General features: G+C 28.0%; 211 protein-coding genes, 5 tRNA genes, 1 other RNA gene and 3 pseudogenes (1 of these 220 cut by a window edge). 86 read left to right on the forward strand and 134 right to left on the reverse strand.

Annotation, left to right across the window (positions count from 1 at the left end; all coding sequences use genetic code 11):
- Positions 1-384 precede the first annotated feature (384 nt).
- Positions 385-4,210, reverse strand: a pseudogene (locus tag QIA21_RS00615) (Eco57I restriction-modification methylase domain-containing protein).
- Positions 4,211-4,781: 571 nt separating this feature from the next.
- Between QIA21_RS00615 and QIA21_RS00620 the strand changes: the two are divergent.
- A complete protein-coding gene (locus QIA21_RS00620; protein WP_301392744.1) occupies positions 4,782-5,729 on the forward strand; it encodes a P12 family lipoprotein in 948 nt (315 codons plus the stop codon).
- 388 nt (positions 5,730-6,117) lie between these two features.
- Here the strand turns inward: QIA21_RS00620 and QIA21_RS00625 are convergent, their stop codons facing one another.
- Positions 6,118-6,336 carry a DUF226 domain-containing protein gene (locus QIA21_RS00625; RefSeq protein WP_301392746.1) on the reverse strand — a complete coding sequence of 73 codons (219 nt, stop codon included), beginning with the start codon at positions 6,334-6,336 and terminating at the stop codon, positions 6,118-6,120.
- A 411-nt stretch (positions 6,337-6,747) separates the two neighbouring features.
- Here QIA21_RS00625 and QIA21_RS00630 point away from each other — a divergent pair, with 411 nt between their 5' ends.
- Positions 6,748-7,314, forward strand: a complete 567-nt coding sequence (locus tag QIA21_RS00630; protein ID WP_091973280.1) for a hypothetical protein — start codon at positions 6,748-6,750, stop codon at positions 7,312-7,314.
- A gap of 266 nt (positions 7,315-7,580) precedes the next feature.
- Here the strand turns inward: QIA21_RS00630 and QIA21_RS00635 are convergent, their stop codons facing one another.
- Positions 7,581-9,377: a phosphoglucomutase gene (locus tag QIA21_RS00635; RefSeq protein ID WP_301392748.1), complete on the reverse strand. Its 1,797-nt coding sequence runs from the start codon at positions 9,375-9,377 to the stop codon at positions 7,581-7,583.
- 242 nt (positions 9,378-9,619) lie between these two features.
- Here QIA21_RS00635 and QIA21_RS00640 point away from each other — a divergent pair.
- A pseudogene (locus tag QIA21_RS00640) lies at positions 9,620-9,968 on the forward strand (UTP--glucose-1-phosphate uridylyltransferase); the annotation flags it as partial.
- Positions 9,969-10,022: 54 nt separating this feature from the next.
- On the opposite strand, the gene trpS reads toward QIA21_RS00640, so the two are convergent.
- From trpS to QIA21_RS00655, 3 genes are all read right to left on the reverse strand, one after another.
- Entirely contained in the window at positions 10,023-11,078 is a 1,056-nt protein-coding gene (trpS, locus tag QIA21_RS00645; RefSeq protein ID WP_301392749.1) for a tryptophan--tRNA ligase, read from the reverse strand.
- Positions 11,079-11,080: 2 nt separating this feature from the next.
- Positions 11,081-12,169 carry an AI-2E family transporter gene (locus QIA21_RS00650; protein ID WP_301392750.1) on the reverse strand — a complete coding sequence of 363 codons (1,089 nt, stop codon included), beginning with the start codon at positions 12,167-12,169 and terminating at the stop codon, positions 11,081-11,083.
- Positions 12,170-12,232: 63 nt separating this feature from the next.
- Positions 12,233-13,090, reverse strand: a complete 858-nt coding sequence (locus tag QIA21_RS00655; protein ID WP_301392751.1) for an HAD family hydrolase — start codon at positions 13,088-13,090, stop codon at positions 12,233-12,235.
- A gap of 109 nt (positions 13,091-13,199) precedes the next feature.
- On the opposite strand from QIA21_RS00655, the gene cdaA reads away from it, so the two are divergent.
- The 7 genes from cdaA to priA are packed head-to-tail and all read left to right on the forward strand — an operon-like array spanning position 13,200 to position 19,522.
- Positions 13,200-13,970: a diadenylate cyclase CdaA gene (gene cdaA, locus QIA21_RS00660; protein WP_091973270.1), complete on the forward strand. Its 771-nt coding sequence runs from the start codon at positions 13,200-13,202 to the stop codon at positions 13,968-13,970.
- A 4-nt stretch (positions 13,971-13,974) separates the two neighbouring features.
- Entirely contained in the window at positions 13,975-14,979 is a 1,005-nt protein-coding gene (locus QIA21_RS00665; protein ID WP_301392752.1) for a YbbR-like domain-containing protein, read from the forward strand.
- The gene (locus tag QIA21_RS00670; RefSeq protein ID WP_301392753.1) at positions 14,976-15,353 is read left to right on the forward strand and encodes a holo-ACP synthase; all 378 of its coding nucleotides are present in this window, start codon (positions 14,976-14,978) and stop codon (positions 15,351-15,353) included. Before QIA21_RS00665 ends, QIA21_RS00670 begins: the two co-directional genes overlap by 4 nt.
- Positions 15,354-15,356: 3 nt before the next feature.
- Positions 15,357-16,196: a DUF2225 domain-containing protein gene (locus QIA21_RS00675; RefSeq protein WP_301392754.1), complete on the forward strand. Its 840-nt coding sequence runs from the start codon at positions 15,357-15,359 to the stop codon at positions 16,194-16,196.
- 12 nt (positions 16,197-16,208) lie between these two features.
- Entirely contained in the window at positions 16,209-16,949 is a 741-nt protein-coding gene (truA, locus tag QIA21_RS00680; protein WP_301392755.1) for a tRNA pseudouridine(38-40) synthase TruA, read from the forward strand.
- Complete coding sequence (locus tag QIA21_RS00685) at positions 16,942-17,541, forward strand: uracil-DNA glycosylase family protein (protein WP_301392756.1); 600 nt, start codon at positions 16,942-16,944, stop codon at positions 17,539-17,541. The genes truA and QIA21_RS00685 overlap by 8 nt, the downstream gene beginning before the upstream one ends.
- The gene (gene priA / locus QIA21_RS00690) at positions 17,534-19,522 is read left to right on the forward strand and encodes a replication restart helicase PriA (RefSeq protein ID WP_301392757.1); all 1,989 of its coding nucleotides are present in this window, start codon (positions 17,534-17,536) and stop codon (positions 19,520-19,522) included. Before QIA21_RS00685 ends, priA begins: the two co-directional genes overlap by 8 nt.
- Here priA and udk read toward each other — a convergent pair.
- Positions 19,519-20,139, reverse strand: a complete 621-nt coding sequence (gene udk, locus QIA21_RS00695) for a uridine kinase (protein ID WP_091973252.1) — start codon at positions 20,137-20,139, stop codon at positions 19,519-19,521. The two genes, priA and udk, sit on opposite strands and share 4 nt — an antisense overlap.
- Entirely contained in the window at positions 20,139-20,513 is a 375-nt protein-coding gene (locus QIA21_RS00700; protein ID WP_301392758.1) for a rhodanese-like domain-containing protein, read from the reverse strand. The genes udk and QIA21_RS00700 overlap by 1 nt, the downstream gene beginning before the upstream one ends.
- Before the next feature lie 128 nt (positions 20,514-20,641).
- Here QIA21_RS00700 and QIA21_RS00705 point away from each other — a divergent pair, with 128 nt between their 5' ends.
- Positions 20,642-21,607 carry a YitT family protein gene (locus QIA21_RS00705; protein WP_301392759.1) on the forward strand — a complete coding sequence of 322 codons (966 nt, stop codon included), beginning with the start codon at positions 20,642-20,644 and terminating at the stop codon, positions 21,605-21,607.
- On the opposite strand, the gene QIA21_RS00710 is transcribed toward QIA21_RS00705, so the two are convergent.
- The 6 genes from QIA21_RS00710 to ruvA form a co-directional block, all read right to left on the reverse strand.
- A complete protein-coding gene (locus QIA21_RS00710) occupies positions 21,604-22,584 on the reverse strand; it encodes an RluA family pseudouridine synthase (RefSeq protein ID WP_301392760.1) in 981 nt (326 codons plus the stop codon). The genes QIA21_RS00705 and QIA21_RS00710 overlap by 4 nt on opposite strands.
- 4 nt (positions 22,585-22,588) lie before the next feature.
- Entirely contained in the window at positions 22,589-23,098 is a 510-nt protein-coding gene (locus QIA21_RS00715; protein ID WP_301392761.1) for a hypothetical protein, read from the reverse strand.
- Between the two features lie 7 nt (positions 23,099-23,105).
- Complete coding sequence (locus tag QIA21_RS00720; RefSeq protein ID WP_301392762.1) at positions 23,106-24,773, reverse strand: diphosphate--fructose-6-phosphate 1-phosphotransferase; 1,668 nt, start codon at positions 24,771-24,773, stop codon at positions 23,106-23,108.
- A 72-nt stretch (positions 24,774-24,845) separates the two neighbouring features.
- Entirely contained in the window at positions 24,846-25,886 is a 1,041-nt protein-coding gene (queA, locus tag QIA21_RS00725; RefSeq protein ID WP_091973240.1) for a tRNA preQ1(34) S-adenosylmethionine ribosyltransferase-isomerase QueA, read from the reverse strand.
- Positions 25,861-26,904, reverse strand: coding sequence for a Holliday junction branch migration DNA helicase RuvB (gene ruvB / locus QIA21_RS00730; RefSeq protein WP_301392763.1), 1,044 nt, complete (start codon positions 26,902-26,904; stop codon positions 25,861-25,863). Before ruvB ends, queA begins: the two co-directional genes overlap by 26 nt.
- 46 nt (positions 26,905-26,950) lie before the next feature.
- Positions 26,951-27,541 carry a Holliday junction branch migration protein RuvA gene (ruvA, locus tag QIA21_RS00735; protein WP_301392764.1) on the reverse strand — a complete coding sequence of 197 codons (591 nt, stop codon included), beginning with the start codon at positions 27,539-27,541 and terminating at the stop codon, positions 26,951-26,953.
- A gap of 69 nt (positions 27,542-27,610) precedes the next feature.
- Between ruvA and QIA21_RS00740 the strand changes: the two genes are divergently transcribed.
- Positions 27,611-28,750, forward strand: a complete 1,140-nt coding sequence (locus QIA21_RS00740; RefSeq protein WP_301392765.1) for a PQQ-dependent sugar dehydrogenase — start codon at positions 27,611-27,613, stop codon at positions 28,748-28,750.
- Positions 28,751-28,756: 6 nt separating this feature from the next.
- On the opposite strand, the gene QIA21_RS00745 is transcribed toward QIA21_RS00740, so the two are convergent.
- Both QIA21_RS00745 and QIA21_RS00750 read right to left on the reverse strand, forming a co-directional pair.
- On the reverse strand, positions 28,757-29,488 hold the full coding sequence (locus tag QIA21_RS00745) for a YebC/PmpR family DNA-binding transcriptional regulator (protein ID WP_301392766.1): 732 nt from the start codon (positions 29,486-29,488) through the stop codon (positions 28,757-28,759).
- Positions 29,489-30,394, reverse strand: coding sequence for a bifunctional 5,10-methylenetetrahydrofolate dehydrogenase/5,10-methenyltetrahydrofolate cyclohydrolase (locus QIA21_RS00750; protein WP_301392767.1), 906 nt, complete (start codon positions 30,392-30,394; stop codon positions 29,489-29,491). It lies immediately after the preceding gene.
- A 149-nt stretch (positions 30,395-30,543) separates the two neighbouring features.
- On the opposite strand from QIA21_RS00750, the gene QIA21_RS00755 reads away from it, so the two are divergent.
- Both QIA21_RS00755 and bamB read left to right on the forward strand, forming a co-directional pair.
- A complete protein-coding gene (locus QIA21_RS00755) occupies positions 30,544-31,182 on the forward strand; it encodes a BB0027 family outer member beta-barrel protein (RefSeq protein ID WP_301392768.1) in 639 nt (212 codons plus the stop codon).
- A 7-nt stretch (positions 31,183-31,189) separates the two neighbouring features.
- The gene (gene bamB / locus QIA21_RS00760; RefSeq protein WP_301392769.1) at positions 31,190-32,239 is read left to right on the forward strand and encodes an outer membrane protein assembly factor BamB; all 1,050 of its coding nucleotides are present in this window, start codon (positions 31,190-31,192) and stop codon (positions 32,237-32,239) included.
- Here bamB and QIA21_RS00765 read toward each other — a convergent pair.
- From QIA21_RS00765 to lepB (QIA21_RS00775), 3 genes are read right to left on the reverse strand one after another with little or no spacing between them, the layout of a single operon-like run.
- Positions 32,225-32,656, reverse strand: coding sequence for a DUF188 domain-containing protein (locus QIA21_RS00765; RefSeq protein ID WP_091973224.1), 432 nt, complete (start codon positions 32,654-32,656; stop codon positions 32,225-32,227). The genes bamB and QIA21_RS00765 overlap by 15 nt on opposite strands.
- Positions 32,646-33,284 carry a signal peptidase I gene (lepB, locus tag QIA21_RS00770; protein WP_091973222.1) on the reverse strand — a complete coding sequence of 213 codons (639 nt, stop codon included), beginning with the start codon at positions 33,282-33,284 and terminating at the stop codon, positions 32,646-32,648. The genes QIA21_RS00765 and lepB (QIA21_RS00770) overlap by 11 nt, the downstream gene beginning before the upstream one ends.
- A 1-nt stretch (position 33,285) precedes the next feature.
- A complete protein-coding gene (lepB, locus tag QIA21_RS00775) occupies positions 33,286-34,266 on the reverse strand; it encodes a signal peptidase I (RefSeq protein ID WP_301392770.1) in 981 nt (326 codons plus the stop codon).
- Positions 34,267-34,336: 70 nt separating this feature from the next.
- Between lepB (QIA21_RS00775) and QIA21_RS00780 the strand changes: the two genes are divergently transcribed.
- Together QIA21_RS00780 and smpB are read left to right on the forward strand one after the other, a co-directional pair.
- Positions 34,337-35,800 carry an SUMF1/EgtB/PvdO family nonheme iron enzyme gene (locus QIA21_RS00780; protein ID WP_301392771.1) on the forward strand — a complete coding sequence of 488 codons (1,464 nt, stop codon included), beginning with the start codon at positions 34,337-34,339 and terminating at the stop codon, positions 35,798-35,800.
- 11 nt (positions 35,801-35,811) lie between these two features.
- The gene (gene smpB, locus QIA21_RS00785) at positions 35,812-36,264 is read left to right on the forward strand and encodes an SsrA-binding protein SmpB (RefSeq protein WP_301392772.1); all 453 of its coding nucleotides are present in this window, start codon (positions 35,812-35,814) and stop codon (positions 36,262-36,264) included.
- Between the two features lie 80 nt (positions 36,265-36,344).
- Here the strand turns inward: smpB and QIA21_RS00790 are convergent, their stop codons facing one another.
- The 6 genes from QIA21_RS00790 to QIA21_RS00815 all read right to left on the reverse strand — a co-directional run bounded on the left by QIA21_RS00790 (position 36,345) and on the right by QIA21_RS00815 (position 44,468).
- A complete protein-coding gene (locus QIA21_RS00790) occupies positions 36,345-36,881 on the reverse strand; it encodes a P13 family porin (RefSeq protein WP_301392773.1) in 537 nt (178 codons plus the stop codon).
- A 66-nt stretch (positions 36,882-36,947) separates the two neighbouring features.
- Complete coding sequence (locus tag QIA21_RS00795; RefSeq protein ID WP_301392774.1) at positions 36,948-38,828, reverse strand: DNA topoisomerase IV subunit A; 1,881 nt, start codon at positions 38,826-38,828, stop codon at positions 36,948-36,950.
- Positions 38,828-40,633, reverse strand: coding sequence for a DNA topoisomerase IV subunit B (locus QIA21_RS00800; protein ID WP_301392775.1), 1,806 nt, complete (start codon positions 40,631-40,633; stop codon positions 38,828-38,830). Before QIA21_RS00800 ends, QIA21_RS00795 begins: the two co-directional genes overlap by 1 nt.
- Positions 40,634-40,680: 47 nt before the next feature.
- Entirely contained in the window at positions 40,681-41,421 is a 741-nt protein-coding gene (locus QIA21_RS00805; protein ID WP_301392776.1) for a lysophospholipid acyltransferase family protein, read from the reverse strand.
- A gap of 8 nt (positions 41,422-41,429) precedes the next feature.
- The gene (locus QIA21_RS00810) at positions 41,430-42,953 is read right to left on the reverse strand and encodes a pallilysin-related adhesin (protein WP_301392777.1); all 1,524 of its coding nucleotides are present in this window, start codon (positions 42,951-42,953) and stop codon (positions 41,430-41,432) included.
- 12 nt (positions 42,954-42,965) lie between these two features.
- Positions 42,966-44,468, reverse strand: a complete 1,503-nt coding sequence (locus QIA21_RS00815; RefSeq protein ID WP_301392778.1) for a peptidylprolyl isomerase — start codon at positions 44,466-44,468, stop codon at positions 42,966-42,968.
- 203 nt (positions 44,469-44,671) lie between these two features.
- Between QIA21_RS00815 and QIA21_RS00820 the strand changes: the two genes are divergently transcribed.
- Positions 44,672-45,523, forward strand: a complete 852-nt coding sequence (locus QIA21_RS00820) for a protein-glutamate O-methyltransferase (protein WP_091973195.1) — start codon at positions 44,672-44,674, stop codon at positions 45,521-45,523.
- An 81-nt stretch (positions 45,524-45,604) separates the two neighbouring features.
- Here the strand turns inward: QIA21_RS00820 and phoU are convergent, their stop codons facing one another.
- From phoU to QIA21_RS00840, 4 genes are read right to left on the reverse strand one after another with little or no spacing between them, the layout of a single operon-like run.
- Positions 45,605-46,276: a phosphate signaling complex protein PhoU gene (phoU, locus tag QIA21_RS00825; protein WP_014653301.1), complete on the reverse strand. Its 672-nt coding sequence runs from the start codon at positions 46,274-46,276 to the stop codon at positions 45,605-45,607.
- 10 nt (positions 46,277-46,286) lie between these two features.
- Entirely contained in the window at positions 46,287-47,324 is a 1,038-nt protein-coding gene (locus tag QIA21_RS00830; RefSeq protein ID WP_301392779.1) for a tetratricopeptide repeat protein, read from the reverse strand.
- Entirely contained in the window at positions 47,321-47,722 is a 402-nt protein-coding gene (locus QIA21_RS00835) for a hypothetical protein (protein ID WP_301392780.1), read from the reverse strand. The genes QIA21_RS00830 and QIA21_RS00835 overlap by 4 nt, the downstream gene beginning before the upstream one ends.
- Before the next feature lie 25 nt (positions 47,723-47,747).
- Positions 47,748-50,195 carry an AAA family ATPase gene (locus tag QIA21_RS00840; RefSeq protein WP_301392781.1) on the reverse strand — a complete coding sequence of 816 codons (2,448 nt, stop codon included), beginning with the start codon at positions 50,193-50,195 and terminating at the stop codon, positions 47,748-47,750.
- Positions 50,196-50,287: 92 nt separating this feature from the next.
- On the opposite strand from QIA21_RS00840, the gene QIA21_RS00845 reads away from it, so the two are divergent.
- Positions 50,288-50,833, forward strand: coding sequence for a ribonuclease HII (locus tag QIA21_RS00845; RefSeq protein ID WP_091973187.1), 546 nt, complete (start codon positions 50,288-50,290; stop codon positions 50,831-50,833).
- Between the two features lie 22 nt (positions 50,834-50,855).
- On the opposite strand, the gene bpuR is transcribed toward QIA21_RS00845, so the two are convergent.
- The gene (gene bpuR / locus QIA21_RS00850) at positions 50,856-51,224 is read right to left on the reverse strand and encodes a transcriptional regulator BpuR (RefSeq protein ID WP_091973185.1); all 369 of its coding nucleotides are present in this window, start codon (positions 51,222-51,224) and stop codon (positions 50,856-50,858) included.
- A 151-nt stretch (positions 51,225-51,375) separates the two neighbouring features.
- On the opposite strand from bpuR, the gene QIA21_RS00855 reads away from it, so the two are divergent.
- Positions 51,376-51,447 (forward strand) — tRNA-Gly (locus QIA21_RS00855).
- A 77-nt stretch (positions 51,448-51,524) separates the two neighbouring features.
- Here the strand turns inward: QIA21_RS00855 and ssrA are convergent.
- Positions 51,525-51,886, reverse strand: a transfer-messenger RNA (tmRNA) gene (gene ssrA / locus QIA21_RS00860).
- Positions 51,887-51,999: 113 nt separating this feature from the next.
- On the opposite strand from ssrA, the gene QIA21_RS00865 reads away from it, so the two are divergent.
- The 3 genes from QIA21_RS00865 to ung all read left to right on the forward strand — a co-directional run bounded on the left by QIA21_RS00865 (position 52,000) and on the right by ung (position 54,309).
- Entirely contained in the window at positions 52,000-52,674 is a 675-nt protein-coding gene (locus QIA21_RS00865) for a queuosine precursor transporter (RefSeq protein WP_301392782.1), read from the forward strand.
- Positions 52,675-52,751: 77 nt separating this feature from the next.
- Positions 52,752-53,441, forward strand: coding sequence for a queuosine precursor transporter (locus tag QIA21_RS00870; protein WP_301393351.1), 690 nt, complete (start codon positions 52,752-52,754; stop codon positions 53,439-53,441).
- A 196-nt stretch (positions 53,442-53,637) separates the two neighbouring features.
- Positions 53,638-54,309 (forward strand): uracil-DNA glycosylase, encoded by a 672-nt coding sequence (gene ung / locus QIA21_RS00875; RefSeq protein WP_301392783.1) that lies wholly within the window; start codon positions 53,638-53,640, stop codon positions 54,307-54,309.
- 109 nt (positions 54,310-54,418) lie between these two features.
- Here ung and secG read toward each other — a convergent pair whose 3' ends face one another.
- From secG to trxA, 8 genes are all read right to left on the reverse strand, one after another.
- Positions 54,419-54,781, reverse strand: coding sequence for a preprotein translocase subunit SecG (gene secG, locus QIA21_RS00880; protein ID WP_301392784.1), 363 nt, complete (start codon positions 54,779-54,781; stop codon positions 54,419-54,421).
- Positions 54,782-54,795: 14 nt separating this feature from the next.
- Positions 54,796-55,557 carry a triose-phosphate isomerase gene (gene tpiA, locus QIA21_RS00885; RefSeq protein ID WP_301392785.1) on the reverse strand — a complete coding sequence of 254 codons (762 nt, stop codon included), beginning with the start codon at positions 55,555-55,557 and terminating at the stop codon, positions 54,796-54,798.
- A gap of 1 nt (position 55,558) precedes the next feature.
- The gene (locus QIA21_RS00890; RefSeq protein ID WP_301392786.1) at positions 55,559-56,740 is read right to left on the reverse strand and encodes a phosphoglycerate kinase; all 1,182 of its coding nucleotides are present in this window, start codon (positions 56,738-56,740) and stop codon (positions 55,559-55,561) included.
- A 30-nt stretch (positions 56,741-56,770) separates the two neighbouring features.
- A complete protein-coding gene (gene gap / locus QIA21_RS00895) occupies positions 56,771-57,778 on the reverse strand; it encodes a type I glyceraldehyde-3-phosphate dehydrogenase (RefSeq protein WP_301392787.1) in 1,008 nt (335 codons plus the stop codon).
- A 73-nt stretch (positions 57,779-57,851) separates the two neighbouring features.
- On the reverse strand, positions 57,852-59,822 hold the full coding sequence (locus tag QIA21_RS00900; protein WP_301392788.1) for a tetratricopeptide repeat protein: 1,971 nt from the start codon (positions 59,820-59,822) through the stop codon (positions 57,852-57,854).
- Positions 59,819-60,595, reverse strand: coding sequence for a hemolysin family protein (locus QIA21_RS00905; protein WP_091973161.1), 777 nt, complete (start codon positions 60,593-60,595; stop codon positions 59,819-59,821). The genes QIA21_RS00900 and QIA21_RS00905 overlap by 4 nt, the downstream gene beginning before the upstream one ends.
- A complete protein-coding gene (gene ybeY, locus QIA21_RS00910; RefSeq protein WP_301392789.1) occupies positions 60,596-61,054 on the reverse strand; it encodes an rRNA maturation RNase YbeY in 459 nt (152 codons plus the stop codon).
- Positions 61,055-61,136: 82 nt separating this feature from the next.
- On the reverse strand, positions 61,137-61,490 hold the full coding sequence (trxA, locus tag QIA21_RS00915; RefSeq protein ID WP_091973155.1) for a thioredoxin: 354 nt from the start codon (positions 61,488-61,490) through the stop codon (positions 61,137-61,139).
- 70 nt (positions 61,491-61,560) lie between these two features.
- Between trxA and QIA21_RS00920 the strand changes: the two genes are divergently transcribed.
- Positions 61,561-62,277, forward strand: coding sequence for a 16S rRNA (uracil(1498)-N(3))-methyltransferase (locus QIA21_RS00920; protein WP_301392790.1), 717 nt, complete (start codon positions 61,561-61,563; stop codon positions 62,275-62,277).
- On the opposite strand, the gene QIA21_RS00925 is transcribed toward QIA21_RS00920, so the two are convergent.
- The 5 genes from QIA21_RS00925 to QIA21_RS00945 form a co-directional block, all read right to left on the reverse strand.
- Positions 62,278-63,231 carry a PASTA domain-containing protein gene (locus tag QIA21_RS00925; RefSeq protein ID WP_418905520.1) on the reverse strand — a complete coding sequence of 318 codons (954 nt, stop codon included), beginning with the start codon at positions 63,229-63,231 and terminating at the stop codon, positions 62,278-62,280.
- A 121-nt stretch (positions 63,232-63,352) separates the two neighbouring features.
- The gene (gene fmt, locus QIA21_RS00930; protein ID WP_301392792.1) at positions 63,353-64,282 is read right to left on the reverse strand and encodes a methionyl-tRNA formyltransferase; all 930 of its coding nucleotides are present in this window, start codon (positions 64,280-64,282) and stop codon (positions 63,353-63,355) included.
- Complete coding sequence (def, locus tag QIA21_RS00935; protein WP_091973145.1) at positions 64,279-64,776, reverse strand: peptide deformylase; 498 nt, start codon at positions 64,774-64,776, stop codon at positions 64,279-64,281. Before def ends, fmt begins: the two co-directional genes overlap by 4 nt.
- A gap of 32 nt (positions 64,777-64,808) precedes the next feature.
- Positions 64,809-65,495, reverse strand: a complete 687-nt coding sequence (locus tag QIA21_RS00940) for a hypothetical protein (protein WP_301392793.1) — start codon at positions 65,493-65,495, stop codon at positions 64,809-64,811.
- Entirely contained in the window at positions 65,492-67,270 is a 1,779-nt protein-coding gene (locus tag QIA21_RS00945; RefSeq protein WP_301392794.1) for an aminopeptidase P family protein, read from the reverse strand. The genes QIA21_RS00940 and QIA21_RS00945 overlap by 4 nt, the downstream gene beginning before the upstream one ends.
- A gap of 114 nt (positions 67,271-67,384) precedes the next feature.
- On the opposite strand from QIA21_RS00945, the gene QIA21_RS00950 reads away from it, so the two are divergent.
- The 13 genes from QIA21_RS00950 to QIA21_RS01010 all read left to right on the forward strand — a co-directional run bounded on the left by QIA21_RS00950 (position 67,385) and on the right by QIA21_RS01010 (position 81,940).
- Positions 67,385-68,275, forward strand: coding sequence for an HAD family hydrolase (locus tag QIA21_RS00950; RefSeq protein WP_301392795.1), 891 nt, complete (start codon positions 67,385-67,387; stop codon positions 68,273-68,275).
- Positions 68,276-69,514 carry an aminopeptidase gene (locus tag QIA21_RS00955; protein WP_301392796.1) on the forward strand — a complete coding sequence of 413 codons (1,239 nt, stop codon included), beginning with the start codon at positions 68,276-68,278 and terminating at the stop codon, positions 69,512-69,514.
- 13 nt (positions 69,515-69,527) lie between these two features.
- Positions 69,528-69,989, forward strand: coding sequence for a divergent PAP2 family protein (locus QIA21_RS00960; RefSeq protein ID WP_091973129.1), 462 nt, complete (start codon positions 69,528-69,530; stop codon positions 69,987-69,989).
- 16 nt (positions 69,990-70,005) lie between these two features.
- Positions 70,006-71,478: a hypothetical protein gene (locus QIA21_RS00965; RefSeq protein WP_301392797.1), complete on the forward strand. Its 1,473-nt coding sequence runs from the start codon at positions 70,006-70,008 to the stop codon at positions 71,476-71,478.
- 7 nt (positions 71,479-71,485) lie between these two features.
- Positions 71,486-73,804 carry an RnfABCDGE type electron transport complex subunit D gene (locus QIA21_RS00970; RefSeq protein WP_301392798.1) on the forward strand — a complete coding sequence of 773 codons (2,319 nt, stop codon included), beginning with the start codon at positions 71,486-71,488 and terminating at the stop codon, positions 73,802-73,804.
- Positions 73,801-74,361 carry a hypothetical protein gene (locus tag QIA21_RS00975; RefSeq protein ID WP_301392799.1) on the forward strand — a complete coding sequence of 187 codons (561 nt, stop codon included), beginning with the start codon at positions 73,801-73,803 and terminating at the stop codon, positions 74,359-74,361. The genes QIA21_RS00970 and QIA21_RS00975 overlap by 4 nt, the downstream gene beginning before the upstream one ends.
- Before the next feature lie 17 nt (positions 74,362-74,378).
- Positions 74,379-75,456, forward strand: a protein-coding gene (gene prfB, locus QIA21_RS00980; protein ID WP_301392800.1) for a peptide chain release factor 2 whose coding sequence is annotated in 2 segments (ribosomal slippage) — positions 74,379-74,435 and positions 74,437-75,456 — 1,077 coding nt in all. Because the reading frame shifts where the segments join, the coding sequence is not laid out codon by codon here.
- Positions 75,438-76,847 (forward strand): hypothetical protein, encoded by a 1,410-nt coding sequence (locus tag QIA21_RS00985; protein ID WP_301392801.1) that lies wholly within the window; start codon positions 75,438-75,440, stop codon positions 76,845-76,847. Before prfB ends, QIA21_RS00985 begins: the two co-directional genes overlap by 19 nt.
- A gap of 36 nt (positions 76,848-76,883) precedes the next feature.
- Complete coding sequence (gene ftsY, locus QIA21_RS00990) at positions 76,884-77,729, forward strand: signal recognition particle-docking protein FtsY (RefSeq protein WP_301392802.1); 846 nt, start codon at positions 76,884-76,886, stop codon at positions 77,727-77,729.
- Positions 77,726-78,754, forward strand: a complete 1,029-nt coding sequence (locus QIA21_RS00995; RefSeq protein ID WP_301392803.1) for a hypothetical protein — start codon at positions 77,726-77,728, stop codon at positions 78,752-78,754. The genes ftsY and QIA21_RS00995 overlap by 4 nt, the downstream gene beginning before the upstream one ends.
- Positions 78,755-80,008, forward strand: coding sequence for an ABC transporter permease (locus QIA21_RS01000; RefSeq protein WP_301392804.1), 1,254 nt, complete (start codon positions 78,755-78,757; stop codon positions 80,006-80,008).
- A 1-nt stretch (position 80,009) separates the two neighbouring features.
- Positions 80,010-80,690 carry an ABC transporter ATP-binding protein gene (locus QIA21_RS01005; RefSeq protein ID WP_091973106.1) on the forward strand — a complete coding sequence of 227 codons (681 nt, stop codon included), beginning with the start codon at positions 80,010-80,012 and terminating at the stop codon, positions 80,688-80,690.
- Positions 80,687-81,940, forward strand: coding sequence for an ABC transporter permease (locus tag QIA21_RS01010; protein WP_418905521.1), 1,254 nt, complete (start codon positions 80,687-80,689; stop codon positions 81,938-81,940). The genes QIA21_RS01005 and QIA21_RS01010 overlap by 4 nt, the downstream gene beginning before the upstream one ends.
- A 10-nt stretch (positions 81,941-81,950) precedes the next feature.
- Here QIA21_RS01010 and QIA21_RS01015 read toward each other — a convergent pair whose 3' ends face one another.
- Both QIA21_RS01015 and QIA21_RS01020 read right to left on the reverse strand, forming a co-directional pair.
- The gene (locus QIA21_RS01015; RefSeq protein ID WP_301393354.1) at positions 81,951-83,249 is read right to left on the reverse strand and encodes a hypothetical protein; all 1,299 of its coding nucleotides are present in this window, start codon (positions 83,247-83,249) and stop codon (positions 81,951-81,953) included.
- Complete coding sequence (locus QIA21_RS01020) at positions 83,239-83,559, reverse strand: hypothetical protein (RefSeq protein WP_301392805.1); 321 nt, start codon at positions 83,557-83,559, stop codon at positions 83,239-83,241. The genes QIA21_RS01015 and QIA21_RS01020 overlap by 11 nt, the downstream gene beginning before the upstream one ends.
- A gap of 184 nt (positions 83,560-83,743) precedes the next feature.
- On the opposite strand from QIA21_RS01020, the gene QIA21_RS01025 reads away from it, so the two are divergent.
- From QIA21_RS01025 to QIA21_RS01035, 3 genes are all read left to right on the forward strand, one after another.
- Complete coding sequence (locus QIA21_RS01025) at positions 83,744-85,012, forward strand: cysteine desulfurase (RefSeq protein ID WP_301392806.1); 1,269 nt, start codon at positions 83,744-83,746, stop codon at positions 85,010-85,012.
- A gap of 71 nt (positions 85,013-85,083) precedes the next feature.
- The gene (locus QIA21_RS01030) at positions 85,084-85,509 is read left to right on the forward strand and encodes an iron-sulfur cluster assembly scaffold protein (protein WP_301392807.1); all 426 of its coding nucleotides are present in this window, start codon (positions 85,084-85,086) and stop codon (positions 85,507-85,509) included.
- Positions 85,510-87,045: a YifB family Mg chelatase-like AAA ATPase gene (locus tag QIA21_RS01035; protein ID WP_301392808.1), complete on the forward strand. Its 1,536-nt coding sequence runs from the start codon at positions 85,510-85,512 to the stop codon at positions 87,043-87,045.
- Between the two features lie 49 nt (positions 87,046-87,094).
- Here the strand turns inward: QIA21_RS01035 and QIA21_RS01040 are convergent, their stop codons facing one another.
- From QIA21_RS01040 to murI, 14 genes are all read right to left on the reverse strand, one after another.
- Positions 87,095-88,045, reverse strand: coding sequence for an L-lactate dehydrogenase (locus tag QIA21_RS01040; protein WP_301392809.1), 951 nt, complete (start codon positions 88,043-88,045; stop codon positions 87,095-87,097).
- Positions 88,046-88,164: 119 nt separating this feature from the next.
- Positions 88,165-89,973 (reverse strand): translation elongation factor 4, encoded by a 1,809-nt coding sequence (gene lepA, locus QIA21_RS01045; RefSeq protein WP_301392810.1) that lies wholly within the window; start codon positions 89,971-89,973, stop codon positions 88,165-88,167.
- 16 nt (positions 89,974-89,989) lie between these two features.
- Complete coding sequence (locus tag QIA21_RS01050) at positions 89,990-90,976, reverse strand: hypothetical protein (RefSeq protein WP_301392811.1); 987 nt, start codon at positions 90,974-90,976, stop codon at positions 89,990-89,992.
- Positions 90,977-91,047: 71 nt separating this feature from the next.
- Positions 91,048-91,482, reverse strand: coding sequence for an ATP synthase subunit K (locus tag QIA21_RS01055; RefSeq protein ID WP_004790144.1), 435 nt, complete (start codon positions 91,480-91,482; stop codon positions 91,048-91,050).
- A 12-nt stretch (positions 91,483-91,494) separates the two neighbouring features.
- Entirely contained in the window at positions 91,495-93,324 is a 1,830-nt protein-coding gene (locus tag QIA21_RS01060; RefSeq protein ID WP_301392812.1) for a V-type ATP synthase subunit I, read from the reverse strand.
- A 10-nt stretch (positions 93,325-93,334) separates the two neighbouring features.
- The gene (locus QIA21_RS01065; protein WP_091973081.1) at positions 93,335-93,934 is read right to left on the reverse strand and encodes a V-type ATP synthase subunit D; all 600 of its coding nucleotides are present in this window, start codon (positions 93,932-93,934) and stop codon (positions 93,335-93,337) included.
- Positions 93,935-93,936: 2 nt separating this feature from the next.
- A complete protein-coding gene (locus QIA21_RS01070) occupies positions 93,937-95,241 on the reverse strand; it encodes a V-type ATP synthase subunit B (protein ID WP_301392813.1) in 1,305 nt (434 codons plus the stop codon).
- A 28-nt stretch (positions 95,242-95,269) separates the two neighbouring features.
- The gene (locus QIA21_RS01075) at positions 95,270-96,991 is read right to left on the reverse strand and encodes a V-type ATP synthase subunit A (RefSeq protein ID WP_301392814.1); all 1,722 of its coding nucleotides are present in this window, start codon (positions 96,989-96,991) and stop codon (positions 95,270-95,272) included.
- 13 nt (positions 96,992-97,004) lie between these two features.
- The gene (locus QIA21_RS01080; RefSeq protein ID WP_301392815.1) at positions 97,005-97,550 is read right to left on the reverse strand and encodes a hypothetical protein; all 546 of its coding nucleotides are present in this window, start codon (positions 97,548-97,550) and stop codon (positions 97,005-97,007) included.
- 9 nt (positions 97,551-97,559) lie between these two features.
- On the reverse strand, positions 97,560-98,159 hold the full coding sequence (locus QIA21_RS01085) for a V-type ATP synthase subunit E (RefSeq protein WP_301392816.1): 600 nt from the start codon (positions 98,157-98,159) through the stop codon (positions 97,560-97,562).
- A gap of 187 nt (positions 98,160-98,346) precedes the next feature.
- The gene (locus tag QIA21_RS01090) at positions 98,347-98,733 is read right to left on the reverse strand and encodes a hypothetical protein (RefSeq protein WP_301392817.1); all 387 of its coding nucleotides are present in this window, start codon (positions 98,731-98,733) and stop codon (positions 98,347-98,349) included.
- A gap of 5 nt (positions 98,734-98,738) precedes the next feature.
- The gene (locus QIA21_RS01095; protein WP_301392818.1) at positions 98,739-101,075 is read right to left on the reverse strand and encodes an endonuclease MutS2; all 2,337 of its coding nucleotides are present in this window, start codon (positions 101,073-101,075) and stop codon (positions 98,739-98,741) included.
- On the reverse strand, positions 101,065-101,988 hold the full coding sequence (gene rsgA / locus QIA21_RS01100; protein ID WP_301392819.1) for a ribosome small subunit-dependent GTPase A: 924 nt from the start codon (positions 101,986-101,988) through the stop codon (positions 101,065-101,067). Before rsgA ends, QIA21_RS01095 begins: the two co-directional genes overlap by 11 nt.
- The gene (gene murI / locus QIA21_RS01105) at positions 101,985-102,767 is read right to left on the reverse strand and encodes a glutamate racemase (RefSeq protein ID WP_301392820.1); all 783 of its coding nucleotides are present in this window, start codon (positions 102,765-102,767) and stop codon (positions 101,985-101,987) included. Before murI ends, rsgA begins: the two co-directional genes overlap by 4 nt.
- Before the next feature lie 164 nt (positions 102,768-102,931).
- Between murI and asnS the strand changes: the two genes are divergently transcribed.
- Together asnS and QIA21_RS01115 are read left to right on the forward strand one after the other, a co-directional pair.
- A complete protein-coding gene (gene asnS, locus QIA21_RS01110) occupies positions 102,932-104,320 on the forward strand; it encodes an asparagine--tRNA ligase (RefSeq protein WP_301392821.1) in 1,389 nt (462 codons plus the stop codon).
- A gap of 21 nt (positions 104,321-104,341) precedes the next feature.
- Entirely contained in the window at positions 104,342-104,866 is a 525-nt protein-coding gene (locus QIA21_RS01115; RefSeq protein WP_091973054.1) for a hypothetical protein, read from the forward strand.
- Here the strand turns inward: QIA21_RS01115 and QIA21_RS01120 are convergent.
- The 7 genes from QIA21_RS01120 to QIA21_RS01150 form a co-directional block, all read right to left on the reverse strand.
- Positions 104,863-105,456 carry a phosphoribosyltransferase gene (locus QIA21_RS01120; protein ID WP_091973053.1) on the reverse strand — a complete coding sequence of 198 codons (594 nt, stop codon included), beginning with the start codon at positions 105,454-105,456 and terminating at the stop codon, positions 104,863-104,865. The two genes, QIA21_RS01115 and QIA21_RS01120, sit on opposite strands and share 4 nt — an antisense overlap.
- Before the next feature lie 182 nt (positions 105,457-105,638).
- The gene (gene htrA, locus QIA21_RS01125; protein WP_091973050.1) at positions 105,639-107,063 is read right to left on the reverse strand and encodes a DegQ family serine endoprotease HtrA; all 1,425 of its coding nucleotides are present in this window, start codon (positions 107,061-107,063) and stop codon (positions 105,639-105,641) included.
- 64 nt (positions 107,064-107,127) lie between these two features.
- Positions 107,128-107,883, reverse strand: a complete 756-nt coding sequence (gene map, locus QIA21_RS01130) for a type I methionyl aminopeptidase (protein WP_301392822.1) — start codon at positions 107,881-107,883, stop codon at positions 107,128-107,130.
- Positions 107,876-109,543 carry a tetratricopeptide repeat protein gene (locus QIA21_RS01135; RefSeq protein ID WP_301392823.1) on the reverse strand — a complete coding sequence of 556 codons (1,668 nt, stop codon included), beginning with the start codon at positions 109,541-109,543 and terminating at the stop codon, positions 107,876-107,878. Before QIA21_RS01135 ends, map begins: the two co-directional genes overlap by 8 nt.
- Positions 109,530-109,958: a transcription antitermination factor NusB gene (gene nusB / locus QIA21_RS01140; protein WP_301393356.1), complete on the reverse strand. Its 429-nt coding sequence runs from the start codon at positions 109,956-109,958 to the stop codon at positions 109,530-109,532. Before nusB ends, QIA21_RS01135 begins: the two co-directional genes overlap by 14 nt.
- Before the next feature lie 37 nt (positions 109,959-109,995).
- A complete protein-coding gene (locus QIA21_RS01145; protein WP_301392824.1) occupies positions 109,996-111,006 on the reverse strand; it encodes a peptidylprolyl isomerase in 1,011 nt (336 codons plus the stop codon).
- Between the two features lie 79 nt (positions 111,007-111,085).
- Positions 111,086-112,279, reverse strand: coding sequence for an acetyl-CoA C-acyltransferase (locus QIA21_RS01150; protein WP_301392825.1), 1,194 nt, complete (start codon positions 112,277-112,279; stop codon positions 111,086-111,088).
- 141 nt (positions 112,280-112,420) lie between these two features.
- Here QIA21_RS01150 and QIA21_RS01155 point away from each other — a divergent pair, with 141 nt between their 5' ends.
- The gene (locus tag QIA21_RS01155) at positions 112,421-113,785 is read left to right on the forward strand and encodes a hypothetical protein (RefSeq protein WP_091973031.1); all 1,365 of its coding nucleotides are present in this window, start codon (positions 112,421-112,423) and stop codon (positions 113,783-113,785) included.
- 10 nt (positions 113,786-113,795) lie between these two features.
- Here QIA21_RS01155 and dnaB read toward each other — a convergent pair whose 3' ends face one another.
- From dnaB to QIA21_RS01185, 6 genes are all read right to left on the reverse strand, one after another.
- Positions 113,796-115,163, reverse strand: a complete 1,368-nt coding sequence (dnaB, locus tag QIA21_RS01160; RefSeq protein WP_301392826.1) for a replicative DNA helicase — start codon at positions 115,161-115,163, stop codon at positions 113,796-113,798.
- A 24-nt stretch (positions 115,164-115,187) separates the two neighbouring features.
- Positions 115,188-115,706 carry a 50S ribosomal protein L9 gene (gene rplI, locus QIA21_RS01165; RefSeq protein WP_091973025.1) on the reverse strand — a complete coding sequence of 173 codons (519 nt, stop codon included), beginning with the start codon at positions 115,704-115,706 and terminating at the stop codon, positions 115,188-115,190.
- A gap of 16 nt (positions 115,707-115,722) precedes the next feature.
- The gene (rpsR, locus tag QIA21_RS01170; RefSeq protein WP_091973022.1) at positions 115,723-116,013 is read right to left on the reverse strand and encodes a 30S ribosomal protein S18; all 291 of its coding nucleotides are present in this window, start codon (positions 116,011-116,013) and stop codon (positions 115,723-115,725) included.
- A 14-nt stretch (positions 116,014-116,027) separates the two neighbouring features.
- On the reverse strand, positions 116,028-116,483 hold the full coding sequence (locus QIA21_RS01175) for a single-stranded DNA-binding protein (RefSeq protein ID WP_091973019.1): 456 nt from the start codon (positions 116,481-116,483) through the stop codon (positions 116,028-116,030).
- A 19-nt stretch (positions 116,484-116,502) separates the two neighbouring features.
- Positions 116,503-116,913, reverse strand: coding sequence for a 30S ribosomal protein S6 (rpsF, locus tag QIA21_RS01180; protein ID WP_091973016.1), 411 nt, complete (start codon positions 116,911-116,913; stop codon positions 116,503-116,505).
- Positions 116,914-117,055: 142 nt separating this feature from the next.
- A complete protein-coding gene (locus QIA21_RS01185) occupies positions 117,056-118,747 on the reverse strand; it encodes a PTS transporter subunit EIIC (RefSeq protein WP_301392827.1) in 1,692 nt (563 codons plus the stop codon).
- A gap of 210 nt (positions 118,748-118,957) precedes the next feature.
- Between QIA21_RS01185 and trhA the strand changes: the two genes are divergently transcribed.
- Positions 118,958-119,659 carry a PAQR family membrane homeostasis protein TrhA gene (trhA, locus tag QIA21_RS01190; protein ID WP_301392828.1) on the forward strand — a complete coding sequence of 234 codons (702 nt, stop codon included), beginning with the start codon at positions 118,958-118,960 and terminating at the stop codon, positions 119,657-119,659.
- On the opposite strand, the gene rseP is transcribed toward trhA, so the two are convergent.
- The 16 genes from rseP to QIA21_RS01270 all read right to left on the reverse strand — a co-directional run bounded on the left by rseP (position 119,656) and on the right by QIA21_RS01270 (position 135,242).
- The gene (gene rseP, locus QIA21_RS01195; protein ID WP_301392829.1) at positions 119,656-120,957 is read right to left on the reverse strand and encodes an RIP metalloprotease RseP; all 1,302 of its coding nucleotides are present in this window, start codon (positions 120,955-120,957) and stop codon (positions 119,656-119,658) included. The genes trhA and rseP overlap by 4 nt on opposite strands.
- 20 nt (positions 120,958-120,977) lie before the next feature.
- The gene (locus tag QIA21_RS01200; RefSeq protein ID WP_200780512.1) at positions 120,978-121,823 is read right to left on the reverse strand and encodes a phosphatidate cytidylyltransferase; all 846 of its coding nucleotides are present in this window, start codon (positions 121,821-121,823) and stop codon (positions 120,978-120,980) included.
- A gap of 1 nt (position 121,824) precedes the next feature.
- Positions 121,825-122,517, reverse strand: coding sequence for a polyprenyl diphosphate synthase (gene uppS, locus QIA21_RS01205; protein WP_301392830.1), 693 nt, complete (start codon positions 122,515-122,517; stop codon positions 121,825-121,827).
- Between the two features lie 4 nt (positions 122,518-122,521).
- On the reverse strand, positions 122,522-123,076 hold the full coding sequence (frr, locus tag QIA21_RS01210; RefSeq protein ID WP_091973000.1) for a ribosome recycling factor: 555 nt from the start codon (positions 123,074-123,076) through the stop codon (positions 122,522-122,524).
- Between the two features lie 37 nt (positions 123,077-123,113).
- On the reverse strand, positions 123,114-123,953 hold the full coding sequence (gene tsf / locus QIA21_RS01215) for a translation elongation factor Ts (protein ID WP_301392831.1): 840 nt from the start codon (positions 123,951-123,953) through the stop codon (positions 123,114-123,116).
- Positions 123,950-124,738 carry a 30S ribosomal protein S2 gene (gene rpsB, locus QIA21_RS01220; RefSeq protein WP_301392832.1) on the reverse strand — a complete coding sequence of 263 codons (789 nt, stop codon included), beginning with the start codon at positions 124,736-124,738 and terminating at the stop codon, positions 123,950-123,952. Before rpsB ends, tsf begins: the two co-directional genes overlap by 4 nt.
- 188 nt (positions 124,739-124,926) lie before the next feature.
- Positions 124,927-125,205 carry a hypothetical protein gene (locus QIA21_RS01225; protein WP_301392833.1) on the reverse strand — a complete coding sequence of 93 codons (279 nt, stop codon included), beginning with the start codon at positions 125,203-125,205 and terminating at the stop codon, positions 124,927-124,929.
- Between the two features lie 19 nt (positions 125,206-125,224).
- Positions 125,225-125,920: a hypothetical protein gene (locus QIA21_RS01230; protein WP_301393360.1), complete on the reverse strand. Its 696-nt coding sequence runs from the start codon at positions 125,918-125,920 to the stop codon at positions 125,225-125,227.
- A gap of 87 nt (positions 125,921-126,007) precedes the next feature.
- The gene (locus QIA21_RS01235; RefSeq protein WP_301392834.1) at positions 126,008-126,619 is read right to left on the reverse strand and encodes a tetratricopeptide repeat protein; all 612 of its coding nucleotides are present in this window, start codon (positions 126,617-126,619) and stop codon (positions 126,008-126,010) included.
- On the reverse strand, positions 126,619-128,274 hold the full coding sequence (locus QIA21_RS01240; protein WP_301392835.1) for a 30S ribosomal protein S1: 1,656 nt from the start codon (positions 128,272-128,274) through the stop codon (positions 126,619-126,621). The genes QIA21_RS01235 and QIA21_RS01240 overlap by 1 nt, the downstream gene beginning before the upstream one ends.
- 2 nt (positions 128,275-128,276) lie before the next feature.
- A complete protein-coding gene (gene cmk, locus QIA21_RS01245) occupies positions 128,277-128,942 on the reverse strand; it encodes a (d)CMP kinase (protein ID WP_301392836.1) in 666 nt (221 codons plus the stop codon).
- Entirely contained in the window at positions 128,926-129,675 is a 750-nt protein-coding gene (locus QIA21_RS01250) for a pseudouridine synthase (protein WP_301392837.1), read from the reverse strand. The genes cmk and QIA21_RS01250 overlap by 17 nt, the downstream gene beginning before the upstream one ends.
- A complete protein-coding gene (locus QIA21_RS01255; protein ID WP_301392838.1) occupies positions 129,662-130,429 on the reverse strand; it encodes a hypothetical protein in 768 nt (255 codons plus the stop codon). The genes QIA21_RS01250 and QIA21_RS01255 overlap by 14 nt, the downstream gene beginning before the upstream one ends.
- A 12-nt stretch (positions 130,430-130,441) precedes the next feature.
- The gene (recA, locus tag QIA21_RS01260) at positions 130,442-131,545 is read right to left on the reverse strand and encodes a recombinase RecA (RefSeq protein WP_301392839.1); all 1,104 of its coding nucleotides are present in this window, start codon (positions 131,543-131,545) and stop codon (positions 130,442-130,444) included.
- A 13-nt stretch (positions 131,546-131,558) separates the two neighbouring features.
- The gene (gene greA / locus QIA21_RS01265; RefSeq protein ID WP_301392840.1) at positions 131,559-134,261 is read right to left on the reverse strand and encodes a transcription elongation factor GreA; all 2,703 of its coding nucleotides are present in this window, start codon (positions 134,259-134,261) and stop codon (positions 131,559-131,561) included.
- 36 nt (positions 134,262-134,297) lie between these two features.
- Complete coding sequence (locus tag QIA21_RS01270) at positions 134,298-135,242, reverse strand: tetratricopeptide repeat protein (protein ID WP_301392841.1); 945 nt, start codon at positions 135,240-135,242, stop codon at positions 134,298-134,300.
- A 183-nt stretch (positions 135,243-135,425) separates the two neighbouring features.
- Between QIA21_RS01270 and QIA21_RS01275 the strand changes: the two genes are divergently transcribed.
- Positions 135,426-136,553 (forward strand): tetratricopeptide repeat protein, encoded by a 1,128-nt coding sequence (locus tag QIA21_RS01275; RefSeq protein ID WP_301392842.1) that lies wholly within the window; start codon positions 135,426-135,428, stop codon positions 136,551-136,553.
- A 46-nt stretch (positions 136,554-136,599) separates the two neighbouring features.
- Here QIA21_RS01275 and hisS read toward each other — a convergent pair whose 3' ends face one another.
- Positions 136,600-137,973 carry a histidine--tRNA ligase gene (hisS, locus tag QIA21_RS01280; protein WP_301392843.1) on the reverse strand — a complete coding sequence of 458 codons (1,374 nt, stop codon included), beginning with the start codon at positions 137,971-137,973 and terminating at the stop codon, positions 136,600-136,602.
- Positions 137,974-138,102: 129 nt separating this feature from the next.
- Here hisS and QIA21_RS01285 point away from each other — a divergent pair, with 129 nt between their 5' ends.
- Entirely contained in the window at positions 138,103-139,992 is a 1,890-nt protein-coding gene (locus QIA21_RS01285; protein ID WP_301392844.1) for a penicillin-binding protein, read from the forward strand.
- On the opposite strand, the gene QIA21_RS01290 is transcribed toward QIA21_RS01285, so the two are convergent.
- The 5 genes from QIA21_RS01290 to QIA21_RS01310 form a co-directional block, all read right to left on the reverse strand.
- Positions 139,993-141,885: an AMP-binding protein gene (locus tag QIA21_RS01290; protein WP_301392845.1), complete on the reverse strand. Its 1,893-nt coding sequence runs from the start codon at positions 141,883-141,885 to the stop codon at positions 139,993-139,995.
- Between the two features lie 417 nt (positions 141,886-142,302).
- Positions 142,303-142,611, reverse strand: coding sequence for a PG0541 family transporter-associated protein (locus tag QIA21_RS01295; RefSeq protein ID WP_091972954.1), 309 nt, complete (start codon positions 142,609-142,611; stop codon positions 142,303-142,305).
- 1 nt (position 142,612) lies between these two features.
- Positions 142,613-145,822 carry an efflux RND transporter permease subunit gene (locus QIA21_RS01300; protein ID WP_301392846.1) on the reverse strand — a complete coding sequence of 1,070 codons (3,210 nt, stop codon included), beginning with the start codon at positions 145,820-145,822 and terminating at the stop codon, positions 142,613-142,615.
- 18 nt (positions 145,823-145,840) lie between these two features.
- Positions 145,841-146,788 (reverse strand): efflux RND transporter periplasmic adaptor subunit, encoded by a 948-nt coding sequence (locus QIA21_RS01305; RefSeq protein ID WP_301392847.1) that lies wholly within the window; start codon positions 146,786-146,788, stop codon positions 145,841-145,843.
- 11 nt (positions 146,789-146,799) lie between these two features.
- Entirely contained in the window at positions 146,800-148,035 is a 1,236-nt protein-coding gene (locus QIA21_RS01310) for a TolC family protein (protein ID WP_091972944.1), read from the reverse strand.
- A 158-nt stretch (positions 148,036-148,193) separates the two neighbouring features.
- Between QIA21_RS01310 and yidD the strand changes: the two genes are divergently transcribed.
- Entirely contained in the window at positions 148,194-148,484 is a 291-nt protein-coding gene (yidD, locus tag QIA21_RS01315) for a membrane protein insertion efficiency factor YidD (RefSeq protein WP_301392848.1), read from the forward strand.
- Here yidD and QIA21_RS01320 read toward each other — a convergent pair.
- From QIA21_RS01320 to fliD, 5 genes are all read right to left on the reverse strand, one after another.
- Complete coding sequence (locus QIA21_RS01320; RefSeq protein ID WP_301392849.1) at positions 148,473-149,348, reverse strand: glycine betaine ABC transporter substrate-binding protein; 876 nt, start codon at positions 149,346-149,348, stop codon at positions 148,473-148,475. The genes yidD and QIA21_RS01320 overlap by 12 nt on opposite strands.
- 14 nt (positions 149,349-149,362) lie before the next feature.
- On the reverse strand, positions 149,363-150,262 hold the full coding sequence (locus QIA21_RS01325; protein ID WP_301392850.1) for an ABC transporter permease: 900 nt from the start codon (positions 150,260-150,262) through the stop codon (positions 149,363-149,365).
- Positions 150,263-150,268: 6 nt separating this feature from the next.
- Entirely contained in the window at positions 150,269-151,387 is a 1,119-nt protein-coding gene (locus tag QIA21_RS01330; RefSeq protein ID WP_301392851.1) for a glycine betaine/L-proline ABC transporter ATP-binding protein, read from the reverse strand.
- Positions 151,388-151,539: 152 nt separating this feature from the next.
- The gene (flaB, locus tag QIA21_RS01335) at positions 151,540-152,550 is read right to left on the reverse strand and encodes a flagellin FlaB (RefSeq protein ID WP_091972930.1); all 1,011 of its coding nucleotides are present in this window, start codon (positions 152,548-152,550) and stop codon (positions 151,540-151,542) included.
- Between the two features lie 125 nt (positions 152,551-152,675).
- The gene (fliD, locus tag QIA21_RS01340) at positions 152,676-154,673 is read right to left on the reverse strand and encodes a flagellar filament capping protein FliD (protein WP_301392852.1); all 1,998 of its coding nucleotides are present in this window, start codon (positions 154,671-154,673) and stop codon (positions 152,676-152,678) included.
- Between the two features lie 163 nt (positions 154,674-154,836).
- Here fliD and nagA point away from each other — a divergent pair, with 163 nt between their 5' ends.
- Positions 154,837-156,042 (forward strand): N-acetylglucosamine-6-phosphate deacetylase, encoded by a 1,206-nt coding sequence (gene nagA / locus QIA21_RS01345; RefSeq protein WP_091972924.1) that lies wholly within the window; start codon positions 154,837-154,839, stop codon positions 156,040-156,042.
- Between the two features lie 26 nt (positions 156,043-156,068).
- Positions 156,069-156,875, forward strand: coding sequence for a glucosamine-6-phosphate deaminase (nagB, locus tag QIA21_RS01350; RefSeq protein WP_091972922.1), 807 nt, complete (start codon positions 156,069-156,071; stop codon positions 156,873-156,875).
- A gap of 62 nt (positions 156,876-156,937) precedes the next feature.
- Here the strand turns inward: nagB and QIA21_RS01355 are convergent, their stop codons facing one another.
- Together QIA21_RS01355 and secA are read right to left on the reverse strand one after the other, a co-directional pair.
- The gene (locus QIA21_RS01355) at positions 156,938-157,549 is read right to left on the reverse strand and encodes a superoxide dismutase (protein WP_091972920.1); all 612 of its coding nucleotides are present in this window, start codon (positions 157,547-157,549) and stop codon (positions 156,938-156,940) included.
- 14 nt (positions 157,550-157,563) lie between these two features.
- Entirely contained in the window at positions 157,564-160,263 is a 2,700-nt protein-coding gene (gene secA / locus QIA21_RS01360; protein WP_301393361.1) for a preprotein translocase subunit SecA, read from the reverse strand.
- Positions 160,264-160,332: 69 nt separating this feature from the next.
- On the opposite strand from secA, the gene QIA21_RS01365 reads away from it, so the two are divergent.
- From QIA21_RS01365 to alr, 6 genes are all read left to right on the forward strand, one after another.
- The gene (locus QIA21_RS01365) at positions 160,333-161,469 is read left to right on the forward strand and encodes an LIC_12708 family protein (RefSeq protein ID WP_301392853.1); all 1,137 of its coding nucleotides are present in this window, start codon (positions 160,333-160,335) and stop codon (positions 161,467-161,469) included.
- A 28-nt stretch (positions 161,470-161,497) separates the two neighbouring features.
- Positions 161,498-161,926, forward strand: coding sequence for a hypothetical protein (locus QIA21_RS01370; protein WP_301392854.1), 429 nt, complete (start codon positions 161,498-161,500; stop codon positions 161,924-161,926).
- Between the two features lie 3 nt (positions 161,927-161,929).
- Positions 161,930-162,346, forward strand: a complete 417-nt coding sequence (locus tag QIA21_RS01375) for a hypothetical protein (RefSeq protein ID WP_200780496.1) — start codon at positions 161,930-161,932, stop codon at positions 162,344-162,346.
- Positions 162,347-162,490: 144 nt separating this feature from the next.
- On the forward strand, positions 162,491-163,279 hold the full coding sequence (locus QIA21_RS01380; RefSeq protein ID WP_301392855.1) for a S2/P23 family protein: 789 nt from the start codon (positions 162,491-162,493) through the stop codon (positions 163,277-163,279).
- Positions 163,280-163,300: 21 nt separating this feature from the next.
- A complete protein-coding gene (locus QIA21_RS01385; RefSeq protein WP_301392856.1) occupies positions 163,301-163,975 on the forward strand; it encodes a BB0158 famile outer surface lipoprotein in 675 nt (224 codons plus the stop codon).
- A gap of 46 nt (positions 163,976-164,021) precedes the next feature.
- On the forward strand, positions 164,022-165,140 hold the full coding sequence (gene alr, locus QIA21_RS01390; protein WP_301392857.1) for an alanine racemase: 1,119 nt from the start codon (positions 164,022-164,024) through the stop codon (positions 165,138-165,140).
- Here alr and QIA21_RS01395 read toward each other — a convergent pair.
- Positions 165,132-166,733, reverse strand: coding sequence for an RHS repeat domain-containing protein (locus QIA21_RS01395; RefSeq protein WP_301392858.1), 1,602 nt, complete (start codon positions 166,731-166,733; stop codon positions 165,132-165,134). The genes alr and QIA21_RS01395 overlap by 9 nt on opposite strands.
- Before the next feature lie 76 nt (positions 166,734-166,809).
- Between QIA21_RS01395 and QIA21_RS01400 the strand changes: the two genes are divergently transcribed.
- Complete coding sequence (locus tag QIA21_RS01400; protein ID WP_301392859.1) at positions 166,810-166,977, forward strand: hypothetical protein; 168 nt, start codon at positions 166,810-166,812, stop codon at positions 166,975-166,977.
- A gap of 26 nt (positions 166,978-167,003) precedes the next feature.
- Here the strand turns inward: QIA21_RS01400 and QIA21_RS01405 are convergent, their stop codons facing one another.
- From QIA21_RS01405 to malQ, 4 genes are all read right to left on the reverse strand, one after another.
- On the reverse strand, positions 167,004-168,752 hold the full coding sequence (locus QIA21_RS01405; protein WP_301392860.1) for a hypothetical protein: 1,749 nt from the start codon (positions 168,750-168,752) through the stop codon (positions 167,004-167,006).
- 79 nt (positions 168,753-168,831) lie between these two features.
- Complete coding sequence (locus tag QIA21_RS01410) at positions 168,832-169,818, reverse strand: calcium/sodium antiporter (RefSeq protein ID WP_301392861.1); 987 nt, start codon at positions 169,816-169,818, stop codon at positions 168,832-168,834.
- A 27-nt stretch (positions 169,819-169,845) separates the two neighbouring features.
- On the reverse strand, positions 169,846-171,690 hold the full coding sequence (locus QIA21_RS01415; protein WP_301392862.1) for a putative glycoside hydrolase: 1,845 nt from the start codon (positions 171,688-171,690) through the stop codon (positions 169,846-169,848).
- 118 nt (positions 171,691-171,808) lie between these two features.
- On the reverse strand, positions 171,809-173,329 hold the full coding sequence (gene malQ / locus QIA21_RS01420; RefSeq protein WP_301392863.1) for a 4-alpha-glucanotransferase: 1,521 nt from the start codon (positions 173,327-173,329) through the stop codon (positions 171,809-171,811).
- Positions 173,330-173,469: 140 nt separating this feature from the next.
- Here malQ and QIA21_RS01425 point away from each other — a divergent pair, with 140 nt between their 5' ends.
- Complete coding sequence (locus QIA21_RS01425) at positions 173,470-174,639, forward strand: OmpA family protein (protein ID WP_301392864.1); 1,170 nt, start codon at positions 173,470-173,472, stop codon at positions 174,637-174,639.
- Positions 174,640-174,649: 10 nt separating this feature from the next.
- Here QIA21_RS01425 and QIA21_RS01430 read toward each other — a convergent pair whose 3' ends face one another.
- The gene (locus QIA21_RS01430; RefSeq protein WP_091972889.1) at positions 174,650-175,027 is read right to left on the reverse strand and encodes a TraR/DksA family transcriptional regulator; all 378 of its coding nucleotides are present in this window, start codon (positions 175,025-175,027) and stop codon (positions 174,650-174,652) included.
- A 166-nt stretch (positions 175,028-175,193) separates the two neighbouring features.
- On the opposite strand from QIA21_RS01430, the gene infA reads away from it, so the two are divergent.
- Entirely contained in the window at positions 175,194-175,415 is a 222-nt protein-coding gene (gene infA / locus QIA21_RS01435; protein ID WP_002556767.1) for a translation initiation factor IF-1, read from the forward strand.
- 49 nt (positions 175,416-175,464) lie between these two features.
- Here infA and QIA21_RS01440 read toward each other — a convergent pair whose 3' ends face one another.
- From QIA21_RS01440 to mnmE, 10 genes are read right to left on the reverse strand one after another with little or no spacing between them, the layout of a single operon-like run.
- The gene (locus tag QIA21_RS01440) at positions 175,465-177,471 is read right to left on the reverse strand and encodes an SH3 domain-containing protein (RefSeq protein ID WP_301393362.1); all 2,007 of its coding nucleotides are present in this window, start codon (positions 177,469-177,471) and stop codon (positions 175,465-175,467) included.
- A complete protein-coding gene (locus tag QIA21_RS01445) occupies positions 177,465-178,052 on the reverse strand; it encodes a tetratricopeptide repeat protein (RefSeq protein ID WP_301392865.1) in 588 nt (195 codons plus the stop codon). Before QIA21_RS01445 ends, QIA21_RS01440 begins: the two co-directional genes overlap by 7 nt.
- Positions 178,034-179,020 (reverse strand): VWA domain-containing protein, encoded by a 987-nt coding sequence (locus QIA21_RS01450; protein WP_301392866.1) that lies wholly within the window; start codon positions 179,018-179,020, stop codon positions 178,034-178,036. Before QIA21_RS01450 ends, QIA21_RS01445 begins: the two co-directional genes overlap by 19 nt.
- On the reverse strand, positions 179,017-180,018 hold the full coding sequence (locus QIA21_RS01455) for a vWA domain-containing protein (RefSeq protein WP_301392867.1): 1,002 nt from the start codon (positions 180,016-180,018) through the stop codon (positions 179,017-179,019). Before QIA21_RS01455 ends, QIA21_RS01450 begins: the two co-directional genes overlap by 4 nt.
- A complete protein-coding gene (locus tag QIA21_RS01460) occupies positions 180,005-180,904 on the reverse strand; it encodes a hypothetical protein (RefSeq protein ID WP_301392868.1) in 900 nt (299 codons plus the stop codon). Before QIA21_RS01460 ends, QIA21_RS01455 begins: the two co-directional genes overlap by 14 nt.
- A 6-nt stretch (positions 180,905-180,910) precedes the next feature.
- Positions 180,911-181,783: a DUF58 domain-containing protein gene (locus tag QIA21_RS01465; protein ID WP_301392869.1), complete on the reverse strand. Its 873-nt coding sequence runs from the start codon at positions 181,781-181,783 to the stop codon at positions 180,911-180,913.
- 14 nt (positions 181,784-181,797) lie between these two features.
- Complete coding sequence (locus QIA21_RS01470) at positions 181,798-182,790, reverse strand: AAA family ATPase (protein WP_091972871.1); 993 nt, start codon at positions 182,788-182,790, stop codon at positions 181,798-181,800.
- Positions 182,791-182,846: 56 nt separating this feature from the next.
- Positions 182,847-183,473 (reverse strand): 16S rRNA (guanine(527)-N(7))-methyltransferase RsmG, encoded by a 627-nt coding sequence (gene rsmG / locus QIA21_RS01475; RefSeq protein ID WP_301392870.1) that lies wholly within the window; start codon positions 183,471-183,473, stop codon positions 182,847-182,849.
- Entirely contained in the window at positions 183,470-185,335 is a 1,866-nt protein-coding gene (gene mnmG / locus QIA21_RS01480) for a tRNA uridine-5-carboxymethylaminomethyl(34) synthesis enzyme MnmG (protein WP_301392871.1), read from the reverse strand. The genes rsmG and mnmG overlap by 4 nt, the downstream gene beginning before the upstream one ends.
- A gap of 2 nt (positions 185,336-185,337) precedes the next feature.
- Positions 185,338-186,732: a tRNA uridine-5-carboxymethylaminomethyl(34) synthesis GTPase MnmE gene (gene mnmE / locus QIA21_RS01485; RefSeq protein WP_301392872.1), complete on the reverse strand. Its 1,395-nt coding sequence runs from the start codon at positions 186,730-186,732 to the stop codon at positions 185,338-185,340.
- An 82-nt stretch (positions 186,733-186,814) separates the two neighbouring features.
- Between mnmE and QIA21_RS01490 the strand changes: the two genes are divergently transcribed.
- The 5 genes from QIA21_RS01490 to csrA are packed head-to-tail and all read left to right on the forward strand — an operon-like array spanning position 186,815 to position 191,123.
- Positions 186,815-187,309 carry a flagellar protein FlbF gene (locus QIA21_RS01490; RefSeq protein WP_301392873.1) on the forward strand — a complete coding sequence of 165 codons (495 nt, stop codon included), beginning with the start codon at positions 186,815-186,817 and terminating at the stop codon, positions 187,307-187,309.
- An 11-nt stretch (positions 187,310-187,320) separates the two neighbouring features.
- Positions 187,321-189,204: a flagellar hook-associated protein FlgK gene (gene flgK / locus QIA21_RS01495; RefSeq protein WP_301392874.1), complete on the forward strand. Its 1,884-nt coding sequence runs from the start codon at positions 187,321-187,323 to the stop codon at positions 189,202-189,204.
- 2 nt (positions 189,205-189,206) lie between these two features.
- A complete protein-coding gene (locus QIA21_RS01500; protein WP_301392875.1) occupies positions 189,207-190,481 on the forward strand; it encodes a flagellar hook-associated protein 3 in 1,275 nt (424 codons plus the stop codon).
- Between the two features lies 1 nt (position 190,482).
- On the forward strand, positions 190,483-190,875 hold the full coding sequence (fliW, locus tag QIA21_RS01505) for a flagellar assembly protein FliW (RefSeq protein WP_091972850.1): 393 nt from the start codon (positions 190,483-190,485) through the stop codon (positions 190,873-190,875).
- A 2-nt stretch (positions 190,876-190,877) separates the two neighbouring features.
- Positions 190,878-191,123: a carbon storage regulator CsrA gene (gene csrA, locus QIA21_RS01510; RefSeq protein ID WP_091972847.1), complete on the forward strand. Its 246-nt coding sequence runs from the start codon at positions 190,878-190,880 to the stop codon at positions 191,121-191,123.
- On the opposite strand, the gene tsaB is transcribed toward csrA, so the two are convergent.
- The 6 genes from tsaB to infC all read right to left on the reverse strand — a co-directional run bounded on the left by tsaB (position 191,107) and on the right by infC (position 193,804).
- Complete coding sequence (gene tsaB / locus QIA21_RS01515; RefSeq protein WP_301392876.1) at positions 191,107-191,760, reverse strand: tRNA (adenosine(37)-N6)-threonylcarbamoyltransferase complex dimerization subunit type 1 TsaB; 654 nt, start codon at positions 191,758-191,760, stop codon at positions 191,107-191,109. The genes csrA and tsaB overlap by 17 nt on opposite strands.
- Positions 191,753-192,166, reverse strand: coding sequence for a tRNA (adenosine(37)-N6)-threonylcarbamoyltransferase complex ATPase subunit type 1 TsaE (gene tsaE, locus QIA21_RS01520; protein ID WP_301392877.1), 414 nt, complete (start codon positions 192,164-192,166; stop codon positions 191,753-191,755). Before tsaE ends, tsaB begins: the two co-directional genes overlap by 8 nt.
- The gene (locus QIA21_RS01525) at positions 192,163-192,423 is read right to left on the reverse strand and encodes a hypothetical protein (protein WP_091972838.1); all 261 of its coding nucleotides are present in this window, start codon (positions 192,421-192,423) and stop codon (positions 192,163-192,165) included. Before QIA21_RS01525 ends, tsaE begins: the two co-directional genes overlap by 4 nt.
- A gap of 213 nt (positions 192,424-192,636) precedes the next feature.
- Positions 192,637-192,984, reverse strand: coding sequence for a 50S ribosomal protein L20 (rplT, locus tag QIA21_RS01530; RefSeq protein ID WP_301392878.1), 348 nt, complete (start codon positions 192,982-192,984; stop codon positions 192,637-192,639).
- Between the two features lie 20 nt (positions 192,985-193,004).
- Entirely contained in the window at positions 193,005-193,205 is a 201-nt protein-coding gene (gene rpmI / locus QIA21_RS01535; RefSeq protein WP_301392879.1) for a 50S ribosomal protein L35, read from the reverse strand.
- A 38-nt stretch (positions 193,206-193,243) separates the two neighbouring features.
- Entirely contained in the window at positions 193,244-193,804 is a 561-nt protein-coding gene (infC, locus tag QIA21_RS01540) for a translation initiation factor IF-3 (RefSeq protein WP_091972830.1), read from the reverse strand.
- Positions 193,805-194,025: 221 nt separating this feature from the next.
- Here infC and QIA21_RS01545 point away from each other — a divergent pair, with 221 nt between their 5' ends.
- Both QIA21_RS01545 and QIA21_RS01550 read left to right on the forward strand, forming a co-directional pair.
- Entirely contained in the window at positions 194,026-194,679 is a 654-nt protein-coding gene (locus tag QIA21_RS01545) for a hypothetical protein (RefSeq protein ID WP_301392880.1), read from the forward strand.
- Between the two features lie 6 nt (positions 194,680-194,685).
- The gene (locus QIA21_RS01550) at positions 194,686-195,426 is read left to right on the forward strand and encodes a hypothetical protein (protein WP_301392881.1); all 741 of its coding nucleotides are present in this window, start codon (positions 194,686-194,688) and stop codon (positions 195,424-195,426) included.
- Between the two features lie 59 nt (positions 195,427-195,485).
- Here the strand turns inward: QIA21_RS01550 and QIA21_RS01555 are convergent, their stop codons facing one another.
- Together QIA21_RS01555 and QIA21_RS01560 are read right to left on the reverse strand one after the other, a co-directional pair.
- Positions 195,486-196,295, reverse strand: coding sequence for a TatD family hydrolase (locus QIA21_RS01555; RefSeq protein WP_301392882.1), 810 nt, complete (start codon positions 196,293-196,295; stop codon positions 195,486-195,488).
- Positions 196,292-197,431 (reverse strand): tetratricopeptide repeat protein, encoded by a 1,140-nt coding sequence (locus QIA21_RS01560; RefSeq protein ID WP_301392883.1) that lies wholly within the window; start codon positions 197,429-197,431, stop codon positions 196,292-196,294. Before QIA21_RS01560 ends, QIA21_RS01555 begins: the two co-directional genes overlap by 4 nt.
- A 355-nt stretch (positions 197,432-197,786) precedes the next feature.
- Between QIA21_RS01560 and prfA the strand changes: the two genes are divergently transcribed.
- The 4 genes and pseudogenes from prfA to QIA21_RS01580 all read left to right on the forward strand — a co-directional run bounded on the left by prfA (position 197,787) and on the right by QIA21_RS01580 (position 203,944).
- Positions 197,787-198,860, forward strand: coding sequence for a peptide chain release factor 1 (prfA, locus tag QIA21_RS01565; protein WP_091972817.1), 1,074 nt, complete (start codon positions 197,787-197,789; stop codon positions 198,858-198,860).
- Positions 198,861-198,862: 2 nt separating this feature from the next.
- Positions 198,863-199,697, forward strand: a pseudogene (gene prmC, locus QIA21_RS01570) (peptide chain release factor N(5)-glutamine methyltransferase).
- Positions 199,681-201,684, forward strand: coding sequence for a guanosine-3',5'-bis(diphosphate) 3'-pyrophosphohydrolase (gene spoT, locus QIA21_RS01575; RefSeq protein ID WP_301392885.1), 2,004 nt, complete (start codon positions 199,681-199,683; stop codon positions 201,682-201,684). Before prmC ends, spoT begins: the two are co-directional and overlap by 17 nt.
- Complete coding sequence (locus tag QIA21_RS01580; RefSeq protein WP_301392886.1) at positions 201,674-203,944, forward strand: hypothetical protein; 2,271 nt, start codon at positions 201,674-201,676, stop codon at positions 203,942-203,944. Before spoT ends, QIA21_RS01580 begins: the two co-directional genes overlap by 11 nt.
- Before the next feature lie 11 nt (positions 203,945-203,955).
- Here the strand turns inward: QIA21_RS01580 and QIA21_RS01585 are convergent, their stop codons facing one another.
- Positions 203,956-205,044, reverse strand: coding sequence for a D-alanine--D-alanine ligase (locus QIA21_RS01585; RefSeq protein ID WP_301392887.1), 1,089 nt, complete (start codon positions 205,042-205,044; stop codon positions 203,956-203,958).
- Complete coding sequence (locus QIA21_RS01590; RefSeq protein ID WP_301392888.1) at positions 205,044-206,570, reverse strand: UDP-N-acetylmuramoyl-L-alanyl-D-glutamate--2,6-diaminopimelate ligase; 1,527 nt, start codon at positions 206,568-206,570, stop codon at positions 205,044-205,046. Before QIA21_RS01590 ends, QIA21_RS01585 begins: the two co-directional genes overlap by 1 nt.
- Positions 206,571-206,684: 114 nt before the next feature.
- Between QIA21_RS01590 and QIA21_RS01595 the strand changes: the two genes are divergently transcribed.
- From QIA21_RS01595 to QIA21_RS01625, 7 genes are all read left to right on the forward strand, one after another.
- Positions 206,685-206,757, forward strand: a tRNA-Cys gene (locus QIA21_RS01595).
- Positions 206,758-206,844: 87 nt separating this feature from the next.
- The gene (locus tag QIA21_RS01600; protein ID WP_301392889.1) at positions 206,845-208,083 is read left to right on the forward strand and encodes a hemolysin family protein; all 1,239 of its coding nucleotides are present in this window, start codon (positions 206,845-206,847) and stop codon (positions 208,081-208,083) included.
- A 52-nt stretch (positions 208,084-208,135) separates the two neighbouring features.
- Positions 208,136-209,071 carry an FtsH protease activity modulator HflK gene (gene hflK, locus QIA21_RS01605; RefSeq protein WP_091972800.1) on the forward strand — a complete coding sequence of 312 codons (936 nt, stop codon included), beginning with the start codon at positions 208,136-208,138 and terminating at the stop codon, positions 209,069-209,071.
- On the forward strand, positions 209,072-210,043 hold the full coding sequence (gene hflC, locus QIA21_RS01610; RefSeq protein ID WP_091972798.1) for a protease modulator HflC: 972 nt from the start codon (positions 209,072-209,074) through the stop codon (positions 210,041-210,043).
- A gap of 194 nt (positions 210,044-210,237) precedes the next feature.
- A tRNA-Phe gene (locus QIA21_RS01615) sits at positions 210,238-210,310 on the forward strand.
- A gap of 19 nt (positions 210,311-210,329) precedes the next feature.
- Positions 210,330-210,402 (forward strand) — tRNA-Phe (locus QIA21_RS01620).
- A gap of 28 nt (positions 210,403-210,430) precedes the next feature.
- Positions 210,431-212,008, forward strand: coding sequence for an HD-GYP domain-containing protein (locus tag QIA21_RS01625; RefSeq protein ID WP_301392890.1), 1,578 nt, complete (start codon positions 210,431-210,433; stop codon positions 212,006-212,008).
- Here QIA21_RS01625 and rsmD read toward each other — a convergent pair.
- A complete protein-coding gene (gene rsmD / locus QIA21_RS01630) occupies positions 211,986-212,555 on the reverse strand; it encodes a 16S rRNA (guanine(966)-N(2))-methyltransferase RsmD (protein ID WP_301392891.1) in 570 nt (189 codons plus the stop codon). The genes QIA21_RS01625 and rsmD overlap by 23 nt on opposite strands.
- Before the next feature lie 52 nt (positions 212,556-212,607).
- On the opposite strand from rsmD, the gene QIA21_RS01635 reads away from it, so the two are divergent.
- The 7 genes from QIA21_RS01635 (at position 212,608) to QIA21_RS01665 (ending at position 222,315) form a co-directional block, all read left to right on the forward strand.
- Positions 212,608-213,444: a UTP--glucose-1-phosphate uridylyltransferase gene (locus tag QIA21_RS01635; protein WP_301392892.1), complete on the forward strand. Its 837-nt coding sequence runs from the start codon at positions 212,608-212,610 to the stop codon at positions 213,442-213,444.
- Complete coding sequence (locus QIA21_RS01640; RefSeq protein WP_301392893.1) at positions 213,431-215,179, forward strand: BB_0208 family protein; 1,749 nt, start codon at positions 213,431-213,433, stop codon at positions 215,177-215,179. Before QIA21_RS01635 ends, QIA21_RS01640 begins: the two co-directional genes overlap by 14 nt.
- Positions 215,180-215,206: 27 nt before the next feature.
- Positions 215,207-215,974 carry a tetratricopeptide repeat protein gene (locus QIA21_RS01645; RefSeq protein ID WP_301392894.1) on the forward strand — a complete coding sequence of 256 codons (768 nt, stop codon included), beginning with the start codon at positions 215,207-215,209 and terminating at the stop codon, positions 215,972-215,974.
- Positions 215,967-219,317, forward strand: a complete 3,351-nt coding sequence (locus QIA21_RS01650) for a tetratricopeptide repeat protein (protein ID WP_301392895.1) — start codon at positions 215,967-215,969, stop codon at positions 219,315-219,317. Before QIA21_RS01645 ends, QIA21_RS01650 begins: the two co-directional genes overlap by 8 nt.
- 6 nt (positions 219,318-219,323) lie before the next feature.
- Positions 219,324-221,162, forward strand: a complete 1,839-nt coding sequence (gene mutL, locus QIA21_RS01655; RefSeq protein WP_301392896.1) for a DNA mismatch repair endonuclease MutL — start codon at positions 219,324-219,326, stop codon at positions 221,160-221,162.
- Positions 221,163-221,180: 18 nt separating this feature from the next.
- On the forward strand, positions 221,181-222,215 hold the full coding sequence (locus tag QIA21_RS01660) for a hypothetical protein (protein ID WP_301392897.1): 1,035 nt from the start codon (positions 221,181-221,183) through the stop codon (positions 222,213-222,215).
- A 26-nt stretch (positions 222,216-222,241) separates the two neighbouring features.
- Positions 222,242-222,315: transfer RNA gene (locus tag QIA21_RS01665), tRNA-Ile, on the forward strand.
- A gap of 13 nt (positions 222,316-222,328) precedes the next feature.
- Here the strand turns inward: QIA21_RS01665 and QIA21_RS01670 are convergent.
- Positions 222,329-222,982 carry a hypothetical protein gene (locus tag QIA21_RS01670; protein WP_301392898.1) on the reverse strand — a complete coding sequence of 218 codons (654 nt, stop codon included), beginning with the start codon at positions 222,980-222,982 and terminating at the stop codon, positions 222,329-222,331.
- A complete protein-coding gene (efp, locus tag QIA21_RS01675) occupies positions 222,960-223,538 on the reverse strand; it encodes an elongation factor P (protein ID WP_301392899.1) in 579 nt (192 codons plus the stop codon). The genes QIA21_RS01670 and efp overlap by 23 nt, the downstream gene beginning before the upstream one ends.
- A 166-nt stretch (positions 223,539-223,704) precedes the next feature.
- Here efp and QIA21_RS01680 point away from each other — a divergent pair, with 166 nt between their 5' ends.
- From QIA21_RS01680 to pstB, 4 genes are all read left to right on the forward strand, one after another.
- On the forward strand, positions 223,705-224,547 hold the full coding sequence (locus QIA21_RS01680) for a phosphate ABC transporter substrate-binding protein (RefSeq protein ID WP_091972752.1): 843 nt from the start codon (positions 223,705-223,707) through the stop codon (positions 224,545-224,547).
- A gap of 85 nt (positions 224,548-224,632) precedes the next feature.
- A complete protein-coding gene (pstC, locus tag QIA21_RS01685; RefSeq protein ID WP_301392900.1) occupies positions 224,633-225,541 on the forward strand; it encodes a phosphate ABC transporter permease subunit PstC in 909 nt (302 codons plus the stop codon).
- 104 nt (positions 225,542-225,645) lie between these two features.
- On the forward strand, positions 225,646-227,082 hold the full coding sequence (gene pstA, locus QIA21_RS01690) for a phosphate ABC transporter permease PstA (RefSeq protein WP_301392901.1): 1,437 nt from the start codon (positions 225,646-225,648) through the stop codon (positions 227,080-227,082).
- A complete protein-coding gene (pstB, locus tag QIA21_RS01695; protein ID WP_091972749.1) occupies positions 227,083-227,865 on the forward strand; it encodes a phosphate ABC transporter ATP-binding protein PstB in 783 nt (260 codons plus the stop codon).
- Between the two features lie 2 nt (positions 227,866-227,867).
- Here pstB and QIA21_RS01700 read toward each other — a convergent pair whose 3' ends face one another.
- The 3 genes in view from QIA21_RS01700 to QIA21_RS01710 are tightly spaced (at most 41 nt apart) and all read right to left on the reverse strand, a layout consistent with a single transcriptional unit that may run on beyond the window.
- A complete protein-coding gene (locus QIA21_RS01700; RefSeq protein ID WP_091972747.1) occupies positions 227,868-228,689 on the reverse strand; it encodes a ZIP family metal transporter in 822 nt (273 codons plus the stop codon).
- 41 nt (positions 228,690-228,730) lie between these two features.
- Positions 228,731-230,515 (reverse strand): alanine--tRNA ligase, encoded by a 1,785-nt coding sequence (locus QIA21_RS01705; protein ID WP_301392902.1) that lies wholly within the window; start codon positions 230,513-230,515, stop codon positions 228,731-228,733.
- Positions 230,515-230,686: the 3' end of a flagellar motor switch protein FliG gene (locus QIA21_RS01710; protein WP_301392903.1), read on the reverse strand. The gene runs 1,046 nt beyond the window's last position; the window shows 172 of its 1,218 coding nt (coding positions 1,047-1,218); its start codon lies beyond the right edge, outside the window; it ends in the stop codon at positions 230,515-230,517. The genes QIA21_RS01705 and QIA21_RS01710 overlap by 1 nt, the downstream gene beginning before the upstream one ends.

Here is a 230,686-nt window from a genome sequence, read left to right on the forward strand (position 1 = left end):
ATATAATTTTTAATTAGTATAGATATTTTTGATTCAAAGATTAACCCCAATATACCTAAAACCCCTGGTTCAAAACTAGTAGTAAATAGGATTAAAATAACAAGTTTTTCGATAAAACTGAGAAAATAATCAATTATAATATTATATATTATAATTGATTATTGCAAGCTAAAAGGAAGCTTAATAAAAATGTACAAATTATTAATACTTATTGTTTTGTCTTCCTTTTCATGCGATTTAAGTAAATCTGAACAAAAAATCAACTAAGCATATTAGACTTATTAAAGCAGCCTAAACCTTCTATCTTTTGAGCTTATCTATGAGCTTATAACATATGAGCTTATAACAAGAGCTCTCTTCAATAGATAGAAGACCTTAAAATTATTAAGCCTCATACGATTTATTTGCTCCTAAATAATTCTCATATCCTTTTATTAAAGACAAAATATAATCTTCTCCTTTTTTGTTTTTCAATACTTTAAAATCTCTAAGTAAAGTAATAAAATCTTCTTTGGTTAGTGAATAAAGGTTAGCCACAATAAAGTTATTTTCAATTTCTTTTTCCTTAAAAAATTCATCTTTCACATCTAGATTTAGTATTTTATTGACTTTTTCTTTACTAAACTCAAAATATTCTAAGTAAAGCAAATATTTAAAGTTCTCGGGATCATTTTTAGCTATTAGCAAGGAAGTATTTTTTACTAAAGTTAAGTATAGCGGGTTAGTTAAAATATCTTTTTCTTCAGGTTGAGGCATTGGACACTGGTATAAATATGATTTTTGAACATGTATATTAACAAATCTTCTGATCAAAAAATCAAATGTTAATGAATTAAAAATAGATATAATAAATAATTTTTATAAATAGATATTGGCGTTTTCTCATAATTTATATACATTGAATCTGAGCAATAACAATTTTTAGGAGAAAGTGTGCTGATCATAGTTCTTTCATTGGTATTGCTTGCAATATCTCTATAAAATACTCTTTCAGTTTTATATTGATCATCTTTAGTTAATACCTTTTCTAAGTCTTCTTTATCTATCCATAAAAGCTTAGAACTTTCTTTTGCATCATCACTAGCAAAAAATCTTGAATTAAACTGATAAATATTGGCTCCAGAATAAAGAAATATAAAGTTTTCATTATTATATGTTTTTAGTAAAGATTTACGATTATTAATACTTGTGTTCAAACCTCTTGTGAAATCAATATACTCTTCTGATAGAGTACTAAATCGACTAAACATCTCGTTAATAAGCTTAAGCTCAGCGCTATCTCTAAATTCTATTATTGATTCTTGAATAGGAGATAGTTTTCTAATTTGGTCTATGTTTAATTCAATTCCTTTATAAGAATCATCTTTACCCTCTTTTAAGTCTCTAGTTGTTTCTTTTAAAATATTATCACTACCCTGAATCATGAATTTTGCTTTAAAATTTGATGCAAGGGCTTTGATATTGCTAAGTTGAAATATTGCAAATTTAAAGCGAGAATCCACATCTTTAAATCTTTTTTTATTTTCAAATTGATAAATATAGTTAAGTTTATAGTTATTAAAAATATGCTTTCTTATCACTCTAGAACTATATTCATCCCAAAGACCAGAGGGAGCTAGATAAGTTAAATTGCCTCCTGGTTTCATTAATTTTAAATTAAATGCAACAAAATATCTAAAAAGATTGGGGCCTCCACCACCAGAAAAGTCTTTAAAATCGAATTTATAAATATTGTTAATGGCAGTTATACTATTTTTTTCTTCATTGTATTCAATATTTAAAGAGTGATTATCTTTACCGAGCATTTCTTGTTTTATTTTGTTTTGTTCTTTTATGCTTAGTCTTCTGTAACTAGGAATATGTTTTGAAAAAAATTCTGTTTCATTAAACTTAGTTTCCTCCCATGGAGGATTTCCAATCACAATATCAAATCCTTCTTGAATATCTGGAAATTCAACTCCATAGTGGAAAAGTTTATAATAGCTACTCAATTTTCTAATTTTATCTATTTTTTCTTTATCTTCAGTAGAAGTTTTATTGCTTAATATGTTTTCAATTAAAGTAATTACAGTTATAATATCACTAAATTCTATTTTTAAAGATTTGTCAAAAGATAATGAATAAAGTTTTATTAAAGAAAACATTATTCTTAAATAATCTGTATCTTCACTTTCCTCATATTCTTTGTATATCTTTTTGGATTTTTCTATATCTTCTTTAGTAGTATCGTTAATACTTTTAATTTTTTGGTAGCTATCTTCTAAAATAGTTGTAATTTCTTTAATTCTTTTTTTAAATAACGAAAATCCACTTTCAAATTTCTTTTTTGCAATATCAAAAAATTCATCTTTGGTATACCCTAGCAGAGCATTTCCTACTTTTATGTGATGCTCAATAAAACTTAGTGGTGTTCCAAAGATGAAGGTATTAATCCACAAACTTAGCATAGTAATTTCAACTGAAATAGGATTAATATCAACACCATAAATACATTTCTTTAATAGCATCCTTTTAAGCACTAATTCTTTACTTATAGTGTCCTGAACATCATATTCTTCACTTTCTTTAAGAATAGCTCTATATTCTTTATCAAGCTCTTTTTTTACATCTTCAAATTTATTTAGCTCATACCATACTTTTTCTGTTAAATAATCTAGACAAGAAATTAAAAAATGACCTGAACCACAAGAATTATCAATGATTTTTATATCTAAAGGGGACTTGGTTTTAAGCTGTTCTTCAATTGCAGATGTAACCATAAAGTCAGTTAAGTCATCGGGTGTATAATATGCCCCACTTTTTTTTCTATCAAGGGATCTGGATGTAAGATAAATATTGTTTTTAAAATATGTCGCAACTTTGTTTACTTTTTATTTTTAAGCTCTTCTTCAGTGCGAATTAGATAAACGCCGTCTTCGACAATGCGATGAACAGTAGTATCTGCAATTCTTAGGTCATATTCAAGTAGAGTTTCGTACAATTCTCCAAAACTTTTGGGATCTAGCTTTGAATACTCTACAAATTTTTTATTTTTAATATTTCCTTCTTCAAAGAAAAGTATTTTAACTAGTATTTCTTCAAGTTCGCTAATACTTAATAAATTTTCATTATTTAAATATTTAACCTTATCTTGTGCAAATAATCCCCCATTAAATATAGGAAATTTTATTGAATCACTTCCTTTATCAAGTAAATTAAAAATTGTTATTATTTTTTTATATCCTAATTTATTTTTTGTATTTTCATCATAAAAAAAATATCTAAAAGATATAGAAGATCTATATAACTTGTTTTCTTCTAATATTTTCTTAAATATGTCGTTATCTTCAATATATGCAATAAAAAATATTCTTAAAATAAAAATAATTGATTCTTCAAGAATACTAGCCAAAATATGTTGAGTAATTTCTTTGTTTGATATTTTAAATTCTTTGTCATATATATTTTTTGCAATTTTAAATACTATAGAATCGTCAGGCCTCTCATAAAGTATCTCTTTTAAAGTTTTTTGAATTATCTCTTTTTCTTTAGTTATTTGTTCCTTTTCGACTTCTATTACATTGTTTGTCTTTAGGTATCTTTCTTTTCTTATAAGGTAGCTAAATAAATCAAACCATTCTTGTTCTTTGTATTCTTCTTTTTCTTCGATTTTAGAAAAATCAAATTCAATATATCTTTTTTCTCCATAAAGTACTTTCGATTTGTCATATAATCTCCACACCTTACCATTTGAAAGTATCCCATAATGTTTTTGATATTGATTTAGATATCTATATAGCTGATCCTCTGCTTCTTTTATTGTATTTTTAATATCAAAACTAAACGATGGACGCTTAATTTCTACTATAAGTAAGATATCTTCGGCTGGAATAGGATCATTATTTTTTTTAGCTTCTTCTAGTTTATTATTAAAATCTACTTTGTCTTTATCATTTTCAAAAAGTAATATATCTACTCTAGACTTCACCCCATCTATTTGACCACCTTTTTGTTGCTCTACTGAATAATTTAGTTCTTCAAATATAGATTTTAGTAAAGACTCTATATTTGCTTCTGTTGAATTATCGTCTATTGACAACAGCTTATTTTTTACAAAAATAAAAAAGGCTTTTAGCTTATTAATATTTTCTTTTTTTATAAAATCTTTTGATAGTTCTTTATAAAGAGATATATTTGGATCATTTGTTTTTACAATGCCATTAGTTTTCATTATTTTATTTTATCATTTATAAATAATTGAGCTCAAAAGTTGAATACCATTGCTAATCAAAACATTTAATTATAATTTTTGATATTATTTTTTAAACTTTATTCTTTTTATAATTAAATTAAAAAATAAAGAACTTAAAAATGAAATTAATTCTGTCGAAAAAAATTTGCAAAAAACATATCTAATCAAACACATCTTCTTTTTTTCAATGTTCACTATATCACAATAAACTTATTATTGAAAGTAATTCACTGCAAATTAGAACAACTAAAAACAGTACTTAAACGAATAAAGCTACAAGTAAGAAGTTTTTAGACAAAGTAAAGGGAACAAATACTGATCTTGGTAAAAAAGTGGGCTAGTAATGAAAATATAAAAAAGCTTTACTTAAAAGTGCTACCTACTACCGGAAACAAAGGAACAAAAGATCTTATCGTTTTAAACAAAGCAATAGATAAATTATTTAAAACTGTTTGTATTAAGAAGAGATATGTGTTTGTAATTTCACAGGAATAGCAATATATTTGCATAAAACAGATATGGATCTATAAAGATCCCATCGGGAGAAAATATGAAAAAAAATATTTTGACAATATACATGTTAATGTTAATAATAAGTTTACTGTCATGTAATACAAGTGGCACTAATGAATTGATTAACAAAAAAATAGATAAAAGAGGAGGGAAAATTTTAGACTTTATAGAGAAAATTCAAGAAAGTGTAGAAGTTGTTGAACAAAATGCAGAAGAAGGAAAAAAACAAATAACACAGGCTGTTTCTGCAAACCCTGTTAATGTAAATAAAAATTTTCCATATTATTCTAAAGAAGAAATAAAGATAAAAGAAGAAGAGTTGGTCCCAAATACCGATGAAGAAAAGAAAGCAGAGAAAGCAATTAACGAAGGGAGTATTGAATTTGCTAAATTAGCTTATGACGAAAATAAACTTAAAAATGAGTCTGATCAAATAGAATCTAGTTTTAATGAAGTTTATGATGAAATCTCAGGACTTGTAGATTCAATAAAAACAGAAATGCATATTGTGGGAAGAATAAATCATATAATAAAAACAAAGCCTCATATACAAAAAGAATATCAGAAAAGAATAATACAGAATAGACAAGAAAAACAGAATCTAATTAATTTGTTCAATCAGTTATTAGAAAAGAGGAGTGATATTGAAGAGCTTAACACTCAATTAGATAGTGGACTTAGTGAGAGAGAATCTGCAAAGTACTTTTTTGAGAAAGCCCAAAAAACTTTAAAAGATGCTATTACTGAAAGATTAAAAACCGAACGTAAAAATTGGTCAAGAAGAACATATAATAATTTGGCAAGACAATCAAAAAATGAAATGGATAATGCTTTAAGGCAGTTAAATACCTCTTCTTCTAAGATAGTTAAAGCAGGAGAACTAAAAAAAGAGATAGAACAACTTATTCAAAAAACAAAATCTTTTTTAGATTCTTCAAAAAACGAAATCTGTTCTGGTAATAGATTTGTGATTTTTAATAGATAAGAAAATAAAAAGATATATCTTATAATAAGATTAATTATTTAGAATTAAAGTCTTCTGTTAAAGGAAGGCTTTTTATAATTTTAATATTTATTTGAAATAAATATTAAAATTAGATGTATTACTGATATATGTTTTAAGCATTCCATTTTTTGATGGAATGTATTTAAAATAAAAAAATATATTGAAAAGTTTTTCTTAAAGTTTAATTATAAGATTCACTATTCTTATAAAGAAGTTTAAAGGAATTTGTTAAATCATCACTAAAAACCCCAAAATTATATGAAATAGGGGTGTCTTTGGAATCATTGAATAATAATAATTCCTTTGGGCTATAAATCTTTGGAGTAAAACTTGAACACTTCTTGTTCTAACTCAAAATTTCCTTATACTATTTTCTAATAGATAGAATATTCCGGCCGTTAATGAAATAAGATATGGTATAAACATACAGAAACACACTTCCCGTTTTGAACCTAAATTCAATGTAATAAGCCTTATTGAAAAGGATTTGAATTTTTTTAGAAAATCTACAAACAGACGAATAATCGTTAAAAAACCTATTTTCCTTGATTCTTTTATATCCGTAAAAAATTCCGTAAAATAGCAAAAAAATCAGTCCATTATTATAATAATGGCAAGCTTAAAAGGGGGTGTTGACAAAATGATGGGTTACTAGTTTTGATCAGTTTACACAACATTTTGTAATTGCTAAAACCCAAGCTTATAAATTTATAAATATTGAAGGGTTTATCAAAAAATTCTTGATGGTGTTATCACTATTGATAGGGATTAAAGAAATTGGCTTTACTAATTTACTGTAAACTTACCCTCCCCCTTTTTTTCAGAATATAAGCGAGTTTCTCAAACTATTCTTTTCAATCAAATAGGGCTCTCAATGGCAATATTGAAAATGTTTATCTTTATATACTCACAATCTTTTTGTAAGTTTTCTTTTTTAACGTCAATTAATTTTTCTTTATAGTATATAATATATAGTATACGATTATAAGCTGATTAAATGAAATATACTGCTGTTTTATTAATGTTTAGCGTTAATTTATTTTGTTTTCAAAATAAATTAACTATTTCCTGCTGGGAATTTCCTAAAGAAGATATAATTAAAAAAAAAATGAAAATGGGTATAATTTACCATAATTATATAAACCCTATCTTTTATAATGAAGACTACAAATACATTGCCTTCATCGGAATATTGATATCTTATAACGAATGGATTGAAATACAGTTCAGTCCCATCAATTTCTTTACTATCCCAATAAATAAAAATTTTGCTTCAAATACTTATTTCAATTTGGCTTTCACTATTTATATTGCTAAATATTCAATTATAGCTGATACAATTACTATAAAATTCTTCATTGGAACCCAAGTCGATTTAACTCTAAGAACCACTATATTTACAGGGAAAACAACTAATGCATTTCTCTATCCAAGCCTTCCCTTAATTACCTTAAAATTTGAAATTGATTTCATACCCAATAACTACAGCATTTACTCTAAATTATCAACTTCTTTTAAAGAATTTATTCTTTTAGATCTAGGAATTTCTATATTTATGACATAAAAAATTTTAACCATTTTCATTCTTTTTGAAATTTTTAACAAGAAAATACCCAATTATCTAAACACAAATTGATAAAGGCCTAAAACGAATCTTTAAAACAACTTTATTTTACTAAAGAATTTTTTTCCAAATCTATAAATCTATAAATAAATGTCTTTTAAAATTTTAACCGTGACCTGCAAGCAAAGCTAAAATAGCATAATCATTTTTATTATCCTTAATTTTATTATCCTTAAAATAAAATATTGATAATTTTAATTATTTTATTATATCATATTTGCCTTTTCTATCAAGCTTTTATTAAGTTCTAGTAGTTTGAATAAAATGTTTCTTTTTGTATAAATAACCTCGCTGAGCACCCTTGTTACTGGTTCTGTTTTTGAGATTCTCATCCATAAGGTTGCAACAATTTCTTTATCAGTTTTTAATAATACCTTTAATCCTCCCGAGGCATCTCCTGTTCTAACCTTAGATTGTCTTTTGCCTTCATAATTAATTATTTCATAATCAATTATTGATAATCCTTGGAATAACCTATTGCTTTCTATCTCTTTAATCAATAGATTTTCATAATTTCTTTTTAAAATTTCTTGATTTTCTATTTTAAGATTTGTTAAATTTGCTTTCTTAGATGATACCATTACATTGCTGTAAAAATTTGTTGTGTTTAAAATATCTTTCAAGCTATATTCTTCTTTATAGTAGTTTTTAGACAATTTGCACCATATTTGGTAAAGTTCTTTCATTTTTAATAATTTTACGATACTAATCAGAGTAGTAATTGGATCTCTTACTCTTGAAGGATCTATTATGCAACCCCCATTTGATCCCTCTCCCGAGATTTTTACAATCAATCCCTGGGCTCTTAAATCATCTGCCATTTCTGTTAGATTGGCTTCTCCAACTTCTACTCTATAAACTTTGGCATTGAAAAAATTTGCAATTTTTTCAATATTTAGAGATGTTGCATCGTTGGTTACTATTGCTATGTTATTTTTTATTCCTGTATAATAAAGATAGCTAAGTTCTGAAATTACTACAAGTGCAAATATTTTTTGTGCTTCGATGATATTTGCAGTGTTTGTAACTTTGTCTATAAACACTAGATTGCCTCTATCTCCATCACAATCCGGTACATATCCTAGTTCAAAAAAATTGTCTTGTATATATTTTTTTTGTAGTATCTTTTTACATTCATTTAAAGATTTTCCTTCGGGAATAATATTATGCTTAAAAATACCTATTTTGTCATTATATAATTCTATTTTTAATCCCAAAGACTCTAACAATTCTTTATCTATTGAATTTATTCTAGAGCTTCCATTCATTTCTGCTATTATTCCAATTGGATTTTTTAGTATTCTTTTCTTTAATTTTTCGATATTTTTATTATTAATATCGTTTTCATACGCTATTTCATGTATTAATGATTTATATGCTTCGTAAGATTGGTTTTTATTTTTTCTTTCTAATTCTATTGTTTTGTTATAATGCTCTAAATGGGATTTATTTTCATCAAATTTGTTTAGAATATTAATTAAATGACTTATTAATTTTTCGTTTTGGCTATTATTTTTAATTTGTTTTATTATTTCATGAGTTTTTGCAGAATTTAATACACCACCATCGTTTAACCCTATTTTGATCCCGTTGTATCCTGTTGGATTATGACTTGCAGAGATATAAATGAAGCCCTTTGAATCTTTGCTTTTTTTTGTACAAGCTAAAATTTCAGTTATTGGAAGTATGCCAAAAAACTTAATCTTTTCTTCGCTTGTTATTAATATTTTTATTGTTATTTCTACAATAATGTTACCGGTTGGTCTTGAGTCTAATCCTAATCCAATATAGGGTTTGGATTCATTGGATTCATTTTTAAAGTAATTTGATACTGTGAAGATTATTAGCGCTATTAATACTTTATCTTCATTACCTATTTCATTTTCTGTTGAATCTTCATTTTTTGATTTTGCAAAAATTTTTCTAAATCCCGAAGGAGAAAATATCATTTCATCAAAAGCTTTTTTAAAATTTTTCATGTTAAGTGAATATTGTTTAAGCATGTAAATTTCTTCTCATTGATATTTTAGTCATATTATTTCTATAATAATCAATAATATGATAGCTTATATTTTATTATACTTAAAAATTTGTTTTTTTTGCTTATATTAATTAACTTTATCTTAAGGATTTTAGTTTTTATTGATGAATTTTGTTGATAATTTTAAATCCATTAAATATTTTTATGATTCTTCTAAATTTTTGTATTCAAAAAAAGGTGATTATTATGTTTTTTTCTTGCGATCTTAAAAATTTAGGACTAATTTTTTTATATATCTTTCTTTTGGAATATTAATGGGGAATTGTTTTTATTTAGCTAAATATAGGAGAGAGGTAAATGAAGGTTTATATATGTGCTATATGAATCTAAAATACTTGAATTTAAGGGCATACCCCCAGCTTATATTAATAAAGACGTTAGTTTTGGATTTCCATTTTTGGCTTTTAAAAAATCGGATATCTTTTAATGGTTGTCAAAAGAATTTATTTGTAGATGATTTGATTAAAAGTGTAAATTTTTGCAATTTCAAAAAAAAGAAGATATTTTTACAGTTGTTAGACCTTTAGTTTATTGTTATGAAAAACTGAATAGTTAATACTGCTTGATTCAAATCATAAGTTAATCGCTACTATAAGTCTGCATAAAATCAGCAATTTTCATTCTTCATTTTTTCAACACTACATTTTATTCCATTCCAAGTTTTTGAAAGTCCTATTAAATCTTTAACATCTTTTACTACTTTATTTGCAATAAATCTTGCCTTGCTAGTACCATCAAAAATAATTTCATTAATGTAATCTTTTTTTTTTGTTTCATAAAAACTTCTTTTATCTCTGATTGGTTTTAAAAAGCTATTCAAAGCTAAAAACAATTTCTTCTTAACTTCAACATCACCTACTTTGCCCTTCTTATACCTACTTTTAAGATCTTCAACTTCTTCATGATTACTATTAAAAATACTGTGATAAATAAAAACAGGGTTACCATCAACATTACCAGGAATATCTGCCCTTATTCTATTTGGATCTGTATACATAGACATAATTTTTTTTTCTAATAAATCTTCAGTATCCTTTAAAAAAATTGCATTATCAAGACTCTTGCTCATTTTATTTTTACCGTAAATACCCACCAAAGGACGAGAATCTGTGAAAACAGATTCGGGTATTGGGAAAAAATTATTTTCGTACAAATGATTAAATCTTCTTGCAAGTTCTCTTGCAAATTCAATATGAGATTCATTGTCACGCCCAACAGGAACTAAATTTGCTTTTGCCATTAAAATATCTGAACTCATAAGAACAGGATATCCTAAAAGACCATAAGGAACATCTTTAAGTCCAGCCACAATGCTCATGTCCTTTATACTTGGAATCCTTTGCAAACGAGCAACAGTAACAATCATTGAAAATATTAAATGAAGCTCAAAGAGCTCAGGTATAGCTGATTGCAAATATATACTAACCTTATTAGGATTGATTCCACAAGCAAGATAATCTAAAACCATTTCTCTAACATTATAAGGTATTGTATTGATACTTTTTAAATCGGGCTTTGTGGTCAAAGTATGCAAATCGGCTATAATAAAATATGTTTCATATTCTTCTTGAAATTTCAACCGATTTACTACAGATCCTACATAATGTCCTAAATGTAGAGCACCGGTAGGTCTATCCCCTGTAAGCATAACCTTTCTTTTCAAAATCAAATCTCCCTATCTTTATCTGAAACATGACCAACATTGTTTAAAATCTCAGAACCACCTAAAAATACAGAAAAAGACTTTAACCAGCTTACATTATCAACTATTACCTTTACAATAACAGTAAAAGGGTAAGCTATTAAAAGGCCCACAATACCCCAAAGCCATCCCCAAAAAAACAAAAAACATAAGAGCAAAAATGGTGAAATATCAAGTCTTTCCCCTTGCATTTTAGGCTCAAGAATATTTCCAATCAAAACTTGAACAGAAGTATTGTATATTAATATATAAAGCACTATGTTTAAATTTGGATAAAATTGTATTAAAGATGTTATTACAATGAAAAACACAGCCAATATAGACCCAATGCTGGGAATAAAATTAAAAACAAAAGTAAGAACTGCCCAAACAAGAGGAAAGTCTTGTCCAAACAAAGTTAATCCAATAAACACTAAAATTCCTGTCAAACAGCTCACAAAAATTTTTATCCCTAAATATTTTCCAATTTGATTATTAATCGTATCTAGAGCTTCAATAAATCTAGTAGATATTGGCTTTTTAAAAGCTTTGTCAAGTTTCATTCCAAAAACATGTATTTCTGAAAGCAAAAAATACAACAACAAAAAAACTACTACTAAGCTACTTGTAAATCCAATAATCTCATTAGAAGCTCTTGTTAAAAACGGATAAATGTAGCCAGAAAAATTCATATCATTAATAACAGAACTATCAACTTTATATCGACTAAGCACATCTTTCATAATAAATGCCAATTGATTTTGATAGTAGGGCAATTGCTTCATTAAAACAGTAACACTGTAATAAACAAAACTAAAAATCAAATAAGAAAAAGAAAATAATAAAAAAAATATAAGAAAAACTATTAAAAATTTTGGAACTTTGAATCTTGCCAAAAAAGTATAAACAGGATAAACTAAAAATCCCAACACTATAGAAATAGCCAAGGGTTTAAGTACGGCTTCTGCTATTTTAAAAGCTCCAATAAATATTGAAACTATAACAATACAATAAAAAACAGATTCTACTCTCCAAGGTTTTAGCCTTTGATTTGTATTCAAATCTTTAAACATATCTCCTCTTTTCGTTTTTTTTAATGCTTTTATCAATAATTAAACAAAAATAAATTAAATGAATTATAAGTTCAAACAAATTTTCTCCATTATCCAATTATACAGTTTAGTGCCTTTGCTATAATTGGCCTCAGCAAAATCTCCTACTCTATTCTCATAAAACAATTTTTTTGCATTCGTATCATCTCCATAGTACACTGTCAAGGTATTTTTACAATGATTTAAAATATTATTTAAAATTTCAAATGCCGGAATATCACTAAATCCATCTGCAATGTAAAATATATTTTTAAAAGGAATTTGCCTTTTACTCTTTGGCACTCTCTCGTTAATTTTCTCATAAGACCCTTTGTTAATTTCAAAAATAACCCTGGTTTTTATTGTATGATCTACAAAGTAGCAAACACTACTTAAAACCTTATTTTTAGAAAATTTTTCATCTCTAAGCGCATAAAAAGGCATCAAATAAGAGTCTATAAACTCACACGCCCACACTTTACTCACATAAGGTGCAATTTTGCTTCCCAAAATCATTTGTCTAAATCCACTTGAAACAATATAAATCTTAACTTGCGAATTATTACTTTCCAACTTCTTATTTATTTCAAATATCTCTTTAAATAAACCAATAACCCCTTCAAAAAATCTCAACTTAGCACCTAAATTAAATAATACTCTATTATCTAGACTTTTAAAAAAACCCTCTCTTACATAGGTTAAAAAATGAGATAAATATATCATTTCGTTAGAAATTATATTATAACCATTTTGCTTATAAACATACTCTAAAGCTTCAACTTCTTTCCAAAAGGAACAAGAATCAACACAATATTCATCAAACAACACTTGCTGCATATTACCATAAATAAGAGTATTATCAAAATCAAATATTAAAGCTATAATATTTTCTCTTTCATTCATAAATTCAAAAAACAATTTAATTTAATTATAAACTGTGCTTATTTATATATTTTATATTATACTAATATAGATCAATAAGTACAGTGTTTTAACATTGAGTAGAAAATTTGTGATGGATATAAATGATTTAAATCAAATAAAAGATAATTTTTCAAGAATTTTAGATCTAAGCTTAATTAGCATTCTAGTGTATTACATATATAAAAACGTAATCAATTCTTATTCTACAAATCTACTAAAAGGAATGCTGATCATCACCTCCATAGGAATTATCTCATATTATTTAAATCTCCATACTATTAGCTGGCTGTTAAATTATATAGCCAATATATTACCAATAGCAATAGTCATACTTTTCAATCAAGAAATAAAAAAAATAATAATGCAAATTGGAAATTTCAATTTAGCTTTTAAACTTTCAAATAAAAAAGAAGAAACTTTAAAAGTCATTTCTGAAATTCTAAAAGCAGTTGAACACCTGTCTGAAAACAAATCTGGCAGTCTAATATGTATTGAAAAAAAAATACAACTAGAACAAATAATAAACAAAGGAACTAAAATTGATGCACTAATATCTAGTGAACTACTAATATCACTATTTGAACGAGAAACCCCTCTTCACGATGGAGCTGTAATAATTAGCAAAAATAAATTAAAATATGCAGGCTCATTTTTACCATTATCTAATGTTGATTCTATTAGCAAAGCATTTGGAACAAGACATAGAGCAGGACTTGGGATTTCTGAAAATTCTGATGCAATAACAATAATAACCTCCGAAGAGACCGGGTCTATTTCTATTACAATCAATGCAAAATTGGAATACAACTTAAGCTTAAACGAAATTAGAAATAAATTAAATCTCGAACTAATAGAGTAAAATAATGAAAAAAAGCAAAAAAATAACAAATATAATAAAGTTACTATTTGATGATTGGCAAAATAAAGCCATTTCCATTTTAATAGCTATTCTAATGTTTGTAGCATTTAATTTCAATAAAATAGAATCAATAACAACTGAAAAAGAATTCAAAATTATCTTGAATGATCAAATAGCCCTTGGAAAAATTCCCGACTTTAGCAAAGTCAAGATTACAATAAAAATCAACAAAGATGACTTAAAATATCTTGATCTTAATAAAATAATATTATTTATTGAAGCATCAAAAATAAAGATTCCTGGAAAATATAAGTTACCAATAAAAATAAAAAATCTCAACTCAATACACATTGCAGAATATAAACTTTCAAAAACAAATGTGTTGCTAAATCTTGATAACAAAATCTCTAAATTAGTTAAAATAGAACCCAAATTTAAACTCATAGAAAAAGATGGCAAAGGAGAATATTTTATTGCAAAATATAATATATTACCTGAACATTTATTAGTATATGGCCCCGAACAAGAACTCAAAAAAATAAACACTATTCAAACCAATGTAAAAGAATTTGACACAAGAACCCTGTTTGTATCAGATTATCTTGAAGTAGTTCCTCCAAATCCCTTAGTTATGTTTGAAAAAAGCCACGCAGTAATCAATATTTATTTAAACAAAAAATATTCAAACACAACAATAAAATCTCCTAATCTTATTTTTAATAATCTAAAAAATGGTCTTGAAATTAAAGATAAAGAAAAAATAATAAACTCAGAAAACAAAATGTTTGTAAAAATAAAAACAAGGCTTTCTGAAAAACAAATTAAAACCCATATAAACAATCAAAATATAAGCCTTGCTTTTGATTTAGCAGATATAAAAACTCCTGGAATTTACAACATTAACACAAATATAATTCTTAAAGAGAATATTAATGAAACAGAAATATCTGATTATGAACCCAAAAAAATAAAACTAGAAATAATTGAAAACTCAGAGATCAAACCATGAAGTCAATAGGATGTGATATAATAAAAGTTGAAAGATTCAAAAGTTTTTTAGAAAATAAAAAAAAAATGGAGAGATTCTTTACTCATAAAGAAATTGAAAATTTTAAGTTTAAAGGGGGCGGCAGCATTATAGAAAGTTTAGCTGGAAAATTTGCAGCTAAAGAATCTTTAATTAAAGCATTAACCCCACTGTTGCAATATAAAATACATTATAGTCTTAAAGATATTGAGGTAATAAAATCTTTAAAAGGGAATGCTAAGTTTTGTTTGCATAATGAAATTGAAAAAGTTGCAAGAGAAATGAATTTAAAACTATACCTAACAATATCACATGAAAAGGAGTACGCTATTGCATTTGTAATGGTAGAAAATTAATTCATGAAAAAAATATCATATTTTACAAAAGAAAAAATTGAATGCCCTGTATGCTCTTTTAAATTTCAAAAAGAAGAACTTTTGACTGGAAGTAGCAGATTAATAGCTGGAGAGTTGAAAATTGATCTAAAAAGAGAATATATAAAAAATGACAAATATGGCAATATTTATCCTAGAATATACTCTGTAACAGTATGTCCAAAATGCTACTTTGCAACATTTCCAAGCGAATTTAATTCAATCTCTAAAAACAAAAAAGAAATTTTACAAAATAAAAAGTCCGAAAGAAAAAAAATAAATTCTATTTTTGATGACATGATCAACTTCAGTAAATCTAGAACATTAAAAGAAGGAGCTGCAAGTTATATTCTTGCCATGCTATGTTACGAACATTTTGAAAAGAATCATAATCCCACTTTAAATCAAGCAAAATCAGCAATAAGAGCCGCTTGGACATTTGAGGACCTTGAAAAAGAAGAACCAAACAAAAACTATAATTATCTTCAAAAAATATTTTACCACAAAGCTGCATATCTTTATAAACTAGTTATCGAAAAAGACAAAGACAATTCAGAACCTGTTAACGCATCAACCATATTCGGCCCAGATACAGATAAAAATTATGGCTATGACAGTGTTCTCTACTTATCAGGTCTTCTAGAATACTTTTATGGAAATAAAGATAATAAAGAATACAGATACAAACAATTAAACGACATAAAAACCACTCTTTCTAAAATAGCGGGAATGGGCAAATCTTCAAAAGAAAAGCCTTCAATACTTTTAGATAAAATCAAAGAAGTTTACTTCAAAATATCAAGGGAAATGAAAAATCTTAAATAAATAAATAAATAAATGAAAAAAATATTAGCTGAAATAGCTTATGACGGACATATGTACTATGGATTTCAAATACAGCCAGAAAAGCCTACTGTTCAAGGAGAAATTGAAAAAGCTCTGATGAAAATCAATAAAAAAAAAGTAAAGATTCATTCATCTGGAAGAACAGATAAAGGAGTTCATGCAAAAAGACAAATAATAACTTTTAAGATGAACATCAATATTCATCTAGACAATCTAAAAAAAGCTTTAAATGCAATGTTATTAAAAAACAGTATAAAAATACTAAAACTCAAACATGTTAAAAATTCATTTCATCCACGTTTTAACGCTCAAAAAAGAAAATACAGTTACTATATATTAAACAGCAACAACTACTATCCTTGGGAAGGATATCAAGCTCACCATGTAAATAAAAAACTCAACATAAGCAATTTAAACCAAATGGCTAAAATATTAATTGGGAACCATGATTTTACCACATTTTCATGCATAAAGGATAAAAGCAGATCCAAATTTAGGCATATATATTTTGCCAAGTTTAAAAAAAGAGGAAAATATATTATTTTTGAAATAATAGGGTCTTCTTTTTTGTGGAAAATGGTAAGATCAATAATAGGTACAATGTTGGATATTGAAATAAAAAATGAATCAATTTCTACTTTTAAAACAATACTAAAATCAAAAAATAGAAACCTTGCAAGAAAAACTGCGCCCGCAAATGCTTTATTTTTAGACAAGGTTTACTATGAATAACAATATTTTAGCTAAAAAACTTTTTTTATTTAAAATATTAACAAATAATATCGAAGGCAAAATTACAGAAAATTTTGAAAAAATAGATAATGAGATTAAACAAAAAATAGAAAAAGTTAAAAATGTTAAAATTTATCAAAAAAATGAAAACAACAAAAAACCCGCAGAAGTACCTGAAAAAAACAAAAATTTAACAAACCTATTATCAAATAATACCTTACAAGAAAAAAGTATCAGCAATTATATTATAATATATGTGAACAAAAACTATCTCAACGAACCTTCAAAGGATATTGTAACGAAATGGTGCAAAAGCATAAACATACAAAATTATAAAATAATAGACAATATTGAATCACTTAACTCAGAAATCAGCAACAAAACTCCCAAAGCAATTTTATCTTGTGAAGAAATAGATTTTTTCTTAAATCAACCATTAAGAATTCAAATTGTAAGGGGAATAGAACTAAGATTTAAAGGCATACCATTAGTTTTTACACACCTTCCTACAAATCAAATAAAAAATCCAGAATTAAAAAAAGAAATATGGCAAGATTTAAAAATAATAAAAGGCATAATAAAATATGGCTGAACATTATCATTCAACTTATTACTATGAAATTGCAATAAACATTCCTTTAAATAAACTTTTTTTTTACAGGTTCAACTTGAATCTAGAAATTGGAATAAGAGTAATGGTTAATTTTAATGGCTCCAATAAAATTGGAATAATTATTAAAAAATATTTTGAAAACGAATTCAAAGAAAAATTTGAATTTAAAATAAAAGAAATTATTAAAATAATAGATAAAACTGAAATAATAACAGAACATAACATTAATTTAGCAAATTGGATTAGTAAAAAAACATTTTCAGGATTCGGAGAAACTCTATTCTTTGGATTGCCCCAAAATGCAAAATCCAAAAAAAATCAAACATTGCCTTCAATAAATGGGTGCCTGTATCCGGATCATAAAAATCACCTTCAACTAAACAAAGAACAACAAAATATTTACAAAGAAATTGTTGAGTCAGAAAAAACTAATGTTTTTTACCTTTTTGGAATACCTGGATCTGGAAAAACTGAAATATTTATTAAACTGTGTGAATATTACTTACAACTAGAACAGCAAATACTTTTCTTGATTCCTGAAATATCATTAGGATATCAAATAATAAAAAGAATAAAATCTGCATTAAATGAACACCATAAAATTTATGAATACAACTCTAAAGTTCCAAATTCTAATAAAAATTTAATATGGAATAAAGTCAAAAATGGAGAAAGTCTGGTTGTTATTGGCATTAAAAGTACACTAATGCTGCCTTTTACCAAATTAAAATTAATAATTATGGACGAAGAACACGAAACTACATACAAATCTGAAAATACCCCAAGATTTCACTCAAGACATGTAGCATTTTTTTTGCAAAAAAAATTTAATGCTAAATTTATAATGGGAAGCGCAACACCTTCTCTTGAAGCATACCACGCAATGAAACATAATCAAATAAAAAAAATAATAATGCAAAACAAATTCTCTCAAAGCAAAATAGACGATATAAAAATAATAAATATGAAAAAAGAACCTAGCACAATCTCATCAGAACTATTATACAGCATACAAAAAAGTTTGAATGAAAAAAGACAATCTTTGATTTTCATTAATAAAAGAGGATATCTAAAAAATCTCGAATGTAACGAATGTGGACATACAATTTGTTGCCCAAATTGCTCATTTAGTCTGATTTACTACAAAAAAGAAAACAAACTTTTATGCCACTATTGTAGCTATAAAACAAAAACAACAAGCCAATGCCCTCAATGTGAATCAAAAGACATTAAATACAAAACTTATGGAATTCAACTTGTTGAAAAAGAATTAAAAAAATTTTTGCCAAATGCAAAAATTGCAAGAATAGATTCTGATATTAAAAAAACAGAAAATATAAATTCAATAAGTAAATTTGAAAACAAAGAAATAGACATACTTATCGGAACACAAATCATCGCAAAAGGATTCAATTTTGAAAATATAAAAACACTAGGTATAATCAACGCGGATATTGGAATAGGATTACCTGATTTTAGAAGCAGCGAAAGAATTTTTACAACACTCTCACAGATTATGGGAAGAGCTGCAAGATTCAAAGATGACAACACAATTATAATACAAACAAAAAATCCTGATTATTATGCCATAAAGTATGCTTATAAGAATCAATATGAACAATTTTACGAACAAGAACTAGATATAAGAAAAAAGTTAAACTATCCCCCGTTTAACAAAATTATTAGAATAATATTTAGAAGCAAAAATGAAGAATCAGCTAAACAAAAATGTTGGGAATTTTTTGAAAAATCTAAAGAATTTTTGCAAGAAGAAATTGAGCATTTAGGACCATCAGAAGCTATTATGAAGAAAATATCTAAAAATTACAGATATAATATAATATACTTGTCAAAGTCCTACAGTTTGCTTGAAAAACTAGTTAAAAAGACAAGAGAAAAGATAAAAATAACGAATACTGTTTACATTGAAATAGATTATTATCCAATATCATTAATTTAAATAAAGTCTAACCCTTCTTTACTTAAAGACTTAAGAAACGTTGAAAGTACATAAAGCGCTTTATCATTATGCCCTCCCTCAGGAATAATAAGATCAGCATATTCCTTGGTAGGCTCAATAAATCTATAATAACCCCATCTAGTGGTGCTCAAATACTGATCAATAACCGACTCCAAGGTACGTCCTCTTTTAGAAATATCTCTCCTTAAACGCCTAATAAATCTAATATCATTTGGGGTATCAATATAGATTTTAAGATCTATTAAATTTCTTACTCTCTCATCAACAAAAATCATAATACCTTCAACAATAACAACAGGAGTTGGAACAACCAAAACTGTTTTAAGTTGTCTTTTATGATTAATAAAGTCATAAAGAGGCATATCTATTGGGCTATTTTTTTTTAAATTTTTCAAATGTTCATAAAACAAATTATTATCAAAAGCATCCGGATGATCAAAATTTACCTTAGAAAACTCATATTCATAATCACCTACACTCTTATAGTAATTATCTTGAGAAATAAGGACAAACTCTGGAATAAACTCACTAATCTTGCTTACAACTGTAGTTTTTCCGCTTCCAGAACCACCAGATATCCCAATAATCTTAGCCATCAACCAACTTCTTTTTTCTTAATTTGTGGCATGTCTTTTAAAGTACCAGCCACAAACACATTCTTAAATCCCATACTTTTTAAAACTTTTTTAGCCTCATAAGACTTATTAAAACTTTTGCCATAAACAATTATTTGGGATTCAAAATCGCCCAATTTATCCTTTTTGGCAAATAAATTATTAAAAGGTATGTTAATCGATTTCAAATAATGAGACTTACTATATTCTTTGGGAGATCGAATATCCAAAATTTTTGCTCCATTTTTGATTTTTTCCAATAAAAACAGATTTACCCTTTTCATCCTAAGGATAATAAAAAACCAAATATAAAAAAAAAGCAGAACTATTAATGCTATAAATTTTGCATAACTCATCGACATAGTTTCCATGAACATGATATCAAAAAAAATAAAAAAAGGAAATAAAATTGTTTTTTTTGAAAAATTAATATAAAATTCAAGTAAATTAGAACTTACAACTTAAAAGTAACCCTAGAGTTGAGATGAAAAAGAAAAAAAAGATACATTGGCGCAGAATTAAAAAAAAACTTAAGTTGTTATTCATAATACTAGCAAAAAAATTAAAAACTATAGCTAAAAATCCCAAATTAATACTTGGTAGTACAATACAAATAACTTTGGGATCTGCACTAATGGCAATTTCTACAAATGTTTTATATATTCCTCATGGACTTCTTAGTGGGGGAATTGGGGGCATCTCATTAATGCTACATTACTTGTTAAGCTTCAATTTAGGATGGACAATATTTGCATTAAATATCCCATTATTTCTTATTGGAATCAAATTTTTAAATATAACATTCATCATTCAAAGTTGGATTGCAATGGGATTATATTCTATTATCATAAACTACTCCCAGTTTTTACAAAACAAAATACATCTTAATGATATGATGCTTGTATCAATACTAGCTGGACTTATTTCTGGACTTGGTCTTGGACTAGTATTCAAAGGTAAAGGCTCTTCAGGCGGATCAGACATAATTGCAATGATAATTAAAGAAAAATATTCAATTAGTATTGGAACAACAAACTTCATAATTAATCTAGCAGTATTAATACTTGCAACCTTTTTCTTTAATATTGAAATCGCCCTTTATACGCTAATAGCATCATTTGTAACATCTATAATGACAGACAAAACAAGCACTGGATTTGGAAATCAAAAAGCAATATTAATCATTTCGGATAAAGGAAAAGAAATTGCCTATCTTCTTACAAATAAGTTAAAATTGGCCGCTACATTAATAAACGGAAAAGGAGCTTGGGCAGGAACAGAAAAAACTATAGTATTTATAGTAGTTCCAATAATGCGCTTATCAAGAATTAAGTATATATCGCAAAAAGTTGATCCAAACTGTTTCATTACTGTTATTAACACTAATGAAATCACTGGTGGCAAAATAATAGCTAATTCAATCTTATTAAAACAAGAAGGTTCAAATTAAAAATCTTTTAAGAAGAGAACCAAATTATCAATAATCAAATTCAATTCATCACTCTTGTAAAAATTTGACAAAAAAATAACAAATCTTTTGGGAAATTCAGAAATGAATTTCTTTAAAGATTTGTTTCCAACATCAATTTCAAGCTTATAAGAATGAAGCATTAAAGTTGTTTTTTTGAAACTGCCTTCTAATCTGCCATAAACCTCATCGCCCAATATTGGAAAATTAAGATATTTCATATGGACCCTCAATTGATGAGTACGGCCAGTTTTAGGTTTTAAAGCCAAAAGAGAATATCCCTCCAAATTGAGTAATAACCTATATTCTGTTAATGCTTTTTTACCTCTATCTTTAGACACAGCAAATCTTTTCCTATTGTGTTTATCTCTATCTATAAAAGATTCAATATTTCCAAAAAAACTATTAAAATTGCCTCTAACAATTGCAATGTAAACTTTATTTGTTCTTTTATCTTTAAACTGCTGAGATAAAAACCTTAAAGTACCAATGTTTTTTGCACAAATTAACACTCCAGAAGTATCTTTGTCCAATCTATGAACAATTCCAGGTCTAATTTTTTCTTCATTAAAATTAATTTTCAATTTTTTCACATGGTATAAAAGAAAATTTACAACAGTATCATCCCAATGTGATATTCCAGGATGACTTAAAATTCCTTGTGGTTTATTCAAAACAATAACATTAGAATCTTCATAAATTATAGCAATAGGGATATTATTGGGCCTAAGACAATCAATTTGATTACTCTCTTCGTCAAATTCAATCAGCATTTCGTCATCCTTAAAAACAGGCTTGGACAATTTTATCTTAAAAAATTTTCCATTACTCTTTTTGAAAGCTTCTACATTTCTTCTTTTAATTTGACTTCTAGTAAAAAATTCCAAATTGTTTGATAAATAAAGATCCAATCTTAAAGCATTTTCTTTAACAGTAAATTCTTTCCTAAGTCTTATCATATCACTAAAGAAAATAATCAATCAAAGCTATAGTTAACGCAACTATAGTCCCAATGGAAGCTGAAACAATAAATTTTTTATAAATTTCATCTTTTGAAAACCTAGAACCATTTGAAAAGGGATATGGAACGTAACTTGCATTCATTCCGCTATAAAAATAGTATCCTACATCAAAAAAAAACAAGCTCAAAAATAAAACTATTGGAAAAGATCCAATACTGATTGCTGAAAACCTAAACAAATCTTTTGCTGTTTTTGACTCAAGCTCATTCTCAAGATTTAAAGCTTTATTTTCTTGAATATTTTTGTAAAGAAAAGAATCGTCCTTATCGACAACAGACATACTATTTTTTTCATGAGAAACAAAATTGCCACTGGAAGTTAATTTGTCTTGCAATGGCAAACTTTCAGCAATACTTATCTTTAAATAACTAAAATTTAGCTTGAAATAATCAAGTGAATTTGAATAAACATTCAAAACACTAAAAAACAACAACAAGCTTGCAATAAGCATAAATTTTCTATTTCGATAATTCAAACTTTAAAGTCTCAGTTATTTCATCAACAATCTCAGAAGGACCAAAATACTGCACAGGCCCTGGACATAAATACAAATTATTTAAAGCCCACTTATCACGATTTTCAACAAACTCTTTAAATGGCCTTCCTTCTAAATCAACTAAAGCTTTTTTTATTACAGGCTTTTGCACCCCATACCTCTCTTCCATGTTCATCAACATTGTTAGGGGAACTCCTCCTGCAATCCAATCCGTTGGTTTTGAATTTAAATTTTTTATACAAGACATATAGCCTGTAAGGCCATTTAAAATAAGAACAACAGCATTGTACCCTAAACCATAGCAATAATCACTATCAAAATTAGAAGGAAAAGCGCTTCTACCTTCATAGCCAAAGAAATGATCAACTGGAATAAAGCTTCCCTTATATTCTCCTTTTTTTTTCATTTCACTTAATCTTGATTGAACCATTTCAATAAACAATTTTTCAGTAGGAACTCTTGAAACATTAAAATTCCCATGAGGATCTCTTTCTAAAATTGAATTTACAAGTTCAAATTGAATAAACAAAGGTAAAGACAAGTAAACTCCCTTCATATAATCACCAAGCTTGGCAACAAAAACTTCTTTCATTCCTTCAATATTAAGTCCCTTAAACTCACTCTCATTTTTATCAAAAATATTGCATAATTCAAGCATTAAAGACTTAACTTCTGGAATAAACTCAATCACACCTTCTGGAACTATAACTATTCCAAAATTATCCCCATTTAAAGATCTCTTTAAAATAACAAACACCATTTCATCAACAATTTCAGATAAAGTTTTCTTTTTCGCCAAAACCTCTTCAGACACAATGCAAATGTTTGGATGAGTTTTTAAAGCACATTCTAAAGCAACATGAGACGCACTCCTACCCATAAGTTTGACAAAATGCCAATATTTTTTAGTCGACATAGCATCTCGACATAAATTACCTATCATCTCAGAATAAATTTTCGTAGCAGAATCAAACCCAAATGAAATTTCAATATGATCATTTTTAAGATCGGCATCAATTGTCTTTGGGACCCCAATAACCTGAATACTCTCTCCTTTCTTTTTAAAATACTCTGAAAGAATAGCAGCATTGGTATTCGAATCATCACCACCAATAATAACAATAGCATTAAGATTGTTTTCTTTAGCAACAAATAAGGCTTTGTTATAATGTTCTTCTGTTTCTATTTTTGTTCTTCCAGAAGATACAATATCAAAACCTCCGGTATTTCTGTAAGAATTTACCAAACTCTCAGTAAGTTCAATTTTGTCATCCTCTAACAGGCCTAAAGGACCGCCCTTAAATCCAAAAAGCTTTGAATTTGCATTAAATTTTTTTATTGCGTCAAAAACACCAGCTATAACATTATGCCCCCCAGGAGCGGGCCCCCCAGAAAGAACAATTCCGATATTCAAAGCTTTTGAAAAAGATAAATTGGACTTACCCTCGGCAAAACTTACAATTGGCAGCCCATAAGTATTCTTAAAAAATTCCTTTAAAGCCTGTCTGTCTTGAATTGCTTCGGTCTTTTCTCCATAAACTAAACCAATATTCTTAAAATCTTTTTTCAAAATATTTGGCAATTTAGGAATATACTTTTGCCTTTCTTGCTGAAAAAGAGAAGTATTCATACATTTTCCTCCTAATTAATTAAATCAAGCCTATATCACAACTTAAATATTAAAATAATTTAAAACTAATATCTATATATGATTTAAAACTAACATAGCATCACCATAAGAAAAAAATTTATAACCTTTATTTATAGCTTCTTCATAAGAGCTAAACACAAAATCTTTGCCTGCAAATGAAGAGACCAGCATTAAAAGAGTAGATTGTGGCGTGTGAAAATTTGTAAAAAGCATGTCTACAAACTTAAAACAATAGTTTTTACCAGGATAAATAAAAAGATTTGTACTTTGCTGGCCTGTTTTAAACTTCTTAAGCTTATTGTCATAAGCTGACTCTAAAGCTCTAAGTGTTGTGGTACCAATTGATAAAATTTTTTTACCAAGCAATTTTGCATTCTCCAATCTATCAGCCACACAATCTTTTATTAAAAAAGTTTCAAAATGCATATTATGTTCTTCAACCTTTTTTGATCTTACAGGAAGAAAAGTACCAAGCCCAACATGAAGAGTAATAAAATCATATTCAATATTGTTCTTTTTAAAAGCAGAAAACAAATCTTGACTAAAATGCAAACCCGCAGTTGCAGAAGCTGCAGACCCAACATACTTAGAATAAACAGTTTGATATCGATCTTCATCTATTTTGTCATAATCTCTTTTAATGTAAGGAGGTATAGGAATAAAACCGTATTTTTCAAAATAATCTTCCCCAACATCATTATTAAATTTTAAAACAATCTCACTACTATTTTTTGACAAAATTTCACCTACTAATCCTTCAGGAAATTTGTAAACATTGCCAACAATTTGCTTTTTGGACTTAGAAATCAACGCAGTAAACAAATCAGTGCCAATTCTATCCAAAATCAAAAATTCAACATTACTACCCATCTCTGATTCTGCATACATTCTTGATTTTCTAACTTTTGAGTTATTAAAAATAATAAAAGTATCACTATTTATATATTTTAAAATATTGTTTACAGAATTTTCATGATAATTTTTTTGCAATTTAGGATCTAGCACCATTAACCTTGAAGTTCCTCTTTTTTCACTTGGATATTGAGCTATTAAAGAATAGGGTAAATTAAAATGAAACTCTTTGGTTTTCACTAATATCATCCTCTTTCATCTCTAAGTTTAAGTGGAGATACGCAAACTCAGTAGCTTTACGACCTCTGTGAGTTCTGTTAATAAATCCTTTCATAATTAAATAAGGTTCATAAAAATCCTCAAGAGAATCTGCTGTTTCCCCTACAGAAATAGCCAAAGTATCAACACCTACAGGGCCCCCATTAAATTTCAATATTAAACTTCTTAAAATATTTCTATCTTGCTCATCAAGACCTTCTCCATCAATTCTAAGCATTTCAAGTCCAATTGCAACAATGTCACTTGTAACAACCAAACTTCCAGTTACCTGAGCAATATCTCTTATTCGCCTTAGCAATCTATTTGCTATGCGGGGAGTTCCTCTTGAACTTCTTGCAAGAAGAAAAGCAGCATCCTCTTCTATTTCAATATTTAAAATAATAGAATTTCTCTTTATTATCTCAACAAGCTCTATTTCACTGTAAAGTTCAAATCTTGCAGTAATTCCAAATCTCGCATAAAGTGGAGATGTTACTCTTCCCGGTTTAGTAGTAGCTCCAATCAATGTGAATTTTGGAAGTGGCATTCGAACAGTTCTTGCGTTGGCTCCTTGCCCGATTACCCAATCCAGCTCATAATCTTCCATAGCAATACAAAGCATTTCTTCTATTATTGGCCTAAGTCTATGTATTTCATCAATAAATAAAATACTCTTCTCATCAAGACCTGTCAAAATCCCAATAATATCTTTAGGTTTATCAAAAGCCGGAGCTGACGTAATCTTAATCGAAGCATTCATCTCAAATGCAATAATACTTGCAAGGGTAGTTTTTCCAAGACCTGGTGGACCACTTAAAAAAACATGATCCAAAGCTTCATCTCTCTCTTTGGAAGCTCTTATAAAAATACTAAGGGTTTCTTTAACATTAGACTGACCTTTAAAATCTTCAAAAACTTTGGGCCTAAGCTCATTTTCATTCTTATCATATAAATAATTTTCATTAGAAGTTGAAAACTTTATACTATTTTCGTCTTTCATAAATACCTCTTAAAGACTATTTAATAACTACCAAAAACTAACATAATTAATTCGACATTCTTTTTAAAACCTCCTTAAATAAAAACTGTTCCTTTTCGGAGTCTTTTAAATTTGAAAATTCAACTGAATTGAAAGCCTCCTTAAGTTTAGTATCAACAATTTTTCTATCAAATCCCATGCTAACAATCGATTCTTCTAATTCTTTAAATTTAACAAGACTAGATTCAAGCTCATTATTAATTAAAAGCTTACCCTGAAGATGTAAAAACATTTTACCAGCCATTTTTTTACCAATGCCTTTGATTTTAGCAACAAGCTCAACATCCTCTCTATCAATAGCATCCTTAAACTCATTATACCTTATATTAGAGAGCACTCTTAAAGCGGCCCTTGGACCTATTCCACTCACCCCAATAAGCCTTTTAAAAGTCTCTCTTTCGTCTGAATTCAAAAATCCAAAAAGTTTTAATTCATTTTCTTTCGCATAAAGATAAGTAAATAGTTCGACCTTGTCTGACAAATTAAAATTAGCAAGACAAAATGCACTAACTAAAAGCTCAAATTCAAAAACAGTAGTCATTAAAACCAAACTAGATTCTTTTTTTTCTATAACTTTACCATGGATCTTATTTATCATATAATTAAATTATATTACACAGAAACATCCAATTTAAAGCAAAAGCCTTAAATAAAAAAAGGACACTAAATGAAAAATCAACTTCTAAATAGCTATTTTCAATTAATTGCAACTATTTTTTTAATCTTATCTATAAGTATGGCAGCAGAAGAAACCACAAACCTGCTAAAAGTTCCAAATGGATTTAAAGTCGAAATTTTCTTAAACAATACAATCGAAAAACCAAGAGGAATTACAAGCGATCAAGATGGAAACATATTTATAGGATCTGGGAGTACTTTTGCATATTTTGTAACAAAAACCAAAAAAATTTATACCATAGCAAAAACTCTAAAAAACCCTATTGGCATTGCTTATTGGAATAATAAATTATATATATCTTCAGTCGATAAAATATATGTGGTTGAAAATGTAAAAGAAGAAATTAATAAAAGCATAAAAGCAAATGAAGACTATACATGGAAAATGCAAATTTTTTCACTTTTACCAAAAAATAATTCCAAAATGCACTCTGGACGTTATATTAAAGTGGATCCCAAAAATAACAAATTAATAGTAAACATAGGATCTCAAAATAATGCTAATATTCCCCCAAATAAAGAAGCAATAATTCTCAGCATCGATTTAAAAACAAAAAAAGAAGACATAGTAGCTTTTGGGGTAAGAAACTCAGTTGGGTTTGATCTCCATCCAGTTAGCAATGAACTATATTTTAGCGACAATGGTCAAGACGGATTGGGAGACAACATCCCCCCAGATGAAATAAACCTAATAATCAAATATAAAGAACATTTTGGATTTCCCTACGTGTTTGGAAAAAACCAAAAAAATTACAATTTTTACAACAAAGCACCCAAAAATACTAATTTTAGCCCATCCATCTATGAACTTCCTGCACATGTAGCTCCACTTGGAATACACTTTTACCAAGGAAATAACTTTCCAAAAGAATATACAAATAAATTATTCATAGCAGAACATGGTTCATGGAACAGATCTTCTCCTGTTGGCTACAGAATAACCACACTAGATATTGATCCCAAAACCAGAATAGCAAAAAATTACGAAATTTTTTTATATGGATTTTTAAAGCCCGATAACTCTAAATTTGGACGCCCTGTTGATATAATCACATATCATGACGGTTCAATGCTTTTTTCAGATGATTTTGGAAATAAAATTTACAGAGTATACTACGAAAAGATTTAAATAAAACTAGTTTAATTCTTCTGGAATCTCCAAATTATGAATTACTTCTTGAACATCATCAAAGTCTTCAAGTTTTTCAACAAGAAGAATTATTTTTTCTGCTTGCTCTTTGTTTAAAGAAATTTTATTTTCAGGAATTAAAGCTATCTCTGCCATCTCTTCTTTAAATTTAGTTTTTAAGAAAGATAAAACTTTGTCAAAATTATCAGGACTTGTTACAACTTCTACTTCATTATTTGAAACTAAAATATCTTCAGCACCAACTTCTAATGCAAATTCCATTATTTCATCCTCAAGATATTTTTCTAAATTATAGACAATAAGACCTTTTCTGTAAAACATATATGAGACTGAACCTGGGGTCCCAAGAGATCCTCCACCTTTTGAAAGAACACTTTTTACATCACTAGAAGTTCTGTTTTTATTGTCTGTCAAGCATTTAATCATTAAAGCCACTCCATAAGGAGCATAAGCCTCATAAATGATTTCAAAATATTCTACCCCTTCATTACCGCCAACACCCTTTTTTATTGCCTTCTCAATATTATCTTTTGGCATATTGGCAACTTTAGCTTTATTAACAGCAACTCTTAGTCTTGGATTAGACTCAATATCCCCCCCCCCTATTTTAGCTGCAATAGTTATTTCTCTTATTAGCTTTGTAAAAATTTTATTACGCTTTGCATCAAGAGCGCCTTTTTTCCTCTTTATTGTTGACCATTTGCTGTGACCAGACATTTACACCTCCATTAATTTTTCCAACCGATCCAAAATGTCAAACATATTATTATTAATCAAATGAGCTTTAATTGTGTTAAACATTAACATAAGAACCGTAACAGGTCCTATTCCCCCCTTAACAGGGGTAATAAATTTAACACAATCTTTAATATTATCAAAATCTGTATCGCCTGAGAGAATTTTTCCGTTATCAGTATCAATTTCAGAAATACCAATATCAATTACATAAGGTTTTCCACATAACATGCTTTTGTCTATTAACTTAGGCTTACCAACAGCAGAAATAACAATATCCGCCTGCCTTAAATAAACATCTAAATAAATACTTTTACTATGACAAGCAATAACAGTTGCATCATAAGGCTTTGATGAGAGCAATATTGAAATAGGCTTTCCTACAAGAGGACTCCTGCCGACTACAACAACCGTTTTCCCCGATGTTTTTATCCTTTTATCTTGCAAAATCTTTAATACAGCAAGAGCTGTACAAGGAATAAATCCTTTCTTATCGCCCAAAATCATTTTACCCAAATTAATAAAAGATAAACCATCAACATCTTTTGAATAAACTATGCCATTTAAAATAGAATTTAAATCCATACCTTTCAAAAGAGGCAATTGAACAATAATCCCATCTGTACTTAAATTTTTATTTTCCCTATCAATTACTTCTAAAACATCGCTTTGAACAGAATTTGTAGAAAATTTAATTACCTCAACATTTAAGCCGATCTCTTTTGCAACTCGATTCTTAATTGAAACATAAAGCTTGCTTGCAGGCTCATCATTTGCTAAAAGCACCTTTAATGCGATTTTATCTCTCAAATCGTGCTGTTTTAAGAATTCTTTCAACATTAAATAATACTTATTTGCAAAATCCTTACCATTAAACACAGTATTCAAAATATGCCTCTTAAACCCAACAAGATTACCTTAATATTATACTTAGATTATCAATATAAGGAAAGCTAAACTTATAAATTTCAAATTGTAATTAAATTTGTTTTCAACTATAATAAACAAGGATAATAATTTTAAAAGAATGGAGAATAATGAAAAAATATCTTTTTATAATGCTAATTGCAACCTTGCTAATTGGTGTAAACATAAAAAAAATTGAAGCCGCAGTCAATATTGATAGACATACAAACTCTACTTTGGGAATAGATTTAAGTGTTGGGGTGCCTGTTTTTTACAATGACTTATCAAAAGCTTATCCTACCAATTTATATCCAGGAGGTATTGGGGCAATAAAATACCAGTACCATATTTTAAACAACTTGGCAATCGGACTTGAACTGAGATATATGTTTAACTTTGACATTAACCATTCTTTTAATATATTAAATCCAGATTCAAGTGTAGGTAAAATTTTTTATAGTGTACCTATTACATTTTCAGTAAACTATATATTTGATATAGGAGAATTATTTCAAATTCCAGTTTTCACAAACATGGGGTTTTCTCTTAATACATACGGGGATAGAAATAACAATATTACAAATTTAAGAACTTTTGACGCACTACCTACAATTTCTTTTGGAACTGGAATTTTATGGAACTTCAACCATAAATGGTCTTTTGGAGCAACAACATCTTGGTGGATGATGTTTGAATTTGGAAATTATGCTAAAATGGCACATTTTGCACTTATATCATTATCAGTTACAGTAAATGTAAATAAATTGTAGGGTAAAAATGAAACAAAGATATGAAAACTATTTTAAAAAAAGATTAATTTTAAGCTTATTAATATTTTTACTACCAGGATGCTCAAGCGAATCCATATTTTCACAACTAGGGAATCTACAAGAAATAAAACATGAATATAATATTTTGGGTAGTTCAAGTCCAAGAGGAATTTCTCTAGTAGGAGAAACGCTTTACATTGCAGCCATGCATTTATTTAAAAAAGAAAACGGCAAGATTGAAAAAATTGATTTGAGCAATTCTTATGAGTTTGTAAATGATATTGTAAATGTATCTGGTAAAACCTACCTTTTAGCACAAAACAAAACAGCAGAACTAGAAGTTTGCGAGTTAAGTGGAAACGATTGGATATTAAAATTTAAAAAACCACTAAAAGCATATAAATTCTTAAAATCTGTGGGAAAAGAGGGTATAAAAGAAGCATATATTTTAGCTATAGATAAAAATAATCAAGAGAGAATTTTTGATCTGCAAGGAGCTGACAAAACACCATCACAAGCTAATGAAAATGACAAATTTTTCCAAATATCAAATGAGGATAACTTAATTACAGGAAATTTACTTAAAATATGGCAAATAAACAATAATACATACACAAGTATAGACTATCAACAAACCAAAGAAATAATGCCTATCATTAAAACAAGCATTAGGGGTTTTTCTGAAATTTTAGTAATGACTGGTGGTTATAACAATTTAGACACAAAATTTAAGGTGTATTCGAATGCAAATAATTATACAACACCAATATTTATTCAAGACGAAGTAGGCGAATTTAGCGGCTACTTTGCAAGAGAATTTAATGATGCAATATTAATCGGAAGTAATAATGGATTTGCAGAATTTACAAAAAATAAAGAAGGAATTTTTGCTTTACAAGCGCCCTCAAAATCCGTAGAGCCTGGAGCTTATAACGGTTCTCAGCTAGGCAAAACGGGCCTTAACGATATTATTCCCGTATCAAACAACACGATTTACATATTAACTCAAGGCAAGGGTTTGTGGAAATTGGAAAACAAAAAATTAACTAAAGAATAAAGAATAAAAGTTTGTTATAAATTTATCATATCTAGATTTATTAAAATCTTCATCATAATATTTTTTAGTCTTAATTTTCAAATTGAAATTAATCTTAGATCTAAAATATAAATAATTTATATTATTTATATTAAAAATTCGACCCTCATCATTCATAACCTTAACCTCAAGATCTAAAAGAAGTTTAGCAAAAAAAATATCTCGAGTAATCACAAGGCTGCTCCTGTCTGCTAAATTCAAAATAAATACATCAACATTGTCCACCACCTCTAAAGCAACATTTTCTGTTTTTTCCAAACTTAAAAACTTATTAGAAACTACAATAAGTTTTGATTTATTGTGCAATATAAATTTTTGTAAAAATTTTATTATCTTAAAATTACAAGAATCAGCATCAACAAAAATTTTATTTAACAATCTTATAGTCCACTACCTTAAAAGCCAAAAACGAAACAACAGCATTTTTGTTAATAGGCCCAAATATTCTAGAATCATTCAAAACACTTAAATTATCATTCAATAAAAAAATTTCATTTTTTTTCAAAATAAAACACTTAACCACTTCATCTGTATTGAAAAAATTATTCAACTTGTAATAGCTAACCAAATTGCCATTCAAATAAAAAAAATCTGTATCCTTTTTATTTACCAGAACATTCAAACCTCTAACATAAACAGAATCGCCCTGAACAGCTGCTATTCTTGATACTTTATAGCTTGCTCTTTTAAAAATTTTATTTAAAAAAAAGAAATCTTTTATTAAAGTTAATAAAAAATTATCGCTTAACCTAAAATCTTCATAAAGAACAATATCATTCATTTTTAAAGGAATAAAAAAAGATGTTATATGTGTTGCAACAAAAAATAAACTGGCATTTTTTGTTATTGTTGGTAACATCTCATTGCCTTTAATCATAAAAATTTGCAAAACAAACTTTGTGAAAAAAAAATTTAACATTAAAAATGTTAAAACATATTTAAAAAAAATTTTTCTTTGCTTTTTCCTTAAAATTCTTTGTTCGAAAGTTAAATATGAAGGAGCCACTTTAAATAAATCCTATTCTGGAAAATGGAAGATATATTATCAAAGTTCTTCCAAGCACTTTATCCTTATTAATTACTCCAAAAAATCGACCATCATGAGAATTGTCCCTATTGTCTCCAATTGGCAAAATATATCCATAAGGAACATAAATACCATAATCTCTTATTATAGCTTTTTCCATATAATAATCAACATAGGGCATAAAAGCAGACAAATACTTATATTCCAATCTTTCAAATTCAAACCTATCAATCAATCTAACATCAAAAAATGAAAAATCAGGAGTACTGCTTAAATTTATATTTAACTGACTCAGAGCAACAAACATAGCAAAATCACCATAAATACCATAATCCTCATTTGCCACAATCTTTTTAATATTAAAATTTTGACCAACCAAATCCCGATAAGAATCTTCTAAAATAAAATTTTCTTCGCCTTCTCTTTTAACATAAGCTTTACCATTATTAAATTTAACAACTTTACCGTCTGAGAATACACCTCTTTTTACTAGAAATCTAACATTGGGATTACCATATTCATCTTTATCAAGGTCAACAAAAGATAAAGTTAACATGTAAAGTATTCTTTGAAAAATATCAAAAAAAACACCCTTTGATTTATACTCTGGATTTTCAAAAATAATAACATCGGATTCTTCTGGAATTTTAAAACCATCAATCTTAAATAATCCTGGTAAAAGTTCAGGACCGTAAGAAAATTTATCTACAAATAAAAAATCCCCTATTTGAAGAGTATCTTCCATTGAACCTGATGGTATTTTATAAGCTTGAACAAAATACTGATTTATTACCAGTACAAAAATTGCTGCTGCTACAAAATCAAATAAAAAGTTGAGCAAAAATCCTCGTTTCTTCGCCCTTAATTTGCAGAAATACTTCTTTCTTTTTCGATATGTCAAGTACCTTTCAATAAGGTATACCAAAAAAGATGCAAATTTATCCAATTTTCTTAAATACATAATCTAACCTCAAGAATTAAATCATACAAAATATTGACACTTATTTAAATACTTTTCTATACTTTAAAAGATGAAAGAAATTGATGAAAATTCAAATGTTGAGCTTTTTGAAGTTAAATTAAAGCCAATTCTAGGAGTAGCTCCCAAAATTTACGTATTCATTACAACAATAATATTGCTTTTAAGCTTAATATCAATTTCAATTGTCATACCTAAGTTTAAAAATCCAGGAGCATATTTAAAAATAAATTCCAATATTGAAAACACTTACATCTATTTAAACGAAAAATATATCGGCAGAACTCCTCTTAACAGATATATAAACACTACTGAAGGAATTATTAAAGCAAAAAGGATGGGATTTAAAACATACGAGCAAAACATAAAAATTCACAACAAATTTTTTGGGAGCTACAGTTTACAAATAAATTTAGAACTGGTTGATCCTGAAAAGATCATTAAACAAAGACAAAAAGAGCTCTCTATAATGGTGAAAATAAAAAATATTAATGAAAATACAAAATTAATTCCTGTATTTTCATTAATATCTAGTGAACTCAAAGAACATCCCAAATACATTAAAAAATTTCTCAAAGATTCCATACCTCACTTGAATTCAATCGAAATGTTTAAAGATTTTCTAGATTCATACAAAATGATATATTCAATAGACCAAAGCAATAGTAATCAAGAAAAAATATGGAACTCTTTAAAAACAAATTTTGACTTAGAAAATAGAGCTATTTTTTGGTTTTTAGAAAATTTAAATAAAGATTTAAAAATGTTAACAAAAAATGAGCCTTGGGTTAAAAAATTAACCAAAACTCTAGACAATGAAAACATTCAATTAACTTCTAAAAATGAAAACATTAATATAACGTTACCTGGATTTAAAAAAATAAATTCAAATAAAATCGAAAAAATTCAAAATTATGAACTAGATTCAAAAAATATTTCACTAAAATCTACCTATAGTATAAAAGAATTTCTTATTCAAGAACAAAATGTTACAAAATATGAGTATCAAGATTTTTTAAAAGAAAATCCAAAATGGACATTAAATAATAAAGAAAATTTAATAAAAGAACAACTTGTAGATGAAAATTATCTTAAAAATTTTAATCAAATAGGCTTAAATGAAGCTATCACGGGAATATCTTATTTCTCAGCAATAGAATATGCCAACTGGTACTCTAAAAAACTACCCGACGGATTAAAAGCAAGACTCCCCATATCACAAGAATGGGAATTGTACCAAAAAGAACCAAACAAAAAACCTTTAAATATTAATGAAATATCAAAAAAAGTTGGGTTTTGGAATTTAATGCAAAATTCATCCTTTAATGATATTGCAATATTCAAAAATGAAAAAAATTTTTATAACGAAAATTCAAATTTTTATTCATTGATAACAGAAATTAGAACATACCCTTATCAAAACAATAATTTACTCAATCCATCAACTAAAGCTTCTTTTTTGAAAAATTGGAGCTCTCCAAACATTGGTTTTAGATTGATTGTATCAAAAGAATAGAAGGGATAGATTTGGACACAAATACTTTGTTTCTTGAAAACAAAAAGGCAAAATTCAATTACTTTATTGAAGATAAAATAAGTTGTGGAATAGTACTAAAAGGAACTGAAGTAAAATCAATAAAGGCAAAAAAATTATCATTTAACAATAGTTTTGCGAGTATAAAAAAAGAAGAATTGTGGCTTGAAAACTTGCACGTATCAAAATATAAAGAAGGAAATATCTTTAATCATGATGAATTAAGACCTAGAAAGCTTCTAATCAAAAAAAAGGAATTACAAAGACTAAAAAAATTTAGAGAAAAAGAGGGATACACTTTAATTCCTATTAGTTTTTATTTGAAAAAATCGATAATTAAAGTAGAAATTGGAATATGTAAAGGAAAAAAATTATATGATAAAAGAGAAATACTAAAACAAAAAAGTATAAAAAAAGACCTTAGTAGGGAAATAAAATATAAATAATAAATAAAAGCTCTAATTTTAAATTCCAATGGATAATCACAATACAAAATTGTAATTACCCATTTTCATAATAAATAAAATTAATAACTTTTTTTGAAAGACAGTTCAAAACCAAGAGCACTGGCTTGACCCGTATTGATATCAAAACTAGGCTCAAATCCTCCCAAAGCTATATTAAGGCTATTTTTTAGTTTCCTATTATAGCTATTGGCAAATGCAAATGGAAGAATAATTTCTGTCAATCTTGTCGCTGCCATAGTAACCGCACCTACCAACATCATTCCCTTACCCCAAGTCCATTTAAAAGGAACTTTTTTGGCACTATCATCAAAATTTTTGATATCTAAATAAGCTCCTGCAAGTATAAGACCTATACCAACCGCATCAAATCCAAGAATAAGAGAACCCCCAAGAATATCGCCTTGAGCAAAAGAACCTATCCCAAACCCTAAAAAAAGGTTCAATAAAAATGGCACAATAGGATCTTTTTTGCTAGTTTCATAAGCCAAAAGTTTTTCTCCTGCTCCCAGATTAAAAGTGCTTTTAGAATCAGAAGCTTGAGCAAAGCTGGAAAAAACACAAAAAGCTACCAAAATAAAAATTAAAGATTTATTCATAAAAACCCCTTTATTAAAACTGATATCATGGTACCATATTAATGGAATTTAAAAAAGGTTTTTAAACTATTTGAATTTAACTTTTTTCAAATTGTTACTTGGAATTCGCTTCCCAATAGAGCTTCTTGATTTGACCATAAAATTAGTAATTTCAATTCTTTTAACAATATCTTTATTTGTCAAAAATTCTACAAATTTGGGGCTCAATGAAAAATCGACAAATTCATCATTTTTTCCCAAAAATTCATAAACTTTATCTGTAATAAATTTATCTATTTTAAATCTTTTAACATAATAAAAATTGTCAAGTTTATTAAGATAAATTAATGAAAATATTTGTTCTTTTGAATTATTTATATCATAAACTAAAACACATATATTCTTTTTATCTATAAACACCTTGTCTTCAATATTTTTGAGAACATAACTATTTTCCCTAAAAACCAATATTTTATCATAATAACTAGCATTTCCAATAAATTCACCATCAAAAAGACTAGTTCCTACAAAACCTTCTGCCAAGTTTAAATATACTTTCATATTCTTTGTGGCTATTTCTTTTACATTCTTTGATTTGATTAAAGAAATTTCAGTCTTCCTTTGATGATCCTTAGAATACTTTGAAAGCAATAAATCAATAAAGTTTATTGAATATCCTCTTATTGAAGAAATACTGCTATTTACACCCTTTAACTCTTTATTTAAGATTTTAATATCCTTGGAATTTTTATCAATATCAAAAAGACTTATTTTTCTAATTGGAATCTTAAGCAAATTTTCAATATCTTCTTTTAAAACTTCTCTTGAAAAAGATTCTTTGTACCTTAAAACCTCTGACAATATTATACTTACAATATTTTCTTCTTTAGAAATTGTTTCAAGAAGTTTATAAATCTTTTTTTCAATAAAAATTTGTTCTAGCGTTTTATAAAATATTTTTTCAAGAATCTTGCTTTTTTGCAACTCAAGTTCCATTTTTAAAATTTTTTGAAGATGGGCTGCATGAAACTTAATAAGATCTCTAATAGTATAAACAACGGGATATCGCTCACTAAGTAATAATAAATTAACAGAAATTGATATCTGGCAATTTGTATAATGATACAACTTCTCAATCACTTCACTTGCATAAACACCCCTGGGCAAAGATAGTTCTATAGCTACATTCTCGGCAGTAAAATCATTAATGCTTGAAACTTTAATATAATTTTTTCTAATAGCTTTCTCAATCGAAGATATCAAACTTTCAGTGGTCTCACCAAAAGGTAATTCTCTTATTACAATTGTTTTTTCATCTATAGTTTCAATTTTAGCCCTAACTAAAACTTTACCATTACCATCAGCATATTCATTAACATCAACTATTCCTCCTGTTGGAAAATCGGGATAAATATCGTAAGTCTCTCCAAGAAGTTCACTCTTTACTGCATTTAAAATCTCATTAAAATTGTGAGGCAATATTTTGGCTGCCATTCCAACAGCAATTCCCTCACTTCCCTGAATCAAAATAACAGGAATTTTTGCAGGATAAAGCAAAGGTTCATTATTTCTTCCATCATAAGAAGATTCATAAACTGTTATCTCTTTGCTGTAAAGAACATCAAAAGCTAAAGGTGTTAATCTACATTCAATATATCTAGAAGCAGAAGCGGGATCACCCGTGAACAAATTACCAAAATTACCCTGCTTTTCAATAAATAGATCCTTGTTAGCAATATTAACAAGAGCCTCATAAATTGATGTATCACCGTGGGGATGGTATTTCATTGTATTACCAACAACATTTGCAACTTTATGAAAATTACCATCATGCATTTCAAAAAGAGAATGTATAATTCTTCTTTGAACTGGTTTAAATCCATCAACAACACTAGCAATAGCACGATCTTTAATAACATAAGATGAATATTGCAAAAAATTATCTTTAAGTACGGTTCTAATATCCATTAAATCAAATTCTCCATAATAAAATTCCGCCTCTCAGGAGTATTTTGCCCCATATAAAAACCCAATTTCTCTTTTATTTCTTTAATATTGAAAAGATCCACTTTTGTAAGTTTAATACTATTAATATCAATAAAACCTTTAAATTCATTTGGAGAAATTTCACCAAGGCCTTTAAACCTTGTTACTTCACACCCCCCCCTACCTTTAAGCTGAAGAATAGCTTTTTGCTTTTCTTCCTCAGAATAACAATAAATTGTGATTTTTTTGTTCCTAACCCTAAAAAGAGGGGTTTCTAAAATATACATATGTCCATTTAAAATTAAATCTTCAAAAAAAGTCAAGAAAAAGGTTAACAACAAATTTCTAATATGAAATCCATCAAAATCTGCATCAGTTGCTATTACAACCTTATTATACCTCAAATTTTCAATTGATTCTTCAATACCAAGAGCCACCATCATATTATAAAGCTCTTCATTTTTATATATTTCAGATTTATTTTTTTCAAACATATTTTGAGGTTTTCCTCTAAGAGAAAATATAGCCTGAGTATAAACATCTCTACAAGACACCATTGAACCTGTTGCAGAGTCCCCTTCTGTTAAGAATATCATGGTTTGTTCTGATTGCTTACTGTTACCATTAAAATGAAATTTACAATCCTTAAGTTTAGGAATTTTAAAAGATATTTTTTTTGCTCTCTCTCTTGCTTCTTTTCTTACACTACTTAATTCTTTTCTAAGTCGCTCATTGTCAACTACCTTTTTCTCAATCAATTTTGCAAGTATTTTATCTTTATACAAAATCTCAGAAATTATCTTTTGCACTTCCCTTGCAACATTGCCTCTAGTTTCAATATTTCCAAGCTTATTCTTAGTTTGGCTTTCAAATATTGGGTCTTTAATTTTAACAGAAAGAGTTGCAACGAGCCCTTCCCTAACATCTGTTGACGAATATGTTTTTTTAAGAAAATCGTTAATAGCTCTTACAAACCCTTCTCTAAAACCAGTCTGATGAGTACCCCCATCGTTAGTATATTGCCCATTAACAAATGAAAAATAAGTCTCTCCATAATTATTTGTATGAGAAAAAGCAAATTCTAAGGTCTTACTAGAATAGTAAACAATATCATAAAGCAAATCATCACTTTTAATTTCTGAATTCAAAAAATCTAAAAGACCATTTTTGGATTCAAAAATTTGATTATTATAGTTTATTATAAGTCCTTTATTCAAACAAACATAATGGAAAAATCTTCTCTTTAGAAAATCTTCACTGTAAGAATATTTTCCGAATATCTCTGAATCTGCCAAAAACTCAACATAAGTGCCGTCTTTATCGGAAGATTTCATTTCTCTAGATTCCAATAAGTTTCCTTTAGAAAATAAAGCCTCAAAAGATTTGCCATTTCTTGTTGATCTTACTAGAAATTTTGAACTTAAGGCATTAACCGCCTTAGTTCCAACCCCATTAAGCCCTACGGAAAATTGAAAAATATCATCATTATACTTCGCCCCAGTATTAATAACTGAAACACTCTCAATAACTTTTCCAAGAGGAATCCCTCTTCCATAATCCCTAATAGTAATAAGATTATTTTCTTTCTTTATAAGAATTTCATTTCCGTAACCCATAATAAACTCATCAATTGAATTATCTATTATCTCTTTAATTAAAATATAAATACCATCATCAATATTAGAACCATCTCCTAAACGCCCAATATACATACCAGATCTTAATCTAATGTGTTCAAGAGAAGATAGGGTGATTATTTTACTTTCGTCATAATTTTGAGTCTTCATCTAAATCCTTGCTTTATATTTATAAATTAAACTTTATAAATTAAATTTTAATAGTTTTTAATAGTTTCAAGCTTTTTAACTATTTGATCTCTGATAATACTAGCAAGATTTTCTTTTTCATATTCACTTAATTTTAAAATATCTATCAAAGGATGAACATGAATATAAACAGACAGTCCAGAATTAAAAATAACATTTTTAATGAAAAAATTATTAGTATTATAAAGAGTAACAGGAAGAATAGATGTTCCTGTCTTTAATGCCATCTTAATTGCACCTTTTTTAAAAACCTTAGTATCCCCCCCCCTATTTCTAGTACCTTCAGGAAAAATTCCAATAGATCTACCCTCTCTCATAACCTTTATTGCCTTAACTTCAGCCTCAGCAGCAGATCTTATACTCTTTCTATTAACAAAAATAGAACCCATAACAATTAAAACAAGATTCACAAAAGGAACCCTACGCAAAGAATGTTTTGCCAATATTACAAATGGATTAACAAAAGTATAAATAAAAATTAAAGGATCCATAGCCGCAATATGATTTCCCATTATTATTACATTCCCCTTTTGGGGAATATTCTCAGTACCTGTAACAATAATTTTAATTCCAGCAATCCACAAACCAACTTTAATGCAAGCTCGAATCATAAGAAAACTAAATTTAATAATATAACGCTCAAGTGAAAAAATTTTAAAAACCAAGTAAAAAGGAAATAAAAAAAAAATAAAAATCAAAAAGAACAATAAAACATTAAAATAAGTTATAATACTTCTCAATATTTTCATAAAAACTATTATCCTATTTTTTCTATTCGCTCAAGTTTTAATTTTTGCCCTTTAACTAAGCTTACATCATCTTTTAAAATTTTAATAGGATTAAGAATGATTGTAGAAAATTTTTGCTTTTGAACAACTCTCTCGTTATGTTCAAGAAAAAAAGATTCGACAATCTTATAACTACCCATATCAATTTCATATTCAAGAACAAAATTATTTTTTAAAGGGAAAATATTAAAAATGCCATAATAAATTTTATTCTCATCAATATAAGTTAAATTGGGATAAGAAAAATCATAAATTTTATCCTTATATACATAATTTCCATTAGGAATAAAATAAACATTATTACCATTTTTTTCAACATTTAAGATATTTTCATCAAATCTCTTAAATGTTCCTGAAAATCCACTATTATCATAAGAATTTGTACTAGTGTCAATTTTGATTTCAACATTTTCTTTATCTACAATTTTTATCCAAAAGTTATAAACAATCAAATCTGAAAAAAGAGACTTAGCGCTAACATTAAGGGTATTGTAAGCCGGCTTTGAAATATATTCAATCTTTGCAACTTCTTGAGAATTTTTTCTAAAAAGATTAATCTCGCTTGATTGCCTTTCAAAAGACAAAAATAAAACTTCATCAATATCTTTGCCTTGTTTTTTATTATAATCATGAACGTCATACCAAACTCCATGCAAAAATCTATAAACTTCGTCTTTGCTTAAATTCTTTAAAGTTTTATAAATATTATTATCAATCTTACCAACTTTTTCACTAACAGAAGAAAGATAATATTTACCCTGAACATGAGAATATTCATATTTTTCAATCTTGCTGACTATTAAATCTTCCCCTACTTTTTCATATTTTTCTAAAGAAATAGGATAACTTTCCCTTGATCTATTTTCCTCATAAGCTGAAGATCTTGCATACTTATTGATAAGAACAGTGCCATTAACTTTGTCAAAAAATATAGGCTTATAAGAAGACACATCATTTAAAACAGATTTTTGGAAAACGTACAAAACAGATTTATCTTTTGAAAATCCCTGAACAACTATATTAAAATCATAATCACCTGTAATATCCTCAAGATACATATTGTAAGAATTTTTTAGGTCAATGTCTATTTGGGTTTTAAAAAGAATCGTTCCAGCCTTAATTTTAGGATCAAAGCCAATAATAAATAAATACGCATCAAGATTTGAAAAATTTTGAGCTAAAACCACCTGTTCAAAATAAACATCTAAATTTAAATTTTCCTGCTGAACTGCAAGAATTTTATAACCTTTTAAATCTATAATAGCTCCAAAAAAATCTTCCATCTTGTTAATTTCCAAAACGTTAGAATTTAGATCATCGATCTCAGAAGCAGACTTCACATCTTTGTTAAAAACAATAAAATCTTTATTCACTTGAGAACAAGCAAGTAACGTAAAAAAAAAGAATAAAACCAAAAATCTATAAAAATAAGTATAAAACCAGATTAATCCCTTACTAAAGTCAATTACATTGACAACCAAAACCTTTATCATAGCACTCGTTTCTTAATTTTGACCAAAACTTTGTAAAGCAAAAAACGATTCATTAAAATTATTAACAAAATCTTTTTTATTCAACAAAAAATCTGTAATCAAGCCGCTATTCGCAATGTTAAAATTGTCAAGAAGTCTTTCATTTTTGATCTCTTCTTTGAGCTCGTTAGATCCTTTTTTAGCCAAGTTAAGGAAAAACAAATAAACCTTTTTATTCGCTACAAAAGGCTTAGACCAAGAATTTTCTTTTAATCCAAAAACAATGTCATAAAAAGACTTGCTATTATTAAACTCAACCAACTCTTTCAAAGTACTAGGATAAACATTAACATTGTAAGATAAATTGACAATTTCTTCTTTTAAACTAAATTGATATTTTTCAAGAGCTTGGCTTAAACTGCTAAGTTTAATATCATTAAGAAAATCATTTAACTTATTTTCCAAATAACTTTCAATAACATTTGGTTCATAAGCTTCAATATAATTTTTAACAGAGCTAATATCACGATCTGAGTTTTTATCAAAATCATGAACATTGCCAAATGCCTTGTATATTTGATATTCATTTTTATTTTTAATCTTAATAGGCTTGCTAAATTCGCCTTCTTTTAAAGAAAAAATAGCATTTAGATCTTCCTTATTTTCAACATTAAGATCTAAGTCAAAATAATACTTATCCAAAGAAACAACGCCTTTGAAATTAGCTATATCATCTGAATAAAGTTTAGCAAGCTCTTCAAATGGAGTTTTGTTTAATAGCTTATCATAAGCATTCCGAGCATCGCTTACATTTTTAAAACGAATAGATGCAAGCGACAAACGCTTGAATAAATTTAAATTTTTCTCAGCATAAAATATTGCCTCTTTATTAGAAAAATCCTGGTAAGAAAGAGCAAGATATGAAATATGCCTTTTTACAGTACTCATATCTTTAATCGAGTTAAAAAGAGAATCGGGAAATATCAAATTACTATTTAAAAAAACTTTAACATTCGAAAACAGCATATTTTCTACCATATCATCATAAATTTTAACTTTTTGATAATCAGAGGCTTTATTATATCTTTTAGAACTAAAATTTCCACTAGAGTCTAAATATTCAGGAGATCTGAGTAAATTTTTATTTAGCATTTCCTTAGAAATGTAAAAATTATATTTCTTTATCAGGTCAAAAAAAGCAATATCCTCAACATATTTCATAAATGCTAAATACCAGGCATTATAATCTATGTTGATACCTTTAGAATCCCCTTGTAACCTAGAATAAAGATTTGAATAGTAATTAACATACTTGGCAAACTTACTATCTTTTTCATAGTAAATAGGTTGACCTTTATAAGAACCAAATTTTAAACCAGATGAATGAGAATTATCAAACATCCCTGGAAGTAAAGGTGCAATAATAAATCCAAAAACAATTAAAATAAGAGCAAAAATACCCCATATACCAACTTTTTTTTCTTTAGATTCAAACACAACCAAATCACTTTTGACTTTTCTACTTCTTTTTCGCATAAAACAACCTTTAATAAGTAAGCATACTAATAATTTAACTACTAAATTATCACAATTGAAAAATTATTGCAATTGAAATATCTAACTTAAGCTATACGCTTAAGTATTATAGAGCTAAAAAAGAAATTTTTACATTTCTAGCATAAAAACAAATCACTCTGAATCAAAAAGGAGAACGAAATCAATAGTATATGAATATGAATATGAATATGAATCAAAACAAATTCAATCTTAATATAAATATAACTAAGGACGAACTTTTAAGGTTAATAAAAATAGTTTACAACAATTTTGGAATCAATCTAAGTGAAAAAAAAAAGATGCTAATTGAAAGTAGATTATCATCTCTTCTTAAAGTTAAAGGTTTTAAAAATTTTACTGAATACATCAACTTTTTAGAAAAAAGCAATGGAAACATTGAATTAATTAAATTAATAGACAAAATATCAACAAATCACACCTATTTTTTCAGAGAACCTAAACATTTTGATTTTTTAAATAATAAAATATTGCCCAATCTCTCTGAAAAAATATTAAAATCAGAAAACCCAGAAATTAGAATATGGTCAGCCGGATGCTCAAGTGGTGAAGAGCCATATACAATTGCAATGATATTAAAAGAATACATGGAAAATAATAAAGTAAATTTTAAAGTCAAAATCTTAGCAACAGATATTTCAATTAGCGTTCTACATGAAGCTCATGAAGGAATTTATCCTGAAGATCGTATAATAAATTTGCCCAAACATTTAAAAACTAAATATTTAAATCAACTTCAAGATGATAAATTTCAAGTTAAAGAAATTTTAAAAAAAATGGTTTACTTTAAAAAATTAAATTTAATGGATGAAAAATTTCCATTTAGCAAGAAATTTGACCTGATATTTTGCAGAAACGTCATGATCTATTTTGATGAAAAAACTAGAAATAACCTTGCCAATAAATTCAACTCCTATCTTAAAAATGATTCTTATCTTTTAATTGGACATTCAGAAACAATCAGAGGAAACAAAAATCTTGAATACATAATGCCTGCCACTTATAAAAAGAATTAATGACAATAATCATTAATTCTTTTTATAATAAATTTTTTATAATATAAAATTTACTTAGCTTAAAAAGCTAAAATAATACCGCTAAGTTAAGTTTACTTTCTCACCTATTCTAATAAAATAAAGCAATTCACCAATTGTTGCTACATGATCGCCCACTCTTTCTAAAAAAGAATTCAAAAATAATATATTTAAAAGATAATCCAAATTTTCAGGATTTTTTTTCATTGCATCAATAACAATACTTTTTTGCTTTGAAAATAATTTATCTATTATATTATCATACTTAACTATCTTTAATATTTTAGTAAAATCTCCATCAAAATATGCATCAAAAATATCAGACAACATCTCTTTAGCTGTATCCGCCATTTCTCTTAAAGGTTTAAAATACAGATTAAGAAAATCAAAATCATCTAAATCTGATTCGAGAAGAAGAACAACTCTTACAATCTTAGTAGCATGATCTGCAATCCTTTCAAGAGAACTTATTATTTTAATAATTGCTAAAATTTCTCTAAGTTCTGTAGCAACAGGATGTTCGGTAGCAATTATTCTTCCGCACAAATCTTCAATATCGTATTGATAATCATCTATTATTTTTTCATCCTCATTAATTATTTTTTTAGCTAAACTTTTATCTTTAGATTCTAAGGCTATCAAAGAGTCATCTATAATCTTAAGCACACATTCTTTCATGTCCCAAAGATAATCTTTTATTATTTCAAGTTGTTTAGTAAGCCTTCTCCGTATCATGTCACATCTCCTAAAAAAACCGCTTTAAAAATAAATACCCTATCTTAGCTCTATCATAATAATCACTAAAAGGGTAATTATCAATAACCAATTTATAGTAATGCAAAGCCTTTAAAAAATCTTTATGCTTGCTCTCAGATTCATAAAGTTTTCCCAAAAAATAACTATATTTATCTGAAAAACTTGAATTAATATACTTAGGAAAGTACAGAGAACTAAAATTTAAAGCAAACTCATACTCTCCTCTCATTACCAAAAATTCAAAAATGTCAAGATAAATACTCTCAGAAAAATCAATATTCTTTTCAACTAAATATCTAGCACCCTCTAAAACCTCTTCTTTAACATTTAATTCTATACCAAGCTTAATTAGATCAAAAATAATGCTTTCAAAGCATTTGCTCTTCAATTTCAAATAATTTTCATAAGATTTTAAATAATCCCTATTTTTATAATAAATTTCTGCCTTCAATAAAATATATTTATCATCATTAAAATCATACTTATTAAGCAATTCTATTGCTCCTTTGTAATCATTTATGTAAGATAAATTCAAAGCTCTAGCAACAACCTCTAAAGAGCTTATCTTATTAACACCATCCCTTCTAAGTTCAAGATTATTGTTACTTCTAATATCCCTATCCTCATCAGAACCATCACCACCATTTGAAATTTCAGCTTCAAAATTCTTTGTAATTTTCAAGATAATTATTTTATTAAATTCAATCGAATCCTTAACATTTTGGTAACTGAAAATCAACTTAATTTTGCCCTCCTTTTTAAAAGTTTGAAAAGCAAAAACAGCCCCGTTTTCATAAGATTCTCCAATTAGGTTAATAAAAGCTCTATTTTCATTGCTTTTGATGTAAATCCAAGACTCATCCTTAAAAGAAAGATTAAACTTTGAATTAGTATTTACATTAATATCTACTTCTCTATTGCTAAAATCAAGCTCATACGAATTGCCCTGACTTATAAAAGATGGCTCAGGACAAACTTCAAAAACAACAAAGAGCAAACTTATATAAATCAAATATTTTTTAATCATTTGGAAATTTCTAAAATCTTATCTATTAATTTTTCATTCTCCTTCTCAATATCAATGTTAAATAAATTTTCCTTTTTAATCCAAAGATCTTTGAAAAAATACTCATCAAGAAACTTATTTTTAATTAACCCATCAACAACCAAATCTTTATTTAAATTTTCATTTAAATAATCAGGTCTTGGAATAAAAAAATCATCCATATTCAGACATTCATTTAAATCAAAATAAAAATCTTCCATATTAAGCAATTTAACCTTAGCATCTAAATTGTCTTCAACAGACTTTTGAGATTTCTCCAACATTTGTATTGAATAGAAATAAGTAATGCCTGAAACAATAAAAATCAAAAATATTAAAATTAAAAAATATTTTCTAAAACTAAACCTTCCATCTTGCATGTTAATTTCCTTAAATCTAACTTAATTATATATTAAACACCTTGCTTTCACCATTATCAAGTGTAATACCTATCAAATTTTCACCACCCTCAGAAACATATGCATTATGGGTTATTACTAAAAGTTGAATTTTTTTTCCCAATTCTTTTAATAGCAAAGAAAGTTTTTTACTATTTTCAAAATCAAGAGCCGCATCTATTTCATCAAGCATACAAAAACAAGCGGGAGAATAATAATAAAGTGCAAATACAAAAGCCATACTAACCAAAGTACTCTCGCCTCCTGAAAGCATATTATTGTTTTTGACAAATTTGTTTGAAAAATTTATTCTAATCTCAACATTATCAGTATTTTCATTGTAAAAAAGAATGGCGGTTCCTTTGAAAATTTTTTTAAAAAAGTAAGAAAAATTTTTATTAATCTCATCAAATGATTCTCTAAATTTTTTATAAATCTCATTTTTTATTTTTTTTTGAAGCTTTTGTAATGAATATTTTGAAAGCTTTAAATCTTCCACTTGTAAACTTACTTTTTCAAAACGATCCTTAGTTTCATCAAATTCTTTATCAATATTGAAAAATACATAATCGCCTAGATTGATTGCATCTATTTCTTTTCGCAATAAATCCCTGGCTACAAGATCTCCTTCTAATTCAAATTTATCAGACATCTTATTAGAAATATTAAAATTTTCTATTTCATTCTTAATACTTATATTAGAGTTCAAAAGAAATTCGTACTCTGTCTGTTTTTTTATATATTCATAATATTTAGTTTTTTTAAAATCATTAAAAAAAACTAAAGAGCTCAAATCTTTCTCCTTTAAAGACTCATTGTTAGATTTTGAAGCACCAATAAGATTGCTTAAATTAAGCTGAATATCGCTCTTTTCTAAATTTAAACCTTCAAGCTTTAAACACAAATTTTTAAACTCTTCATCAAGACTATTCTTAGATTCAAATAAAAATTCTAAATTACTATCTATGAGTTTAATTTCGTCCAAATTTTTAAATTTAGAAAGCTCTATATACTCAAGCTCTCCTAATACATCATTTAATTTGAGTGTCTTTTCTTCGATTAATCTCTCGATATTTGTTATCTCCTTAGCAATATTTGCTTTTAAAGCATTTTTTTCAAGCAAAAATTTTTTCAAATTAACATTTTGATCAAAAACAGGCTCAATTTTATCCTTCAATAAAGCCAAAAGATTATCATCTTTGCTTATATACTTGATTAAATTTACTCTAATCTCTTTAATATACTTTATACTTAATGATTCTTCAAAAAGTTTAAGAGAATCTAATATATTCTCTTTTAACAAAACAAACTCTTCTGATTTAGCACTCTTTAACACAGATAAAATTAAATCAACAAGTTCAAAAAAACTTTTAGTATATTTATTAATTTCGTCACTTAAAGAAAAAAATTCTTTTTTATTTTCTTTAAGCAAACTATTTAATTGATATAAATCGTTATTTATAGATTTTTTTTTCTCCTCAAACTTAGATTTACTCTTGACAAACTTATCTTCCAAATTCATCTTTACAGTCTTTTCTTGCTCTAATTTTTGAATCTTAATCTCTAGTCCAAGAATTTTAGACTTCATAAACTCAAGATCTTTTCCTAATGCTTGAATATTATTCGCAATATTTTTTTCTCTAAATGAATAAAATTCTAACTTTTCCTTAAAACTAGAAGACAAAAATTTACTCAAATCGTCTAAATTTAATTCATTTTTTAAAACATTAATATCAAAATTAATATTGAAAAGCTTTTTTAATGTTATTGTTTTTTCCAAAGCTTCTAATTTTTGAACTGAATCTTGATGTTTTTTTCTCAAAAAGTAAACATTTTTTATGTTATCGTACTTTTGCTTTAAACTTTCTTGCAAGGCTAACAAAGATAATAAATTTTGATTAGATTGCTTAAAATTTTTCAAGGCCTCTTCTTCTTCAATTTTTAAAACATCTATTCCACTTGCCTGTTCAATTAAAGACTTAAGATTTACATTTCTCCCTAAAGAAATGTCTTCAACCTTACCTTGGGTTATAAACATATAAGGCGATCTTTTAAAATGAAACCTGTTCAAAAGTCTATTATAATCTTGAAAATTTAAAATTTTATTATTAAAATAGTATTCACTTGAGCCGTCCTTATAAAGACGCCTGCGAATATAAAAATTTTCTCCAAATCCATTCAAAGTCGATTTTTCACCGTTAATGTTACTAAAAAAAAGAGTTATTTCTGCAAAATTTGATTTTCCTAATTTTGAAACAGAAATTAAATCAGAAATATCTTCAACTCTTAAAAATTTTAAATTATCTTCCCCCATACAAAAACGTACAGCATCAATAAGATTGCTCTTTCCACATCCATTAGGACCAACAATAAAACTTAAATTTTCACCTATTTCAAACTCTTGTCTATTTAAAAAAGATTTAAATCCTAAGAGTGCTATTTTTTTTAAAACCAAACTAACTCCCAATTAAAATTAAAAACCAATTACTTATAAATCTACAATTTCATATTATAATAAATAAAAATATTTTTATAAAAAGGCCAATTATGATTTGCGGAATAGATGAAGTTGGAAGAGGCTGTATTTTTGGACCTATTCTAAGTGCTGCTGTAGTTTTCAAAAAAAAACCTAACTTTATAAAAGAATTGGATGATTCTAAAAAACTAAAAAAAGAAAAAAGGGAATATCTATCCTCATTAATACTTGAAAACTCATATTATGCATTCGCTGAAATTTCAAACATAACAATAGAAAAAATAAATATTCACAACGCATCTCTTCTTGCAATGCAAACTGCATACGAAAATCTAAAATTAAATTGCAGCTTAGTATTTGTAGATGGCAAATTTATTCCAAAAATAACAGCAAAAACTGTTAAAGCAATAATTAGAGGAGATTCAATAATAGACGAAATAAAAGCTGCTTCAATTATTGCTAAAGTTAAAAGAGACAAACTGATGGATGAATATGATAAAATTTATCCATTATATTTACTCAAAAAAAATAAAGGATACCCCACAAAAGAACATAAAAATGCAATAAAAAAATATGGGGTTTTAAGCCTTCATAGAAAAAATTTTAAACTAATTTAAAAAATAAAAATTAATAATCCTTTTAATAATCCTTCTTTTTAAATCTCCCACCTGATAAATGAGATTTCTTCTGAAATTTAGAATCGTCTAATTTAGATCTCTCTCCATATTCACCATACCCTTTATTATGCCTCGCAGAAGAGCTAACAGATCCTGTAGACACTTTCTGCTTAATAACTGCTATTGCCTTAAGCAAATTGGATTCAAACTCACTTATATTTTCTTCATATACAAAAATAGAATGTCTTTCAAAATCTCCACTTGGACTTCTTTTGCTCTCTACAATATTTAAAAAATAATCCCCTTTTCTATTTTCTTTGACATTAAAAAAATAAGTTCTCTCAGACTCTGTAAATAGTTTCTCAGAGAATACTTCCCCTCTCTCTCCCATCAATTTCCTCCACACAAGTTTTTGCACTTGACTACATTTAAGTTAAATTAATTGTACTTATTTAAAAAAAAAAATACTAGCTAAAAATAAACATTACAATAAATCTTATTGACATAAATTGATTTTTTTTATATAAGTAAAGTATTGTCTTGCGTCCTTCGTATAATGGCTATTACCTTAGCCTTCCAAGCTAATGATGTCGGTTCGATTCCGATAGGACGCTTTAAATAATAATTACACATCCTTTAAATTTAGCAATGATTTTCAAGAATTAAATTTAGATAAGTAAACACATAAAGCAAATGGAGATGGCGGGAATTGAACCCGCGTCCTAAAAACAATACTATAAGCTTCTACAAGCTTATCTAGCATTTTATTAAGCAATATGGTTTGGAAATACTAGCAAACCGCCAAATTGCTCTCAAGTACAAAAGTCCCTAAAAATCAACTTGAAAATATTTTTAAGCAAGCTTCGATGTCGAAAAGAGTATAAGTGAATCTCAAAGCCAAATTCAACAAAACTCCCTGCTAACTTAAGCAGCCATTACAAGGTTTGAGCTTGTAAAGTTATTATTTTTTGCATTTATTTTAGAAGTTTTAAGAGATTCCCTCTGCCTGCAACTTACAATATTAGCATTTTCAGTCAAATCCAAAACATCCCCTCATGTAAATACTATTTTACCATAATTTTAAAAAAATAACAATGCTATCTTATTTGCAAAAACCAAAATAAAATTTTATAATAGTAGGTCTAACGTTACTAAAAGAGAATTTTATGTTTAATGAGATTTTATGGTTTGCCATGCTAATTACTACTTATTCATTTTTAATCATTATATTCCTTTTTTTTAAAAAAAACGGATTATTTGCATGGGTTGCAGTAGCAATTATTATAGCAAACATTCAAGTTTTAAAACAAATTACAATATTCGGAATTAATGCTACATTGGGCAACATTATTTATGCATCGTCATATATTGCAACAGATATTCTCTCAGAATTTTATGGGAAAAAAACTTCAAAAAAATCCGTTTATATTGGGTTTATCAGCTTCATTGTATTTGCAGTATTAACAAATGCCCAAATTCACTTTATATCAAACAGAACTCAAGAAAACTTTAAAAGCCTGGAAAACATCTTCTCTTCAATACCAGCTTTACTATTAGCCTCTCTTGTTGCATACCTAGTATCCCAATTAAATGATGTATACCTATATCAGCTTATTAAAAAAAAATTTCCTAAATTTTTATTTTTTAGAACCAATGGATCAACACTAATAAGTAGCTTAATAGATACAATAATTTTTGTAAGCATAGCAACCTATTTTGAAGTATTTCCAAAGCAAGCTTTTCTGGACATAGTAATTTCCACATATCTAATTAAAGGTTTGGCAGGAATTTTGGGAACACCTTTTATATATTTTGCAAAATATATAAAACTTCAAAAATAAAAAAAATTAATTTGCATAAATAAAAACCTTTATCTAAAATAATTAATCGGGTATAATTGAATGCTATGAATAACGATATGTTTGATTTAAGCTTGTGGACGGGAATGTTTCTCTTTACATATATAACATTGGGAATTCTTTATCGATTTTTTGGAAAGTCTGGTCTTTTATGTTTCAATGCAATTGTTTCAACAATATCAAATATTATAATACTAAGCAATTTAAGAACATTTGAAATATTCTTAAATTTGTCAGGTATTACTTTTTTATCGGCATTATTCTCTTTAAACCTAATGGTAGAGAAATACAACAAAAAAGACGCAACAAACTCCGTAATATTGGGTCTTTTGTTAAACATAACTTTTACAATTATGATTAATTTTATGACAGCATTCAATCATAATAAATTAGACACCTCAGACATTCATTTTAAAATATTGTTCAACAACTTCACATACATTTTAACAATATTAATTGGAACATATGTGTTCTTTCTGTCCCAATATACAAACATCTTACTATATGATTATTTTAAACAAATAAAAATAAAATCTTTATGGATAATTCATCCTCTATCAAGACTAATTTCTGGATATTTAGCTAATTCACTAGTTTCAATATCAGTAAATACAATATTAAAATTCTACCCCGAAACAAAAAATATCCAACTTACAAAAGGTTCCTTAATTATTACATTAACAATGATTACAATCGATACCATTTTTTATCTGTTTTTAAATTCCTGGAAAAAAATAAGAGAGGTTTAAGAATTAATAAAATTTTTAATAAATTGATAATTTTTAACAACCTGTCTGCATGTTTTAATATCAAATTTAATTTCTCAACTTCATTCAACAAGTAATCAATACATAATAAAAATCAAATTTTAAAAATAGTAAAGTCGTCCTTTAATGTATTTGAAATGTATTTCAAATTACCAACTATTTTTTATATAATACAAAAATGAAAGTAAAAATTGAAGAATCTTGGAAAGAGGTTTTAAAAAATGAATTTAACAAAGAATACTTTAAAAAGCTTGTGGGATTTATAAAACATGAATATAAAACAAAAGTAGGAAAAATATTTCCTCCTCCAAAACTTATATTTAATGCTTTTAATTCTTTACCATTTAAAGACATAAAAGTGGTAATAATTGGACAAGATCCATATCATGGAAAAAATCAAGCAAATGGACTTGCTTTTTCTGTAGATTCAGAAATAAAAATTCCGCCTTCCTTGCAAAACATATTTAAAGAAATAGAAAGAAGTTTAAAAATAAAAACCATTCCAAATGGGGATTTAAAAAGATGGGCAATTCAAGGTGTATTTCTAATCAATACAATCTTAACTGTCGAAGAAGGAAAACCTTCTTCTCACAAAGCTATTGGGTGGGAAATTTTCACAGATGAAGTAATAAAAATAATTTCCAAAAATTTGAAAAATATTGTATTTATGCTTTGGGGCAATTTAGCAAGAAGTAAAAAAAAACTAATTGACCCATCAAAGCATCTAATCCTTGAAACAAGTCACCCATCTCCATATTCAGCAAACAATGGATTTTTGGGATCGAACCATTTTAGCAATGCTTTAAACTATTTGAAAAAATACAATAAAGATGAAATAAACTTTCAATAAAATTGATAAATTCAATATAATAATTGTAATATAAAATTCTTTTACACAAAAGAATTTTATATTACATAAATACCACTCATAACATAAATACAACGGAAATCAATTTAAATTATTTTTCTTTCATATCTTTTTCTTTAATTTCATTAATATTAGTATCTGATTCATTATTCTCATTATCCCAGAAAGTCGAACTATTCTTATTCTCCGTCTTTATATCATCTAAAAAGCTATTATCTGCTCTTCTAGTATTCATAAAAGATAACAAAACTACAAAGACAAAAAAGCACGCTATAAAAAATCCAGTAATTTTTACAGCAACGCTTGAAGACTTTGCCCCAAAAATAGAAGAACTACCACCTCCAAAAACACCGCCTATTCCATCACCCTGCTCATCTTGAATTAAAATTAAAAGGATAATAAAAATCGAAACAATAACAAAAATCATAAAAATACAAAATCTAACTAAACCCAAAATAAACCTCTTAACTAAAAACCATTATTAATTATAGATAAAAAAGATTCAGCCTTCAAAGATGCTCCACCTATTAACGCACCATCAATATTGGGCTGATTCATAAGCTCTTTTATATTGTTTGAATTAACAGAGCCTCCATACTGAATTATAACATTATCTGAAACTGACTTTGAATAAAGCTTCATAATCTCAAGCCTAATTGCTTTATGAACCTCTTCTGCTTCCTCTTTAGTTGCGGTCTTGCCCGTTCCAATTGCCCAAACAGGTTCATAAGCTAAAATTATTCTTTTAATATCTGATTCAGAAACACAATCTAACCCCTTTTTAACCTGATTTAAAACAACATCTAAAGTTTTTCCAGAATCTCTTTCATCAAGAGTTTCTCCAACACAAAGAATTAAGTACTTAAAGGAATGCTTAAGCCCTGCACGAATCTTTTTATTTATTATTTCATCTGTTTCTGCCAAATACAATCTACATTCAGAATGACCAAGTATAACATATTCTACTCCAAATTCTAAAAGCATCGAAGGTGAAATTTCGCTCGTTCTTGCCCCACTTTCCATATAAGACATGTTTTGAGCACCTAGAAGAATATTACTGCCCTTAATACATTCTGAAACCTTAGACAAAGCCGTAAATGGGGGAGTTATCATTATTACAAAATCATCTTTTAAAGCCTTAACTCCAGCTACAATTTCTTTTGCAACAATAGAAGCTTCTGCACTCGTATAATGCATTTTCCAATTTCCCGCTAAAAACGTTTTTCTCACTTCACTTCTCCAAAACCTTAATACCTGGCAAAATCTTCCCTTCAAGATATTCAAGTGAAGCACCGCCACCTGTTGAAACATGAGTGATCTTATCAGATAAACTAAATTTATTAACAGCTGCAACAGAATCTCCACCACCAACAATAGTTAAACCCGAGCAAGATGCTACCATTTCAGCAACCTTGGCAGTTCCTTTTGAAAATGAATCAAATTCAAATACACCAAGGGGACCATTCCAAATTACAGTCTTGGCGTTTTTTACAACCTTTTCAATTTCTTTTAAAGTATTAACTCCAACATCCATGCCAATCTTGTTTTCAGGAATATTAAAAGAATCAATATACTCAGGAGTAGAATTTTTATTAAAATCGTCCGCTACAACGTGATCAAGTGGTAAAATTACTTCAACACCTAACTCTTTTGCTTTCTTTAGAAAAGAAGAAGCTATATCAATATATTCGATCTCTAAAAGAGATTTACCTATAGAATATCCTTTGGAATGTAAAAAAGTATAAGCCATTCCACCACCAATCACAACTACATTTGACTTTGATAAAAGTGATTCTAGTACTCCAATCTTTGAAGAAACCTTAGACCCACCAATAATCGAAACAAATGGCCTTTCGGGATTTTTTAACACTTCCCCAAGAAATTTGTCTTCTTTTTCCATTAAAAATCCACCAACAGATGGCAAATAATCAGAAACACCTACGGTTGAAGCATGAGCTCTATGAGCTGCTCCAAAGGCATCATTTACAAAAACATCTCCATTATCAGAAAGTTTTTTTGCAAAACTTTTATCGTTTTTCTCTTCTTCTGCATAAAATCTCACATTTTCAAGCAATGCAACATCGCCATCCTTCATTTGCAAAGTATTATTTACAATTTCGCTTCCAATGCAATCAGAAAGCATCTTGACATCTTGACCTAAAAGCTCTGACAATCTATTGGCAATGGGTTTAAGAGAGTATTTAAGATTTTTCTTGCCCTCTGGTCTACCCAAATGACTTACAAGTACAATCCTAGCCCCTCTTTCTTTTAGATATTCTATTGTGGGCAATGCAGCCTTAATTCTAGTATCATCGCTAATGCTCCCCTCTTTTAGGGGAACATTAAAATCACACCTTACTAAAGCTCGCTTGCCCGCAAAGCTATTAAAATCTTTTACTGTTTTTATTGACATTTTATTTTATTACCTTACAAGCATTTCTACTTATTTTACTAATTTTTGAGCAAGATCAACCACTCTTGTAGAATATCCAAACTCGTTATCATACCATGACAACACCTTTGCAAATCCATTTTCAAGAACCATTGTCTCAAGACCATCAACAATAGAAGAATGGGAATTTCCCTTTATATCTGAAGACACAATCGGATCTTCAGTGTACCCCAAGATACCTTTAAGCTCGGGTGTTTCTGATGCTCTTCTAAGAACAGAATTAATCTCTTCTTTTGTAACATCTTTTTTCTTGAGTTGAACCGTAAAATCAACAATTGAACCTGTTGGTACAGGTACTCTCATTGAAGTCCCATTCAACTTTCCCTTAAGTTCAGGCAAAACAAGTCCAACGGCTTTTGCAGCACCGGTTGAAGTTGGAATAATAGAAAGTGCAGCAGCCCTTGCTCGTCTAAGATCAGAATGAGGAAGATCCAAAATTCTTTGATCATTTGTATAAGCATGAACAGTTGTCATAAGTCCTTGTTCTATTCCAAATGATTCATGAAGCACTTTCGCAAGAGGTGCCAAACAATTGGTTGTACATGAAGCATTTGATACAGCTTTTAAATCAGAATTAATATCCTGATCATTTACACCAAGAACTATTGTTTTAATTTCGTCCTTGGCAGGAACTGTTAAAATAACTTTCTTGGCTCCAGCATGACTTACGTGATCAAGATATCCCCCCTTATCACTAGTTGCTGATGAAAAAACACCTGTTGATTCAATTACAACATCAATTCCAAGCTTTCCCCAAGGAAGATTTTTTGGATCTCTCTCGGCAATAATTTTTATTTCTCTTCCATCCACAACAATAGCACCATCTCTTGACTCAACTTTTTTATTATATACTCCAAAAGTAGAATCATACTTTAAAAGATGTGCAAGGGTTTTAGGATCTGTTAAATCATTTATTGCTACAATATCAATTCCTCTTTCAAAAGCAATCTTAAAAACATTTCTACCAATGCGACCAAAACCATTAATAGCCAATTTCATACAAAATCCTCCGATTTTTTTGATTTTATTCTTACTAGAATTATTAAATCATAAATTAACAACAAGTGTCAAACTATCTTTTTACAAGCACAGTGGCTCCCTCTTGAATATAATCTTTTAAAAAAGTAGAAGATTTTATAGTACCTCTAGAAATATAATCACTTATATCTTCAATTAAAATCTCCCCCAAAATATCTGATTTTTTGTAAACAATAAAACTAGAATCTCTAGCACCATTATTTAAAGCACCTTCTTTAAGAATTAAAAAAATATCTCCATTTACAACACCGCTTACTTGACCAAGATTAATAAGAACATCATCATTTTTAATTTGAAGGATCTTTCCTTTTTTGGGCAAATAATCATGAAAATCTTTAGAAAGAGAATTTAAAGCATTACTTAAATAATTAGCACCTCCCACATTATAAGAGAAAGAAGTAACCTTAATTCCTGTTTTCCCTGAAAAAACATTCACCGCCAAAGTAGCTGTATTTTTTAAAACATCTGCATTAAAATCAAAAATTAAAAATAAATCCAAATTATTATTTCTTGAATAAGAAAATCCTTCTGAAAAATTATTAATCAAATAATCTCTATTTTTATTGTAATCAAAATTATAGTTAACTATTTCTATATTTAAATTACGCTCAAGAACCCTTTCAGCAAATCTTAATATCAAATCGTTTGCCCCAAAAAACTTATTCTCACTTTGAGTAAAAATAGCCATCCTATAAACCATTCTGTCATCATAAAGCTTATTAAAATCAGCAATACTTTTATATCCATATTTATAAAATAAAGACTTTCTAACATCAAAAGACACAACATCATAAAAATCTAAAATTCTAGAATCTGTAGAATTTCTCTGTTTTACCAAATAAAAAAGCTGCTCATAAGCCATAATATCTAAATTCATAAGCTTATAGATTTTTGAAAGCAAAAATCTAGCACTATCATTATCAGGCCAAATATCAACAGCATTTTTTGCATTAAATAATGCTTTGTTTAAATTTAAAGATTTAAAAGCTTTAAACCCTTCATTTTCATAATGCTTAGAAATTTTAGCATTGGAATTATTTTCCAAAAAATTTCTAAAATTAGATGCAAAAAAACTCTCCTCAAGAGCAATATTATAAAATTCTAAATCTTTTTTAAGATCTTTAGCCCGCTCCAAATTTAAAATAGCCTTTTCAACATTCCCAAATTTTAAATAAGAATATCCCAATAAATAATAAAGTTCATCAGAATCTTTATTAACCAAAATAGCATTCTGTAATACATTTATTGCATCTTCATATTTAAATTCATGCAAATAAACAAGCGCAAGCAATCGATATGCATCAACAACTCCAAAATCTTTGTAAGAACTTTCAATTAAAGCCAAATAATTTAAAGCATACTTTTCGGCAAGCCCCAAGTTATTACTACTAATGTAAAATTCAGCTACTCTTTTATGAAAATCTGGGAAAGATAAAAAATTTACCCTAACTTTATTTATCAAATGTCTAATCTTGTCATGCATTCCTAGCCTTTGATAAATATCAACAAGATGTTCAAATGCACTATAATTATTTTGACTGTAATCAAGAATAGATAAATAATAATTAGCAGCAGCTATGAACAATCCATTTTTTTCAAAAATCGAAGCAAGTCCAACCAAAGCATCAATATTATTTCTCTGTTTAACTAAAATCTCAGAATAGATTTTTTTTGCTTGATCAATTTTATTATTTTTTAACAATATATTTGCATAAAGAATTTTATATTCAGTGTCTTCGTTAGACATTTTGTAAGCTTTCTCTATGAAAAATTGCGCTTGAGTATATATCTTAAGAGAATAATAAATTGATGCAATAAATTTATAAGCTTCATAATAATTGGGATTAATTTTTATAGCCTCAACAAGTTCATCAATAGCATCATAATACCTTTTAGATAAATAGTACTCATGGGCCTTTTGATAATGCCCTAATGCTGTGGTATCACTGCCCAATAGAACACTAAAATTAAAAAGGAATAATATAAAAAATCTATTAAAATTCATAAACCTTCCTTCTCGGAAATCTTTATCACTTTAATATTTCTTTGATGCATATTTTTGATTGAAAAAACCAAATTACTATATTCTACCTTTTCATTTTTCAAAGGAATCCTCCCAAAAAGATCATAAACGAAACCGCCAAGAGTATCAAAGTCTCCATTTGGCAAATTTAAATTAAGCTTTTCATTTAAATCCTCTATTAAAATTCTCGCATCACAAAGATAAGACCCATCATCAAGACGAACTATTTCATCAAGCTCATTGTCAAATTCATCCTGAATGTCACCCACTATCTCTTCAAGAATATCTTCAAGCGTCACAAGCCCTGAAACCCCACCATACTCATCAACTACAATTGCAATATGTACATGATTTTCTTGAAATTCTTTTAAAAGAGAGTCTGTTTTTTTGCTTTCAGGAACAAACATAACCTTTCGCATAATATCTTTTAAATCTATTTCGTAGAAATCTTTTTTACACATGTGCAATAGCACATCTCTTGTATGGATTATCCCAACAATATTGTCAATAGTACCATGATACACAGGAAATCTTGAATGACTGCTGGATGTTACAACCTTTAAAAGCTCGTCCTTACTCTTAGCGTAATCAACAAATATAACTCCTATCCTAGGAATCATAATCTCTTTTACAATAGTCTCTTTAAGAGCATTGAAATTTTTTACCAAAGAAGTTTCAATATTCGACTTATCTTCAAGATCATTTTTTGGGCTTCCTTTCTTCTTCTTGTTTTTAAAATTAAAAAATCCCAACATCTAAAATACCCTTTTATTTTTTCTTAAGATATTTTCTTGAAGAATCAACATACCTTCCTTTTGAAAATTATTAGTTTCATGTTCATATCCCATTAAATGCAAAATTCCATGAATAGTAACACGTTGAAGTTCTTCATAAATTTCAACATTAAACTCTTGAGCACTAAATTTTAAATATTCAAAAGATATTATAAGATCTCCTTGTATTTTATAGTTTATACCATCAACCAAATCTTCGCTAAGTTCATTATAATTAAAAGAAAGAACATCGGTTGGCTCGTTCTTGTTTCTAAATTTATTATTTAATTTTTGTATATAAGCATTATCACAAAGAATAACTGAAAGTTCAAAATCACTAATAGAAAGAGTATTTAAAACAGATAAAATAAAATCGTAAAAAACACTAAAATGTTCAAATTTAATATTTTCTATCAATAAATTCAAATCAGATTTGGACAAATTAACTATACCCTAGAATAATCCATATATAACTTATAAAATAATTTACTTGCCATGGCATTGAATTATTTTACTTTGCAAACTAAAAACCAAAAAAATCCTTAATTATATTTTCAAAAGCATCTTCTTGCAAAAAGCCAACAGAAACCTTTGGCTTGCCATCAATAGGAATAAAAAGAATAGTTGGAAGACTTTGCACTCCAAGCGCAGAAGAAATATCTTGTTCTTTATCTGTATCTATCTTATAAAAATCAATACTATTCCCATACTTTTTAGAAAGTTTTTCAAAAATCGGAGAGAGCATTTTACATGGACCACACCAATCGGCATAAAAATCAATTATAGCAGGTCTCTCGCCTCTAAAACTCCACTCTTTATTATTCTTATAATCAAAAATTTTAGTAACAAAATGTTCTTTGGTTAAAGAAATAGCCATATATTCTACATGCCCCCTATCGACTTAAAATTATATCACAAATACAATATTAATAATAAGGAATTATAAAATGAATCTAATGTTAATAACTTTTAATGAATTTAAAATAGGAATTTCACTCAATGACACTAGAGCAGAACATCTTGTTAAAATCTTAAAATTAAAAGATAACGACAAATTTAAATTTGGCATTCTTGGAGAAAAAAACATTTACCATTGCATTTACAAAAAAGATAAAAAACTATTTTTCAACAACATCTTTAAAATAGGGGAATCTAATAAACTCAAAAAATTAAATGTACTAATTGGAATGATAAGACCAATTGTTGCCAGGAGAATCATAAAAGAACTTGCTAGTATTGGAATATACGAAATAATTTTTTTCAATACTAAGCTTACTGAAAAATCATATTTAAATTCTAAAATTTTTAAAAACAATGATTACAAAAAACATTTAATAGAAGGGGCGATGCAGGGAGGAATAACGTACTTACCAAAAATAAAAATTATGAAAAATTTGAAAGACAGTCTTCAATATATTAAACAAAAAAATTTTGGAATAAAAATATTACTTGAAAAAAATAGCAAAAAAAATTTAATTGATATCGAACAAGTAAAAAATGCAACCATTATTGTAGGACCTGAGAGAGGATTTACAGAAAAAGAAAAACAATTAATAACGCAATATAATTTTTCCTCTTACAATATATCTCCAAATATCCTAAGAACTGAAACGGCCATACTTGCTGCATCCATTATTACTGTATCGAAACTAATTAACATATAATCAATTTATAACTGTTTGATTGAAAAGCTTGTCATAAATATAAAGTTCAATCGTAGAGCCTTTGTAAGCCTCATAGGGCAATTTAATCAACCCTCCTTTCGACTTAAAGAAATAAATCAAAGAATTTTCACCATCCGAACCTTTTAACCTAACAGATATATCAACATAAGATGGATGTTGCCTTAATTTATAATTCAAAATTCCAAAAACAATTTTATTATCAACCTTAGGCTTTGCAATAGTAATTAAAATTTTATCTGATTCGCTTATTTTAGTTCCAGGTGGAATAGACTGAAAAACAACATTTCCAAAATCGTCCTTATCTACCAAATCAATGTCAAAACTAATACTATCGTTCAGAAGAGAAGCAATCGCATCCTTATAATAAATTCCAATATAATTTTTAACATGTTTTTCTAAATGATCTTTACCCTTACTAATTAAAAACTGAAGATCTGTTAAACTTGATATTTGACTACCTGGTGACGGATTTTGACGAATTATTATACCTTTTGGCAATTCGCTTTCAACCTCAAGGGGCTTAACAATATGGTAAAGCAATTTGGAATTATCAAAAGAATTAGCCTTTAAATTGATGATAACATCGTCAATGTTTTTGCCAATAAAACTATCAACTCTATTTATTATAGCCCCTTTGCTAATGAAAATTATAACCTTATTGCTATGCCTTAAAACAGTTCCCGGTTTTGGTCCCTGTTCTATCACTCTTCCTTTGTCAAGAGCACTTGAAGAAAATTTAAATTCAATATGAGGAATCAACTCTTTTCTTTGTAATTCAATAATAGCATCTTCAATAGTAAGAGAATAAAGATTCGGAACAACTGTAATCTCTTTATTTTCTAAAACCATAAAGAAAATTGCAAAAGAAACAATTAAAGATCCAAAAATAACCAAAAGCAATGCCTTGATCGCAGTTTTAGGCAAAATCAACATTTCATTATTACAATTTTTGCAACTCTGAGCCAAATCCAATTTACTTTCAAGCAATTCATCTGCATTAGAAAATTTATTTTCTAGATTGTCATTATTATTGAAACTAATATATCCCTCCTATTTAAGAAAACACTTGTCCTATTAGCTGTCTACTCCCATTATAAAAAGACTTAAAATCTAAAACCTTTCTTCCGGGTCTTTGAACTTCTAAGAGCAAAAGAATTCCTTCACCGGTATTAACAAATAATCCTTTCTCAGAATTAAAATCAACAATTTCTCCTACTTTTCTCTCTTTATATAAATCTATTTTCAAAAAATCAGCACGATGAAAAATAATGTCGCTATAATTAAGCCTAGCTCTTACAAGTGGCCAAGGATTGCATGCGTTAATTCTGTTTTTAATCTCAAATGCACCTAAATTAAAATCTATAAATCCCAATTCTTTTTTAAAAAAAGAACAAAAAGTAGCTTCGCTTGATTTTTGAGGAATCCCCACAAAACCTTTGCTAATTTTTTCTAAAGCCTCCAAAACAAGGCTTGGACTAAGACTTGATACAAGCTTTGAAATATCATAACTTGTATCATAAGATCTTATTTTAAATTTTTTTTGCACTAAAATGTTACCGCTATCCATTTCCAAAGCCATACTCTGAATAGTAATACCACTAACAGAATCGCCATTTAAAATTGCAGATTGAATCGGAGAAACACCTCTATATTTGGGCAAAAGAGAAGGATGAACATTGATACACCCCTTTGGGAAAATATCCAAAAATTCTTTTTTAAATATCTTGCCATAAGAAAAAACTAACATTAAATCTGGATTCAAATCTCTAATTAGATTTAATATATTATCATCAAGAGTCAAGGGATCAAAAACTTTAATATCCTTAGCAATAGCCTCCACCTTTATTACATTTTGACTTAACTTCTGCCCTCTGCCTTTAGGCTTATCGGGCAAGGTCAGAACTCCCACCACTTCATAATGCTTTATAACTTCCTTTAAAACTTCTAAAGCAATAGAAGAAGAGCTTATAAAAAATATTTTCATTTTGCTTTAAGACCTCTTTCTCTCATATAAGGCTTTAACAATTTATTTTTTATCCTTTTTTCGTAATAATCAATAAAAAGAACTCCATTTAAATGGTCCATTTCATGCTGAATAATTCTTGCCAAAAAATCAGAATTTTCTATAGTAAAAGATTTTCCATTCTCGTCATAAAAATTTACAACAATGGCCTTAGGCCTCATTAAATCATAATAAACTCCTGGTATACTTAAACATCCTTCTTTGTAAGAATTAAGCTCATAAGAAGTCTCTGTTATTAAAGGGTTAATAAAAACCAAAGGCCTTGCCATTTTATTCTCTCTAACTACAAAAAGTGACAAATCAAGACCTACCTGAGGAGCAGCGAGTCCAACTCCACCGCTAATGTCCATTAATTCTATCATCTTTTTTGCATAATCTCTGATCTTGTCATCAATATTATCGATTTGCTTTGTCTTAACACGAAGCAAATCATTAGGATAAAATATCATTTCCATAAAAACTCATCCCTCTTTCAAAAAAAAGACACTTATTTTATTTTTCCAAAAAGCTTCCATTCCTCATTTCCCAATAATGAAAAATAAATATTACCAGTCCTGGACTTAGGAATAGCATAAAGCTTGTTTTCATCAATATCTTTAAAAACTAAAAATTCTTTAAGATCTGTATCAAAAAGAACAAGCTTTCTGTCTTTACCATCAAACTTTAATCGCCAATCACCTTTTAATGTTTTATAAAAAAAGATCTTCTCGTCAATAGTATTAATTTCATAATTTTTTTGCTTTTTTAGAACACTTGTTGATTTTATAGCCCCCATAAGATAGCTCAAAAAATCCTTATCAAATTGAATACTACTCAAAATAGTTCCCACATAAGCTGCCTTTATTTGCTCATTTTTAGAATCTACAAAAAAAATAGTGGGGCTTTTTTGTAGATTAATTTTATTAAAAATTTCATTATCCTTATCGATAACTAAGAAAACATTTTTTTTAGATACCTTGTTAATAATTTCATTATTTTTAAAAGAATTTAAAAAATTCTTTATTAGATTTTCCTTAATATCTCTGCCAACCAAAATTAAAACATTTTTATCCAATTTTTGGGCTTTTTTAATTGCAATCTCATAAGAGCTCTCAAAAATAATATCTTCCGACAAAGAAAACAAGTCTGAAAATCCTTGATTTAAAATCATTAAAAATGCAATTATAAATCTCATATTTTACTTGTCAGTTTTGCTAAAAATTCTAACTCCCATTCATCATTAAAATGCTCTTTTAAAGTTAAAAATATGCATTCATGATAATTATTGATATAATTTAATTCATCTTTTGAGAGCATTTCTTTTACTATCAACTCTTTTTCAAAAGGAACAAGAGTTAAATTTTCAAACTCTAAAAAAGTTCCAAAGTCGTTTGTAAAAGCTTGCTTTACAAAAACTAAATTTTCAATCCTTATTCCATGACTAAATGTTTTATAAAGGCCGGGCTCGATTGAAACCACCTCAGATCCTTTAAAAGGATAGTTAGAATTAGGACTAATCGAAACTGGAAGTTCATGAACATTAAGGAAAAATCCAACACCATGTCCAGTACCATGAATAAAATTCAATTCATTTTTTAAAAGCGGCAATCTACAAATTCCATCAAGAAAAGCCCCCGAAGATCCATATGGAAACTTTAAAGAAGCAAGGCTAATGAAAGCTTTAAGAACCAAAGTATAGTCACGCTTTTCCTCATCAGAAGCATTCCCTATCAGAAAAACTCTTGTAACATCTGTAGTACCAAGTCCAAAATAAGAACCTCCAGAATCAATCAAAAGAAGACCTTTAGTATTTATTTTTTTACCTCTCTTGGGCTTATAATGGGGAAGAGCCCCATTTTCTTTAAAGCCAACTATTGAATCAAAACTAGAACTAAAAAAATCTTTACTCGATTCCCTAAAATGTAAAAGCATATCAGCAATGTCTATTTCATCTAACTCAGCCAATTCGACCTTACTTAGACTTTTAAATTTACGTAAAAATTTAATCAGACAAATAGCATCAACAATATGTGCTTCTTTCATCTTAAGAAGTTCATAATCGGTTTTTACTGCCTTAAGATTGCTTATAATACTCTCTCCAAAAATAATATTGGACTCGCCGAGAACTTTCAAAACTCTAATATTAGTAGAAAATGAAACAAAAAATCTACCTTCATGCTTCATTCGATCTAGAAAACAGTAAAAATTACTATAAGAATCTATTTCAAAATTTTCCATTCCAAGTATTTCTTTAATTCTTGAATCAAGTTTTTTTGTATCAATAAAAAGAACATTTTTTCGATCTTTGTTCCTAGATATTAAAAGAAACGAATAAAACAATGCAGACTTTTTAACATCTGCCCCTCTTAAATTCAATATCCAAGCAATCTCATCAAGAGCGGTAATAACATAAAAATCCGCCAAATTTTTTTCTAAGATTAAACAAATAGACTTGATTTTTTCAACTCTTTTATTATTCTTCTCAGCATCAATCAATTCAACTATATTACTAAACTCAATCTGAGGTCTAGATTTCCAAATTAAATCAATTAGATCTTGATTTAAAACCTTAATATGTGTATTTTTACATTTTTCAGACAACTCTTTATAAAACTTTATACTAATCTCATCAGAGTAAATTCCAAGCTTTGATTCTTGGAGATTTAAATTTATATACGTAAAAATGTCAGGAAATCCTTTTACTCCAAGCTTTATTAATACAACTTCGGTTCCCTTAAGTTCTTGATCCGCCTGTAAAAAATATCTACCATCCGTGAAAAGAACAGCTTTGGATAATGTTACAATTACCGTACCAAAGCTACCAGAAAAGCCTGTAATAAACTTGCGAGTACTATACCTTTCATGAGAATATTCACTAAAATGAGGATCATAACCTGCTACCAAATACGCATCAACCCCACTTTTTCTCATATGATCCCTAAGCAAAGCTAATCTTTTATTAATATCCAAAAAAATCCCCTTTATACAACCCTAATAATACTAGTATACCAAATAATTTTCAATTTAAAAAAAAAATTATATTTGATATAATTTAGCTTGAAATTAACTCCTAAAGGATAAAATATGAAAAATATTAAAGCGGTTGCCTCTGATCTTGACGGCACTCTTTTACTATCAAAAAGCTATATTGGAGCATTTACAGAACTTGTAATTAAAAAATTAACAAAAGAAAAAAAGAAATTCATAATCGCAACAGGAAGAAGTAAGAATGAAATCACTCAAATTACAAAAAAAATAGATCAACTGCAAGTTTCATTTTTTATTACATTAAACGGAGCAAAAGTTTACAATCAAGAATGGAAACTAATAAAAAGTCATAATTTATCTCCTGAAGTGGTAAAGAAAATTTTAAATTTAAGAGACGAAAAATTTGGCCACATACCTCATTTTCTACATAAAGCAGATCAATACGACGATCAATTAAATATTGACATCAAAACTAAAATTGCAATTGATCAATGCCAAAAATTTAAAAAAGAATCCAATATCTTTAGTCATGAAATAGTCAGTCCAATCAATAAAATTGTAGAAATTAAAGACTTTAATGAGCTTAAAAATTTTGAAAATGTTGCAAAAATAATATTAGCTGGCAGAGAAGAAAGCCTAATAGAATATGAAGCAATGATTTTAGAAAAATACAAAGGAGAAATAAATGCATACCTTTCTACTCCAAATTCGCTAGAAATTGTAGATCATAAAGTCTCAAAAGGAAATGCATTAAGCGAAGTTCTTAAAACTATCAACATTGATTTAAGCGAAACCATAGCTTTTGGAGATGGATTTAATGATACTGATATGTTAGAAAATGTAAAAAAGGGATTACTAATGGGAAATGCAAATTATAGATTAAAAGCAATGCTGCCTTACTTGGAAGTAATAGGGACAAATGACGAAGAAGCTGTTGCAAATTACATTAATGAGAATGTTTTAGAAGAACCTATTCGGGAGGAATAAATGGAGACAGATTTAACAAAATATGCAGAACTTATAATTTTAAAAGGAATTAATTTACAAAAAAATCAATGTGTTTTAATTCAAGGTTCAATCGAAAATTACAATTTTTTGAAAATATTAGCAAAAAAGGCCTATGAACATGGAGCTAAATATGTCAAGCTAAATATTAAAGACATTGATATTTTAAAATCAAGATTAAAATTCTCACAAGAGGAAAGCTTAGAATTTATTCCAAATGCTGAGAAGAGCTTCTTAGAAGAAATGGTTCAAGATAAATGGGCAAGAATAAACGTCGATGATACAGAAAATTTTGAAGCATTAAAAAAGGACATTGGTCAAAAAATGTCAATTTATCAAAAAGCCTTAAATCTAGCAAGCAAAAAATTATCGCAAGCAATAATGAGCAACGAAATAGCTTGGTGTGTTGTTTGCTCACCAGGTCCAAAATGGGCTTCTAAAGTTTTAAATAAAAAAGAAGGAAATAAAACTTTAGAAGAATTTTTCGAAATACAAAAGAAAATATTATTACTTGATAAAGAAAATCCAATAGAAAAATGGGAATCCCATGGAGAAAAACTTCACAAAAGATGCAAAATATTAAATGAACTTAACCTAGAAAAGGTTATCTTTAAAAACGAAAAAACAAACTTGGAAGTATACCTACTTGAAACTTCTCTATGGACAGGTGGAAGCGAAAAAGTTAAAGGAACAGAAATAGAATTCAATGCCAATATACCAACAGAAGAAGTTTTTACAACTCCAAACTACAAAAAAACAAAAGGAATTGTGTATACCACCCGCCCCGTCATGGTGCTTGGAACACTAATATCTGGAATATGGCTAAAATTTGAAAATGGAAAAGTAGTTGACTTTGGCTGTAATGATGAGAAGCAACAAGAAATATTAAAATCGCACATCGAAACCGACATTCAGGCAAAATATATAGGAGAAGTAGCACTAGTTGACAGCAGTTCCCCTATTTATCAAAGTAATCTTATTTTTTACAGCACATTATACGATGAAAATGCAAGTTGCCACATAGCACTGGGAGCTGCATATCCGTCTTGTTTAAGCAACGAAGAAGATTTAAAAACTGACACCAATAAACTAACTTACGGATGCAACGTTTCATTAATACATACGGATTTAATGATTGGAAGCGACGACTTGAATGTCATTGGTGTGAGCAAAAATGGAAAAGAATACACAATAATAAAAGCTGGCAAATTCGCAATATAAAAGGGGGTTTATAATGATAAGGGCATTGCTTACAAATAAGCTTTTTTTATCTTGTCTTTTATCAGGAATTTCTGCTCAAGTAATCAAATATAGTATCCAAACCGTAAAAACAAGAAAGTTAAAATTAACTCCAGCACATCTTTTAAAAAAAATTTTCCTAGAAACAGGAGGCATGCCAAGCAGTCATTCATCAACAGTTACTGCTCTTTCAACCTCAATTGCATTAACTGAAGGAATAGATACAAATTTTATAATAGCTCTTGCCTTTGCCCTTATTACAATAAGAGATTCTTTCGGAGTAAGATATATGTCTGGAGTTCAAGCAGAATATTTGAACGCATTATCAGAAAAATTAAAAAAAGAAATAAAAATTGACACAACAAAAATAAAAGTGGTCAAAGGACATAAAAAGAAAGAGGTTCTAACGGGCATAATAATAGGAATAGTATCTGCATATATTGTATGCTGTTTGTAGCATAAGGAAAAAATAAATGGTGCGTTTTTTAAGTTTTTTATGTCTAATTGCAACAATACCGCTTATCAATTCCTGCGATTTAGCTCAATTTGGAGATTACAAACCATTATACTTTGCAAATGAAGCCGATCTAAAAACCGCTAATGAATATATAAATTCACAAGGGTATAAAACAATCTCAGAATACACAACTAAAATTGACATTTTAGACTTCCCTGAAAATAAAACAATAACAATAAATGAAATAAGCAAGCTCAACAACCTTGATCTGAGGAAAAATATATTTTTAAAAAAACTGTCCAATCTTTTCAACATAGCAGATAAAAAACTTCTTTATGTTGAAAACAAGTTCAAAAATATAAATTTTAAAAACCTAAAAAAAGCGCTCAATATTAATATTGACATGCATTCTCTTGACCACAAAACAAAAATTAATCTTATATCAATCACAATATTTCTAATCATAATAATTTTATTAATTTTTTTAGACCCAGCAAACTCTACATTTACTTTAATTTTCCTATTAATCTCATCCCTTACCTTTCTAATAAGTAAAGAAATAATGTATTTTTATCCATTTGTGATTCTCTCTTATTTGTTATTTTCAATAATCAATAATTTTAACAAAAATTACAACAAAATATATTTAAAAGAAATAAATTTCTTAACACTAATAACGAAAATAAAATACTTATTATTTTTATTTATATTCACAACTCTATATTTCATTACGATCACAGCCTTTTTTACTACAAATATTGATCCCACTTTTATTGCATTTGTTGCAATAACAACTCTTTGCATTTTTTTAATTTTCAGTTGGATCAAAACAGAAAGCAATTTTAAAGATACGTTCTTATTCCCTATCGAAATTAAAGAGAAAAAAAAAGAAGAAAAAAAAACTTTAAAGCTAAAAATAGCAATACATCTCTTGCTATTTACACTCTCATTAATTCCGTTCACTTATTCAAGCTATATGCTAAATTCTTATAAAAATATCAACTATCTTTACAGTAAAAAATTAAATTATTTTGATTATTTAAATCCTAACAATATTTATATAATGCTAGGATACAACAAAGAAATACCTAACATCGTGGGGTACCTATCCCATATTCTTTATCAAAACGAACTAAAATACAATATTGCCGCTAAATATGGAGAAATTCCTAAAAACATAAAAGAAAATTACTTTGAAATCAAAACCGACAAGATAGAAATTAATCCTAAAACTGTTTATGAAGTAGACAAATCATTTATTGATGAAGCTCTTAAAAAAGAGCTTGCAAATCTGTTTTTAAGAAATAAAAACCCAATCTTAATATATAAAGAAAACAAGAACAATATAAGCATAGATAAAAAAAATTACAAAATACTCTTCTTATTCTCTTTGCCCTTCCTTGTATTGCTATTCCTATTTAAAGCAATAAGATTTACAATTCTTTTAAACATAAATGAAAAAACCTATAAAAAATATATTCAAGGATAATTAGCTGATGTTTGACTTAGAAAAAGTAAAAACAATTTTTAAAAAATATAATAAATACGAGGTGCGCATTGATGAAATTCAAATACCTGAGTATGTCCTAATACCACTTGAAACAGAAAATTCAAAATCCATAATATACATAATTGAAAACCAAAAAATAGAAGAAAATCAAATTTTATCGAAAAATTCAAACATAGAGCTATACACATACACTCCAATATCTGGAATAGTAGAAAAAATATACACGGCCAACTTTCCAGATGGAAAAAAATTAAAATCAGCATTAATCAAATTTCAAGGAAAAATAAAAACCGAAAAAGACACAATTGAAGACGAAATCTCAAGAGAAAAAACCCTATCAAAATTAATTCAACTGGGAATTCCTTGGTTTAACGAAAATTCTTTATTTCAATTTATAAACAAATGTAAAAAAATAGACAAAATGATTTTATTAACAAATGGAAAAGATGGATTTACAAATATTTCAGAAGCATTAATGGCAGAAAAATTAGAAGAGATTCTTTCAGGATTCCAAATAATCGACAAAATATTTAAATTCAAAGAAATAACAATAATATCAAATAAAGACAAATTGAAAAAAGAATTCGAAAAATTGAGTGTTTTTAAAAACAGAAAAATAAAAATTAAATCTTTAGAAAATGCATACCCTTATACAAATCATGAAATGATAATGCACTTTTTATACAATAACAAAAATGCAAAAGATGACATAAACCCCAACAACAATATTTTATTAGTAAATATTGAAGATCTATACAATACAAATCTTGTTATAAAAAACAACAATCCCTATAAAGAAAAATTTATAGCTATAAATGGAAATAAAAAAATAAAAAGTAGAATACTGAAGGTGAAAATTGGAACTTCTTTAAGCCAAATAATAAATGAAAAAATTGATACAAAAAAATATGAAATTTTTTTAAACAATCCAACCAACAAAATAAAAATTAAAACATTAAATATACCAATAACAAGAGATATTTATAGTTTTACCATATTAAAGAAAAAGTCAATATATGACAAAATCAAAGCATTGTTTATATCTAGTTTTTCGCCATTACAAATAGAAAATATTATTTTTTCATACTTAAAAAATGAAAAAATAAATGATAATGGCAAATTAAAAATATTTAAATATACGGACAAAGAAGTAGAAGAAGAAATACATAAAGTTCAAAAAGAAATTAAAGGCAAAATTCTAAATGAAAATCTAATAAATGAAGTAATATACACTGAAAACAATTTAAAAGACATATACTTTACTATCATACTGTCATTATTGCCTAGTCTAATATTTTCTTTCCTAAATAATACAAAATTCATGACAGATACTTTGCTATTAATACTTATTAGCATAGCAATCTATATACCAATAATGCTAAAAATTAATTACAAATGTCTTTCTTTTTTTGTTTACAATGCCTTAATAATAAGCATTATATTACCTTTAAATTTAGAAATTACACTAAAAATAACATCCTTACTATTTGCTTTTTTAGTATTTTTTTACTTTTTAAGACTTTCAGCATTTTTAGTAAATCCTATATTAATTTCTTTTATGTTTTTTGCATTAAATTTTCCAGTCAGTTTTAAGCAAACCTATCAAGAAGAGCTTAAAAGATCAATACCAATAATTCCAACCTGGAATGAAATAATAGACACAAATCCAACCATAAAAAATTTAAAAAGTTTACATACCTTCACAAAACATGAAAATAAAAAAATCGATGCAATTGAAAACTTTTTAAATAAAAACATTTTTTCTGTTTTCAATACCATTGTCACGAGATTTCATATTGAAAGTCTCTTAGGAGTTAATAATGAAAAAAAAATATCTCCAATCTTGCTTTATTTTGGACTCTTATTAATAGTTGGCAAATATATAATTAACAAATTAATACCATTGTCATTTTATATAAGCTTGATGACAATCTCATACATAGCAAATAATATGGGAATGCTAAGCCACATCAGCTCAGATATGTTAACATTGCTTATTTCTCCAGTACCGATGCTCTTAATATTTACAATGGCAACAGAAGTGCAAATAACACCACACTTTAAATTTGAACAAATACTTTACGGAACACTATTGGCATTTACATACTTTTTAACATTAAGCTATATTCCTTTTGAAACTTTATCGGCTATAATATCTATTTTTATCTTACAAATAAGCTCAAGCTTAATAAAAAGCTATAGCTTAACTCTCAAAATTCAAAAAATAATGTATTTTTTGAAAGCAAATAAAGAAAAAGCGCTCAAAATCTCTCTTGAAAATGAAAAGGATATAATAAAATTATGACTGATAATTTGATCACATGCTTGATTATTAACAATTTAACTTTAATACACTTTGTCGGATTTGAGGATATAAAAATAAAAAATAATGCAATCTTAATAAAAAAATATGTCATAATAACAATTACCTCTTTATTAATATATTCAATATCATTTTATCTTTATAAACTGCTTGAAAAGAACAACTTGCTGTTCTTAATGCCAATTTTTTATGTAACTTTAATTTACGTATTGATATTATTATTTAAAGTATTAAATGACATATTTATTATATACAACATAAAATCGAATTATTCAAACGACTTTATGCTCTCAAGTAGCAGTTTAATTGCAATAACATTTTTTGCACTTGATAAGAACAATGGATTTTTTGAGGGATTAGAAATACTTATTCTATCTACACTTGGCGTACTAATAACTTTAATGTCAATAACGTCAATAAAAAAAAACTTTGATAAAAACCCTAAAATCAATATATTGGAAAACGAACCAATATATTTTTTTATAATGTTTATTATATCTTTAATTCCAAATATAATTATATTAATATACAATCATTAGTAGCGAGAGAAATAAAAATGAAAGAAAAAATAAATACATTGTTTAAACAAGCTGAAGATATTTGGAGGAAGCTTTGACAAAAAAGAAATTCAAGCCAAAATCGAAGAATACGAAAAAGAAATAAGCAAGAAAAATTTTTGGAATGATCCTAAAAGAGCCCAAGAAGTTATTAAAGCTCAAAGCATTTTAAAAAACAAAATTGATCCGTGGGAAGAGTTAATCAATAAAATTAAAGACTTAAACGATCTGTGCGAAATCATTGACAATGAAAAAGATACTGTTAGCTTGGAAATCGAATTTAATGCACTAGAAAGACAATACAAAGATTTGCTTACAATTTCTTACTTTAAAGAAGAACTTGATGCAAACAACGCTTTTTTGACCATTCATTCTGGTGCTGGAGGCACTGAAGCATGCGACTGGGTTGCAATGCTTTACAGAATGTATTCAAGATATGCTGAGAGAAAAAAATACAAAACAGAACTTATCGATTTGCTTGAAGCTGAAGGCGGAATAAAATCTGTTACAATAGAAATTAAAGGAAAGTATGCTTACGGACTGTTAAAAAGTGAAGTCGGAATACATCGTCTTATAAGAATTTCTCCATTTGATGCTGCTAAAAAAAGACATACCTCTTTTGCATCAGTATTTATTGACCCTGTTATCGATGAAAAAATAGAAATAATAATCAAACCAGAAGATATAAGAATTGATACATACAGAGCATCGGGAGCCGGGGGGCAACACGTCAATAAAACATCCTCTGCTGTAAGAATAACTCACATTGAAACAGGAATAGTAACTCAATCTCAAAGCGACCGAAGTCAGCACAAAAACAAGGAAATGGCAATGAAAGTTTTAAAATCAAGACTTTACGAATACTATAAGAATAAAGAAGATGAAAAAAACAAATCCAAACAAGACACGAAAAAAGAAATTTCTTGGGGCAATCAAATAAGATCTTACGTATTTCAACCTTACAATTTGGTAAAGGATCACAGAACAAAATTTGAAAATTCAAACACCACTTCGGTTATGGATGGCAATATAGATAATTTCATAGAAGAGTATTTGAAATGGAAAAGCTTAAACTAACACTAACAATATCGTTACTAATATTTACAATATACAAAATACATTCTCAAAGTAATATAGAATACAACTTTTCCTATATCATTAATACAAAAAAAGAAAACATTGACCTTAAAAAAGGAATTGAAAAACAATTAAACAAAATATATGACAAAATAACAGAACATATCGTAAACAATGATGACAAAAACATAATTGAAGATATTTATATAAATCAAGACATAATAAAAACAGAACTTGAAATTAGCAAATTAAAAGAAGAAATGGATAAAAAAAAACTTCAAAATATAATAAACGCAAAAGAAATGCATGACACCAAAACCAAAATTGATGAACTTAAGAAAAATATCCAAAATATTGATAGCAAAAAAAAAGTATTTGCAGAATATTCTAAAAATTTAAAAAAACTAAAAGTAAAATATAAAAAAATCGAAGAACAAAGAAATATCTCAAATTTAAATAAAGAATTTTTTATAAAAGAAGAATTGTTTTTTATAAATTATATTGACCTGAAAAAAATAGAAAATTATTATTTACTAGAAATTAGCAACATTATGTCTGAAAAAATTGAGACTAAAAAAGCGGTATTTAAAACGTCATCTTCTATTAATGAAATTACAGATACAATAATAAACCACAGTTTCAAAGAAATATTAGGTAGAGAATTTTTAAAAATCAATATTAACGTCAAAAACAACCCAGATGCAAAAATCTACATAAATGAAAAATTTGTTTCAAAAGGAATCTATTACAACAATATTTTTGACATTTCTAAAATCCCAAACAAGGAAATTGAAATACAAGTCATAAGTACAAATTTCGAAAACTACTCTACTAGAAGAACGGTAAAAAATGCAGATTCAATAATATTGAATATTGAATTAAAAAGAACAAACTCTAAAAAAGCATCAATTACAAGCAATGTAAAATCTAAAGTTTTTAAAAAAGGCATATTCATGGGAGAAACCCCAATTGAAATTGAAAAACCAGAAAATCAAGACATAATTTTGCTTAAATCTGAAGGATATAAAGATAAATTCAAATTAATAAATAAAGAAGAAGATCAAGTAGAAATAGAAATGATAAAAACTAGCAAAAATAGACTCAGCAGCACAAGAGATAAATTTTACATTAATCTAGCTGTTTTTACATTAAGCACAATAGGAACCATTTTTGCAGGAACATTGCTTAACAACGCAGAATCACTTTATAAAATAGCTGGCAATCACTTTATCAACAAAAATTTAACAGCTGAAGATGTTTATATGGCAAAAGCAGAACAAATGACCGCAACATTTCTATTTGGAGCAGGCATCACTTTAAGTATTGGCAGCTTTATTTCATTAATAACTCATTTAGTAGAATATATTAAAGAAGCAAATCTGGGAGAATAGATTTAACAATTAACAATAAAATAGGAGAACAAACTTTTGGGTATTTTAGAAAAAATAAAAAATTTATTTAAAAGCAATCAACAAGAAAATGTTATTGAAAACCTAGAAGACATTCTTTTAGAATCAGACATTAACAATGAAATTGTAATAGAAATACTAAACAAATTAACAAAAGAAAAAAATAAAAACGAAAAAACTATTATTGAAAAATTAAAAGAACTTTTAAGCAGTTATATTAACACAAAAAAATTTATTCTAGAAGACAACAAATTAAACATTTTGTTAATAGTCGGCATAAATGGAATTGGAAAAACATCAAGCATAGCAAAACTTGCAAATAAATTAAAAAATGAAGGCAAAAATATATTAATATCAGCTGCTGATACATTCAGAGCAGCTGCAATTGAACAAATGAAAATTTATGGGGAACAAATCGGAATCAGAATAATATCTCAAAGCCAAGGAAGCGATCCATCAGCTGTGATATTTGACAGCATCTCAAGCGCTAAGCTTAAAAATTACGATGCATTAATTATTGACACAGCTGGAAGATTGCAAAATAAAGAAAATTTAATAAAAGAGCTTCAAAAAATAAACAATGTAATATTAAAGCAAATAAAAAACGCTAACATCAATTATCAAAAAATACTTGTAATCGATTCTACTATTGGAAAAAATACAAATAGTCAAGCAGAAATTTTCAATAAAGCAATAGAAATAGACGGAATAATAATTACTAAACTAGATTCATCCTCAAGAGCGGGTACAATAATAAATACTTCAAAAATTCTTCAAAAACCTATATACTTTACTACATTTGGAGAAAAAATAGAAGACATTAAAGAATTTGATATCAATGAATATCTTAATAAATTACTATGAAAAAAAACCAATTAATACTTCTTCTATTTATACCACAAATTATTTATGCAAAAAGCTATTTTGCGTCTGATGCATTTTTCAATAAATACCAAAAATTGGATGTAAAACCAAAAACAGGATTTTACATTGAGCATCATTTTATTGATGATATCGATAAACTCTACTTATATAAAGAAACTAATTTAATAAAATACAAGACAATTCAAATCATAGAAAATACAAGAAAAATCACATATTATGATACAAAAGATACAAAAAGAAAAGAAGAAATATACGACAATTTAAATAATAAAATACAAGAAATTGAATATGACAACAAAGGAAAAATTCTTGAAACAGCAAATTACTTTTATGAAAACGGCAACTTAATATCCAAAAATTTAAAAACAATACACCAAAAACCAAAATTAATATATTACTCTAAAGATGAAAATGGTAAATTACTAAAAATAACGGGGTCAAATTTTCAAATTTGGAATTATGGAATTAACGGCGACATAAAATCTACATATTTTGATATCAAAAAATCAACAACAAAAGTGATAAAATATGATGACAAAAAAAGAAATTTAAACAGTGCGATAATTGTTAATAATAAAATAAAATCCAAAGAAAAAAACCAATATCTAGATGAACAAAAAACAGTAAATACCTTTGAAGAAGAAAATACAAAAATTATATCTACCTATCAAGGAAACAACCTAATTAAAGAAGAAACATATAAAAATAATGAACTTATAAAAATAAATGATTTTCAATACAACTCATCTGATATGATAATTCTTCAAAACACTAAAGAGAAGGATAAAGACCAATATACCAATACTAAAATTGAATACGAATATAGCCAAGACAATCAATTAAAAAGCAAAAAAATCTATGAAAACGATATAATTTATCTAAAAACCGAATACCACAATGATAATGAATATGAAGAAGAAATATACTACAATAAAAAGCCCGCTCTTAGAGTAAAACATAAGAATGGAAAAGTTACCGAAGAAAAACCAATGGAAACAAATTAAATGAATATAAGAAGTTTTTTGCTTAAAAGATTAATAATAGAAGAAAAAAACAGTCTAGCCCTCACAATTGTAATAATATTAAGCATTACCTTAGGTGAAATAATAATTATCCTAACAATATCAATCATGAATGGTTTTCAAAACGATTTCTTCCTTAGCATTACAAATGTAGAAAGTGGAAATTTAAAAATAGAAAATGAACTTACTCAAAAAGAAATCAAAGAAATTAAAAAAATTGAGGGAATAAAACATATAAATAAAATATACGAAACACAAGGCATTGGAATTCAAAATTATTATTATCCAACTATTTTGAACATCATTGCGGTTGATATTAAAGATCTCGAAAAAGACCAAAATTTTATTTCATTTACAGGACTTAAAAAAGCTGAACTAGATCTTAAAGACAATGAGATTATTATTGGAAATATACTCTCATACAATTTTAACTTATTCGAAAATGATACCCTGGGATTAATAATCACCGATGAAATAAAAAACCTTATATCATTAGAAAATGATATTAAAAAATTCAAAATAAAATCAATTTTCAAAAGCGATTATGCAAAAACAAATGAAACTTTAATTTTTATGAATATAGACTATTTCATTAAAAATAAAATTTTACATACTTCTAGCATTAACTACCAAATAAAAACAAAAAATTTAAATCCAAGTAGCAAATTAATTGAAAAGATCAAAGCTATTAATCCAAAAATCAAAATAAAAACTTGGAATGAATATAATAAAGAATTCTACAAAGCATTGAAAATAGAACGAAATACAATGTTAATTATTTTAGCAAGCATTTTCATTGTTATTGCCGTTAATACATATTATCTACAAAAAAGAATAATAATAAACAAGAATAAAGCCATTTCAATACTATTAGCCATGGGGCTTAGAGTAAAAAAAATAAAGCAAATTTTTTTTACCCACTCAATAATAATCTGCACTATAGGAGGACTTCTTGGATTGATACTGGGAATTTTAATTTCCTTAAATATAAATGAAATTTTAAAAATAATTGACAACCTGGTAAACACTCAAATAAATTTTTTAAATCAAATATTGGCTTTAAAAATAGATAACATTAAAATACAAATAGTAAAAAATACAATTACTCCTAAATTATTTTTAAGCGATTTAGCATTTACTTTCTGCTTTGCATGCTTTTCTACAATATATTCAAGCATGAAAGCAACAAAAAAAATTGAAAATCAAAAAAACATTGAAACTATAAATGGATCATAAAATGGAAAATATATTAATTATAAAAAATCTTTGCAAGGCATACAAAAAAAATAAAACAAAAATTCAAGTAATAGAAAATTTAAACTTAACTGTAACAAAAGGTGAATTTATTTCAATTCAAGGAAAAAGTGGTTGCGGAAAATCCACTCTTTTTAATATGATTTCAGGAATTGATAAAATAGATTCTGGAGAGATAATATCATGCGGAATATTTTTGAAAAATGCAAATGAAAAAACATTAAGTTTGTATAAAAACAGACAAATAGGTTTAGTATTCCAAAATTATAATTTAATAAATGAGTTTAGTGTATTTGAAAATATAATTTTACCCAAAATTATCTCAGGCCAAGAAACAAAAGAAACCATAAATAAAAAAGCTCTAGATCTAATGAAAACATTAAAAATAGAAAACAGAGCAAACCATTACCCTTCAGAGCTTTCAGGAGGCGAATCACAAAGGGTTGCTATTGCTAGAGCGTTAATCAATGAACCTAATATAATCTTGTGTGACGAACCTACTGGAAATTTAGATTTAATCACAGCTAAAACTGTAGAAAATCTACTTATCAATACAGCAAAAAATTTTAAAAAAACCTTAATACTAGTTAGTCATAATCCTCAATTTGCGAACAAAGCAGATTCAAAATATGAATTCAAAGATAGGACATTGAAAAAAATATGATGCTTTTAAAACTAAGAGAAATTACAAAAATTGCATATATAATTTTCAAAAATTCAACAAATAAAATAGCTTTAATAGGTTCTGGAATATCATTAAGTCTAGTAATGATCCCATTAATTATCGTCTACTATATGTCTAGCAATATTATGACTTCTACTATTAATAAATATATTGAAAGTGAAGGATTTTCTACACAAATAGAATACAACGACACAAATAAAATCCATTACTTAAAAGACAGATTAAGCTCATTTAAAAAAAAATATAATTACAAAGATTTAAATTATTTTTTTGAGAAAAGAACTTATGGAATTATTGGAAATAATAAAAAACAAGGTGTCTTAATAAGAGCAATAGAAAATGAATTCATATTGGAAAACAAATCAATAAAATTAATAAAAGGTAGTAAAAATTTAAAAAAGGATTCTATACTTATTTCAAATCAAATAAAAAATAAACTTAATTTAAATCTCAATGAAAAAATTGACATTTTGATTCCAAATACAAAAAACAATACAATAATACCCAGAATAAAAAAGTTTAATATCTCGGGAATAATTGAAACCGGGCTAAAAGATATTGATAATAATTTAGTGTTAATTTCTTTTGAAAACGAAAATTTAATGTCAAAAAAGTTTTCAAAAAGCATAATTGGACTTGAAATAAATTCCAATTCCATAAAAACCAATGAAATCTTGAAACAGAATTTAGAAACTGAATTTCAAGAATTCCAAATAAACACATTCTATGAACTTTATTTAAATAAATACAATAATCTAGATATAAGTAAAAAACTTTTAATATTCATTATGGCTTTGATTATAATATTTGCAAGCATTAATATATCTTCGTCCCTTTCAATGCTTATTTTTGAAAATAAAAAGAAAATTGCAATACTAAAATCAATTGGAATGAATAATTTAAACATAAAAATAATATTTCTTTTAATATCACTCACATTAAGCACCACCTTTTGTGGGATTGGAATAATACTTGGAAATTATTTAACACTTAAAATATCTTATTTAATAAACTTTGTTGATAATATTTTAAACTTTTTTTTAAAAATATTTGGAGAAGAAAATTCTGAAATATTAAACTCAGAATACTACGTATCTGAATTTCAAATACATTTAAGCTTGAGCTTTAGCTTAACACTTATTGGCTTATATATGCTAATAAACATTTTAACTACACTGATTCCGCTTAAAATTGTCTCAAATTTAAAAGAAAAAGAAATCTTAAGATAATTTTAAAGCTCTATTTAATCATCACATTATAAATTTTAATAGATGAAAAATCCTTTTCAATTGTGGGATAAATCTCATTTGGGAAAATAGTACTAATTGTGAAACTCTGTTTGGATTTAGATTTTAAAAAAGAATTGGCAGAAGAGATTAATTTACGTCTCAAGGACCTAATAGTTCTTCCGTCCTTATCAATATAACTAATTTCAATTTCCAAATCTTTAATAACATCTTTTGAAGAATTGAAAACTTCTACCACAGTATTTGCCTTACAAATTCCAAAGGACTTTTTAAAATAATTTCCAATATATTTAAATTTCAATATAAAAGAATCTGAGTCAAGATTTACACCAATTTTATCATCAACATTTTCAAAAAAATCAATTTCAATAATATCTAATACTACTTTTTTGGGATTAACATCAATAGCTCTTGGTATACTTGATATAACATCAATTGGAATATAAACATTTTTACCCCATTTTGCAAAAAAATCACTTTCTTTATTGAAAACCTGATTAAATACAGATTTGCCAAGATCATCGTAAACTGCGACTCTGTAAGAAATCTTTTTAACAGGATACTTTGTTGAGACAATCCCCGCTTTAAGCTGATACAAATGTGCATCTTCAAATGCCAGAACTTTAGCATCCTCTATTTCTATGTAATAGAAGTCTTTGGGACGTGAAATAAGATCAACAGCCTCAACTACTAAATCTTTAGCCATAGTAATAGGGGGAAGACCTTGAGATGCAGTAGAAGAAGTAAATTTTTCTTTTAAAACCATTTTACCATTTCCATTTACACCAACGAAACTTTGAAAAGATCTGTAAGTAATCAAAGAAATAAAAAATATCAAGATAGAACTCAAAGTTAATATTAAAATTCTACTCTTAGATTTCTTAGATTCATAATAGTCTATTAAATCCAAATCATTTCTTATTCCAAATTCTTTTGCTTGTAAACTTACATGAATCATTTTTTTTTTAGATTCTTTAGTATTTACTTTATCAGCAATCTCTTTAAAAAGAGAAAAAAATAAACTAAACATTGATTTGTCATGAAGAGAATAAAAATAAATAGATTCAAGCTCTCTAAAAGCAACACCTATCTTCCCCATATCGACAAATCTTCTAACTCTCACATAAGATCTTCTAAAATAAAGCTCCATATTTTCAATATCATTATCAGAAATATCTGATACTTCAATAATATTTTTAATACTCTTTTTGCTTAAAATTTTATTTTTATGCTTCCTAAGTTTTGATAAATAAATCTTAATTCTATCTTCAGACGTTTTGCTATTCATTATCTTCTAATTCATCAACTTTTTTTAAAAGCCAATAAGCAATATTTCTAGCAGTAATCTTTGTAATAGAAATTCCTATAAAAGAGTTGATTAATACTATTTTACCCTCTTCTCCACGTTTTAATTCTTTTGAAACCTCTTCTAAAACACCTTCTTTGGTTTTAGTATAAGCAATCTCCTCAGAAATCTCTGTAGACTCGAAAACAAGATCACAAAAAATCTCTCCTGTATCAGTTACATTCCCATAAATATTATTAATAGGAACCAATTTATAATCTTCGGCTTTTTCAAACCTATAAATTACTTCTTTCATATAAACGAGTATATCATAATCAAAAAACATAACCAATAAACAAAATTTATACAAAAAAATAAACTTCAATTTTTAAAAAAAATGATTATTAATTAATAATCATTTTAATTTTTTTTTGTAGAATAAAAAATAATGCTATAATTATTAAAAGCTAAAAATTAAAACAAAGGAACTTGTAAGGATTATGGATTTCAAACAAATAAAAAGTAATACCGAAAAAGTCGAGTTTTTAAGAAAAGATTTTCCTATTTTAAATAAACAGATTGACAATAAACATATAATTTATTTTGATAATGCAGCAACCTCTCAAAAGCCCAAAAAAGTAATTTACTCTAGCATCGAATATTATGAAAATTACAATGCAAATGTACACAGAAGCGGTCACAAATTTGCAATTCAATCAAGCATAAAAATAGAAAAAACAAGAGAACTTGTAAAAAATTTCATTAATGCAGAATCTGCAAACAATATAATATTTAACTCTGGAACTACGGACGGAATCAATACCATTGCAAACTCGTTTTTTTACTCAAAATACTTTAAAAAAAAAGATGAAATTATTCTTACAACTCTTGAACACAATAGTAATTTACTGCCATGGGCAAATCTTGCAAAATTAGCTAATCTAACAATTAAGCTTGCTAAATTCAATGAAATGGGAATTATTACCCCTGAAGAAATTGAAAAACTTATTACAGAAAAAACAAAGCTTATCAGTATTTCCGGAATAAATAATACCCTAGGAACCATTAATGATTTAGAATCTATTGGAAAAATCGCAAAAAAATATAATATAAGTCTTTTTATAGATGCTGCACAAATGGCACCTCATGTAAAAATAGATGTCAAAAAAATTGGTTGTGACTTTTTGGTATTTTCTGGGCATAAAATGCTTGCCCCAACAGGAATTGGAATTTTATATATTTCAAATAATATGGCTGAAAAACTTCATAGCTCAAAATTAGGAGGAAATACTGTCGAAGAAATATTTATCAAAAATAAAAAAATTAAATTTAAATCACTCGATGCTCCAAATAAATTTGAATCGGGAACCCCAAATATTGCAGGAATTATTGGACTTGAAGAGGCAATAAAATATATCAATAATATTTCTATGGATTTTATTTTAGAACATGATCAGCAATTAATAGAATATGGGATAAAAAAATTACAAGAGATTGATGAAGTTGAATTTTTACTAAATACAAATCTTAAAAGAAATTCAATAATATCATTTACAGTAAAAAATATTCACTCACACGATATTGAAACCTATCTAGATACAATGGGAATAGCAACTAGAGCCGGAAAAACTTGTTCTTATGTAGCATTTTTTCCAGAAAATTTAAACAAAAACCATCTTTTAAGAATTAGCTTTTATTTTTATAATACACAAAAAGAAATTGATATTTTTATATTAGGATTAAAAAAAGTAATAAAAGAGCTTTCATAAAAATTTAGAAAATAAACTTCATATTATCTTTTATTATTGATTTAATAAATCAAAGAAAATAAAATTAAATTATGCTCACTGAAAAAATTAAAAGAAAATTAGTAAAGCTTAGTAAGATAAATAATTATATAATACATAAAGTAGAAACAAATCAAAATTTCAAACATCAATCTAAATGCGGGGATCAAATTTTATTCCAAATAAAAAAAGAAAATAACGGAAAATTTAATTTAAAACATCATGCATCTGGATGCATGATTTTACTTGCAAGCGCCAACGCTTTAAACAAATTGTGCAATAACAAACCAAAACCCGAAATCCTAAACTTAGTGCAAAAAGTGATAAACAATGATTTTGCAAATCTAGACGAAATTGACGCAAGTTTAAAAATTTTCAACATATTTACAAATACAAATAGAAAAGACTGTTTTTTACTGCCATACAAATCATTAAAAGATAGTTTGGAAAACTACAAGTCTTTAAGGGAGAGCTGTTAGATGAAAATCTATTCACACTCATCAATAGGATACGAAGGAGAACTAATTGAAATTGAAATAGACATCAAAAAAGGAAGCTCTGGAATTGACATCGTGGGGCTTGCTGGAAACGAAATTAAAGAATCGAGAGAAAGAGTAAAATCAGCTATCAAAAATTCAAATTTTCATTTCCCTAAAGATAGAATATTAATAAATCTTGCACCAGCTGGAATTAAAAAGCTTGGAACAGCTTTTGACCTTTCAATTGCTATTAGCATTATTAAAATCCAAGAAAACAAAAATAATAAAAATTTAGAAATCTTAGTATTGGGAGAATTGCAATTAGATGGCAAAATAAGATCAATAAAAGCAGTTTTACCGGCAATTGCTCTTGCCAAAGAAAACGAAATAAAACTTGCAATAGTTCCCTTTGAAAATTTAGAAGAAGCTTGCCTAATAGATGGTTTAAATATTTGGGGTGTTAAAGATTTAAAAGAAACCATAAAAATAATAGAACAATTAAACGACAATATATTTCCCCCAAGAACAAATGTTAAACCGCACACAATAACTGAACAAGATTGTATTTTAGATTATGACTTTAAAAATATAAAAGGACAACAAAGAGTAAAAAGAGCAATTGAAATAGCAATTGCTGGTGGACACAGCATAATGTTATTTGGTCCACCTGGAAGCGGGAAAACACTCAGTATTAAGTGCACTCAATCTATTCTTCCTCCACTTACAAACAAAGAACTGATAGAAACAAATAGAATATGGTCAATATCGGGGAAATTAATAGACAGAAAGATAATAAAACAAAGACCTTTTAGAAATCCTCACCATACTGCTAGTAAAGAAGGAATAATTGGGGGGGGTTCGAATCCTTTACCTGGAGAAGTGTCTCTTGCCCACAATGGAATATTATTTCTAGATGAAGCTTTAGAATTTAAAAAATCCATCTTACAATCTTTACGTGAACCTATTGAAGATAAATCAATTTCAATCTCAAGAGCAAGTTCCAAATTATTCAAATACCCTGCCAATTTCCAACTAATGCTTGCAATGAATCTTTGCCCTTGTGGAAATCTTGGCAAAAAAAACACAGATTGTTTTTGTTCACAACAAGAAATTTCAAATTATTGGAAAAAACTTGGAGCTGCAATGCTTGATAGAATTGATATTAGGGTCCCAACAAGAGCAATTACTAATGAAAAATTACTAAGCGAAAAAAGCGAAAGTTCAAGCGAAATAAAACAAAGAATAATAAAAGCAAGAAACATTCAAAATATAAGATACAAAAATTTTTCAAATATAAATAAAAATTCTGATCTTAATACCGATCACATTGAAAAATTTTGCGAATTAAGTGCAATATTGAAAAATGATTTGATTTACATTCTAAACAAACTCAACATATCCTCAAGGGCAACGCATTCAATATTAAAAATTGCAAGAACAATCTCCGACTTAAGGGAAGAAAAAAACATTTCAAGAGAAGCCTTACTTGAAGCAATTGAACATAGAAAAAACGGAGAAAATATGCTTGAAAAATAAAGACCCTCAAATATTGGGGGTCTTAAAATTAAAATTTCACTTCTCAAAACTAAAAAGTTATTTTATCAATATAGCTTTTAAGCTGATTAGCAGAACTGTTAAAACTATCAAGCTCTTTGGAGCTTATCTTAAAGTTTAAAACTTCTTTGACTCCTTCTTTACAAACTATGGCAGGTGCTCCAATATAAATATCTTTAACTAATCCCCCGTACTGGCCATTAATATAAGAAGATATTGGCAGGATAATATTCTGATCCCCAATTATTGCATTTACAATATTCTTAATACCAAGCCCAATAGCATAATAAGTTGCTCCCTTAAGATTAATCACCTCATAAGCAGCATTTACAACCTTTTTATGAATTTCATCAAGCTCTAGCTCAGTTATTTTGCCTTCAGCAAGGTATTCTGATAAAGGCTTCATTGCTATTTTTGTTTCATCCCAAGTAGCAAAAGAACTATCACCATGCTCCCCCATAATATATGAATGTACATTTTGAGTGTTCACATTAAAACGAGCACTTAAAAAATATCTAAGCCTTGAAGTGTCAAGAATAGTACCGGTGCCTATAACCTTATGAATAGGAAATTTGGAATATTTCATTGTAACATAAGTCATAATGTCTACAGGATTAGTTGCAATGACAAAAATACCGTCAAAGCCACTAGACACAACATTGGTTACAATATCTTTAAAAATTTTAGAATTTTTATCAACTAAATCAAGTCTTGTTTCACCAGGTTTTTGATTAAGCCCTGCTGTAATTACAACAATATCTGCGTTAACACAATCTTTGTAAGTCCCAAACAATACATTAATATTCTTCTTTAAAAACATTTGGCCATGATTAAGGTCCATGACCTCACCTTTTGCTTTATTTTCATTAACATCAATAATTACAAGTTCATGTACAAGCGAATTGTCTATTGTCAAAGCATAAGCAAAGCTTGAACCCACTCCACCAGCTCCGATAAGAACAACTTTATTAGACTTAAGCATAATAACTCCATATAAATTTAAACTACATACAACTAATTTTAAATAAGTAATGACAAAAATATTTTATCGCATTTCTAAAGGATTTGCCAATCACATACCTTAAATAATTAAAAACATATTTAATTATCATTATTAGATTTCAGAACTGCAAGAAAAACACTTTGTGGAATCTCAACATTTCCTACCATCTTCATTCGCTTTTTGCCTTCTTTCTGCTTTTCCAAAAGTTTTCGCTTACGAGTAATATCACCACCATAACACTTGGCAGTAACATCTTTTCTAACAGGAGAGATTGTCTCTCTAGCAATAACGTTAGAGCCAATAGCACCTTGAATAGCTATTTTAAATTGTTGCCTTGATATTTCATCTTTCAACTTTTTACAAATCCCAGCAGCCTTAGTTCTTGCACTATCTTTAAAAACCAATTGAGAAAGTGCATCAACCTTATCCCCATTTACTAATATATCTAATCTTACTAAATCCGTATATTCATAATCTAAAAGTTCATAATCAAAAGAAGCATATCCACGACTTACAGATTTAATCTTATCATAAAAATCAAAAAGGATTTCGGAAAGAGGCATTTTATAAATAAGCTCAACGCGCTTAGTATCAAGATAAATTAAATTTGTCTGCACTCCTCTTTTCAACAAACATACACTCATAATATTTCCTAAAAATTCTGTAGGAACAATAATATTAGCTCTAATATAAGGCTCAAGCACACTTTCAATAGCTTCATTTCCAGGAAATTGTTCAGGACTTTCAATAAAATAAGATTCTCCCTTTTTAGGAATTATTTTGTATCTAACAGAAGGAGAAGTCAATATCACATTTAAATCAAATTCACGCTCAATACGTTCTTGAATAACCTCTAAATGCAAAAGACCAAGAAACCCACACTTAAAACCATGGCCAAGAGCCGATGATGAATCTTTTTCAAATGTTAACGATGCATCATTAAGCTTTAATCTATCCATTGCCTTTAAAAGGTCATCATATTGATTGGCATCAACAGGATACACTGAAGAAAACACTACAGGCTTAATTTCTTTAAATCCCTCAAGGGGAGATAATGCGGAACAATTGCAAAGAGTTACTGTATCTCCAATCTTCACATCTGATATATTTTTTATTCCTGCAATAAAATATCCAACATCCCCTGCTTCTAACCTATCTTTTCTTTCAAGAGATATTTTAAAAACCCCAATCTCCTCAATTAAATACTCACTATCGGTATGCATTAACCTAATTTTGTCGCCTGTCTTGATTTGTCCTTCGAAAATCCTAAAGTGAACAACAACTCCTCTATAAGAATCATAATGCGAATCAAAAATTAATGCTCTTAATGGATCCTTAATACTTCCTTTAGGAGATGGCACATGCTTACAAATAGCTTCAAGCAAATTATCAATTCCTATTCCATTCTTAGCAGAAATCAAAATAGCAATTTCTTCATTTAATCCTAAATCATTTTTTATTTGCTTTTTTACAAAATCAATATTAGCATTTGGAAGATCTATCTTATTAATAACAGGAATAATTTCTAAATCATGCTCAAAGGCCATATAAAAATTAGAAACCGTCTGAGCTTGTATTCCCTGACTTGCATCAATTAATAAAAGAGCGCCCTCACAAGATGAAATTGCTCTTGAGACTTCATAAGAAAAATCAACATGACCTGGAGTATCTACAAAATTTAACTCATAAAAATCACCATCATTACTTTTATAAGTAATTGTTACTGCCTGACTTTTTATTGTAATTCCTCTTTCTCGCTCAATATCCATACTGTCAAGCATTTGACTTTTAAAATCGCGATCAGATATTATTTTGGCCTTTTGAATAAACCTATCGGCTAATGTCGATTTACCGTGATCAATGTGTGCAATAATGCAAAAATTTTTTTTACAAATACTAATACTCACTCCCCCGAACTACAAATCAAGATTTAAAATTTATCTTTTTTTTAAATACAGAATTTTTAATTTGGCTTCTTGATTTAGCAATATAAGGAGAAAATCTTGGCGCAAGATCCACTATTAATTTCCAAGTATCTATTGCTCTAAATCCATAATTACCATTAGAATATGAATAGGTAGCAACAGCAACATTATAAATTATTTCCCAAAAATCTGTAGATTCAAAAGCATTTTTTATTTCCTTATACTCATTAATTTTTTGAACAAAAGACCTTAAATTCCTAAACTGATACACAGATTCATAATAACAAACATAATCATACATTCTTGTTAAAATCCCCACTGCAGCTATAAGTCCATGAGTAATTGAAAGTTCATAAGCCCTTAGGCGCAAATAAACTTTTGACAATAATTGGTGAGTATCAATAACATTGTAGTTCTTAAATCTGTAAAGATTAAAAGTAAAATCAATACCAAAAGCTCCTCTTACTTGTTTTAAATAAGAAGTTAAATAAAATGAAACATTAAATTTATTATTTGGTGTAGTATTTTTACCTTGAGAATAATCATGATAACTATAATAATCTTTTTTGGTTGAAAACTTATTTAATATATCATTTAAATAATCAATCGTATCAACATAATTATTCTCAAGTTCGGCCATTTTGGCTAAAGAAAAAAGTATTTTTTTTTCAAAAGATTCATCTATCAAATAATCTTTATCTTCAAAAGACTTGTAAAGGTTTAATTTTTCAAGAACAGTATTGCCAGACATGCCATAAGCTACTGACAAATAATAGCTGGCTTCGGGATAAACACCTTTTCTAAGCAAAGCTTCCTGCAAATAATTAATAGCATGTGTAAGATTAGACTTACTAAATTCAGATTTAGAATAAAGAAATTGTCTACCTTTTTCAAGCAAAATCCAATAAGGAAAATTTTTATTATTTGAAGAATTCAAAGAAACAGAAAAAGGCAAAACAAAAAAAATTAAAACCAATTTTCTCATAACAACAAATATATTAAATTAACTCATAAATTACGAGAAAATTTAATATTAAAATAAATAATAAATCAAAATTAAACAAACTTAAATATCATTAGAAATACCATTACAAAAAGAGCAACGGATTCTATTAAGCCCAAAACTAATAGGTATGTAGCAAATCCTTTCCCAGTCTCAGAAAAAGCATCACAAGCACCTGCTGCTGCCTTACCTTGAGCAAATCCAGAAACAGCAATCGCAAATCCACCACCAAGACCAGCTCCAAGCAGCAACCATGGATTAGTCTGCATCATTACCTCATATAACGTGTTCATTAAAATATATCCATATATTATTTGAGTCAATGGTGCTGAGACAAAAACAATCAATAGAAATGGCGCTGGTTTTCCTTGCATATAGCACCTCTTCCATGCTCCAATAGCAGCACTACCTGCTGCTCCCATACCCAATGCAGAACCTATTGCTGAGATTGTCAGAGCTGAATTAACTCCTATTAAACCTATATCCATAAGTACTCCTTTTTATTTTTTTTTTATTTTTCTAAAAGGCTTATAAGCGTGCCCACTCCATTCTTGCCCTAAATGGTTCGAAAATTCAAGCATATTAAGCCTTACCCCATGAACAATCACTGAAAGCAGAGATAGCATTATATTTAAAACATGCCCAAAAAGTATAACAATAATCCCGGCTACTATAAAGCCAACATTGGAAGATTTTAACAAAGGCATTGACATAGCATTAAAACTTGCTGAGATTGAAAGCCCCGCAAGTCCAACTGCAAAAAGCCTAATATAAGATATTATATCTGCAAACCCTGACACAGTGGTTAAAAACTGCTCTATAATGCCCCCAAAACTTTTCAATATGCACTTGAAAAAATTTGAACCATCTTGCTTGCCAAAAACAAATACAAGTGCAACACCAAAATATATTATATTATAAACAGCATTATACATGGGAAATCGAGATTGACTAAGTATTAAATTCAAAGCAAGGTAATAAAGACCAGATATACATGTAAGCCAACCAATCTGTGCAATTGAATGAACATGGGGCTTTTCTTTTACTTGTCTGAAAAAATTCCAAACATGAGCTAATGAAATTTGCAAAACTCCTATTGAAAAGCAAATAAAGATAATATTTTGAACACTATTTTTCTCTGTCAAATAACTAACTTTAAATGAATTCAAAATAGGAAACATTTCAAGAACTAAAGAACTACCAAACCAAGTCCCAGTCATAGAACCATAAAGTATCGATGACACACTAAGATAAAATATTAACCCATGAACTGAAGTTAAAGGCTTACCTTTAAGAATAAAACTCAAACTAAGCAAAATTCCTATCAAAAAAAATATCACTCCATAAGCTGCATCACCTATTATCATACCAAAAAACACAAAGAAAAATAACATAAAAATAAAACTTATGTCTCTTTCTTTATATCCGGGAATTGTCTCTAAAATACTAAAAATAGGAGCAGCTAAATTGGCGATTCCTTTCCTTTTTATATAGGTTGGAATAATATCGTTTTCTTCAGGATCTGCAAATTGAACTGCAAAACCTGCTTTTAACACAGAGCTTTTAAGAGATTCTTGACTTTCAGCTGGAACAAATCCTGTAATATACGAAAAATCCTCAAAATCGGTTTGCATATCAGCTAAAACTTGCTCAAACTCTACAATTTGATCATATTTTTTTATTTCATCCCTTAAAATATCAATATATTTATTAAAAAGAGAAATTTGGGTCAATTTTTGATCCAAAATCTCATCAACAACCTTTAATTTATTATTAATATAATCAAGATCAAAATTAAACTTAAACTCATCAGCAATCTCAATTTTTTGTTCAAACTCACCAACACTTACAAAATAAGAAGTGTTTTTTACATTTTTAATCAAAAAAACATTAACATTAGGATCTTTTAATAAATTTTTATATTCACTTTTTTGGATTTTAAAAAAGTGAATATAAATGTTAGATTCTTTCAATTTGTTAACATTCTCTAAAGAAAAACTCCCCCAAACAGAAATCAAACTCCTTTCATGCAATAAGGATCGTTTAATATCTTGAAATTCTTTAATCTCATTACCTAAATTGACTATGCTCTTTGCAATATCCAAAAAATTACCATTAGAAGATTTTAAAGCCTTAACACCTCCATCTTCTCTAAGTAGCGAAAAAGCTTGTATTAAAATTTGCCGATCATCAATGCTTTTTTTTAAGGAATCCGAACTTTTATTACAATAATTAATATGAACTGCTCCAAAATCTCTTAAAATCTCTAATGATTCTTTTTTATATTTTGATAAAGTCAAAAGTAAAATTTTTTTCATTTTTACAATCATAAGCTTGTTCCTATCTTTTTTTATCAATCAAATTAGACTTAGCAATTTTACCTCTTACAACAGCTGCAGTTTGCTGATCTCCAAGATATATATTAATTTTTTTTATATTAGCTTTAGCTGTTGGTATCATCACTTTCTCAAATAAATTAACTCTTTGGGATGTTACTCGAAACTCTTTTAAAAGCAAAGCGATTTGTTTTTTTAAAATTTTAAGCTCTACATCAATTTGAATCACAATTTTAAGAATTTCAATCCCCTTATCTACCCAATAAGGAGTAAAAAGTAAATCATGCCTTATATCTTCATATTCAATAGAATCAAATATAGGAATTGCAACCCCTGCAATATTTAAAGACTTCTTTACCACTGTTTTTACTTGAATCCAACTCTCAAAAGGAAATTTCTCGCCAAAAAGAGAAATCCAATTTGAAATACTATCCTTAAGTTTTTGTTGCTCAAGATTTTTGATTTTGTAAGAATTCTCAATTCTAACAATTTCCATATAAAGCTGTTGCTTCTTAAGCTGCAAAGTAGGCAAATATCTATTAAACATTTTAAGTTCATCTTTTTGCTTTTTAAGATCATTTTTGGTCAATTTAATTTTAGGCATAATCAAAAGGTCTCTTTTTTAGGCCAATATTTTTCAATAAGGTCTGTTTTTATTCCTGTTTCTTTTGGACTAAAACAACTAGCAAGAATATCCCAACCCAAATCTAAAGCCTCTTCTAAAGGAATATTAACAGACAAATCCATCATCTTGCTTTCAAACATGTTGCTATACTTGAGTAATTTCTCATCCCACTTAGTCATATTAAATCCCATAGCCTTCTTTTCTACAGATTCTTTTGAAGATGCGTAAAGCTTAATCATTGAATCCATTATAGTCCTGTGATCGTCCCTGGTCTTACTATTTACCATTTGCTTGAGCCTTGAAAGCGATCCAAAAGGTTCTATTCTGCCGCCCTTTAAATAGTACTGACCTTCTGTAATATAACCAGTATTATCAGGAACAGGATGAGTAACATCATCACCCGGCATAGTTGTAACCGCAAGTATTGTAACCGATCCTGCACCTTCAAAATCAATAGCTTTCTCATAACGATATGCAAGCTGAGAATATAAATCTCCAGGATAACCTCTATTAGAAGGTACTTGCTCCATTGTAATAGATATTTCTTTCATCGCATCAGCAAAATTTGTCATATCTGTAAGAAGAACTAAAACTTTTTTACCCTTGAGAGCAAACTTTTCAGCAACAGAAAGCGAAATATCAGGAACAGTTAAAGATTCAACAACAGAATCATTAGCAGTATGAACAAAAAAAATTGTTCTACTTAAAGCTCCTCCTTTTTCTAAAGAATCTTTAAAAGTCAAATAATCATCATGCTTAAGCCCCATTCCACCAAGAATTATCAAATCAACCTCTGCTTGAAGTGCAATTCTTACAAGAAGCTCATTATAAGGTTCACCAGAAACAGAAAAGATTGGTAATTTTTGAGATTCAACAAGAGTGTTAAAAACATCTATCATTGGAAGTCCTGTCCTTATCATATTCCTAGGAACAATACGTTTTGCGGGATTTGCAGAAGGTCCTCCAATTTCAATCAAATTATCATCTAGAGAAGGGCCTCCATCTCTAGGATTTCCAGAACCATCAAAAATTCTACCCAACAAATTATCAGAAAATGAAACTTGCATTGAATGTCCTAAAAATTTTATCTCATCTGACGTAGAAACACCTCTTGTACCACCATAAACTTGAAGGGAAACTTTTTCTCGATCAAGTTTAATTACTTCGGCTAGAGAACTTGTATCTTTTGCTTTCACAATAGCAAGCTCACCGTACTTAATACCTTGAGCTGTAACAGTTATTACATTGCCTGCTATAGACTCTATTTTACTGTAGACTCTTTTCATATATATATATTTCTCCAAATCCTCTAAATTACCTTTTTAAATTTACCAATTCATTCAAAGCATGCTCCAATTTATTAAACTTATAATCTTTAAAAGAAGAAAGATTCATGTCTAAAAGATTTTGCCTTAATTCATTTATGAAATCTCTTGCTTGAAGCTTATCAGAAAACTCAAAGTTAGTTTTAAGAATCTTATAAACTATATCAAACATATAATTTTGACGCTCCGCATTAACAGCAGCATCAACAGAATCAAATGAATTTTGTTGCAAATAACATGAATCAAGTAGTTCAGATTTCAAGTAAATTAAAAAATCCTCGTTACTTATGCCTTCTTCTCCAACAACTTTCATCATTTGATTAATTTCGCTACCTTTTACCAAAAAAGATCTTGCATATTCCGTTTTTTTAGGATCAATAACACCTTTATATTTACTCCAAGATTCAAGAGGACTAATAGCTGGAAATTTCCTAGCATCAGACCTTTCTCTTGTAAGTCCATGGAATGCTCCTACAACCTTTAAAGTTGCTTGAGTAACTGGCTCTTCAAAATTACCACCAGCAGGACTTACAGAACCACCAACTGTTACAGATCCAATATCGCCATTATTAAGAACTACGATACCTGCCCTTTCATAAAAGGAAGCAATAACAGACTCTAGATAGGCCGGAAAAGCCTCCTCACCAGGAATTTCCTCGAGGCGACCAGACATTTCTCTCATAGCTTGAGCCCATCTTGAAGTTGAATCTGCCAAAAGAAGAATATCAAGGCCCATTTGCCTATAATACTCGCCAATAGTAATAGCGGTATAAACAGAAGCTTCTCTAGCTGCAACTGGCATTGAAGACGTATTACAAATAATGCAAGTCCTATCCATTAACGATTTACCGGTTTTTGGATCTATCAACTCGGGAAACTCCTTAAGAGTTTCTACAACTTCTCCTGCTCGCTCACCACAAGCTGCAATAATCACTATATCAACATCAGCATTTCGACTTGTGACCTGCTGAAGAACCGTTTTTCCAGCCCCAAAAGGACCTGGAATGCAAAAAGTTCCTCCTTTGGCAACTGGAAAAAATGTATCTATAATTCTAGTTTGGGTCAACATAGGCTCACTAGGAATAAGTCGTTCTTTATAATTAGTAATAGGAATTTTAACAGGCCAATGAAAAGACATTGTAATATTGTGTCTTGTACCAGAATCATCTTCAATTACAGCAATTTGCTCATCAATCGAATAGTTACCATCATTTACAATTTCCACAATTTTATAAGAATCTCTTTTATAAAATGGAATCATTATTCGGTGATGAACAGTTCCTTCGATTACAAAACCCAAAAAATCACCTGCAATAACTCTGTCTCCAATTTTGGAAGTTTTTTTAAAATTCCATTTTTTATCTTTATTCAAGGGTCTTAAATACACCCCCCTTTCTAAAAAAAATCCACATTGAACAGCCAGCTCGGGCAAAGGATTTTGAAGCCCATCATAAACTTGAGTTAAAAGACCTGGCCCTAATTCAACTGTTAAAAGCTTGTCTGTAAATTCAACTACATCTCCAACAGATATCCCTTTTGTCAATTCAAAAACTTGCGCATCAACTTCATTCCCTCTAACACGAATTACTTCGGCTTTTAAATTTCTACCAGCAGTCCTTATAAATAAAACTTCATTCATAGAAACTGAACCTTCTACCTCAATAGCAACTAAGTTGCCATTCACTCCAACAACTTTTCCTTTTGTCTTCATTAAAATTCCTTTTCTAAACTTTTTCATTAGTTTTATCAATTAAATTTTGACAAATATTGTCAAAATTTTGAATACCTAATTTTTCTTTAAATAAATTATGCCTTAAAAATAACCTTAGCTTTAAAAAGTAAATTATTAATTTTTCAAAATCAAATTCATGCCCAACCTCAAGATCAGTCAAAAATTGCCACTTAAGAAGGTCAAAGCCTAATTCTATTTCAAAAGAATTTTCTTTCAAACAAATATTTCTCAAAATACTCAGATAATAACTCGAAAAATAAGAAGATTCTAAATAAAAATCCTTGGATAACCCCAATTTTTCTGCCCTTAAAGCTGCAAGTGTATATCTTATTGTATCTTCAAAATCAAAAAAAAGATCAATAACTCTTGACTTACCCTTATCTACCTTAAATTCTAGCAACCCTTTTAAAAAATTGAAGTCCTTTTTGCTTAAAGAAATTTCGACATTATTCAAAAAATCTAAAACGCTGTAATTTTTTAAAGATTTTAAATCAATATAAGGCAAAGAAGATAAAACATAATAATATGAATCCAACACAAAAGTCTCCTAGACCACTTTTATAACTTCCTTAAATCTTGGATTAAGATAATCAAAAAGAATGTCTGCAATAGTTTCCACTGAAAAATCATAATACAGACCAATATTCTTTTTTTGAATCTTAAACCCTTTGCTTGTACCTTTGAAAGGCTTAATCTCTATTCCTTCTTTAAGCTTATTTCCAAGTTTTAGTCTTAATATCTGCTCTAAGCTAGAAAAATCAGATTCATTTAATTGAACAACTAATTTTTCTTCCTTAACCCAAGAATCCGTTATTTTAATTATAAGATCTACTAAGAAATTATTGTCATTAAAAACTTCTGCTACGTTATCTTTTAAAGTATTTTCAAAAAGAGATTTAAGATTCTTCTCAACACCAATAATTAAATCTCTGATTGCCTGACGAGAAGCTTCAAGGGCATGGCATTTATAATCATTAACTTCTTTTTCTAATTTTACCTTTAATACTCTAGCATCTTCTTCTGCTCTAGTAACTATTTCTTCTGCCTCTTTTTTAGCCTTCAAAATAATATCATTAGATATTCTCTCAGCCTCTTCAAGCCCATCTTTTTTAATTTTATTTATCAGATCCTTTACTTCAAATTGCATTAAAACTCCTTATCATATAACATAAAAATAATAACTTAAAACCTATTAGCAAACAAAACTTTAAAAAAGTATACAATAATTTTCAATATCAAAAATATTACAATATCAATAAGAAATATCAAATTAGCACAGCAATACTACTTCAAAAAAATATACTTACTCTCAATTATTGAAAATAATACAATCATTATAAAATTGACCCAACAATTTTATAAACATTGCCATCAAGCACTATATCGAGATCTTTACTTGGAAATTTATTTCTAAGTCCTTCTCTAAAGATTTCAATACCCTTTTTATTTATCTTATCCCAAAATTCATCATTAACAAAACTTAAAGTTAATATCTCAATAATAATCAAATAGCCTCTTCCAAACTTAGATCCATAGCCTAATGTAAAAGTTGTTGTAACGCTAAAAAGACCATCCAAAAGACCGTTTGCAGTCTTACCCCTAAAAGGTCTATTGGGATGAATATCATAAGAATTGCCAAATTCCTCCTCAAGAACAAAATCAACATCAAGGCAAATGCTAAACAATATATTTTCAAATTCATTAAACTTCGTTATATTCACTTAAATTAAATCTCAACTATAGTTTTTCCTGCCCCTCCATCACTAGGATGAGCAAAATAATATTTTTTAACAAACTTCAACTCTTTTAACAAATTATGAACTTCTCTCATAAGATGACCCTCTCCTTTTCCATGGATGACTTCAAATTTATTAATGCCATTTAATATAATATTATCTATTTTCTTATTCAAAAAGTCTAGAGCATCAAAAGACCTCATACCCCTAATATCAACAGTAAAACTTAACAAGTTTTCCTTACTATAATCAATTGAGAAGCTAAAATTTTTACTGCCCTCTTTTTTCTGCTCTGTAAAGTTTTCTAAAGATATCTCTGAGCTGGAAACACTAACATTAAAAGTACCTGCATTAACGGTAATCTTCTTTTTCGAAATTCCAACTATTTTTCCTTTTACATTAGAATTAACTATTCTAACCATATCTCCTATTTTAAAATCTATCGCTATATTACTCTTACTGTTGAGAGAATTTACTTTATTTAACTTGAAGTCTATATTTTTTTCCAAGTCTGATATAAAAGCTTTATTCTTTACGACATTAATATTACCTTCTTTTATTTCTCTAACTAAATTTTCCAAAACTTTTCTTGAATTTTTTAAAAATTCATTCTGCTCATTTAAAAGTTCCATCTCAATATTTTTTTCTTTCAATAAAAGATCTTGATAAAGATTTTCTACTTCTTTTTTTTGCAATTCAATTTGGATTAATTTCTTATTCATATTTTCTTTAATTAAAAGCAAATCTTTCTCTTTCTCTATTAATCTTTCTAAAATTTTATTAACTTCTGTCTTTTGAGATGAATAAATTTCATTAGCACGAATTACGATACTACTGTCAATCAAAACCCTACTAGCAACATTAAACGCATAACTTTCACCGGGAATTGAAAAAATCAAATCATAATTAGGTTGCATTGTTTCTAAATCCATCCGCATAGAAGCATTAATAACACCCTCATGAGTATATGCAAAATATTTAAGAGCATTATAATGGGTTGATATTAAAACATAAGAATCAATATTGATTAAATATTCAAGAATTGAAATGGCAAGCGCCTGCCCTTGGTCAATGTCTGTTCCTGAACAAAATTCATCAAATATTACAAGACTATTTTTTGTAGCATGTCTTAAAATAAAAGAAATATTACTCATATGGCTTGAAAAAGTTGAAAGAGAATTAGAAATTGATTGCTCATCGCCAATATCAATAAAAATGTTATCAAAAATTTTAAAAGTGCTAGACTCACTAACAAGAATAGGAATCCCAAATTGAAACATTGCACTAAGCAGCCCAATTGTCTTTAAAGTTACCGTTTTTCCACCAGCATTAGGACCAGTAACAATTACAACACGATTCTCATCAGGAGTAAAAGCTATAGCCTTTGAATCTTTTAACAAAGGATGATGTGCATCGAAAATATTTAATACATTTGAAATTTCAGGAAATACCCCTTTAGTTTTGATTCCATAAATCGCTCGTGCTTTTAAAGAATCATAATACAAAAAATTATTATAAAGATTCTCTAAAAGAACAATATTGCTATGAACTTTACTGGAAAGATTCTGTAAGATTTTTAAAATTATTCTTTTTTTTTCTAAATTCAAATAATTTAATCTATTGTTATCATTTATAATATCATTTGGTTCAATGTAAAATGTTTCACCTGATGACGAAACAGAAATAAGATTGCCTTTAATTTTACCTTTAAAATTAGACTTAAGAGCAAGAGCATATTTATTAGATTTGTAATAAACAAAATTAGAAGCTAAATATTCTACATTCAAGCTAATTATTCTTTTTATCTGTTTTTCAACTCGCCTATTTAAATTTTTAATTTCAAATTCAATCGCATCATATTCTTTTACAACACCACTTTTCAATTCAAGAGCATCAATATCTATATATTCTTTCAATTCACTAAGCAAATTCTTTAGCTCTGGACTTAAAAATAATAAATCAGATAAAATCCGAACATTAAGATGCTTGATATCATTATTTTTATGCAAAAATGAATTTATTTTCAAAACCTCATCTAAAAACCCTACAATGTCTCTCAAATTTTCAATAGAGACTCTTGAATTTTCTTTTGATAATAATGAAATGGGGTATTTCAAGCTACTTATAAAAGAATTTGGATATCCTTTATAACTCTCAAAAAGCATTCTAATAAGATTAACAAAAGAAAACATTTTCTCTAAACTTTCTCTTGTTTTTAATATTTTTTGATTATTTAGTAAATTAACAGTGTCTGGATTAGAAACGTATTTAGACACTAAAGATAAAATTTCATAAAAATCAATATTTTTTAAATATTTATCTTGCATAATTTTTATAATTTTTAAGCTCTGACAAAATCTTTAAATAGCTTTCGTACCTGAGCTTAGAAATACCATTACCTAAAGAACTCGTAACAGAGCAACAAGGTTCACTAACATGTAAGCAGGATTTATATTTACAAAAACTAGCAAAATTTTCAAACTCTTTAAAATAATACTTAAGATTCTCAAAAGATAATGTTTCAATTCCAAACTCCTTTATCCCAGGAGTATCAATTATTATTCCGCTCTCAGAATGAAATGATATTGAATAAACAGTAGTATGTTTTCCTCTAGAATACTTATGTGAAATTTCATTTACTGATTGAGAAGCTTTTGAATCAATCAAATTTATTAAAGAAGATTTACCAACACCAGACTGGCCAATAAAAGAAGTTCTTGAATTTCTCAAAACCTCTTTTACTTCTTTAATGCCCTCAAAAGTTTTAACAGAGGTTTTTAAAACTTTGTATCCTAAATTCTTATAAATTTCAGAGAATTCTTCAACCCTTTGACTTATTCCTTTATCAATTTTATTAATCACAATAACAGGAACAATATTTTGCTCTTCTGCAACAACAAGAACTCTGTCAATAAAAAAATTTTTCATCTCAGGAAAATTAGCAGAATTTACAATCAAAACATTGTCAATATTAGAAACAATTATCTGTCTAAGATCTGCTTTCCTGTTATATCGCCAAAGAATATTTTTTCTACTTAGTCGCTTATCAATATATACCTTACGAGAGCCGTAAATATACCCTAAGACTATATCTCCCGGAACTAAAGGACTATACTCCTTACAACCCGTTTCTAATACCTTACCCTTAAAAATTCCTTCATAAATTAATTTACTGCCAAGTTCTAAAATAGAATATATATTGTTAACTCCCCAAATAACTTCAAATTCAAGATAATTCAAATTATCGTTCCTTTAAAGTGGAGATTATATTTTTTGCAAAAATTTTGATAAAAAGTCAAATTTTCATTTCCAGTTAAATAAAACTCATCTACGAAATCAAGATCATTTTTATGATAATTACATTTATATTCAGAAAAATTCATCAATCTAATAAGACTTTGTGTCACTAATTCACGATTCTCATAAACAGGAATTTCTAAAAAATCTTCTATCATTGTCTTAAGATGCAAATAATGCGTGCATCCAAGAAAAACAATCTCTCTATCGGTGTTTACAACTTCAAACTTTAAAGCTTCCAAACATCTAAGAGCATCTTTTCTGTACTTATTCCCATATTCAACAAAATTAACAAGCTCTCCAGCAGCTTTAACAATTAAATCATCATGCATATTTACTTGATCCTTAACAAATTTACTTTCAATCGTAGTATTTGTCGCAATCAAAAGAACTCTTTTTAAAGCAAGATCTGAAACTGAACTTACCTCTGGCAAAGTATAGACTACTGGAAAAACAAAATTTAATTTATTGTATACGCTAACAGAAATCGTATTGCAAGCCAAAATTAATGCACCAATATTGTAAATTTTTTTAAATTTCTCAATTAAAAACAAAACTGCTTCTAAAAGATATTCAGAACTTTTCTCTCCATAAGGAAAATTTTTATTATCGGCAACATAAACATACTGGCACCCTTCTATTTTACTTTTAATATATTTAAAATAAGAAAGTCCCCCTATTCCTGAATCAAAAACAATTATTACTTCTTTGAAATTTTTCATTACAAAATAATAATTACCCCTAAAAGGTAAAGTATAAATATTAACAAAGTTAATTTCAAGAATTAAAACAATAAAAATTGATAGAATGTTTTTTAAAAAAAAAGTTTTAAGCTATAATAAAATTGATTTAGCAATATTAATAAATATTTAGGATGATAAATAAAATGTTTGCAAGCATTAAAGATATTTTAAAAAATCCAATTTTAAACAGCAATGTTACAATAAACGGCTGGATTAGAACTAAAAGAAGTAATGGCAAGATTGGATTTATAGAAATTAATGATGGCTCAACGCTTAAAGGAATGCAAGCCATAATAAACGAAGAAGAAAATCAATTTGATGAAAAAGATCTAAAAAAACTAACAACAGGAGCAAGTATATCATTAACAGGTCTACTAGTAGAGAGTCCTGCAAAAGGACAAAATTATGAAATAAAAACACATGGTTTTCATATAATCGGAGAAACAGATCCAAAAACTTACCCATTACAAAAAAAAAGACATACTTTTGAGTTTTTAAGAGAAATACCTCATTTAAGAATAAGAACCAATACGTTTGGAGCTATTGCTAGAGTAAGAAATAAAATTTCATACAAAATTCATGAATATTTCCAAAAAAATGGATTTTTTTATATCAATACACCAATAATTACATCAAATGATGGGGAAGGTGCTGGAGAAATGTTTAGAGTTTCCACACTAAAATTCAATGAATCAAACAATTCGCTTAGCAACATTGATTTTAAAAATGATTTTTTTGGAAAAGAAGCTTTTCTCTCTGTCACTGGTCAATTGCACGGGGAAGCATATGCAATGGCTTTATCTAAAATATATACATTCGGCCCAACATTTCGAGCAGAAAATTCCAACACCACACGTCACGCCTCAGAATTTTGGATGATAGAACCAGAAATGGCTTTTTGCAAGCTTAACGACAATATTATCCTAGCGGAAGATCTCTTAAAATATATTTTAAGTTCAATTTTAAACGAATGCTCACAAGATATGGATTTTTTAGAAAATTACATTGAAAAAGGCTTAATTAAAAAACTAGAAAACGTAATAAATTCAAAATTTGAAGTTATTACCTATACCAAAGCAATTGAAATTCTTGAAAGCTCAAAAAAAAATTTTGAAATAAAACCTTGCTGGGGAATAGATTTGCAAACAGATCACGAAAGATACTTAACAGAAGAGACTTTTAAAAAACCAGTGGTGATTATTGATTATCCAAAAAATTTTAAAGCATTTTACATGAAAATAAACAAAGACAATAAAACTGTCAAAGGAATGGACATACTTGTTCCAAGAATTGGAGAGATTATAGGAGGAAGCGAAAGAGAAGATGACTTGCAAAAATTAGAAAATAGAATAAAAGAATTAAACCTAAGCATTGAACATCTAGACTGGTATCTTGATTTAAGAAAATTTGGTTCTACTCCTCATTCTGGCTTTGGACTTGGACTTGAAAGATTAGTGCAATACTCAACAGGAATATCTAATATAAGGGATTCAATACCCTTCCCAAGAACTCCTAAAAATCTTTATTTTTAATCAGAAAAAAGGAACCGTAAAATGAGATTAACAAAATTCTACAAATTAATACTACTCCTTCTTTTTGCAACAAGATTATTTTCAGCAAAAGATGAAAAATTAAACAATAATAAATTAGAATTATTTTCGAACGTAGAAAAAAAAATAAAAAAAAATTCTAAGCCTTACGATTCAAGTTCAAACTTTAAAAAGACTAAAAAAGAATCAATTTTGAAAAAAGATACAAAAGATGAAAAAAATATAAATTCCAGCATATACATACAAAAATCAAAAAAAATTAATTACCCTAACGGAAATTTAAGCAATAATATCAATCAAAAAACTACAGATGATAGAAATTTCACAACAAATCATTATGTTAAAGTTTATCCTAGCTATAAAAATGATAACTTTGAAACAATTAAAAATACTATTAAATTCCCAGTTAAAACCGAAAAAACTCATGCGCTAATCGGACCAATATTAAAAGATAATCTGGGAATTATAATTAAAATGTTAAAAACAAAAGGATTCAATTTAATAGAATATATAAAGGACAATAATTAAGATTTATTTTTTGACAAAAATTTGAAAATCTCATTAAGCTCATCATCTATATATTCAAAACTATTCTTATATTCACTTTCATTTAATCCTGTCAGTTCATGATTTCCATAATGAATCCAAGTATTTAGTTCTTCTTGATTGGAATATTTATTAACATAATAATCAGGAATATAATCTACAAACCCATGGTCCTTGTAATCGTAAACTGCTATTTTAACATTTTTACTCTCTATACCCTTTTTTAAAACCTCACCTCTCAAATAAACAATAGTACGACCAGTATCAAAAATATCATCAACAAATAAAACTTTATCACCTGCCCTTAAATATTTTGGATCATAAGTCCAGCCATCTATCATTATCTTTTTTTGCTCATTAAAAATATCATAAGATCTAGCAACAACAGCAGCATATAAAAGGGGTTTATCTAATTTTACAAATTTAAAAAATTCGCTAATAATATTACCAAGATAGGCTCCCCCTCTCAAAGAGACATACATAATATCTGGAATAAATCCATCTTTATAAATTTTATAAGCAAGCTTAAACCCATTAATTCTTATCTCTTCATAAGAAATATATTTTTTCATAATTTAAACTTATTCCTTCCTAACAAAAATAAATTTTATTTAATCAAAATATTTTACTTGCAAATTAACACCATAAATATTTATATAAAATAAAAAAATTACAATCTAAAACAAAACTTAGCAAATTATACATAAAACAAAAAGAAGGCTAAGATCAGATCTTAGCCCAAAACTAAAATTTACTAAAACGAAACATCAAAAGAATCGTTTCCTCTTAAAATTTTATAAGTATTTTTTCCAATCTTGAGAGCATCATAAAATTCTCTTAAATTAGAAACACTTTTTGAATTTACAGAAAGAATTACATCTCCCGATTTCATCTTAATATTTGATGCTAAATTTTTATCAATATAATCAACAACAACACCTTTAATCCAATTTCTTAAATTAAGCTGAGCTTTAATGTCCTCAACTAATGGATATACAACAAAACCTGGAAACATTTTTGAAGAAGAAAGTTCTTTATCCTTAGGTCTAACAGCAAGAATAATTTCAATATTTTTTTTGACATTGCCTCTTAAAATTTCTACATCTACTTTCTCTCCAGCATAAAAATCACTAATATATGATGTGACATCTTGAAAAACACTCATAGGAACCCCATTAACCTTCACAATAATGTCTCCTGCTCTAAGCCCCGACTTAACAGCAGGCGAACCTGGATAAAGAGAGGCAATAATTGCAGATGAAACATCATTATCTTCAACCCCCAAGCTTTTTAGCACTTCAGAATCTTTTGTCTTTAGCGGATAAAAAGAAATCCCAAGCCATGCTGATTCAATTTTTTTACCTTTAAGGAAAAAATCTACAGTACCTTTAATATTGTTAACAGGAATTGCAAAACCTAATCCAATATTTCCACCAGAATTTGAAGCTATCCAAGCATTAATCCCAATAACTTCACCTTTTATATTTACAAGAGGACCGCCTGAATTACCTCTATTGATTGCAGCATCGGTTTGAATAAATAAATTCCTTGATTGCAAATTAGGATTTGCAGAGCGCTGCAATCCACTTACAATACCTGCTGTAACCGTAAAGCTAAATTGAAAAGGACTACCCACTGCCATAACCCAATCACCTATTTCAAGCTTATCACTATCCCCAAGATCAGCTACTTTGATAGTTGCGTCATCACTTTCAAAGCTAATAAGCGCAATATCTTTTTTTTCATCTTTGCCAATTAACTTAGCCTTGTGCTTTTTCTTATCATAAGATATAACTTCAAGTTCAATTGCCTTATCTACTACATGACTATTTGTAATCACATAAAATAACGATTTTTTTTGAGAATCTCTACCAATTATTACTCCAGACCCTGCCCAATTACTTTTTCTCTCAGTATCAAACTCTGGCATATCAAAAAAGAAAAATGGAATAGGAAAACTCTGCTTAACCACCCCTGTTACATGAACTTCTACAGACGACGGTAAAATTTTCTTGGAAACTTCCCTAAAAGAATCTTGTAAAGCTTGTACTGTATTACCTTTTTCTTCTGCAAAAACAATGTTGCTTCTGCTAGAATCTAAATAATGAATTCCAATAAAAAATCCAATGCCCAAAGCCAAAAAACTGAGAATAAATCCAGAAAAAAACTTTTTTTCCACTTTTATAACCTCCATGTAATTACTTAATTTATAAATTAATATTTTAATTTGATTAATTTAAAATTTAAACTTCACTTAAAATTAAAGGCAATCCATCAACAACAGCAACTGTATGTTCAAAATGCGCAGAATAACTAAGATCAGATGCAAAAACAGTCCAACCATCATTTTTTATTGAAACCTTATGCCCCTTTAAGTTTACCATAGGCTCAATAGCTAAAACCATACCCTCTTGAATTCTAATGTTTTTAAAAAAAGGAGCATAATAATTTGGAACACTTGGCTCTTCGTGAAGTTGAAACCCAACACCATGACCCGTATATTCTCTAACTATTCCAAAACCAAATGGTTTTATATAATCTTCTATTGCTTTTGATATATTTAAAATTCTATTTCCTACTTTCATCTCAGCAATACCTTTGTAAAGAGAAGCATTTGTAACTTCTAAAAGTTTATCAATACTAGAATCCACACTACCCACTTTAAAAGTTTTTGCCATATCGCTATAAAACCCATCAAGAATAACTCCACAATCAATACTAATAATATCCCCGTCAGCTAGTTTTCTTTTCCCGGGAATACCGTGAATAACTTCTTCATTAACAGATGCACAAATAGTACCCGTAAACCCATGATATCCTTTAAAAGCAGGTTTAGCTCCATTTTTAATAATAAAATCATAGGCTATCAAATCAAGTTCCTTGGTGCTAATACCAGGAACAATATTTCTCTCAACTTCTAATAAAGTAAGCGCTAACAAACTAGCTGAAGCTTTTATTTTTTTAATCTCATCTTTAGATTTCAATCTTAGTTTAGTCAAAATTCAACTTCCTTTCTTCAAGTGTATCTACCATGTTTTTGTAAAGCCTTCCTTCATCAGTTTCATAAAAAGAATAAGAAGCTAAAATAGATTCTTTGCCTTTTTCCATTTTTCCCAAATAAAGATAATTGATTCCTTGTTTTAAGTAGATTTTCGATACAAACTCACTCTCATAATGAGTAATAGCATCTTTATCGTAAAAACTACTAGGCAACAAAGATATTCCTTTATTAAAATATCCTTCTGCTTCTTTATAATTTTTCTCAGAAAAGCTTAAAACTCCAAGATTATAATAAATTCCAAACATATATTTTTGAGATTTATTGTCAAAAATTACCCTTTTTGAACCAATAAAATCTCTTTTAAGGAAATAATAATAAAATTTATAAAAATCATACCAATCTTGTTTATTTTCATAAAAATTATAAATTTTAAAAAATAAATCTAAATCCTTTAAATCTGAATAAAGCAACAAATTCCAAGCCAAAAATTGAGCAATACTAGAATTGTACTCTGTCTTGTAAAATAGTCGCCATAAATAAGATTTTTTTGCCTCATACTCAGAATCTGCATAATTTAATGCAAAATAAATTTTAAAAAATAAAGGATCTTCCTTATAATTAGCTATAATTTCATTAGCCTTAAAATAATTTTTAATTCTAAAATATATATTTGCTAAATAATAATTTATTATCTTATTGTCTTTAAACACTTCACTAGCCTTATTTAAATAAGAAATTGCTCTTTTAAAATCATTCTCATTATTAGCTATAAGTGCAAGATTCAAATATACAAGAACATTATAATCGGGAAATTTTGTATAAAGCTTTAAATATTCATTCTTAGAATTCTTAATATCTCCTTTTTTAAAATAAGCATCAGCAAGCAAAAAAAGCAAAGCGGGATCATCTCCATTTTCAATGGACTTAAGATTGGAAATTGTAAAATCTAAATCATTAAGACTGTACGAAATATATGCAAGCTCTTTGAAAAAGTTTTTGTCTTCTTTAATTTTAAAAAGTATACGCTTAGCAGCATCCATGTTTTTTTTCTCTATATGTAAAAGCATTGCATTTACTAAAAATGCGTTATTTTTAAGATTTAAACCTATCTCTTCAAAAACACGAGCATCCTTTTCTCTGTAAATTTTATCAATAAATTTTCTAAAATCTAAAACCTTATTATCTGCACTTAAATTTTTCAGAAAAACTTCTTCATAAAGACCCCAATATTCTTCACTATTTAAAAGATATTGATTTGCAATTCTATAAGCATCTTTTAAAAATCCAACTTTAAGCTTAGAATAAACTTCTAAAGCTCTTAGTTTCAAATTACCTGGTAAAACTTTAACACTAAAATTTACTATATCTCCCATAAGATGGAAGTCGCCTGTATTTAAAGCCCAAACCTTGGCTCTTTTAATAAGAGCTAGCCATTTAAATTCATTATTAGCATAATACGATGAAAATAGTATTGCTTTTTTAGCATCCGAAAATTTTTTTTTATCGATATAAAAATCAATTTCTACAATAAGCTTGCTAAAATCTTTCTCGCCTTTTAAGAAATATAAAATATTGGGATTGAAATAGAAATAAAAACCACCTAAAAAACTCAATAATAAAAATAATAAAATGAATATTAAAGTTTTATTTTTTTTCAATACAATTCTCCATATTTTTCAACAAAGCATCAAGTATACCATTTATAAATTTGTAAGAATTTTTACTGCCATATTTCTTGGCAATCAAAATCAACTCATCAATTACAGCACGACTTGAATTTTCAAAATTTTGGAATTTCAAAGAATAAACGCCCATTCTAAGTATTGCAAGATCAACCTTGTCCATTCGATCTAAAGACCAATTCCAAGAAATATTCCTAATCAAGCTATCAATATACTCTAAATTATTAAAAGTACCATTTACCAAAGAAGAGTAAAATGACCTAACAGATTCATTTTCTATATCCAATCCTTTATCTTCAATATTAAAAATATCAAAAATATCGTCCATTGCGCTTTGATTAATGTCAATACTATAAATCTTTTGAAAAGCCAAAACTCTAACTTCATGCATTAAATCCATACCAAAATTATATAAACAAAAATATGTTTTATTTTAGACTAGAATCCAAGATTTGTATATTTGCAGACTTATTAAGCTTGCCATACACATCTTGCTGCACTTGAACAACAATTTGCTGTTGCTGAACATTAACCATGTTATTTCTTATTGCATCTTTGACAATCAAATCTGTAGTAGGAGATACTTTATCATTCAAGCCCAAAAATCTCTGAGCATATTTTTCTGTAACTTTAATAATATGAAACCCTTCCTTTGAAGCAATAGGAGAAGATATATCGCCCTTATTAAAATTAAAAACCTCTTTTATAAAATCAGCTCCAAGAAGATTTTGAGCATTTTGATCGTCTCTTGACAAAAAGCCAAGATCGCCATTTTTGGCTTTAGAAGACTCATCATTAGAATATTTTCTTACAGCTTCTTCAAAAGTAATTTTTTTTGATCTTATTTGGCTTAAAATATTTCTTGCTTGATCTAAAACATCTGATCTTTTTTTATCCTTAGTAGAAAAAAATACATGACTAACTCTTGAAATATCTGGATTTACAAATCTAGTTTTATTAGCCTCATAATACTCAATAATTTCTTTCTCGCTAGGGGTTTTAACCTCAGAAAATTTAGGCTGAGCTTGCTTTAAAACAAGTTTTTGGGAAGACAAAGATCTTTTCATTGAAGACAAAAGCTCGTTCCAATTTGTACCTTGTTTTTCTATCATCTGCTTGATTTGCTCATCAGTAAGATTTAAAAGTCCAAATTGAGTTCTAATTGTTTGCATGACCTCATCATCTGAAATTTCAATTCCTTGTTTTAAAGCCTCTTGACTAAAAAGAACATCTGCTATTAAAACTTGCAAAACTTGCTTTTTCTCAGCATTAGTCAAATCTCGACCTTGAGTCTTTTTAAATATATCAACCTTAGAATCAAAACTGGTTTTAGTAATAATTTCATTTTTATATAAATTAATAATAGCAATAGGAGTATTTTGAGCAAAAGAGTCGATCCCCATAGTTCCCAATATTACCAAAAATAAAAAACTCTTCATAACATAACCTCTTATTAAAGAATCACTTACCCACTAATTTAACAAAATTTTACATTTAAATCTAGCTAATAAAACATTTTCATCTATACAAAAAACTAGAAATTCCTTGTCCACCGCCAACACAAACAGACGCTATTCCTTTTGTTTTATTCTTAATTTTCATAGAACGAGAAAGTGTTAATAAAATTCTTGAACCACTAACTGCAAACGGATGCCCCAAAGCAATAGCACCACCATTTACATTAATAATATCGCTAGTTATATTGTATTTTTTAAACAAGGCTTTTTCAATACTTAATGCTTGAGCCGCAAATGCTTCATTTATTTCAATCAAATCTATTTCGCTAGGGTTTAAACTTAATTTACTAATAATGCCTTCAATAGCCATATAAGCTCCAAAACCCATATAAAGCGGATCAAGCCCCACACTTTTAAATCCTCCAATATAAGCTAATGGCCTTACCCCTAAGCTTTTTACTTTCTCTTCACTTGCTAAAATTAAAAAACAAGCCCCATCATTTAAACTAGAAGAATTTCCAGCGGTTACCGTGCCTGATTCTTTAAAAACAGGATTAAGGGATGCCAGTTTATTTAGAGTTAAATTATCTCTTATTTCCTCATCACTTGAGACAACTATACTAGAATTAGTCTTTTTGTCAAAAACAGTCAAAGGATAAATTTCATCTTCAAAATATCCAAGTCCTCTTGCCTTTAATGCCTTTACATGAGAATTATATGCAAATTCATCTTGCATCTCTCTCGTTATTCCATATTTTTCTGAAAGATTTTCTGCTGTAAGTCCCATGGAAATAAAATTTAGAGAATCTATTAAAGCATCTTTTTGAATTGAATCTTCAAGTCCAAAATTACCAAATTTAAGACCGCCAAATCTAATCTTTCTGGGTAATAAATAAGGAGAATTAGTTAGATCTTCTACTCCTCCGGCTAAAACAATATCATTGTTTCCAAGAACAATAGAATTAAATGCAAGCTCCAAAGCCTTAAGACCAGAACCACAAACTTTATTAACGCTAAACGCGGGCACAGTATTGCCTAAACTAGACTTTAAAGCAATTTGCCTTGCAATATTTTGACCAAGTCCTGAAGATATTACATTCCCAATAATGACCTCATCCACTTCAAATAACCTATTTCTTTCAAGCAAAGCTTTTACAACTTTTGAAGATTCATCAATAATGTCCAAACCCCTAAAAGAACCTCCGAACTTGGTATTGGGTGTTCGAAGTCCATCAATAATAGCTACCTTTTTCATCAAAACTACTCCTAAAGCCTTAGTAAACTTCATTGAATTATACAATATAATAGCTCGCTATAAAAACTAAGTTTATTAAATAAAAATAAATCATTTAGCCTGAATTGCTTAATAAATAAACTAAAATGTTATAATCTTAAAATGCACTTTAAAAAAATAATTTTCATAGTATTTATAATTTCTACTTTAAAAGCTTATTCTTATAATTATGCAATCCAATACAAAAATGAAGGTATTGACAAATACTATTTTGAAATACTAAATGATGGATTTGGATTTTCATTAAGCGATTTTTTTGATGATTTAAGAAGCGGTTCTCTAATTTTTACCTATGCTTCTAAATACAATTTTATAATGAATTTAGAAGCACACATGTTAACTTTTAGAGGCTATAAAGACTCACCAAAATCTTTAATTAGCAGAACAGACTTAATTGAAATAGGTTTTATGTATTACTTTCCAATCTTATTGCTAATTAATGGAAAAAATTTTGGAGAAATAGATTTAGGAGTTGGAATTAAAAACTTATTATTTGGAGACTGGGGGGGACGCTTAACACAAGGTATAATACACCTCATTTTAAATCAACACCGTCCAATTCCAAGTATAAAAAGCTATGATAGCTACAATTACAGAGGATTTTTAAGCTTTGCTATAAATTACTCATACATGAATTTTTTAAATTTAGAAAATTATATAGATTTATCTTATTTTGCAGATTATTTTATCAAAAACAGTATTGGAATTACCTTAAAAAATGAAAATATTGGATTTGATATAAAACTTTACACCCAAATTCAAAATCAAATTAAAAGCCTTAAAACATATTCAAAAATACAAGAAGCAGAAACGGGAATTGGAATAAATTATAAACTTTACTCTAAAAACTTTTTCATAACAAACAATTTAAACATTAAAAATTTTTCAACCAAAGAAAATTTCTTAAGCGTTGGAGGATTTGGAATAATCATTACGCCTGAAGAATACACAAAAATATCGGAATTGAAAAATGAATTTAATATTTTAAGTAATAATTTTTACTTTGGATTTGATATCATGATTCCATTTAAAATAAGAAATTCAATATTTTATAAAATAAATGAAAATATTAACTATTACTTTTCAATAGAAACAAATTATTACACCAATTATAATGAAACTAATAGCTTTACAAATCGATTGTCATCGGGTATCATGTATGAATTTTTACCCCAAAATACATTCAATCCTTATCTCATTTCGGGATTATTTTTTGCCTATAATCAAAACAACCAAGATATTAAAAACATCTTCAGGCCAATAAGAATAAACAACATTATTCAAGGTGGAATTGAAAATGAATTTGGATTCTTGTTCAAAATGCTAAAATACCATAACACAGAATATATTTTCAAAATATATTCAAAAATCAGTTATGTCCCTCTAGCTTATAATCTAAATGAAAAAAAATTAGAAAAACATTCTATTAACTTTAATTATTTAGGAATTGGAATAGTTATTAAATAGCAACATTAAATTAATACTGATGGTCTTTATTAACAAACTTAGTAATGTGTGGTAAAAATAATATGTCCGCCCTACCTGTAGGGCCATTTCTATGTTTTGCTACAATGACCTTAGTTTCTATTGGCTCTATCTCATCGGAAGACTCAAATTTAAAATCTTTATCTCTATGAAGTAAAATTACAATATCAGCGTCTTGCTCTAATGCTCCTGATTCTCTTAGGCTAGCAAGATTAGGTTCACGCCCCTCTGTATCTCTTGTAAGCTGAGATAACGCAATAATAGGAATCTCAAGTTCTCTAGCAAGCTCTTTAAGAGATTTGCTAATCGAAGCAACTTGTTCATGCCTTGGAAGATTTTTTGTTTCAAAAGAAATCAGACTGATATAATCAACAAATATTATATCTATACCATAAAATCGCTTAAGCTTTCGAGCTTGAGTTGCTAAAGTTAGCAAGCTAATATTAGGAGTATCTTCAATATAAAGCTCAGAATCACTAATATCATTTACAATATCATTTAATGATTTTATCTCTTGTCCAGATAAAATGCTATTTTGAACTTTAAAGCTATCAATACAAGATTGAGACGATATTATTCTTTTTATTAAAGCATCCGCTGTCATTTCAAGAGAAAAAAATCCTACTTTTTTCTTTCCTTCTTTTCTCAATGCTATAGCAGACGCAATATTTAAAGCAAAAGCCGTTTTACCAATACTAGGACGAGCTCCAACTATAATAAAATCACTGTTTCTAAACCCCCCAATAAGAGAATCAACCTTTCTAAAACCACTTGGAATGCCAAAATTTGCTTCCTTTTTCTTCATGCTACGTTCATATATCTCATTATGAACACGTTCTGCAATAACTTTAGCATGATAGAGGTTTTTACTAGAATAATCTAACTCAATTGAAAGAATCTTTTGCTGAGATTCTTCAACAATTTCATTAATAGTTTTTGTAGAATCATTTATATAGTCATTAAGCTCTTTAGACACATTTAAAATGCTTCTACGAACACTCTGTTCTTTTACAATTTTTGCATAAACATTTATAGTTCTATCTGTCGGCAAATAAACTGAAAGTGAATCTAAATAATCTGGCAAATTGATTAAATCTTTTTTAACCAAAAGCTGTGTTTTTGAAACATGCTTAGATACTTCTTCAAAAACAGTAATGGGGTCAATATTTTCCCTTTTTTCATAAAGCGAAACCATTGCTTTGAAAATCAGCTTATGAGTTTCATTGTAAAAATCATCAGCTCTTACATGAAAAGCAATTTGCTCTAACTTATCTGAATTATAAAATATACTAGAAATTACCGCTTTTTCTGCGCCATCATTAAAAAGAAGTGCAGAATTTGAAAAAGCTGCTAAAGCCACAAACTATACCTCGCCTCTTTCAGCTTACTCATCTACTTTATTTAACTTTTTATTTAAAGACTCTTTATTATCTTGCTTTTTTTCTTCCTCTTGCTTTTTTTCTTTTTTTATCTCTACTTTAATAATAGAGCTAATGCCTTCATAAAGCTTAATTGTCGCATCATAAGTTCCAAAAGTCTTTAAAGTTCCACGATGTATATCTATTTTTTTCCTCTCTATATCAAAACCAAGTTTAAAAAGTTCATCAGCAATATTCGAACTGTTAATACTATGAAATAACTTACCAGAATCATTAGATTTCATAAAAAATTCCAATCTAACAAGATCAAGCTTAGATTTCAGTTCGTTGGCAACTTGTTTTTTTGCTTCTTGCTTTTTTAATATTGATCTTCTTTTTTGATTAAAAATCTCCACATTATGTTTATTTGAAAAAACTGCAAAACCTTGGGGTAGCAAATAATTTCTTGCAAATCCATCCTTTACCTCTACAATATCCCCTTCTCTTCCAAGATTAACAAAATCTTCTTTTAAAATCACCTTCATAATTACCTCTAAACAACTATTTTTTCACAAAAGGCAACAACGCCATATATCTTGCCCGTTTAACTTCTAATGCCAAACGCCTTTGATGCTTAGCAGAAGTTCCAGTAATTCTTTTAGGTAAAATTTTACCTTGCTCGGTAATAAACTTTTTAAGAAAATCAAAATCTTTATAATCAGGATGTTTGCCAGAATCACAAAATTTACATGACTTTCTCTTAAAAAACCTGAAATTTGAATTTTTTTTAAAACCATCCTGCTGATTTTCAAATCTTGAATCTCTTTGATTTGCATCTCTATCTTTATACATAAACTTAAACTCCATTAAAAAGGTATATCTTCATTAAATTTATCATCAACAATGTCAATATCCTTGATTGCATCTTCTCTTTTATATTTTGTAGAATTATTAATATCTGAATCTTGCATTTGAAAAGTATTAGAACCCAAACCTGAACTAAACATTTGCAAATTATCTACAAATATATTCACCTTGCTCCTCTTATCACCCGTATTTCTATCTTGCCAGCTTTCATACTTAAGAGTTCCACTTACCACAACTTGTTTCCCCTTTTTCAAATACTCATTGAGACTTTCGGCTCTTTTTGAAAAAATAACACAATCAAAATATTGTGGATAATCAATCCATTCATCATTTTTCTTCATTTTCCTATTATTAGCTAAAGAAAACCTAAGAATGGCCATTCCACTTTCTGTATAAGAAAGCTCAGAATCTCTTGTAAGCCTGCCAGACAACACCAGTGAATTAATATCAGCCATTTAAAACCCTCTATTTTTCCTAAATATCTGTGCTTTCAGAACCTGTTGGCATTTCAACTTTAGAACCACCTTTAAAACTGTCTTTGTCAATATTATCTCTAAATTCCCTAAAATTTCTTCTTTTAATTTTTCTAGTATTTATCTTCCTAACTATTTTTACCAAAATCATATACCTAAGCAAATTTTTAATTAACTTAAGCTTCGATTCAAATTCTTTTAAATTGGCACCTTCCATACTAAATTCTATTATTTCATAACGACCTCTAGCTTGCTTTTTGATAGGATATTCTAAAGCTCTCTCTCCAATAAAATTGTTAACAATATCAGTTGCACCAAACAATTCTAAAGATTTTTTAACCTCTTCTAAAGAACCTTTATACTCAACTTCTTCACTTTTAAACAAAAAACATGCCTCATATCTTTTAATCATTACTAAAACTCCTCATGGTCTATCGCGTTGCAAAATATGCAACGAAGGTTAGTTAGTAGTATATAAAAGAGAATAATTTTTTTCAACAATAAAAACTTTATTTATAACAAAAAAGAAGATAACTAGAACATGGTCTTAGCTCTTAATCTTCTTCTTCGCTAAGCTTATAAGTTTTTCCCGATTTGCCTTGCTTTTCAAGTTTTCTGTCTTCTTTCATTTCAATATAAGTCTTAAAGCCTTTTTTTACATTATCAACTGCAATCATAACGCTAGCTTCAAAAAGACTTTTTGGAGAATAGGTATCAATAGCTTTTTTAATATAATATACATTAGATCCACAAAAGAGCTGCACTTTGTTATTAATAAGTCCCATCTTAAGAACTCCAGCCTCTTTAAGTAAATTATTGTCAACAAGCTCAGTATTAACAACATCTACATGCAATCTTGTAGAACAAGCACTAAGCTTTGTAATATTATCAAATCCGCCAAGACCTTGAATTAAAAGATGAGCAATCCCAAGACTCTCTAGCTTGCCTTCTTGACCTTCAAAAAATGGATCGTCTGCAACAAATATCTGAAAATCAAAATATCTATAAAGCCAACTAAAAGTAAAATAATAAAGGATAAAAAAGACTACTCCTAAAGGTAATACACTAATCCAATTTGTCTTAGAATTCCCTTGAAGAATTCCAAACATAAAAAAATCCAAAAATCCCGTAGAAAAGGTATTGCCAATCGTAACATCAAAAAAATTAGCAATCAATAATGCAAATCCTGAATAAATAGCGTGAACAAAATAAAGCAAAGGCGCTGTGAAAATAAATAAAAATTCTAAAGGTTCCGTTATTCCTGTCAAAAAAGCTGTCAAGGCCCCAGAAAAAAGAAGTGCTGCAACCTTGCTCTTATCTTCATGAACAATGCCCTTGTAAACCCCTAATGCTGCTCCAGGAAGCCCGAACATAATAGAAAGATAAAATCCACTACCAATCTTAGCAAAACCTGATGAAAATTTAATAAGTGATGGATCTAATAACTGAGCATAAAATATATTCTTAAGACCTCTAAAAGCATTGCCATTGATTGTCTCCACCCCCCCTAAAGAAGTAAACTCGAAAGGAAAAGATAAAATAGAATGCAACCCCAAAGGCAATAACAACCTATTTAAAAATCCATAAAGAAAACTGCCAAAATATTCAAATCTAAAAACAAGCATACCCAAAGATGCAATCAACTTATCAAAACTTGACCAAGCCAAACAAAAAAATATAGCCAAAATAACACAAAAAGGCATAATCATTAATATAGGAACAAAATGGCACTCTGAAAAAAAAATAAAAGGCTTTGGCAGCTTTATATTATAAAATTTGTTATGCAAATAACCAACTAAAAGCCCTACTGCTAGAGAACCTGCAATTCCCGTATTTAAAGTTTGAACGCCAAGAAAATTTATACGCCCCAAAGAAGACATTGTATCTGCTTCAACAAGTCCTGAGAAAGTTTCAATAAAATAATTTTCAGTAATATTGAATGTCAAATAACCAACAAGTCCTCCTAAAGCAGCTGTTCCCTGACCCATTCTTGCAACTCCAATAGAAATTCCAATAGAAAAAATTAAAGGCATATTGAGAAGAATAGCATTGCCTATAGCCTTCATTAAACCTATAACATCTTGAAAAAAAAATTTATCAACGTAAACAATATTAGAAGGATTTGAAAATACAGATCCAATACCAATTAATAAGCATGAAACTGGTAAAATAGAAATAGGCACTCGTAGTGCTTTAGAAAATTTTTGCAAACTTGAAAAGTTAATTATTTTAATAAAATTAATCATGCTAAGCCTCTCCAATGCTAATTTCAGCAAACACTATTTATTATAAAGCTTTTTTACAAAAAAAAAACTTTACTTATAAAAGAAGCCAAATAAATAATAAGATTGGATAAGTCAAGTAAGATTTAATTTGATCTTGAGAAAAACTTACAATTAAAGTAATGTATTATATATTTTTTTATAAACAAAAAATGATCAAACGGAGGCAAAATTGTGATTACAGAAAACAAACTTAAAAATTACTCATTAAGCGATGCTAATACAAGTAAAATACCAAAAAATGAGCTTTTTAGCTCTATATCGCATCTTTTTGGAATTATTTTGTCTATAATCGGAACAACAATTCTTATTACAATATCTGCTCTTAAGAAAAAAGATCTACATATGATTGTATTCTTTATTTACGGATTTTCAATGACTCTATTATATACAATGAGCACTCTTTACCATATATTTCCCAAAGGAAGCAAAATAAAAAGAATCTTTAGAAAATTTGATCATATTTCAATATTTATTCTAATAGCGGGAACATATACTCCTGCATGTGCAATCCTTGTGCCAAACAAATCAGGCCTAATAATACTATGTACAGTCTGGGGTCTAGCTACAATCGGAATCATTTTCAAAGCAGTATTCACAAATAGCCCTGGATGGTTTAATGGATTTTTATTTATAACCATGGGGTGGATCATTCTTTTTAAAATTAAGCCCATTTACGAGTCCCTTAAAGGAAAAGGATTTTTTTGGCTAGTTTTTGGTGGAATTGTATATACAATAGGCGGAATAGTGTATATATTGAGTAAAAAATTCAATCCAGCAATTAATATGAAAATGCATGATGTATTTCATATATTAATAATAATCGCATCAGTATCTCACTTTTGGCTTATGCTAAAATACATTTCTAATTTTTAATTTAATATATGTAAAAACCCTTTCAAATCATTAAAAAGGCCTAAGCCAAAAAGAAACAGCGCTAAAAAAATGCCAAAGCTATAAAAAGAATAAATGGTCTTGGCCTTAAATCTTTTCCCACGTAAAAGTTCAATAAAACTTATAAAAATTTGTCCCCCATCAAAAATAGGTATTACAATAAAAAACAAATTCATACCAGCAAGAATTAAGCTCAAGACAGAAATGCTATTAATCCAATACAATAGCCCCAAAGAATAAGATGAAGAGAGAATACCCACAATACCAACAGGACCTGACACACTCTTAGAAGTATTTAAAAAATTTGTTATCAATAAGAAAATAGAATACAAAATATCTTGCAAAGTATTTACAATCTTAAAAAAAGAATTTTTAACAGCACTTGAAACATTTTCTACTTTAATTATTCTTTTTAAAGGTGATAAAAAATATATGCCAATCACTTTATTTCTATCTTGAAATACTAATTTTGAAGAAAAAATTTCTCCATCCCTAACAAACTTAATCTCCACAACATCTGAATTTAAATTCTTAAGCAAATCGTCTAAATCTCTTTTATTTTTCAAAAGAATATTATCAATGCTAATTATTTTGTCCCCCGATTTCATTCCCGCAATCTTAGCAGGCGAATTTAAAACCACATCTGCTATCACAAGATCAATCCAAGGGCCAATTTCTTTTAAAAAATCTTGCAAACTAACAATCTCTTCAAAAGTAATATTTTCTTTTTCCCTTAAAACATCAAACGTAACTGTGGATTTTTCCTCTGGAATAATATTTCTCAAATCAGAGAAATATTCAATTTTCTTATTATTAACCTTTAATATAACATCACCATCTCTAAATTTATCTTTTAAAAAAGAATTTTTATTTAAAATACTAATCTTTGAAGAATGATCAAAGTATATAACACCCATCATGCTTATAAAAATGAAAACAATAAATGAAAAAATCAAATTAAATAAAGGCCCTGCAAAATATATTAAAATTTTTTTAAAATGTGAAATTCCAAACAAAGAATCCTTATCTGCTTCTAATTCCTTATTTGCCTTAAGTTCCTTTTCTAAATGATCAAATCCTTTAAGCTTGCAATATCCCCCTAAAAGGATTGGAGAAAGTCTATACTCAGTATTATTAATTTTAAACTTTAATATGCTAGGACCTATACCCACAGAAAAAACTTCAACCTTAACTTTAAAAAGTTTAGCAAATAAAAAGTGCCCTAGCTCATGAATAAATATTATAAAACTAAGAGCTAGTACACTAAAAAGAATATACATAATTCCCTCCAAAAAAATCATCAAGATATGTATAAATAAAATATTGGGCCCGTCAAAAGAAAGGAATCAATCGAGTCAAGAGCACCACCTCTACCAGGAATGATTTTTCCAGAATCTTTTACTCCGGCACTTCGTTTTAATCCAGATTCAAACAAATCACCAATAATGGTAAAAACTCCAATCAAAATACCAAAAATAATAGATTCTCCGTAGCTTAAATTTATTAATTTAAAAACTACCGCAAATATAGCAGTAAACACAGAAAACAAAATACCCCCAAGAAAACCCATTAATGTTTTATTCGGACTAATAATAGTAGGACGATAGCTGTTTTTTCCTAAAAAATAGCCAAAAAGATATGCAAAAGTATCGTTTCCACTCACCATAGCAAAAAGTATTAACATTAAAAATGGAGCCTTGGGTAAAGTCGTAATAGAGACTGTAAAAGACATTAATACCCCAGGATATATAAGTATAAAAAGTATTGACGTTGCTTGAGACAAAAAGTTTCCAATCTCATGTTCTTTAATAAACACTAAATTAACAATCCAATTACTAAACACTAACGCTATAACCAAGTAATATACTACATTAATGCCTAAATAAAAAACATTAAAATGAATATAAGTTAAAATTGGAGGAACAAACCCTAAAAAAAAAGATAATATACCTGAAAGTCCTGACGATTTGTATTTTAATAAATCATTAACTTCTTTTGCTGCAAAACCACTAAATATAAAAATTAAAATATTAAGAAATAAATAATTTTTAAAATCTAAAAATATTAAAAATAAAATTAAAGGAACAAAAAATAGAAATGTTCCCAACCTTGCAAAAAAAGCGAATCTCTTAACCTTACTCAACAAATCATCTCCCGAAATTTCTTCCTCTAAATTTAAAACATTCCAAATCCTTACTATACCTATTGTCATAATATTCAGGCCACAAAACATTTGAAAAAATTAATTCAGAATAAGCAATCCTCCATAAGAAAAAATTACTTATTCTAATATTTCCACCTGTACGTATCAAAAGATCGAGATCGGGCAGTTCTGGATTGTCCAAAAAATTAGAAAAAGTATTCTCGTCTAAAGATTCTAAATCAAAATCACTTGAAACAAATTTCCTAACAGCTCGAAGTATTTCATTGCGACCCCCATAATTGATTGCTAAATTTAAAATAAGGTTGTTAAAATTTTTAGAAAAGCTAGTAGAATCTTTTATCGAGCTTTTTACTTCTTCACTTAAAGACTCAACATCTCCTGAAACTACTATTTTTATTCCATTCTTTTTGTAAAAATTAAATTCAGCCCTCAAATAATTAGCAATTAAAACCATTAAACTTTCTATTTCACGACTATCCCTTTTCCAATTCTCAGTAGAAAATACATAAAAGGATAAATACTTGATACCTACTTTTAAAGAATGCTTAACTATTTCTTTTGCCCTTTTAAGCCCCTCTTTATAACCTTCCAAAGAAGATAATCCCTTGCCTAAAGCCCACCTTCTATTACCATCCATGATAATTCCAACATGAATTGGAAAAGAACCTTTATTCATGGTTTTAAACTTCCATTATTTCTTGAATCTTAGATTCTAAAATCGTATCTATCCTTTTAATATAAATATCTGTAGATTTCTGAATATCATCTAAAATTCTTTTTAAACTGTCCTCTGTAATTTCCGATTCTTTTTCTTGCTTTTTAACCTTATTGTTTAAGTCCTGTCGTATATTTCTAGTTGAAATTTTATGTTCCTCTGCTATTTTTTTAGCATGCTTTACAATATCTTGTCGCCTTTCACTAGTTAAAGCTGGAACTTTGATTCTAATAACCGAACCATCACTTGAAGGGTTCATAGAAAGATCCGAATTAAGTATGGCTTGTTCTATTTTATTTAAGATGGTTTTATCCCAAGGTTGAATAACAACAAGTCTTGCTTCAGGAATTCTAATACTTGACACCTGGGTTATAGGTGTTCTTTGACCATGGTATTGAATAAAAATTTTATCAAAAATATTACTACTAATTCTACCTGTTCTTAATGCTTTATATTCACTATCAAGTGATAAAAGAACCTTGCTCATCTTTTCATCTAGAAAAGCCTTATAATCTTCCATATAAACTCCTCCTTACTGATAAAAAGTAGTAAATTATTTACCCTATTCTTAAATACTTAAACTCAACTATTTCTATCTTGCTTGAAATTGCTCTTGAAATCTCTTCCAACATTTCCCTAACAGTGATTTTATCATTTTTTACAAAACTTTGTTCAAGAAGAGAAATTTCAGCAAGATGTTTTTTTATTTTTCCAGCAACTATACCCTTGACTATACTTTCTGACTTATCACTAAACTCTAATTGTTTGGTAAATATCTCTTCTTGCTCTTTAATATAATTTGGACAAACATCATCATTTCTCAAATAAATAGGAGCAAACGCAGCCACATGCAAAGCTAAATCCATAGCAAAACTTTGCAACATTTTATCTTCAGTTTTAGAAAAATCATCTACTTTTAATTTAACCAAAACACCTATCTTAGATTGTTCACCATGCAAATAAATTTTTACAAATTCATTAGATTGAATTTCAGTAATAAAAATTTTTTTAACTTGAATATTTTCTTTTATTGTAGCTGCTAGATTTTTAAGCTCTGACTCTTGAGAAGTAGTTAAAGAATTTCTTCCGCTTTCTACCAATTCCTTAATTAAAGAATTCCCCAAATTAACAAAATTATGGTTTAAAGCAACAAAATCTGTCTCACAAGAAACAAGCAAAAGTCCGGCATGAATATTGTTCGAATATGAAAATACTCTACCTTCTTTTGCATCTCGGTCAAGCCTTTTTTCAGCAGACGCAATTCCCATTTCTCTAAGTTTTTTTTTAGCTAACTCAAAGTCTCCGCCAGCAGCAGACAAAGCTTTTTTACAATCTCCAAAACCAGCATTGGTTTCTTCTCGAAGCTTTTTTACATCCTGAGGACTAATAATGCTCATAAATTATTCTCCCCTTTTTCAATAGAATCACTTTTATCATTTTTAATTTCAATTTCTTTCATCAAATCTTCTTCATTTAAATTTTCAATTATTTGAATACCAACTTCTTTATCACTTTCCAAAATAGCATCGGATATTATTTTTGTAAACAAAGCAACAGAACGAATAGCATCATCATTACCGGGAATTGGACAATCAATAACATCTGGATTACAATTTGTATCAACCACAGAAATAATGGGAATTTTTAATTTTCTAGCCTCATTAATAGCTATTTGCTCTCGCTTAGGATCAATGATGAAAATAGCACCAGGAAGTGTTTCCATATCTTTAATACCTGTTAAATTTTTAGCTAATTTTAATTTTTCACGATTAAGCTGCGAGATCTCTTTCTTACTTATCATGTCAAAAGTTCCATCAACTTCCATCTTTTCTAGCTTTTTCAATTTTTGAACAGATTTTCTAATTGTATTAAAATTAGAAAGCATACCCCCAAGCCATCTATTGTTTACATATGGCATATCACTTCTTCTTGCTTCTTGTTCGATTATCTCGCTAGCTTGCTTTTTAGTTCCAACAAAAAGTACCTTTTTACCATCTTTTATCACCCTTTGAACAAGCTCATAAGAATCTTTAATACCCTGCAAAGTTTTTTGAAGATCTAAAATATGTATTTCATTTCTCTCAGAAAAAATAAATCTTTTCATTCTAGGATCAAGCCTTTTCACCTGATGACCAAAATGAACTCCGGCCTCCAACAAGCTCTTCATCGTAATAATTGCCAAATCAACCTCCTATTATCCTTCTCTTTTACTCACTATGACAGCACATAGCGGAAATTATCCCTTCTTTTATAAGAATATAATAAAACAATCCAATTAATAAGTCCACTACATTGAAAATAAACATCATTCTCTTTGATAAAATTATTAAAAGCCAAGATGATATCTGATTTTTTTAAAAAATCATTCTCTTACAAATCGTTCTTATTTCTTTCAGAGAATTTAATCAAACTTATTAAAATAACTGACCCCAAAATAGGAAATAAATAAAGAATAAGATCTATTCGTCTTTCATAATAATCAGAATAGAAAAAAGGAACAAAAAACAAAAATACAATGCCGCCTAAAAAACTTATTAAATAAACTACTAAAAACTTGAAATTCAATATGTTTAAAAACATAACAAAAAAGCTTACCAAAAAAGAAATAATAATGTTTGTTAAAATCAAATGAGAAAAAAATACTATCATACTCCTCCCTTAAAATTAACTAGTTAGATAAACTAAATCCTGACAAATCTCCAAGATCAATAAGAACACTATAAGCATCGTCAACAACGTTGCCTACACCCATAACAAAAATTGCCAAATTATATTTAGGAGCAATATCTTTTGTAAAAAAATCATCATTTATATGTTTTAAATCCATTGGTCTTTTCTCTTTGTCTAAAAAATCAGACTTTTTAATAGATTTTGAAAAACCTATATATTCCCCTTTATCAATGTAGGATCTATATATGTTTGTCTTCTCAAGAAGAACAGGAGACGAAGAAGTGTTGCCATTTCTTACAATAATAAAAGCCTCGCCGGGAACATCTTTTCTTAATTCTTCAAAATTTATTTCAAAATACAAAGGCAATTTGTTATCAACCCATTCTTTATTTAATTTAAAAACAGGCTTACCCGAATAAATAGTAGAACTCAAATTTATTTTATAAAATCCTCTATTATTAAATTCACTAACATTATCAAAAACACCTTTTAAGGCTTCAAAATCTCTTTCTACGCTTTTTTGAAAACTATTTATATGATAATTAGCACCTTCTGGGTAAAACTTGTAGTATATATCAAAACCCCTTAGATTTCCAGCCGCTTGATTGGAAAAATAACTTGCTGGCAAAAAAAAGGCTAAAGAATCTCTTGAAATTCGATTATCAATTTTTTCAGGCGGAGGAAGTATTAAAATATTGTCAAGACCACATCCAAAAAATCCTAGACAAAATGCAAAATATAAGATAAAAAAAATTATAAAACCTCCTATCAAAAATACAAATTAATTTTGCTTAAGTTCTAAAATTTTATTATTTGCTATATTTATATATAAATTATTTTCATAAGGAAATTTGATAATCTCTTCATACACTTTCACAGCAAGATCTTTATCTTTCTCCTCAATCAATATTGCCTTACTCAAAAGAGCCCTTACCTTTAAAAAGTCTAAACTAGTACTATTAATAAGATTCTCATAAACCAATAAAGCATCTTCTTTTAATCCCATTTTTTCATAAACCGCAGCTTTATTAATAAAAGCAATTTCACTTTCAATACCTTTTGCCTTAATAACAATATCTAAATCCTTAATAGCCTCGTCATACTGTGCTTGACTTTGCAAATAAAAAGCTCTGGCCAAATAAAACCTTGGAATAAAATAAGATGAAATTTCTTTTTCCTTTGAAATAAGCTCCTTTATCCTAAGAAATATTTTTTCCCTCTCTTTTGTATCATTTTCTTTTAAATAATTATTTAAATCCTTTTCAAGATTTTCTACTATTTCTCCACCACTCTTTACATAATCTTTGCCTAAAGAATTATAAAAAACAACAATAACAGATGCAAACATAAAAATAATAACAATAAATAAAACTAAAAAATTATTCCTAGTCATTATTCATCCCTCTTTAGCAAATTTTCAAATGGCTTATAAGATTCGTCATCATTGCCCTTAAATAAATAAGAAGAAATCTCCTCTCTTGATCTTTGATTCTCATACTCTCTATAAGAGAGCAACACCGATCTGTCTTTAGAATCAATATTTGTTATTACCACTTTAAGCTTATCTCCAATGCTTAATTTTTCAAAAGTTTCTAAACTAGATTCTTTTGTATCTCCTAGTTGAATTTTGCTAATAAATCCCATTATTTTATTATAAACTCTTACTTGAAAGCCTTTTGACTTTTTTTCTACAATCTCAACCTCAATAGCATCACCTTTTTTGTAACTTTTAGAGAAATCTTCCCAAGGACTCTCTTCTAACTGTTTGATTCCCAATCTAACATTTCTCTTTCGTCTGTCAACCTCAAGCACTTTTCCATTCACTAAATCCCCTATCTTGAAATATTCTTCAGGATCAATCTCTTCAAGCCAAGAAATATCAAACTTACTCACATAGGCATCTATACCTTCTTCAATATTTACAAAAGCGCCTGTTTTTGTAATATTAGTAACAACACCTTGAATAACCCTTCCAATAGGATATCTCTCAGTTAATCTCTCCCAAGGATTCTCATTGACCTGTTTAATACCCAGCGATATTTTTTGATTTTCTTTGTCTATCTCTAAAATCTTAACTTCCACTATCTGACCAAGTTTTATTAATTCTTGAGGACTTTTTATTACCCTTACCCAAGAAAAATTACTTATATGTAAAAATCCTGACAATTCGCTATCAAGCTCAATAACAGCTCCAAAGGGTAAAATTTTTACAACTTTCCCTTTTACAATGCTATCAATTTTATATTTAACTTCTACAGAATCCCAAGGATTTGCTTTTAAAGCCTTAAGAGATAATTCCATTTTACCTGTTTGTGGATTTATCTTAATAATTTTCAATTTTAACTTATCGCCAACTCTAACAAAATCTTCAATATTTTCAACTTGATTAAAGGCAATATTTCTTTTATGCAAAATTCCTGTAACAAAATTTTTAATTCTTATAATAGCACCATACTCTGTAATACGATCAACCACCCCATCAACTACATCTTCTTCATTGTAAGAACTTACTAACTCTATTCTCTTAGCAAGATCTCTTTCTCTTTCTAAAGTTCGCCTATCAAGAATAAGTCTCAAACCATCCGATTCGCTTGCTTCAAGAATATAAAATTCAACAATAAAACCTCTTTTTAATTTCTCATCCTTGGATTTAGAGCTCAAATAAAAAGGCATAAAGCCAGAAACATTTTCATTAATTTGAATCTTATAACCATTTGAAAGCTCAGCTAACACTTTACCTTTAATTACTTTTTTATTTTGAATATATTCAGCTACTTTATCTTGAAAATTTAAAGAATCAAGCTTTTCAACGCTTAAAATCAAACCCAATTCTCCACCTATTCTTACAACAATTGCTTCAAGTTTATCACCAATTTTGGGAACATTTTCAAATTCTTCAATCTTGATAAAACCTTCAGATTTATAACCGATATCTACTAGAACATAATCCTTCATAATGTTAACAATCGTCCCAGAAACACGGCTTCCAAGTTCTACTCTTTCAAGTACCTTTAAATAATTTTCTTGTAAATCTTTTTGATTTTCCATTCTCACCTCTCTCTTACTTTTTTCAAATTAAACTTTTCTATTATAATACTACATACATCGTCTAATCCTTTGTAGCTTGTATCAAGGTAAAAAACCCCTTTTGATAATTTTAACTTACCATATTGTTTTCTCTTGTCAACATCATCTCTTATTTTAAGAGTACGCTCTAATTCTTCTAAAGTTTCATTTCCATTTCTTTGCTTATACCGCCTTAAAGCTCGAACTTTAACAGAAGCATCAAGATATATTTTGAATTCAGATTCTGGAAAAACAACAGTAGTAATATCTCTACCTTCTATTATATAATTATCATCGCTAAATTTAACAACCTCTCTTAATTTTTTATTCACAATATTTCTTATTCCAACATAAGAAGAATAAAAAGAAACTTGAAAATCAATCTTATCGTTTAAAATTTGATTTTCAACATTCTCTCCATTAAGAAAAAAGCTAGAATCATTAAAACTTATATCATTCTCAAGGGTCAAATTTAAAAGTCTATTCTCACTAATAAAATCGCAACTATTCATAAGAGATCTTTGGGCAATTAAAGTTATTATCCTGTAAAGATAACCAGAACTGATAAATTTATATCCCAGTTTTATACCAAGCTCTCTTGCAATTGAACTTTTTCCTGATGCTGAAGGTCCATCAATTGCTATTATCATTTGACCTCTCCAGTCTGGATTTTAACCTATTTATTTTAACCAAAGGAACAATTTTTACTTGACCTTCCCTTAAACTATCCAAATTAATATTGCCAATTCTAATTCTATGAATTTTTTTTAAAAAAATATTTTTGCTTAAAAACACTTTTCTTATTTCCCTATTTTTCCCTTCGTCTAAAATCAATCTAGCAGAATTTTTATTTAAAATTTCATAAGATTTTAATTTAAAAAAATCTTTTTCTACCTTTATACCCGATTTAAAAGAAATAAGCAAATTTTCATCAATATCTTTTTTTGATTCAATAATATATTCTCTTTCAACTTTTAGCCTTGGATGAATAATATCATTTGCAAATTTACCATCATTAGTGAATAACAAAAGTCCAGAACTTTTAAAATCAAGCCTGCCAATTGAAAATACACGCTCTTTAAATAAAGGCTGAACCAAAGATATTGCTAACCTTCTTCCATTAACATCAAAATTGGAACATAAATAATTTCTAGGCTTATTAAGAGCCAGATAAATTCTACTCTTGCTTTGAAAGTCTTTAAAAACATAAATCTGCTTCTTATAAATTATTCTGTCTCCTAAAGATACCTTATCCCCAAGCTTAGCAATAGAGCCATTAACTCTTACAAGGTTTTTTCTTATCAACTCCTCACAAAATCTTCTTGATCCTACTCCCTTTTCAGCTAAAAACACATGAACTCTGGGGGCCTTAAGTGCAATCATTAATTTTACAACCTCGATACAATACTAATTTATTATTCAGATATCCTAAATTTATAATATTAAGCATTTTACACTCAAGAGATACCAAAAAATAAGAAAATCTCTCAAAAGAATAATTGTCAGCATTAAAATCTAAAAGAGAATCAAAAATTATGCTATTCTCTTTATTTAATATAGAAATAATTTTCATTTTTTTCTCAAAAATTTTCAATTCATATTTATTGCAAGCAACTTTAAGCTTCTTATTACGCAAAAAACTTTTATTAACAACTTTTTCCTTCAATTCACTAGACTTTTTCTTTAAATTTTTCTTTTTATTATTATCATTAGCAATAACACTACTATTTTTAACAAAATTACCACTATCGCCAAAAATAAAATCTTCAATCATTTTTGAGTCATATAATTTAAAATTCTTTATTTGATTTAATTGTAAATTTTCATTTTCTCTATTCTTGCTATAACCTATTAACCTTTCTACAACTTTACGCTCAGCTTTATCCTTGTATTCAAGCTTAAATGGGAATAAAATTTGAGTTTTCCAATAAAACAAATTATTAGCAAGATAAAAAAAATCAATCAACCCCCTAATACTTATATTAAGGTCGTTTGAAGCAACTATAAATTCTTCGATTATTTGATTTAACCTCAAAGTTCTTAAAACGCGTCTATTTACATTAACATATTCAAAAAAAAGCTCTATTCCGCCTGTAAAATTATCAAGATTTATAGAGTAACTACTTAATTCTGACATTTAAAAATTTCCCTACTGCTTGAATTCATCTTCCTTGAATTCAATAGAATTGATATCCTCTTCTTGAACAAAATTATTAAAAATTATTTTTCTAAGCCTCTTATCTAAATCATTTGCAAGTTCTACTTCTTTACTAAGATACTCAATAACGCTCTCCCTCCCCTGTCCAATCTTATTATCTCCTAATGAATACCAAGAACCTGTTTTTTGTATTAAATTATGCTTAAGAGCAGCATCTAAAATGCCAGCTTCTCTAGAAATACCTTTCCCAAAGTAAATTACCAATTCTACCTTACGAAAAGGTGGAGCAACCTTATTCTTCACAATCTTAACTCTAATCTTATTGCCAATAACATCATCACTTGAGCCCGATCTAGTTACTTGTTCTATTTTTCGAACTTCAAGCCTAATAGATGAATAAAACTTTAAAGCGTTCCCACCAGTAGTAGTCTCAGGATTTCCAAACATAATACCAATCCTCATTCTTATTTGATTAATAAACATAATACAAGTATCAGATTTAGAAAGTATACCTGTAATCTTTCTAAGAGCCTTGCTCATTAACCTTGCTTGAAGACCAATCTGAGAATCCCCCATTTCTCCATCTATCTCTAATTTTGGGGTTAAAGCTGCTACAGAATCAACTACAATTAAATCAATACCACCACTTCTGATTAAATGCTCGGCAATCTCAAGAGCTTGCTCACCAGTATCGGGTTGACTAAGCCAAAGTTCTTCAACATTAACTCCCAAAGCCCTTGCATAAATGGGATCAAGAGCATGCTCAGCGTCAATAAAAGCAGCTATGCCCCCTTCTTTTTGCACCTCAGCAATCGCTTGAAGAGTTAAAGTAGTCTTGCCAGACGACTCAGGACCAAATATTTCTATTATGCGCCCCCTAGGATATCCACCAATGCCGAGAGCTTCATCCAATACAATAGATCCGCTCGACATACTATTTATGCCTTTTCCGACAGGAGATTCTCCCATCTTAATAAGACTTCCTTTTCCAAAAGTTTTTTCTATTTGAATTCTTGCAAGCTCAACAGCTTCCTCTTTGCTTGCTCTCTCCATACTAACAATAATTTTTTCTCTTTTTCCCTTTAACTTTGACATTCTTAAATTTTTCCTAGCTAAATTTTATGGGTTCTATTTTCTTTACAAAATATCTAAAATTGGTATTATTTATAATAAAATTAAGACTATCTCCTTCCTTAGAATCAAGCAAATTTTCTCCAAAAGGTGATTTATATGAAATAATACCTTCATCGGGATTTGACTCCCAAGGCCCAAGTATCAAATAAGATTCATCTTTACCCGTAATTTCATTTAAAATAACCACCTTAGTTCCAAAACCAACAATAGAACTTTGAAGGTCTTTAGTGTCTATAACTTTTGCATTCTCTATTTCCAACATTAAGGAGTTTAATCTTTTTGTTAAAAACTGTTGTTTTTCCTTAGCAGAATGATATTCAGCATTTTCTTTTAAATCTCCAAGTTCACGAGCTTTACCAATCTCTTTCGAATTTTCTGGAATTTCAACTTCCTTTAAATACTTGAGCTCTTTTTGCTTTTTATTTAAAGAACTTAGTATAGTTAAAAATCCAATTTCCATTCTCTCTCCTGCAAGCTGAATCTTTTCATCTTCAAACTCAACAGAATCAAATAATTGTCTTATTATAGATTTAATCTCTAAAAGATCTTTAGGAGGAAAATCTTTTACATAAAAACAAGTCATATAAACTCTCTTTGCAAGTTCTTCATCTCTTACACTCTCTAAAACCGATTTAAGATATCCATCTTTAACTAAAAGATTAATTACCATTTTATAAATTCTTTTACTTGCAACAGAATTATTTTTATTATTAATTTTAATAACACTGTCTGTTAAAATTTTAATCAAATTAGCCAAAAGGTCGGAATCTGAATAACTCAATTCAATAAAATAGGTTTTGCAGTGCTTCAAAATCCAAATATAAGCATCCTTATAGATTTTATAATTTTTTATAACATAATTAAATAATTTTTCCACTTCTCTGGGATCTTCCTTGTAAAGCGATTCAATCAATTTCTTATTAACAGAATGGGGGAAAAGTTCCTTATAATACAAAATCCAATTACTAAGTTCTCTTTTGATTAAAACAACCAATTCTTTTTTAATTTCTGCATTCAAAATTGAATCAAAAAGATCTACTATTCCTTTTGAATACTCCTTTAAAAGAGATTCTAAATTAACATCTTTTTCTATATTAACTTTTGATGACAATTTTTCAGAAAAATTACCCAAAGATTTAAGAATAACGTAAGAACTTATAACATGATGATCAACCTTTGTAAAATTGTTAACATAAATTAAAAAATAGTTAAGCATCTCTTCTTCAATATGCAAATCCTTAACAATTCCTTTAACATTACAATAGTTTATAAATATCTCGTATCTTTTATAAAAATCTTTCTCAATCTTAAATTTATCATACATTTTTTCATTTAAATTGGAAGATCTCTCATTATATATATAACAATCAAGCTTACCAGAATCCATAACAAAATGGGGATTGTCCTTTAAGATTTGCTTTGCTTTCAAGCTCCATGAATTCCATGAACTTTGAGTCATCAAGCTTGGCACCAACTCTTTTTTTATTCCCTTTAAATCAATAGCTTTATAGCTTTTTATAATAACTTTTATAGCCCACTCAATATCTTTTTTTACTCTATCTGCAAGCTCCTCTTTAGGCGTTATAGCCTTTAATACCCTAATATCCTCTCTACTAAGAGGAGAAAGAGCCGACATCGCCATATCAAAACCAATAAAATGACCTCTTTTGGAAACAAAATCAACCGTAATACCATGATCATTTACATCCCTTACTATTCCAACAGACCAAGTCTGGTGATAAACAAAATTACCCTTTGCGAAAAACAAATATTTTTCAAAGTCTGAGTATACCTCAACAAAATTTTTATCTAAGTTTTCAATATCAGACTTTACAAGATAATCCTCAATATTCTTTACATCTTTATATCTTTCTCTTAAAAATTTAACTAAATTTTCTCTTGCCTTATAATTTTTATTGTCAAGCTTTAAAATACCTTTTAAAATTTCTATTGTCTCGTCAATATTATCAGTCAAAGAATAATGATCAAATAAATCTTCATAAAGAACTATGGCTTTTTTAAATCCAAGATCTTTTTCAATCTTTTGTAAAATAAGCAAAAAAGAATCAAAATCGTCTGAAACATAATGAATAAGCTTTGCCCATACTTCTCTGATTCCTGACATTTGTTTTTTATCGATAAAACGATAAATAGCTTTTCTAAAATAAAAAATTGATTTTTGCAAATCAATAGTTTCATAATAAGTAGCAAGTTGCCTTACAAACACAGTGTCATCAATATCTGCTTCAACAATTCTAGTCCAAATGCTTGGAAGCTTATCATTTTCATTGTTTTGGGCATATATTTTTGCAAGAGTATAAAGAGCATGCTTATTTTCTGAAATAAAAAGCATTTCATTGCATATATGCTCAACAAGAGCCCATTTTAAGTTTTGAGAAAATAAATCAATAACAGCAAGCAAATTCATGTCATTTAAAGGCCTCCTGCTATATATAAGCATTCCAGAAATATAAAGACCTGCTATACTTTTTTTAACATCTTTTAAATGCCTGCCGCAAATATCAAGCACATCCTCTGTTAACCCCTCATCAATTATATTATCTATCAAATCATCCAATTCTTTTATTTTAGCAAGAGAATAATTACTAACAACTATTCTTGTCCACTTATCTTCTTGTAAAATACTATCTAATTTATCTATGGTAACATTAGACATTAAACTCTCCTAATATCGATTTTTAGCATCAAGCAACTAATTTACATACTGTTGATAAATTCCCAAGTCTATTTCTTTTATGTATAACAAAATCTCATCAATACGTGCTCTATCTTCTTTTATCCTTACATAATGATCAATAAGCCAAAAATACTTATTAATAAGCCTTGGAAGTAATATGCTCTCATTTATTGATCTATAAGACTTTTCTTTAAGTTCATTGCGCAAATTGTAAACAGACTGCTTCAGCTGTCCAAGCTCTATAGGTCTTAATTCTCTTTTAACATTAAAAACACCATTAAGAGAGCCATAAACAGGAATCCATTCTTTTATAAGATCATCTGAAATATTTCTGTCAGACTTAATAAGATCAATTAATCTTAAAATCATATCGGACTCAAGAGAATATATATCTATCTTTTGAGGATTGATAAAAAAAGCTTCTCTGAATAAGACTTTAGCCTCTTTAATTTCATCAACCAACGCATAAGAATCGGCAAGCTCTGCAACAACATCTGAATTTTCCTTAGCATTTCCCAATATTTGTAAAAAGACATTAATTGCTTTCTCGTAATTTCCCATACCCTTATAAGACTTAGCAATTTTTATTAAAAGGTCCAAATTTTCTGGATGCAGTTTGTATATGTTTTTATATATGTAAAGACAAGTCTGAAACACAAAATATTTTATAGAATTACGACCTTGCAAAAAATTACAACCCATCTTTTTCAAATATCGTCCTGCAAAATTATTCCACTCTCTTATTAAAAATTCTGCCTTTTCATAATCTTGTCCTATTCTATCAAGGCTTTCAACCTGACCATTCCAATACACAGAACTTTTCAAAGCCGTTAAAATCTCAATATTATCAAAATCAAGAGAATGAGCTTCTTCAGATTTTACTAAAGCTTCTTTAAAATTGCCTTTTCTAAAATCTAAATAAATCTCTTTAATCAATTCAACGATTCTTTCTGATGACACATCCCCACCATTTTAAAAATATATACAACCACCCCGTTACACTTTGTATAATTATATCATTTATCAATTTTTAGTCAAACAAGAAATTAAGGCAAAATAACAATATTCTATTTATTATTCTTTCAAAAGAAAATCTTATATTATAATATTAAAAAGAAAATTGTGGGGTCAAATTCTAGCTATATGGAACCTAATAAAATTATTAACAAGGCTATTTATTACTATAATTCAAAAAAATATTCACAAGCAATAAAGCTCTTAGAAAAAGAAATTTTTTTCTACAAAAATTACTATTTATATCACTATGTCTTAGGAATGTCTTACCTTCGTATTGGAAATCTCGGCAATGCTCAAACATATCTTAAAAAAGCTTACACTTTAAATCCTAGTGAATCAAACATAAAACAAGCTATTGCTATACTTTTAGCAAGCCAAGGTAAAGAAGAAAAAGCCATTCAAATATGGCTTAAAATGATAGAAGAAAATCAAGAAGTAGATCAATCAGAGCTATCTCTTGAAATTATCCGAAAAAATCCTATCAAAGGATCTATTTTTTTAAAAAATAGCAACCTATATGAGAAATTGTTTCCAATAATCAAGGCAATACCCGATAAAAATTTAAAAAAAATAATCATAATAATTGCCATTGGAGGAATTGTACTTATTTCAATCTTAGCAATCTATTTTATTTTTTATAAACAAAAAACAACAACATCTGCAAATCGAAGAGAAGAAATAAACAAAAATTTAAACAACATTGCCGCTTACATTGACGACATTAAAATAAATAACAAAGAAAAAATAAAAACCGAAGAAGGCCAATTTATATTAATACTAACCAGTGACGAAATTAAAAATTCTTTTGAAAAAATTAAAATTTATTTAAAAACAGGAAAAGATAATTTTGCAAGAATAGAAATAAATAAAATATTGAACTCAAACGCATCAGAATCCATAAAACTAAAAGCCAAAAACCTTGCAAGTTTTATCTCAAGGCCAGATTTTATTAGCTTTAATGAATATCTAAACTTAAAAGATATTAAGAAAGATCCATCAATCTATTCAAACGTATATGTAAAATGGGAAGGGGTAGTAAATAATGTAGAAAAAAAAGACAACATAATTCAGTTTGACTTTTATGTGGGATACAACAAAAATGTACTCTTAGGAATTATCCCAACAAAAACAACCTTTGATATTGATATTGATTTTAAAGACAATGTTGAAATACTTGGACAAATAGAATTCAAAAATAACAAACTTACCTTAAACGCAATCACAATTAGAAAAATAGATAGAAACGAAAATTAATCTTAATATCTTTGTCAAAATTTTTAAAGACAATCAAAATTCAAGATTAAAAAGGAGTGCACAGCAACTTTTCATTACATTTGATAATATTTATTGACTCTTCAAAAGAAAGTAGCAACTCTTCTTTTTTTGTCAAATCTCTTACTTTCATTTTATTTTCTTTATATTCTTCTTGACCAACAAAAACTAAAAATCTTATCTCTTTGCTTAAAGCATATTCTATTTGTTCTTTAATATTTTTACCATTTTTATTTTTAAAATAGACTTCACAAGAAATATTTTTAACCTTAGAATAATCATGATTTCTAAACCTAGTAGCAAGTTCATAATAATAATTTTGCAAAGCACTATCTAGGTTTACAATTAGAACCTTAGATCTAGCCTTGGTGACAAATATTTTAACATAACTAAACTTTTCAAGATCAATTATGTCCTTTATTCTATCAACGCCGAAAGATCCTCCAACTCCTGAAATTTTTTGAATAGAGTTTGAGAACGAAGAAACCAAATTATCATATCTTCCCCCACTGCAAACACTTCCCATATCACTACCAAACACCTCAGATTCAAAAACAATCCCTGTATAATAATCAAGCCCACGTGATATTTTAAGATTCAAATTAAAAGAATCTTGAATTTTCAATAAACTAAGGTGACTAAAAACATCTTCTACTCTTTTAACAGAATCGTTGTCACCCAAAATACTTCTTAAGGCCTGTATTTTATCTTTAAAAGTACCTTGCAAGTTTACTAAACTCAAGATTGAATCTACTGCTTCCTTTTCGATCTTAAGAAGCAACGCCTCTTTAACCTTGTCAATTCCTATTTTATCTATTTTATCAATATTTCTTAAAATAAAAAGAGATTCTTCTTTAATTCCTAATTTTTCAAAAAAAGAATTTAATATGCCAAGATGAGAATAATGAATAATAAATTTTTTATTAATGCCTTCTATAAAATTCAAAAAAATCTCTTCAAGTCCATAATACACAACAGAAAGAATTTCCGCATCGCCTCTAAAACTGTCTTCTCCGACTATATCAAAATCGAATTGCATAAATTCTCTGTATCTACCCTTTTGAGAATTTTCTCCTCTAAAAACTTTTCCAAATTGAGAACGTCTGAAAGGAAATTTCAAATCAGAAATATTTGTAGCAACAAATCTGGCAAAAGGAACGGTTAAATCAAATCGCATGGAAACATCTCTGCCTCCATTATCTTTAAACCTATAAATTTGCTTTTCAGTCTCATCACCACTCTTTTTTAAAAGCAACTCTGAATATTCAAGAACCGGCGTATCTATTAAATCAAAATTATAAGAATTAAGAACGCTAAATATCTGCTTAACAATATGAATTCGAATCAAAGAATCTTTAGGCAAATAATCTTTAAAGCCTTTTAAAGTTTTAACATCCGTCATATTATACCCTCTGCTATATAGTAATCTACTTTTTCAGAATATAATAACATATAATAATATAGATGCAAAAAAAAATGAATAATTTTTTGTTTCATATGGCCACAAATAAATTTAAGAGGACCACAATTCATGACCAAAAGAATACTTAATAACAAGTATCGAGCAAAGACAATACTAACAATATTCTTGGGCATAACTTTGCTAACTATTTACAAATACTTCACGTTAATGGTCTTTAATAACAGCTCAGATAACATGATACCTTTAAAATCAAACGATATTGTCAAAAGAGGAACAATTTATGATAGAAATGGCAAACCAATAGCATTCTCTTCGAGGTCCTACTCAATAGGAACAAATCCTCAAAAAATAGAAAATATTGTCAGCACGTCTGAAACTCTTGGCGCAATACTCCAAATTGATTCAAGAATTTTAAAAGAAAGGCTTTCTTCCAATAAAGGATTTTTATATATAAAAAGAAAAATAAAAAGGGAAGAATCAGATTTAATAAAAAGAATTCAAGCTGAAGGCAGGCTCTCAAACATTGCTTTATATCCCGATTACACAAGAATTTATCCTTTTCGTTATACCACAAGTAATATTACTGGCTTTGTAGGAACAGATAATCTTGGCCTTGAAGGCATTGAATTTTCTCTAAATAGCATATTAGGAAAAGATAAAACAAAACAACAATTTTTAAATGAAGAATTAGAAACAAATAACATCTACTTAACAATAGATATGAATATACAACAAGGTGTTAGCAAAATAGCTGAAAAATACTTTAAAGAAAATAATCCTGAAAGTTTAATTACTTTGGTAATGAACTCTCAAAATGGAGAAATATTGTCTATGGTTCAATTTCCTCAATACGATGCAAACTTTTATTCTGAATATCCTGAAGAAATACGAAAAAATCTTTCTTCATCGTTAACCTATGAGCCTGGAAGCATTAATAAAATTTTTACAGTTGCAATAATATTAGAAAGTGGAAAGTTAAATCTAGAAGAAAAATTTTTAGACAATGGAATATATCAAAAACAATTTCCATCAGGAGAAAAAATTACAATCAAAACATTAAATCCTCCCTATAAACACATCGACTCTACAGAGATTTTAATTTATTCATCAAATGTAGGAATAGCTTATATTACTGAGAAGGTTAACAATGAATACTTCTATAAAAAACTTTTGGATTTTGGATTTGGGGAAAAAGTTGGATTTCCATTTCCCGGAGAAACAAAAGGACTATTAAATCATTATTCAAAATGGTCAGGGAGAAGTAAAGCTACAATTGGATTTGGGCAAGAAATAGGAGTGTCTGCAGTTCAAATATTACAAGCTGCAAGCGTACTAAGCAACAATGGAATAATGTTAAAACCTAGAATAATAAAAAAAATAAGCAACAACAAAGGAGAAAGTATTAAAGAATTTGGTAAAGAAGAAATAAAAAAAACAATATCCAAGAGTTCAGCACAAAAAGTTTTAAAAATGATGAGAGAAGTTGTAAATAAAGGTGGAATTCCAAATCTTAAAATTAAAAATCTTGACATTTCTGCAAAAAGCGGAACATCTCAGGCTATTGACAGAAAAACCGGAAAATACTCAGAAGAAGACTATACATCCTCTATTTTGGCAATATATCCTACAGAACAACCAAAATATATTATTTATATTGTATACAGATACCCAAAAAAAATAATATATGGAACAAGAATAGCAGCTCCAATGGCAAAAGAAATAATAGAATTTATTGAATACCAACAAAATACAAACGTATATAAAAAAATCAAAATGCCATCAAAAATTAAGATCCCTAAAATCACCACTAATTATAAAAACAACGCATATTTGCCAAATTTTATCAACCTTTCCAAAAGAGAAGCAATAGACATACTAAAATACTATAAAAATACTATGAAAATAAAAATAAATGGCGACGGATTTGTTTACAAGCAAAGTATACCCCCCAATACAAAATTAGAAGATATAAAAGAGCTTGAACTGCATTTAAAATAATCAGGTAAATAAATTTTTAATTTCATTTTTATAAAAATTTAAAATATAGTTTCGCTTAATGTCCATTTTAATCGATATTTCTTTGCCAACTTCAAATGGTTTTTCTAAAAGAGCAAACTTTAATATCTGCTCAAAAGGCTTAAATCCATTAGTCCTATTGATTAATTTTTTTATTTCATCATTTATAGCCTTAAGAACAATATTATTTGCAATAATTTGACGTCTATTATTAGCATCAAAAATTTTTTGCCCAATACTTTCTAGATATTTATTTATTTCTTCAAAATTTGGAAGAATAAGGGCTCCTAAAAATTTTTGATCTTGCCCTACAACAACCGCTTTTTCTATTAATATTGATTCTTCAAGCTTAATCTCAATTGGAGCAGGCTCAACATTCTCTCCGTTATTCAAAACAATCGTATCTTTTTCTCGACCAATAATTTGAACAACATTATCCTTAGATAATTTTGCAATATCACCTGTGTTTAAAAAACCATCAGAACCAATAATTCTGCAAGTTGCTTCTTTATCCTTATAATACCCAAGCATTACTTGAGGGCCTTTTACAAACAAAATTCCTTTTCCAGGCTTTTTAAGTTTATTTCCATCAGCATCTCTAATCTCAGCAACAGTTCCAGGTAAAATTTTACCACAAGTTCCAATAATCACTTTTTTATACTTATTAGAAGCAACTCCGGGTGAAGTTTCTGTCAATCCATAAGCATTAGCAAGCTCAATACCAATTGAATTAAAAAATCTAACAACAGATAAAGGCATACTACCACCACCAGTAATTCCAACAACAAAATTATTACCTAAGATTTTATTTATTTTATTAAAAATCAAAATATTTCCCAAAACTTTAAAAGGAAATAAGCAGATTAAACCTAACATTCCCAAAATTTTCTTTATAGGGAAAAATAAACTAAACCCATTGTCCGGATAAAGCCCCATTACAGCCCTATAGCAAATATCACTAAGAAATGCCAATTTTATAAAAAAATGAAAAATTATCCTAGAAACAAACGGTTTCTTAGAAACTTCTTTGTAAATATTTTGCCTTATTGCAATCCAAAGCCTGGGAACAGCTGCAATATAATGAGGATTAATATTCCTAATATCATCAAGCATTGCTCTTGGAACAATAGTAGAAAATAGACAAACCATACCCTTGAGAAAAATATTATAAGAAAAAGATCTTTGAAAGGAATGCCAAATTGGCAAAATACACATAAATATTTGACCCACTTGCGTATCAACCATTAAACTAAAACTAGAAACCTGATAAAGAAGATTAGCATGACTGAGCATTACCCCCTTTGGATGACCTGTTGTTCCAGAAGTATATATTATCGTTGCCATATCATTAGGATCAACTTTACTTGCAATGTCAATAATTTCTGAATCTTTTCTTAAATTATCTCCAAATAAAATACAATCGTTATAGGTATAAATTTCAAAATCACCATATTTTAGTATATCTTCTTTGTTCAAATTTTCAATAATAATAAATATCGGTTTTACTGTAAATTGGATTTGAACAAACATATCAAGAAGATTTAAATTTTCTAAAATAACTACACCTGGAAGAACAGAATTAAAAATAATTTCAGCTTCAAAAAGTGTAACATCAGAACCTTTTGGAATATCGACAGCACCCAAAGATAAAATTGCAAAATCTATCACGGACCACTCGGCTCTATTCTCAGAACAAATAAATATTTTATCTTGATGCTTAACATTGATTGACTTTAAAAAGGAAGCAAGCTTTAAAACATTGTTTTTTAAGTCGCCATAAGTAACATGGGCATATTCACTGCAAACTTTATATACTTGAGCAATTTTATCCTTTTGTTGATCAGCTACCTCAAAGAATGCCTTTGCTATTGACATATAATCCTCCTTTTAACAAAATTAACATGGTTTATTATATCATTATTAACCATAAATTCATAAAATTATTTATAAAGCCTCCTACTGAAAAAACATACAGAAAGCCAATAAGAATAAAAACCTAAAAAATCGCAAAAAAGTTTAAAAAATATTTAACAAAAAAAAATAATTTAAAATCTAAGAATAAATTTCTGTTTTAATATTTTTGAAAGTAATATTTTTTTCTCAAAATATCTAAAACACTAAATATCATTGAATTATTTTTGTTTATCAATTTAAAACAAAATGTTCACATAACCCATCAACATAAATTTGATCGCCTATCTGCAACATTTTTAAAAATTATATTTTTATGCCCAAATCTTAAAACATAATTTTTATTATCCAAAACAATAAGTGAAATTCCACTCTTAAAAATTAATTTCTCAAAATAAAAAAATTAATCCCCTCTGTAGGGTAAGAGCGATTTAAATCATCTACAATATCCTTTAATCTATTAACAATAGATTTATTGGAAGTATAAATAATCAGAATAAAATTTTCTTCAGGCCAAACACCATTACCATGCTTTTCCCCTTTCTTACCTTTTCCATAAACATTTTCTATCTTAGAATAATATACAGACTCTCCTAACTCTTGCTCTATTTTTTCCATACATTCAAAAATGTCAAGCTCTAAAGATAAGTTGGAAATTATTTCAATCCTATACCTATAAAATTTAGCCATATCAATCCTCATCTTCTTCAAATAGATTATCATAACTACTTTTAGTTGAATCATTAATTTTGGATGATTCAACATCTACATTAAACGACACTCTTTTAAACTTAGATTTAAAACTTGAAACAATATTGGAAAAAATTTCAAAAAGCATGGGAATAAAAAATAAAGTAAGAAATGTACTAGCTGTCATTCCGCCAATAAAAGTGAATGCAATTGGTTTTAGAAGTTCATTCCCACTCCCACTAGAAAATGCCATCGGAATAAGCCCTATTATTGAAGTCAAAGAAGACATTAAAATTGGTCTAAACCTTGAACGGCAAGATTCAATAATTGCTTCTCTTAGACCAAATCCCCTCTTGACCAATAAACCGGTATAATCTACAAGAACAATTCCCGTATTTACCACAACACCAACAAGCATAAGCATCCCAATTGCAGCAAAAATAGAAAGTTTTTCTCCTGCAAGGAAATGTATAAGCACAACCCCTATTGCCGTTAAAGGAATTGTAAAAATAACAATAAAGGGTTTTAAAAAAGATTCAAATTGAGAAGCCATAATGCCAAACACAGCAATAATAGCCATAATAATGATTATTTTAAACTGATTCATGATATTTGAAAATTCATTATACTCTCCTTCAACCTTAAGCACTGTGCCCTCTTTATGAGGAACTTTATTGCTAATAAAATCTATAACTTTTGCAGTTACTTGGGTTAAATTATCATTTGGAGAAATACCTGCATTAAGATAAATAGTTAAAGCTTGATTTTCTCTGTAAATAGATTCGGCTTTATTGGTTTTTTCAAAGGTAGCTATTGATGAAAAAGGAATTTTAACTCCAGATGAATTTGTAATAAATATCTTTTCCAAATCTTTTAAACTTTTAACATCCATTCTATCAAGCTTAAGAACAATATCATAATTAAGTCCATCCTCTACATATTGCCCAGCAACAACACCATTAATATTGGCTTTCAACTCATTTAAAATAGCATTCATGTCAATACCATAATTGTAAGCTAACTCTCTGTCTATCTCAACACCAATTTGAAGTTGAGAATCATTTATACTAAGCCTTGGATTTACAAGTTCGGGAATTTCTTTTTTTAACATAGAGACTAAAATTTTTCCATAATCTTTTATATATTCGAAATCATTCGCTGAAATTTTAATTTTAATAGAATCTCCACCACCTAAAGCATTACCGCTGGAAGGCTCAATATTAAATTCAGGATAAAGATTCCCAATACGACTTATAATTTTATACTTAATAGCATCGTAATCTATGCTTTCGATTAACTTATCTCTTGACTCTTCTTTAAGAGGAAACAATACGTTAAAAGTTATTCTGTCAGCATTCAAAGTAGAAATAATACTTTTATATCCTTTAGCTTCGTTTTTTACAATTTCTAAAAATCTATTAGAATAAAATTTTGCATATTCCAAATTAGTTTTATGAGGAAAATTTAAATTAATAACAATAGAATTATCTTTTCCTCTCTCAAAAGTTGTCACATCTAGCAACAATCCTAAAAACAAACTACCAATAAAACTAAAAAAAACAATCAATCCAAAAATCAATTTGTGATTTAAAACTATATTTAATAAATTGATATACAAAAATTCTAAAAAATAATAAACACCAGCAAAAAAAGCATCAATTTTCTTAATAAAAGCACTCTTAATATTTTTTTGGAAGCTTGTGTATAAACCGACATAATGGCTTGATAAAACGGGAACCAAAAAAATAGCAACCAAAAGAGAAACTCCTAAAGAGATAACAATTGTAAATGAAAAGTCTTTAAAAAAATCTCCATATACCCCAAGTTCTGATTTGAAAATAAGAAATGGACCAAAAACACAAATGGAAGTAAAAGTTGAAGACGTAATAGGCAACATCATCTCTTGGGCTCCAAGGATAGAAGATGAAATAAGCTTTGCTCCTTTTTGCCTATATTTATATATATTGTCTATTACAACAATTGAACAGTCAACAACCATTCCAACTCCAAGTGCAAGACCTGCAAGACTCATAATATTAATAGAAACATCTACAAAATACATTAAACAAAAGGTCAGAATAATTGCTATTGGAATAGAAATTCCAATAATTATTGTGGCTCTAAAGCTTCTTAAAAAGAAAAAAATAACAAATATTGCAAGCATAGCCCCAAAATAGGCTGAATTTACAACCGTTGAAATAGACGCTTTAATAAAATCAGTACTATCAGAAGCAATTTCCAATCTCATATCTTTGGGCATAGATAATTTCAATTTTGCTATTTCACTCATAACAACATTAGAAACTGCAATAGAATTGGCATCACTACGTTTTTGAACCGATAAAGAAATTGAAGGCAACCCATTATATTCAACATATTCTGACAAATCTTCAAAATCGGTTTTAATATTAGCAATATCTTTAAGTTTTATCTCAATAGCAGATGAATTTATGCCGGAAGAAACATCGGGCATCTTGTAAGCTATGACTACATTACCAATCTCTTCAATTGATTTAAATTTTCCAGACACTTGAACCAAATATTCTAAGTTGTTCTCTAATATATTACCAGCTGAAAGTTCAAAATTTTGAGATGCTATAATCGAAGATATTCTTGACAAAGAAAGTCCATAAGACTCTAATCTGTTTTGAGAAACTTCAATTAAAACACGTTTTTTACTCCCGCCATTAACAGTAACAATTGCAACTCCATCAAGCCTTTCAAGCTCAGGTTTAATAATCTCATCAGCATATCTTTTAAGCTCAGAAACTGGCCTTACAGAATTAATAACAATTTCCATTACAGGAATATTTTTAAGATTATATCTGAAAATTCTGGGTGTTTGTGATTCACTGGGTAATGAAGATTTTGCCAATTCAAGAGCATCTCGAATTTCATTTAAAGCCAAATCTAAATCGGTTCCATGATAAAATTCAAGCGAAACGGTACTATTTTCTTTAGAAGAAACGCTATATATATTTTTCAAATTCTTTACCGAACTCAAGCCACTCTCAAGAACTCTAGAAACACTCTCTTCAACTTCTTTAGGAGAAGCACCGGGATAAACAGTATTAATGCTTATTTGGGGAATATCAATTCCGGGTAAAAGGTCTACTTTCAATCTTGAAAAGGTATATAAACTCATCATCATTAACAATGAAAATAAAATCAACATTGTTATTGGTTTGCCAACTATTCTCTTTACCAACATAACAAATCTCCTAATAAATTAAATATTGCTTTCAGCTGAAAGACCCTCTTTTGTATCTACCAAATTTATTAGAGCTCCATTAGAAAGAGCAGACATACCTTCTACTACAACTAAATCATTTTCTTCAACCTCGCCCGAAAGAGCTACAATGTTATCTATCTCAAAAAGTACCGTAACAGGCAACATTTGAACACTTTTACCCTCTAAATCAAGTTTAAATACAAATTTCTTACCTTCTCTCTCGACAACAGCCTCTCTTGGGATCTTAATTACATCTTTAAAACGCTTAGTAATAAGTTTGATTTTAGAAAACATGCCAATAATCAGTTTATCCAAATTACTACCAATAGGTGTAAGATATACCTCAATAGCACGACTTTTAGAATCTAAAACAGGAGATATCTCTGAAACTTTAGCTTTAAACTTTTCATTAGGATAAGCTCCAACCTCAATAATAGCATCATTTCCAACTTTAATATTTGAAATGTATTTCTCAGACACATAAGTTAAAATTTGCTTTGCATCTATCCTTCCTACTACTGCTATGCTGGACTGAGAATTAACTGTTTCGCCAATTTTTTTTCTAATATTTAAAATATATCCTGAAATTGGCGCTCTTACTGGATTTTTTAAATATACAGAACCGGGTCTTGAAGGATCAAGAGTTGCAACTATTTGCCCCTTTTGAACATAAGCTCCAAGTTTTATTCTCAAAGAAGTTATTTTACCCGCGGTATCTGGAAAAATATCTGCCTTAACTTTTGTATCTATATCTCCATTTAAAGACAAATAATCACTCAAAATTCCCTTTTTAACTTTTATGGCAATTACTGGGAATCTATAAGAACTTTCTTCCTCTTTGTCAATATTTTTGTTATCAAGCTTGTTATTACTTACACACGCAACTAAAACTAAAACTAAAAAATATTTTTTTAAAAATAAGTTAATATTAAAAATCAAATTCATAAAAATACCTCTTAATCTAATGAATTTATTAAATTCTTATATTCAAGTATAGAATTGGAATAATTCAATTTATCTTCAATGAACTTCAAATCGCTCTGCTTATAAACAAGCTCAATATCATTCAATTTAGAAAGATCTATTACTCCGGAATTAAAAGCATTAAATGCCATTTGATAATTTTTATTAGCTAATTCTACATTAATTTTAGAAGCATCAAGAATCGTTTTATACCTTCTGATATCCTTTCTTTTTTGCACAATACTAGATTTTAAATTTCTAATTTTATCTTCAATATTGTTTTGCAGTATTTTTAGTTGGTAGTTGTTATCTTGTATTTTTGTAAAACTCTTTGAAAATGGAAATATTTCAGTTAAACCATAATTTAAACTAAAAGATGCTGAAAATCCACCTGAAAAACCTTTGGAATTTTCATGAAATGATCTATAAGGAGAATAAGAAAATGACAAAGAAATGCTTGGCAAAAAAGTATCTAGCCAAAGCGAACCGATAATCTGTTCTGTCATTTTTAAGCGCATATTTAACTCCTTAATTTCTAATGATTCGTTAAAATTTAATTCTTCATTAAATAAGGAAAAATCTATTGTCTTGTCTGACAATTCTCCAATAATTTCAAAATCTTGATCCGGATCTAATCCTATTAATAATTTGAAAATTTCTTTTGATTTTTCAAAGTTAATAATCTGACCATCCAAATCTGGTTGAGATTTTTTATACTTAAGCTGTGCATCAAGGAAATCTATTTCTGATATTAGTCCATTATTGTAAGCAATTCTGGCTTGTTCAAATTTAAGTTTACTATTTTGTATTTGACTCTCAAAAACTTTCAAAGTACTCTTTAAAGCTATCAATTGATTGTAAGATTTAAGAACATTTAATTTAATATTACGAACAGCACTCTCCCTTTCTATTTTTGCATTTTCATACTCTAGCATAACAAGTTCTATTCTCTTTAAAACAGAAGGCGATAAAGAAAGACTAATCCCAACTCCCAACCCCAAGCCCCAATAATCTCTCTCAAATTCACTAGAATCAGAAGGATTTCTACTAAATGTAGAGCTAAGATTAACATCTGGAACAAAAATATTCCATGCATTGTTTTTATAAAGTCTTTTTATATTTTCTTTGTATCTAGCATTTTCTGAATCTAAACTACTTTCTAATGCCATATCTACAGCCTGTTTGGGAGATATTTGAATAATTTCAGCAAAAGAAAAAGAGACAGTCATAAAAATTAAAAAAATTTTTTTAATTTAAAGCCCCCTTTATAATAAAAATTAAACTTTAAATTTATAAAACTTAATTGCTATTTATTTTAAAGTTATAAAATTTAATTATTATTTTTAATTCATTTGATTAATCATTATATTATAATACAATTCTAAATATGAACATTTTCAAAATTTTCTTTATCTTAAATTATACGCTTATTTTTTTAATAAAAATTTACCAATACACTTTCTCTAGACTATTTGGATTACAATGCATATACCAACCTACCTGCTCAGAATATTCAATTGAATGCCTTAAAAAATACAATTTTCTAACAGCTTTAATATTAATGACACTAAGAATAATAAGATGTAATGCATTATTCAAAGGAGGAAATGATTTTATTCCTAAATACAATCCTATTTCAACATCTTTAAAAGAATTTCAAAAAAGATTACTCAAATAAAGCCTTATATTTTTCCGGAACCCACATCTTCACAATTTCTTTATTATTCTCAACAAATTCAACTGCATTGCGATACTCTTTGCCTGGCTCTTTATCATTTCTATCCATTAAAGGTAATATTAAATCATCATTCCAATAAAAATGATCAAAAACATAATATGCATCAAGATCATCATCTTCAAGACCAAGCCTAACAAGAGTATGCACACTCTCAACTCCCCCCATAATTAAATCAGGATCATCAAGAAACTTAATATCATACCTAGAAAAAGCCCAATGGGGCTTCCACAAAGGAACTAATACCCACTCGTTTCTCTTTATTGAAGAATTCAAACTTGCTAACATAACACTCTCGCTTGAAGGAACTAGCTCATACTCTTTACTTAATCCATAATAATCAAGCGCTTGTTCTGTAACAATCTGAGTTCCAGAACCAGCATCTATGCCAATCATTTTGTTCTTAAACTTATCCCCTTTACCTTTAAGCTCGCTAATGCTAAAAATTGGAACATAACTTGGCACTACAAACCCCTGAATGGTTCCTTCATAATTTGCTCCAAGATCGACAAATTTTGTTTTCAGCTTTTCGTAATAAAATTTATCAGCTGTAGGAAGCCAAGAAGATACCGTGCCATCTACTTTTCCAGATGCTAAGTACTGATACATTACAGATGTGGTAACTGAAAATATTTCTGCATTGTAGCCCATTTTTTCAAAAACAACCTTTAATACATTTGTAGCTGCTGTTTCTCCGCCCCAATTCACATATCCAATTTTTACCGATTTCAAATCCTTTAAAATCTTCTTTTCATCACAAGAAAAAAAAATAAGAAAAATACAAAATCCAATGAATAATTTATACATAAAATATCCCCCATTTATTTATTATACATTTCCAAAAATCTTTTAAATTTATTTTCTTTCTTTCCCCCATAATGATCTGTATTCAAATAGCTAAATTTAATAAAGATAGATTGCATAATCCTATCTAAAACAATAGCTATAATAACAACTGCTAATCCAGATATTAAACCCTCACCAAAATTCAATCTTTCAATAGAGTAAATCACAGTTCTACCCAAGCCAGACGATCCAACCATTGCAGCAATTACTATCATAGATATCGCCATCATTATTGACTGATTAATACCTTCGATTATACTCTGAAGAGAAAGGGGAAGCTGAACCTGCAAAAGAATACGCAAATTACTACTTCCAAAAGACTTGGCAGCTTCTATTACCTCATCTGAAACTTGGACAATTCCTAACCTTGTATATCTAATAACAGGAGGCATAGCAAAAATTATTGTAGCAAAAATAGCAGAAGCTGTGCCCATTCCAAAAAAAGGAATGGCGGGAATCAAGTAAATAAACGGGGGCATAGCTTGCATTAAATCTAGAATGGGTTTTAAAAAAACATAAAATCTTGGGAAATATCCCCCAAAAATACCTATGGGAATTCCCAAAATAACAGAAACAAATACAGAAACAAATATAATAGCTATTGTATCCATTGAAGCTTCCCAAAGATTAAAATACAAAATAAAAAAGAATCCAGGCAAAATTAAAAATACCAATCTCTTTTTCAAGAAAATAAAACTTAGCAAGCATACAGTCAAAATAAAAAGAACGGGATTAACAAAAAGAAATAAATTTTTTAAATTCTCATATAAAAAAATTATACTTTTAGAAAAACCTACCCCATCAGAAATTGAAAAATTATCAACCAAAAAATCAAAAAAATTATCTATTTTTAATATAAAAAAATCTTTACTCATAAATTTCTATCTTGACAATAGATCGGAAATTTCATTTAAATTAATATATCCGACAATAGCTTCCTTTTTTTTTATTATTAAATAATCTTGCCTATTCAAGTATCCAACAATTTTTTTTATCTCATCATTTAGCTCCAAATTCAAAGATACAAGATTATCATATCTTTTATTAAGAGCTTTATCATATAAGCTAAAACTTTCACCTTGATGCTTAATAATAACATTTAAACCATTATCACTACCAGAGTTTAAATCAAAATCATCTTTTAAAATATCTTTTATTTTTAAAATATTTAAAACAGGTAAATTTTTGATAAAATGAGATATAAAATCTGTACTAGGATTGGCTAAAATTTCCAAAGGTTTGCCAACTTGAATAATTTCTCCATCTCTCATGAAAGCGATTCTATGTCCCAATTTAAAAGCTTCAATTAAATCGTGAGTAATAAACACAACTGTTTTTTTAAGCTTAGCCACTAGCCTTAAAAGCTCTTCCTGCATTTCTCCTTTAATTAATGGATCAAGAGCCGAAAAAGCCTCATCCATTAAAAGAATATCTGGATTAACAACCAATGCTCTTGCTATTCCAACCCTTTGCTTCATTCCTCCAGAAAGTTCATTAATATACTTATATTTCGAATCTTCTAGCCCTACAAGATTTAATACCTCAATAGCACGTTCTTCTCTGATCTTCCTGGAGATGTGCTTGACTTCAAGTCCATAAGTAACGTTTCTCAATACATTCATGTGGGGGAAAAGTCCGAAGTTTTGAAAAACCATTGCAAATTTATCTTTTCTTAAATTAGAAAGATCTTTGCGATTTATTGTATTCATTTCCATGTTATTTACCAAAATAGATCCCGAATCTATTTTGTAAATACCATTTAAGCACCTGACCAAAGTAGACTTGCCACAACCTGACATACCCATAATAACTAAAATTTCATTTTCATAAACATCAAGATTAATATTGGCATTTGCAATAAAAATAGAAGATTCTTTGTAAATTTGCATTCTATCTTTACCATCTTCATAATCTTTTATAGCTCGACTTATCTGCTTTTTGTCAAAATAATAAGAAAATACTTTATAACAATCTTTAATTCTAACAGTAGTCCTATCCAAAGCAAACTCCTCAATAAGCCCGAATTATGCTTCATAACATGTCATTATAAATTATACTAAAATTATTAAATTTTTTACCGATCCGAAATAAAAAAACAAAAGATCCTTTAAAGGATCTTTTGTTAATAATTTGTACTAATTAAATTAAAATTTTACCTAAGCAATGACAAAACATATTGAGGAACTTGATTAGCCTGTGCAATCATTGCCATTGCAGATTGTGTTAAAATGCTATTAGTTGTAGCAGCTACAACCTCATCTGTCATTGTAGCATCTTTTATTTGAGCATAAGATGCTTTTAGATTTTCAATGGCATACTCAGTACTATTCTTTATAGATTCAAGTCTATTTTGGAAAGCACCTAAATTTGCTCTTTGATCACTTACCATTCTAATAGCATTTTCTATTTTAGCAAGCGATGTATTAGCATCAACTGTAGTTGTAACATTAACAGGAGAATTAACTCCACCTTGAGAAGGTGCTGTAGCAGGTGCTGGCTGTTGAGCTCCTTCCTGTTGAATGCCTTCTTGAACAGGCGCAGCCTGAGCAGTTTGAGCTCCCTCACCAGAAAATAAATTTGCAACATTAGCTGCATAAATATTTACAGCAATCGCTTCATCTTGATTTGCTCCCACATGAACTCTTAAAGTCCAAGAAGCTTGGGATCCTGAAAGTGACGCTGGAGTGTTAATTTTTGCGGGTTGCATTCCGAGTTCTTCAGCTGTTTTTACATTTTGGGAAGCAGATTTGTTTGACAACATGTGCATTTGGTTATATTGGGCTTGATCAGCAATTCTATTAATTTCGTCTGTAAGCTGTTCTATTTCAATTTGTATAGAACCTCTGTCTGAGTCTGAATATGTGCCGTTACCTGATTGAACTGCTAATTCTTTCATTCTTACTAAAACTTTTTCTACTTCATTCAAATTTCCCTCTGTTGTCTGAATAAAATTGATAGCTTTTGAGGTATTTCTAGAAGCTTGGGACAAGCCTCTTATTTGAGCATTAATTTTGCCAGAAACTGCCATCCCAGCAGCATCATCAGAAGCTCGATTGATTCTGTACCCACTAGAAAGCTTCTCTTGAGTTTTACTAAGATTAGCAGCATTAATGCCATTATTTCTTGAAGCATTAATAGCTGATGTATTATGATTTATAATCATATATCATTCCTCCATGATAAAATTTAATTATTTATTTTTGGCAAATCCTTTTGCCTTTTAAAAAGAATAGCACAAAAAATTAAAAAAAAGAAACTCGCATAACAATAGCATTAAAATAATTACTATTATCTATTTCTTTGATTAAAATCAAAAGCCTTTAATGTATTTTCTTGATCTTTCATGCGCTTAACGGTAAAATCCAAGGTATTAAGCTCGCCTTCTACTTTTCTTTCTCTATCATCGTACTTCTTTTTATAATCTTCAACTTTATTTTTTTGATTAACAATTTTCAAGTCGTAATTTTTTATTTTATTATAAATAACTCCTCCAGAAGTCACAAGAGGCGACAAACAATCCCCTAGCATTTTAGCAATCCCATTATCATATACTCTGTCACCATTAAGATCAAATAAAAAAAGTTCTCTAACATTATCAATGTTATTGCGAATTGATTCATCAAACTTTTTCTCATCAAGTCTTAAATATCTAGAAAGCCCACCAGAAGAAGAAATGGAGTTAGTAAACACGCCCATCTGATTAATTATTGAAAAACTAGGATCACTAGTAACATAAGGCTTAAAAATTATTGATTCTAATCTGGACTTAAGATTTTTTAACAAAAATTCAGACCTTAGAATACCTAAATTTTTATAAGCCTCTTCTTTTTGAGATTCAGTAAGATAAGTCAACTCTTCAACTATATTAGACTTTTGATTACCAAGTTGATCTTCATTGGAGCTTACAATATTAATCTCAGCAAGAACCTCATTATAAGCACCAATAAAATCCAAAAGAACTCTCTTAATCCCTTCGTAATCGGGTTCAATTTTAGCCTCAACCGTATCACTTGAAGCTTTTTTTAAACTTAATGTCACATTTGGAACTAAATCATTAATAACATTTGAATCTCTCTCAACATCTACTCCATCAAATTTAATTTTTGCATTCTCAGCAAAACTTTTGGCATTTATTGGCAAATAACCGTCTCTATTTTTTGGATCAAAAACTTCGACATTGCTAATCACAACTACCTTATTATTTGCTTTATTTTCAATATTTATTTCTTCTAAATTAGAAAAAGCTCCAATATCAATTTCAACTTCTTCAAAGTTATTTGAAATATTTACTGGAGGAAGCTCCAAAGAACCTTCCTTGCTAGATATTTTAAACATATTCATTTGAATATATTTTTTTTCCAAAGAAGTTTTTAAATCAGATCCAAGGTCAACTACACTATCTTCACTGTCAACTTTTGCATCCTTAAATGTAGCCCCTCCGGGATTAAAAATAATCTTACTATCAGACTCTTCTAAACCTGTATCAAAATACTTAACTTCAAATTTAATTTTACTCCTAGATGTAATTTCAATATCTTCAGGAATTTCAATCGACACTTCTGAAAGCGGATTTAAAACAAGGCTATTGTTTTCAAAAGCAAGTCTATTGTTACTACTAAATTGATTTACAACAATTTCTGAAAGGTCAGGATTAAAATTGGTTTTCAGTTCACTTAAAATGCCAATTTGCTTGGCAAAAGACAATCCTTCTCCTTTGATAACAAGTTTATTTTCTTTACCTTCCTTTAAGGATTGCAAAATAAAACGACTATTCCCATTTTTATCACTTTTCACTATTTTTGCAGATAAAAAACCCTTTCCCTTGTTATTAATATCCTTAACAAGCAAATCAATATTACCATTACTTTTTACATCAATTTCTTTCTTGCCAACTAAAAATATATAATCTCCTTCCGGAATTGTAACTTTTTTAGGATCAAAATTTGAAGACAAAAACACATCAGCTGATGCTATTTGATCAATAATCAATCTGTGAATCTCATTCTTGGCTCCATATCGAGTGGATAAGGTTAAAATTTCGCTATTACTAGAATTCCCTGACATTAGATTAAAAGGGCTGTTAAGTGAAGTAATCTCTTTTGCAAGAGAATTTAAAATAGAAATTTTCCTATTGATTAACTGCCAAGCACTTTTTTCTTGCTCTAAAGATTCAAGTTTCTTAAAAGAAGAATCAATTTTAGCTTTATCGGGTTTAAGCATGGATTCACGAATTTCTTTAGTATTATATTTACTCTCAAGCCCTGGAACAAAAAATCCTGATGCCATAATAATGTCCTTTACGGGATATTATATCATTAATAAAATTTAAAATAAAATATAATAAATTTAAAAAACATAAATTTTTAACTATCTAAACACTTTAAAATAAAAAAATAAACATTAAAAAAGACTAATGTTTATAGTAAAATAAATTAAAAGGAGCATGAAAATGCCAAATTTTTGCTTATTCAATTCAAAATCTGTTTTAACTGGAATTGACAAACTGGATAATTCAGCAGTCCTGATTAAAGATAATAAAATCTTTGATATTGTAACATCTGATAGACTTAAAAAAATGGATCTTGAAGAATACCAAATGATTGATACAAAAGGCAATTATATAACTCCTGGACTTTACGACAATCATATTCATGGATTTCACGGTCATGGAACAGACAAGTGTTCAACAGAGTCAATACTTAAAATGTCAGAACATTTAGCACAATACGGCGTAGTAGGATTTTTACCAACTCTTTATCCAAGACCCATAGACGAAATGGTTCAAACAATAAAAGCTTGCACAGCAGCAATTGGCAAAGAAAAGGGAGCTAAAATTCTAGGACTTCACCTTGAAGGGCCATTTTTTTCCCCGGAAAAAAGAGGAGCACATCCTGTTTCTTATCTTCACGAACCTAGCATTAAAGTTATGCAAAAACTAATAGATGCAGCTGGTGGAGTATTTACAGGTTCAAACGGAAGAAAAAAAACACACATAAGCACGATGACTGTTGCTCCCGAGCTTAAAGGCATGAGAGAGCTTGCAATATTTTGCCTTGAAAACAATATAAACCTTCAAGCGGGACACACAAACGCAAAATACGAAAATATGATCGAAGGATTTCAAGTTGGAATACTCCACACAACCCATTTTTTCAACGCAATGTCAAAACTTGACCACAGAAATCCAAATGCAATAGGAGCAGTACTAATACACGGAGATGTTTCTTGTGAAATTATTGCAGATGGTCATCACATACACCCAAAATTAGTTTTAATGCTTAGAAAACTTAAAGATATAAGTAAAATAGTTCTTGTAACTGACGGACTTACTCCAAATTTTCAAACTTCCGGAAAACTAATTGCAAACGGAGATGAGGTTTATATTGCAGAAGATGGATTATTCCACAGCGTGAAAAGCAACACAATAGCTGGATCAGCACTTACAATGATACAAGGTCTTAAAAATTTAGTAGAATTTGGCTACAGCTTGAGTGATGCTGTTCAAGCAAGTTCCTACAACCCAACAAGAATCCTAAACATTGAGAAAAAGGGGTTAATATGTCATGGATATGATGCAAACATAAATGTCTTAGATAAAGATTTTAATTTAAAGTTAACAATGATAGAATCTAGAATAATTTTTAATAATCTCTAATTTTAACCCATTTTAAGGAGATCGCAATGAGATTAATAATCAGACCCACATATAAAGAAATATCAAAGTGGGCTGCTAATCATGTAGCACAAAAAATTAAAGAATTTTCTCCAACAAAAACAAAGCCATTTGTTCTTGGGCTTCCAACAGGAAGCTCCCCAATCGGAATGTACAAAAGTTTAATTGAATTGAATAAAAGTGAAAAAATTTCATTTCAAAATGTCATAACTTTTAACATGGATGAATATATAGGAATTGAAAAAAATCATCCTGAAAGTTACCATTCATTTATGTGGAAAAATTTTTTTTCTCACATTGATATTAAAAAAGAAAACATAAATATACTAAATGGAAATGCTTTAAATCTCAAAAAAGAATGTGAAGAATATGAAAAAAAAATCAAATCTTTTGGAGGTATCATGCTTTTTGTAGGTGGAATCGGGCCTGATGGGCACATTGCTTTTAACGAACCGGGTTCCTCTTTAACATCAAGAACAAGAATTAAAACTTTAACTCAAGATACAATCATTGCTAATTCAAGATTTTTTGAAGGTAATGTGAACAAAGTTCCCAAAAGCGCTCTAACTGTTGGAATTGGAACAATTATGGATTCACAAGAAATTTTAATAATAGTAAACGGACATAACAAAGCAAGAGCATTAAAGCATGCTATTGAAAAAGGGGTTAATCATATGTGGACAATTAGCGCACTTCAATTACATAAAAATGCAATCATAGTATCTGACAAAGATGCAACTTATGAATTAAAAGTTGGAACAGTAGAATACTTTAATGACATAGAAAAGGAAAACTTTAATAATGATTTAAAATAAATTGCTCAAAGAGTCAGAATTTTATTCTAACTCTAAAATTAAAAATCTTTATAAAATAAAAACTAATTGTTAACTTCGGTGTAAATTTTTGAAACTTCTTCCCAATTTAAAGCCTTTAAAAATGCATCAACATATTCAATTCTTCTATTTTGATATTTAAGATAATAGGCGTGCTCCCAAACATCAATACCTAAAATCGGTTTATAAGACTTCATTAAAGGACTATCCTGATTAGGCATTGAAATCGCTTTAAGACCGCTATCAGGACACAACACTAACCATGCCCAACCACTTCCGAAAATTTTCATTGCAGTATCCTTCAAGATAGACTTAAGAGCATCCAAGCTTCCAAAGGTTATATTAACATCATTTTCAAACTTTTCCAAAAGATTACTCTTGTTGCCTGGTTTTAAAGTTCTAAAATATAGAGTATGGTTCGAATAGCCCCCAGCATTATTTCTTATTAAAGTTTGAAATTCATCTGGAAAATCATGAATATTTTTCAATATGTTTGACACGTCTTTTAAATGACTTTTTCCCATTTTTTCAAAAATAGAATTCAAATTCATTACAAAACCATTATGATGCTTGCTATGATGAATTTCCATAGTTTTAGCATCAATATAAGGCTCAACAGCATCATAATCATAACCAAGTTCTGGTAGTTTAAACATAAAAACCTCCTGTTCTAACTTTTACCGTGACAATTTTTATATTTCTTCCCACTTCCACAATAACAAGGCTCATTTCTACCTATTTTAGGAGAACTTCTAATCACTTGAACATTAGAAACGCTTTTATTTTCATTAATAACAATTCCTGAAAGTTCTTTATGAATTGAATTAACATTCTTAGACTTCTTTACTGACTTAAAATCGGAAGAATGGTTATCCAATTTTAGCTGCAAAACACGTCTTATGGTAGAAACTTTAATATCTTTAATAAGTTCACTAAATATTAAAAACCCTTCTTCTTTGTATTCTGTAATTGGATTTTTATTAGCATAAGATCTTAAATATACAGCCTCCCTTAAAGAGTCCAAATTTGCAAGATGCTCTTGAAATTTAAAATCAATATTTTTCAAATATTCATATCTTAAAAATCCATTAAAAAGTTCCTTACCAATCAAACTTTCTTTCTCATCTAAATTTGCCTTTGCTATTTGCATTAGCTTAGCCTTTAAATCAATAGAATTGATATTTTCAATAGAACCAAGACTCTCGAGCATATAGGCAAAAATTAAATTTATTTCATTTAAAAAAACATTTGAAACTACACTACTTTTTGTTCCCTCAAGCAAAAAACTAAGATATTCTTCTAAGGCAATAAGAATACGGTCCTTAATAGCTGTATCTTCAAGAATAGAATTTCTCTGAGCGTAAATAAAATCTCTCTGTTTTGTAATAACATCATCATACTCTAACAAATGTTTTCTAATTTCAAAATTTCTGTCCTCTACTCTTTTTTGGGCATTAATCAAAGATTTAGTCAAAAGAGAATGTGTAATAGGCTCCCCCGTTGCCATTCCAAGCCTACCCATTAATGACCTTAAATTGTCTCCAGCAAAAAGACGCATTAAATCGTCTTCAAGCGACACATAAAATCTTGAACGACCAGGATCACCTTGTCTTCCGCTACGCCCACGAAGCTGATTATCTATTCGTCTTGATTCGTGGCGTTCACTACCAATAACATAAAGACCTCCAAGACTTTTAACCTCATTATAGTCTTTTAGGTAATTTTCCCTTTCATTCTTAACAGCTTCTTGAAATTCTTCAAGACTTACATTGGTCCCAATTTTTTTTCTAACCCTGTGTTCAATATTACCTCCAAGTTTAATATCCGTACCACGACCAGCCATATTTGTTGCTATTGTAACCGCATGTTTTGCCCCAGCTTCAGCAATAATAAATGCTTCTCGAGAATGATTTTTTGCATTAAGAACTTCATGCTTAATCCCTCTATTTTTAAACATAGCTGATAAAATTTCAGATTTTTCAATAGAAACAGTTCCCACTAAAACCGGTTGCCCCTTCTTGTAAGTTTTATAAACTTCATCTGTAATCGCATTAAACTTAAATTCTTCCGTATAATAAATGGTATCATCCTCATCTATTCGTGCTAACAATCTATTTGTTGGAACTACAACTACATCAAGATTATATATTTTATGAAATTCCTTAGCTTCTGTATCGGCTGTACCTGTCATACCAGAAATTTTATCAAACATTCTAAATAAATTTTGAAAAGTAATAGTTGCCATGGTCTTATTTTCATTAGCAACTCTAACTCCCTCTTTAGCCTCAATAGCTTGATGAAGTCCATCAGAATATCTTCGCCCTGTTAAAACTCGACCAGTAAATTCGTCTACAATCTCAACCCCAGAATCACCAACGATATATTCTCTATCTTTTAAAAAAAGCAAATGGGCTTTCAAAGCTTGAGTCATATAATGAACATAATTAAAATTTGAATCGGTATACATAGACCCACTAATAATGCCTTTAGAAACTAAAAGCTGTTCAAGATTATTAAGTCCTTTAGCGGTAAAAGAAATTCTTTTAGCTTTCTCATCAATAGTATAATCACCATCAAGATCGTCTATTTCTAAAGGATAATCACCTGTTTTGGGATCTTTGGCACACTCTTTTAAAAACGACACAAGAGAATTAACCTCAAGATAAGCATTGGTGTTGCCCTCAGTAGGCCCTGAAATAATCAAGGGAGTCCTTGCCTCATCAATTAAAATAGAATCAATCTCGTCAATAATACAATAATTAAACTTTCTTAAAGATTTTTCATTCAAGTCATAACGCATATTATCTCTTAAGTAATCAAAGCCAAGCTCATTATTTGTAACATAAGTAATATCTTTGGCATATTGAGCTTTTCTTAGATCATAATCCATATTAGACAGAACAACCCCAACACTAACACCTAAAAGATCAAAAACCGGCTTCATCCAATTAGAATCACGCTCTGCAAGATAGTCATTAACAGTAACAATAATAACCCCATCTCCTCTTAAACTATTCAGGTAAGCTGCTTGAACTGAAGAGAGAGTTTTTCCTTCTCCTGTTTTCATCTCTATTATTTTACCTTTGTGAAGAGCAAGCCCTGCGATGATTTGCACATCATAAGGCCTTTCTTTAAGACGTCTTCTAGCAGCTTCTCTAGACAGAGTAAAAGCTCGCTCTAAAATATTCTCTAAAGAATTATCCGATTTTAATTCATCTTTAAGTTTTTCCGTCTCTTTTGAAAAATCTTCATCTGCTAACAACAATGCCCAACGCTCAAGCTTATTAATATTTCTTAAAGTTGGAAGATAATCTTTTAAATCTCTTTTACTTTTTGAGCCAATGGTTGTCTCAAGTACTGCTTTTAACATGTTAGGCATTAATTCTCCTAAATAATTGACTTAAAGTCATTTTTCATTTTAAATGATAATATAAAAAATATGAAAAATTACTGTAAAACTTTTATATTAAGTTTACTTCTTGCAATTATATCATGCAATACTAAAACTTTAAACGAACTAGGAGAAGAACAATTTAAAATACCATTCGGAACACTTCCTGGTGCAATAATGCCCCTGGATAACAAATTTACAAATTCAAAATTTGATATCAAAACATATAATGGGTTAGTGTACATTGCAGAAATAAAAACAAATAAATTAATGATTTTTAACTCGTACGGAAAACTAATACAAACTTATCAAAATGGAATATTTAAAACAAATCCCGATTTAAAAATAAAAAAAATAGATTTTGAAGGAATTCAAGCAATATATCCTTTAAAAGATTTTATTATTGTTGCAGACAAACTAACTAACAAAAAATCAAAATTTAATCAAAAAGAAAATATTGCATACTTTATGAGGATACTAATATTAAACAAAAACTCAACTGTAGAAATTTTGGGCCAAGAAGGTTTAAACAGTACTCCATTTCCACAAATTTACGATGTTAACGTTGACGAAAATGGAAATATTGCAATAATATCAATATATAGCGAAGGCTATATAATATATTCTTATAACAAAGAATTTTCTCCACTTTATAAAATTTACGTCAATAAAAACCTACTAAAAACAATAGACACTCAAAAGAAAAAATACAATATTTCAATAGACAAGGTTTTTTTTGAAGTTAATAAAAAAACTCTTTATGTAAAAATTACTTACTATGAAAACATTGATGATAATGAAAACATAAACGATCTTGGAATTAAAATTAAAGATCAATATATCTATAAAATGAGTTTAAAGAATAACAAAGAATTTGAATTAATAAATAAAATCGCTCTTCCTAAAAACTTACTAGATGATAAACAAGAAAGCTTTATTAATGTTATAAAAATACAAAAAGATAAAATAATAGCATCTACTAATATGAAAAATTTATCTAACAATTTAATATGGAAATTAGACAACAAAGGCTTGATTAAAGAGCAAATAGCTTTAATTGAACCTCCAAATTTAACATTTCTCTCTGAAAGCTTGTCTAAAGATGGGATACTTAGCATACTTTATGGCGGAAAAAATGGTGTTAGTGTTTACTGGTGGAATTTAAATACGTTATTAAAATTATGATTATAAAAAGGTTAGATATGCTAATCTAATGAAAAAGATTAATTGTAATCAACAACTAGAAATTGAATATCAAAAAAAATTAAAAAAACATATCATTGTTGGAATAGTCTTTGTTTTAATTCTCTTATTTTTTAAAATTTTACTAATTCCCAAAATTCAAAATCACGAAAATAATAAAAACAATATTAAAATGATAGTAAACTACAAACAAGAGAAAAGCGGATTATCGATAAAAATAAACATAAAAACAAAAAAAATCTCTAACCTAGGAAAAGCCAAACTAGATATTTATCTGGACAATAGATTAATTGAAAGCAATATGATTTATATAAGCAGTAAAAACTTTACAACATATGCTAAGATAATCTATCAAAATGAAAGTTTATTAAGTATAATATTAAAAAGTAATGGCAATAATAATGTTTTTTATAGCAAAAGAATAAAATCTAGAGGATAAAATATGATGCAAATATACTTTATGTCTGTTTCGCTTAACATCTTAGGAGGAATAATACTTGCATTCCCAATATTAATAGAAAAAATAAAATTTTTAAAAATTTTTGAAGATTTTGTAAATTTAATAAACGATAACAAAAAGGTAAAAAGCATTTTTGGATTATTATTTTTAATAACTAGTACCCTTGAAATAATTAGGCCCTACAAATTGCCAATAATTGGAAACTTGATTCCGGCTGTAAGTTTATTTTTAATTGGATTTATTTTGTTTTTAAAACAAAAATTACCAACAGAAGTTCAAAATAATGAAAAATATGGAAAATTTCAATCAATACTTGAGAATAATCAGCAGATAATTGGCATTATATCAATCATTATAGGAATAATTCATTTTTTAGCAGCAGAAATACCTTTATTATAGGATTAAAAATCAAAAATACAACTTTTAAAGAATAAAGATAAAAAAAGCAACTTGACTTTGACATGAGTATTCTGTATTATAACTTATTGTAATTTTAATTACCGCTCAATAAAAATTACAAACGGTATAAAGGAAGAAGATATTATGATATTTAAAACATGTAAACGCTTGAAGTTAATAACGATGCTTATGTTAATATTAAGTTGCGCTTTTTTTAAAAAACCACAATCTGTACAACAAGACAGTGATGTTGGAAAGCCAATAAGCAATGAAAAATCATCTGAAAAACCACAACCTTTGCAGCAAGACAGTGATAGTGATATTGGAAAACCAACAAGCGATGAAAAATTACATTTACTATTGGGCAAAATTTTGAATAAAAAATTGCCAATCATAAATAGCAATCATGACGTAACTTGGATAAAAACAAAAGCAATGACAATCTTAGATGAATATGGACAAGCAATATCAGAATTTAAAAACAAATTTGGATATTCTTATATACTATCTCCTATAAAAATGGACGATAAGTATAGTAGTTTCACATCGCTATTAATACTTTTTGAAACAACTAAAAATGGAGATAAAGAATATGAAATTGAAAACATTAAATTTATAACAGCCGGTTCCAACCTAGAGCTTAAAGATCCTCTTCTAGTTGTTGAAAATTCACAAGAAGAAGGATATGTTACTGCATACCCATTTGGAATATTGATGAGCGATGAACTTAAAAATGCTTTTAAATTAACATATCAAAATGGTCATTGGAATTATATGCTTGCAAATTTAACCGTCAAAAACAAACTTACTCAAAAAACTAAAACTTATAAAATTTCCCTTAATTCAAAATTAATTATCGACTTTTTAAAAGAAGTAATAAAGGAAAATTCTATCTTAAAAGATACTAATGGGGATCTATTTGAAGATATATAAAATAAAAAAAGGAAATATTTTATGAACCTTAAAAAATTTATTTTAATTGCAGTAATTCTTTCTCTAGCTAAAAATGTTTTTTCTGAAAACGAAATTAATATCTTCGAAAATAACAATTATATTGTAAAGGAAAATATAAAAACAGGAATTAAAAAACTAAAACAAAGTTTTTTACTAGTACCTGTTGATATTGCAATTAGCCAACCTTACATAGAATTAGTAGATCTGAATGGAGACCCGATAAAAGAACTTGTTGGAATTAGCTATACATTTATAAATGCATTTTCAAAAATTGGATTTTCTGCCATTATTTCGTTTGACCTATCAAACGAAGCTTCTGAGAAATACAAAATCACAAAATTAGAATTCTTAAGTCCAGATAAAGGCAATTTTATCGATCATCTAAGCAGTCTTGCCAGTGGAAAGCAGCAATCAAAAAAAGAGCTCGCAAAAGATGCTTATTCTTTTGGCACACTACGAACTGAATCTCTCTCAAAAACGATTGCAGAATATTACAAGGACAACAACTGGTATTACATCTTGGCAGCAATAACAGTAGAAAATAATATAAATAAAGAAGCTAAAAAATATGAAATTAGAATTAACCCCCAAATATATAACGATTTCCAAAAAAATTTGAGATTACATTTTAAAAGCAACAAATTAAAAAAATTTCCAATACCCGTTATAGAATAAACCAAAAATAAATAGAAAAAAGATTTTACTTCTCTAAGATCGTTAAATGTATAATAATAAAACAATGAGCAGTAATAAAACAATAATAATAAATTTAAATAATTTAGAGCATAACTTAAATTTAATTAAAAATAAAATTGGTGAAAAAGAAATAGTGGCTACCTTAAAAGCTGATGCATACGGTCACGGACTTATAAATATATTTAAATTTCTAAAAACAAAAAAGATAAATTATTTCGGACTTTCCAATATTGAAGATGCTAAGACACTTAAAAAAATTGATAAAACTATAAAAATATTAATGTACACTAAAGTAGATAAAAAAGAAATTAAAAATTTGATTAAACTTGAGTTATTACCATTTGTTGCTGATTTTGAATATCTATCTTTAATAGAAAAAGAATGCGCATTGCAAAAAAAGAAAATAAAAGTTCACTTAAAAATTGATATTGGCATGAATAGATATGGAATAGAAATAGATAGCGCCTTTGAAATAGCCACTTATATTCAAAATTCAAAATTTCTAGAACTAGAGGGGGTCTGCTCACATCTTCCAGCAACAGAAAATTTTAAAACCACACAAAAACAAATAAAGCAATTCTTATTTTTTCTAGAAACGATTAAACAAAAAAATATAAATCCAAAATTTGTTCATATTTCTAATTCGGGACACATTATCAATTACAAAATAAATCCACAATTTAATATGGTAAGACCGGGTCTTATTCTTTACGGTTATTATCCATCACTAAAAAACAAAAAAACTACACTAAACTTTAAACCTGTATTAAATTTATTTTCAAAAATAATGTTTATCAAAAATGTAAAAAAGGGTGAGAAAATTTCATATTCAGGTTTATTTCAAGCTAAAGAGGATATGAAAATAGGAATTATCCCAATCGGATATTTTGATGGAATACCTCAAAACATAAATAATAATTTTTATTTTTTAATAAACAATAAAAAATGTAAAATAAGGGGAAAAGTTTGCATGAATCTAACAATAGTAGAAATCCCTAAAAACCTAAAAGTTAAAACAGGTTCAAAAGTAGAAATTGTATCAGAAAAATTAAGCATAGATGAAATGAGTAAATTTTCCAAAAGAAGTCATTATGAATTATTATGTAATATAGGAAAATATGAAAACAGAAAATACTTAGATTAAATTGCCCAAAGAATCAAATTTTTGGAAATCTATTAAATTACCTCTAGCATCATAAATCCATTTATAAATTGAAAATCCCCCAACATCATCTCTTAATCTCAAATCTGGACCATGATTTGATTGTTTTGATATTTTCCCAAACTTATTATATTCGTATTTATAAACACTAACCCCATGAATATCGTCTTGCAATTGTCCCAAGCTGCCAAAATTTTTTTGAGAAATAAGTCTATTTTGCTTATCATATTCATATAAATATTCAAAAACAAAATTACAATCAGCAACCAAAACTCCATCCTTAGAATAATTTTTCTTTGAAATCATATTGCCATTAGAATCGTAACTAAATTTATACTTTGAAACTCCTTCAAAATCATCTATTGGATTAACAAAATCCCCACCAAAATGTTCCTGAGCAATCAAAAATCCTTCTTTATCGTAAGAGTATCTGTAAATCATCACACCTTTAGCATCAGCTATTAAATTAAAATTTTTATCAAAAAAAATATTTTCTATTAAATAAAACTTGTCGTCATATTTATAACTATAAATAGCAATGCCTTTAAAATTATCCATTATTTCATACTTTTCCTCATAAACAGTTGGAATATCTCTATTATAGTTTTTATTAATTTTATTACTATAGTTTATTATTCTTTTTTCATTATTTTGGATATAAAAAATAGTTTTCTTCATGGCATAACCATTTTGACTAATTGTTAAATTATTGTTATTGTCATAATTATATTCTTTGTAATAACAATCCTTATCTTTAAAATAATAGTCATAACGATAAATTGCTACATTATTTTCATCAGGAGTTAAGTTATTATTAATATCGTAATTTAAAACCTCAATAACTTTTCCATCAATATCATAATGATATATTTTAGTAGCTACAGAAAATGGATTTGAAACAATGTAAGCTGATTTATCAAGATATTCCTCTTTAATAAGATTATGATTAGCATCATAAGTTAATCTAAACCCACAAGTACCATTTTTTGATCTCACAATATAACCATTCTCATCGTAATACAAAACCGTTTTAACAAATTTGGAATGATCATAACTAACCTTTGTAAAATACACGTTATTTAAATCTTTAATCTGAATCCCTGATTCATTAAATCTGTAAACACTAAACACTCTCTCATTATCGTATAAAAAATGATAATAAGAAACATTATATCTATCTCTAACCATTTCATTAGATCTATTATAATTAAAGATATTCTTAATCCTGCCATCACTCATATACTCTATATGTTCAATGTAAACACCATTATTATTTTTAAAAGCAAGTCCCCTATTTAGAAATATGCGCCTTTCACTGTGTTTGGATCTTTCTATTTTAATTTGATTTGCATTAAAAAAAGAAGGTATTAAAATACTAAGCTTGCCAATATAATCAACGAAAATAAGATTATTATTGCGATCATAAGTGAATTTATATCCATACCCTTCCTCAGACTCTTCTTTTGTAATCTTATATTTACCTACTATATTGTAATTGACAGAATAATCCGCAAATCTATAGTAAACTTCTTTTGAAAAAAGAAAAGTGCTCATAAAAAATATGATAAATAACATGAATAAATTCCTTGATAAATCAACCTTATTTTGATAGATTTATTATACAATAAATCTATCAAAAAGGAGCTTTAAAATGGCAAAGATTTCTAAAAACGCTCAAAGAGGAGGTTCGAAAGAATTAATAAGTCGATGGGGAGGAAAAATTTTAATGAAATCAAAATTTGAAAATGGAAAAATAAAGCATTATGCAGAATGTCAAACTTCAAAAAATATAGCAAGAAAGCCAAGGGATTTATTTTAACAAATAAATCCACTTACTTATAAATGCTATTTTTTTTGTATCCTATCACTAAATTTGCCCCATGCTTCATCTTGTTCTTGTTTTGTATAGTTCTTATTTACTGCTTGTTTAATCGTTGCACCTTTTTTAGGAAAAGAATTTCTAACTTGCTCTTTTATTTCCTCTCTTTGTCTTCTAATTTTTTCCAATTGTCTTTTAACTCTTTCATTTGAATCAAAAAGACCACTGCCACTTTTATTCAAACCAACCCTAAAATCCAATCTAGACAAAGCTTCTTTATAACTTTGATGCTTGCCTGTCAAAAACAAAACAATTCTTTTAAGAAGGCTTAAATCCTTATAAGCAGCATTCAAAAGCGAATACAAATCAAGTTTATATATTTTATATAAAGGCAGTAATTCATTACTATTCTTAAAATATTTAGCTGCCTCAACTTTAATCAAATCTTTAAGATGGACTTGGACACTTTGTGTTTTATAAATTCTTCTGTAATGAGAAACAATAAGGTCAAGAAATTTGACTTTATTTTTCAAACAATACTCATTCATAATATATCTAGATACTAATCTGCTAATAATTTCTTCTAAGCCTTCCTCTGTAAAAATAGAAGAAGGATCATCTCCGAAACTAAGAATTTTAAATATACTAGCTCTCAATTCACTATTAAGAAATTGCAAAACCTTCTCATATTCTTCTAGAAAAAACTCATATGCAAAAGGTTTGTACAAATGAAAGTTTTCTTTTACTTGAAATATTTTTGGCAAAATATCATGAATTTTGGATTCAAAAAAGTACATATTAGCAACTAATAAAAAATTTTCAGGGTCATTCAAACCTTCAGAATAAACTCTTAGAATACTAGAAAACTCTTTCGCATCAATTAAACCTTTTTTAAACTCCAAAGTCTTCTCAATTGCTTTCAAAGCTTCATCAATTTTAATAGCTTCTAGAGCCTTAAGCTCTTCTAAGTCTTTTTCATTTTTAATAAAAAGATTAAGAAAATCCAAAAAAACAAAATGATTTTTTGAGAAAGTGATTCCTTTTTTGCCAAGAACTTCATCCTTAATTTCAATCATGCCAGAGATAATCTTGGAAATAGCACCAATAATATTCTTACCCTCTTCTAAAGCTCTCTCATAATCACCAAGCTTTAATCCTTTTACTCTAACGAAAACATCTTTTACAACATTATTAGAAGCAATATCGAAAAATATTTTTTTAACAAACTCAATAAAATACAAAGCCCTGTTTGATGGAATTATCAATGATTTCCAAACCAATATTTCTTTCAGTTGGGATTTTGTTTCAAAAAATTTGTAATTAATATCTGAATCTGTAATAGTTATAAATTCATTCTGAAAAACCAACAAACTAGATTCTATATTTTTAACAGTAAGCAAAGAACTAAAAAGCTCTATTCCTATATAAGTTTTCAAAAATAAATCGTCAATAGAATAATAATAAAAATCATAACTGGCCTCATCAGTCAAAATTATGCTATCTGGTAAAATTTCTCCATTCTTTGCTATTTTATTAGTAATTATTCCTCTTTTAACTTCATAAAGTTTGCGAAATAAAAAATCAAGTTCTCCTTTTAGACCTCGTATTTTTACAGAATACTCTTCTATAAAAGAAGAATAATCTATAGCGCCCTTTTTATAAGACAGAATAGTTTTCAAAATTGATTTTTGGGTATCAGAAGATATTCCTAGTTGAGAAATCAAAATATCTACTTCTTTGCTAATCATATAAAAAATTTCTGGTAATTTTTTCATACTGCTCCTTATATTACATTAAAATAATAAACCATATTACATTAAAAATAATTAACAAGCTAAAATTTAGATCATATAATCAATAAAGGTTAAATAACATTAAATTATACAAAATATATAAAAGCAAAAAAATTAAAGAAATGCCTCTGCTGAAAATCCCCTTAAATTTCACCACTAAGAATAAAACTAAAGTTATAAATACCATTATACTAAAATCTAAAATATAAATATCTTTCAACAAGATAGGTCTAAAAAAACTACTACTAGCTAAAATAAAACCGATATTAAAAATATTGCTACCAATAATATTCCCAAATGCAATGTCTGACTCTTTTTTAATTATTGCAAAAAGAGATACAACAAGCTCTGGCACACTTGTCCCAAAAGCTACAACTATAATTCCAATCAACTTTTCACTAACATTAAAAACATTATTGGCAATATAAAGAGCCCCATCCACCAATAATTTCGATCCTAAATAAAGGAAATACATACTAACAAAAAAGCTTAACGCATTAAAAAACACAAAATTTAAACTCGGATTTATATTGCTTACTCCTTCTTGAAAAGAATTTTCCAAACTGAAATGCGATTTTTCTTCTTTATAAAAGAAGAAAAGATAGGACAAAAACAAAATCAAGATACTCAATGAGCTTAAACGATTATAAGGCATTACAAAAAAAGAGTAAGTTCTCAAATCAAATGAAAGCAACAAAAGAAGAAACATTAATAAAAATAGAAACATAAAAGAAAGCTTAAGTCTTTTAAAATCTGCCTTAATCCTTAAAAATAATCCTGCTAAAGGCAGGGCAAGCAACATATTGATAATATTGCTTCCAATAACATTAGAAACAACAATTTCGTTTTTACCCTTAAAAGCCGCCACCAAACTTGTAAAAAGCTCTGGAGCACTTGTTGAAAAAGATACTATTGTAACCCCTATTAAAAGTGTTGGAACTTTTAAATAAGTAGCAATGCTAACCGAACTTTTTAAAAGTAAATCACCACCAAGATACAATAAAAAAATACCAATTCCTACATAAAAAAATTGAATTAACTGTTCCAAATGAATCTCCTTTATAAGAAACAGTAATTAAAAAGAATCTAAATATTCTTTCAAACTACCTTTAATCATATAATAAACATTAGATGCGTTCCAAAGACTAAAGCCACTACCAAATGACTCTTTAACCCCTTTAAGCTGAAACTTCAAATACTTAAAATAAATCTCGTCATCCACAAACCTTTCTTTTCCTAACAAAAAAGCTTGAACATAAGGCCTAATGACAACCCTATCTAAAGAAAACATAAGTGCTCTATCGCAACCCTCTTTATAAATCTTATAAGCTCTTTTTGTATAATAAGAATTGCTTGGCAAAAAATCATTAGTATAGTGTGAAGGATAAAACATAGGAGATATAACATCAACATAATCTGACAACATTGCAATATTTTGACCAATACTATTAGTAAGAAACCAACCGTTGTACCCATAAATATCAACAGAAATAGGAATATAGAGCTGTTCTCTTGCCATAATCAAAAAAGATTCAAGAGCATCAACAGGTCGCATCTCATACTTATTCATTCTTGAAGTTGCAAAAGATACAGGACCATCTGACGGAAATCTAATATAATCAAATTGTATCTCGTCAACTCCAAAAGATTGTATTTCTTTTGCAATGGAAATATTATATTCCCAAGTAGCAGGAGAAAAAATATCTACCCAATGCTCTGCTTGCACATATTTTACAAGACCATTAGAATCAATTTTTTTAATAAAATGAGCCCAAGGCTTATTGGTCCTTTTATTCCAAAGAGCATGCTTAAAATCATTATAATAATACAATTTTGCATCTTTAAATACAACACATCTAGCAATAACATAAATTCCAAGTTCTCTAGCTTTTTTAAGAATATAAGAAATATCAATCAAGTTTCTAACGGCTCCTAACTTATTGGGCAAAGAAAGCTTACTAGAATAAGTTAAATTGCCATTATCATCTTTAAAGTCAATCACAACAGCATTCATACCTGAATCTTTAATAAATTTAAATCTTTCATCAACTGCCCTGTTATTACGCAATGTATATGCTGTTAAATAAATAGATCCTTTATCTTTAGCAAGCCCCATCCTTTGTGACTTTTCAACAAAATCCTGATCTTGCAAAGATGATTTTCCAATAAATACCCATTGCCCATTAAAATAAGAATAAAAATGATTATCATATGTTCTAACTAAAATTTTTTCTACATTCTTGCTAGATAAATCTAAAATACGTATTATTTGCTTCTTAAAAGGAAAAGAAATTTTTTTAATAAACCCACTTTTTTGATTAATTAAAAAAATATCCCCATAAACTCCAGAAGAAAAATATAAATTATTTGTCTCTTCTTTTGAAAATTCAACAGCACTAATAATGTCGTAATACCCCGCACCTAGATAAATCTGAGGAATTAAACGATTTAAATTTTTAAAGCTAACAGCTCCATTAACACTAAGATAAATCCCATGAAACGCAGTTCCAATGGCAATACGCTTATACTCTCCTTGAGAAAAGGCACTCGATGTGATATACGCATTATTGTTAAATTTGCTAATTTCCACTAATTTTCTAAAATTTTTTGAATAATCATAAGAAACATAAAGATTATTGCTTGTAGTCAAAAATGAACTTGAAGAATAAACATCTTCATAAATAGAAGTAATTCGACTGGGAGCAAGCTTACAAAAAGGGTAAACCCACCTAGAATCTATCCCATTAACCTGAACTTTAGTTATTTTCCCATTAATATTTTTACTCAAAAATCCTTTATGGATAAAAAATAAACTATATTTTTTTAAAAATTCTTCATCGGTTATTGAATATATACTAAAAACTTTAAAAACAAAAAAAAAGAAAATAACTATCCAATAGACAAAAATTTTCATATACATTAATACATGATACTTACAAATCAAAAAATATTAAATAACAATGATTTTGATTTGACGATTGAATCTCAATTTAATTCAAAAATATTTAAATATTGCAGCAAATATAATCTTAAAAAGATTAAGCTCTGCCATAAAGTCTTGTAATAAAACTTATATTTTTACTCAAAATGGGATCCAAATCACTTTCTAATAATCTAAAAATCCAATTATCTGAAGTATTTTTTGGAATATTTGCCTTAAATTCATTTCCCAAATTAATATAATCTTGCATTGATACTATTACATTATTAGAAACACTGCCCATAGCACTTCTTATTATGTCCCAAACAACAAAATCTTCATTTGTATTTAAATAATCAAAAATGTACTTTTTATGCAAATCGTCTAAAGAGTCAACAAATTCTCGTATTGTATCATTATCGTTAATTCCTGTGTAAACTATACAATTTTTAATATAATTATGGGGAAGATTCTGATTGTCCGAATCAAAATCAAAAGCAAGACTCATTATTCTCATTCCTGGAAAATTAAAAAAATCTCTTAGCCTTGAAACATCTTCAAGATCATTTCCAAAATCTTCAACCCAAATTTTTAAATCTTTAATTTCATTTAAAATAAAATTAAAAAAATCTCGTCCTGGCGACTTTACCCAAAGCCCATTAAATGCATAAGCCTCACTGGCACTAACTTCCCAAGTAGAAACAAAACCTCTGAAATGATTAATTTTAATCACATCTATATACTTTCTTAAAACCTCGATCCTTTTTGCCCACCATTCATACTTAACTTTCTTTAAAACATTCCAACTATAAGCTGGACTATCCCAAGCTTGCTCTTGCTCTAAAAAATAATCTGGAGAAATTCCTGCAACTTTATCCTTGCTTGCATCAAATCTCAACTTAAAATATTTTTGATGTGCCCAAACATCAGCAGAATCATATGCCACAAAAAGGGGCACGCTTATAACCAGCTCAATTCCCTTATCGTTCGCATAGCGCTTTAAAGCTTGAAACTGTGAAAAAAAGAAATACTGCAACACCTCTTGCACTTTGATCTCTTTTGAGAGAATATTTCTCAATTTAAATAAGTCTTTTTCATTTCTTTTAAGAATTCCTCTATCAAAAAGAACATTAAAAGCGTCCTTTGATTCTTTAAAAAAATATTCTTTAAAAGCAACAAAACTTGCAAAATCTAAAAGCCAATAAGAAGACTTTTTTTTAAACTTTTCAAAGCTTCTAACCTCATCAACTGAAGCTCTATTAATAAAATTTAAAGCAGCTTCTTTGAGAAATTTATCTTTTAAACTTAATTTTTTTAAATCAAAATACCTGGTTTCATTTTCCTTTAAAAGGCTCAAATCCGAATCTATAAATTTGCCAAGAGCTTCTAAATCAATATAATAAACATTACCAGCAAAAGCGGAAAAAATTGAATAAGGAGGAGATCTTGTAAAATCAATAGGAGAATAAGCAAACATTTGCCAATAACTTTGCGAAGATGCAAACAAAAAATCTATAAATTTATAAGCCCCTTTGCCCAAATCTCCAATGCCATATTTAGATGGCAAAGAACTTATGTTAAGCGATATACCGCTTTTTCTTTTTAAATTTAAATTAATTCTTATTTTTTCATATTTCATATAAAACCCCTATTAATTAACAATTTAAACAATTACCCACTGTGTTATAAATTATAATAAATATTAGATCAGAACAAAATGTTAAATAGCAATTTTAAGAAAAATTTAAAAATTAAATACTTTTATGATAAAATCTATTAATGGATACCAAAGCAACCATACTATTGTTGCTATTATTTTTAGTTCAAAGCTTGGCTTTGTCTTCTGAAATCTTTGAATTCAAATACATTAAAGGTGCAAAATTTAGATTAGAAGGTATAGATAATCAAAAAATATATTTTAACGATCATTATAATTCAAGCTCTACAACCAATATTCAAATTTCAAGTGAAATAAAAGACACAAAAGAAAAATTCGCAAACATTAAAGCTTTTTTTAGAATCTTAAAAAGAGAAAATATTAATGAACCTTACCTATTAAATGAAGAATTTGAAGAAACCTTCAGCGTAAATAAGCAAGGGGAATATATAATAGGAATAAATCAAAAAAGACCTTCTGTTAGAGGCATTCCAAGATTTCCAAAAACACCTATCAAAATAAATGACAAATGGACATATCCTGCAGAAGAATATATAGAAGCTTCAAAAATAGACAAAAGCATAAAAGATTTTATTGTAAAATTTAATGTTAACTACGAATATAAAGGCAAAGAAGAGCACAATGGAAAACATTACCACATAATTCTTTCGAATTATGAGTCACAATACAATATAAAAAACATCTCTTTTTATCAAAAAGTAAACCAAAAAATTTATTTTGACAATGAAATTGGAAATACTTATAAATACAACGATGAATATATATTTGAAATAAAGCAAAACAACAATCAACATTTTAAAATGATTGGAAACTCTCTTGGCAGAATAGTTTCAATTGAACTTCCAAATGATAATTTCATTGAAACTGAAGTTGAAAATTATATCCAAGAAAAAAAAATAAAAGCTATTGGCGTTGAAAAAAATGATAAAGGCATTTGTTTAAGCTTTGATATTGAATTTTATCCTGACTCATTCCAAATACTACAAAAAGAATATAAAAAACTTGACCTTATAGCTAAACTTCTTGAAAAATTCAAAAAAAATAACATTCTAATAGAAGGACATACTGAAGAATTTGGATTAGAAAAAGAGATGCATGAGCTCTCTGAAAAAAGAGCTCATGCAATTGGAAATTATTTGATAAAAATGAAAGCAAAAAACAAAGACCAAATACTATTTAAAGGATGGGGATCTCAAAAATCAAAATATCCTAAATCATCCCCATTAAAGGCTAAAAATAGACGAGTAGAAATTACAATATTAAATAACTAATCTAGATGCATCATCTTTTATTCTTTTTTTCTTTTTTTGTCTGACAACTAATACATAAAAAAGCATAAGGAATTGCTAAAAGTCTCTCTCTAGCAATCTCTTTTTCACAAGCCAAACACTTACCATAAGAATTTTGAGAAATTCTATAAAGAGCTTGATTTATTAAATTCAACTTTCTCTTTTCAACAAAACCTAACGCTTCAAGATTATTCCCATCCATATTGTCAAAAGCAATATCAACGACATCCTTTGGATACATATCATTATTAATGATTTCCTTTTTGCTATTTTCCACAGACTTAATAGAATCCAATATCTCTCTTTTTTCAGCTGAAAGAAATTTTTTTATCTCTTCAATAAACTCATGCTCAGAACTAGCTTTTTGCATGATACCTCCCTATAAATTACATTTTTAAAAAACTCCGTGTAATTATATACACAATTTCTTATAATGTAAACAAACAATAATGCTTTTATTCCTAAAAAGGACAATTGAAATGATATGTTTAATCATGTAAAATTTATCCTATTAGAGAAAAAATGCGGAGGTTGTCTTGAATATTAAAGAAGAAGCTATTGAAACTGAAGGAATTGTAAAAGAATCCCTTCCAAATACCATGTTTAGAGTAGAACTTAAAAACAAGCACATTGTGCTTGCTCATCTATCTGGCAAGATGCGAAAACATTTCATAAAAATAGTCCCTGGTGATAAAGTAAAAGTTGAACTATCTCCTTATGATCTTACAAAAGGTAGAATAGTATACAGGGAAAAATAAAACTAAGCCATTTTAAAACATTTTTCAAATACTGAAAAATGTTTATTTTTTAAATCAAATCATCTTTTAAGGATACAATAAAATTCTTGTGAATCCAACCTTGAAGTCCATAACTTGTTTCAATAAGAACAAAATCATCTTTACTATCAAGAATATAAACACTAGCATTTCCTTTTAAAAATCTCCAACTCCTTGAAAAGTTGTCAGGAACTTTATAAAGAGAGACTAAATCACCTTTAATTATTCCTACCTCAGATTGTTGATCAGAATAAAAATAATATGTTTCAAATATGGTAAAACAAACTGCAGAAAAAAGTAAAAAAATAACTATTTTTTTTAAATTTTTTGCCAAAAATCTATAAGAAATAGATACAACTAAAAAATTTATCAAAAATAAGCTAATAATAAAAAAAATATTAGAAAAGATAAAACTATTATTGCGAATACTGTCTGTAACTCCGTTCTTAGATTCAATCAAATCAATAACCTTATAGGGGACTTCATTATTTGGAGAAGCCAAAAATGCCTTATAGGCTGAATAAATAGCATCAAAATCTCTATCCATTTTACTTAAAACAAGAGCTCTATTTAACCAAAGTCCTGAATAATTTGGATATTTTTTAAGAATATTGTCAATCTTAATAAGTGCAGCATTATAATTTTTAGTATTATAGTTTTCAATCAAATCATTTATATTTTTTTCTGACAATAAACCATCATTTACAGCATTTAAACTAATGCCGGCAGCCAATATTAAAATGATCAGTCCAAAACTCGATGCTGCAAAAAATTTTTTATAGTTAATTAAAATAGCTAAAGATAATAAAAATCCTGGAATCAAAAGTAAATAATAGTATGGAACAAAAAATAAAAAAGTTTTATTTTTGTAATTCAAAATATCAGTGTAAGACAAAAGTTTAAAATCATCATCCAAATTGCTTTGTACCTTGCTTATTCCATTAAACTCTCCTGAATATTCGTACTTCAATTTTTTTCCTTTAAGAGTATAAACTGTTCCATTATCAGGATTTAAATAATTAAAATCACCAATATTCAAAAATACACTACCTTTAGTGCCAGGCTTAACTGTATAAATTTGAGAAATGCTGCCCTTGTACCCATCCTTAGAAGGCTTAAAATTATAATTTTTCTTTTTATTAAGAATTTTAGAATTATAAGTTTCAATCTCTGGAAAGTAAAAATGTGGAAAATTTCCTTGACCTGTAATTTTTATTAAAATAGTAAACATATCTTGATCAATTGCCGAATAAGTCGGGGTTTCATAATCAATTCTAAAAGTTCCCACTGCTAAAGATTTAACCTCTTTAGGAATCGGTTTAACTTTCAATAAAAGTTCAGGGGTTTCCCTAACAAGACCGGAATCAATATTAAAAGGAAAACTGGGAATCAAAACATTTTTTGAGCCTTTAAGAGGAGTTAATACAAAGTTATAAAAAGGTACATCTAAAATTTCTTTATTATGAAAAGTTCTATATTTTATATCCCCGAATATAGGCATCTTTTCAATCATTGCATCCTTAATGGCAGGTAAAAATCCAGACATTTCATTAGAATTACCATCTGAAAGCCAATTTGAACGCAAAACAAGCCCAATGCTTTGATATTCATAAACTTCTCTTTTATCAAGATCCCAATATAGATCAACTGGCAAACCAAAAGAATTTATTTCATCAGCTCTTAGCACGCTAACTTCAACCTCTGAAGATAAATAGAAATCACCTTTATAAATTACTTTTAATGGGGGAATCTTAATAAATCCTAGACTCTCAAAAAGATATTCAACTTTAATCTCAACAAAAGAAAAGCTATTATTATCAGTTGTTTTAGATATTGATAAAACATTAGAATTAGATTGAACTTCTTTATTTATTTCAACTTTTATCAAACTTATATCAATATCTTGCAAAGGATTGTTAAGCATTACAACCTGAGTAAATTTCTCACCCCTTAAAACTTTAATATTTTTAACAAAATCAATACCCGTAAGCGAATAAAGTTTTGCGATTGAAAAAAAATAAATAAAAAATATTACCAATCTTCTTTTGAAACAACTAAACTCTCGTCTATTTTTCTCAACCATACAACCCTCTCAAGATTTTCGATATATCTTAAAAAATTTTCATTACTTTCAACAAAATTTTTACTTTTTTCCACACTTAAAGAATTTAAACTATCACGCGCTGTTCGTTTTTTTATTATTGCAAGTTCAAGATTATATTTAGCATTATAACTACCGGGATTAATTTTTAAAGCCTCCTTAAAAGCCATCTCAGCTTTATGATAAAGCCCTTGATTGTAGTATATTATCCCCTCGTTATAATTGACGTTAAAATTTAAAAAAATATCATCGGTTTTCTTTGCATAAGAGAATATTCTAAGAGAACTTTCATACTCACCTAAAGAATAGTATACAATTCCAAGATTGTAATATCCCCAAGCAGAATATTTTTTATCCTCTACAAGATTGTAATAATTTGAAATTGCATTTTGATAATTTCCTCTAACATATTCATAATTACCAATAGCCATTAATGACATAGACTTAACATTTGAACAAGACCAAAAACTTAAACACAAAAAACAAGCATATAAAACTACTAAAAAGTTTCGTCCCACTTTATCATCCTGACAAATAAATACATAAAAATAAACAACAACGAAACAACCAAAAAAATTTTATACCTTGATACATCAACAAGTATAATATCATTTGAAGTTCTTCTTATTATACCATTTCTTATATCATCAACAACAAAGTTGATCCCTTTTAAATACAAGTTATAATATGAACCTTTAAGAGAAGAGGCAAGAAGAAGTAAATTTTCTTCATTTATAACATTTTTAACAAGATTCCCATTTTTATCTTTAATACTTAAGTTTTGATCAAATAAAATAGGATTACTTCCTCCAATCCCCACCACAAAACTTTCTAACTTTAAGTTATTTACAAATTTAGAAAACCTATAGTAATTACTCTCTCCCCAATCATCACCATCCGTTAAAATAACTAAAAAATTATAATAAGAATCATCCTCTAAATTAGAGATTACATTAAAAACAGCATCTCCTAAAAAACTCCCAGGAGAGCTTATTAAATCGGGCTTTATGTAATTTAACATCTTGTTTAAACTGTTTTTATCCTTAGAAAAAGGTAAAACCAATATAGACTTGCCTTTAAAAATAGTAAGAGAATATTCTGCATTCTCAAAATTGCTTAAAATTAAACTAATTATATTTTTAGCACTCTCAAGCCTATTAATAATTTTACCTTCATCCACACTTAACATGCTACGAGAAATATCGAAAATAAAAGAAATTCTCAATTTACCTCTGTCATCTTCAACAGCTTTTTGTCCCCAAGAAATATCCGAGATGGATAAAATTAAAAAAATCAAGCTAAAAATAAAAAACATTGTCATGAGAACTTTTTTAATGTAATAATTTTGAATATATGAATTGTTTCCATACATAAAGCTTAAGGTTTTGAAAAACGGAATATTTCGTTTAAAATCAAGCACGCAAACAAAAAAAATCCACATTAAAATTAAAAAAAAGTATAAAGCACTATAATTATTTATATTCATAGTATCTCTTTTAAGAAAATCTTTGAAAAAATAAAATAAATAAGCAATAAGCAAAACGATGAAACTAGAAATTCTTTATAAATATCTTTATTGTCCACAGCTATTTTAATTTTTCTCTCCAAATTTTCCTTTTTTGAAAAATCTTGAATTGCAAATTGAAAAGAAAAATCATCATTAACCGAATAAAAAAGCCCTCCTGTTTTATTTGAAATCTCAAAAAGCATACTAGGATCATAAACCTCTTTCAGACTTCCTTGATAAAACTTTCCAGATCTCAACTTAAACTCAACATTAAATTCCTCAGAACTTCCAATACCAATAGAATAAATCTTAACATTTAAACCTTGAGCAAGGTTAATCACTTGATCTTTATAAATCTCATCTGAATTAACAACTCCATCTGTTAAAACCACTATTGATCTTTTAATAGCTTCAGAATACTTTAAATGAGACAATGCAATAGAAATACCTAATCCTAAAGCAGACCCATTGCCAAGATCCATAATATAAATATCATCTAACTTTTTATTAAAAAAATCTCTATCTGTTGTTATAGGCACTACTATTGAAGCATCTCTTGCAAAAGCTACTAAGCCAATATTATCATTTTCACGTTGAGAAATAAAACGTCTAATCAACTCTTTTGAAAACTCGAGTCTATTCTTAGAAGAAAACTCAACAGCGCCCATACTAGGAGATATGTCAAGAACAATAACAATGTCAGCGCCAGCACTAAGATGTATCATCTTCTTTTTTGAAATCGAAGGACCCGCTAAAGCAAACACCATAACCATTGCAGCTAGATATAAAAAAGAATAAGTAAAAAAATACATCAAATTCAATCTATAATCTTTAAGCTTTAAAGAGTTGAAATCACCATAAAGCGATATTGGAAACTTTATCTTGCCCCCTCTATTTTTAAAAAAATGATTAAAATAAATTATTAAAGGAAAAATTACCAATAAAAATAAATATAGGGGCTCATTAAAAGTTAACATTAGCACCTCTATTAAATTCTTCAAAATTAGATGCTGCGGTTTTTAAATCATCTAAAACAAACGCCAAGCTATCAAATACTAAATCAACACCACTAAATTTACTAAAATCAGAAAGCCTTAACGTATTAATAAAAGTTGAACGAATCTCGTAAGGAACCTTAAGATCTTGCAAAATTATGGAAATTTCTGTTGTAGTAATCGCATTAAAATCGAAACCTGTTTTTTTAGATAAATAAACTCTTAAAGAAGAATTTATTAAATTATAAAATGTACTTTGATTCCCATCCTCTTTAACGTATTTAGACAAAATAACAAACTGTCTTTGCAATACTTTATAAGGTTTTCTAAGTCCATGTCTAACTATCAAGTAAATTAAAAGTCGATTTAAAAGCTTTAAAAGCTTAATAATCAAATAAGGAATCAAAAACAAAACAAGAATAAATAAAAACAAATAAGTACTTGTTCCAGGAATAAATAAAACACCTTCTATATTTTTAATTTTAAAATCAGAATTACTAGATACTAGCTTATCTGTATTAATTTTTATATTCTCTAAAACAACCTTATTTTTCTTACCATTACTAACTACATCCCCAATATAAATAGAAGGAAGAGAGCTGCTTCCAATATAAAAAGAAACAAAATTAACTATTATTTCATTTGTTACTTCATTAAAGCTAATCGAATTCACTTCAACAAATTCATCTCTAATCTCTTCAAAGTCTACAGGAAAAAACTCTTCACCATCATTTAAAACTAATGAAACTTTAAAATCAACAGAATCACCTACATAATAACGAGTTGGCATAAATATTTCATTCTTTATTTCATAAGAATGTAAAAATAAGGTTGAAAAAAGAAAAAGATTTGAAATAATTCTCTTCAAGATCTATTATCCTTTTTTAAGAAGAATTTTAAGTTTTTTAAAAACATCTTCTTTAGTATCAATCTCAATAAAACTAATATTTTTTTTAATACACTCTTTTTTCCACTTTATTTTATCAAGCGTCCAATAGTTTTTATAGCCACTTAATGTCAACTTGCTAAATCCTGAAACTAGAAAATTTTCTCCAGTTTCAATATCTTCGCAAATCAAAGTTCCAATTTTAGGAAAATTTTCATCAAAAAAATCTGAAATTCTTATAGCAACAACGTTATGTCTCCTGCTTAAAACATTTAAAGATTTAAAATAAGCATTTGCCTTAAAATCAGAAATAATTATAACCAAAGATCTTTTTTTATAATATTCTGCAGTATTTTTAAAAATATAAGCTAAGCTGCTACCCGGCTTAAGATTTCTATTGATCGTTTCACTCAATATCAATCCTAAGTGTGAATGACCTTTGCTAGAGGGTATAAACTTGTCTGTTCCACTTGAAAAAAAGGTAACTCCTATTTTATCATTGTTAAAAAATGCCATATGCGCAAAAATAGAAACCAATAAATCTTGAATATCTTTTTTATTTATCTTGTCTCCCAAACTCATGGAAAGTGAATTATCGACAAGAAGATGAAGATTCATTCCCCTATCTTCTTTGAAAATCTTTGAAAAAATGCTATCGGTTTTTGAGCTTACATTCCAATCAATAAATCTAGCATCATCAGAATCCTCATAAGGCCTAAATTCATGAAATTCAAGACCAAGTCCTTTAAAAATTGAACGATAACCACCAAAATTAAGCTCTGAAAGCATTTTCCTTGAAAAGAACTTTAAAGCCTTTATTCTAGTTTTAGTACTATTACTTATCTCGCTATCTTGTATCATTTAAAAATTATTTCCTAAGGAAGCGCTACAGCAGAAAGAAGCATCCTGATAATATCATCGATGCTCATTTCCTCTACCTCTGCCTCGTAAGATGGCGTAATTCTATGCCTTAACACATTACAAGCCACAGCTTTGACATCTTCTGGGAGAACAAATATTCGTCCCTCATAAAGAGCATTAACACGGGCACACTTTAATAAACTAAGAGAAGCTCTAGGAGATGCACCAAATTCAATATATTTGGCAAAAGGATAAGTTTTCTTATCTCTCTCACGAGATGCCGAGATTAAAGTAACAATATAAAGCATTATTTTGTCATCAACTTTTACCCTACCAACCGTTCTTTTAATATCCGCCAAGGAATAAGCATTCATCACCTTTGCAACTTTAATATTTTCAAGACGTCCATCCACTGAAAATATTTTCAAAAGCTTTACTTCGTCCTGCACTGATGGATAATGGACATTAACTTTTAATAAAAATCTATCAAGTTGAGATTCTGGCAAATTATAAGTCCCTTCTTGTTCTATTGGATTTTGAGTAGCAAGTACAAAAAACGGATCTGGAAGCCTATGGGTTTCGTCTCCAAGAGTTACCTGCCTTTCTCCCATAGCTTCAAGAAGAGCAGACTGAACTTTTGCAGGAGCCCTATTGATTTCATCTGCTAAAATAACATTTGAGAATACTGGCCCTTTTCTAACTTTAAAAGTCCCTGTAGCACTTTTATAAACCATATTACCCGTAAGATCGGACGGCAAAAGATCTGGGGTAAACTGTATGCGCTTAAATTCAAGATCAAGAACATCAGATACAGTTTGAATTGCAAGGGTCTTAGCAAGACCTGGAACCCCTTCAAGCAAAACATGCCCCTCTGTTAAAAGTCCCATTAAAATAGCATCGATCATTTCTTTTTGACCAAGAACTCTGCTTGCAACCTCTCTTCTAAACTTATTTATCAAATGCAATGCATTCTCCACTTCTGAATCTATCTGAAAACTACTCTTCATAATGCTCCTAGTCAAAATAACTCTAAAATATAAATTGAACCTAAGCGATAATAATATTATTTGTAAAACAAAACCAAATTTCTGTCTACGCTTAATTTTGAATTTAAAGCCTTTATTTCTATTTTACTAAATAAATCTTTAATTTGATTGACTTCAAGATTAATTCTATCAAATCTACCCTTATATGCCATAATCAACCCTCCATTCTTTAAAAGATTCTTTAAAACTAACGCATATTCATTCATACTTCTAAAAGCTCGAATTGTAATAAATTCATACTTCTTTTTTTCCCTTTCAACCTCATATTCTAAAATTTTTACATTTTCTAAATCAAGTTCTAATTTTATCATTTTCAAAAAAATAGACTTTTTTTTACTTCTTTCCAAAAGATAATACTTTCTAGAAGCGTCAAAAATAGCTAAAATAATACCTGGAAATCCAGCACCACTTCCAACATCAATAATTTCAGAAGGATTAATCTCTTTAATAGTAGGCAAGCCCAAAAGAGAATCTATGACGTGTAAATTAAGAATAGAATTGAAATTGCTATTACTATTTGAAATTAAATTAAATCTGGTATTTAAAAGCAAAATTCTATTTATATATAAATTTATTTTCTTAAGATCTTTGTAAGTAAACTGAAAATTATGTTCTGACAAAGCAAGCTCAATATCACTTATCATAAAGAAAAATTTAAAACTACCTTATTTTTAGGATTTGAAAAATATATAAACAAAACAGTAATATCCGTATTTCTTATTCCAGGAATTCGACTTGCTTGAGCAAGAGTAGCTGGTTGAACCTTGGAAAATTTCTCTCTAGCTTCTCTTGAAAGGCCTTCAATAATCTCATAATTAAAATCAAATGGGAGCTTGACAAGTTCTAGATTATGAAGCTTTTTAATTAAATCTTTTTGTCTATTAATATAACCTTCATATTTAACATCTAATTCAACTTGCTCTAAAATTATTTTTGAATCACTTAAACTTGGATCTATCTTTATTAGAGTATTTAAACTAACAGAAGGATCTTTTAAAATATGATAAAAATCCTTACTAACATGCTTTTTTAATTGTTCATCAGCAACATCTTTTAAGCTAAGACGCCTTTGCTTTAAAAGCTCCTTTATCTCTTCAACTCTCTTTTTCTTAAAAAGATATCTTAAATATCTCTCCTCATCAACAAGACCAAGATCATATCCAATCTTAATCAAACGCTTATCACTAGTGTCATGCCTTAAATTAAGTCTATGCTCAGCCCTAGAAGTAAACATTCTGTAAGGCTCTTTGGTACCTTTAGTAACAAGATCATCAATAAGAACTCCAATATAAGAACTAGTTCTTGTTAAAATCATTGGCTTTTTATTTTGAAGTCTAAGAGCAGCATTAATCCCAGCCATTAACCCTTGAGCTGCTGCCTCTTCGTATCCTGAAGAGCCATTGGTCTGACCTGCTATAAAAAGTCCTTTAACTCTTTTGCTCTCAAGATTTGGATAGAGTTCAATCGGATTTATATAATCATACTCAACAGCATAACCAGGCCTTGTAATAACAGCATGCTCAAGGCCTTCAATGCTGTTAATCAACTTTTGCTGAATATTTTCAGGCAAAGAAGAGCTAAGACCATTAAGATACATTTCTTCTGTATTAAAACCTTCAGGCTCAATAAAAATTTGATGCCTATCTTTATCTTTAAATTTTACTATTTTATCCTCAATAGAAGGACAATATCTTGGACCATTGCCAACAATCTCACCAGAATAAAGGGGTGACAGGTGCATATTTTTACTAATTATTTCATGAGTTCTTCTATTGGTATAAGTCACATAACATGAAAGCTGAGATTTATCTAATTTGCTATTTGAAAAAGAAAAGGGAATGATATCTGAATCTCCAAATTGAACCTCGGTCTTTGAAAAGTCTACACTTTTTTTATGAATTCTTGCTGGAGTGCCCGTTTTAAGCCTACCCATTTCAAATCCAAGGTCAAGCAAAGTTTTATCAAGCCCATAAGCAGAAAATTCAGCAAGCCTGCCCATATTAGCTCTATACTCACCAATAAATATTTTACCTCGAAGAAACGTCCCCGTTGTAAGAACGACAACACTTGCTTTAAACTTATTACCTCTCTCTGTAACAACACCTTCAATTTCATTTCTCATAGAATTAAGAAGAAAGTCAACAACTGTATCTTGAAAAAGATCAAGATTGTCTTGACGCTCTAAAGTTTCTTTAGCCTTGGTTTGGTACATTAATTTATCAGCCTGAGCACGTGGAGCTTGAACTGCAGGGCCACGACTTTTGTTTAAAACTCTAAACTGAATCATGCTAAAGTCAATAATACGGCCCATTTCACCACCAAGAGCATCAATTTCTCTAACCATATTGCCCTTAGCAAGTCCACCAATAGCGGGATTGCAAGAGAGCTTACCGATTGTATCTAAATTTTGAGTAATCATTAAAGTTTTAAAATTCAACCTTGAAAGAGCAAGCGCAGCTTCAATCCCCGCATGCCCTCCTCCAATAACAATTGCATCAAAACCCATATTCATTTCCCCAAACAGAAATTCTTAAACATATTGTCAAGAACATCTTCACTACTAACTTCTCCGGTTATTTCACCTAAGCAGTTAATAATCTCATAAGCATCAAATGCTAGCATATCATAACTTAGTTGACGATCAATTTTACTCAATAAATCCAAAATCAAATCATAAGCTTTCTCTAAAAGTTGAACCTGACGTCTTGATGATATTATTATATCATCAAATCCAACCTCTACTCTTTCATAAGAAACCAATGTCTTTATTTTGTCATAAAGAATATCTATTCCTTCTAAATTTTTAGTACTAATCATTATTAAATTGGAAGAATTTAATACATTTGAAAGAACAAATTCCTCAGTAGATTTATTTATCTTTAAATCTATCTTATTTAAAACGAACAATATTTTACTATTAGATTTGTTTGAATCAATAAATAAAAAATCATCTCTTGTTAAATTTGAACTAACATCGATCAAATAAATTACTAAAGATGCCTCCTTTATTAAAGAATTGCTTTTCTCGATTCCTAATCTCTCAACAAAATTATCAGCATCTCTAAGACCTGCTGTATCAAAAAGATTAAATAAAATACCATCAAGCTCAAAACTTGCTTCAATATAATCTCTTGTAGTACCGGGATGCGAAGATACGATTGATCTATCTTTTTTGAGAAACAAATTAAATAACGAAGACTTTCCAGCATTAACAGAACCTGCTAAAACTAAAGCAACACCATGATCAATTTTTTCATAAACCTTATAAGAATTAATTAACTTTTTAAGCTCAGCCTTGCTATTTAAAAGCAAATCAAAAGGAATGTTAATCTCATGATCATCAACCTCGTAATCAAGATAAACACTAACAGCAGAGAGAAAATTCAAAATATATTTTTTTATTGTATCTATTTTAACAAATAAAGCTCCAGAAAGTTTATTAACTGCAAGAGAATAAGTTTTATTGGTCTTGGCAAAGATAATCTCATTAATTGCTTCTGCCTTTGTAAGATCAATTTTTTTAGCAAGAAATGAACGCAAAGTAAATTCACCAGGCTCAGCCATCCTAAACCCACTTTTTAAAAACAAATCTATAATCTTTTTAATTCCAATCATAGAACCATGAGCTATAACTTCAATGGCATCTTGCCCTGTAAAGCTCTTTGGCGCTCGATACAAACACACAACAACTTCATCTACTTTACAGTTATTATCATTATCTAATATATAACCATAATGAATCGTATTACCAGATGCTGAATTAAGAGCTAAATGATTTGAAAAGATTTTAGAAAATTTAGAAATAGAAGAATCACCGCTACTACGAATCACACATAAAGCACTACTTAAAAAAGGGGTTGCAAGAGCTACAATATCATCATCTCTTTCAAAAAGCTTACTCATACTCTAACATATTATAACACAACAAAAAGACAAAGTTGATTTGTAAATATATTTATAATGACTTATAATTAATTTTATAAAAATGGAAACAAAACTTGAAATTGAACTAAGAGATGTTTTAAAAAAAGAACTCCTCTTAGTAGAAGAAATATATAGATCATACTTAAAAATAAAAGAGAATGTCGACAATAAAAATGAAATAGGACTTAAAGAGATTGTAAACAAAACAAAAATATCACTTGAAAATTTTAAAGAAATTGAAAGCAGAAGAGACCAAATTTGGAAAAAATTTACCAAAGGTAAAAACTTTGGGTCAACTTACGAAGCTGTAGAAAAATTGACTACAATTTACAAAAAAGAAATATACGAATATCTACACAAATTGAAAATTGGAATACTAAATATTAAAAATTTAAACTTCATAATACAAAACTATGTAAACACATCCCTTGACACCTTGGCAATAATATTTCAAGATATCCAAGAAAGTGTGGAAAATGTAACTTACAAAAACCCTTACGGGCCACAAAATGGATGCTTAAACGAAGCTTCCATTTTAATAAATAAAAAACTTTAAAGGAGTTTGGAGTGGATTCAACATTCTCAGGAATAGAAATTGGCAAAAGAAGTCTATTTGCACATAAAGATGCTATGAATACAGTTGGGCACAATTTATCCAATGCTACAAAGCCTGGATATTCAAGGCAAAGAGTAACAATGAAAACCGAAATTCCTCTTTATGTTACACAGCTAAACAGAGCTAAAAAGCAAGGACAATTGGGTCAGGGAATCATGGTTCAATCTATAGACAGAATAAAAGATGAACTACTCAATACAAGGATCATTGAAGAATCACACCGACTAGGATACTGGACTTCGCAAGACAAGTTTATATCAATGTTAGAAGATGTTTATAATGAACCTGAGGATCAATCAATAAGAAAAAGACTAAATGATTTTTGGGAAAGTTGGCACGATCTAGCAAATCAACCACAAGGTTTGGCAGAAAGAAAGATAATTCTAGAAAGGGGTAAATCTTTTTGCGAAGCAATAAGAAGCAGATTTCATTCGCTTGAAAGAATTTACATAATGGCAAACGATGAAATAAAAATTACAACAGATGAGGCAAACAATTACATTAAAAATATTGCAAATCTTAATAAACAAATTTCGAAATCTCAAGCAATGAAAGACAATCCAAATGACTTAATGGATGCAAGAGATTTGATGGTTGAAAAATTGGGCAATTTAATAAGTGTATCAATTGAAAACAAACAGGATCCAAATGAATTTTTAATTCACTCAGAAGGAAGACACCTTGTACAAGGTTCAATTGCCAATGAATTTAAACTAGAAGCTACAAACGGACCTACTAGAACCAAATGGGATATTTTATGGACAAATAATGACAAAGTTTACCTTAAAACAGGTAAGCTGGGCTCTTTGCTTGACATAAGGGATGAAGAGATTAAAAATGAAATCAATGAACTAAATAATATAGCTGTCAACATTGTAGAGATTGTTAACGAAATACATGAAGCGGGGCATGGGATGGACAAAAAAAGCGGAAGAAGCTTTTTTTCTCAAGAACTAAAACTAACTGATGATCGCGGTCGATATGACACTGATGGAAATGGCCAATTTGATTCCGTTCATATTTTCAAAATTAATAGCACAAACGAAATATTTCCAGAAGAGAAATTGGGATTTTACGGAACTCTTAAATTTGAAGCTACAAATAGCAACGAGATTATAGAAATACCTTACAATGCTCCAGATACAGTTCAAGATGTAATAAATAGAATAAACAATTCAAATGCACAAATTACAGCAAGAATCAACTCAGAAGGTAAACTTGAAATCAAAGCAATTAAAGAAAATGAAAATGAGAACATAACATTTAGAATTAAACATATAGAGGATTCTGGATTATTTCTAACAAAATATACAGGAATATTAAATGCATCTGGACCTGAGGGAGCTTATGATTACAAAAATATTGACACAACAGACAGATTAACACCCAAGTCCGCTTATTCAATTTCACCTCTAAGAAACCCTGCAGCATGGATAAAAGTTGAAGACATGATAGACTTAGATCCTTCAAAAATAGCAGCAGGAATCAAAAATCCAACAAATGAAATATCTATTGGGAATAACCAAGCAGCACTAAGAATATCCTCTTTCGGAAATTCTCAAATTATGATTGGCAAAAACTTAACACTAAACGATTATTTTGCAAATACAGCATCAAATATCGCAATAAAAGGACAAATATCAGAAATCACAAAAGAAAGCCAATCTCAAATATTAAAAGATTTGACAGATCTAAGAATGTCTATTTCTGGAGTAAATAAAGATGAGGAACTTGCAAACATGATCGAATTTCAACAAGCCTTTATTGCGGCAAGTAAATTCATCACTGTTTCTGCTGAACTAATAGACACAATAATAAATAAAATGGGAGTATAAGCATGATAAATAGAGTAAGCCATCCATTAACATATGAAAATTTAAAAACCTCTGCAGCAGAGCAAGAGTCTAAAATTACAAAACTTTTAGAAAACTTATACAAAGGCGGCAAAAGAATTATAAAACTAAGAAACGATCCCACAGGCGTTAATCACGCAATAAGGCTAGATAACAACATATTTAAGCTGAATGTATATATGAAAAATATTGGCACTTCTAAGGGCAACTTACGATATGCAGAAGGATACTTACAATCCCTTACAAATATTTTAACACGGGCTAAAGAAATTGCCATTCAAGGAGCAAGCGGAACTTACGAAGCAGATGACAAAAAAATGATATCAAAAGAAGTAAATGCTTTACTCGAAGATGCTGTTGCAATAGCAAACGCTAAAGGACCTGACGGATACAGTATATTCTCGGGGACCAAAATTGATAGTGAGGCATTTAGAGTGACTAGAGAAAACAAAATAAGCAAAATAAGCAAAGACGGTGAGGGGCCCCAAATAATCAAAGTAGAATACAGCGGCAACCAAGCTGAAAAAGAAACAGAAGTATACAATGGAGTGCATATCTCAAATAATTATCCTGGAAATAAAATATTTTTCTCACAAAACCAAAATATCATCTCGTCAACAAACACTAATGGGTTTACTGTAAAAGAAAATACAAAAATTTATATTGACAATGTTGAAATAGGTCTAACAACAGGGGATACTGCTCTTGACATTGTTGCAAAAATAAACGAATCTTCAGCTCCCGTTGAAGCAAGCATTGACCCCATTTTAAACTCATTGTCTATTAAAACTACAACTCCGCACCAAATTTGGATAACAGAAGCAAAAGAATCCAATGTTTTACAAACACTTGGAATACTTACTAAGAACAATGATACTAAACTACCTCCTTACAACCTTTCTAGCAATACAGAAGTTAGAAGCAGATCTATTTTCGATGCACTTATTGAGCTTAGAGATACACTCTACAATAATAAAGAAGAGCTAGTTGGAAGCAGAAGTTTGGCAGAAATTGATGAAAGCTTAAAAAGATTACTTATATCGGTTGCAGATCTTGGAGCAAAAGAAAATAAACTTGATAGAAGCTATGAAAGAATAAGTAAAGAGGCTGCAGACATGAAAGAAGATATGGTCCAATACACCGATCTTGACGTAACAAAGGCAATAACTAATTTAAATATGGCAAGCTTGGCTTATCAAGTATCTTTAGGAATCTCTGCTAAAATAATGCAAACAACTTTGTTAGATTTTATAAAATAGAATGACAAATGATAAAAGCATAGAGTTTGATTTCCTTGAAGGGATACTTGGATTTGAAAACATTAAAAAATTTATAATAAAAGACTCTAAATATAAGCCTTTTTCTATTATGCAATCCATCAATAAAGACGTAAGTTTTTTAGTGACATCTCCTTTTAATTTCCTAAGCGAATACTTACCAAATATCCAGGAAAAAGATTGGTCAGACATTAAAGTAAAAACAGAAGATGAAAAAGTCATTCTATGTATAATTAATATGCATGTCAATGATTATAAGGACATTACGGCTAACCTAAAAGCACCAATCATAATAAACAAAAAAAAATTACTCGGAAAACAAGCTATATGCACAAATGAAAAATACTCACTACACCATAAAGTTTTCAAGGAATAAAGATGCTAGTATTGTCAAGAAAAGTAAATGAAAGTATTAAAATAAACTCTAATATTGAAGTTTTAATATTAGAGATAAAAAAGGATACTGTTAAAATAGCAATTAAGGCTCCTGAAAACATTAAAATATTTAGATCTGAAATTTATGAGTTTATTATAGAAGAAAATAAAAAATCAATATTAAAAGACAAACACAATATAGGCAAAATTAAAAATCTATTTAATCATTATTTTAAGAACGAAAATTAATCTCTGCATCACTTTGCCTTATGTAAAGAGGTCCAGATAAAATATCATCACTTTTGCGATTTTTTAAATATTTAGCTATCCCAAGTTCTGTTAAAACTTTTCCAAACGAGCTTAAATTTTCAATGATTTTAAATTTACAATTAAATTCACTGCAAACATTCTCAAGATTGTTTCCAATAAGCACTGAATTTGGATCAATCTGATTTAGATATTCAAGCAAATCTTCCTTAGAAAAACACAAAATCTTCCCTATCAATTTACAATTTTTATAATGTCCAAGAAAATATTTGCCAGCAGTAAAAGTTAATACAATTACACTGGAATTGTTTTTAACTAAATTTGCAAAAACATCAAATGTAGAAATATTGACAAAAGGGATAGAAAGACCCAAAGCAAGGCCTTTAACAAAACCTAAACTAATTCTAAGGCCGGTAAAAGAACCGGGTCCACAAGAATTTACAATTAATTTAATTTGATTAAGATCAATGTTATTTTTAATAATAAAATCATTGAAAATTTTTGCAATACTAAAATTAAAATTTGATTTAAATTCAACTAATGAAAAATTCTTATTATTAATTCTACAATAAACTATTAATGCTTTATATGAATACTCAAATGCAAGTGCATTAATCATTAAATTCTACAACCCTGCCTGAACCGGCTATTTTGAAAGCTAAAGAAAATAATCTGCCTTTTGGAACAATACTCAAAACAATTTGGGGCCATTCAATAGCAATAATTGAGTCAAGATCCACAAGCATTTCCAATCCCCCAATAAGTTCAAATTCTTCCAAAGAAAACACCCGATATAAATCAATATGATAAAGCTTAAAATCTATAAAATCATAAACATTAACAATGTTGTAAGTTGGACTTGAAAAATAAGAAATTCCAAGATTTAAGGCAAGTCCTTTCAAAAAACTAGTTTTTCCAGATCCCATATCACCGCTTAAAGCAAATATCTTACCAATTGGCAAAGGATGAAAAAAAGATTTGGAAAAATTTATCATTTCTTTTTCTGATTTGAATTCTAAAGTCAAGGGAGCTTACCTTTAAACTCCAAATCAATTACACGTCTTTTAATGGCAACCATTAACTTTAAAACGGGATAATTCAAAAGATCTACAAAATCAATAGTGATATGCTTTTCTCCTAAAGGCGTAGCCTCAATTACAAACTTTACTTTTTTAATTTCTAAGGTGTCATTATACTTATAAATAGCATCAGCAAAATATACATTTCTATAGTAAATAAAGCTCTCTTGTTTTTCAATATTATTAAGAGAAATAAGCTGCACAATAATAATCCTTAAAATAAATTAAACTCCCAAAAAGCCAACATAAGAATACTTTTATTTAGCGCTATTTTTCAAGGCGGAATTTTTATTCTTAACCTCTGAATTGCTTCTAGCTATCATTGACTAAAAATCTTCAAATTCCTAAATTTAATGAGATGTCGCAAAAAAATAACTCTAATTCTTAAAATTAAACCTCCCAGGAGTTTTGATTTTTCATTTTCTTATTTCTAAAACAATCTTTTTAAAAGCTTCAGCGTCTTCAATTGCTAAATTAGACAAAATTTTTCTATTAATTTTTATATTAGACTTCAATAAACCCTCAATAAATCTTGAATAACTAACTCCAGTATCAGTCAAAGCAGCCGAAATTCTTGAAATCCATAAGCGTCTAAAGTCTCTTTTTCTGGCCTTTCTATCTCTTGTGGCATACATCATACCCTTTCTCAAGGTATCTTTAGCTTTTTTATAGTTACTCTTTTTAGTACCCCAAAACCCTTTTGTCTTTTTTAAAATTCGCTTACGCCTTGCAACGTGAACTGTGCCATTTTTAGCCCTAGCCATATTTATCTCCTAAAATTATTTTAACCATAAGGTAATAAAGTTTTAATTCTTTTAACTTCAAAACAAGAAAGATTTCCCAATTTCCTTAAATTTCTCTTACGCTTAGAAGATTTTTTTGTTAAAATATGCCTTAAATTTTGTTTTTTATACTTAACTTTACCATTTACAGTAAAAAAATACCTTTTTTTTGCACTTTTGCGTGTTTTCATTTTACTTGCCATTTTATCCCCTTTAATTTAATACTTATTTAATTTAATACTTATTTTTTGAACTTAGGAGCTACAATCAAAAACATTGTCTTGCCTTCCATTTTAGCCGCAGATTCCAAAACATAATTCACATCCCCTACTTTTTCAAGAATACTATCTAAAATACCATATCCTAAATATGTATGAGCAAGCTCACGACCTCTAAATCTTATTGTAACTTTAACCTTATTGCCATCTTTGAGAAAACTTAAAATGTTTTTTGATTTAAAATCAAGATCATGGGCATCTATCTTGGGTTGCATTCTGACTTCCTTAAGCTTAATTACCTTTTGATTCTTTTTTTGCTCTTTTTGACGCTTTTCTTGATGGAATTTATACTTCCCATAATCAATAATCTTACAAACCGGGGGAGACACATTAGGAGAAACCTCAACCAAATCAAGTCCAGCTTCTTTTGCCTTTTTAATAGCATCTTCAATCGATAAAACCTCTTGTGTTCCATCTTCAAAAATAACTCTTACCTCATGAGCCTTAATTCTGTAATTAATTTTCAATTCCTTGTCATTTGATCTAGATCTATCCCTATCTCTATTGGCATTTCTATTTATCATCTAAAAAATATATACTCCTAAAGCAATTAATAATCAACATTGATACTTAATTTTAATATACATTAACTAAAAAGTAAATTCTTAAGAAGAATGTTTGCCAAAAGTAATAAAATCAACAACATTAATGAAAAATAAATATACAAATCACACGAATTTTTAGCCAATCAATCTATCCAAATAGATTGATTTAAAAAACGTTTAAAAGTAGAATTGTACTTGTAATGAGTTTGTTTTTATTAACGAGTCTACCATTAATATTAAAAATATATATAAATACTCAGTTAAGACAAAATAAAACAAAAAATACCCAAGCCCATAGCTTAGCAATATTTTTTGCAATAACAATCTTTTCTTTTCTTTATCTGACTCAAGAATTTATTTTATACAGATCATTTGAATTAAATTACACATCACCAATAAGTCTAGGAATTTCAATATTTATCAAAGAACATTTATACTACTATATATTCCCACTACTAATATTTATATTTTTTTTCACTTTAAATGAAAATTCTTCATTTAAAAAAAATTTAACAATTCTGATATATTTCGCATTTGGACTAATTTTTTCTAAAAACCTAGAAATAATAATCCTAAATAGCAAAATTTTTGGACTCTATGAATATATTCAATTGCCAATACTTAATGCAATAGAGTTAATATTTTCAGCAATAATATTTGAAAAGAAAATTAAAAAATGCCAAAAATACTCGGTAAAAGAATACAAAATTATTTTTTTACCTATTCTATTTTTAGAATTATTTATTGCAACCTTAAAAACATTAATTCTAACCAATATGGGCATTTATGCGTTAATAATATTTTCATTAATTTTAATAATTATAGCAATTAATAATAAGTATACTGGGAAATAAAATAAAATGTCTAACCCTAAAATACTTGCTATAATAGCTCTTTTAGTAGTTTTAACACAAGGATGCGAAAAATCTTCCATTATTGAAAAGCAATTTGATTATGCAATAATTTTCTCGGATGTAACTGAATATTTTTTTGAAATTCAAAAAACCCCATTTATAAAAAACAAAATACTGTTTATAAATGACAAAAACTTAGAAATTGCAAAAGACAAGCTTAAAACAACAAAAAAAATACTATTAACCCATAAATCAAATAACGAAATCCTAAATAGCGAAATCCTAAAAGAAAAAATTTTTCATCTACCAAAAATAAAATTTTCTCTAGCAAAGTCTATTGATTTTCTGCTTAACGGAAAATCAATAGACTTTCAAAAAGCATTACTGTTTAGAGACAACTCTTTAAATAACGAAGACCTTGAATACTTGGAAAAAAAAGGGAAAGAAAAAAATGTTATTATTACCCTAATAAACGAAAAAAACATATCCTACATGCAAACATTTATTACTCCTAAAATAACAACAATAGTATTGTTGTCTTTAAGAGATAACAATACTATTTTAAAAAGAATATCAAATTCACCTTTTTTCAAAAATATAAGATTTGTATTAATTGGCAATACAAGAAAAGATTTAAAAATTATTAAGCTAAAATATGTAATTACTCTTAAAGAAAATGATTTGATGGAAATAGTAAAAGACGTTGAAAACAATTTTCAATATGAATTTAACATTTATAAACAATAAAAATGATTAAATTTGCAACTAATAATAAAACATGCAAACAAATAGTTACAAATAAGCAATTAATGCAACAATAAAAGATCTTTAAAGCTATTGTATACAGCAATAGCAACATCATTAACAGAGCAATTTTTAATCCTTGCAATCTCTAGACATACATATCCTAAAAACAAAGGCGAATTTATTTTACCTCTTAACGGCACTGGAGCTAAAAAAGGACTGTCCGTTTCTATTAAAAGATCGTTGGTATTTAATTTGCTAACAACAGTTCTTAAAGGTTCTGCATTTTTAAAAGTTATATTACCCGAAAAAGAAACTTTAAATCCTAAATCAATAAATTTTTTAGCATACTCGTAAGTTCCTGAATAACAATGCAATATGCCCCTATTTAAAAAATTTAAAGACTTTACAATACTATAGACATCATCATAGGCATCTCTTATATGTAAAATAACTGGCTTTTTATATCTACTAGCCAAATACAATTGCTCTTCAAAAACTTTAATTTGAAATTTCTTATTATTTGCCTTAAAATAATCAAGGCCTATCTCACCAACAGCAACAACATTTTCACTAATCAAAATTTTTTCAAGCTGTTTAACATCATCTTTAAAATTATCATCTAAATTTAAAGGATGAATACCTGCTGTTAAAAACACATTAGAATATGGACTTAAAAGATTTTTTCTACTATTAAAATCGCTAGGATGCAAGCCAATGTCAAGAAAATAAGAAAATCCATTTTTAAAACATTCGCTAATAATATAATTGACATCCAAAGATCTCTTCTTTAATTCATAAAAATGAACATGGGTATCTATTAACTTATCAAAAAAGATAGATTTTTCCGTTTCAAGTAAGAAGTTCATCATTCCATTTTTTTCCTAAGAGCTGTAAGGTAGTCAATAACAACAATATTTTTCATACCAAGATGTAAAAAGCTTGATAAAATATCAACAGCGTTTCCAATCTGTCCCAATGCCTCATAGCATTCAGCAGCACTGACATATAATGCTGAATTTTTGGGATTGTTTTTAATTAAACTTTTAATAGCTACTAATGCTTCTTCATATTTGCCTTGTTCCTTTTGAAGAAGAGCAAGTCCAAGTATAGCAAACATATCAAAATCAACATCTAGGGCCTTTTTATAATAAATTTGAGAATTTTCATAATCATTCAAATAACGATAAGCATCTCCTACCCTTGTAAGAACCAAATTATTTTTTGGATCTTTTTCGATAATATCAAGCCAATATTTTAAAGCTTCTTTATATTCCTTATTTCCCCTATAACAATCAGCAAGTCCAAAAACAGCATAAAAATTGCTAGGTGAAATTTCTAAAGCTTTTTTAAAAAAATAAATTCCTCTAGTAAATTCCCTTAGCTTACGATAACAATTACCAATTGAAGTTAACACCCTAACATCAATCTTAGATTGATTTAATTCATACATTTTAAGCCAATACTTTAAAGCCTCTTTATATTCTTTAAAGTCGTAATACAAATGACCAATTCCTACAAGCGCGTAATCATTCTCAGGCATTAATTCCATTACCTTAAGATATGTTTGCTTAGATTTTTGAAAATTTTTTAGCTTTCTGTAAGATGAAGCAACTCTTGTTAAAACCGTTATATTTTCAGGATCATATTTCAAATACTCTTCCCATATGTCTGTAGCTTTTTTATAATTATCCAAATTTCTGTAACAGTCTCCAAGTCCAAAAAGAGCATAATTATTGTTTGAATGTTTTACAAGACATCTTTGATAATAAACTATTGCTTTATCGTAATTACTCTTCTTCCTTTCAATGTCTCCAAGTCCAACAAGAGCATAATTATTCTCATTATCCTTTTCAAGGATATCAGAAAACAAACTTTCTGCCTCAGAAAGTCTTTCTTCTTTAATCAACTGATACCCTCTTTTTGATTTCTCAGTGACATCAAGAAGTTGATCATCAGAAATATTTGAGAGATCCCCTAAAGCATCCAAAATTTTTTCATTTAACATAAATACCCCTTTTAAATCGGTTTATCAAAGATATAACTTTAACTACCTTGAACAACACCACAAATAATAATAATACGCAAAGCTCAATTTATATACAAATACAACAAAACAATCTAACTTTAATATCCAACTTAATAACATTCATTATATAAAAAAACATAAAAAAATATAATTGATTTTTTTGATCAAGCTTATTCTATTTATTCCATAAAATCAGTTTCTAAAAAAGAGTTTCTAAAAAAGAGAATTGAAATAAAACATAAAAGCAAGCATAGTAACACAAAACTTACTAAAAAGTCTAACAAAAAAATCTAAAATTAATATAAACTATTACTATCTTTCAGGAGAAAACATAATGTTTTTAGAAAAATTAAATTCAGCAACAAGTAAGATTAAGTCGATAGAAGAAAAATTGCAAGATATAAATCTAATTAAAAATCAAAAAAAATATTCTAAAATAATAAAAGAATATACATATCTGGAAAAAATAAATACTAAAAAATTTGAATATGAAAAAATACTGAGCCAAATCAATGATAACAAAAGCATCTTGGAAAAAGAAGAGCAACAAGAAATGAAAGAACTAATAAAACAAGAGCTAATTGATCTAAACAAAAAAAAAGAAGATCTTGAACATCAAATAAAAATACTACTTTTACCTCAAGATGAAAATGATAGTAAAAATATAATAATTGAAATTAGGGCTGGAACGGGAGGAGAAGAAGCTGCTCTTTTTGCAAACAATCTTTATAGCATGTATATAAAATATTCAGAGAGAAAAAAATGGAAAACAGAAATCATAAACTTCAATGAAACAGAACTTGGGGGATTTAAAGAAATAATCTTTGAAATTAAAGGAAAAGATGTATTTAAAAAATTAAAATATGAAAGCGGCGTTCACAGGGTACAAAGAATCCCTATAACAGAGTCTAACGGAAGACTTCAAACCTCGGCTGCCACTGTAGCAGTTCTACCTAATATTGAAGAAACAGAAATCGATATTAATGAAAAAGACTTAAGAATTGATGTTTACAGGTCATCTGGGGCTGGTGGACAACATGTTAATACAACCGATTCTGCGGTTAGAATAACACATTTACCAACAGGAATTGTTGTACAATGCCAAAACGAAAGAAGTCAGCATAAAAACAAAGATCAAGCAATGAAAATATTAAGAGCAAGACTTTATGAATTTGAAGATTCCAAAAAACAAGAGCAAAGATCAAATAACAGAAAACAACAAGTCGGCTCAGGAGACAGATCTGAAAGAATTAGAACCTATAATTTTCCTCAAAATAGAATAACAGATCATAGGGCAAACATCACTCTTTACAAATTAGAAGAATTTATGCAAGGAGAACTTGATCCACTTCTTGATCCCTTGACAATAGAGCTTCAAGAACAAACATTAAAAAACAACAGCATATAGCGATGAATGTTAACGAAGTCATAAATTATGCTAAAAGTAAAAATTTAAATACAATAGAAGCGCTACTAATACTTGAACTAATTTTAAAAATCAAAAAAGAATTAATAATTGCAAATAGAAAAAAAAGCTTAACAAAAAGGGAAAAAAAACTTTTTTTTGATCAAATAGATAAAATAGAAAAAGGAACACCTATTCACTACATATTACAAAAAAAAGAATTTATGGGTATTGAATTTAACCTAAACAAGCACGTCTTAATTCCAAGATTTGATACAGAATGTTTAGTAGAAGAAGCCTTAATTCAAATTCAACAAAATGACTTTACAAAAATACTAGACTTATGCTGCGGCAGTGGATGCATAGGACTTTCTATTGCCTATTACATGAAAAAAAAAGTAATACTCTCGGACATTTCAATAAAAGCTTTACAAATAGCTGCAAAAAATACAAAAAAGCTAAAACTTGAAAAATTTGCAGAAATAATTCACTCTAATTTGCTAAACTGTATAAAGGAAAGGATTGATATAATTATTACAAATCCTCCTTATTTAAACAAAAAAGAATTAGAAATAACAAATAAAATAAAAAAAGAACCCGCAAAAGCTCTTTTTGGATTTGGAAAAGACGGGCTTAATATTTCTAGAAAAATATTAAGCCAAGCAAAAGAAAAGCTTGCCCCAAATGGACTAATAATAATAGAATCAGCTCCTTGGCAAATAAAAAATCTGAAAGATTTTGCAATTAAAAAAGGATTTTCACATTTAAAAACCATTTATGATCTTGAAAAGAGAGCAAGAGCGCTGGTATTAGGACAAAGAGCATGATACAAGCATATGAGATTGCACACTTAATAAAAATAAATGATCTTGAAAAAGCTAGAAGTATTTTCAAAAAAACTGTTGAGAATACTTACAAAGATGAATTTGAACGAAAAAACATATTCAAAGCTCTAGAAATAGCAGAACAACTTCACTATGGCCAATACAGAGAAAGTGGGGAACCTTACATTATTCATCCAATAATGGTTTCATTATTTCTTGCTAAATTTCAACTGGATTTCAAAGCAACTATCGCCGGACTACTTCATGACGTGCTTGAAGATACAAATATTGAAAAAGAAGAAATAGTAAAAGAATTTGACGAGGAAATTTTAAGCTTAATCGACGGTGTAACTAAAATTCATGATTTACACAATAAAACAAGAAGCATAAAAGAAGCTAATACTATTTCAAAAATGTTTTTTGCAATGACGCATGACATTAGAATAATAATAATAAAACTGGCAGACAAACTTCACAATATGACGACTCTCTCTTATTTGCCTAAAAACAGACAAGACAGGATTGCAAAAGATTGCCTTTCAACTTATGTTCCAATAGCAGAACGCCTTGGAATCTCATCTCTTAAAACATATCTTGAAGATCTTTCATTTAAGCATCTTTATCCTAAAGATTATAAAGAGATAAAAAATTTTTTATCTGAAACAAAAATAGAAAGAGAGAAAAAATTATACAAAGGTAAATTATCAATAGAAAAAGAACTCCAAAAAAGCGGAATTGGGGCAGAAATTACAGTAAGATCAAAACACTTTTATTCAATATTTAGAAAAATGCAAACAAGGACAAACAGGCTTACTCAAATTTTTGATACCCTGGGAATCAGAATAATTTGCAAAAAACAAAAAGAATGTTATGAAATATTAGAAATTGTTCACAGGGTATGGAAACCAATCCCAGGAAGACTTAAAGACTATATTGCAAGTCCAAAAGAAAATAAATATCAATCACTACACACTACCGTAAGAATACCTGAAGATAACCAGCTTATTGAAATACAAATTCGAACAGAAGAAATGGACAGAATTGCCAATTATGGGGTTGCGGCCCACTGGATATACAAAGAACAAATTGAGCTTAAAGCTGATGATCTTTCATTTATAAACCGAATAAAAAAATGGCAACAAGAATCGGCTAACAAAAGTCAATATTCAATGAATGATATACACAAAGAGTTGTTAAATACATTTATATATGTTTACACCCCAGAAGGAGAAGTAGTAGAACTTCCTTTTGGATCAAATTCAATTGATTTTGCATACATAATACACACAGATATTGGAGACCAAGCTCTTTATGCAAAAATAAATGGAAAAATAAGTTCAATCACAAAGCCACTTAAAAACGAACAAATTGTTGAAATATTCACATCAAAAGACTCAAAACCAGATGTGATATGGCTAAACAGTGTAAGAACAAAAAAAGCCCGATCAAAAATTAGATCATGGCTTAACAAAAATGACAACACAATTTTTGTAGATAACAATATTATTGCGTATCTTGTTGGGGCAAACAAAGAACAAAGAAAGCTTTTTAGCCTATTTAAAGCTTATACTAAAAACAAAATAAAAAGAATTGCAATAGACTCTGAATGCAATCCCACAACAGGTGAAGATATTGTTGGAATAATACACAAAGATGAGATAATAGTACACAATGAAAATTGTCAAAAGCTCAAATACTATAAAAAAAATCAATTAATTGAAGTTGAATGGGAAGCAACACCAACTAGAAAAGTGCATCATATTATTTTGCTTTTAAAAGAATTGAAAGGAATATTTGGCTATCTTGAGAACATTTTTACAATCAATGACGTAAGGCTTATTAGCGAAAAAATAGAAGACTGTGGAAATGGTCATGGAATAACAAACATAATAGTCTCATCAAATGCTAAAAATATAACAAAAATAATTTCTGCCTTAAAAGAAAACCCAAATATCTTACAAATAATGCAAGTAGAAGAAGATATTAAAAATTATGACAATTAAGATATTATTATCATTATCATTCTTATTAATTCACTCAAAAATCACCCCTATTGAATCAAATAAAATGGAAAAAAATATATCGAATTTAAACAATAAAATTGCAAACATAGAAACTGAAAAGAACATAAAAGAGCATATTGAAAAAATTCATCAACTAAGCAAAAACCAGGAAAAAATAATAAACACTTTTAATTATATAAAAAAATATTTTAATACAAATGAAATTAAATATACGGAATATTCTTTACAAGAAATTGGATTTATTGGGTATTCTCAAAAGATAATACATTCCAAAATCAAAGGTAAAAGAGCAGACATTTATAATATAATTATTCCAATTAAAATACTAAATAATTTAAAAAATAATTTAGCAATTGGAATTGCTATTGAGCTTTTGAATAAACTTAGAAATATTAACTCTGAAAACAACTTAAATTTTTTTTTTGTTGAGGATGATTCTTTAGAAGAAAATACAATAATTAGCAGCAGAATTTTACTTAGCAATAATTATTTGGGAAAAAATACAAATACGATTTACTTAATGCTAAACGAAAATAGAATAAAAAATAAAATTTACTTAGAAAATGAATCTTTCATAACAAATTCAAAAACAAATTTGGGATTTTTAAAAGCTACTATTAAAAGCTTTGAAAAGAATAAACTTGATTTTAATACAGCAAAAATAACTGAAAAAAAAATAAACAATTTATACAATATATATTGGGACGAATCTATACCCTTTTTAATAATAAATAACAATTTAAATCCTATATTAACTCAAAATAAAAATACTATTTACGAAATTTACAAATCAATTGAAGAAACATTGACTAATCAGTACAAAAGCAAAAATACTGATGAAATACACTACATTATAATTGATACGCCTTTTGAAAAAATAATAATTAATGAAATTACCTTAATAACATTAATTTATATTTGTTACAACTTAATTATAATTGTATTTATTAGAAAATTCAAAGAAGCCGGATTGGTCATGAAGAAAGTAAAAAATGATTACTATAAATTGATAAGACTATTTTTTACTTTATTTTTAAGCACATATTTATCCTTATTAATTACAAATAAGCTATTTGTAAACTATGAAAACACGACAGTTTACACTATAATAAACTCCAAGTATTTAATAACTTTTTTTGCAACTTTACTCATACATAATCTTTTGTCTCTTTTTACATACAATTTCACAATATATTTAAATTACAGACAACTTAAATACCTTGCAATATCAATCTCTATTATTGAACTAATAATATTAATGTTTATTAAAATAGAATTTATCTTAATAGTTATCATAAAAAGCATCCTACTATTAATAAAACCAAATAAAATTACTATTGTCCAAAAAATAATAGTAACAATTATTTGGACAATCAATTTTGTATTAATAACATTAATACAAAATACTACATCAATCACAAATACACTTACGCTAAGCTATCTAATCTCAATTTGCCTTTTTTCTACCATATTTATGAATATCTCAGAACATTTAAAATCTAAACTTTCAAAAATTAAACAAAATTTAAAAAAAGCTGAAAAACTTGGTCTTGTAACTTTTTTTTTAATAACCACAATTATAATATCTAGCAATATCGATAAAAAAGGACATGTAATACAAATAGAACAAACAGTCAGCTTTCCAGAAAAAATAAATACAATAAAAATTGAATACCCAAAAGGCAATAAAAATCCTATCCAAATAATTTCAAATGACTTTAACCTAACTTTACAGGCAAACAAAAAAACATTAAAAACCAACATTAAAGCCGATGATGAGCTAATGAATATTGATTTTAAAAAAATAGATATAGCAGAAAGAGCTGTTTATAACATCGATTTGGTTACTCAAAAAATTGCAAATCAAATAGAACTACATTTTAAAAACGCATCTAAACTAATAATTTACCAAAGCAACACTCCTTATAAAATATTGGCTAATAAGATTATCTTTTCACTTAAAAACATTAACTCTAAAAAAACAACAATTGCATTTACTCTTAAATCTCAAGATGACATAGCATATGAAGCATTTGCAAATCTTCATATTAAAAAAAATCAAGTTAAAATTTACAATAAAAACAATAATAAAGAAGAAAAAAATATAAAGATAAATTACTCTTACAAGATAAAATATTCAGGAATATTGCCTAAAGCAGAAAAATATAAAAATCTTGATTACTTTAAACTAAAAAATGATAAAGAGATTGAAAATCTAAAAAATTTTAAATTAAATTAAATTAAATTAAATTAATCTTCAAAATTAATCATTTTTTTTCTATTAATATAACTTTTAAAAGCATAATCAATTAAATTATCCACCAAGTCTTTAAACTGAAGACCATCATGGCTACACATTTTAGCGAACATAGATATATCGGTAAATCCCGGAATGGTATTTATTTCATTAAAATAAATTGTTCCTGATTTTTTTTCAACAAAAAAATCAATTCTTGCCATACCTCTGAGTTCTAAATTTTTATAAACAAGAAAGGCATATTCCTTAATGCTTAACAACTGATTTGTCTCAAGATGTGCAGGGATATTAAAGATAATAGAATTTCCAGGAATAACAGAATATTTAGCATCATAATCATAAAATATAAAATCCTGCACAATAACTTCTCCAGGAGAAAAGATTTTCATCTTTTCATTTCCAATAACAGAACATTCAATCTCTCTAGCTTCAATAAATTTTTCTATTATAATAGTAAGGTCATACCTTAAAGCTTCCTTAATAAAAGATTCAATCTGATTTTCGCTGTAAGCTACATTTATTCCAATCGAAGAACCTAATACTGCAGGCTTAACAATAACAGGATAGCCTAGGACCTCCCTTACCTTTCTTTTTACTTCCTCTTTATCTAAAAAATAATCATATTGTCTAAACCCAATAAAAGGTACTAAAGGAATATTAAAGCTTTTAAGTAAAAGTTTGCAAAAATACTTATTGCTAGAAATAGCACTTCCTATAATACCAGCACCAACACAAGGAATATCCATAATCTTTAAAACCCCTTGAACAGCACCATCCTCACCGGTTCTTCCATGAATAACAGGAAAAACAACATCTATCTCAAGATTTTTGTTATTTGAAAAAATTCCAAGACCGGGTAATAAACTAACAGTAGGTAAAACACCTATGTCAATGGGATTTGAAGGGTCAGAAACAGAATCCAATAAATACCAAATACCTGTACACTTATCAATATAAACAGGATAAATATTGTATTTATTTAAATCCAAAAGGGCTAAATAAATGCTATAAGCAGATTTGCAAGAAATTTCATGCTCAAAAGAAACACCACCAAATATTAACATAAGATTTTTTTTGCACATCACTTCTCCTTTTTTGATTTTTCTAAACTTAAAATAGCATCTTTAACTACTTCTTGCTCATTCCAAAAAACTTCTCTATTTTCATAAATTATTGAACTTTCATGACCTTTGCCTAAGGCTACAACCAAATCCCCAGCCCTTGCAAGACCTATTGCTTTTTCAATAGCCTGCCTTCTATCAGGAATAAAAAATAAATTCTGATTTATAACTTTATTCACAATTCCTTTTGCAATATCTTTAATTATACACATACTATTCTCACCTCTTGGATCTTCATCACAAAGCACTATTAAATCAGAATAAATATCTGAAATTTGTCCTTGCAAAAATCGTTTTGCAATATCTCTTTCTCCTGCAGAGCCAAAAACAGAAATCAGTCTATTTGTAGCAAATCTTTTAAAAATAGGAAAAAGTTTAGAAAAAGCACCAGGGGTATGAGCATAATCAATTATTACAGAAAAATTTTGCCCTAAATTAATACTATTCATACGTCCATCAAGACCTTTAATGCAAATAAGCTTGTCAACAATATCTTGAATGTCGCTATTTAAAATTTGAGAAACTAAAATAAGAGCAGCCATTACATTTTCAACATTGAAACTCCCTAGCAGGTTAATATTGGCAAAATATTTAACCCCTTTGTGATAAAATTCAAATCTAGTAGAATCTGCTTTCTCGTCAATAAAACTGACAAAAAAATCTGCTTGATTGCTTTTTAAGCTATAGGTAAAAGATTTTTTAATAGCATTCTTAAAGTCAGAAGAATAAAAATCATCAAAATTAATAACACCAAAACCAGCATCATCACTAACAGATTTAAAAAGACTTAACTTTACATTCATGTAATTTTGAATTGTACCATGAAATTCAAGATGCTCATGTCCAATATTAGTAAAAACAACCGCAAAATAAGTAATATCAATAAGTCTTGCTGTTTCAAGGTCAAGCCCATGGGAAGTAGATTCAAGAATTGCATATTGAACCTCATTTTTAACCATATCGCTTAAAAATGAATGTATTTCTGTGGATTCAGGAGTTGATTGTCTGTAAGGATTTTTAATCAAATTACCACTTCCGTCATCAAAAAATACCGTCGATATAAAACCCACTTTAACACCTTTATTTTTTAACAACAGGTATATATAATAACAAACAGAACTTTTGCCGTCAGTACCAGTGACCCCAATAACTTTTAATTTTTTTGAAGGCTCATCATAAAAAATATTTGAAAAATTAGACATAAATTTTCTTATATTAAGGTCATCTACCTTAATATAAGTAACATTGGAATCGTAAAAATTCAAATCCCGTGAATATACAATAACATTACTACCCTTTTGAATTGCGATTTCAACAAAGTTATGTCCATCAAAACGAATTCCCGGAAGAGCAAAAAATACAAAGCCGGACAAAACTAATTTAGAGCTGTAAGTAACTCCGGTTATTTCTAAATCAAGAGAACCTTTTACATGTTTTATTAAATTTTGATCCAATTTTAATAAAACATCATTAAGTTTTTTATTCATACATTAAAATTTTACATAAAACTAATAAAAATAGCTAAGAAATTCAAAATTATGCTTCAATAGAAAATATATTTACAATTTTCTATTTTTTTAATAAACTAAGCACTGTTACAAGGCGCTGTACCCAAGTGGCTAAGGGAGAAGTCTGCAAAACTTTGATTCGCCGGTTCGATTCCGGTCAGCGCCTTTTAAAGTCGAATCAAAAATATTTTTTATTGCTTAAGGATATGATTTTAAAGCATTTTTATCAAAGATAAATTAAAATAGTACATATATGATAGAATTAATCGTGATACTGTTATTTATAATATTATCTGCTATTTTCTCAGCATCTGAAACAGCTTACACTTCCTTAAGCATGATTCAGATACAAGATATAAGAAAAAAAGGAAAATCGGGAATATCGGTGTATAACTTGGTTCAATCTCCTTCAAAATTAATCACCACCATTCTTATAGGCAACAATATATCAAATATTATTGCAAGTACGCTTACAACAAAATTTGTACTTGAAAAATACGGAAACGGCGCACTTGCAATATCAACAGGACTAATAACAATAATCGTTCTAATTTTTGCAGAAATACTTCCAAAACAAATTGCAATTCTAAATAATGAAATTATTGCTCTATCTACTTCTTTTTTTTTAAAACCATTAATTTTTATATTTACTCCATTGATATATATAATAAACAAAATAATAAAAAAAATATTAAATTTCTTTAAAATTAAGACAAGCTGTAAAATGACTAAAGAGAGCATCAAAAATATGCTCTCTTTAGCGGGAAATTTAGGTATTTTAAAAAACGACTCTAGAATATTTATGCAAAAAATGTTAGACATAGATCAAGTAAGAGCTTCTGAAATCATGACTCACAGAACAGAGGTTTTTTCACTATCAAGCTCCTCAAAGTTAAAAGATGTAATTAAGCTGATCAAAGAGGAAGGATATTCTAGAGTCCCTATATACAAAGGACAAAGCAGAGAGCAGATAATTGGGATTCTAATAGCTAAAGACCTCATAGAAATCAATAAAAAAGATACAAATAAAAACGTTTCTCAATTTATTAAGCCGGCTGTATTTGTACAACAAAACAAAAGAATAAAAGACATACTAGATATTATGAGAAAAAAGCAAAAAATAATGGCAATCGTAATTGACGAGTATGGCGGTTTTTCGGGAATACTTACAATAGAAGACATAGTAGAAAAAATTTTTGGAGCAATATCTGACGAATACGACATTAAAGAGGAAAAACCCCTGATTACAAAAATCAATAACAATACTTACTCAATACTTGGAGAAACTACTTTTGACGAAATTGAAGAGATAATTGGAATATCTATTAAGCATAAAGAATATACAAATACAATTGGGGGCTACTTAATAGATATACTTGACAAAATACCAACAAAAGACGAAACCGTAAAAACAACTGATGGGGAATATTTTATTAAGGAAATTCAAAATAATAGAATTGAAACAATAACTTTTATCAAATACAAAAAGTAGTGATAAAATTCGCTTACAAAACAAAAATTATTGAAAAAATTGGGAGAAATAAATGTTTGACATAAAACAAATTTTTAATAAAACTTACGAATATTTAATAATTATTATTACCTTAATACTAATATCAATAATAATTATTGCAAACATATTCATAGTTGGACCATCGGAAGAAGCAATTGTACTTCGTCTTGGCAAGCTTAACAGAACTCTTGATTCAGGAATACATATGAAGATTCCATTAATTGAAGAAAAATTTATCGTACCAGTAAAAATAGTTCAAGAAATTAAATTTGGATTTATAATATCTCCAAACGATATTAGAGAAAATAATAATGAAAGCGATGAAGGTATGATTATCACTGGAGATTTAAATATCATAAACATTGAATGGTTAGTACAATACAAAATAAGAGATCCTTACTCATTTAAGTTTAAAGTAGAAGACCCCGAGACAACAATTAAAGATATTGCAAAGTCATCAATGAATAGATTAATTGGAGATAATACTATTTTTGAAATAATAAATGACAACAGAGTAGGAGTAACAGAAGGTGTAAAATCCTCTATGAATGAAATAATAGATAATTATAATTTAGGAATTGATGTAGTACAAGTGCAAATTAGAAATGCCCTACCCCCAAAAGGAAAAGTTTACGAAGCTTTTGAAGATGTAAACATTGCTATTCAAGACAAAAATAAATACATAAACGAAGGAAAAAGAGAATTTAATCAAATAGTTCCTAAAATTAAAGGTGAGGCGTTAAAGGTTATTGAAGAAGCCAAAGGATACAAAGAAAGCAGAATAAACAATGCATTAGCAGACACGGAAATTTTTAATGCTATACTAGATGCTTACTTAAAAAATCCCGATATTACAAAAGAAAGGCTTTACAATGAAGCTATGAGGGAAATACTTGAAAACAAAGATAATATTGAAATAATTGACAAAAACTTAAAAAATTTCCTACCATTTAAAGAGGTAAAATAAATGAAATTTATAATAAATCTTTTATTATCTACTGTAAAAATTGCAATCTTTACAATAATAGTTTGCTTGACTATTTTATCTATTTTTCAACCAATTTATATTTTAAAAGAAAATGAAATTTCAATAACTACTCGACTTGGAAAAATTCAAAGAACTGAAAATTTAGCTGGGCTTAAATATAAAATCCCATTAATTGAAAATGTACAAATATTTCCCAAAATTATTCTTAGATGGGACGGAGAACCTCAAAGAATCCCAACAGGAGGAGAAGAAAAGCAATTAATATGGATTGATACAACGGCTAGATGGAAAATTGCAGACATAAATAAATTTTATACAACAATAAAAACGATGAATAGGGCTTACATTAGAATTGATGCAGCAATTGAACCTGCTGTTAGAGGAGTTATCGCAAAATATCCTTTGCTTGAAATTATAAGAAGCTCAAACGATCCAATTCAGCGCTTGTCTAATGGAGTACTCACTCCGCAAGAAACAAAAATTGATGGTATTTACAGAATAACAAAAGGAAGAAAGATAATCGAAAAAGAAATAATAGATATAGCAAACAAAAATACCAAAGATATTGGGATTGAAATTGTAGATGTACTAATAAGAAAAGTTACTTATGATCCAAGCCTTATTGAATCTGTAAACAACAGAATGATTTCAGAAAGACAACAAATAGCAGAAGAACAAAGAAGCATAGGATTAGCTGAAAAAACAGAAATTCTTGGAAGCATAGAAAAAGAAAAACTTAGCCTATTAAGCGAAGCAAAAGCTACTGCTGCAAAAATAAAAGCTGAAGGAGACCGGGAAGCCGCAAAAATTTATTCAAATACATATGGTAAAAATGTTGAATTTTACAAATTTTGGCAGGCACTAGAAAGCTATAAAGCTGTATTAAAGGATAAAAGAAAAATTTTCTCAACAGATATGGATTTCTTTCAATATCTTCACAAAAAAAATTAAAAATTTATTTGTTTGAATTTAAAAGACAAATAAAACCATTTAAAAATTAATTAAATTTTCAAAATTGGCTTATTTTATTAAAATTCAAAGCTGGCTATAAATCATTTTTTTAGCACTACGTTCAAAATCTAAAATTTAAAAAGAGTTGACAAACATATATACTTATGAAAAAATTAAGGTATTAGAATAAAAACGCTGCTGTAGCTCAGTTGGTAGAGCATAGGACTGAAAATCCTTGTGTCAGGAGTTCGATTCTCCTCGGCAGCATGTTAAATAAGTTGAAATTGTCGCTGTAGCTCAGTTGGTAGAGCATAGGACTGAAAATCCTTGTGTCAGGAGTTCGATTCTCCTCGGCGACATTTATTTAAAGATTGAAAGGATCTCAAAGTGGTACTTAAAGAAATAAAGCAAATAAAAGATCTAAATGAACAAGACGTAATTTTTGCAAGAATAGGAAATTTATCAAAGCTCGGCACAAGAATAAATGAAAAAATTATTAAAATACTTGCTAAAGGTAATACACCATACATTCCTGTACTTAAAAAAGAAGAAGATGAATCTTATGAGAACCTAATAAAAAAAATAAATGAAGAAATTTTAAATGATGATCTTAACTATTTGAGAGAAAAGCTAATAGACAATCTAAAAGACGTATATAAACCCTTTAAGGAAGACGATCCAATATTTTTTACCAAAGGAAAAAAACCACTCATGAAAATAAATACATTAATGGAAGCTGAACCTAATCAAATTTATTGGAAAGAAATATTGGAAGGAAGCTTTAAAATACTTCCAAGACATAAAATAGCATCTCTACAAAAAATTTTATTAGAAATATATCATTATTTTGATGTTCAAAAACTTAGAACAAAAGAAAACATTAAAGATAAAAAAACTTTAAAAAAATTATATTTATATTCTGCTAGAAGAGATTATGAATTTTTTAAAGGAAGGGTAAAAACAGAAGGCGATTCAATACTACTACATTCAGTCGACACAACAATTTATTTTTTAATTACAATTGCAAATTTGAACAAAATAAGATCTTTACAAAATGCACCTCGTTCAACTATCAAATTTTTTCTTGATAAAACTGAATACAACGAATTTACAGAATTTTTTTACGCAGAAGAAATGATACTACAAGCTGCACTTGGATCATTGCTACACTCAATAGGATTAATGCACACAACAATATTAGAAAATATAGGGGATAAAATAAGCCTTAAGGAGAAAAATTTAAAAGAAAAACACAAATTAAAAATAGAACATTTGGAAAAAAATATTAACATTGCTAAGAATTTGTTTAGAATAAGAGAAGATATTTCAGCTATTACAAAAATGATAATCAATGGGCAAAAGGATTACCTTGATGCTACTGGATATCCACAATTAAAAATCAACAAATTTATTCACGAACTTGTTAGAATCTTCATCATAATAGATACTTACGATGAATTGGTAAATCCAATAATAATAAAAGAAAGCGCTAACCCTTTAGAAGCTATTAAATTCCTAATAGAAAATAGTGGAAAATACTATTGGAGCAGAAAAGAAATAAACGAGCAAACAAAAAACAAAAAATTTGACATTAAGATGCTAGAAAATTTTTTAACAATACTTGCGCCTTTTGATTATGGACAAATAGTAAGTGTAAACAAAAAAAATAACAATGAAAATCTTTTTCAAGCTGCTGTTATTGAATATAAAATGAACATTGTGCCAAATCTATCTATAATAAACAAAAAAAACCAGACTTACAAAATAGAAGAAATAATAATGGACTCTGAAAACAAGGAAATTTTAATAAAAGATGCAAATGGAAACTACAAAAAAAATCCATTAAAAAATATGGATGATTTTGTAATAAAAAACAATATTCCAGAATTAAATAAAAATGAAATTCAACTCATTACCTTCAACTATGAAAGAAAATCAAATCCTACAATAGTTTCAAAAAAATAAGTTTTGACCCCCCATACCTTTTCAAATTATAAACTGAAAATTTTGATGTATTTATGTCCAAGTTTTCACCAAAAGGACAATGCATAATAATATTGACTTTATCATTTGAAATATTGCCTTTTAAAATAATCTCAAGTAAATTAACCTTATTCTTATAATTAAAAGGGGGATCAAGATAAATAAAATCGTAAAAAAGATCTTTTTTACCTAAAAAATCCTCTGCCCTTTGAAAAAAAAAATTATAAAATTCCTCAACAAAGCTAAAATTTTTTACTAATGTAGTTTTGATTTTTTTATTACATTCAACAAGATGGGCAAGATTTGCTCCTCTGCTAAGAGCCTCAACAGACATTATGCCAGTCCCTGCAAAAACATCCAAAAATTTTGAGTTAATAATATCCTTGAAAATAATAGAAAAAAAGGCTTCTCTGACAAGAGACATCACAGGGCGAACAGCACCAGCCTTGGGAAACAAAATTTTTTTACCTTTATATTTACCCGAACTTACATACATAAATAAAAATTCTAAAACAATTTTAAAAAACATTGAATATATAAAATTAAATTTTTGCTATAATCTTATTTCAAGAGAGAAAAATATGAAAGGCATTATTCTAGCAGCTGGATATGGAACAAGATTTTTACCAATAACGAAAACAATTCCAAAAGAAATGTTGCCAATTTTAAACAAACCAGCCATAGATTACATTATTCAAGAATTTATCGATTCGGGAATAAAAGACATTTTATTAATAAGCTCAAGACGAAAAAAAACTCTTGAGGATTATTTTGATAGAGAAATTGAACTTGAAAATATTTTTTTAAAAGAAAATAAAAAAAATGAATTAGAAAAGATTAAAAACAAAAAAATTAATATAAGCTTCATAAGACAAAAAGAGATGTTGGGCACAGGAAATGCACTGCTTTATGCAAAACCCTGGATAAATAGAGAACCTGTAATTGTGGCCTACCCCGACGATCTTCACGTTGGAAATCCGCCATTAAGCTTGCAATTGATTAAACTTCATGAAAAAACTGGAAAGAACATAATATCTATCATTGAAAATCCAGAAAATATAAACACATACGGAGTAATAGATCTCTACAAAGACGAAGTCCATGTAAAAAACATTGTTGAAAAACCAGAAATTGGAAGTGAACCTAGCAATAAAGCATCTATTGGAAGATTTTTGTACAACTATGAGTTTTTTGAACATTTAGAAGAAGGATTCAAGCTGCATCAAAAAGGTGAATACTATCACATTTATGCTTTAAGAAAGCTGATGGAGCAAAAAAAAGTATTATATAAAAATATTAAGGGAAAAAGAATCGATATAGGAACTCTTGAAGGCTATTTAAAGGCAATAATAAATTTTGCAAAAAGAGATAAAAATTTAATGGAAATTATAAAAAAAGGAATAGATGAAAACGATTAAAAAGGATTCAGAATTTTATAATTCCCTTACTACATTAAAAAAATACATAATCAAATACATAGAAGAAAAAGTTTTAAAATACAGCATTTCTTCCCAACTTTACAAATTAGAAAAACCCGAAATAATTGAACTTATAAAAATCAGCAATGATTATGAAAAAGAAAAAAATGTATTAAACACTTCACTCGAAGAATACTACTACAAAAAAACACAAAATGAAATCATTAAAAAATGGATATTAGAAATCATAAGAAATAAAAACTTCACTCAAATAAGCAAAGAAGACAACTTTAACACCAAAAAACTAGGAATAACATATAAACTGAAATCTAACAACTTTTTAAAACTAATCGAAATACAAAATAGCCCTTATTATTCCCAAGAAAAAAAAAACATTTATAAGCAAATTATATTAAATTTTTCTAGCAATATTAACATTGACAACTTAGAGCACACAATAGATATTTTAGTAGCTGTAAGAAACAAAAATAAATTCAAAATATTAAATATATTAAATAAAAATTTTAAAAATCAATCGGAAAATCAAAAAGTTTTTAAATCAAGCTTAATTAATAAAGAAAGCAGACTAATAAAACTAAAAAAAATGCTAATACTTACATATTGGCCTGTTGGATGTCTAAGTAAAAGCATTTTTATCAAAATTTTAATAAAACATTATAAATACTTAGAAGAAGAAATTTTAGCGCTAAAACACAATGAAATTTTAAACTACTTGCATGCAATAAAAACTTTAAGTCTTAATGAAATTTTTTATAAAGGTTCGAATAAAAATATTAACTTTAATTATTTTTTCAGTGATTTTACACAATACACTCCAAAGGATTTTAAAGACGCATTAAAGTGTTATTTATATATAGTCGAAAAAACAATAACAAAAAAATATTTAACTTGGTTTTTCAAAGACAAAATATCTAACAATTGGGAATCCTTCATAGATGCACTTGAATACATTGAAAAACACAAATTAATCAACATAAAAGAAAAAATCAAAGAAATTATAACCGCAAAATTTCAAACAGAAGATTTTTTTATATCTTTTGACAAAACAAATTTTAACCCTTACGAAAGCTCAACCATATTTAAAGAAAAATACATTAAAAATGCATTCATACAAAGCATTATGGACTATGTCAAAAAAAATTCTCAGAATATAGAAACTTATGGATGGATTGCATTCTATATTTATGCCGAGAATAAAGATAAAACAATTTTTTGTCAACACATGAAAGAATTTTTTAAAACTAAAACCTTTGAAATACAAAATCAAATATTTATATATTTTCTATCTTTTTATCCCAATATTGAAAATAGACATTTCAAATTTATATCAGATATACTGCTTTACCTTGACGAAAATAAAATTACAATACCTAAAAAAATAATAAAAATGCAAAAAATAAATCCCAACCAACTAGATTACCAAAAGTCATATATTTTAATAAAATCACTAAAAACAAGATCTAGAATTTTAAAAATTCTTCTCAAGAATATAAGATTTAATCTTATTGAAAAACTAGAAGATGAAAATGAGAAAAAATTATTACCTGCAATATGCTATTTAATATATTGTGAGAATCTGGTAGAATTAAAGAGCAATAAAAAGATAAAATCTAATGAAAAAAATAGTTTATTAGAATTTATTTCTTTTTTCAAAACAAAATTGAAGCAAAAAATAAATTTTAAAAAAGAACTTATGAAAACTAGAGACATTTAATCTAAATTAAGTAGAATGGAAAAAAAAATGAAAATTTATTTATTATTAGATAAAAAATATAAAATTTTTATTTTATTTTTAATTTTAATATTTAATTCAAAATTGGCATATTCTCAAAGACTAATTAGAATCGGCAAAGAAGAAATGAAAAACAAAAATTACATTCAAGCAATTGAAACACTAAGCGATGCTATTAAAAAATATCCAAAAGTACAACTCGGCTATTACTTTTTATCAGTAGCATACAGAGAAAACAATCAACTAACAGAAGCAGAAGGTGCTTTGCTTGATGGAATTGCGGTAGGAGGTGAGATAGATTACGTACTATATTATGAATTAGGCAACATAATGTTTAACAGAGGAGAAGGATACTATCCTCTAGCAATAAAATATTATTCTAATTCCATTAAAAGCAAACCCAATTATGACAGCGCCCTGCTAAACAGAGCTAATGCCTATGTTCAACAAGGCAAAATAACATCTAAAGAAAAAGAATACCAAAAGGCTTGGGACTCATATACTATGGCTATCCACGACTACTCGCAATTTATTACCCTTAGATCAAAAACAGAAAAAAAAGACAGTATTTTGCTTATAATAAGCTATTTAAGAAATGAAAAAATTAATCTTGAAAAACTTGACAAAAGTTTAAAGGGACGAACCGAGCATATTGTATACGCAAAAGAAGATAAAAATCAAATACTTAAAGATAGTTTTAAAGACAACTTAGAAACAAATTCTTTAATTGAGCTAGAAAAACTTAATTGGCAAGAGGAGTTATACATAGATGAATAAAAAACGTACAAATTTTTCGGTATTATTGCTTTTAATTTTCTTACTTATCTTATCATTTGGCGGATTTGGTTACTATATATATCAAAGCAAATTGAATGACAAAAATCGAGAAATAATGCTAAACGAAGTTAAAAATAGCGTAATAGATCGAAATTATAAAAAAGCATATTCTGTTGCAAAACTTCTGCAAGATAAATACCCGCAAAACGAAGACATTGAAATGCTTACAAATACGCTAGCAGAAATTGCCAACAGCAGTCCTTTTGAATCAAACGACTTACAAAGAGATTCTGCTAATCAAATTTTGGACAAGATCAAAGGTCAAGACAATGCAAAATCAAATGTAAACGAAAATTTTGATATTGCATTTAATAATAGATATATTAAAGACACCGCAATAACAGAAAACTACTCTGACAGAAACGATAACGTTGGCATTGAAGATGAAGACATATCTGAATTTAAAAAAAGCAAAATACCAGAAAAAATAAACTCAAACACAAAACCAAAAGAAGAAGAAGAAGAAGAAGAAGATAAAACTGTTAATGATCAAAAAAATTTATTTAATTTAGAAAAACTAAAAAAAAATTTAAGTGAAAAATCAAATAGTGAAAATATTTTAAACAACCCTCAAAAAATAGAAATTGATAAGCAAAACAAAAATGTTTCCAAAGAAAAAATTTCAGAGCATGTTTTAAAAAACCTAGAAAACAGTAAATATTCAAACAATGATAATAATACATCTTTAAAAAAGATTCCTTCAAATTCTAAAAAGGAAAGTGATATTTCTCCATCCAGTCAAACAATAATGGGAAAAATTAATAGACCATATAGTTACTTAATAAAAAAAGAGCTCTATGAAATATTAGACAATATTAATACTGGTAGAGTCACGCTTGGAAAAAACAGATTAAAAGAATTAATTAAAAAGGGTTTAAGTAATAAATTTCAAAAAGTAAATGAGTTGATTGAAAGTTTAAAAAACAAAGAAGCCTCCAACTTACTATTAACCTTAATAAAAAAAGATATTGAACCAAATTTAATTAATATTAATATACCAAAAGATCCTTACAGAAAAAACATCTCTCAATTAAATGAAGAAGACAAAATACAGCAATCAGAAGAACTCAAATCTAAAGTTTATTCAATAAAACCTGTTGATCTTGAAAACCCAAAAACACGTCAACAAGCCATTAAAGATCTAAACGAATTCTTGACCATCAACCCCAATGACACCCACGCCTCTGAAACCTTAGCTCAAGCTAACAAAATACAGCAATCAGAAGAACTCAAATCTAAAGTTTATTCAATAAAACCTATTGATCTTAAAAACCCAAAAACACGTCAACAAGCCATTAAAGATCTAAACGAATTCTTGACCATCAATCCCAATGACACCCACGCCTCTGAAACCTTAGCTCAAGCTAACAAAATACAGCAATCAGAAGAACTCAAATCTAAAGTTTATTCAATAAAACCTATTGATCTTGAAAACCCAAAAACACGTCAACAAGCCATCAAGGATCTAAACGAATTCTTGACCATCAATCCCAATGACACCCACGCCTCTGAAACCTTAGCTCAAGCTAACAAAATACAGCAATCAGAAGAACTCAAATCTAAAGTTTATTCAATAAAACCTATTGATCTTGAAAACCCAAAAACACGTCAACAAGCCATTAAAGATCTAAACGAATTCTTGACCATCAATCCCAATGACACCCACGCCTCTGAAACCTTAGCTCAAGCTAACAAAATACAGCAATCAGAAGAACTCAAATCTAAAGTTTATTCAATAAAACCTATTGATCTTGAAAACCCAAAAACACGTCAACAAGCCATTAAAGATCTAAACGAATTCTTGACCATCAATCCCAATGACACCCACGCCTCTGAAACCTTAGCTCAAGCTAACAAAATACAGCAATCAGAAGAACTCAAATCTAAAGTTTATTCAATAAAACCTATTGATCTTGAAAACCCAAAAACACGTCAACAAGCCATTAAAGATCTAAACGAATTCTTGACCATCAATCCCAATGACACCCACGCCTCTGAAACCTTAGCTCAAGCTAACAAAATACAGCAATCAGAAGAACTCAAATCTAAAGTTTATTCAATAAAACCTATTGATCTTGAAAACCCAAAAACACGTCAACAAGCCATCAAGGATCTAAACGAATTCTTGACCATCAATCCCAATGACACCCACGCCTCTAAAACTTTAGCTCAAGCTTATGAAAACAATGGAGATTTGCTAAAAGCAGAAAATGTATATGAAAAAATTGCCAAACTCACAAATACCCAAGAAGATTACTACAAACTTGGAATCATTAGATTCAAGCTTAAAAAATATGAACCCTCAATAGAGTCATTTGATCAAACAATAAGACTCAATCCAAAACATAAAAAAGCACACAACAATAAAGGAATAGCTTTAATAATTCTAAATGAAAACAAAAAAGCAATAGAAGCTTTCGAGAAAGCAATACAAATTGATAAAAATTATGACACTGCCTACTACCAAAAAGGAATAGCGGAAGAAAAAAATGGCGACATGCAGCAAGCATTCACAAGTTTTAAAAATGCCTATGATCTTGACAAAAAACTAAATTATGCATTAAAAGCTGGAATAGTATCTAACAACTTGGGAAACTTCAAAAAAAGCGAAGAGTATTTAAGTTTTTTTAATGACAATGCAAAAAAACCTAACGAAATTGCTATTTATAACCTATCAATAGCAAAATTTGAGAACAACAAACTTGAAGAATCTCTTGAGATAATAAACAAGGCCATAAATTTAAACCCAGAAAAAAGTGAATATTTATATTTAAAAGCATCTATAAATTTTAAAACCGAAAATTACCGAAATGCTATATCGCTTTACAACTTAGTACTTGAAAAAAACCCTGAAAATACTTCAGCATACATAAACCTAGCAAAAGCATACGAAAAATCGGGAAATAGGACTCAAGCAATCTCAACTCTTGAAAAAATAATAAACAAAAACAATAAATTAGCCTTAAACAATCTTGGAATACTTTACAAAAAACAAAAAAATTATCAAAAAGCAATTGAAATTTTTGAAAAAGCAATAATCAATTCAGATATTGAAGCAAAATATAATCTTGCAACCACTCTAATTGAAGTTAATAATAACACGAGAGCTAAAGACCTTCTAAAGGAATACACAAAATTAAACCCAAACAATCCAGAAGCCTTACATGCGCTTGGAATAATAGAATATAATGAGAATAACAATGATCAAACATTAAGAGAACTTGTTGAAAAATTTCCAAATTACAAAAAAAATGAAAATATTAAAAAAATAATAGGAATATAAATTTCAATGAACAAAATAAGATTCTTAGATAAATACTTGGTTCAAAAAATAGCAGCAGGAGAATCAATAGACAGACCATGTTCAATATTAAGGGAATTATTAGACAATTCAATAGATTCTGGAGCTACTAAAATTGAGGTCTTTCTTGAAGAAGGAGGAATTCAAAAAATCTTAATAATAGACAATGGAAGCGGAATAAGTAAAGAAGATTTAAAAATATGCTATCTACCACACACTACTTCAAAAATATCCTCAGAAGAGGATTTGAGAAAAATAGAAACTCTAGGATTTAGAGGAGAGGCTCTCTCTAGTATTGCAATTTGCTCCAACATTTCAATAACAAGCTCAACAACTGGCAATGAAAGCTATCAAATAGAAGTAGAAAATGGAATCGAAAAATGCTTTAAAAAACAACCTACCATAACCGGAACAATAGTAGATGTTACAAAAATATTTCACAACTTTCCAGCAAGAAAAAGGTTCTTAAAGCAAGAACCTATTGAAACAAAAATGTGTCTAAAAGTTTTAGAAGAAAAAATAATAACCCACCCAGAAATCAATTTCGAAATTAATTTGAATCAAAAACTAAGAAAAATTTACTTTAAAGAATCGTTAATTGATAGAGTGCAAAATGTATATGGAAATGTAATAGAAAATAATAAATTTAAAGTCTTAAAAAAAGAACATGAAAATATAAAAATAGAAATATTTTTAGCACCAGATAATTTTTCTAAAAAAAGTAAAAGATATATTAAAACATTTGTCAATAGAAGACCTATCGATCAAAAAGATCTCTTAGAAGCAATAACTAATGGGCACAATAGAATACTTTCCCCTGGCAACTTCCCAATATGTTATTTATTTCTAGAAATAAACCCTGAATATATTGACTTTAATGTTCACCCTCAAAAAAAAGAAGTAAGATTTTACAATCTTCCATTTTTATTTAAACTAATCTCTGACAATATTAATAATTTTTTCGATAAAAACATAGATAATAGCTACAAAGACATAATAATAAAAAGACAATTAACAGATGACGATCATTTAATAGAAATTATAAACCAACCAGAAAACTTTAATAAAACTAACACATATGATATGCCACAAAACAAAAATTTAGAAACAGAAAATAATGTAAACGAACTAAACAAAGACATACTACAAAACGACATTGGCCTTAGAAAATATAACTCAATTATACAAAATAGACCATCACTTAAGGAAAACATTGCAAACATTTTCTCTGACAACTTTTTAGAATTTGAAAAACCGCCAACCAAAAATGAAAAAGAAGACATAAAATTTAACTATATCGGTCAAATATTCTCTGAATTTTTGATCGTTGAAAAAGTAAATGAAATTTACTTCATAGACCAACACGCAGTTCACGAAAAAATAATATATGAAAAACTTAGAAATTCAAAAAAAACTATTCAAAAGCTTCTAATACCAATTGAATTCACAATAGTTGATAAAAACATAGAAGAAATTGTAGACAGTGAAATCGAAGAATATAAAAAATTGGACATCATAATCTCCAAAATAGACTCTAAAAAATATCAACTCGAATCTATTCCTAATATTTGCAGTCAATATGAAAACACTCTTATTCATTTTTTTCAATCAAGAAGAAGTAGAACAATAAATTCTCTTGAATCTGATCTATATGCAACTATTGCATGTAGAAAAGCTGTTAAAACAAATGACATATTAAGCATTGAATTTAGCAAATTTTTAATAAATGAATTTTTTAAACTAGAAATCAAACATTGCCCTCATGGACGAAAAATTTATTACAAAATATCTAAATTTGAGCTTGAAAAAAAAGTTGACAGAGCATAAAATAAAACCAGAGTTCTAATGATAAAAAAAATCAAATCCGAAATCAGCTTACTAAAGCTAGAAAAAGAAAAAAGTTTAATTGAGCTTGGGAAAATATTAAAAAATAATAATACAGTAGAATTAAAAAATTTAAGCCACTATCCTAATCTAAAATTAGCAGAAAAAGAATTGTACCAAATGAAAAGCAATTTAAGCAAATCAGAAGAAAATGAAAACATATTAAAAAATTTAAACAAACAGATTTATATTCTTAAAACAGAATATAAATCTGTTAGCAAGTCGTATAAAAAAAACCTTAAAGAAATTGCTAACACAATAATCAAAATTTATCCTCAAAACCTAGAATTAATATCAAAATACAACATGAATTTTTCTAAATTGAAACTTGAAAAATATAAAAAAATAGAATTATCAAATGATAATAAAACAAAAAATTCTTTACAAAGAATAATGCTTAAAGTAAACTCATCAATAAACAACATTATAAATATGGTAAATGTATGTAAAATATCAAAAGAATTAGAAAAACAAGTATTCATAATATATTGCCTTTCTGAAAATTTTGAAAGCATAATAAACGAATTTTCATTAAATAAAAAATTAAGCAATCTAATTATTAAAGAATTTAAAATAATAAATGAAATCAAAACAAATGTAAAAAGCAAAAAAGAAGAAATAAAACAAATAATACATACAAGCAAAAAAGAAAAAATATACAAAAAGAGTCAAATAAAAACCGAAATCAATGTTATTATAAAAAACAAAGAAAATATTCTAAAAAAAATTGCTGAAGAATTTATTGAAACAACAAAAAAAGATAAAATAACAAATAAAACCAATGCAATCTGCTCAATAATCCAAAAAATAGAAAAAACAAACCATAAAATATTAAACTTAAGTAATGATTTAATAAAAATAGCAAAACAGGAAGAAATAAAAACCATTCAACAAAAAATACAAGTCCTAACGAAGGAAAAAGATAAAATTAATAACAAATTAGATACATTAACTTCTAAAATAGAAGTTATTCAAAATGAACTTGACAATGAATAAAAAATAAATATAATAATTAAAGCTAAGGGCCCATAGCTCAGTTGGTTAGAGCACCCGACTCATAATCGGTAGGTCCCAGGTTCAAGTCCTGGTGGGCCCAATTTGATCTTTTTTTAATTGACTTTAAAAAAAAGATTTGAATTTTTTTCGATATAATAAAAACTTATATAATTGTCCAATGTTTCATCGATCTCTAGAGCATCCATTGAATCAATTCCAACAACTGAAGAGACTGGATATAGCTTATCTTTAAGAGTTTTAACAAAAAATACTTTAGAATTGCTCAACTTATTTAACATTGCAATGTCTTTAGACTTATATACATAATTATGAACATCATCTAAATCATATTTTGACATACCTAAAGAAACAACAAGCTCTTTACTATACACCCTCATACCCTTATCAAAAATACGAACAGATGATATAAAGTCTTCAAAAGTTTCATCAAAAAAATTAAACCTCAAATCCCTGCAATACAAAATATCCTTACCAAGACTAGAATCAATAAAAAAAGAGCTATAATCGTTATTAACCACCTGAATAAACTCACTGGTGTTCTTATTTTCTATTGATAGTTTAAAAACATCTTTTGGATTTAGAACTTTAATTGCAAAATCAAAACTCATAAAATAATCTAAACGATTCTCAGTAAAATAATAATTTACCTTATAATCAAGTTCTTTTATCTCTGGATAATTTACTTCGCAAGAACAAACAACACAACAAAAAAATAATATTAATTTAACTTTTAATCCGCTCTGCATACTCTTTGGTTTCAGAATTAACCAAAACTTTATCTCCAACGTTAATAAAAAGCGGAGCTTTTATTACAAGCCCTGTATTAAGAGTAATATTTTTCATTACATTTGTTACAGTGTCACCTTTAACAGCTGCTTCAACCTCTACAACTTCAAAAGCAATCTTTGGGGCCAACTTAATATCAATAACCACATTGTCAAACATCACAAGAGAATAGATTTCCGACTCCTGCAAAAAAGGTACCTTATCTTGGAAATTAGCACTTTCTTTTAAGTCCAAACTAACTTGATCATAAGTTTCTAAATCCATAAAAACCAAAACGTCTTTATCTTTGTATAAATACTGGGCACCAACCTCATAAATTTCAATCGCTTCTGCAGTATCTGCTCCTTTTAAAGTTTCTCTAATGATAAATTTGCTTTTTAAGTTCTTAAGCTTTAACCTTACTATTGCCCCTCCCCTACCCGTTTTTGAAAATTCTCTTTCAAGAACAATATGGGGGGCTCCTTTGATAAGTAAAAAAGAACCTTTTTCAATCTCACTAGATCTCACTAACGCCATTTAAATACCTCGCAAAACTTAACATACAAATCTAGTAGTTAATTTATACCAAAAAATTTAAATATTTACTATTATTACCCAATTATAACTTAATCAATAAAGTTAATTTATAATTGACTTATTTTAAATTAATGCTATTATATACTTAAACAAAGGAGTTTACTTGATGAGAAAAATTATTATCTTAATTTTTATGCTATCAACAAGTTTATTATACAACTGTAAAAATCAAGACAATGAACAAATTGTATCAATTGGGGGATCTACAACTGTAAGCCCAATACTAGACGAAATGATTTTAAAATATAATAAAATAAACAGCAATGCTAAAGTAACATACGATGCACAAGGAAGTAGTGTTGGCATAAACGGGCTATTCAACAGAATATATAAAATAGCCATATCATCAAGAGATTTAACAAAAGAGGAAATTGAACAGGGAGCAAAAGAAACCGTATTTGCTTATGATGCTTTAATTTTCATCACAAGTCCCGAAATAAAAATTACAAATATTACAGAAGAAAATCTAGCTAAAATACTAAATGGAAAAATTCAAAATTGGAAACAAGTGGGAGGCCCTGATGCTAAAATCAACTTTATTAATCGAGATTCCTCATCAGGTTCTTATTCGTCTATAAAAGATCTACTTCTTAATAAAATATTTAAAACTCACGAAGAATCTCAATTCAGACAAGACGGAATAGTAGTAAAATCCAATGGTGAGGTAATTGAAAAAACAAGCCTTACTCCAAACTCAATAGGGTATATAGGCCTTGGATACGCAAAAAATTCAATAGAAAAAGGGTTAAATATACTTTCAGTCAACAGAACATACCCTACAAAAGAAACAATAAATAGCAATAAATACACCATTAAAAGAAATTTAATAATAGTTACAAATAACAAATACGAAGATAAAAGCGTAACTCAATTTATTGATTTTATGACAAGCTCAACTGGACAAGATATCGTTGAAGAACAAGGTTTTTTGGGGATAAAAACAAATTAAATTAAATAAAAGATTACTTGACTTAACATCAAGTCAAGTAATACAATTTAACACTAACATGAGCTTTAAGGGATTCTTTTAAAAAATGCATCTAGGCTTAAAGACAAAAAGAAAGATAGTTGGAATTATTTTCAAATCTTTTATTCTTATATCTGCAATAATCAGTTCCTTATCAATAGTGTTTTTAGGTGCGTTTATATTAAAAACTGGAATAACGCCATTTATTACTAATAAAATTAAAATTTTCAACTTTTTATTTAGCACAAATTGGGATCCTACTAATAGCCTACAAAAATCTTATGGAATCTTAGCATTCATTATTAATTCTTTTTTAACTACACTTTTTTCTATTTTAATCGCTTTACCGATTGGATTGGGATTTGCAATATATTTACTTGAAAAAGCAAAAGGATTTTACAGACAATTTTTACAAACAGTAATAGAGCTTTTGGCAGGAATTCCTAGTGTGGTTTACGGATTTTTTGGAAGCACATTTATTGCCGCCTTAGTAAAAAACATTTTTCAAAGAGAAGACAATTTGGGATACAATTTAATAAGCTCATCACTTATATTAAGTATAATGATAGTTCCCACAATAATTAGCGTCTGCTATTCATCACTTAAAGCCGTTCCTAAATCATATAAATTTGCATCTCTTGCATTAGCAGCAACAGACTGGCAAACAATATATAAGATAACAATACCATCAGCTAGTCGAGGCATTTTAGCAGGAACAATATTAGCAATAGGAAGAGCTATTGGAGAAACAGTGGCAGTATTAATGGTAGGAGGGGGCTCTCCTCTTTTTATAAAAAATGTATTTTCTCCGATTAGAACACTAACTGTAAATATTGCTATGGACATGGGATACGCCTCAGGTACCCACAGAGAAGCTCTATTCTCTACAGCCCTGGTGTTATTACTATTTTCAATAATTACAAATTTACTCAAAAATTTCATACTATCTTCAAATAAAAGGTTAAAGAAAAAGTGACCAAAACTCAAATAAACAAATTGATCAACAAGTTCTATTTCTTTATAATTAACCTTATTGCATATTTTTTAACAGCGCTATTAATTTTTCTAATAGCATATATATTGTACAACTCCTTGTTTTATTTTAAAAAAAAACAAACTTTATTTTTAAGCAAAACTCAAAACTTTGTGCCATTTAAAACAGAAGACGACAAAGAAATACAAATTGCTTTTATCGTTAACAAAAATATCAATGTAGATAAAATCTCAACAAAAGACATTTACAACATATATAATAATAAAATTTCACACTGGGGGAGTATTTCAGATCAAGGAATCGATATTATACCTATTGTCAATTCACTTAACATCACATCTAACAAAGCTATTTTAAGAGCACTAATCAAAAACAATGTATTTAATAAAAGATACATAAAATTCGAACCATCTACAAAAAAAATACTTCAAACCATAAACAGCACAATAGGCTCTGTAAGTTATTTAACAAAAGAAGAATTCGAGTCCCTAGATTTAAAGTTATATCCTAATATTAAAGCTTTAAAAATAAAAACTATGTCTGTCCTAATAAATAAAAAAACTTTAACAAAAAATGAAAATGAAATAATCAATACACTGGGTGTTGACGAGGTTGAAAAACTTATTGAAGGCAAAGAAAAATGGATTAATTTAATATCAAAGGATATTAAATTAAAAATAATAGAATATACTGATCAAAAAGAAAAAATAATACAAACTATAGAAAAAACAGAAGGCGCACTAGCAATTGTACCTTGGCATTATTTTCAAAATATTGAAGCACCCTTTATTAAAATGCATTACTTTGACAAAAGTAGTCCCTTAAATTTAAATTTCATATTATCTACTCCAAGAGATTCTGGTGCATATGGCGGAATTTCTTACTTAATCTTAAATACTTTTTATGTAATATTGCTAACAACTGCTATTTCAATATGCATTGGAATAGGAACTGGCATAATGCTTGCCGAGTACACTTCTAACAAAATATTTTACAAAATACTATCTATGAGTGTTGACATTCTGTCTTCAATTCCTGCAATAATTTTTGGACTTTTTGGACTGATATTTTTTGTGCCAATTTTTGGAATGGGAATACTCTCAGGAGCAATAACGAGCTCTTTAATGATATTGCCAATGATTGTTAAAACAACCGAAGAAACATTTAAAACAATCCCAAAATCATACAAATATGCTTCATTTGCCTTAGGAGCAAACAAAACAGAAACTATCATTAAAATTATGGTTCCAGCAGCTATTCCTGGAATACTAACAGGAATAGTTCTTGCAATAGGAAGAGCCTTGGGAGAAACAGCTGTGCTACTTTTTACAATGGGAACAAACTTAGGACTTGCAACAAATTTAAATGAACCATCAAGAACATTAACCGTACACTTACTGATGTTATTTCAAGAAGGACACCTGGATAAAGGATTTGGAACAGCTTCAATACTTGTAATAATGGTACTCATAATAAATTTAACATCAAAATTTTTAATAAACAAATTATATAGGATTAAATAAGTGGTAAAGGAAAAAGATAAACCAAAAAATGAAATTATAATAGAAACAGAAAATCTAAATCTATTTTATACAGACTTTAAGGCTCTAAACGAAATAAATATTAAAATACTAAAAAATAGTATTACCGCTTTAATAGGTCCATCTGGATGCGGCAAATCAACATTCTTAAGAACTCTCAACAGAATGAATGACCTTGTTGAAGGCGTTAAAATAGAAGGCAATGTAATATATGAGGGGAAAAACATTTATTCAAATAATTTCGATATCCTGGAACTTAGAAGAAAAATAGGAATGGTATTCCAAACTCCCAACCCATTTTTAATGTCTATCTACGACAATATAAGCTACGGACCAAAAATTCATGGAACAAAAGATAAAAAAAAACTAGATGAAATAGTAGAACAATCGCTAAAAAAATCTGCACTCTGGGACGAGGTCAAAGACAAACTTAATACAAATGCATTAAGTTTGTCAGGAGGTCAACAACAAAGACTCTGTATTGCAAGAACTCTTGCAATACAGCCAAATGTAATACTAATGGATGAACCTACCTCTGCACTCGATCCAATATCAACAGGTAAGATTGAAGAGCTAATAATAAATTTAAAAGAAAGTTACACAATAATCATTGTAACCCATAACATGCAACAAGCCGGAAGAATATCTGATAGAACCGCATTTTTCCTTAATGGATGCATTGAAGAAGAAAGTCCAACTGACGAACTATTCTTTAATCCCAAAAGTACCAAAACTGAAGAATATATCAGTGGAAAATTTGGGTAATTTCAACCTAATGAAACATCAAGAAACATCATTAATGTAAAACCAATAACACCAAATATGCTTGGCACTTTATTGTCAATATCTTTTCTCTTAGCTTCAGGTATTAATTGTTCAATGGAGACATAAATCATGGCTCCTGCTGAGAAAGCTAAAGCAAAAGGTAAAATTCGGGTAAAAGAATAAACTGCATAAGCACCCATGAGCCCCCCTACAATTTCCACTAATCCTGACATTTGGCCATAATTAAAGCATTTTGCCAAAGCAACATTACCTCTTCTTAAAGGTAGAGAAATAGCAGCTCCTTCAGGGATATTTTGAATGCCAATACCTAGCGTAAGAAGCATAGCCCCAACTAAAGTTTGAATATCTGGATTAGACGCCAAGGCTCCAAAAGCAACTCCAACAGCTAATCCTTCTGGAAAATTATGCAAAGTAACGGCAGTAAAGAGTAGAAAATCTTTTTTACCGTGTTTAGTTAAATCTTCATCAATAAAAGTAAGTTTATCGAGATCTGGAATAAATACATCTACAATGTATATAAAAAATGCTCCAACAAGAAATCCAAAAACAGCTGGCATCCAGGTAATATATCCAAGCTCTTCAGCTCTTTCTATAGCCGGTTGAATAAGCGAAAAAAAACTGGCCGCTATCATAATACCAGCAGAGAAACCAAGCATAGCGTCCATTATTTTATTATCTACCTTTCTAAAGAAAAAAACTGCTCCTGCTCCAAAAGCTGTAGTAAACCAAGTAAAAGTAGAACCCAAAAGTCCTAATAATACAGGATGCAAAGTCAATAAATAATCCAAAATTGATTTTATCATAAAACCTCCTATTAAAATAAATCAACAAATAATAAACAATTTTACTCATCAATCAAAATAGCTTTTATCCTTCTTATACCCGAAGATGAGGATTGTTCTTTTTGTATTTTAAAAGTACCAAGTTCATTGGTATTCTCTACATGAGGACCTCCACACACTTCAAGTGAAAATCCATCTATCTCATAAACGCTCACTAAATTATCATATTTCTCTCCAAAAAGAGCCATGGCACCTTTTTCTCGAGCTTCACTTAATTCCATTATAGATTTTTTTACAGATAAAGAATTTTTTATCTGTAAATTAACAATCTCTTCAACTTTTTTTATCTCATCATCTGTCATCTTTTTAAAATGCACAAAATCAAACCTTAATCGCTCAGCAGTGATATTGCTTCCTTTTTGCCTAACATGATCACCTAATACTAATTGAAGCGCCTTATGAAGCAAATGAGTCGCTGTATGTAACTTGGTAGTCTCATAAGTATAATCAGCAAGCCCTCCTTTAAAGACTTTGTCACCCCCTTTCTTTGAAGTCTTTTGATGCTTTTTAAAATGCTCATTAAAACCCAACTTATCAATATTAAAGCCATATTCAAAAGCAAGCTCTTCTGTTACTTCATATGGAAAACCATAAGTATCGTAAAGCTTAAAAGCAATATCGCCAGGAATAGTCTTAGAAGATAAATTTCGTGTTACTTTAATAAATTCTTGCTCACCTTGAAATAAGGTTTTAAAAAACTTTTCTTCTTCTGTGATCAATTCTTTTTTGATAAAATCTTTTTTTTCTATCAACTCATTATAAAAAGATCCATAAATGGTCTCTACAGAATCAACAAGATCAGCTAAAAAATGGGATTTTATTCCAAGCTTTTTTGCATATCTAATCGATCGCCTTATTAGCCTTCTTAAAACATACCCTTGACCCAAATTGGAGGGAAAAACAACAGAACTATCAGCAAGAATAAAGCAAGCCGCTTTAACATGATCAGAAATTATTCTAATATATCTATCGTCATTTTCTTTTTGTCCATAAATTTTACCAGAAATAAATTCTATTTTTCTTATTATAGGAATAAATGCATCTGTATCATAAACTGAAGATTTACCCTGTAAGAAAGCAATTGTTCTCTCAAGCCCCATTCCCGTATCGACACATTTTCGATCCAATTCTACGTAATTACCATTTTCATCTTTATTGTATTGCATAAAAACATTATTCCAAATTTCAAAATACTTACCACAAGAACACGTGATATCACAGCCAAGAGAGCACTTAGTCTTTCCAGTATCCACATATATTTCAGTATCTGGTCCACAAGGCCCTTTAGATCCAACAGGCCCCCAAAAATTATGATTCCTAGAAAGATAATATATTCTATCTTTGGGAATGCCCAAGCTTTCCCAAACTTTAGCCGTCTCTGTATCACGAGGGATCTCTTGATCGCCTTCAAATACGCTCACGTAAAGACTGTCTTTGGGAATATTTAAATAATCAGAAGACGTCAAAAATTCAAAACTACACTTTACAGAATACTCTTTAAAATAAGCTCCAAGAGACCAATTTCCAAGCATTTCAAAAAAAGTTAAATGACTCAAATCTCCAACCTCATCAATGTCGCCTGTTCTTAAGCATTTTTGAACATTAACAAGCATATCTCCTGATGGATGTACTTCTCCAAGAAGATAAGGAGTAAGGGGCTGCATTCCGGCTGTATTGAAAAGAACTGTAGAATCATTTTCAGGAATCAATGATTTGCCCATTATTTCAAAATGTTTTTTTGATTTAAAAAAATCAATATATTTTTTACGCAACTTGTCAAGTGTCATTAAACAAATTCCTCATTTTTTCTATATATTACTAAATCGCCTTTTAAAGTTAAATTTTTAATATAATTAATAAAAGATAGTGTCATGGTTTTTAAATCTTTTTTACTTATTTTTCCCAAAAAAGCTTCTTCATCTAAAATAATTTCTTTACGCCTTTTTGAGACATTTGAA

The sequence above is a fragment of the Borreliella japonica genome (genome assembly GCF_030438115.2).
GTDB classification, from domain to species: Bacteria; Spirochaetota; Spirochaetia; order Borreliales; family Borreliaceae; genus Borreliella; species Borreliella japonica.

Excerpts from the sequence above, each read along its gene's own strand:
- QIA21_RS01585 (WP_301392887.1), bottom strand. The coding sequence starts at position 205,044 with ATGTGCAAAAAAAATCTTATGTTAATATTTGGTGGTGTTTCTTTTGAG.
- QIA21_RS00655 (WP_301392751.1), bottom strand. The coding sequence starts at position 13,090 with ATGAATGAAAGAGAAAATATTATAGCTTTAATATTTGATTTTGATAAT.
- QIA21_RS01370 (WP_301392854.1), top strand. The coding sequence starts at position 161,498 with ATGAAAAAGATTAATTGTAATCAACAACTAGAAATTGAATATCAAAAA.
- QIA21_RS00865 (WP_301392782.1), top strand. The coding sequence starts at position 52,000 with ATGTTTAATGAGATTTTATGGTTTGCCATGCTAATTACTACTTATTCA.
- QIA21_RS01560 (WP_301392883.1), bottom strand. The coding sequence starts at position 197,431 with ATGTTAAATGAAAAAATTTTGGATGCTTTAGGGGATCTCTCAAATATT.
- QIA21_RS01095 (WP_301392818.1), bottom strand. The coding sequence starts at position 101,075 with ATGCAAGATAAATATTTAAAAAATATTGATTTTTATGAAATTTTATCT.
- QIA21_RS00940 (WP_301392793.1), bottom strand. The coding sequence starts at position 65,495 with ATGAGATTTATAATTGCATTTTTAATGATTTTAAATCAAGGATTTTCA.
- rsmD (WP_301392891.1), bottom strand. The coding sequence starts at position 212,555 with ATGTTTTTTAAAATTGTTTTAGAATTTTTATTTATGTATGTAAGTTCG.
- QIA21_RS00830 (WP_301392779.1), bottom strand. The coding sequence starts at position 47,324 with ATGATTAAAAAATATTTGATTTATATAAGTTTGCTCTTTGTTGTTTTT.
- QIA21_RS01240 (WP_301392835.1), bottom strand. The coding sequence starts at position 128,274 with ATGGAAAATCAAAAAGATTTACAAGAAAATTATTTAAAGGTACTTGAA.
- QIA21_RS01640 (WP_301392893.1), top strand. The coding sequence starts at position 213,431 with ATGAAAACGATTAAAAAGGATTCAGAATTTTATAATTCCCTTACTACA.
- QIA21_RS00710 (WP_301392760.1), bottom strand. The coding sequence starts at position 22,584 with ATGATAAGACTTAGGAAAGAATTTACTGTTAAAGAAAATGCTTTAAGA.
- fliD (WP_301392852.1), bottom strand. The coding sequence starts at position 154,673 with ATGGCATCAGGATTTTTTGTTCCAGGGCTTGAGAGTAAATATAATACT.
- QIA21_RS01035 (WP_301392808.1), top strand. The coding sequence starts at position 85,510 with ATGAAAATCTATTCACACTCATCAATAGGATACGAAGGAGAACTAATT.
- QIA21_RS01250 (WP_301392837.1), bottom strand. The coding sequence starts at position 129,675 with ATGATTGCACTTAAGGCCCCCAGAGTTCATGTGTTTTTAGCTGAAAAG.
- ruvB (WP_301392763.1), bottom strand. The coding sequence starts at position 26,904 with ATGAAAGACGAAAATAGTATAAAGTTTTCAACTTCTAATGAAAATTAT.
- QIA21_RS01600 (WP_301392889.1), top strand. The coding sequence starts at position 206,845 with ATGATAGAATTAATCGTGATACTGTTATTTATAATATTATCTGCTATT.
- QIA21_RS01550 (WP_301392881.1), top strand. The coding sequence starts at position 194,686 with ATGTCTAACCCTAAAATACTTGCTATAATAGCTCTTTTAGTAGTTTTA.
- QIA21_RS01050 (WP_301392811.1), bottom strand. The coding sequence starts at position 90,976 with ATGAGAAAATTGGTTTTAATTTTTTTTGTTTTGCCTTTTTCTGTTTCT.
- QIA21_RS01305 (WP_301392847.1), bottom strand. The coding sequence starts at position 146,788 with ATGAATTTGATTTTTAATATTAACTTATTTTTAAAAAAATATTTTTTA.
- nagB (WP_091972922.1), top strand. The coding sequence starts at position 156,069 with ATGAGATTAATAATCAGACCCACATATAAAGAAATATCAAAGTGGGCT.
- QIA21_RS00665 (WP_301392752.1), top strand. The coding sequence starts at position 13,975 with ATGAAAAAAAGCAAAAAAATAACAAATATAATAAAGTTACTATTTGAT.
- QIA21_RS00620 (WP_301392744.1), top strand. The coding sequence starts at position 4,782 with ATGAAAAAAAATATTTTGACAATATACATGTTAATGTTAATAATAAGT.
- QIA21_RS01425 (WP_301392864.1), top strand. The coding sequence starts at position 173,470 with ATGGATACCAAAGCAACCATACTATTGTTGCTATTATTTTTAGTTCAA.
- priA (WP_301392757.1), top strand. The coding sequence starts at position 17,534 with ATGGCTGAACATTATCATTCAACTTATTACTATGAAATTGCAATAAAC.
- QIA21_RS00705 (WP_301392759.1), top strand. The coding sequence starts at position 20,642 with ATGAAAAAGAAAAAAAAGATACATTGGCGCAGAATTAAAAAAAAACTT.
- QIA21_RS00740 (WP_301392765.1), top strand. The coding sequence starts at position 27,611 with ATGAAAAATCAACTTCTAAATAGCTATTTTCAATTAATTGCAACTATT.
- QIA21_RS00900 (WP_301392788.1), bottom strand. The coding sequence starts at position 59,822 with ATGAATTTTAATAGATTTTTTATATTATTCCTTTTTAATTTTAGTGTT.
- QIA21_RS00950 (WP_301392795.1), top strand. The coding sequence starts at position 67,385 with ATGAAAAATATTAAAGCGGTTGCCTCTGATCTTGACGGCACTCTTTTA.
- QIA21_RS01580 (WP_301392886.1), top strand. The coding sequence starts at position 201,674 with ATGACAATTAAGATATTATTATCATTATCATTCTTATTAATTCACTCA.
- QIA21_RS01590 (WP_301392888.1), bottom strand. The coding sequence starts at position 206,570 with ATGAATAAAAAACTTAATGATGTTTTATTAAAATTGGATCAAAATTTA.
- prfA (WP_091972817.1), top strand. The coding sequence starts at position 197,787 with ATGTTTTTAGAAAAATTAAATTCAGCAACAAGTAAGATTAAGTCGATA.
- gap (WP_301392787.1), bottom strand. The coding sequence starts at position 57,778 with ATGAAATTGGCTATTAATGGTTTTGGTCGCATTGGTAGAAATGTTTTT.
- phoU (WP_014653301.1), bottom strand. The coding sequence starts at position 46,276 with ATGATACGGAGAAGGCTTACTAAACAACTTGAAATAATAAAAGATTAT.
- QIA21_RS00685 (WP_301392756.1), top strand. The coding sequence starts at position 16,942 with ATGAATAACAATATTTTAGCTAAAAAACTTTTTTTATTTAAAATATTA.
- QIA21_RS01175 (WP_091973019.1), bottom strand. The coding sequence starts at position 116,483 with ATGGCTGATATTAATTCACTGGTGTTGTCTGGCAGGCTTACAAGAGAT.
- rpsR (WP_091973022.1), bottom strand. The coding sequence starts at position 116,013 with ATGTATAAAGATAGAGATGCAAATCAAAGAGATTCAAGATTTGAAAAT.
- rpsF (WP_091973016.1), bottom strand. The coding sequence starts at position 116,913 with ATGATTAAAAGATATGAGGCATGTTTTTTGTTTAAAAGTGAAGAAGTT.
- QIA21_RS00970 (WP_301392798.1), top strand. The coding sequence starts at position 71,486 with ATGTTTGACTTAGAAAAAGTAAAAACAATTTTTAAAAAATATAATAAA.
- QIA21_RS00810 (WP_301392777.1), bottom strand. The coding sequence starts at position 42,953 with ATGATAAAGGTTTTGGTTGTCAATGTAATTGACTTTAGTAAGGGATTA.
- QIA21_RS01295 (WP_091972954.1), bottom strand. The coding sequence starts at position 142,611 with ATGGCTAAATTTTATAGGTATAGGATTGAAATAATTTCCAACTTATCT.
- QIA21_RS01085 (WP_301392816.1), bottom strand. The coding sequence starts at position 98,159 with ATGCAATTTGAAGTAAAGGATCTGATAAATAAAATTAAAAAAGATGGG.
- QIA21_RS01030 (WP_301392807.1), top strand. The coding sequence starts at position 85,084 with ATGCTCACTGAAAAAATTAAAAGAAAATTAGTAAAGCTTAGTAAGATA.
- QIA21_RS00670 (WP_301392753.1), top strand. The coding sequence starts at position 14,976 with ATGAAGTCAATAGGATGTGATATAATAAAAGTTGAAAGATTCAAAAGT.
- QIA21_RS00925 (WP_418905520.1), bottom strand. The coding sequence starts at position 63,231 with ATGTTGATTTTGCCTAAAACTGCGATCAAGGCATTGCTTTTGGTTATT.
- uppS (WP_301392830.1), bottom strand. The coding sequence starts at position 122,517 with ATGAATAAAGGTTCTTTTCCAATTCATGTTGGAATTATCATGGATGGT.
- QIA21_RS01555 (WP_301392882.1), bottom strand. The coding sequence starts at position 196,295 with ATGATGAACTTCTTACTTGAAACGGAAAAATCTATCTTTTTTGATAAG.
- QIA21_RS01060 (WP_301392812.1), bottom strand. The coding sequence starts at position 93,324 with ATGATTGTAAAAATGAAAAAAATTTTACTTTTGACTTTATCAAAATAT.
- QIA21_RS01670 (WP_301392898.1), bottom strand. The coding sequence starts at position 222,982 with ATGCAGAGCGGATTAAAAGTTAAATTAATATTATTTTTTTGTTGTGTT.
- QIA21_RS00630 (WP_091973280.1), top strand. The coding sequence starts at position 6,748 with ATGAAATATACTGCTGTTTTATTAATGTTTAGCGTTAATTTATTTTGT.
- QIA21_RS01705 (WP_301392902.1), bottom strand. The coding sequence starts at position 230,515 with ATGACACTTGACAAGTTGCGTAAAAAATATATTGATTTTTTTAAATCA.
- QIA21_RS01650 (WP_301392895.1), top strand. The coding sequence starts at position 215,967 with ATGAATAAAAAACGTACAAATTTTTCGGTATTATTGCTTTTAATTTTC.
- rseP (WP_301392829.1), bottom strand. The coding sequence starts at position 120,957 with ATGTATATTCTTTTTAGTGTACTAGCTCTTAGTTTTATAATATTTATT.
- greA (WP_301392840.1), bottom strand. The coding sequence starts at position 134,261 with ATGTCTAATGTTACCATAGATAAATTAGATAGTATTTTACAAGAAGAT.
- QIA21_RS01075 (WP_301392814.1), bottom strand. The coding sequence starts at position 96,991 with ATGAAGACAAAAGGAAAAGTTGTTGGAGTGAATGGCAACTTAGTTGCT.
- spoT (WP_301392885.1), top strand. The coding sequence starts at position 199,681 with ATGATACAAGCATATGAGATTGCACACTTAATAAAAATAAATGATCTT.
- rpmI (WP_301392879.1), bottom strand. The coding sequence starts at position 193,205 with ATGGCAAGTAAAATGAAAACACGCAAAAGTGCAAAAAAAAGGTATTTT.
- QIA21_RS01500 (WP_301392875.1), top strand. The coding sequence starts at position 189,207 with ATGATAAATAGAGTAAGCCATCCATTAACATATGAAAATTTAAAAACC.
- QIA21_RS01000 (WP_301392804.1), top strand. The coding sequence starts at position 78,755 with ATGAATATAAGAAGTTTTTTGCTTAAAAGATTAATAATAGAAGAAAAA.
- QIA21_RS01020 (WP_301392805.1), bottom strand. The coding sequence starts at position 83,559 with ATGAAAGAAGTAATTTATAGGTTTGAAAAAGCCGAAGATTATAAATTG.
- QIA21_RS01455 (WP_301392867.1), bottom strand. The coding sequence starts at position 180,018 with ATGTTAACTTTTAATGAGCCCCTATATTTATTTTTATTGGTAATTTTT.
- bpuR (WP_091973185.1), bottom strand. The coding sequence starts at position 51,224 with ATGGGAGAGAGAGGGGAAGTATTCTCTGAGAAACTATTTACAGAGTCT.
- QIA21_RS01120 (WP_091973053.1), bottom strand. The coding sequence starts at position 105,456 with ATGAAAAAATATATTTCTTATGAAGAGATAAGAATTAATGGGTTTAAG.
- QIA21_RS00635 (WP_301392748.1), bottom strand. The coding sequence starts at position 9,377 with ATGCTTAAACAATATTCACTTAACATGAAAAATTTTAAAAAAGCTTTT.
- asnS (WP_301392821.1), top strand. The coding sequence starts at position 102,932 with ATGTTTGCAAGCATTAAAGATATTTTAAAAAATCCAATTTTAAACAGC.
- secA (WP_301393361.1), bottom strand. The coding sequence starts at position 160,263 with ATGTTAAAAGCAGTACTTGAGACAACCATTGGCTCAAAAAGTAAAAGA.
- trxA (WP_091973155.1), bottom strand. The coding sequence starts at position 61,490 with ATGGCTATTTCTTTAACCAAAGAACATTTTGTTACTAAAATTTTTGAT.
- QIA21_RS01025 (WP_301392806.1), top strand. The coding sequence starts at position 83,744 with ATGGATTTCAAACAAATAAAAAGTAATACCGAAAAAGTCGAGTTTTTA.
- QIA21_RS01355 (WP_091972920.1), bottom strand. The coding sequence starts at position 157,549 with ATGTTTAAACTACCAGAACTTGGTTATGATTATGATGCTGTTGAGCCT.
- QIA21_RS01680 (WP_091972752.1), top strand. The coding sequence starts at position 223,705 with ATGAGAAAAATTATTATCTTAATTTTTATGCTATCAACAAGTTTATTA.
- QIA21_RS01490 (WP_301392873.1), top strand. The coding sequence starts at position 186,815 with ATGGAAACAAAACTTGAAATTGAACTAAGAGATGTTTTAAAAAAAGAA.
- QIA21_RS01415 (WP_301392862.1), bottom strand. The coding sequence starts at position 171,690 with ATGTATATGAAAATTTTTGTCTATTGGATAGTTATTTTCTTTTTTTTT.
- alr (WP_301392857.1), top strand. The coding sequence starts at position 164,022 with ATGTATAATAATAAAACAATGAGCAGTAATAAAACAATAATAATAAAT.
- ung (WP_301392783.1), top strand. The coding sequence starts at position 53,638 with ATGAAAGTAAAAATTGAAGAATCTTGGAAAGAGGTTTTAAAAAATGAA.
- csrA (WP_091972847.1), top strand. The coding sequence starts at position 190,878 with ATGCTAGTATTGTCAAGAAAAGTAAATGAAAGTATTAAAATAAACTCT.
- QIA21_RS01385 (WP_301392856.1), top strand. The coding sequence starts at position 163,301 with ATGAACCTTAAAAAATTTATTTTAATTGCAGTAATTCTTTCTCTAGCT.
- QIA21_RS01285 (WP_301392844.1), top strand. The coding sequence starts at position 138,103 with ATGACCAAAAGAATACTTAATAACAAGTATCGAGCAAAGACAATACTA.
- QIA21_RS00780 (WP_301392771.1), top strand. The coding sequence starts at position 34,337 with ATGAAAGAAATTGATGAAAATTCAAATGTTGAGCTTTTTGAAGTTAAA.
- udk (WP_091973252.1), bottom strand. The coding sequence starts at position 20,139 with ATGGCTAAGATTATTGGGATATCTGGTGGTTCTGGAAGCGGAAAAACT.
- QIA21_RS01290 (WP_301392845.1), bottom strand. The coding sequence starts at position 141,885 with ATGTCAATAGCAAAGGCATTCTTTGAGGTAGCTGATCAACAAAAGGAT.
- QIA21_RS01375 (WP_200780496.1), top strand. The coding sequence starts at position 161,930 with ATGATGCAAATATACTTTATGTCTGTTTCGCTTAACATCTTAGGAGGA.
- QIA21_RS01235 (WP_301392834.1), bottom strand. The coding sequence starts at position 126,619 with ATGACTAGGAATAATTTTTTAGTTTTATTTATTGTTATTATTTTTATG.
- QIA21_RS00960 (WP_091973129.1), top strand. The coding sequence starts at position 69,528 with ATGATAAGGGCATTGCTTACAAATAAGCTTTTTTTATCTTGTCTTTTA.
- QIA21_RS01055 (WP_004790144.1), bottom strand. The coding sequence starts at position 91,482 with ATGGATATAGGTTTAATAGGAGTTAATTCAGCTCTGACAATCTCAGCA.
- QIA21_RS00675 (WP_301392754.1), top strand. The coding sequence starts at position 15,357 with ATGAAAAAAATATCATATTTTACAAAAGAAAAAATTGAATGCCCTGTA.
- hflC (WP_091972798.1), top strand. The coding sequence starts at position 209,072 with ATGAAATTTATAATAAATCTTTTATTATCTACTGTAAAAATTGCAATC.
- mutL (WP_301392896.1), top strand. The coding sequence starts at position 219,324 with ATGAACAAAATAAGATTCTTAGATAAATACTTGGTTCAAAAAATAGCA.
- mnmG (WP_301392871.1), bottom strand. The coding sequence starts at position 185,335 with ATGGGTTTTGATGCAATTGTTATTGGAGGAGGGCATGCGGGGATTGAA.
- QIA21_RS00795 (WP_301392774.1), bottom strand. The coding sequence starts at position 38,828 with ATGGATATTAGAACCGTACTTAAAGATAATTTTTTGCAATATTCATCT.
- QIA21_RS01545 (WP_301392880.1), top strand. The coding sequence starts at position 194,026 with ATGAGTTTGTTTTTATTAACGAGTCTACCATTAATATTAAAAATATAT.
- QIA21_RS01400 (WP_301392859.1), top strand. The coding sequence starts at position 166,810 with ATGGCAAAGATTTCTAAAAACGCTCAAAGAGGAGGTTCGAAAGAATTA.
- QIA21_RS00975 (WP_301392799.1), top strand. The coding sequence starts at position 73,801 with ATGACTGATAATTTGATCACATGCTTGATTATTAACAATTTAACTTTA.
- QIA21_RS00845 (WP_091973187.1), top strand. The coding sequence starts at position 50,288 with ATGATTTGCGGAATAGATGAAGTTGGAAGAGGCTGTATTTTTGGACCT.
- QIA21_RS01325 (WP_301392850.1), bottom strand. The coding sequence starts at position 150,262 with ATGAGTAAAGATTTTTTTATATTAAAAATAGATAATTTTTTTGATTTT.
- QIA21_RS01065 (WP_091973081.1), bottom strand. The coding sequence starts at position 93,934 with ATGCCTAAAATTAAATTGACCAAAAATGATCTTAAAAAGCAAAAAGAT.
- QIA21_RS01185 (WP_301392827.1), bottom strand. The coding sequence starts at position 118,747 with ATGATTAATTTTATTAAAATAATTAACTTTTCAAGTTTGCAAAAATTT.
- rsmG (WP_301392870.1), bottom strand. The coding sequence starts at position 183,473 with ATGATAAGTGATATTGAGCTTGCTTTGTCAGAACATAATTTTCAGTTT.
- nusB (WP_301393356.1), bottom strand. The coding sequence starts at position 109,958 with ATGCATGAAGTTAGAGTTTTGGCTTTTCAAAAGATTTATAGTATTGAC.
- QIA21_RS00905 (WP_091973161.1), bottom strand. The coding sequence starts at position 60,595 with ATGTTGGGATTTTTTAATTTTAAAAACAAGAAGAAGAAAGGAAGCCCA.
- ruvA (WP_301392764.1), bottom strand. The coding sequence starts at position 27,541 with ATGATAAATAAGATCCATGGTAAAGTTATAGAAAAAAAAGAATCTAGT.
- QIA21_RS00700 (WP_301392758.1), bottom strand. The coding sequence starts at position 20,513 with ATGAGTTATGCAAAATTTATAGCATTAATAGTTCTGCTTTTTTTTTAT.
- tsaB (WP_301392876.1), bottom strand. The coding sequence starts at position 191,760 with ATGATTAATGCACTTGCATTTGAGTATTCATATAAAGCATTAATAGTT.
- infC (WP_091972830.1), bottom strand. The coding sequence starts at position 193,804 with ATGATAAATAGAAATGCCAATAGAGATAGGGATAGATCTAGATCAAAT.
- tsf (WP_301392831.1), bottom strand. The coding sequence starts at position 123,953 with ATGAGCATTATTAGTCCTCAGGATGTAAAAAAGCTTCGAGAAGAAACC.
- QIA21_RS00755 (WP_301392768.1), top strand. The coding sequence starts at position 30,544 with ATGAAAAAATATCTTTTTATAATGCTAATTGCAACCTTGCTAATTGGT.
- QIA21_RS00715 (WP_301392761.1), bottom strand. The coding sequence starts at position 23,098 with ATGCTTATTGCAAGCTTGTTGTTGTTTTTTAGTGTTTTGAATGTTTAT.
- QIA21_RS00650 (WP_301392750.1), bottom strand. The coding sequence starts at position 12,169 with ATGTTTAAAGATTTGAATACAAATCAAAGGCTAAAACCTTGGAGAGTA.
- QIA21_RS01430 (WP_091972889.1), bottom strand. The coding sequence starts at position 175,027 with ATGCAAAAAGCTAGTTCTGAGCATGAGTTTATTGAAGAGATAAAAAAA.
- QIA21_RS00805 (WP_301392776.1), bottom strand. The coding sequence starts at position 41,421 with ATGAAAATATTGAGAAGTATTATAACTTATTTTAATGTTTTATTGTTC.
- QIA21_RS01380 (WP_301392855.1), top strand. The coding sequence starts at position 162,491 with ATGATATTTAAAACATGTAAACGCTTGAAGTTAATAACGATGCTTATG.
- QIA21_RS01145 (WP_301392824.1), bottom strand. The coding sequence starts at position 111,006 with ATGAAGAGTTTTTTATTTTTGGTAATATTGGGAACTATGGGGATCGAC.
- QIA21_RS01660 (WP_301392897.1), top strand. The coding sequence starts at position 221,181 with ATGATAAAAAAAATCAAATCCGAAATCAGCTTACTAAAGCTAGAAAAA.
- QIA21_RS01225 (WP_301392833.1), bottom strand. The coding sequence starts at position 125,205 with ATGATAGTATTTTTTTCTCATTTGATTTTAACAAACATTATTATTTCT.
- hisS (WP_301392843.1), bottom strand. The coding sequence starts at position 137,973 with ATGACGGATGTTAAAACTTTAAAAGGCTTTAAAGATTATTTGCCTAAA.
- QIA21_RS01300 (WP_301392846.1), bottom strand. The coding sequence starts at position 145,822 with ATGTTGGTAAAGAGAATAGTTGGCAAACCAATAACAATGTTGATTTTA.
- QIA21_RS01470 (WP_091972871.1), bottom strand. The coding sequence starts at position 182,790 with ATGAAGAGTAGTTTTCAGATAGATTCAGAAGTGGAGAATGCATTGCAT.
- QIA21_RS00870 (WP_301393351.1), top strand. The coding sequence starts at position 52,752 with ATGTTTGATTTAAGCTTGTGGACGGGAATGTTTCTCTTTACATATATA.
- flaB (WP_091972930.1), bottom strand. The coding sequence starts at position 152,550 with ATGATTATAAATCATAATACATCAGCTATTAATGCTTCAAGAAATAAT.
- QIA21_RS00995 (WP_301392803.1), top strand. The coding sequence starts at position 77,726 with ATGAAAAAAAACCAATTAATACTTCTTCTATTTATACCACAAATTATT.
- QIA21_RS01405 (WP_301392860.1), bottom strand. The coding sequence starts at position 168,752 with ATGAAAAAATTACCAGAAATTTTTTATATGATTAGCAAAGAAGTAGAT.
- QIA21_RS01005 (WP_091973106.1), top strand. The coding sequence starts at position 80,010 with ATGGAAAATATATTAATTATAAAAAATCTTTGCAAGGCATACAAAAAA.
- QIA21_RS01155 (WP_091973031.1), top strand. The coding sequence starts at position 112,421 with ATGCACTTTAAAAAAATAATTTTCATAGTATTTATAATTTCTACTTTA.
- QIA21_RS00820 (WP_091973195.1), top strand. The coding sequence starts at position 44,672 with ATGAATATGAATCAAAACAAATTCAATCTTAATATAAATATAACTAAG.
- QIA21_RS01150 (WP_301392825.1), bottom strand. The coding sequence starts at position 112,279 with ATGAAAAAGGTAGCTATTATTGATGGACTTCGAACACCCAATACCAAG.
- frr (WP_091973000.1), bottom strand. The coding sequence starts at position 123,076 with ATGGAAGATTATAAGGCTTTTCTAGATGAAAAGATGAGCAAGGTTCTT.
- yidD (WP_301392848.1), top strand. The coding sequence starts at position 148,194 with ATGAACATTTTCAAAATTTTCTTTATCTTAAATTATACGCTTATTTTT.
- efp (WP_301392899.1), bottom strand. The coding sequence starts at position 223,538 with ATGGCGTTAGTGAGATCTAGTGAGATTGAAAAAGGTTCTTTTTTACTT.
- QIA21_RS01010 (WP_418905521.1), top strand. The coding sequence starts at position 80,687 with ATGATGCTTTTAAAACTAAGAGAAATTACAAAAATTGCATATATAATT.
- malQ (WP_301392863.1), bottom strand. The coding sequence starts at position 173,329 with ATGAAATATGAAAAAATAAGAATTAATTTAAATTTAAAAAGAAAAAGC.
- QIA21_RS01275 (WP_301392842.1), top strand. The coding sequence starts at position 135,426 with ATGGAACCTAATAAAATTATTAACAAGGCTATTTATTACTATAATTCA.
- def (WP_091973145.1), bottom strand. The coding sequence starts at position 64,776 with ATGGAAATGATATTTTATCCTAATGATTTGCTTCGTGTTAAGACAAAG.
- QIA21_RS01070 (WP_301392813.1), bottom strand. The coding sequence starts at position 95,241 with ATGAAAAGAGTCTACAGTAAAATAGAGTCTATAGCAGGCAATGTAATA.
- QIA21_RS00800 (WP_301392775.1), bottom strand. The coding sequence starts at position 40,633 with ATGAAGACTCAAAATTATGACGAAAGTAAAATAATCACCCTATCTTCT.
- QIA21_RS00965 (WP_301392797.1), top strand. The coding sequence starts at position 70,006 with ATGGTGCGTTTTTTAAGTTTTTTATGTCTAATTGCAACAATACCGCTT.
- QIA21_RS00790 (WP_301392773.1), bottom strand. The coding sequence starts at position 36,881 with ATGAATAAATCTTTAATTTTTATTTTGGTAGCTTTTTGTGTTTTTTCC.
- rplT (WP_301392878.1), bottom strand. The coding sequence starts at position 192,984 with ATGGCTAGGGCTAAAAATGGCACAGTTCACGTTGCAAGGCGTAAGCGA.
- QIA21_RS00890 (WP_301392786.1), bottom strand. The coding sequence starts at position 56,740 with ATGTCAATAAAAACAGTAAAAGATTTTAATAGCTTTGCGGGCAAGCGA.
- QIA21_RS01450 (WP_301392866.1), bottom strand. The coding sequence starts at position 179,020 with ATGAATATAAATAATTATAGTGCTTTATACTTTTTTTTAATTTTAATG.
- QIA21_RS01040 (WP_301392809.1), bottom strand. The coding sequence starts at position 88,045 with ATGCTTAAGTCTAATAAAGTTGTTCTTATCGGAGCTGGTGGAGTGGGT.
- mnmE (WP_301392872.1), bottom strand. The coding sequence starts at position 186,732 with ATGAGTAAGCTTTTTGAAAGAGATGATGATATTGTAGCTCTTGCAACC.
- QIA21_RS01635 (WP_301392892.1), top strand. The coding sequence starts at position 212,608 with ATGAAAGGCATTATTCTAGCAGCTGGATATGGAACAAGATTTTTACCA.
- QIA21_RS01365 (WP_301392853.1), top strand. The coding sequence starts at position 160,333 with ATGAAAAATTACTGTAAAACTTTTATATTAAGTTTACTTCTTGCAATT.
- murI (WP_301392820.1), bottom strand. The coding sequence starts at position 102,767 with ATGAAAAATTTCAAAGAAGTAATAATTGTTTTTGATTCAGGAATAGGG.
- nagA (WP_091972924.1), top strand. The coding sequence starts at position 154,837 with ATGCCAAATTTTTGCTTATTCAATTCAAAATCTGTTTTAACTGGAATT.
- QIA21_RS01255 (WP_301392838.1), bottom strand. The coding sequence starts at position 130,429 with ATGTCAGAATTAAGTAGTTACTCTATAAATCTTGATAATTTTACAGGC.
- recA (WP_301392839.1), bottom strand. The coding sequence starts at position 131,545 with ATGTCAAAGTTAAAGGGAAAAAGAGAAAAAATTATTGTTAGTATGGAG.
- fliW (WP_091972850.1), top strand. The coding sequence starts at position 190,483 with ATGACAAATGATAAAAGCATAGAGTTTGATTTCCTTGAAGGGATACTT.
- pstC (WP_301392900.1), top strand. The coding sequence starts at position 224,633 with ATGCATCTAGGCTTAAAGACAAAAAGAAAGATAGTTGGAATTATTTTC.
- QIA21_RS01395 (WP_301392858.1), bottom strand. The coding sequence starts at position 166,733 with ATGTTATTTATCATATTTTTTATGAGCACTTTTCTTTTTTCAAAAGAA.
- QIA21_RS00920 (WP_301392790.1), top strand. The coding sequence starts at position 61,561 with ATGAATCTAATGTTAATAACTTTTAATGAATTTAAAATAGGAATTTCA.
- QIA21_RS00720 (WP_301392762.1), bottom strand. The coding sequence starts at position 24,773 with ATGAATACTTCTCTTTTTCAGCAAGAAAGGCAAAAGTATATTCCTAAA.
- truA (WP_301392755.1), top strand. The coding sequence starts at position 16,209 with ATGAAAAAAATATTAGCTGAAATAGCTTATGACGGACATATGTACTAT.
- QIA21_RS00985 (WP_301392801.1), top strand. The coding sequence starts at position 75,438 with ATGGAAAAGCTTAAACTAACACTAACAATATCGTTACTAATATTTACA.
- QIA21_RS01310 (WP_091972944.1), bottom strand. The coding sequence starts at position 148,035 with ATGACTGTCTCTTTTTCTTTTGCTGAAATTATTCAAATATCTCCCAAA.
- QIA21_RS01645 (WP_301392894.1), top strand. The coding sequence starts at position 215,207 with ATGAAAATTTATTTATTATTAGATAAAAAATATAAAATTTTTATTTTA.
- hflK (WP_091972800.1), top strand. The coding sequence starts at position 208,136 with ATGTTTGACATAAAACAAATTTTTAATAAAACTTACGAATATTTAATA.
- QIA21_RS00745 (WP_301392766.1), bottom strand. The coding sequence starts at position 29,488 with ATGTCTGGTCACAGCAAATGGTCAACAATAAAGAGGAAAAAAGGCGCT.
- QIA21_RS00955 (WP_301392796.1), top strand. The coding sequence starts at position 68,276 with ATGGAGACAGATTTAACAAAATATGCAGAACTTATAATTTTAAAAGGA.
- QIA21_RS01115 (WP_091973054.1), top strand. The coding sequence starts at position 104,342 with ATGAGATTAACAAAATTCTACAAATTAATACTACTCCTTCTTTTTGCA.
- QIA21_RS00835 (WP_301392780.1), bottom strand. The coding sequence starts at position 47,722 with ATGCAAGATGGAAGGTTTAGTTTTAGAAAATATTTTTTAATTTTAATA.
- cmk (WP_301392836.1), bottom strand. The coding sequence starts at position 128,942 with ATGATAATAGCAATTGATGGACCTTCAGCATCAGGAAAAAGTTCAATT.
- QIA21_RS00815 (WP_301392778.1), bottom strand. The coding sequence starts at position 44,468 with ATGCGAAAAAGAAGTAGAAAAGTCAAAAGTGATTTGGTTGTGTTTGAA.
- bamB (WP_301392769.1), top strand. The coding sequence starts at position 31,190 with ATGAAACAAAGATATGAAAACTATTTTAAAAAAAGATTAATTTTAAGC.
- lepB (WP_301392770.1), bottom strand. The coding sequence starts at position 34,266 with ATGTATTTAAGAAAATTGGATAAATTTGCATCTTTTTTGGTATACCTT.
- QIA21_RS01320 (WP_301392849.1), bottom strand. The coding sequence starts at position 149,348 with ATGTATAAATTATTCATTGGATTTTGTATTTTTCTTATTTTTTTTTCT.
- fmt (WP_301392792.1), bottom strand. The coding sequence starts at position 64,282 with ATGAAAATATTTTTTATAAGCTCTTCTTCTATTGCTTTAGAAGTTTTA.
- rplI (WP_091973025.1), bottom strand. The coding sequence starts at position 115,706 with ATGAAGGTGATTTTAAAAGAAGATTTTGTTAATCTTGGAAGAGAAGGG.
- QIA21_RS01700 (WP_091972747.1), bottom strand. The coding sequence starts at position 228,689 with ATGATAAAATCAATTTTGGATTATTTATTGACTTTGCATCCTGTATTA.
- QIA21_RS01465 (WP_301392869.1), bottom strand. The coding sequence starts at position 181,783 with ATGATACAAGATAGCGAGATAAGTAATAGTACTAAAACTAGAATAAAG.